The following is a 230,686-nucleotide window of genomic DNA, read 5'->3' as shown; positions in this document are numbered from 1 at the left end:
CAAATGGTGTTCGTTTTTTCCTCTGGCCAACTCCATTTTCCATCTTTTCTGAGTTCCGCAGATAGAATCTTTCCTTTAAATATTTCCAAAGTTTGAGTTGCTGCACCAAAACCAAATCGTTTCATGCTCAATTTATAATTTAGTTTGGAGTAGGGAATCTTTTCTTTTCCTCTGACGAAAATGAAATAGTAATACTGTATGTGCAACTCTTGATTTTGATCATCAAAAGATATGGATGTAATAATTCTATTGCGTTTAAGCAATAATAAGAGTGAATACATTACAATTATAGCAGAGAAATAAACAAATTTAAATCCTACAAAGAATAGAAGTATAACCACAAGTAAAAACAAAAGCGACAATTCTTTTCTAATTCGGTCCCAAAGGGTATATGATTCTTTAGATAATTCAAAAGTTTCCATGCTCAATTTTTTTGCATAGTTAGCAAAATAGCTGGCATTTATCAATACTTGCAGTTTAAAAATAAATTTATCTACTAAATTTTTAGTATATAAATTTGTCTACTAAAAATTTAGTACTAAGTTTGTAGTAGATTAATCTAAAAGTAAATGTTAAGATGAAGGAGTTGACCAAAGCTGAAGAACAAGTGATGCAGATATTATGGGAATTAAAAAAAGCCAATGTAAGAGAGGTGGTTTCAAACTTTCCAGATCCAAAGCCCGCATATACAACTGTTGCAACAGTGATGAATGCACTAGAAAAGAAGGGATTTGCTGATAAAATTCCAGCTGGAAAATCACATTTGTTTGCGGTTAAAATTTCGAAAGAAGATTATTCAGGTTTTAAAGCTGGGGCTTTGGTAAAAAATTATTTTAATGGCTCATTTTCTCGAATGGCATCTTTTTTTGCAAAGGATAATAAGCTAAGCATTCAGGAGTTGGAAGAGATGATAAAGATAGCCAAAGAACAAATTGAGAAGGAGAAATAGATATGAATGAATTCTTCCATTATTTAATGCAGTCCTCAGGAATTCTGGCAGTTTTTTACGTCTTGTATTTCCTGTTTTTAAGAAACGAAAGGTTTTTTACCGAAATCAGGTGGTTTCTAATGATGAGTATTGTTCTGGCAGCTTTTCTACCTCTTGTAAAAATACCATATACAGTGCTTGTTGAAACTTCACAGGTAAATGTTTCAAGTGACTTATCTGTTGGTGAATGGATAGCTGGATCAATGCCAGAGTCCTTGTCCGAAAATAAAACGTTTTACAGCATACCTCAGATTTTAATGGGATTCTATTTAATGGTTTCCTTGGTGTTGTTGATGAGAAGCAGCATAAAGGTTTGGCAGATATGGAGCATGATTAAAGGAAAGGAGTTTATAGTGAAAGACAACTGTAAAGTAATACTCCTTGATGAGAAAATACCTGCATTTAGCTTCTTTGGATATGTTGTGATCAACAGGGAAGAGTTCGAAAATGAAGACTTAAGAAATATATTTATACATGAAAAAGTTCATGCACTTCAAAAGCACTGGATCGATCTGCTTTTGGTGGAAATTCTAAGCATCATATTTTGGTTTAATCCATTTGTATGGCTTTTTCAAATCGCAATAAAACAAACGCATGAATTATTGGCTGATGATGAAGTTATAGCGCGCGGCTTTAGCATTGGACAGTATCAGGCACTATTAATTAATCAACTAATGGGAGCCGAAGTGGTTGGTTTAGCCAACAACTTAAATTATTCCATTAATAAAAAAAGAATGATTATGATGTCAAAAGATAAAAGTTCAAAAAATAGGCGCTTTAAGTTACTAGTTATGCTACCAGTAATTTTAGCAGTAGTAATCTTTAATTTAAAAATTGAGAAAGTATATGCCGATTCTCCTGTAGTTACAGAAGTATCTAATCAGGAGAAAGTGAAAATAACAGGAGTTGTTCTTGCAAGTGATGGTAAACCTATTCCTGGTGCAACTGTAATTGTTGAAGGAACAACTTATGGTACAGTCGCGAATCGTTATGGTAAATTTGAAATTAGTGCTGCAAAAAGTGCAAGCATAAATGTGTCGTTCGTGGCTTTACAAACAAAGAATATAGCGGTTAAAGACTTTGTATTGAAAGGAAAAACAACGGAAAAAGGTTACTTTCTAAAAATAGCTCTTGATAAGGAAAGTGATGTGACTAAGGAGGATAATAAGTTTAGCGAAACGAATTTGAAACGCAAGTCGCCTAAAAAGTACAAAGGAGAACATGTTTATGTAATTGTAGAGGAAATGCCGGAGTTTCCAGGTGGGCATGAAAATATTCAAATATATTTGAAGCAAAAAATTAGTGAATTAGACCCCAAATACATTACAGGACAGAGGTGTTTCGTGACCTTTATTATAACGAAAGAAGGCAAAATTGATAATGTACGTATGACAAGAGGATCCGGAAATAAAGAAGTTGATGCAATTGCATTGGAACTAGTAAAAGGTATGCCAATATGGAGTCCGGGAAAAGAAAAAGGAAAGCCAGTTCATTGTTCCTATACGGTTCCTATTACTTTTAAATCCTAAAAAAATATGGGGGAGTCCAAAAAGTTGAACATTATTGTTATTCTTAGCGTAATTAAGAGTCTCTGGATTTGAGAATAAAATATTTCAATATGATACCACAAGCTTGGCACTTACTTTTTGGACATCCTTTTTTTATTTCGCATTGTATCTAAAACAATCGGTTGTATGATCGTTAACCATACCAGTTGCCTGCATAAAAGCATAGCAAATGGTTGGCCCCACAAAATTAAAACCTCGCTTTTTTAAATCCTTACTCATGGCAGTAGCTTCATCGGTAAGTGCGGGTACTTCAGACAAGTTTTTCCATACATTTTTAATGGTTTTGCCACCTGTAAAACTCCAAATGTACTTGTCGAAACTGCCAAACTCTTTTTGAACTTTAAGAAAAGCCTTGGCATTTTTTATGGCCGAATTAATTTTCAATTTATTTCGGATGATGCCTTCATTTTGCAGTAGTTCATCCACCTTTTTTTGATCGTATTTGGCCACAATATTCGGATCGAAATTATCAAAAGCCTTGCGGTAGTTTTCTCTTTTTCGAAGTACAGTAATCCAACTTAAACCCGCCTGAGCTCCTTCTAAAATCAAGAATTCAAATAGCATTTGATCATCATGGAGCGGCACGCCCCATTCATTATCGTGATAGTCGCAATATAGTGGATCGTTGCCTGCCCACTCGCATCTTATTTTTCCCATTTCTGTTGTTTTTAAGAATCAGCTAAAGATAGAAAGAGATTTTAAGGATATAAATTAGGCAAAAGGGAAAAATCGACAAGTTTTTATAAATTGTTTCAGTTGGGAATGCTGAAAGTTCAGATTAGAGAACCGGTTAAAGGCAGAATAATACCAAATAGTACAATGCAAAAAGTGCTGTTATACACAATAAGATCTGTGTGAACAGCACTTTTTTAGAATAATATCGAAATGTTTTTTTGTTTAGAACTCTAGTTCCATTGCAAAATCAACAGCGACTTTTTTACCACGTTGAGAACCAGGTTTCCAAGCCTCCATTTTCGAAGCAATAATTTTTGCAGCTTCGGCTGCTACCTCATTCGATTTTTTAAGGATTTGAATATTGTTTACTTCTCCTTTAGGGTTTACAGTAAAACCAACAGTAGCATTTCCTTTTAACGTTTTACCTTCGAAGAAGAAACTCTCCTTGATATTCGCAGATTGTTTTTTTACATGTTGTGCCAGTCCATAAAATCCCTGTGGATATTGTGGCATTTCCTCTACAATATAAAATACAAGTTCGTCAGAATCTTTTGGAGTTTCAGGAGCTGGTGGTGGCGGTGGCGGAGGAACGTCTCCAGCCTTTTTAAGATCATTAGCTGAAATGCCAATCACTTCTCGTTTCATGGTGAAATTCACCTCCATAGGCTTATTGGTTTCAGGAAGAGAACCTTTGGTGGCATGCGTTTGGTAACCAACAAAAGAAGCTACAAATGCAACTTTAGATCCTGCAGGTATTTCAATTTCATACTTTCCTTGTCTGTCAGCAACCGTTCCTAAAGTACTACCTTTTAATACCACAGAAGTTCCCGGCATAGGATTTCCATTCACATCTTTTACGGTACCAGAAACTTTAATTGCTTTTTGCTGGTCTTTTTTATCATCAGAATCAACAGCTTCCATGATAAAATCATGCTTTAAATAATCAGAACCTGATTCATGAGATAAGGAGTTGGATTTTTGTTCATACCCAGGATGTATGGCAATTAAACCTCCATTTTCACCTACTGGCTTTTCAAATTCATATTTACCATCTGCATCAGTAATGGTTCCCATTGTACTTCCTTTTAGTATAATGGAGGCACCCTGAATAGGATTTCCATTCTCATCCTTTACTGTACCTTTAATTCTAGCAGGAACTTTTTTGCTTGTTTTAGGCTTTTCAACATTAGAAAGTGTATTGATATTTCCTTTCTTGTTTTTCACCTTAAAAGGAACCTTAGAATCACTAACATCAAATTTTGTTTCATCATTCTTTTTTACCTCTCCTTTGTTCTTTTTAGATTTCACAGGATAAGTAAGAGTTGTTCCTCCTGGAATTGTAACTATAGTACCATCAGTTAAATTGTGTTCCAATTCTTTGTTGTCAGGAACAATAACCGTTTTGGTTTCATTCTTTTTTTGTCCCTGTGCTTGCACCTTGTATTCAGGCTGAGCAAACGAGTACATCAATAATGCCAATACCGGCAGAAGCCAAATCATTCGGTACAATTTTCGCTTCGAACATTTTTCTTTCGTCATCATTTTAAATCGGGTTGGGCCGAGGGCAAAATTCAGATGATTGGCCATGCCAATAACTTTTGTGCCCATTAGCTGGTTAATTAATAAAGCCTGATACCTGACTGGTGATTGGCCCCGGGATAATACACCTTTGTCGGCCAGGTATTCATGGTTTTGTTTAATAGCACGTTCAAACAGCCAAATAAATGGGTTGAACCAAAAAAACACTGTTAACAGCTCTATAATGAACAAATCGATCCAATGACGCTCTTGAATGTGCACTTTTTCATGAGTTAAAATGTCATTTATCTCGTTTTGTTTAAAATATTCGGGATGAATTAAAATCCTGTTAAAGAATGAGAATGGCATTTTGTAAACCGTATTCTCATGCAACAGGTAATCGTCTATTTTCTTAGGAGTAGTTCTAAAAATAATCTGTATGGGTTTCCACGATTGAATCAGCAATCGAAGAAGAACCAAGGCAAAACCTATACTGTATACTGCCAATAGAATTCCCCAAATACTGATTGAGGAATCTTCAGGCTGCTGAACGATGGTGTTTGCAACATCACGCTGAAACTGATCCGCATATTCAGAGCTTTGCATTACTGCTGGAGCTTGCATTAACACTTCATACTTAAGGGGAAATGCTGCACAGATTATGGCCAGAACCACACTTGCCAGTAGAAAATATCGATTGGCCTTAAAGTGGGTTAAATTGCGTAACAACAACCAGTACAGAACATACATGATGCCTATGCTGACCGATGCTTTTATCAGAAAGTCAAAATAAACATTCATACTATTCGTTTTTATCGTGATCTTGTTTCATTTCCTCTTCGGCTTGTTTCATGATATTTTCCAAGTCGGAGATATCCAAATCGTTTTCGCGGGCAAAAAAGCTTGCCATTTTCGGAAACGAACCATTAAAGTAGTTTCGTAAGAGCGACGAGAATTGTACTTTGGTATAATCAGTTTTACTTACCATAGGAGTAAACACCTTTGTGTTTCCTACCTTACGATGTTTTACAAATCCTTTCTTTTCCAACACACTTAATACGGTTGCTACAGTGGTGTATGCAGGTTTCGAATCTTTAAAATTTTCGATTACTTCTTTTACAGTACCATCTTGTAACTGCCATAAAATCTGCATGATTTGCTCTTCTGCTTTGGTAAGTGATTTGATATCCATATACAATTTCGATTATAATTCTACTACAAATATAGTAGAATGGTTTTTAAATCCTACTATTTTTATAGTAAAAGTTCTATTTTAGTAGTAAGAAAAAGTCAAACGGTCTAATAGTCGAGCAGTTAAACCGTCCAATTAAGCACTTTTTTTTCCTGTGTCACTTGGAAGGTGGAAAAGTAGAAAAGTAGAATGGTAGAAAAGTAGAATGGTTTAATTATGTATAGGGGTGATTAGAGAATTTTGCTCTGTAGGAGCAATATCTTTGTAGCCCAAGGTAAATGAGTGAAACGAATGCCACCCTGGGTAATGATGATTAGTTTAATTGTCGCGACTTGGTTCGTTATTACATCTTTTGGGTTTCTCGCGACATGTAAAGTTCAACAGTCGAATGGTCAAAACGTCCAATTAGGTACTTTCTTTTCCTTTGTCACTTGGCTTTAGCCAGTGACTTGAAAGAATAGTAAAAGTGGAGCTTCGACTCCGCTCAGCTACCTAAAAGTGGAATAGTAGAAAGGTAGAATAGTGCAAAAGTCAAACAGGCGAATGAATGTGTTACAGATAGATGGAAAATCAGGCGATTCAAATCAAAACAATTATTCATTACACATTGCTAATTATTAATTAAAAAAGGGACACCAATAGGCATCCCTTTATCAATATCTATAATCGTAAATCTTATTTTTTCTTTTCAACCACTTCAACCAGATTGATATCGAAAATTAAGGTTTCGTTTGGGCCAATTTTTTGGTTCCCATTTTCACCGTAAGCCAAATTACCAGGAATGTACAATCTCCATTCCGATCCTTCAGGCATTAACTGTAGCGCTTCGGTCCAACCTTTAATTACAAGGTTTACACCAAAAGCAGTAGTATCGCCACGCTCTTTCGAGCTATCGAAAACCGTACCATCGATTAAAGTTCCGTGGTAAACACATTTAACTCTATCGGTTAACTTGGCAATTTTACCCGTACCTTCTTTAATAATTTCGTATTGTAAGCCACTTTCGGTTTCGATTACTCCTTCGCGAGCTTTATTTTCTTCTAAAAACTTTTTCCCTTTGGCCAGGTTGGCTTTTCCTTCCTCTTTTTTAAGAGAGTCTTTTTTGGTTTTTACTTCTTTAAAAATTTTGTTTAAATACATATCGGCACTCATTTTTGTGAAATACGATTTGCCATATGCCAACTCGTTCAGAAATCCTTTGTAAAAAATATCCTCGTTTAAGCCTTCGAACTGATTTTTTCTGAACTCCACATATCTTTCCGATAGTTTTGTTTTTGCAACAGCTTTGGCAAACTCAACCATAGCGGCAGTATCCATTTGGAAAGGCACGCGTTCGAAACTTTGCTTGTAGTTATTCGCTTCGATATAACCCAATGCATAGCTTACACTATCCACACTGTTCTTAAACTTTAATTTACCCGATCGAGGTACTTTATTACATGCACTAAAAATTACAATAACAGCTAAAAAAGCAAGAATGATACTACTTCTTTTCATGTGTTTAAATTTTATTTAGGGATTAAAACTTGAATTTTTATTCGCCGTCTTTTTTCGAGGGAATCAAGGTGATGCTTCTCTTTTTAACAGCGTAGCGAATTTACAATTTTGAGCGAAAATTTAAAAATTCACATGCAATGCTCTTTGGGTATGAGTTATATTTTAAGATTTTTTAACATTATAGTGTTAATTAAAATGTTTAGCTTTAACTATACTATTGTAAAGTAAGGAGTATCAATAAAATTCTTTATTCGATGGTACCAAGCGCACAAACAATATTGCCTGCGGACAATGTTGTATACAAACCACCCTCTCATTACTTCTTTACACAGAAGTTACTACAACAAACATTTATAAAACTAAAACTTGTTACAAAATGAGTAATACTGATCATTTAACAGCTTTGAAAGAAAAGATTCAGGCTGTGGAAGATGAAAGTATAGTGGCAATTACAATGCCCGTAAACATTTATTTGCAGGAAGCAGAAGATATGGCTCGATGTGCCAGAATCGATATTGCAGAACTTGCCACAATAAATGTTACCGAAGTACAAATTGACGATTTGCAGGCCAGAATTGGTGCATGTCGCGAAGTACAGTCATTATGGGTAGAGGACCAACACAAGGCCAATCAGGCCGAGGATTCGTGGGCCGATATTCAGGAGAAAGCCAATGAATTGAAATCGGAACTGATTCATACCTTTCGATATGCATATCGTAAGGATGAGAATTTAATGTCTGCAATTGCCGATATTGCCGAAGGTAGTACAAACCCCTAACTGCCGCAAGTCTGTGACTTGTGGTAATAACAAAAAATACCAATGAGTCGAAATTATAAATTTAGAGATCAAGAAAGTAGGTATTTCATAAGTTTTGCTACGGTACATTGGATAGATGTATTTGTTAGGCCACAGTATAAGGACATACTTGTGGATAGTATAAATTATTGTATTAAAAATAAGGGGTTAATAGTATATGGTTGGGTAATTATGACCAGTCATGTGCATATGATCATTGGCACTAAACAAGATAAGATGCAGGATATTGTTCGAGATCTAAAAAAATATACCTCAAAGGAGATCATTAAGGCTATTCGAGAGAATCCAAGAGAAAGCCGTAAAGATTGGATGTTGTGGATGTTTGAGCGAGCAGGAAAGAAAAATGGGAACAACAAAAACATTCAGTTTTGGCAACAGAACAATAATCCTATTGAATTATCGGATAATAAGATTTTAGATCAGAAACTAAATTATTTACACAATAATCCCGTGGAAGAAGGATTTGTTGTTGAATGTCACGAATACAAGTATAGTAGCGCAATTGATTATGCCGATGGGACAGGATTAATAGATATTGTGCTGGTATAGCGTTGTTATAGCCACAAGTCACAGACTTGCGGTAGTAATGGGCAAGATGGAATGAAAGAAAATTTGAAACATATTCGATTGGTAGAAAAGAACTAGATGGTTTAAATTAGTAGAATCAATAAAATTCATTAGCATGATACCAAAAGCAATTACCCCAAAAAACCAAATTACCTACCTGATTACCTTAATCGGTATCGTATACCTATCCATGGCCTGTACCGATGAAAAATTGGTGTACAATGCCTTGGATGAGGCCTACAAATCGCTGCAGGGAGAGTGGCAGTGGATAAAAACCGAAAGTCCACGCACACGAAGCGAATTTACGCCCGAATCAGAAGGATACCAGGAAAAGATTGTATTCAAAACCAACGATACGGTGGAGTATTACAGAGATGAGGTGTTGAGTCACAAGTATCCATACCTGCTAAAGTACAGAATCGATAACTCGATGGATGCCAATAGTGATTCTACATTGGTTTTGGTCATCAATAAGGGAACGGAATCCTATTTTTCTACCGAAAATGATACCTTAATCATCAACCAATCCTATGTGGATGGACCTGTTACTTACTATGAACGTAAAAAGTAATGAATGGAATACTACTATAATTTTTAACAGCCCCAAAACGAAGAAAAATTAACAAACCCAAATTATAAAACTTAACCCCCTAAAACTATGACAAGAGAAGAGCAATTGGTACTATGCAAGCAGTGTACAAACCGAAAAATGGATTTACAACAAGGATTGGTTTGTACCTTAACCAATGAGCATGCTAATTTCGAGAATGAATGTCCAAACTTTAGTTCCGATCCGGAAGTGGAATTGACAAACATACAAACGGAAGTGGATGAAAATGGAGAGGTGATCATTCATTTAACCGAAGAACAAGTTGAAAAATTACGCATGGAACAGAACCTGCCAATGGCAATTGTTGCTGGATCATTTGTTGGAATTGTTGGTGCCATATTGTGGGGAATGATTACGGTAGCAACCAATTATCAAATTGGTTATATGGCTTTGGCAATTGGCGCTGGAGTAGGTTTCTCGATGCGTTATACAGGAAAAGGTATGGATCAGGTATTTGGTATATCTGGAGGAATAATTGCGATTTTGAGTTGTGTGTTGGGTAACTTTTTTAGCATAATTGGCTATGTAGCCAACGCCGAGGGATTAACGCTTATGCAAACATTGGTAATGTTTGACTACTCGTTAACTTTGGATGTAATGATGGAAACATTTAGTGTAATGGATATTCTATTTTATGGTATTGCAGGCTACGAAGGATATAAATTTGCTTTTCGTAAGATCACTGAAGAACAATTGGCTGAATTATAAAACAGAAAGCTATGAATGATATTAGCATTTTCCCCGACAAAGCCATAAAGCCCACATTAAATGATGTGGGCGATCAATTAGGCGATTTGTATCCCTTGTGGGAACGGATTTACAATTTGGTTTACGAGAAATACCCTAATGCAACAGAGGAATGGAACTATCCTGGTAAAAACTATGGATGGAGCTTTCGCATAAAAGATAAGAAAAGAGCCATTCTCTACTTTTTACCAAGAGAGAATCGCTTTTTGGTAGCTTTTGTTTTCGGACAAAAAGCTTATGATGAAATTATGCAGACAGATATTGCTGAAAGCATTAAAACAGACCTTTCGAATGCGAAGAAATATGCCGAAGGCAGAGGTGTAAGAATTGAAATTACCGATGAATCTCAACTAAGGGATATTGAGAAGTTGATCGAGATTAAGTTGAAGTATTGAATAAGATTTCTTTAGCTATTTAGAATAAAGGAGTAAATAAAAATTTGCATATGACGAATAAGGATAACACTCCAATAATTACAGAACAAAGCTTCACCAAAAGCAAAGAACAAGTTTGGAAGGCCATAACCGACCCCAATGAAATGCGAAAATGGTTCTTTGCTGAGATGCCAAATCATAAGGCAGAAGTTGGTTTTACTACCCAATTTAATGTGGATGCTGGAGAAAGTGAGTTTATGCACCTGTGGAAAGTTTGCGAAGTGGTTCCAAACGAGAAATTGGTTTGCCAATGGGAATATGAAGGATATGATGGGCTTGCCATGGTAACTTATGAACTATTCGAAGAAAATGAAGGCTGCAAAATTAGAGTGACAGCCGTCGGAATAGAAACTTTCTCTAATGATGTTCCCGAATTCAGACGTGAAAGTTGTGAAGGTGGTTGGAAGTATTTTATCAACCAGAGATTAAAGGAGTATTTGGAGAAATGATGAAGCTGGTAAAATATTTGAGTCGATTTATAATATTCGTCCTTCTAACCATTATAACGCAAATAGGCGGATTGATCTATTTAATTAGTGTCATTTTAAACAATAAGATTAGACTATCTTTTTGGGGTAAAAGGCTGGTGATTTTTATAGTTTTATATGTCACAGCAAGCTTTCTGATTGTTCCATTTGTTGCCCCATGGTTTGGAAGAGAAAAGATCAGAAATAATAATAATTTGCAAGCAGCAACTTTTGCAACCGTTTTATTGAATCGTAACTATGTTACTACTGAAACCCATGAGTTTTTGCAAAGTATTTCCCAAAACCTAGCTGAAAAGAATCCAGAAGTAAAAGCCCGCTACTTAGATGCTTGTTTCCCCTTTTTTGATGGTTTTCCTTTGTTGCCACACCTCAGTCATAATGATGGTTGCAAGATTGATTTCAGTTTGATTTATGAAGACATTAATGGACAAATTGTAAACAAAAGCAAGTCTATAAGTGGATATGGCGTGTTTGAAAATCCGCTAAGGTATGAGGTTGATCAGTGTAAAAATTGTATGCAAAAAGGATATTTTCAGTATGATTATCCAAAATATATGACCCTTGGAAGGATTAATGATGATATCAAGTTTTCTAAAAGTGGAACCAATGCTTTAATTGACGCTATTTTAAGTCAAAGAAAACTCACAAAGATGTTTATTGAGCCGCATTTGAAACAGAGGCTCAAGTTAGATGATAAAAGAGTTAGGTTTCAAGGTTGCAGATCGGTAAGGCATGACGATCATATTCATGTTCAGATAAATTAATAAAAAATCCGGGTCCCCACCCGGATTTCAAATCTAACCACTAAATGTAACCCAAATCACTAATCTATGAAAAAAACTTCGCGTTTTTTACAGTACAAATGTATGCTTGCTTATAGTGAATTGCTTTAAGCTGATGTTAAGGAATTATAATTTTATTGCTTGATACCATTATAAAAAGAATAATCCCAGACCAACTAGTCTGGGATTTTCTCTAACCACTAATTACTAACCTAAAATCTAACCTATGAAAAAACTTCTCTGTTTTGTATGATTCAAATGTAGTTGGTTAAAGCGTTAAGCGAACTGAACAAATGTTAAATAAATATAATGTCGTTTAAATTTCAGTGTGAGCTATAGGAGAATACTTAAATGTCGAGATATCATCAGTTATCCATTGGGAGTAAAAAGGACTAATGACTTTTATAAATTAATAATCGGTTTAAATCTTATTCTTGGAAGGATTTGTTGGTGGATATACAAAAGAAAAATCCCGAACGGGCGTCCGGGATTCTCTCTAACCACTAATTACTAACCTAAATCTTTAATCTATGAAAATACTATCTTTTAATAGTACATTACAAAGGTATGGCAAGAATTGGTTAAGACCTGAGAATAAGTGTTAAAAAACCTTAAAGGAGTTTGATATTCAAACAGATGGCTGCTCAATAGAGAGCTGCAGGTCTTTATTTATGAGGGATTCAACGAATTTAAGGTTAAAAAAAAATCCATTGAAACTTAGAGTTTTAAATGATTTCTTTAGATAATGGTAAATATCTCTTTAAAATAGGAGTTTCCATAGCTCATTTTATACCACAGTAATTGACACTCAGTATAATGCCGATATATCAATGAAAAGTGCCAAGGAAAATAGTGAACTTGGCTCTGATCTCATTGAATAATCGGTATTATTTATCTAAATTAGGCCTTGTCAAAATCAAATCAATTCCAAACCTAGACTATGAATGAATCATTACTGAAAGCCTTAATGAGACTTTTTGCCATTATTGTTGATGAGCAAAAGTTGGGATTCGAAACAGCAGCACGAGATGTTGTGGAAGTATGGCTTCAGAAACAGTTTAGTAAGGAGTGGACTGAGAAGTATCTTCAGGATTTTGAGCGATACTTAAAAGATTCTCATTGCGATGAGACGGGAGAGGTTTGTTTTGTAAACAAGCATCCTCAGGTAAAAAATGTTTGTGAAAAATTGGTGGAGGAAGTAGAGCAGGAGCAGAAGGTATGGATCATGCTTCAATTGCTTGAATTTATTGATGAGACGGAATATACGGGCCACGATGAATTGGATTTGGTAAAAACCGTTTCAAAAACCTTTAATATTCCCAAAAAAGAATTTGAATTAGGTCGCCAATTTCTGATTGGTGATGAACTTTCTATACCATTTAACGAGCATCTTTTATTAATTGATAATAATGAAGAGTGGTCGCATGAGGTGGTGAAACATATTCGGAGTGAGAAACTTCGAGGAAGAATTTTTGTTTTGCATCTGGAAAGCACCAATACCTTCCTGATGAAATATTTTGGAGAGTATAACCTTTTTTTGAACGGACACAATATTAAGGTTGATAGGGCTTACATTCTATCCTATGGTTCGGTTATTCGAAGTCATAGAATTGACCCGATTTATTACTCCCAGATTTCTTCCATTTTTATCGAGAAGAAAAATTTATCTGATCTTCAGTTTATTGCGAAAAATATAGAGTTTAAGTTCCCTGGTTCTAATAATGGGATTCATCCTGTTAGTTTGGAAATGAATTCCGGACAATTGGTAGGCGTGATGGGCGGCAGTGGTACCGGAAAATCAACTTTGCTAAATGTATTAAATGGGAATTTATCCCTGCGTCAGGGAAATATCTATATCAATGGTTATGATCTTCATTTGGATAAAGATAAACTTGAAGGAGTTATTGGGTATGTTCCTCAGGATGACTTATTAGTTGAGGAATTAACGGTGTACGAAAACTTGTACTTTAATGCCAAACTTTGTTTTGATGGCACCTCGGATGAGAAAATCGAGGAAATCATTGACAAAACCATTGAGGATTTTGATTTGGTAGAAGCCAGGGATTTAAAGGTTGGTGATCCGATAAATAAAGTTCTAAGTGGAGGACAGAGAAAGCGATTAAATATTGCATTGGAGTTAATGCGTGAGCCTTCGGTACTCTTTGTTGATGAACCTACCTCAGGTTTATCGAGCATGGATTCAGAAAAGGTAATGCTCCTTCTAAAACGTCAGGTTTTAAAAGGCAAATTGGTAATTTGTAACATTCATCAACCTTCGTCTGATATTTTTAAGCTTTTGGATAAGCTAATCATGATGGACCAGGGAGGAAAGGTAATTTATTTTGGAAATCCTATTGATGCTGTGGTTTATTTTAAAACCCAATCGCTTTACGTTAAAGCTGATGAAAGTGAGTGCTTAACCTGTGGTAATGTAAACTCTGAACAAATTTTGCGAATTGTTGAAGCCAGGATGATGAACGAATATGGCAAGCAAATTCGTAAGCGCAAAAGAAGTTCTGATGATTGGTATGAACTCTATAAGGAGAATATTGAGAAGAAAAACAGGGTACATAAACCTCGTAGAAAAAAACTGATTCCCAAGAACTATTTTAGTATTCCAAAGCGTTGGGAGCAATTGAAAATTTATCTTTCAAGAGATTTTAAAGCGAAACTTAGTAATAGGCAGTACATGCTGATTACCTTGTTGGAGGCACCACTTTTAGCCATTATTTTGGGATATTTTACCAAGTACATTAGCGGTTCTGAATCTCATCATTTGGACTATATATTTGCCAAGAATGAAAATATTCCCTCTTTTATTTTTATGGCAGTTGTTGTTGCCTTATTCCTTGGTTTGATTATTTCGGCAGAAGAAATTCTTCACGACCGAAGAATGATGAAGCGTGAGAAGTTTTTGAATTTGAGTCGATGGAGCTATCTGAACTCCAAGGTCATTATCATGTTGATTATTTCGGCCATACAGAGTTTTTTATTTGTTGTTCTTGCCACCTATATTTTGGAGATTAAAGGCTTAACCTGGGAGTATTGGTTAATCTTGTATACAGCTTCGGCATGTGCCAATTTAATCGGCTTAAACCTGTCAGCAGGATTGAATACTGTTGTGGCTGTTTATGTATCCATACCTTTTATTTTAGTTCCACAACTATTGTTCTCAGGAGTAATTGTGAACTTTAACAAATTGCATCCTGCCATTACAACACAAAAGTATGTTCCAATCGTTGGAGATTTGATGACTTCGCGATGGGCATATGAGGCTTTGGTGGTTGAGCAATTTAAGAATAATGAATTTGAGAAGCAGTTTTTCCCATACGAGAAAGCAATGAGTGAATCGTCTTTTCGCTCATCATTTTTGATTCCTGCCATGCAGCAAAGCTATAAGTCATGGTTGAAAGAAAATAATGATAAACACTATCGAGTATTTAAAAACGAACTGTTGAAGCTTTCGGATATATATACTTTTCCAGATGAATTGGAAGTATCGAAGCAAGTTTTGCGAGACTCATCAGAAAGAGTGCAAATTTGGCTTGAGCATGTAAAGCAAGCTGGTTGGAAGGAATACAAAGAACAATCGAAGCTTAGAGACCAGGTTTACGAAGAGATTATTGATGAACTTGGCGACAGAAAGAAAATTATTGAATACAAAAATACCCATCACAACGAGGCGATTGAGCAAATTGTAACAAACAGAAGAGAAATTAATAAGTTGATAAGGTATAAAGATGAATTTATTCAACTAAAAGATCCTGTTTTTCAAACACCAATTAGTCAGAATGGACGAGCTCATTTATTCGCCTCGCAAAAGCGACTTGGCAACTATTTGATTGATACATTTTGGTTTAATGTGATAATCATTTGGTTAACAAGTATCATTTTCTATTTCTCATTGTACTTTGATGTACTTCGTAGATTCCTACTTCTGATTGAAATTTTATGGGTGACCATATTGCCTGAAGGAGATATCAGAATTAGAAGAAAACGTCAGAAATAATGAAATATATGGGGGATTAATCATGAATTAATCAAAATCTTAACCATGCAGGATTTTATTTGCAGGATATGTAAAGGTATTGTATCCTAAAGCAATTTATTCATGAAGAAATTAATTCAAATATTCCTTTTGTTGTTTATTACATCTAGACTTTTTGCGGATAACAAACAACTCATTCAGTATGTCGATCCCATGATCGGAACCGATGGTCATGCCCACACATTTCCAGGGGCAACTTTACCTTTTGGTATGGTACAGCTAAGTCCCAGTAATGACTTCAAGGCTTGGGATTGGTGTTCGGGTTATCACTATAGCGATTCCATATTAAAAGGGTTTGCACATACCCATATTAGTGGAGCTGGTTTGGCTGGCTTAGGCGATATTTTGTTGATGCCAACTCTTGGTGAAACAAAGATTCAAGCGGGTACAGAAGAAAATCCAGAAAGTGGATTTCGCTCAAGATTTTCTCATGAAAAAGAGAAAGCTTCTGCAGGTTATTATGCAGTTGTTTTGGATGATTACGATGTAAAAGTTGAATTGACTTGTACGCCCAGAGTTGGGTTTCACAGATATACTTTCAATACTGCCGGGCAAGGAAATGTAATTCTTGATCCTACTCACAATATCATGGAAAATGTTCAGGCAACAGAAATTGAAATCTTATCAGATACTGAAATAAGAGGTTGGAAACATTGTAATGGTGAAGGAGGAGATAGAAGAGTGTATTTCTATGCCAAATTTTCCAAATCATTCGAACAAAGTGGTGTTGCCATTGATGATAAAATTCAGGCAGATACAAAGAAAGCAACAGCCAAAAGAGTGAAAGGTTTCGTTAGTTTTGATGTGAATTCAGGTGAAAGCGTTGAAGTTAAGGTGGCACTTTCGCATGTGAGTTATGAAGGAGCCAAAGCCAATTTCGAAGCTGAAGCAAAAGAGGTTTCATTTGATCAGGTATTAGGCAAAGCTCAGAAACTTTGGGAAAACAAAATGAACAAGTTTCATATCGAAACGGATAAACTATCAGACAAAAGAAATTTCTACACCGCTCTTTATCATTCCATGATATCACCAAACTTGATTTCGGATGTTACCGGAGAATATATGGTGGAAGGGAAAAAATATCATTCCGATTTTAATCAATACAGTAACTTTTCTACTTGGGATACCTACCGTGCTGTTCATCCTTTAATGGCAATTGTGGAGCAAGAGAAAACCGTTGATTTTGTGAACTCGCTTTCATCAAGATACTCCGATTCAAAAGTTGGTTTGCCAGTATGGGAATGTTTGGGACACGATAATGTTTGTATGATTGGATACAGTACGGTTTCCGTAATGGCTGATGCCATATTGAAAGATATTGAGGGAATCGACAATCAGACTGCCTATGATGCGATGAAAGCAGCAGCTTTTAACTTGGAAAAGCATAGTAATAGTTACGATGTAAATGGAATGAACTTTTATGTCGATATGGATTTTGTTCCAGGTGAAATTGGAAGTTCTGTTTCGAAAACAACTGAGTACAATTACTATGATTGGTGTTTGAGTCAGGTTGCTCAAAAGCTTGGAAAGAAGGATGATGCCTATTTATTCCAACAAAGGTCAAAAGGGTATCGTAATTTGTTTGATGAAAAATCAGGCTACCTTTTGCCTAAACTGCAGAATGGTAAATTGGTGAATGTGGACAAAAGCAAGTGGGATGGATTGGTGAAGAATTATGTGTCGGGTAACATTTGGGGATACTCTTCTTATGTTCCTCACGATATGGCTTACCTAATGCAATTGCACGGAGGTAGGGAGGAGTTTGCATCCTGGCTGGATGAAATCTTTGCTGATGATTCTGAAATTGGAGGCTCACAGCATGTGGATATTTCCGGTTTTATTGGAAAATATGGTCATGGAGATGAACCATCCCATCAGGTGCCTTACCTGTATGTTTATGCAGGTCAGCCATGGAAAACTCAGAAGTTGGTAAGAGAAATTCTTCCTCGCTTTTATCACGATCATCCTGCAGGACTGGATAATAATGATGATTTGGGTCAAATGTCATCCTGGTATATTTTTGGGGCTTTGGGATTTTATCCTGTTTGTCCAGGTAGTAACCAGTATCAAATTGGCTCTCCTGCCTATCAAAAAGCAAGTATTAATCTTGAGAATGGTAAAGTATTTACCGTTGTTGCCAATAACAATTCTGAAAAGAACATTTACATCCAATCGGCAAAACTAAATGGAAAAGAATTTACCAAACCATTTATTACTTACGATCAAATTAAACATGGAGGGGAACTGGTTTTCGAAATGGGCAGCAAACCGAATAAATCATGGGGGAATTCAAAAGCTGATTTGAATAAACTAAACGGTATGAAAGCCTCAGAAGTTTACAAGTTGCACGAAGAAAAGCAGGTTCTAATGCCTTACGTCAATGATATCGCTTTTAGTTTTGAGGAGAGTAAAATGGTCGAATTGCTTTGTGGTACAAATGGGGCCGAAATCAGATATACAATGGACGGTTCTGAACCCAACACAAATTCTAAAAAATATAAGAATCCAATAGTGATTAGTAAGGATGCTACCATTCATGCTAAGGCATTCAAAGCTGGGCTGAAGGAGAGTGGAAGTTTGCAATTGCATTACCTAAAAGGAATTCCATTTAACTCCCAAACAGGCTATCCAAAAGTTAAGGTTGAAGGCAAAGATATTGGTTATGGTGAAAAATCAGGGGCTCAACTCATAGATGGCGGTTTTGGCTCAACAACCTTTAATGATGGATTTTGGACAGGTATAGACTTGAAAGATCTAAATGTTGATATTGATCTGGGGGAATCAAGAACCATTTGTGAAATGAAACCTGGAATTCTAATCTATCCCGGGGCATGGATCTTTAATCCGGATGAAATCGAGGTATATGTTTCAAATGATCAAAAGAACTACCGACTGGTAAAAACCATAAGTATGGAATCACCAAAAGATGAGCGCAGATATGTAACAAGACCTGCCATTGAATTTCCATCGGTTAATTGCCGTTACTTAAGAATAACATTCAAAAATGGACCAATACCAGATTGGCACATGGCAGGAGGCAGAAAGCATTGGATTTTTGTTGATGAAATTCTAATCAATTAATTTTTTTTATGGATTAACCAGTTTTTTACAGTATTAATCAGGAATTAAATCAGACTTAATCGACTCGGTTTTACTTTATTCCTAAATTAAGAAAACGAGGTTCAAAGCCTCCGAATAAAGAAAACCTGTATATCATGAAAAAACGAAATTATTTGTTGCTTGTTTTTGCTCTTGTCTTTGTTGCATGTCAACCTAAGCAAAGCAAAAAGGAGCCAGTGAAAATTAGTCCTCTGGCCGAGGACGTGAAAAAAGAATTTGTGCGTACCTGGGATGCTTATAAAAAGTATGCATGGGGACATGATGTGTTGTTGCCATTGTCTAAATCATATCAGGATTGGTATGAAGAATCATTGCATATTTCCCCAATTGATGCCTATAGTACCATGAAAGTTATGGGCCTTGAAGAACAAGCAAAAGAGGTTGAAGATTATGTGATTGATTCGATTAGTTGGGATAAGGATTTGTTCGTGAAAACTTTTGAGGTGAACATTAGAATCATGGGAGGATTGCTTGCCATGTATGAGTACACTTACGATCCTAAAATTTTGTTGAAAGCAGAGGATTTTGGGAAAAGAATGTTGAAAGCATTTGATTCACCAACCGGTTTGCCTTACTATTGGGTAAATCTGAAAACCGGCGAAACCAAAGGAACGAAAATCAATTTGGCCGAAGCTGCTTCGTATATGTTCGAGCTAGGGATTTTGAGTTACTATACAGGCAATCCTGTTTACTATCAAACTGCCAAGAAGGCCAATATGGCCATATGGGAAAGAAGATCAGAGCTTAATTTGGTTGCCGATTTAATTGATGTTGAAACAGGAGAATGGTTAAACGATCATTCGCATATTTGTGCAGGAGCTGATTCATACTATGAGTACTTGTACAAAAGTATGTTATTGTTTGGTGATAAGGATTCACAGAAAATGTGGGATGTAAGCATTGAAGCCATTAACAAATATGTTGCAGAAGAAGATGAGAAGAGTTTATGGTATGGTCGTGTGAATATGCATACCGCCGAGCGTGATTGTATCGATCCACATTCAGGTCGTCAGTTTGCTAGTGTAGTAACTCTTTACGATGCATTCTTCCAATCGATTCTTGCATTGGATGGGGATTTAAGAAGAGCTGAAAAAACTCAGGATACATGGAACAACCTATGGAATAAGTATGGATTGGAGCCAATGATTTACGATTATAAAGATAACGAGCCAACCTATCCTGTTTATGATTTGAATCCTGAAATAATCGAATCGGCTTATTACTTGTACCACATTACCAGGAAGCAAAAATATTACGATATGGCGGAGAAGTATTGGTCAGATATTAAAAAATACTGTAAAACTGAAATTGCATTCTCGTCGGTTGAAGATGTTAGAACCATGAAGAAAAAAGATTACATGCCAACATTCTTTTTTGCAGAAACATTTAAATATCTGTATCTAACATTTACCAAAGAAACAGGAGAGTTTAATTTGGATAACTATGTTTTTAATACCGAAGCGCATCCATTTCCAAAAAAATCCTTTGAACCTGAGAAGGTGAAGAAGAACCTGGGATTGGAATAAAATTTTGAAATTAGATTTTCATTTGGGGCTGTTTAGAAATGCAGCCCCAATCTTGTTTACAAATGCTGCAATATATCTTTGGCATTTGATCTTTTTTTGTAATCAGGATCATATTGAACATACTTCACCTTACCATCTTTTCCTATGATATAGGTTGCAGGTACAGGCAATAACTGGTCATTATTACCATTCGAAACGCTAAGATCTACACCATAGTTCTTATATCTTTTTTGCAAGTGTTCCGGTAGCATGAATTCAACACCAAATTTTTTCATGATTTTGCTGTTTTCATCAAACAATACTGGATATTCAGCATTTGTTTTTTCAATGGTTTTATCTACATTAACCGGAATTTCAGGTGAAACCGCTACCAATTGAGCGCCAGCTTTCTTAAAATTATCAACATTTTCCTGTAGGTGTGAAAGGTGTTTGTTGCAGTATGGACACCACTCACCACGATAAAACACAACGATCAGTTGTTCATTTTTCAAAATGTCGGAACTTTTAACAAGATTTCCATTTTGATCTTTGGCTTCAAACATAGGTGCTTTATCTCCAAGTTTAATTGCACTTGTTTCTCTTTGTGCATAGCCGTTAAGACTAACCAGTAGTATTAATAATCCTATTATTCTTTTCATGATATAAAACTTTAAAAAATAAAACACAAAATAGTCTTTTATTTCCACTCTCCTTTAATGGTATTGATCATGAAATAGTTAAAGATTTGTTAATGACTTGATTTTAGAAATGGAAATAAGCTTGTTTTGTACAGGTAGTGAATAATTGGTATTAATTATATGGAATAAAAAAATCCCTCACCAATGGCAAGGGATACAAAAATATTGTGATACAGACTGTGCTTATGCGTTCTGCATTTTTTCAATTTTATAAGTAGTGTTTACACCTGCTTGATGGAATAGAACTCCTACAGGACACATTTTTAAAGTTTGCTGAAGGCATTTTTCAATTTTCTCGTCGCTAGCTTCAGAATCAATTTTTAACTCAACTTCAACATCAGTAAAAGTTGGAGCTCCATCTTTTTGTGAACCGATGGTATCTACTACCAATGCTTCAAATTCAATGCGCATTTTCTTGGCTACAAGGTTAAAGATTGTGTTTACACAACCAGAATAGCTCATCAAACACACTTCGAATGCTGTTGCACCTAAGTCTTCACCGCCTTTAGCTTCTGGTAAATCAATTGTGATTTCATGACCTCTGTTGTCTGTAATTACCGATGACATTCCTTTTGTCCAGGTAGTTGTTGCTTTCATATGATAATATTTTCTAATGTTTTTTGAATTTCAGTTGGCAAATATATATAAATATCCAGATATATCAGGTTTAGCTTGTGTTAAATTGAGTTAATCGGAAAATGTTTCAGAAAAGGTTTTAATAATATGTCAAATTGACGGAGTGTTTTGGTGATTATACGTCAATATTTCAGTTTTTGCGAATTGGCAAATAATTTGAAATCCTTTGGGTGGTTTTGAAACAAAGAAAAAGAATAAATAACACAGAATATGAACTTTAATAATTTCACAATTAAATCGCAGCAGGCAATCGAAAAAGCATTTCAGATTGCTCAAGGAAATCAGCAGCAGGCTATCGAAACAGCTCACTTGTTGAAAGGGATTTTTTCGGAGGGAGAGAATGTTGCTGGTTTCTTGATGAATAAACTTGGAGTGAATGTCCAAAACTTTAATATGGTATTGGATAAGATTCTGGAATCATTGCCAAAGGTTAGTGGTGGAGAGCCATTTTTATCGAGAGAGGCAAGTGCTGTTTTGCAGGAAGCTGTTAGCGTATCAAGTAAAATGGGCGATCAATTCGTTAGCATCGAGCATATTTTATTGGCACTGCTAAAAGGGAGAGATCAAATTGCACAGCTATTTAAGGATAATGGAGTGTCGGAGAAAGAACTTACTGCAGCCATTAAAGATTTGAGAAAAGGAGCCAAGGTTGATTCACAAACGGCTGAAGATACTTTTAATTCCTTGAGTCGATTTGCGGTTGATTTGAATGAAAGAGCAAGAAATGGAAAACTCGATCCGGTAATTGGGAGAGATGAGGAGATTAGAAGAATTCTTCAAATTCTTTCGCGAAGAACCAAGAATAATCCAATTTTGATTGGGGAACCAGGAGTTGGAAAGACTGCCATTGCTGAAGGTTTGGCACATAGAATTATAAAGGGTGATGTGCCGGATAATTTGAAAAGTAAAAAAATCTTCTCGCTTGATATGGGGGCTTTGATAGCTGGTGCCAAATATAAAGGCGAATTCGAGGAGCGACTAAAATCAGTAGTGAAAGAGGTAGTTGAATCGGATGGTGAAATTGTACTCTTTATAGATGAAATTCATACTTTGGTAGGAGCTGGAAAAAGCGAAGGAGCCATGGATGCTGCCAATATTTTAAAACCTGCATTGGCCCGTGGCGATTTGCGTGCCATTGGTGCGACTACTCTAAACGAATACCAAAAATATTTTGAGAAAGATAAGGCTCTTGAGCGTAGGTTTCAGAAGGTAATGGTTGATGAACCTGATACTCTTAGCGCGATTTCTATCCTTCGAGGATTGAAGGAGCGTTATGAAAATCATCATAAGGTTCAAATTCGAGACGAGGCTATTATTGCGGCCGTTGAGCTATCGCAACGATACATTTCGGATCGTTTTCTTCCGGATAAAGCAATTGACTTGATCGATGAGGCAGCTGCGAAGCTTCGTTTGGAAATGAATTCATTACCAGAAGAATTGGATGAGATTGAAAGAAAGATAAAGCAGTTGGAAATTGAAAAGTTGGCTATTCAACGTGAGGGAGATTCGAAAAAGCAGGATGAATTGGCGCGTGAAATTGCTGAGCTTAATGATGAAAGATTAAAGTATCGAGCCAAGTGGGAAGCAGAACGTGAGGTGATTGATGGTATTCAGAAGAACAAGGAGTTGTTGGAATCTTTGAAATATGATGCTGAAAAAGCAGAGCGTGAAGGTGATTATGGTAGAGTTGCAGAGATTCGTTACGGCAAGCTTAAAGAGGTTGAAGAAGAAATTGAAGCTCTGAACGAAATATTAAAACAAAACCAGAATTCTGATGCATTAATCAAAGAAGAAGTGATGAATGATGATATTGCTGAGGTGGTATCACGTTGGACCGGTATTCCTGTAAATAGAATGCTGAAAAGTGAACGCCAGAAGTTAATGTCCTTAGAAGAGGAATTACACAAACGTGTTGTTGGACAAGATGAAGGAATTTCGGCTGTTGCAGATGCGGTAAGAAGAAGTCGTGCAGGTTTGCAGGATGCAAAAAGACCGATTGGTTCATTTATTTTCTTGGGTACAACTGGTGTTGGTAAAACAGAATTGGCTAAGGCTTTGGCAGAATTTCTCTTCGATGATGAAAATCAAATGACACGTATTGATATGTCTGAATATCAGGAAAGACATTCTGTTTCAAGGTTGATTGGTGCACCTCCGGGATATGTTGGTTATGATGAGGGTGGTCAGCTAACTGAAGCTGTTCGCAGAAAACCATACTCAGTTGTTCTTTTAGATGAAATTGAAAAAGCTCATCCAGATGTTTTCAATATACTGCTTCAGGTTTTAGATGATGGCAGATTAACGGATAATAAAGGAAGAGTAGTCGATTTTAAGAATACCATTGTAATCATGACCTCTAATGTTGGGTCTCATCTGATTCAGGAAAAAATTGAAAAGATGAATGAGAGCAATAAAGGAGAAATGCTATGGCAAGCTAGAAATGAAGTTTTAGAGCTTTTGAAAAAGAGTATTCGACCTGAGTTTTTAAATAGAATTGATGAAACGATAGTATTTACTCCTTTGGATAGAGAGGAAGTGAAGCGAATTGTTGGCTTGCAATTTAAATCAGTTCAGCAGATGCTTTCCAAGAATGATATCAGCATTGATTTAAGTGAATCGGCTATAGAATATCTTGGTAACCTGGGCTTTGATCCTCAATTTGGAGCCAGACCTATTAAACGAGTACTGCAAAAAAAGGTACTAAATGAACTGTCAAAGCAGATACTGTCTGAAAACATTACAGCCAACCAAAAAATATTGGTGGATGTACAAGATGGAAGCCTTTTGTTTAGGAATGTTTAGAGGTTTTATTGAATAGCAAACTTTAATTAACGGGAAGCTCATCTATAAGGTGAGCTTTTTTGTTTCTAGTATAACATGTAAAAAAACAGGTTTCACGGTGTAAAAATTATCTTAATCGAAAACGAACATAAAAATAATAACGATTTCAATTTTAAATTATACTTTGGTCCTTGAATTAGAAAATCAATTAAACCAAATTAATTTATGATTGTATTAGGAGTTATTATTGTATTAGCAGGATTGGCAATGCTATTGTTAAAGCCATTATTGGTTAGTAAGTCACAGGCATTTTCGAAGCTTACTTCCAGGTTTTCTCTTGGAGTAATGGGATCAGGAGTTGTTATGATTATTTTGCCATTTATGTTTTTCTGGGCAGAACCAGGGTATCAGTATTTTGTTGTTTATCCTAATGGAGGAAAGGATGCTGTAATGACAGAAGGGATTAAATGGAGAGGTTTTGCAAAAATTATTCCTTGGCAGAAATATATTGATGTTAAGGTAGTGAGCAAGGGTGAGAAGAATGATGATATCGAAGGAGTGATGAATCCAATTCCAATTCGTTTTATCGATCAGGTAACAGCCTCTGCAAAATTGTCTACTCGTTTTCAATTGCCAACCGATAAAGAATCATTCATAGAAATGGCAATCGAGTTTAGGTCATTGCAAAACCTTGCCAACAACACCTTGATTCCAACCGTTCGTGAGGTTGTATCAAATACAGGTTATATGTTTGCAGCACAAGATTATATTTCCGGATCTGCATCGGACTTTAGGGTAGCTATCGAGGATCAGTTGAAGGATGGAGCTTATAGTGTAGAAAAATTGGAGTATCGTGATACCATAATTTCTTCAATTGAAGATAGTAGTCGTGAGATCAAGGAAATCCAAACGCGTTATGAGGTAAAGAAGAGAAAAGATGAGAATGGAAAATTCATTCGTATCCCTCATGATATTAACGAGAATAACATTATTGTAGCTCAGGTTATTGTTGATGATGTTATACTTGAAGCAGTATTTAAAAAACGATTGGAAGCACAGCGTGATGAATCGGCGAAAAGACAATTAGAACAACAGAAAATTAAGACTGCGAAAGATGCTCAGGCACGTATTGTAGCAGAAGGGGAAAGAGATAAAGCTGCAGAGCGTGTTGCTCAGGAAAAGGAGCAGGTGAAAGCCTTGATTTCTATTGAGACAAAGTTGAAACAAGAGGAAACAAACAAAAGACTTGCAGCAATTGCATTAGAAACAGAGAAGCTTAAATCAGCTGCTAAAAAAGTAGCTGCTGATGCAGAATCTTATCAAAATGCTAAGCTGGTTTCGGCAGGTTTGACACCTCAGGAGAGAGCTCAAATCGAAAAAGAAATTGCAATTGGTGTTGCTAAGGAGATTGCTAAAATTAAATTCCCGGATGTAATGATTACTGGCAATGATGGCAAAAATGGAAAAACACCACTTGAATCATTAATTGGTGCAGCTATGGCAAATCAGTTAATGGATACGAAATAAAAAAAATAGTCCTTTAAATTTTCGAAATTCAGTTATGGCCTTCGCAAGTAAATTGCGAGGGCTTTTTTTGTGTTTGTTCTGCAAACCGTTGCGGTAAAATTTTGAACAAAAATCACTTCTACATTAAGTTTTTGATCAATAATTACATTAATTTGCTAGTTAAACTTGTGATTATAACTAAATAATAAAATAAAACATCTCAAATGTCAAAAAGTGAATTAAAAGCTGCCTGGCTTAAGAATTATAGTACGGCGCCTGAGCAATTGGAGAAAATGGGAGAGATTAAAGGTTTAATTAGTGCCTTTAATGCGAATGTTGATGCTGTGATTAAGGTGAGTGGAAAAGATGTAGAGAAGTTGGTTGAAAACAATAAGCTTGACACAAATTTAATTGTATCTGAAGAAGAGAAAGCAATCAGAAAATACGAGGATGCAATAAGAGGTATTCTTCACTGCTTTAAAGGCGGTATTGCTGAGGAATGGTTAATTGAAGATGTTGAAGTGTTTTATTGGTTGAATAAGAATGTTGGGTACGATAAATTGCAAATGGGAGGCCAGGGAGGAATCGTTGCCAATGCAATGGCCGTATGCGGCGTACAAAATGTTTATGTACATTGTGCATCTGCTCCTAAAGAGCAGTCTCAATTGTTTCTGGATTTACCAAACTTATTAACAACTGATGAGAATGGAGAGCTGCAACAGGCCTTTAATGTAGATCGTAAAGATGATAATGCATTAATTCACTGGATTATTGAGTTTGACAAAGGAGATACGCTAACCATTGGTGGTGAAACTTACACTTGTCCTAAAGCAAATCGATTCATTGCAACCTACGATCCATTGAACTTCAAACTTCATATTGATGATAACTTTAATAAAAGAATGGCGAAGGATGATGTAAATCCAGAGTATATCATTTTATCTGGTTATCAGATGTTGCATGAAACTTTAGCTGATGGCAGCAAAGGAGCAGATCGTATTGAATTATCGAAAAAGATGATTGCCGAATGGGGAAAATCATGTCCGGATAATCTTCTTCACCTTGAGGTTGCATCAACTCAGGATAAAGTGGTAAGAAAACATTTGATTGATAGCTTGGTTCAGGATGTTGACAGTCTTGGATTTAATGAGCGAGAATTAATAGATATTCTTGAAGTTATTGGAGAAGAAGAGTTGGCACAAGAGTGTGATCAGAATACCAATGCATCAAACCTATTTAAAGGAATGTTAAAAGTATATGATTATACCAAGTGTCCGAGAATGCAGTTGCACATGTTTGGTTTGTATGTAACTCTTCAGCAAAAAGGATTTAAGGTAACTCCATTACAAAACAGAAATGGAATGCAGTTGGCAGCTACGGTTGCTGCAGCTAAAGCTGGAACTGGTGCAATTAACAACAAAGATGTATTAATGTGGGCCAAAGATCATAAAGTGTCGGATGTTGGTCTGAACGAACTTGAAGGACTAAGCAATATGGTTAATGGTATTTTTGGAGAAAATGGTTTGTTGTCTTCAGGTATTTATTCAAATGAAGAAATCGAAGTAATTGCGATTCCAACAATTTTAATTGAGAAGCCTGTAACTCTGGTAGGAATGGGTGATACCATTTCATCAGTATCATTGGTTGGCGCTGTGTAAATAAAAATATAATTGTCAATGAAAAGGAGTTTTTGGGTTGATACCTAATTGCTCCTTTTTTTAGTAATAAAAATAGCCCATGTTGTGGTACAGGGCTATTTTCATTTTAAACTGTTTGTGTGGAACAGCTTTAGCTAACTCTAACTTAATTTTACTAATCTAATTTCTAATCTGTCATTTACTTTATTCTTTCTAATACGAAATTAGCTTGAGCTCCTTAATTTTTAGCTTAATTGTTGATTAATGATATTATAAAAGCATTAATCAATGATTTTTTTTAATAATTGGATCAAAAATGTGATGTGTAGTTTTTTATAAAAATGTTAGAATTGGCAATGTTAACAGAAATATTTCTTTAATAGACACTTAAAAGCGGACAAGTTATTTTTTGAGTTAAAGACTAAATAAAAATAAAAAATGCAAGAAATAATTTTTTAGAAAACGTTTGCGGAAATAGAAAAATTAAACTTATATTGTGGCGTATTTAAAAAGTAAACACAATTACCATTTGTAACTTTACTAATCACACAATTGATTTTCTTGTTGTTAGGCAAGCAAATTCTAACCACTAACTAATCACTAACAATTAAGGCTTCGCATTCGCGAAGCCTTTGTTGTTTTGTTCGGATCTATAATATTTCAAACTAAAATTGATAGATAACATACATTCATGAGGGATAAATAATGATTTTTCATATTTAATCGAAAAAATAATTACCTGTTTAATTATGCGAATAGTAAGAAATGTAAATACTTACAAAAAATACTCTGTTAATAACAGGCTGATATGCAATCGTTTCCTGATTGTGTTTTAAAACAGTATGTAATTAACTACAAAAATCTTTAAAAGTGCTTTGATTTCTATAGAAAGACATTAAAATTTGCAAAATCAATTATTAAAATTCTTACGGAATAATTAAACTAATATCATTAACAATGACACCTAAGTTTAAAGCGCAAGCCGGAACTTTCGAATCAAGCGATATCATGGTCTTGATCGAACCTGTATCAGAGGAAGCCGGTCGCCAAATTGATATCTCATCTACTGTGATGTTGCAGTTCGAAGATGATATCAAAAATACAATTAATCAGGTTTTGGATGATTTGGATATCCAGAATGTACACCTGATTGCAAAAGATAAGGGAGCTCTTACGCCAACAATTAAGGCTAGAGTTGAAGCTGCTGTTAAACGTTCTTTAGGTATTCAGGAGGGTACAATGTAATGGCTAGAAAGAAAAGAAGATCAATGTTGTACATTCCGGGAAATAATCCTGCAATGATACAACAAGCCGGAGTTTATGGTTGCGATGCTGTATTGTTGGATTTGGAAGATGCTGTTGCATTGAACCAAAAAGATGCAGCAAGAATCTTGGTTCGTAACATGTTACAAACTGTTGAATTTTACGATACAGAAGTTTGCGTGCGTGTAAACAACATGCATACTCCTTTTGGATTGGCAGACTTGGAAGAAATCGTGCCATTACAACCTGATAATATCAGATTCCCAAAAACTGAGTCTGTTCAGGATGTGAAAGATTTCATGAAAGAGGTTCGTAGAATCGAAAAAGAACATGGAATTAAAAAGCCAACCATGACGATCCATGTAATGATCGAAACAGCTAAAGGTGTTGCAAATGTATACGAAATTGCAGGTGCTGATCCACGAATTGATGCAATTACAATTGGAGGACAGGATTTAACTGCAGATATGGGTATCGTAAAAACTCCTGATGGAGTAGGTATTGATTATGCTCGTAAGCGCATTGTAATGGCAGGTAAAGCACACGGTTTAGATGTTCTTGATACCGTATTTGCTGATGTTAACGATGAGGAAGGTCTTCGTGAAGAAACCGAGTACATTAAGAAGATTGGTTTCGCTGGAAAAGCATTGATCAATCCTCGTCAGGTAGATGGTGTACACGAAGTGTTTAACCCAACCGAAAATGAGGTAAGAAAAGCTTACCGTGTTTATTCAGAATTTATTCGAAATAAAAATGCTGGTATTGGAGTATTTGCAATTGACGGAAAAATGGTTGATGCTCCTGTTGTTCAGAGAGCAATTACTGTTCTTGAATATGCCAATATCGATTTAAAAGAAATCGAAGAGTCGGTTGCAAGTTAACAGTTATTCCTGTTTACAAAATTGATACTAATAAAAAAACAAAATGAAGAACGCATTAGGAGTTGAAATTCCTGAATATATAGAAGGTCTTGGTGAGTTAAAGCCTTTCCAGGGCGTATGGGAAAGCATTATTGGTGATGAGATTCCATCAACTAATATTGTTCGAACATTAAAAGCAAAAAAAGCCCATACTTCAAAATTGTGTGGCGATTTAAAAGATGCCATTAAGAAATGTAATCCTTTCGATGGAATGACTGTTACATTTCATCACCACCTTCGTGGAGGAGATGGAGTTTTGATGCAAACAATCGAAATTTTAGATGAAATGGGAATCAAAGATATTACTTTGGCTTCTTCTTCATTAACATCTGCACATGATGGATTGGTTCCATATGTTGAGAAAGGAATGATTACCAGAATTTTCTCTTCAGGTATTCGTGGCCGTTTGGGTGAAATTATCTCAATGGGTAAATTAAAGCATCCTGCAATTATTCACTCTCATGGTGGTCGTGTTAGAGATATCTTGACTGGACGTATCAAGCCAGATTTGTCTGTTTTAGCTGCTTCGGCTGCCGATGAGGAAGGTAATGCTACCGGAGCTCACGGGCCATCAGCTTTTGGTTCTATGGGGTATGCCGATATTGATGCGCGTTACTCTAAAAATGTAATTATTGTAACCGATAACCTTGTAGATTATCCATGTGTTCCTGGTTCAATTCGTCAGCACTTTGTTGACCACGTTGTAAAGGTTGATAGCATTGGTGATGCTACTAAGATTGCATCGGGTACTACTCGTATCACAAAATCTCCAATGGATTTGCGTATTGCTCGTATTGCAGCAACAGTTATCGAGCATTCTGGCTTGTTCAAGGATGGCATGTCGTTCCAGGTAGGAGCGGGTGGTGCTTCTTTGGCTGTAGCTAAATTCCTACGCGAAGATATGAAGCGCAAAGACATTAAAGGTAGCTTCATGATTGGTGGTGTTACTTCTTACGGTGTTGACATGCTAAACGAAGGATTGTTCCAGGCAATTTTTGATGTACAGTCTTTCGATGCTGCAGTAAGTACTTCTGTATTGAACAATCCACAGCACATCGAAATAACATGCGATCAATATGCAAATCCAAACAACTGTGGTGCAATGACCAACAAATTGGATGTAGTTGTGCTAGGTGCTTTGGAGGTAGATGTTGACTTTAATGTAAATGTAATCACAGGTTCATCAGGTGAGATTCGTGGTGCTTCAGGAGGTCACTCTGATACCGCTTCAGGTGCAAATCTAAGTGTGATTGTTTGTCCTTCTTTCCGTGGTCGTTTGCCAATCGTGAAAGATCGTGTTCACACAATTGTAACTCCTGGTGAAAGTGTTGACGTGATTGTTACTGAGCGTGGAGTTTGTGTAAATCCTTCTAAACCAAATCTTGCAGCTGCCTTGAAGAAAGCAGGTGTTAAAGTTGTAGACATTAATGATTTGAAGAAAGAAGTGGATGCAATGACTGGTGTTCCAGCGGAAAAACAATTGGGTGATAAAGTTGTTGCCTTGGTTGAATATCGCGATGGTACCATTATTGATGTGATTCACAATGTTGAAAATCTATCTTAACAGATAGTTGATATAAAGAAAAGTGCACCCTAATTGTAATTTTACTTTTAGGGTGTAATTTTATAAGTCTTTAAAGAGATTTGCAGGAATGAGTGATGTGTTAGGGAAAATATTAAAGGCAAGAGATCAAAGATCTGTTTTGCGAAAAGGAATTTCAAAGTCTGGACAAGCATCTTTAAGTTTGAACCTTAATATTCCAGGATTTCCAAAATCTGATGATAAAATTCATTCTTGTTTTAAGCAGGTATTGGCTGAACTAAAACGCCACCTGTTATCACATAGGATATTGATTGATTCGAAGCAAGAGCACTGTGCTGTTGATGCAGCTGGCGATTTCTACTTGGTTCCTCTTCTTGAGAATACTTATTCAATCAATGAAATAAAAGAAATCACCGAAAAGTTTGAGGAATCACATTCTTTGGGTCGTCTTTTGGATGTGGACATCACCAATGCTGAAGGAGATCCGGTATCTTCGGGCAAGGCAAAGTTGTGTTATTTCTGCAACGAAAAGCCTGCTTTGTTGTGTATGAGAGAACAGAATCATTCCTATGCTGATATTCGTAAAAAGATTGATGAGGATATCGATCAATATCTAAACCAAATTAGGAAGGATGAGGTTTGCAAAAATCTGGCATCGAATGCTTTGAAGTCTTTATTGCACGAGGTGGCCTTATCGCCCAAACCAGGTTTGGTGGATCGGAATTCCAATGGTTCTCATGATGACATGGACTTTTCTACTTTTATTGATTCCGCATCGGCTTTATCGGTTTACTTTAAGGAGATTGCTGAATATGGTTTTTCCTATACAAGTGATGATTTGAAAGAAGCTCTTCCTGAATTGCGCCGAATTGGTTTGTTGATGGAGGAAGATATGTTTCGTGAAACCAATGGAATAAATACGCACAAAGGGGCAATCTTTTTATTGGGGTTCTCTTTGTTTGTAAGTGCGTATCTAATGGCAAAAAGAAGTTTTTCCTATCAAGCTTTTGTTGATCTGATTAAAGATTTAAACGGCAATTTGGTAGAGCGCGAGTTGGGAAGGAAATTGTATAATGGAAACCAAACGCATGGTGAAGTTTGTTTCGAGAAATATGGAACGAAAGGACAAGGCATTCGTGGTGAAATACAGGCTGGTTTACCGAGTGTATTTCAGCATGCAATTCCGGTTTTGGAATACCATTTACAAAATAAGCCGCGCACCGATGATAAAATCCTGCACAAATCTTTAACCCATGCCTTACTGGCTTTAATTGCCAATAACGACGATAGTAATATTCTGTATCGAAAAGGGGTGGAGGTTTTAGATGGATTAAAGCAAAAAGCCAACGAAGCATTTTTGAATTTCGAGAATGAAAAATTTGAATTTCTATACAATGATTTGATCGATTACTGTGAGAAGAATCATATATCTCCGGGAGGTTCGGCTGATTTGTTAGCGGTTTCTTATTTTATCTTTACCGCAAGTAAACAACATGCCTAATTTTCATTTATAACAAAACATCAAGATAAAACAAATAACATATATCATGATTTTGGATTCTTCTTATATCTCTGAAACATATCAAAAAAGCATTGATATTTGACAAAATCCAATAATATTGACTGTTGATTATAAAACTATCACACACACCTAACAAAACTAAACTAACGGAAAATATGGGAGTTGAAAATACTGATTACAGAGAAGAGTCTTTGGATCTGAGGAACCCCTTCGATATAAAACTGGTTTCTGAATTTTTAGAACCATTGGGATTTGATTTTAATCAGCATGAGGTTGATTATTCCATGATTCTGTATAATCTAAACGATGAGGTTATCGGAACGGGATCCTATAAGGGGAGAGTTTTAAAGTATGTTGCTGTAGCGCCAAAATTTAGAGAAGGAGCTGCTTTTGCGCAAATTGTAACTCATCTTATCGATATTGTAATTCAAGAACACAAGCACATTTTTGTTTACACAAAACCACGTAACCTTGAAGTGTTTAAGGGACTTGGATTTACCGAGATTGCAACTGCAGAACCCTTGTTTTCTGTTTTAGAATTTGGTTACGAAAACATCAAAACTTACCAGGATTATTTGCGTTCGGTAAAAAAAGATGTGAGTGTTGGCGATATTGCAGCTGTTGTTGTGAACTGTAATCCATTTACCAATGGACACAAGTATTTAATCGAGAAAGCGTGCAAAGAGAATAGGTTGGTCTATCTTTTTGTTGTTGAGGAAGACCGATCTTCGTTTACTTTTGATATTCGATGGAGATTAATAAAAGAAGAATTAGGACATGTAGATAATCTTGTGATGGTAAAAGGTGGGAACTATGTGGTTTCTGGAACCATTTTCCCGTGTTATTTCTTAAAACAAGAAAAAGAATGTGATATTTCAGCTAAACAAGCCGAGTTGGATGTAATCACTTTCTTGCGATATATTGTTCCTGTTCTAAATATCAATAAGCGTTACGTAGGAACCGAGATGTATTCTCCGGTAACTGCAGCTTACAACGACGCGATGATAAAATACCTTCCGACCAATGGTGTTGATTTATTGGAAATCCCAAGAATTACTTGCGGAGGAGATGATAATTATATTTCAGCATCGAAAGTAAGACAGGCAATACGAGAAGATCGACTGGAAGATGTTTTGGAATTCCTTCCTGATTCTACAAAGAACTTCTTACTTTCCGATGAGTCCTTAGAAGTAAGAACAAAAATTAAGAATACAGTTTCAAGGCATTGATAAAAGCTCTTTCGAGGAGGTGAAAAATATAGAAGAGTTGTAATTGTTGAGTTTCGTAATTCAATTAATTACAACTCTTTTTGTTTAGCTGTTAGTTTAAATTAAGTTATTAAATGCATCCCTAAATGCTCACCCAAATTGAAAGAGAAAGCAACTCTAAGTGAAAGAAAAATAGCCAAAGGGAAATGATGAGTAACAAGAAGTAATGAGAAAGTAAGAGAAGGGAATGTTTATGTCGATAAAACGACCGATTTTATAAGAAGAAGGAATCGATATGTAACAATAATGAATGTTTCTATAGGCGTTGGGAATGATATTATAGGAAGAATGAATGATTTTATAGGAGAAGGGAATAGATTTATAATAAGAACGAATGGGTAAGTAATAGGAGTGAACGCTTAAGTAGCAAAAAGGAAAGGGTGAAAAAGAAAAACTAATGCTTTTATAACCAATGGGAATGGGTAAGTAACCAGAAGTAATATAAAAGCATTGTAATTAGTCCTAATGTTTGTGATGAACACAAACTCAAGGTATTATTTTCTAATCTTTTGAAAGAGTAATGCCAAGCCAGTAGGTTTACTGTTATATGTATATTTGGCATATATCAGGTAAAATAAAAGTACCAAATTAAATAAGTAGTTAAAATAGAGAGGAATATGGTAATTCTTACTGACAATGTCATCCACTAAAATGTAGGTAAATGTAAACACTTCACCCCAAAACCAAAGCCAAAGAAATATTTCGCTTACATCATCTGTTTTTCTTGTTTTAAAGGTGTGTATTACCTGTGGTAAAGCACAAATGGCAAATAATAAGCTGCCAACCCAGCCAACTACTTCATTCATTTTAATCAGTTTTTGATATTTAGGGCAAATGTGCTAAAAAAACTTGAATTTGTGATAAGAGAAAACTAATTTCTTTGAACCAAAAGAAGCGTGCGGTCGTCGTCGAATTTAGAGACGTTATAGGTTTTGGTAAGTTCGTCTTCTAAGGTTTGAGGTTGTAGCTCGCTATCCAGTTTAAACTTGTTTAATGAATGAAATAAAGCATCATCTCCAATCATTTCGTTGTTTTTGTCGTTAACCGCTTCGGTATAGCCATCGGTGTAGAATAAAACTTTATCTCCTTTGTTAAAATCATGAACCAGGCTTTGATATTTGGTCGTTTTAATAACGCCTAATAATGTTCCAACAATGTTTAATTGCGACATGGTGTCTTCCGATTTGTTGTAGTAATATGGGCGTAAGGCTCCGGCGGAAGCAACACTAATTTTGTTTTGCTGCGTACAGATTGAAATCACACTTAAAGTGGTAAACACCTCGGTAAGCTGCATGTCTTTAAATATGTATTGATTAATGATATCTAGAAATTTCCCTGGCGATTCTACGAAATCAAATTCCTGGCGGTTCAGGAAGAAGTTGATTGTACTTCTGATATATGCAATATATGCGGGAACGAAGAACCATGCATCCCATTTTTTCCCCATTACATCGCCTAGCACAACAATTTTGCGATGTTCATCCACATTGATAACTTCATAATAATCGCCACCAGGCAATTTATCGTATGGTTCATGTAAAATGCGAATTTGAATATCATTTAATTGATCTGAAAAATCATTTTCAAATCGGATTGGCGATCTTTTGGCTGCCGTGTTTAAGGCGTTAAGATATTTATTCTTAAGATCATGCTCTCTTTGGATATTAGAGTTGATTTGATGGACAATTAGTTTTGCATCCAGATTTTTATATAAAAAGCCACTGATTTTTAACTTTAATAACTCATCCATCTTTTCAGAATCTTCCGGATTTGAAATGAGTATACTTAAAGGGACATGAGCAGATGTAATTTCAACAATTTTTTCGAGTATGGACATAGCCCATGTAGCCGCATCGTCGATAATTATCCCCCAATTATTTGCTCCTTGCAGGGCCATAAAAAAATCGGAATCGGTATAAACAACCTTGATATTTGTTTTTACAAGTTTGTGTGGAATGGGAAAAGGTCTGGTTCGGTTGGCACAATAGATTATTGTCCCTTTTTCGTAGCTGATGTCCGATTTTTCTTTTCCTGCAATAATCTCCTTTCTGAGAAATGCCTTTTTTAAGTGCGAATTAATTTTTGAAACAAATACCTTTTGCTTGATTGGTTTTGTTATAAAATCATCAGCACCATCATTCAAATTTTTAATCCAGGTTTCTTCTTCGTTGTTTCCTGATAAAAAGATAAAGGGGGTATGCTTGTATTCGGGTGTGTTCCTAAAATGGCGCACCAATTCATTACCATCCATAAGTGGCATGTAAAGATCCGAGATTATTAGATCAAAATGCTCTGTTTTGGCTTTGTCAATGGCCTCAATACCATTCTTTGCCAATGTTGTTTTGTAGTTTAAGCTTTTTAATGTAAACTCTATAAACTTAAGCACAACAACATCGTCATCTACAACGAGTATATGCGGTGAGGCCTTGGCCATATTGGCTTATTATTCTGCCGAGAAGCTATTTACACAAGCGGTAGGATCCTGTAATATTTCAAAAATAGAATCCAATTGCATTAATTCAATCAATTCCATTACATCTTTATTGATATTACAAAGCTTTATTTTACTTTGATGTTCCTTAGAGGTTTTCAAAGCAGAAATAAGTGCTCCAAATCCAGAACTATCAATAAAATTAATGTCTTCAAAATCAACAACAAGTCTTGATTGTGGTTGAGTTAAAACTTCATTCATCTTATCTTTTGCAAGGCTTGCGTTTAAAGCATACAAACGATTGGTTTCGCAAAGTTTCATTATTGTAACAGAGTCAATGTTTTTGGTTTCAATATTCATGGCTCAAGTATGGTTTAAAGTTTTTTTAGGTTTGATCTAAGTTCGTTAACGGCTAGCGGACATTTTGATAGAAAACACTCAACCAAGTCAGGAATGTGCTTCATTTCAACATCATTAGTCGTTTCGTGCATCACGTTGCTCCAATTCTTTTCATCTTCAGGACTTAATTCAAAACCCTTTTCTTTTTTTATCTGTAACTCAAATTTAAGATTTCCTTTTGAAAAATGCTCTAATTGTTCCAAACAATCTCCAATACTATCCATTCCCATCGTTCGAACTGATGATTTTGCTTTGTGAGCCACCGCTCCTAATCCCTGCCAGTTTTGTGCTTCAAAATAGTTCGAAACCTCCTCTGTAAATTCAGGAATTTGCTCGATAAATATTTCGATCATTTCTTCGATAATGTTAATGTCGTTACCAGACATTTCCTTTAAATAGGATAAATCGGTGAGTTGTTCTCCTTGAGTCATTCTGTAGGATAAAATAATAATCACAAACCAACAAGAGTAATTTAAAAGCCCTGTAAATCTGTGTGGTTTTCACTTCATATAATATTGCAATGATACTAATTTATTTTCAAATTACCTATCTGTATTAAGATTCAGAAGACGCATAAAGTTCTGTTGTTTAATGTGTGTTTTTACTATACTTTTCTGTTTTTGGGAAACATTTTGTTTTATTATCAGTATTAGTGTATAGAAAATATAAATTTGTATCTGTTACCTTTAAAACACGAATCGTTTATAAACTACTACCTCTATGAATTGGAAATTTACCATCCTATCTGTTTTTCTTCTTACTTTTTATGCCTCCATTCATGCTCAAGATTTATTGCATGTTAAAAAATCGGAATACCTTGAAGGTGACAAGGAAAGAAAGCCTGCTTACAAGAATATTTTGCATGCAATCGAACTTGGAAAAAAAGGTAAAGGTTTTGTGAATCTGGCTATCCCATCGTTAAAGGAGGCGTATCAATTGAATTCTAAAAATGCTGAATTGAATTATAATTTAGGAGTGTGTTATTTGATTTCTGGGCCCAGAAATGAGGCATTGACATATTTAAAATCTGCACAAAAGTTAAATCCAGATATAAGTGAAGATATTTATTTCTTACTTGGAATGGCATATCAGTATAGTAACGATTTTGATAAGGCAATTGTACAATTTAAAATCAATATTGAATTAATTCAGCAGAATAATTACAAGGACAAAAGAGAGTTAATAGCATTAAGTGAAAAGCGAATTGATGAGTGTAAAAATGGAAAACAACTTATAGATAATAAGTCAGGTAAGGAAATAGAATTGATAAATGAGGTGAATTCTGCATATGATGAGTTCAATCCTGTTTGGAATGGGAGTGATTTCTATTTTAGTTCAAGGAGGGGAGATGAGAAGAACTCCAGATCATTGGAAGATCAAAAGTTTTATGAGAAAATTTTTGCAAATGATACGTCTGGGAATATTTATAATGTATCGGTAAATACACCAAGTAAAACCAATCTTGCTTTAATGTCTTTTATAGACGAGGCTCCAATAGTTTACCTTGGAAGAGAAGGAAATGGAGATGTGTTTTTTGCGAAACTATTAAAAGATAAGTGGGGAATAGGAAAAGCTTTAAAGTTTATAAATGAGAGTAGATCCAGGGAAAGTTCGGTGAGTATAGGTCGTAATGGCAAGGAAGTCTACTTTATTAGTGATAGAAAGGGTGGATTCGGTAGCTGTGATATTTATTACTGTATAAAAGAGGAGAATGGAAAATGGTCGAAACCAATGAACATTGGTGGAGATATTAATACAGAATATGACGAGAGTGATGTTTTTGTAACTAAGGATGGAAATAATTTGTACTTCAGTTCCAAAGGGCATAACTCTATTGGGGGGTATGACATTTTTAGGTGTGAAAGAAAAGAATCAGGAGAATGGGGACGACCTAAAAATTTAGGATTCCCGATAAACAGTACCGACAACGACATTACCTATTTTGAAGATGAAACTGGTCGATTCTATTTTGCATCGGAAAGATCAGGTGGAGTAGGAGGATTTGATATCTATAGAGAAAAGGAATTTCTTAATAAGGTTGATGAGCCTATTATCCTTGCGCATGCAAGCATTCAAGAGGTTCCAAATGAAATGAAGAATGAAAAAATGAGTACTCCTGAAATGACTAAGCCAATCATTGTTCCAGATATTCCTGTAAAGAAACAGCCTGAGGTAATTGAAGAGATAAAAATGAAGGAAGAGCTGGTGCAAGAAGATTTTGTTTACAGAGTTCAGATTGCTGCCTGCAAAAAGGAAATGGGACCAAAAGATTTATTTCAGAGATATCAAGGAGGAGATGTTATAGAACACTTATATGTTGAAGGTTGGCACAAATATACTATTGGTGGTTTTCCAACTTTCGAAGATGCTGCTAAATATCGTGATTCTTGTGGTGTTCACGATGCTTTTGTTGTGATTTTTAAAGGAGGGTATCGATTGGGAATTGCAAAGAAAACAGGAGGGGTAAAGTAATTTAAGGATTGGGTTTTTATCTGAGAAAATTTTCTACATTTGCACTAACAATAACGCAAACATAATTCACTAAGTTTTTTCTTAGGTAAATATTAATGGGATTGATTTTGCTCAATTACTTGATATTGCCTTAAATACAAAATACAATGAAAAGAACAGCTTTCACTAGTTTTCATGAAGAACTAGGTGCAAAAATGGCACCATTTGCAGGCTATAACATGCCAATTGAATACACTGGAGTTAAAGATGAGCACGTTTGTGTTCGCGAAAAACTAGGTGTTTTTGATGTATCTCACATGGGAGAGTTTTGGGTAAAAGGACCAAAGGCTTTCAGTTTTGTTCAAAAGCTTACAACAAATGATGTTGCTGCTTTATCTGATGGAAAAGTACAGTACAGCTGTTTTCCAAATGGAGAAGGTGGTATCGTAGATGATTTGTTGGTGTACAGAATTGATGAAGAAACTTATCTTTTGGTAGTTAATGCTGCAAATATCGAGAAAGATTGGAACTGGTGTTGTAAGAATGCAGAAGAGATGGGCTTAGAAGTTGGCAAGGAGTTGTACAATGCTTCTGATGAAATTTGTCAGCTTGCAGTTCAAGGTCCATTAGCTCTTAAAGCAATGCAGAAAATTGTTGATGTTCCAGTTGAAGATATGGAATATTACACCTTCAAGAAAGCTACTGTAGCAGGAATCGAAAATGCTATTTTCTCAACAACTGGTTATACTGGTTCAGGAGGATGTGAAATCTATGTAGCAAACGAAGATGGTGAGAAACTTTGGAATGCTGTAATGGAAGCAGGGAAAGAATTCGGTATTCAGCCAATTGGTTTAGCTGCTCGCGATACCTTAAGACTTGAAGTTGGTTTCTGTTTATATGGAAATGATATCGATGACAATCACACGCCTATTGAAGCAGGTTTGGGTTGGATTACTAAATTTGTTGAAGGTAATGATTTTATCGATCGTGAATTCTTCGAAAAACAAAAAGAAGAAAAACCTAAGCGTAGACTAAAAGGTTTTGAAATGATTGACAGAGGTATTCCTCGTCAAGGATATAAGATTGAAGATGCTGAAGGAAACGAAATTGGAGAAGTTACTTCTGGTACAATGGCTCCAATGGTAAACAAAGCAATTGGTATGGGATATGTAAAAGAAGGATTTTACAAAGCAGATACTGAAATCTTCATCCGTGTTCGTAAAAAAGCACTAAAAGCAAAAATTGTTAAAATCCCTTTCTATAAAGGATAATTTTCAATTTCGAGATATATTAAAAGCAGGTACTTGTAAAAGTATCTGCTTTTTTTGTGAAAATAGAAAGAGAGTTATAACATAAATTCTTACATTTGTTTTTCTCTTTTAAGCATGTGAAGAGGTGAAAATGATAGTTTCTGAGCTTTCTTTGGGTGATAAATCTCATGTTGTTCTTGCAGAAAGCATGCAGAATTAGAAGTATTACCATCAATATGACAAAAAAGAGAACGAAAATAAAATATTTTCTGTGGGTTAAATTGCTGTTTTTCAGACTGTAAATATTAATCTATATGAAGGGGGGGGAAATGATTATTTATTTGTTGAAAAACATAGAAATTAAGAACTAAAATCATTTCTAAATAAATTTTTATTTGCAAATTTGCCTCAGGATATGGAATAATACAAAAAATTAAAACGTTTGAAAAAATGAAAGTACACAACTTTTCTGCAGGCCCTTCAATCCTTCCAGATTTTACAGTAGAAAAAACTGCTGAAGCTATCAAAAATTTTGCTGGTACAGGTCTTTCTGTTATGGAAGTATCTCACCGAAGCAAAGAGTTCGTAGCTGTAATGGATGAAGCTATCGCATTGTTCAAAGAATTATTGAACATTCCTGAGGGATATTCAGTTTTATTTGTAGGTGGTGGTGCATCTACTCAGTTCTGCATGATTCCTTACAACTTGATGGGAAAGAAAGCAGCTTACCTTAACACAGGTGCTTGGGCAAACAAAGCTCAAAAAGAAGCTAACCTTTTTGGTGAGGTTGTAGAAGTAGCGTCTTCGAAAGAAGCTGTTTACAATTACATTCCAAAAGGATACGAAATTCCTGCTGATGCGGATTATTTCCACATTACTACTAACAATACCATTTATGGTACTGAGATTAAAGAAGACATGGATATCAATGTACCATTGGTAGCTGATATGTCATCAGATATCTTCTCTCGTCCGGTTGATGTATCTAAGTATGCATTGATTTATGGAGGTGCTCAAAAGAACCTTGCTCCAGCAGGTGTTACTTTTGTGATTGTTAAAGATGAAATTTTAGGTAAAGTTGACCGTCAGATTCCTACAATGTTGGATTACAGAACTCACATTAAAGGAGAATCAATGTTCAATACTCCTCCAGTAGTACCAGTATTTGCTGCCCTTCAAACTTTGAAGTGGATCAAAGAAATGGGTGGTGTTGCTGCAATGCAAAAAATGAACGAAGAAAAAGCAGCGGTTCTATACGATGAAATCGATCGTAATCCAATGTTCAAAGGTACTGTTGTAAACAAAGAAGATCGTTCATTGATGAACATCTGTTTTGTTATGGCTGATGAGTACAAAGAGTTGGAAAAAGAATTCTTCACATTCGCAACTGAAAGAGGTATGTCTGGTATTAAAGGACACCGTTCGGTTGGTGGATTCCGTGCTTCTACATACAATGCATTACCAAAAGCAAGTGTACAAGCTTTGGTTGACTGCATGAAAGAATTTGAAGCGTTACACGTAAAATAATTAAATCTAGATGAGCAGGATTTATTTCCTGCTTTTCGTCATTCAGATGCATGAGGAACGACTAAAGTAATTCTACCGAATTACTTCGATTTGGCTGGCAATGACATTTTATTTTTTTAATTCTAATTTTCAAATAAAATGACAAAAGTATTAATTGCAACCGAAAAGCCTTTTGCTCCTGCCGCCGTTAATGGTATCAGAGAAGTTGTGGAAGGCGCAGGTTACGAGTTGGCTTTGTTGGAATCTTATACTGATAAGGCTGATCTATTGGCTGCAGTAGCTGACGTTGATGCAATGATTATCCGAAGTGATAAAGCTACACGTGAAGTTATTGAGGCTGCTAAAAATCTTAAAGTTATCGTTCGTGCTGGTGCTGGTTACGATAATATTGACCTAGAAGCTTGTACTGAAAAAGGAATTGTAGCTATGAATACTCCAGGACAGAATTCAAACGCTGTTGCTGAGTTGGTGTTAGGAATGATGGTATTCTTAGCAAGAAATGGTTACAACGGAAAAGCTGGTGTTGAGCTTAGAGGTAAGAAAATTGGTATCCATGCTTATGGTAACGTAGGTCGTTACGTTGGCGAAATTGCTATAGGTTTTGGAATGGAAGTTTATGCTTTCGATCCATTTGTAGCTAAAGAAGCAATCGAAGCTGATGGTGTTAAGGTTGTTGAATCTGTTGAAGAATTGTATAGTACTTGTAATTATATTTCTTTGCATATTCCTGCTAACGACAAGACTAAAAAATCAATTAATTACGACTTGTTGAACAAGATGCCAGAAGGGGGAATCTTGGTAAATACTGCTCGTAAAGAAGTAATTGATGAAGAAGGATTAATGAAATTGATGGAAGATCGTAAGGATTTTGCATACATTTCTGATATCGCTCCTGACTGTAAAGATGAAATTGCTGCTAAATTTGAAGGCCGTTTCTTCTTTACGCCTAAAAAGATGGGTGCACAAACTGCAGAAGCAAATATCAATGCAGGTATTGCTGGTGCAAATCAAATTGTGAACTGTATCGAAAAAGGAGATACTACTTTTAAAGTAAACTAGATAATATAAAAAGGAAGCAGGGGACTAGAACAGTTTACTTGTTTCCTTTTTTATGAAATTGTAAGCAAACGATTTCATCAAGATAATTAACAACACAACAAAAACATATTAACGATGGCTATAGTAAAACCATTCAGAGGCTTGCGCCCTACTAAAGATATCGCTAAAGATTTAGCATGTCTTCCATATGACGTAATGAATTCAGAAGAGGCTGCTCAAATGGCTGAAGGTAAAGATTGTTCTTTATTACACATTACAAGAGCTGAGATTGATTGTCCTGCAGGAACTGATGTTCACTCTGAAGAAGTATATGAAAAATCAGTATCTAACTTTAACTTGTGGCAAGAAAAAGGTTGGTTGAAACAAGATGAAGAAGCTAAATTCTATATCTATGCTCAAACAATGGACGGTCGTACTCAGTACGGTATCGTTGCGAATGCTGCATGTGAAGATTATAAAAATGGTGTAATTAAAAAACACGAGTTAACTCGTCCGGATAAAGAGGAAGATCGTATGATTCTTACTCGTTACACTAAGGCAAACCTAGAGCCTGTATTTTTCTCATACAAAGCTGTACCAGAAATCGATGCTATCGTAGAAAATATCGTTAAAAACGAAGAAGCTACTTACGATTTCGTTGCGGAAGATGGTTTCGGTCACCATTTTTGGCCAGTAAACGATCCTGCTACCAACAAAGAGTTGGAAGAGTTATTCGCAACTAAAGTTCCAGCAACTTACGTAGCGGATGGTCACCACAGAACGGCTGCTGCTGCTCGTATTGGTGATGAGTTTGCTGCTAAGAATCCAAATCACACAGGTGATGAGGAGTACAACTACTTCATGGCAGTACACTTCCCAGATAACCAATTGAAAATTATTGACTACAACCGTGTAGTTAAGGATTTGAATGGTATGACTGCTGAAGAGTTCTTGGCTAAATTGGAAGCTACTTTCGAAGTAGAATGTATGGGTGAAGAAATCTACAAGCCTAGTAAATTACATGAATTCTCTATGTATTTAGAAGGCAAGTGGTACAAAATGAATGCTAAAGAAGGTACTTATGATGATAAGGATCCTATTGGTGTTCTTGATGTAACTATTTTATCTAACCACGTTCTTGATAATCTTCTTGATATCAAAGATCTTCGTACTACTACACGTGCTGAATTTGTTGGTGGTATCCGTGGATTGGGTGAGTTGAAGAAGCGTGTAGATAGCGGCAATATGAAAGCTGCTTTCGCATTATATGCAGTATCTATGCAGCAATTAATTGATATTGCTGATACTGGTAACATCATGCCTCCTAAAACAACTTGGTTCGAGCCTAAGCTTCGTTCAGGTTTATTGATTCATAAATTAGATTAATTTGAATCACAATATATTAGAAGAAGGAATGCAATTGCATTCCTTCTTTTTTTGTCCATAATCGAAAATTAAATGTGCGTAGGCGAACACTTGGTAGATTGAGTGTGGGTAGATATTGGTCAGTAAATGAACATGTTGGTTGGAGTGGCATATTGATTGATAATCAAGATGCATAACCTTAATCTGTGTGTGATGATTCTAAATTTTTTTAAGGTTGCATTTCGCAATATGAAAAAGTATAAAGGGTATTCCTTTATAAATGTTGTTGGTTTAGCCATTGGACTAGCTTGTGTGTTTTTGATTTACCTGTTTGTTCAGGATGAATTGAGCTATGATAAGTTTTATTCTCAATCGGAGAATATTTACCGTGTTGCAACCAGGGCTAAAATGGGTGAAAGAAAAACAGATTATAACACTATATGTGCTCCTTTTTCACCTGCAGCACAGTCTGATTTCCCTGAAGTAAAGTATGCGGTTAGAACGTATTTTAGGAATAATGTTCTTTTCTCTTATGAAGATAAGCAGTTTGTTGAAAACAAACTGTTGAGGACTGATTCTACCTTTTTTGAGGTATTTGATCGGCCGTTTATTTATGGCGATCCGAAGACAGCATTGCATGGTTCCGGGAATATTGTTATTACAGAAACTACATCGAAAAAATATTTCGGCAATTCTAATCCGCTGGGTAAGGTCATTAGAATGGGTGAAAAGAGCCTTTACACGGTAACAGGTGTAGTAGAGGATGTGCCGGAAAATTCTCACTTTCATTACAATTTGGTTTGCAATTTGAAATTAAGCGCAGAAGAAGCAGATAATTGGTTTAGTGATTATATGCAAGCTTATTTTTTACTGGAACCAGGAACAGATTACAAAGAACTGGAAGCGAAATTTAGAGATTTTACCTTAAAATATATGGGACCAAGGCTAAAGAGCATACTTGGTATTGATGTTTATGAATGGGAAAAATCAGGAAATGAATTTAAATATTACCTGGAACCTCTTGAAAAGATTTACCTGCATTCTACTACAGATGGTCAAATCGAACCAATTAGTGATATCAAATACATTTATATCTTTTCAGCAATTGCTTTTTTTATATTGCTATTGGCATGTGTAAACTTTTTAAACCTGACTACAGCTCGATCATTTACACGGGCCAATGAAGTTGGTGTTCGAAAGGTATTTGGAAGTAGTAGAGAGATGTTAATGTTGCAGTTTTATGCTGAAACATTGATTATGACTGTATTTGCAGGCATATTGTCCTATTTTTTAATTGAATTGATGTTGCCATCGTTTAATATGATTGCCAAAAAAAATATTTCCTCTTCTTTATTGTGGCAATCGGATTACTTGTTGTTTGTGTTAGGCGTAATAATATTTGTTGTCCTTTTTGCTGGGACATATACCGCACTTTCCTTATCGGGATTTAGGGTGATGAGTGTGTTGAGAGGAGAAGTAAGAAAAGGAAAGACTGGGAAAAGAATTAGAGCTTCGTTGGTGGTGTTCCAATTTACAGTTGCTATTGGAATATTAATTTCTGCATTTGTGATGAAAGAACAGGTTGATTTCATGCAAAATAAAAAGTTGGGATTTGAAAAGGAAAGAATCATGGTGGTTGATCGTGCTTATATCTTTGATGTGGAAGAAAAAGAAGCCATAAAGGAAATGCTCTTTAAATATTCAGGAGTTGAAAATGTTTCCTTCTCAGGAATGGTTCCTGGTCGTGGAACAAATGGATGGTCAATGTATAGAGAGGGAGCCAGCAATGAAGATATGATCAATTTCCGTTTGATGCATGTAGATGAAAATTTTGTTGATTTGCTGGATTTAAAAATGAAAGACGGAAGAAAGTTCAATAAAGACAGGTTGGCCGATACTTCTGTTTTTATTGCCAATGAGGCAGCAATACATGCTTTGGGCTATACCGATTGTCCTGTTGGAAGGAATGTGTATCAACCTAATTTCTCAGATAAGGGACGTACACCATTTGAAATAATTGGAGTGGTGAAAAACTTTCATTTTGAATCGATGAGAGATAAGATTCTGCCAATGTTTTTAACTTATACACCTCAATATCATCAAAGATATATGTTGGTGAAACTGAAGCCCGATAATGTTATGGTAGGCATGAAAATGGTGAAGAAAATTTGGATGAAAATGACAAAAGGTGAACCATTTGAGTATTTCTTTTTAGATGCAGATTTCAATACACTGTTTAAAGGAGAAGTAAGAGTCGCTAATATTTTAACATCCTTTACCATTTTAGCGTTCATCATTGCCTTACTAGGTCTGTTGGGCTTGGTTTCTTTCGAAATGCAACAACGGGTAAAAGAGATAGGAATTCGTAAAGTGCTTGGTAGTACAGAGATGAATTTAATTGTATTGTTGAGTAAGAACTTATGTGTAAGTGTAATTATTGCGAATGTGATTGCTTGGCCATTAAGTTTTTATGCAATGCAAAAGTGGTTGTCAAACTTTGTGTATAGAATAGATTTTCCTTGGTACTACTTCCTAATTGCACTGGTTGTTTCATTGCTGTTGGCAATTGTAACCGTAAGTGGGCATTCGGTTAAAGTAGCCAATGCAAATCCTATTAAATCGCTTCGATACGAATAATAAAGAACTATAATTAAGAAAGAACTCTAAATAGATAGAGTTCTTTCTTTTTTTTAACCATTTGGTTAAAAAAAGTGAAAAATGTTTTGATCTTTATTTAAATGTTCTACATTTGCATTAACCAAACGGTTAAACCGGATGGTTTATTTTTGATAATTAGATTAACCAAATGGTTAAAAAGTATGAAAGAGAATAAAAAATCAGTAGAAACCCAGGAATTAATATTGAAAACGGCAAAGGATATTTTCGCTCAAAAAGGGTATGCCGGTGCGCGTATGCAGGAAATTGCTGATGCCGCAGGAATAAATAAAGCTTTGTTACATTATTATTATCGAAGTAAGGAAAAATTATTTGACCAGGTTTTTGAAGAGGCATTTAAAAAATTAGCGGGTCCATTAGCGACCTTTTTAGCTGATGATTCTGAGTTGTTTCAAAAAATAAGAAATATCTGTAAGCATTATAATAATGTGTTAATGGAATATCCATTTCTGCCAAATTTTATTTTGAATGAAGTTAATACGGATCCTACCAGAATTTTAAAGCTAATAAATGTTGAAGGAGTAATGCTTGGTAAGGAGAAAACCTTAGCTCAAATATCAAAGGCAGTTGAAGATGGTGTGATTAGAGAAATTGATCCGAGGGAATTGATTTTAAATATCATTAGTTTATCCATATTTCCTTTTGCGGGCAAACCTATCGCTAGTGAGTTATTATATAAGAATGTAGATTATAATAAAATTTTGAATACAAGGGCGGATAAGGTATCGGATTTTATTATTCAATCAATTAAAAAATAAGATTATGAGTGGAGCGCTGATTAAAAATACCTGTATGCTATTGCTGCTGTTTGGTGGTGTGGTACATGCAAGCTTTGGACAAAAAGCGGTACTGAACTTAGATCAAATTCAGGCGGAAGTGCAAAAAAACTATCCTTTGGTAAAGGGAAAAGAGCTGTTGCAAAGGCACAATGATTTAAGTCTTGAGAATATAAGAGTGAATTATCTGCCACAATTGTATGCAAACGGTAAACTGAGTTACCAATCTGATGTAACAAGCAGTCCTTTATCGGGAGCAAATTCATTCGGAGCACCAAAAGATCAATACTCCTTAAATCTGGATGTTGAGCAATTAATTTATAATGGCGGAAGAACAAAAAGTCAATTGAAACTTAACGAAATTTCTACAGAAATTGATATTCAGAATGTAGAGGTTAAGATGTTTGCATTAAGAGAACGAGTGAATGATGCCTATTTTAGTATTCTGCTATTGCGACAGAGCAAGTCAATTTTAAAGGAGAAGAAGAAAACGGTTTTGGCAAGTTTGCATAGAATTTCTTCAGCAGTGAAAAGCGGAGTCATGACTGAGGCCAATCAAAAAGTTATGGAATCTGAGGTTTTACTAATAAACCAACAAATAGAAGAGTTTGATGCCGCAGAAAAATCAGCCCTTGAAAGCTTGGCTGAATTAATGAATCGAGAGATGGATTTCGATATTCAAAACACAAGTGATGAAGTAGTTAGTAAGGAGATATTCTTGAAAAATGATGAATTGAATGAAAGGCCAGAATACAAATTGTATTCGGACCAAAGACTTTTATTGAATGAAAAAATCGAACTGGAAAAAAAGAACAGAATGCCTGTGGTTACAGCCTTTGGACAGTTGGGATACGGTCAGCCTGGTTACAACCAACTTAGCGACGAGTTTGATTCTTATTACATGTTAGGCGCAAGGCTCAGTTGGAATATTTTTGATTGGAAAAAAAGTAAGCGAAATCAACGCAAGTTTAATATCCAAAAAGAAATAATTGATACCCAAGAATCCAGTTTTAAGAAAAATCAACTTGTGGATTTAAAAAAGGAACTGAATAACATTTCCAAATTTGAGATTCTGATTAGCAAGGACGATGCCATCGTGGAATTAAAAGAAGAGGTGGTAAGAAGTTCAAAATCACAATTGGAAAATGGCATCATCACATCAAGTGACTATTTGGAAGATCTTAATCAGGAAGTGCAGGCGAAATTGAACAGAGAGTATCATCAAATTCAACTGAGCCAGTCTATTGCTGAATACAAAAGAATATTAGGGAAAACTGAAATTAGATAGAAAATGAAACAAACAAAATTATACATTGGATTGGTAATTGCCGTATTGGTGAGCGCATGTAACAATGGAGATCAACTATCGGATGCCTATGGTAATTTCGAAGCTGTAGATTATACGATCTCTTCGGAAAATTCAGGGAAAATAATGGCTTTGAATCTCAAAGAAGGAGATGTGTTTAATGAACCAACCTTAGTAGGATATATCGATACCACTCAGCTGTACCTAAAAAAAGAACAGTTAAAAGCACAGAGTAAGTCCATAGCTTCTGGGATTCAAAATATTATTTCCAGAATTGATGTCTACAAAGAACAGTTGGTTTTATTACAAAAAGACAAGCAGCGAATTGATAAAATGTATGCCGATGAAGCAGTTTCAGTTAAAGAAGTAGATGATATTAATGGAAACATTCAGGTTGTTGAAAAGCAAATCAAATCGGTGCAAACCGAGAATGCCAAAGTGCTGGGAAATATTGAAAGTTTAAACAAGCAGATAGAGTCGATTAATGATTTAATGGAGAAGAGTAAAATAAGGGTCCCAAAGGCTGCTACAGTACTTGAGAAGTATAAGGAACCATTCGAAATGGTAACTACTGGAACCCCACTATTAAAGTTGGCAGATTTAAGATCTTTGGATTTGAGAGCCTACATTTCGGGGGATCAGCTTTCAAGTGTGCGAATCGGTCAAAAAGTGAAGGTGGTCATTGATAAAAATACTGATGAGAATGAAAGTTTGGAAGGAGAAATTATCTGGATTTCATCTCAATCGGAATTTACACCTAAAATTATTCAAACAAAACAAGAGCGGGTAAAATTGGTTTATGCATTAAAAGTGAGAGTTGTAAATGATGGGCGACTAAAGATTGGTATGCCAGGAGAAATTAGATTCTAATTGATTATGAATGCAGGTATTAGCATAGAAAATCTATCCAAAAGATACGGAAGTGTTCAGGCTCTTAAGCATATTAATTTGGATATAAATTCGGGGGAATTATTCGGGTTAATTGGACCTGATGGAGCTGGGAAAACAACTCTTTTTAGGTTGCTTGCTACTTTACTCTTACCAGACAAAGGAGGTGCTCGCATGGGTGATATTGATATAGTGGGGGACTATAAGCAAATCAGAAATTTATTGGGGTATATGCCTGGAAAATTCTCTTTGTATCAGGACTTAAGTGTAATCGAAAACCTTGAGTTCTTTGCCACGGTATTTGATACGAGAATCGAAGACAATATGGACATGATTCATGATATCTGGGTGCAAATAGAGCCATTCAAAGATCGCCTTGCAGGCAACCTTTCGGGAGGAATGAAACAGAAACTCGCCTTGTGTTGTGCACTAATTCATCAGCCTAAAGTACTGTTGTTGGATGAACCAACTACTGGGGTTGATGCGGTATCGAGAAGTGAATTCTGGCAAATGCTAAAGAGTTTAAAATCAAAAGGAATTACCATTGTAGTTGCAACCCCATATATGGATGAAGCAAATTTGTGTGAAAGAGTTGCCTTGATTAAAGATGGTGAAATTCTGCAAGTGAATACGCCACAGGAAATTGTAGATCAGTTCGAGCGTAAGCTGTATGCAATTAAAAGTGATGATAACTACCAATGCTTACTCGATTTAAGAGAATTTGAATTTACAAACTCTGTTTTTCTATTCGGTCAAACTTTGCATTACACTGATGTACGAAAAGAATTTTCGTTGGAGGAAGTCAACTCCTACCTAAAAAGTAAAGGACATTTGAACTTGGAAATAGAGCATGTAAAGCCGGGAATTGAAGATTGTTTCATGGCATTGAGCACAAAAGCAGACGGATATGAATAAGGATGTTAAGGTGATAAAAGTTAAAAATCTTTGTAAGAAATTTGGCGATTTTACTGCAAACAACAATTTGTCGTTCGAGGTCTCTAAAGGTGAGATTTTTGGTTTTCTGGGAGCAAACGGAGCTGGCAAAACTACAGCCATTAAAATATTATGCGGTTTGTCTTATCCTACTTCAGGTGAAATTAGTGTTGCTGGCTTTGATGTATACAAACAACGTGAGCAATTGAAGAGGAACATTGGTTACATGAGCCAAAAGTTTTCGTTGTACGAAGACTTAACAGTGTTTGAAAATATCAGATTTTATGGTGGTATTTATGGATTATCAAAGGAGGTGATTCACCGCAAGGCTGATGATTTGTTAAAGAAACTGGATTTGCAGCACGCAAGAAATAAGCGCATTAGTTCTTTGCCCCTTGGATGGAAGCAAAAGTTAGCATTTTCGGTTGCAATTTTTCACAATCCCGAAATTGTATTTCTGGATGAACCAACAGGAGGAGTTGATCCGGTTACAAGAAGACAGTTTTGGGATTTAATTTATGAGGCTGCGCGAGGGGGAATTACAATTTTTGTGACCACCCATTATATGGATGAAGCGGAATACTGCGATAGGGTATCGATAATGGTGGATGGAAAAATAGAAGCATTGGATACACCAGCCAAATTGAAGGAAGATTTTAATGCTGGGGATATGGATCAGGTGTTTTTGGCTTTGGCTCGAACGGCTACAAATGTTGAGTAGATTAAAAATTAGAAGTAATGAATCGATTTATCGGATTTTTAAAGAAAGAATTCTATCATATTTTCCGCGATAAGCGGTCGATGCTTATTTTGTTTGGAATGCCTATCGTGCAGATCATGCTTTTTGGATATGTAATTAATACAGACCTAAAGGATGTGAAAATGGCAGTTCTCGATCATTCCAAGGATGAATATACAGCTGAAATAATCAATAAAATTACATCCTCGGGCTATTTTCAGATAAACAATAACTTAAAGAGTATTGAGCAGGCCGATGCTATTTTTAGAAAAGGAGATGTAAAGTTAATTTTAGTATTTGAACCCGATTTTGGAAAGAAATTAGTCAAGGATTCCAAAGCGATTGTACAAATACTAACCGATGCTTCAGATCCGAATACAGCAAGCTTAGAGGTGAGTTATTTGCAAGGAATTTTGCAAAATTACAATGTGGAAATCAATCAGGACAATCTATTGCCAAGTTCGATTCAAGCCAATTCCAGAATGTATTTTAACGCCAATCTCGAAAGTGTTTTCATGTTTATTCCTGGCATTATGGCTACCATTTTAATGTTGGTTTCAGCTATGATGACTTCCATTTCCATTGCTCGAGAGAAAGAGTTGGGAACTATGGAAATATTGCTGGTGTCGCCTTTAAATCCGTTGCAAATTATACTCGGGAAAGTAGCTCCTTACCTGGCATTGTCATTTATTAATGCCTTGGTAATTGTGGGTATGGGATACTTTGTGTTTGGAGTGCCAGTTCTTGGTAGTTTTACTCTATTGATGGCCGAAAGTGTTCTGTTTATTTTTCTAGCCTTGTCAATTGGGATATTTATTTCCACAGTGGCGAAAAACCAACAGGTTGCAATGATGCTTTCGATGTTTGTGCTCATGTTGCCAACCATAATTCTTTCTGGTTTTATATTCCCAATTAGAAACATGCCAGTTCCCCTGCAGGTAATCAGTTATATCATTCCCCCTAAATACTTTATTGTGATTTTAAAAAATATCATGCTAAAAGGAGTAGGATTTGAATATGTATGGAAGGAAAGCTTAATACTACTTGCAATGACCTTTGGGTTTATCGGATTAAGTCTTAAGAAGTTCAAAATCAGATTACAGTAATGGTGAAATAAAAAGTTATGCGAGTATTAAAATATCTATTACAGAAAGAGTTTTTACAGATTTTTCGCAACAAGAGCATGTTGCCAATCATCTTTGTGATGCCAATTCTACAGCTTTGTGTTTTGTCTTTTGCAGCCACCTACGACATGAAGAACACGAATCTGTATATCGTTGATAAAGATCTTTCAAGTCATTCTAGGGAGTTGATATCCAAGTTTAATGGGTCTCCTTTTTTCACGGTGAAGGAAATTGGCTTTTCGGTTGAAGAAGCAGAAAAGGAAATCTATAAGGATAAGATTGATGCCATTCTTGTTTTTAATGATGATTTTGGGAAATCAGTTGATTTAAAGAAGGGAGCTTCTGTTCAGGTGCTGATAAATGCAATTAATGCAAGTTCTGCTGGTCTGTATAATGCTTATATTTCCTCGGTAATTCAGGACTATAATCGTAAAGTAAGCGCAAGTATTCGAGAGGTAGGCACGGGTGTACCTGTACATTTTGTGCAATCAAGCTACCTGCATCAGTTTAATCCCGAAATGAAATACATTCCTTATATGTTGCCCGGATTACTTGTGTTATTGGTTACGGTTATTGGTTTGTTTTTATCGGCAATGAATGTGGTAAGAGAAAAAGAGATTGGAACAATCGAACAAATCAATGTAACTCCAATTCGAAAATCACAATTTTTACTGGCCAAATTGATACCATTTTTGATAATCGGATTTTTTGAATTGGGAATAGGTTTAAGTATAGCTGCTTTCCTGTTTAAGATTCCTTTTTTAGGTTCGGTGTGGCTGGTTTATTTGGTAGCCTTTGTTTATTTGATTGCCATTTTGGGCTTTGGACTCCTGATATCCACACAGACCAATACGCAGCAGCAGGCAATGTTTATTGCATGGTTTTTTATGGTGATTTTTCTTTTGATGAGTGGTTTGTTTACGCCGGTGGAAAGTATGCCGGAATGGGGACAAACATTAAATATCCTAAATCCGATTGCCTACTTCATCAAGGTAATTCGAATGATACTTTTGAAAGGATCCGGATTTTTTGACATTGTTGACGAAATTGCAATTTTAACGCTATTTGCGGTATCAGTTGTAAGTATTGCAGTGAACAGGTATCGAAAAGTTGCCTGATTTCAATTAGAAACTCAATGCCATTTACCGATTAATAGTTCTCTTTTATCTATTTTTATTGGAACAATCGATAAAATTCAATTTATTTTGAAGGACTCTAAACCAAATGTCTGTGAACTACTTTAAGTCAATTTATAATTCTGCCTGGAGAATATTGATCATTGTAGCCGTTTTGCTACAAGTGAGTTTAATGCCCTTAGATTTCCTCTTTAATTTGAGAGGTTTCGAATGGTATAAATCTCTTGACTTGTGTATATCCTTGCTCTATTTTCTTGACTTGGTTGTAAACATTCTTCGATATCGTGGAATTAAAAGTCATGCTTTTTTAAAAGATGTTTATTGGGATACCTATTCATCAAGTAAATTATTTATTACTGATTTACTGGCCATATTGCCATATGCGGTAATGTTCTCGAATCCAGTATTTCAGTTATTCAGATTGTTCAAATGGGTTAGAGTGATTCGAACAGCTCGTTATTTTCAAATCAGGAATTTAAGATACAGTACCGGAATTTCTTTTGGCTTGCTTTGGATTGGAGCTTTTTTATTTTCACACTGGTTTGCTTGTATTTGGATACAGATACATGGAATGGAAGCTAGTCTGACTAAGGTAGACAATTATGTGAGAGCACTTTATTATACGGTAACCACCTTAACTTCTGTTGGCTATGGGGATGTGGTTCCGCATGGAAATGCCGAGATGCTCTATAATATCTTTCTTCAGTTTATAGGAGTTGGTTTTTTGGCTCTGCTTGTGGGGAACGTGGTTGGCATTTTTACAAAGAAAGATCCTGCAGAACAGCGCTTTTTAGAAAATATGGAGAAGCTAAGAGCACTAATTCACTATCAGCACATTTCAAAAGATTTGGAGCACAGAATTAGTGATTACTTTACCTATGAAAGGAAGCAAAAGTTGGGTTACGATGAAACTGAATTGATGGAAGCGCTCCCTTTTGGACTTAGAAATGAATTGCAGTTAGAATTCAAAAAGAACATTATAAAAGATATTCCCTTGTTCGAATCTGTTGATGATCATTTTGTCAGGGATATAGCGCAATATCTTAGTCCAAGAATCTTAACTCCTGGTGATTATTTGTTTCGAATGGGAGATTCGGCAAACTCAATGTTTTTTGTACAAAAAGGAAGCTTAAAAGTATTATCGGCAGATGAGTCAAAACAGTTGACACTCTTAAAGAAAGGTGATTTTATGGGTGAAATCGCGCTTTTTAAAGATACGACGAGAACGGCAACCGTGAAATCGGTAGGATATTCCGATTTGTATGAGCTTCAAAAGAAGGAGTTCAATAAGGTATTGAAAAAATATCCTGAAATCGCTGAGAAAATAAGACTAAAATCCAAGTCAAGAGAAGAGAGGTATATGTAACTAATAAGTAAATTATAGCACCATGTTTCATCATCATGATCATTTTAATGAGTTGTTGCATCCCGAATTTTTAAGGATAGAGAGAAAAAGAGTAGGAATCATTTTAGGCCTTTTTATTATTGGTTCTTTGGTTCTTCCGGTGCTTCATTATTTGGCTCCAAACCTGTTGCGTAATTTCTTAAACCAGGATCAATTCATAGGAGGTTTGGTATTTTGGTGGGTGTTGTTTTGTGTGTTCGAGCTAGGTGTTTATTTCCGATTGGGACATGCCATTAAGAATAACATTCAGATTCCCAGAAAAATTCTGATTGTTAATATATTGGTGGAGTTTGGCTTGCCTGCCATTGTATTGTATCATGCTGTAAAATTCGATTACTCTCTTTTGATATTGGAATACGATGGACTTCTGTTTTACTTCTTGTTGCTCATGCTTTCAGCAATGCATCTGGATTTTAAAGTATCGGTAGGAGCAGGTGTTCTTGCCGGAATAGGATATTTTACAGTCGCATTTTGGGGCATTGACTATCTTCAAACCGAACAGGATGTGGTTCAACTGAAGGAGATTTATACAATGCGAAGCGTTGGCCTTGTAGTAGGAGGTTTGGTGGCAGGAGTAGTGGCACATGAAATTAAAAAGCGGGTAAACAACTACCTGAACAGCATCGAAGAGCAGAAAGAAATAGAATCCTTGCTTGGCCAGCAGTTGTCGAAAGGGGTTGCCAATGAGTTGATTGTTCACCGAAATGAAACCATCGGGCATAAAGTGGTTGGATCCATCATGTTTCTGGATATTCGAAACTTTACGGTGATGGCTGATCATCAAAGTCCTGAAGAAACCATTGAGTTTCAGAATGCCATATTCGATCCCCTCATTCGAATCATAGAAAAGAACAATGGGATCATTCACCAGATTTTGGGTGATGGATTTATGGCATCATTTGGGATCGCGGTAAGAAATGAAAATCATGCCAAAGATTCTTTGAATGCAGGTTTGGAAATTATGGAAGCCATAAATCACCTAAGAACGGACCAGAATGGCAGTATCACAAAGGTGGGAATCGGTTTGCATTCGGGCGAGGTGATTACAGGAAATATTGGGAACGAGATCAGAAAGCAGTTTTCCATTGCCGGTAAGAATGTGATTCTGGCATCCAGAATAGAGCAATTGAATAAAACCTTTAAAACACAGTTCCTGGTAAGTCGTCAATTTGTAGATATGCTCAATTGTAAGGGGTGCTTTACCGATTTGGGCGAAGTACAGGTAAAAGGTTTCGACGATCAGGTTCATATTTACCAGGTTGGAGAGAACTGTTCCTGCAAGGAAAACTAAAAAATATTTTAAGAAGTAAAATAATATATAAAGGCCATCGTTAATACATTTTCGATGGCCTTTGTTTTGATTTTAACGTGAATAGATTGCTGATATTGATTCTAAATTATGCCATTGAAGTAAAGGTTGTTGTTGTAAAAAGTATCTTTTTGGTGATTAAATAATGAAGTTTTGGGATAAATGCATAAATTATTACTATTTTTAAAATGGTTCTAATTTAGAATTGTATTTCGAAAAAATATAAACATTTTTGTAGCGAATTGAGTAGAAAAGAACATGTTAACTTGTTGTTGGAATGAGTTGTGATGTTGGAAGTACATGTTGAACGAATTTTTATTGAATGGTAATAAGAAGAATATTTTCTTTCCTTATAGTATTGTTTCTGGTCTTTTGTAACCGGAATTTTAGTTTCTCAAAACAAGGAACAAATGTTTTGGCCTTCGACAGTAGCATCGAAGCAGTATCTCACAGAATATCAAATAATCTTTCAGAAAGTGTAGAAACAGCTCGCGCTGACCGCTTGATTAAGCGATTCCTAAGGAAATGGGAAGTAGCTGGAGCAACGGTAGCTGTAGTTAAAGATCAAAAGCTTTTGTTTGCCAAAGGCTATGGATACGCTGATGTTGAAAATGAAGTAAAAGTTGAACCTTCTCATATTTTTAGAATTGCCAGTGTTTCAAAATTGATTACCGCTACGGCAATCATGAAATTGCAGGAAGAGGGAAAACTAAAGCTGGATGATTTTGTGTTTGGAGAACATGGAATTTTAAATGACTCCATCTATTCCAATATTAGAGACAAGAGAACCAAGCGAATTACAGTGGAGCACTTGTTGAGACATTCGGCAGGTTATTCAAGCAAGTATGGCGACCCGATGTTCTTGCCATTGTCTATTGCCAAAAAAATGAAGGTGAAGCCGCCTATCTCGGCCGAAACTACCATTCAGTTTGCTTTATCGAGAAGGTTGCATTTTACACCAGGAAGTAGAGGAGGGTATTCCAACCTGGGATATGTAATGCTTGAGAAGGTGGTTGAGAAAGCATCAGGTGAAAATTACGAAGACTACGTAAAAGCTCATGTGTTGAATCCAGCAGGAGTTTTCGATATGCATTTGGGTAAAAACCTTGAGGAGGATCATTATCCGAATGAGGTGAAATATTACGAACAATCCAATGCCATTAAAATTTCAGCATTCGATGGATCTGGAAAAACAGTTTTCCGATCGAATGGTGGAAACAATATTGAAGAATTGGGAGGAGCAGGAGGTTGGGTTGCTTCAGCAGCCGAATTGATGAAGTTCCTATTGGCTATTGATGGGGATGATGCTCATCCAGATATTCTATCACGCAAAAGCATTGCTTACATGACTACTCCAAATAAAAGAGGACACAGTCCGATTGGCTGGAAGGGAACAAGATCCAAAACATGGTGGAGAACCGGTACATTGGCTGGATCTTCGGCATTAATGAAACACCAGGTTGGAGGATATAGCTTTGTGATTGTTACCAACTCATCTACCTGGCGTGGATCCGACTTTACCAGGGATTTGAGTGTTCTAATGAGTAGAGTATTGAGATCGGTAAAAGAGTGGCCAGATCAGGATCTGTTCAATCATTTTGAGGCAAGGCCGGAACGAATGGCATTAGATAACTTACCAAAACATCAAGGATGGAGCTGATTATTTTAATCAGCTTTTTTTTTGCACCTCATTCTATCTTTCTCCTCTAGGAGAAAGGAATGCGTCTCCGGGACTCGCACTTGTGGCATTAGTGCTGTGATTAAAATAGGATAGATTCTGAATATCAATTGCTCTCTATTCCATCTGGGATATTTCCTCTCCTTCAGGAGAGGGTTGAGGTGAGATGATTAAAAAGTTCAATCACAAAGGTCCTTCTACATTAAAGTTTCAGCCGACTAAGTCAAACAAAGAGCCTGTAGGGCTCAAATCTTAATAGCCTGGGGCAACGCCCCAGGTATGATTAGGTACTGCAATTCGTCGCAACTGCTATGTTGATATGAAATGATTTGCTTATTTGCGACGGAATATTTTGCTCTATTAATTTTCATGTGTTAAAAGACCGCTTTGCAAATAAAAAACACAGGCTTTACTTTATCTACTGACTACTTCCTCTCCTTAAGGAGAGGATTGAGGTGAGGTAATCAACTAATCAGTTATGATTCCAGTTTATTGTGCGTTTTCCCTAATGGATATTAAACGATTTTCTCGAAATGGTATTAAATTGTAACTTAAAATCAATTTTAATTGTAAATTTGCATGTAAATACTGTGTAAATCCTATTAAATTCTAATTTGGTTTGATATTTTTGCACTCTATAATTACAACTTAAACACAAACATACTTTTATAACTAATGGAAACTCGTAGAATCTTAGCAATTAATCCCGGATCAACATCTACTAAAATTGCTGTATTTCAAGGTGATAAATCAGTTTTCTTGAAAAACATCAAGCATACCGCGGAAGAATTAGCAGAATTCAATCAGATAACAGAGCAATTCGAATTTCGCAAGAACATCATCATGAAAGAAATGGTAGATGCTGAAATTCAAATTGACCTTATTGAAGCTGTAGTTGGTCGTGGAGGATTGGTTAAGCCAATCGAATCTGGAATTTATGAAGTGAACGATCGTTTGAAGGAAGACCTAAGAGTGGGTATTCTTGGAGAGCACGCTAGTAACTTAGGTGGATTGATTGCAGACAATATTGCACAATCATTGCCTAAAGCAAAAGCTTACATCGCCGATCCTGTAGTGGTTGACGAAATGATTGATGTAGCTAGAGTTTCAGGTCACCCTGAATTCCAAAGAGTGTCTATTTTCCATGCTTTGAACCAAAAAGCAATCGGACGTGCATTTGCTCAATCTATCGATAAAAAATATGAAGACATCAACGTAATTGTAGCACACTTGGGTGGTGGTATTTCTGTTGGTGCTCACTTGAAAGGAAAAGTAGTTGACGTAAACAATGCATTGGACGGAGAAGGACCTTTCTCACCAGAACGTTCAGGTTCATTGCCAACAGGAGCTTTGGCCAAGATGTGTTTTAGCGGAAAATACACCCTTGAAGAGATCAAGAAGATGATCAAAGGAGAAGGTGGATTGGTTGCGCACATGGGAACAAACGATGCTTATGAGATTGAGTTGAAAGCCAAAGATGGTGATGCAAAAGCAAAATTAATTCAGGATGCAATGTCGTACCAGGTAGCCAAATCAATTGGTGAAATGGCTGCAGTATTGAAAGGTAATGTAGAAGGAATTCTATTGACTGGTGGTATTGCTCACAACCCTGATTTGGTGAACTACATCAAGGATATGGTTTCATTTATCGCACCAGTAGTAGTTTATCCTGGAGAGGATGAAATGAAAGCGCTTGCAATGAACGGTTACATGGTTCTTAGAAACGAAATTGAGCCTAAAGTATACGTATAATCGGAAAGATATACCTACCTATAGAAAGCCTTCGGTAATCCCGAGGGCTTTTTTTGTGTTTCACCACAAAGGCAAACTAAGGGATTTCACAAAGAACACAAAGGATGAGCCTGTAGGGCTCAAATCATTATAGCCTGGGGCAAGGCCCCAGGTATGATTATCTACAGCAAATCGTCGCAACTGCCATGTTGATTTGGAATGATTCGCTTTTTTGCGACGGAATCTGTTTCCTTTCCTCAAAAGAGGGCCAAGATGAAATGGTCAAGTGTGATATATTTCACATCAAAATCCAGTTTAAAATAAATTAAACTATTGACTCATAAAGATTAATGGTATAAATTAGTACTTGTTCAATAGAGAAGGTAAGGATCGAAAAGAGGAGCAGAGCATAAGGCTTGAACACAGAACTAAAATTCCTTCTGATGAAAACCAAACAAAAACTACAGAAAACCGCTGACCACGGTGTCTTGAAAATTTCAATCATCCCAATTTGCGCATCCCTTCTGGTGCGTAGGTGAGCCAATTCTATACCACAGAATTAGTCTCACAATCTTCCAAAATATCGTTTCAGATCCCAAAATCACTTCTTAAAGCAGGATACCAATGTTCGTGTGCCATGTGCATTTGGGTCACCAACAGGAGGAAACGATTCAGAAGCACCCAATTCTCTTCCAGGAACTCCCGAAATCAATCAATACTGCAAAACAAATAGGGAGACCATTACAGAAAGTGCGAAACAGAGCTAAAAAAGAGTGGACTTACCATCTACAAAGAAGTTTAAACTCCTTGACAATAGGATTAAGGGGCTAGAACAATTGACTTAATGAGGTACAACAATTGGGTTAAGAGGGTAGAACAATTGACTTAATGAAGTACAACAATTGGGTTAAGAGGGTAGAACAATTGACTTAATGAGGTACAACAATTGGGTTAAGAGGGTAGAACAATTGACTTAATGAGGTACAACAATTGGGTTAAGAGGGTAGAACAATTGACCTAATGAGGTACAACAATTGAGTTAAGAGGGTAGAACAATTGACCTGATAGGGTACAACAATTGGGTTAAGAAGGTAGAACAATTGACTTAAGGAGATACAACAATTGGGTTAAGAATTTACAAATATGGAACAATGCCCGCTATTGGGTCAAAACAATAAATAATTGAAATATGAATTCAAGTGAGAAATTAAATTTTGGACAACTACAAAAGCTAGTTGCCTTTAAGAAAGCAAATGAAGAAGCTTTGAAACTGAATCCTCTATTGTGGCTGATGTTGGAAGATGCTGAAAGTTTTTACAATCGAATTGCTGATTTAATGGTTAAAGATGAAAAAAGCAGTAAGGCACTCACACAGGAAAAAGAGGTGATTTTTGAAAGTTTGACTGCTGATAGCGTGGTGACAAATGACATGCTAATTAGTTATGGGAACTACAAAAAGTTTATTCCTTTTATGAGTATCCAAGGCTGTTCGAAGACAGATTTGAACCGGGCACGCGATGAAGATGTGATCTCCAATGTTCAGAGCATGATAGCGGAAATTGAGGCTCACCCTGCAGAAAGTGTTGAGGCTGGTGTTAGCGAAGAGCGAAAGCTAGCATTAATTGGCAAGGTAGATGAAGCCATTACGATTGTACATGGGCCTGAAAAGTTCCGCTTGGAACAGCATGATGTGAATGTACAAATTGATACAGAAATGGAAGGGTATAGAAAATTGTTGAACGATTCGATTAAACCGAATATGAGAGCCAATTATGCTGATAGCAATCCCGACTTGTACAATGCATTCCGAAATGCCATACATACCGATGCCTTGCCAAAGAAGACCAAGGTGATTACAGGCAGCTTTAAAAATGAAAAAGGCGAGCCGGTAAGTGATGTGTGGATACAGTTGGATGAGGAGAAACCAGTAAAGAAGGGTGGCAAAAAAGGACAGTTCTACTTCTACAATGTGCCAGCCGGGCAGCACAGCCTGCAGTTTACCAAAGAATCATACAAACAAGAGAAAAGGGTGTTCATGTTAGAAGCCGACCACTGCATGCATTTCGACATCACCTTCATATTGGAGGAAGTGCAGGTGGAAAGTGATGTGGAAGCATGATTTTTTCAATGTTAAAATTCTGCAAGAGTCTCATTTATTGGGACTCTTTGTTTTGAAAGTTCAGGAGCATAGCTCCGTAATCTTCATAGAAAAACAGTTAATATGAAAACATAGGGACGTAGTCCTGAAATCTTAAAATAAAAATTCATGGCAAATACCTATACCCAATTGTATATTCAATATGTTTTTTCGGTAAAAGGCAGGGGTAATTTTATAAAAGAAAAATTCAGGGATGAACTGGAAAAAGTGATGTGTGGCATTGTTACCAATCACAAATGTAAAACTTATGCCATATATTGCAATCCCGATCATACTCATATTTTTGTCGGGATGCATCCTTCTGTATCTCCATCAAAATTGATGGAACAAGTTAAATCAGGTGCATCCAACTGGCTCAATCATAAAAAATATATTCCTGGTAAATTTAACTGGCAAGATGGCTACGGTGCATTTACCTATTCAAAATCGCATATTGATCGGGTTGTTAAATATGTATTGAATCAGCCGGAGCATCATAAAAAGCATACGTTTAGAGAAGAATATTTGTCCTTCTTGAAAAAATTTGATGTGGATTATGATCCTGAATATTTGTTTGAATGGTATGATGAAAAATAGATATTAGGGCTAAGGCCCCTATATTGCGATGGACAAGAATAGCTACGAAGATGATTGGGCTACCGCCCCTTAAAAGAAATCCCTGTTGATGGCGTACTGCAATCAACATTAATTTCATCAATTCAACCTAATTCATAAATGTTTGTTTGAATAGTATGATGAAAAATAAATAAGCTCTGAAAGCCCCATTTACTGGGGTTTTTTTTATATGTACAACTGTAATTGAATAATAGATTTTAAAAGGTTAAATAAATTTAGATTGATTCTAAGGGAAATAAGCTAAAATATGTAAATGAATTTTGAGGGAATAGTTTTAAATTTAATGGGCTGATTGAAAAGCATAATAATGTCTCAAAAGAATAGGGAAGTGCACAATACTGACCTATATGGTGTGTAGTGTGCAGTTTTTTGATGCGAGATTAGAAAATAAGTGTACCAGTACACATATAAAAAGTTAGCCACAAGGAAATAAAACCCTACAAAATAGAAGAATATGACAAAATCAGCACACTTCAAAGTACATCCCAAACTAGCAGAATTGCTTGGTGAAACATACCGTTCAATTGAGGAGGCGGCTAAAGAATTGATAGATAATTCATATGATGCCGATGCTGAAACTGTCAATATTCAACTTCCCGAGGAATTTCAACCTATACCACAAATAATTGTTTCAGATGATGGTTCAGGAATGAAAGAAAGTGAGGTGAGAACGGAATATCTTGATATAGCAAATAGCCGTACTTCACGTAAGGGAGATAGATCTTTTTTGAAAAAGCGCAAAGTAAAGGGACGCAAAGGAATTGGCAAATTTTCAGGTCTTATGATTGCTCAAATAATGAAGCTTGAAACTTATGCATCAGGAAAGAAAACGACACTGATTATTGACAAAGAAGCTTTAGCTATTGCGAATTATGATTTAGAGAAAGTTCCACTACCAATTATAGTTGAAGAGTGTGACAAAGAAAAACATGGAACTACAATAACTCTAGAAGGCTTAAGCCAAAATTATAACTTTCCTAATCCTGATAGACTAAAGGAATTTCTTGTAAGGGATTATGGACGAGAAAATGACCTTAAGTTAATTATTAATGGAAATGATATTGGAGTTTTGGATTTGCAAGGAAAATCATTTTCAAAAGAAATTGTACTTGATAATGGCAAGAAAGCACAGTTAAACTATACTGTTACTGACAAGGCCGTAAAAGGTTCTGGTATTGCTGTTCGTGTTAATAATAAAATTATAGGACGACCACAGAATTATTTATCAGATGATGAAATCATCCCTAAGAAACTTCAGAATAGAGTTTATGGAGAAATTATTTGCGATGACCTAGAGGAAGATGTTACGGCTGATTTCGGTGCAATTATTGAAAATAGTAAGCTCTACGAATCTATTGCTATTGAAACAAAAGAAAACTTAAAAACATCTGTCGATGAAGTTTTTAAGACAGATATGAAAATGGCAAGAGCTCGATATCAACGAAAGATTAATCGTGAGTTAGAAAAACTTCCTGAATATAAGCAACCTTTCGCACGTAAAGCTTTATTCAAAACATTGGAGAAATTTTATGGTGAAAGTGAAGAAAAAATTAATACTGTGATATCTGTAATGGTATCCGCAATGGAAAAAGACCATTATTGGGATATAATTCAAAATATTCAAGAAACAGGAAGTGGAGACATCGAAAAATTTGCAGATGCACTAAGCGATTTCGGACTCTTAGAAATGAGTATAATTTCAAGTCAAGCATTAAACCGATTGAGGTATTTAGATGAATTAAATATTCTAATTGACAACCCGAAAACTTTAGAGAAAACAATTCATAAAGCATTAGAAAATAGCACATGGATTCTCGGTGATGATTACAATGTGTTGTTTTCTGACATTAGCTTTGAAAAAGCTATTTCAACAATTTTAGATAAAAAATACAAGGGAGACAAAGCTTTGGATAGGCCTGATTTGCTGCTTGGGCGAAAGTTAAATCGAGAATTAGTTCTAATTGAATTTAAAAAACCCGACTTTACTTTAAATAGAGATACGGAACGGCAAGCTCTTGAGTATCGGGATGAATTAAATACTTACTTTCATAATCAACATATTGAGATTGTCTTGCTAGGTGGGCGAATAAAGCAAAATATTAGTTCGCACAATGAAAGAGATGATGTAAAATTTAGAACTTATCTTGACATTTTAAGTGTTGCTAGAAATCGTTTAGTATGGTTAATAGATGAGTTAAAAAATTAATAAACCCAGTGGCTAACAAACCGTCATAATGCATAGCTTGCCGCAGGCGCAACACAAGCTACGCATCATACGGCAGGCCGTTAACCAGGGGCATTATAGCATTTAATAAATAACCAAAAGTCTACCCCTAAGGTTCATAAAGAATATAGATTTGATGAGCATATCCAATCAAACTTTAATCGTATCGGGAATCATCCTGTTGATTTTATAATCTTTTAGCAACTATATAAATAGTAAAAAGCTTTAAAGTATTCATAGAGAAAGCCTTCGGATAATTACTGAAGGCTTTCTTTATGACTTTTGTCATGTTTATCATAGTTTAAAAGAAGTCTAAATACAAATTACGTATGTTTTGTGGCACTTTATGTTGAACGTATTGAAAAATTATTATAAACGTCAACTTTCCAGAGGCCTTTTGTTTGTTGATGTTGGGGTGTTGTGTGTTTTTTAAGTTAAGCTTTATTATTGTTTGCTTTGGTAATAGATTGACTGTTAAGGTTTTTTAAATAAATAGAGAAAAAATTCTTTAATTTTTCTATATTCATAGTGTTATGCCATTTATACTAAGAAGTTGGTGGTGGTATAATGCAGATATATTAATGAATGGCTTTTAGGAGTTGGTGAACCAAAAGCCAAAGTCATTAAATAATCGGTATAACTCTATTAATATTAACCCTAAAACCTACAGTGTATGGATTTTCAAGAGAAATTAGTGCATGATTTAGTTGCCAAGCACGGTACTGATCGCGAAAATTTGCTTCCAATTCTTCAGGGAGTGATTGATCAGGAAAGATACCTATCGGAAGAGGCAATTTTGAAGATTGCCAAAGAAATGAGCATACCTGCTGCTGATGTTTACGGAACGGCTACCTTCTATTCCTTCCTCGACACAGATCCAAGAGGCAAGTATGTAATTCGCGTATGCAAAACAATTACCTGTGCCATGAAAGGTAAAAACCAAATCATCCAGGCAATTGAGAGTTTCTTAAAGATTAAGGTTGGTGAAACTACGGTAGATAAAAAGTTTACCATTCTTCAGACCAACTGTTTGGGATGGTGTCATAAGGCGCCTGCCATGCTGGTGAACGACGATGTTTATACGGAGCTTACGCCAGAATCGGTGGTGGATATTTTAAGAGAATATCGCGAAGAAAACTAAGCAAGTATTAGATAAAGCAAAACTAACAATCTAAATACCCTTTGGTATGACAACAACTAAAAAACAACTTCATAGAATCGATTTGATCTTTAAAAATGAGCAGGATTGTAAAGAGATTCTTAGAAATGCATTGGCAAGGTCCAATCAGGAGGTAATCAATGAGATGGTGAATTCCGGTCTCAAGGGTAGAGGGGGAGCAGGATTTCCAACTGGCTTAAAATGGAAATTGACTGCCGAGCAAAAAGTAGATGAAAAATTTGTGATTTGTAATGCCGACGAAGGCGAACCAGGAACCTTTAAGGACAGGGAAATTTTAACCCGGGTTCCTCATAAAGTTCTATCCGGTATGGCGGTTTGTGCTAAAATTATTGGTGCAAGAAAAGGCTACATTTATTTAAGAGGAGAATATAAATTCTTGGTTCCAAATCTGAAAAAGGAATTGAGGAGATTTCACGATATATTAGACGAATTGGGATTGGATTTTCGTGTTGAAATTTTCATGGGAAGTGGAGCATACATCTGTGGTGAGGAGAGTGCTCTGTTTGAATCGATGGAAGGCAAGCGCGGGGAGCCTAGAAATAAGCCTCCTTTCCCAACCGAGATTGGTTATATGGACAAGCCAACGGTAATCAACAATGTGGAGACATTGGCACATTCCTATACCATATTAAAGTATGGAGCGAAGAAATTTCGCGAACTGGGTGTGAAAGATTCTCGCGGATCGAAGGTGTTCTCGGTTTCGGGTGATACGCCAATCCCAGGCATTTATGAATTGGAGCTGGGGATGTCGGTTCAGGATTTCGTCGACGATTTTGGTGATGGTGACACCAAAGCTGTTCAGGTGGGTGGAGCCTCTGGTTTCTTGGTTCCACGTAAACGATTTGGAAAGACTTCCATTGGTTATCAGGGAAAATTAACGGGTATTTCATTGCCTACGGGAGGATCGATGATGATCTTCAACTCTTCTCGTTCCATGTACAATGTATTGAACAACTATCTGGATTTCTTCGAGGAGGAATCATGCGGACAATGTACTCCATGTAGAGTGGGCTGTCAGCAACTACTAAAAGGCATCAAAGCCGTGAAGCGCGGTGAGAAGCCAGCCTCTTATTTGGACCAATTGCTTAAACTTACCGATACGATGAAGTTGACGGCTAAATGTGGTTTGGGCCAGTCTGTGGCTAATTCATTCTCTTCTATTGTAGAAAATTTCCGAGAGGAAATGATTTACTAAGAAAGAGCTAATTCCTATTTATTTAAACCATTAAAAAGAAATTTGATATGTCAAACATGGTAAATTTAACAATCAATGGAATAGCTGTAAGTGTAGAAGAGGGAAAAACCATTCTCGAAGCAGCTGAAAAACTCCATATCAAAATACCAACTTTATGCTATCACAAAGACCTTTGCGTTGCAGGGAACTGTCGTGTTTGTGTAGTAGAACAGGTTGGAAACAATAAACTTGTAGCTTCATGTGCCATGCCTGTTTCAGAAGGTATGGAAATTAATACCAATACACTGAAAGTTCGCAATTGTCGCAAGCACATCATCGAATTGTTGCTTACCGAGCACAACGAGGAATGTACCAAGTGTTATCGCAATGGGCATTGTGAATTGCAGGAATTGTCGGCTGAATACCAGATCACCAATCAGGATTTTATTGATTTGGTTCCTGATAAGAACTATACGGTTGACAGAATTTCTCCTGCCATTGAAAAGGATGATTCGAAGTGTATTCGTTGTCAGCGCTGTGTTCGTACCTGTGCCGAGATTCAGAGTGTTGGTGCCATTGCAGTAGCTCACAAAGGTTCCGAGATGAAGATCTCCACCGTTTTTGATCGCGCATTGGACGAGGTGGTTTGTACCAATTGTGGTCAGTGTATCGTTCACTGTCCTACGGGTGCTTTAACCGAAAAATCGTATGTAGAGAAAGTTTGGGATGCCATTGCAGATCCTGAAACTCATGTAGTGGTGCAAACGGCTCCTGCTGTTCGTATCGGTTTGGGTGAAGAACTGGGATTTGAGCCGGGTACTCGTGTTACCGGTAAAATGGTTTCTGCTCTTCGTCGTTTGGGATTTGATTCGGTATTGGATACTGATTTTACTGCCGACCTTACCATTATGGAGGAAGGAACCGAGCTTTTGACCCGATTGAAGCGCGCATTGGTAGAGGATGATCCTGATGTTGCATTGCCTATGGCAACCTCTTGTTCTCCGGGATGGGTGAAGTATATCGAGCACAAATATCCGGAATACCTTCCTAACCTGTCTACTTGTAAATCGCCTCAGCAAATGTTTGGTGCTCTGGCAAAGACCTATTATGCGAAGAACGTTAAAGTAGATCCTCAAAATATTGTTTCTGTTTCGATCATGCCTTGTACGGCGAAGAAATATGAGGCCAATCGTCCTGAAATGAAGGATAGCGGTTACAAGGATGTTGATTTTGTATTGACTACCCGAGAGCTTGCTGTAATGATTCGTCAGGCTGGTATTGAGTTTGAAAAATTAAACGATGAATCCTTTGATTCCATTATGGGAACGGGTTCTGGTGCTGCAGTCATCTTTGGTGCAACCGGTGGTGTAATGGAAGCGGCTCTTCGTACAGCCTACGAAATTGTAACCGGACGTGAGGTGCCATTTGATAATCTTGAAATTCTTCCTGTTCGTGGTCTGGAAGGTGTGAAAGAAGCGAGCATTAAGATTGAGGGAACTGTTGATGATTGGAAATTCCTGGAAGGTGTTGAGCTGAAGTGTGCAATTACCAATGGTCTTGAGAATGCTCATCAATTAATGAATAACATCAAGAATGGAGAAAGTTTCTATCACTTCATAGAAATAATGGCATGTCCAGGTGGTTGCCTTGGTGGTGGTGGTCAACCATATCCGGTAGATGATGAAGTTCGTATGAAGCGAATGCAAGCGATTTACAATGAGGATAGTGATCTTCCGATCAGAAAGTCACACGAAAATCCTGAAATCGTTCAAATTTATAAGGAATTCTTAGAAGAACCTTTAAGCCATAAATCTCACAAATTACTTCATACCACATATGTGAAGCGTGAGCAGTACTAGTAGTTGTTAATTTTGTGTAAAAAGGAAAGATCCGGTTGAGGCCGGATCTTTTGTTTTGTATGTTTTTTACCTGACGTAGAATACTATGTATCATACTAAAAATTATAGATTCTCCCTTTTTTTAGGGGAGATGGCGACAGCCAGAGGGGTGCTTTGTGAATTTTTATTATCCTTTCACCCTATAGTCTGTCGACAGTTTCCCTTTTAAGGGAAACATTCATTAATTCAGCATGGTGATTTATTTAAAAAGGAGTAATCTGCATTTTGATGTGCTCACTTCAAGTGAGGGTATCAATCATTTCAAATACCAATGCCTGTATAAAACAACTAAGAGCATCACTTCAAGTGATACTCTCAGAACCCTATGGGAATTTCTTAATGATTTCGATATTAGAATTGATTGATTGTTTTTCGAATTGCAACCAATTTGGTCAGCAAATCTTCCAAATAATCAAGGTGTAGCATGTTCGCACCATCCGATTTTGCATTTGCAGGATCAGGATGCGTTTCGATGAAGATACCATCAGCACCAACAGCGATACCTGCCTTGGCAACCGTCTCGATTAGTTCAGGACGTCCACCGGTTACACCACCAGCCTGGTTTGGCTGTTGCAAAGAGTGAGTAATATCCAAAACAACAGGACAATTGTTTTCTTGCATTACTGGAATGCCTCTGTAATCAACAATCATATCCTGGTATCCAAACATGTTTCCTCTATCGGTAAGCACCACTTGATCGTTACCTGATTCACGAACTTTGTTTACCGCAAACTTCATGGATTCAGCAGCCAAAAATTGTCCTTTCTTGATGTTAACAACTTTACCTGTTTTTGCAGCAGCTACCAACAAATCAGTTTGACGACAAAGGAATGCTGGAATCTGCAATACATCTACATATTCTGCAGCAATGGCAGCTTCTTCCGGATTGTGGATATCTGTAACGGTTGGAACTCCGAAAGTATCGCTTACTTTCTTAAGGATTTTTAGCGCTTTTTCGTCACCAATACCAGCAAAAGAATCCAATCTTGAACGGTTGGCTTTGCGGTATGATCCTTTAAAGATGTATGGAATTTCAAGTTTGTTGGTAATTTCAACAACTCTTTCAGCAATTCTCATGGCAATTTCTTCGCCCTCAATGGCACAAGGACCAGCTAAAAGAAAAAAGTTACCACTATCGGTGTGTTTAATATTTGGAATATTTTCAATCATGATTTACGGTTTTATTCATGGCAAAAGTAAGCAATTTTGCTTCTATTCTGATTATTGTCTGTATATTAATTCTTCTGCTAAAAGTCGATTCTTTGCTCAAGCCGCAAGGGCTCTTACTTTCTCCATTGATGAGAAAGTAAGCAAAGAATCTAGGGCGCTTAAGCCCAAACTACTGATACTTGAATAACATTAAGTGCGGCGGGGTGATCTTCGAACAAGTTCTTAGCTTCCCCGTCTTACTAAAAGTTATTCTACGTATAATCAGCTTGTCCTTAAGATGCCCTAAAGCTACAAACAGGCTTTGTTGCTTTAGTTAAATCACTGCTTTGAGTAATTAAAAACGATTCTTCCACCAATTTTTTAATCTCTCCCAAATTTTTGCTTCTTGAGCATTTTGTTGTGGGATATACAAGCGTTGATTTTTAATTTCTTGTGGCAAATAATCCTGTTCTACAAAGTTACCTGGATAATCGTGAGAATATTTGTAATTCTTTCCATAATCCAGATTCTTCATCAATTTGGTAGGCGCATTTCTCAAGTGCAGTGGCACAGCCAAATTACCTGTTTCTCTTACCAATGCTTGCGCCTTGCCTATTGCAAGATAGGAAGCATTACTTTTGGGTGATGTAGCAAGGTAAATGGCAGTTTCCGACAAGATGATTCTGGATTCGGGCATTCCAACCAAATTAACGGCCTGAAAGCATGCATTGGCAAGCAGTAAGGCATTGGGATTGGCCAACCCAATATCTTCGCTGGATGAAATTACCAGTCGGCGAGCAATAAATTTTGGATCTTCACCACCTTCCAGCATTCGGGCCAACCAATATACAGCTGCATCCGGATCGCTCCCTCTAATGGATTTGATCATTGCGGAAGCAATATCGTAATGCTGCTCACCATCTTTGTCGTACATCGATGGGTTTTCCTGAAGTTCCTTGGTCACCAATTCATTGGAGATGATGATTTCATCGCTGGTTTGAGAGTTGATTACGAGCTCAAGGATGTTTAAGAGTTTTCGAGCATCACCACCTGAAAATTTTAGCAGAGCATCCTTTTCTTTGATGTTGATGTTTCTTTCTTTGAGGTAGCTGTCGTTCTCAATGGCATGATCGATCAAGTGCTCCAACTCTTCTTTTTCCTGTGCTTTAAGTACATAAACCTGGCATCTTGAAAGAAGTGGAGAAATAACCTCGAAAGAAGGATTTTCAGTAGTAGCACCAATTAGGGTTACAGTTCCATTCTCAACCGCTCCCAATAAAGAATCTTGTTGCGATTTGCTAAATCGGTGAATCTCATCGATAAACAGAATCGGGTTTGGAGAAGAGAAAAACCTTTGACTTTCGGCTTTGGCAATTACTTCACGAACATCCTTAACACCAGAGTTAACTGCCGATAACGTGTAGAATGGACGATTCAGCTGATTCGCAATGATTTTTGCCAGAGTCGTTTTGCCAACTCCGGGAGGTCCCCACAAAATGAAAGAGGAGATGTTTCCTGATTCTATCATTTTGCGCAGTACGGCTTTCTCGCCAACCAAATGTTTTTGTCCAAGATAATTGTTTAAATCTTTTGGACGCAGGCGTTCAGCTAAAGGTTGATTTGGTGTCATTTATTTTATCGTTCCATCCTGATGTCAGGATAATTTTTTAATCTTGTTTGTTACAATATCGCTTGATCACATTGTATGCATCAATTAATCCAAGCTCACCAGCCTTACTCAAATCTTCGTATGCCAATGTTTTATCATCTAGGAATAAATAAATTAGCCCACGATTGTAATATGCTTCTTTAAAGTTAGGATCTAATTGTAAAGCCCAATCATAATCGGCAATGGCTTTCTTAAACTGTTTCGATTTTGCATAGGCATTAGCCCTATTGAAAATTGCAAAACCAAAGCTTGGATCTAATTGAATAACCCTGGTGTAATCTTTAATTGCGCTGGAGTAATCAACAATCACCTCATTTTTATCTTTTTTATCATCCGGTCTTAAGCTTACCACCGATTCATTTCCAGTTCCAATGGATTGGATGTAATCCGTCATGGCAACCAATGCGTTGGCGCGATTGAAATATGCAAAAATCTGGTTTTTATCTTTCTCAATAGCCTTGTTAAAATCATCAATGGCATTATTGTATTTCTTATCCATTAACTGATAGGTTCCCCTGTGGAAATAAGCTTTGGCCGGATTGGATTGAATTTGATTTTGAGCAATGGAAATTTGTTCTTCAACCAATGATTTTGGATATCTTCTTTTGTGATTGGAAATGGTAAAGGCAGGACTGTAATTCTGCTGCTGGTTGTACTTCATGATCGTTTGATCGTAATACTGAATTTTTCCTGCACGCAAGCTATCCATGCTCAAGTGTGTAATGTGAAAGTTGTCTTCCAATTCGATGCTTACACGTTTGTCCTGTACGCGTCCTTTAATAATCTCTTCGGTAAATGATTCTCTCGAATTCAAGTCAATTAGACGCTGAAAGTTTTCTGTTGTATCAACAAAGGCTGACATTTTGCCTTCGTTTTTCATTTTCTTGTACCTGTCGATAATCTGTAACGCCTGATGTCTATCCTTCATAGCGCCTTTCTCATCATTTAAATCACGTTTTACGGATGCCCTTGCCAGATAGGCTTTTGCAAAATCAGGATAGATTCGAATGGCAGTACTAAAATCGGCCATTGCACCATACAAGTCTCCAATATCGGTTTTTACAAATCCCCTGTTAAAATATATTAACATGTTATCGGGATTCATCTCCAATACATTGTTGAAATCATCAATTGCAGAATTGTAGTCACCAATTTCGGATTTTAGCAAGGCTCTATTGTAGTAACAGTGAGCATTGTTTGGATCAATTTCAAGCACTTTGTTGTAATCATCCATGGTTCCCTTTAAATCTTTTAAGCGGTAATTTGCAAAAGCTCTCGCCATAAGAACTCTTGTGTTTTCCGGTTCAAGTTTTAAAGCGCGGTTGTAATCCTTTATTGCTTCGTCGTAATCTTCTTTTTTGAATTTCAGATACCCTCTGTTTCCAAAGGCATGGGCCGAGAAGTTATTTAGCTGAATGGCTTTGTTGCAATCCTTTATGGCTCCTTCAATATCATCCAGATTTTCACGTGCGATGGATCGATTTAAATAAACGCCCAATATTTCAGGATCAATTTGAATGGCTTTGGAATAATTTTCTTCTGCACTTTTGTATTGTTTTAAGGATAGCAAGCTATTCCCCTTGCTAAAATAGATGTCTGCCATATTGGGTTTAAGTAACATGGCCTTATCGAAATCAATGATCGCACCCTGAAATCTTTTTAGTGCATTTTTAGCAATTCCCCTGTAGAGAAAAGCAAAAGTGTAATTGGGATTTAGCTCAATGGCTTTGGTATAATCAACAATTGCACCATTGTAATCCTCAAGATGAGATTTGGCCAATCCTCGAAAGAAATAAGGTTCAGGTAAATATGGTTTTACTCGGATAATATCATTGAATTTGTTGATTGCTTCGGTGTAATCATCAAAATAAATTGCACTCCTACCTTTATCGAAAATGTTGTTGGTGTTTAATTGTGCCTTTAAAACTATAGGGCAGGATAATATAATCAGAGAGATAATAAGCTGAACAAATCTATTGCGCATTGTATTCTTTTTTGGTGAGCTTGAGTTATGAATTACAAATTTATAAAAATAAAAAAACCTTCTTTTAAATAATCACTCTATATAACAAGAACCGAGCCATTTCATTTTTATATGTTCTTAAAAAATCTTAAATTATAAAGAGATAAACTAACTAATTTGGAGGTGGATATGGACAATATTTTGTTAAAATACATGGAGAAAAGGTATGAATCAAAAATTATCGATCCTAAAAAGGAAATGTTTTGTGAAGGACCTGTTGTTACCATCTCTCGTGAGTGCGGATGCACAGCAATCAATATTGCAAATAGCTTGGCTGCTAGGCTAAGTGTAAAAACCGGAAAGAGATGGACTGTTTTGACCAAGGAAATTCTTGAGCGATCGGCAAAAGAATTAAATTTGGATCCCGCTAAAATTGAATATGTTTTTAATTCTATGGAAAAATCAACATGGGATGAGATTCTGGCAGCTCTGTCGAGTAAGTATTATCAAAGCGATAGAAAAATTAAAAAGACAATTGCAGAAGTGGTAAGGTCGTTTGCATGTAAAGGAAACTGTATCATTATTGGTAGAGGAGGTGTGGTTCTGACCAATGATATTGTAAGATCATTTCATGTAAAATTGCATGCGCCTTTGGATTGGAGGGCTTCTCAATTGCAGAAAATTTATAAGTTAAGCATGGAGGAGATGCATAAGTATGCAGAAGAAATTGATAAGAAAAGAGAAATTTTGAGAAATTACTTTAACAAAGAGCCATTGTCGGCAACTGTTTTTGATGTAATATACAATTCAAAAACTTTGCGAGAAGAGGATATTGTAAATTCCTGTTTGGACCTAATGGAAAAAAAAGGAGTTTTGGGCAAGCAAATTGTAATGGGTTAAATTAACTCACAATAATATTATATCGAGCAATAAAATGGGAGTACTGTTTACGCATACTCTCATTTTTTATTGGGAAAATCAGAAAAATATAGGATTAATCTAAAACATGTGTTAAACTGACAATAGTTCTTGTTTAAGGATTTGCTTTTGCTAATTTTGCAAGCGTTTGAATACATTATAACAAAATACATAAATGTTCATTGTCAATTGATCAGTAGTATGATAGGGGGTTAATTGATGTTGGAATCTAATTCCAAACGAACACTAAATTATTAACAAATGAAATTAAAATTCTTAAGCGTTGGACTTTTAGCAGCAGGCTTGGCATTTTCGGCTTCTGCTGGCGTGAAAAAAGATGAGAAGAAAAAAGAAGCTTATCAGTTTTCTGATATCAAAAGATTACCTGCAACATCTGTAAAAGATCAGCACAGATCAGGAACATGTTGGTCATTCTCAGGTTTGTCATTCATCGAATCAGAAATGATTAGAATGGGTAAACCAGAAGTGGATTTGTCTGAAATGTTCGTAGTATACAACTGTTATTCAGATAAAGCGAAAAGACATGTTAGAATGCATGGTAATTTCAACTTTGGTGGCGGTGGAGCCTTCCACGATGTTACTTATGTTTTGAAAAACTACGGTATCGTTCCTGAAGGAGTTTACGAAGGATTAAATTACGGCGAAGAAGGACATACTCATGGTGAGTTGGATGCTGTTTTGAATGACTACGTTACTGCTGTAATCAAGAATAGAAACAAGAAATTAACTCCGGTTTGGCACAAAGGTTTCGATGGTATTCTGGATTCTTATTTGGGAGAGAAGCCAGAGAAATTTGAGTACGAAGGAAAAGAGTATACGCCAAAGTCATTTGCTAAGGATTTTGTAGGTGTGAATGCTGATGATTATATCGAAATTTCATCATACACTCACCACCCATTCTATGAAAAATTCATTATCGAAGTTCCTGATAACTGGTTGTGGGATGAAGTTTACAATGTTCCATTGAATGAAATGATGGAAATCATGGAGAAAGCAATCATGGATGGTTATACCATTGGTTGGGCTTCTGACGTAAGTGAAAAAGGTTTCATGTACAGAAAAGGGATCGCTATTGTTCCTGAAACTGAAACTAAAAACATGACAGATTCTGAAATTTCAAAATGGGAATCTCTTTCAAAAACTGAGAAAGCTGCTAAATTAAGTGGAAATGCAGGTCCGGTTAAAGAGAAGGAAATTACTCAAGAAATGCGTCAAGTAGCATATGATAACTACACAACTACTGATGATCACGGTATGCACATTGTAGGTATTGCAAAGGATCAAAAAGATAACAAATACTTTATAGTGAAGAACTCATGGGCTGATGATAGCAACAAGTACAACGGATACTTTTATGCATCATTCCCATTCGTAGCATACAAAACCATGTCTTTCATGATTCACAAAGATGCTTTGTCGAAAGAAATGAAAAAGAAATTGGGATTGTAATCCCATCATAACAAAAAAATAGCCCGGCTTTGAGTCGGGTTTTTTTGTATCCATTCGGTTTATTTAGTAGTATATATTATATTTTATAACATTAATAACTTTAAATTAATGATTAATGTTAAAAAAAACTATTAAATTAGTATTTCTAAAAATTGAAAATAATTTAACTATGAAGAAATTAATCTTATTTGCAGTGATCTGTTTATTCAGTTCTGCATTATTCGCACAAGTGTCGTCTCCTGTAAACTTTGGTTTGCACGCAGGTTTGGTAAGTACTAAAATTGATTCTGAAATTCCTGATGCCACAACAATAAAGGATAAGTCAGATAACGGAATGATGCTTGGTGCTTTTTTGAGAATTAATTTGAACAAATGGTATTTACAACCGGAATTAAATTATGTTTCTCGAAAAAGTGAATTAGTTGTTGACGGTATGGGGTTTGATATTAAGAGAAAAAGTTTGGATATACCAATGCTTTTGGGTTATAAGCTTGTAAAACTTCCAGCTTTTAAGTTAAGAACATTTGCAGGGCCAGTTGCTTCTTTTAAAATCGACGATAGCTTTAAATCTACTTTAATGGAAGTTGATGAGGATTTTGAAGGAGCTGTTTGGAATGCTAAAGTAGGAGCAGGTGTTGATGTTTGGAAACTTACTTTGGATGTAGATTATGAGTTTGGATTAAGTGATGTTTCATCAGAGTTCCTAAAGAAGAATAAAATGTTTAATGTAACATTAGGATTTAAATTGTTCTAATCAGATCATATAAAGTATTGAAACTGCTGAAATTATCAGCAGTTTTTTTTTGTCTTTATTTTTTTAATTTTATTTATTTAAAACAATAAAGAGATAAATTTGTAGTCGACCAAATCACGACCTAAAATGATATTACCTTCTGATACCAAAATTTCATTGTTAAAGAAATTAGATTTTCTGGCCGAGCTGGATGAGAAAGTCTTTACTTACCTTTCTGAAATTGTTGAAACAAAGAATGTTCCTGCAGGAAAAAGCATTTTTACCATAGGAGACCCAGGAGGAGCAGTATATGTAATCGCCGAAGGATGTGTACAAATTCACGATGAGGATCACATATTTATTGAGTTAAAAGAGGGAAGAAGTTTTGGAGAGTACGCATTAATCGATACCGATACTCGTTCGGCTTCGGCAAAAGCGAAGGTTGATAGTGTTTTGTTGCAATGTACACAGGCGAACTTGAGAGAAGTTGAACTTAAATTCAATATTAAGATTATTGATACAGTTCTGATTCCTTTGCAGAATATCAGAAAGCGTATGATGGTGAAGGATCAGTTGGAGGAAGAATTGACTCGCCAAAAGGTGATGATTGAAAAGCAAAGAAAAGAGCTGGAAAGGTTAAATGCAACAAAAGATAAATTCTTTTCCATTATTGCACATGATTTAAAAAATCCTTTTGCATCATTAATTGGAGCTTCCGATTTTCTGGTAAATAGTTCAGATGAGCTTAGCAAAGAGCAACTTCACAATTTTCATGAAATCATTAATCAATCGGCTAGAAGGGGATACAAATTGTTGGAAAACCTTTTGGAATGGGCCCGAATGCAAACAGGTAATATCGAATTTAAACCTAAACAGGTTGATTTATGGAATTTGGTAAACGAAGTGGTCAATTTACTAACCGGAAGTGCAGAGCACAAAGAAATTTGTTTATCAGCAGAGATTGATGAAAACCTTAAGGCTTTTGTTGATGAAAACATGATTGATACGGTAGTTCGAAATTTGGTAAGCAATGCCATTAAATTTACTCCTCGTGGGGGCGTGATTAAAGTCAGCTCACAGGTTGTAGGTCAATTTATTGAAATTACAGTAGCCGATAACGGGATAGGAATTACACCGGAAAATATTAGCAAATTGTTTAAAATTGATGAAAAGGTAAGCAAGAACGGTACAGAAAATGAATCAGGAACCGGACTTGGCTTAATTCTTTGTAAAGAGTTTGTTGAGAGGCATGGTGGAGAGATTAGAGTTGAAAGTGAATTGGGCAAGGGAAGTAAATTTATTTTTACGATTGCTGTTTGATAACCTCTTTAAAACTTCTGCGTAACATCTTAGCATCTGCCTATAATGTTGATATTTCACTTATATTGGGCAAGTATTTCTTATCAATTCAAATAAGATATGAGGTGTTTACGCAATTTATTAATCATTTTTTTTCTGTTTAGTTCAATTGTTGCTTATTCCAATGGCAGAAAAAAAATACTTGTTCTTCATTCCTATCATCAAGGTTTGCGTTGGACCGATAATGTAAACCTGGGTATTCAATCGGTTATGGATTCCGTTGGGAATAAATATGAGCTTGATTACGAATATCTTGATACCAAAAGAAACCCATCACCCGAATACCTTGAGAAGCTAATTGAATTGTATGATTTGAAGCTGATGAAGGAAAAATATGATGCAATTATTGTGTCTGACAATAATGCACTCTCCTTTGTTCGCAATCATGGGGACAAATATTTTAAGAATACTCCTATTGTTTTTTGTGGGATCAATCATTTTAAAGATGAAATGATTGAAGGAATGCAAAATATAACTGGTGTAGCCGAAGAGGTTGACTGGGACGGAGTAATTGACCTAATTCTTAAGACAAGGCCTAAAACCAAACAACTTGTTGTAATCAATGATAATATAACTACAACGGGAAAACTCAACAAGTTATCCCTGATTGATATACAAAAAAAGTATAAAGATCAATTGGAGTTTATCTATTACGAAGATAAAACTATGGATGAATTGGTAACCGATGTAAAAAAAGTGAAAGGTGATACATCCATTTTGTTACTTACTTTTAACAAAGATAAACAAGGCAAGTTTATAAGCTTTCAGGATAATTTGGATCTTTTGATTCCTGCCAGTAAAGTTCCGGTTTATATTGCATGGTCATTCTATGTTAACGATGGTGTAATTGGAGGGAAAATTGTAAAAGGAAGTTTCCATGGCGAGATGGCTGCAAAAATGGTAGATAATATTCTAAATGGAACACCTGTTGATTCTATTCCCATTTACAGAGAGCCTTTGGATCAATATGTTGTAAACTACAATGAAATAAAACGATTTAATATTGATGATGGCGTTTTGCCAAAGGGAACATTTCTTCGAAACTCGCCTCGATCTTTTTATAGTGAACACAAGGATTGGGTTCATATTGTTCTGGGAATTTTATCCATTTCTACCATTATTATTATAGTTCTATCGAGAGCTATCATAAGGAGAATAAGAGCGGAACGCGCTTTAATCAAAGAAAAAGAACGATTAAAAATATCAGTCAAGCATGAGCGATTACTTGGTATTATTGGGCGTTTGCTGAATGCTTCTGCTGATTTTAAGCATGTTTTGGATGATGTTTTAAAATTGATGACAGAGGAATTAAATGTGGCCAGAATTAGTCTTTTTTCGATTCAATCCTCCGATGATTCTGCGGTGAAAATTAAAAGTAGAGTATCTACCAAAGGGAAAAATATAAAAGATGTAGATCAGTTTTATTTTTCGGAATTGGAGGATGTTATTGCGCGTTTGCAAAAGCATAGGAGTATTGTTTCAAATGATCTTTCTAATTTAGGAGATAAGGAGAGAGAATACTATCGAAAAAGAAATATCAAGTCTGTAGTAATTTTACCAGTGGTTGTTGAGAAAAAAGTGCTTGGATTAATGGGATTTTCTCAAAATCAGCAATACAAATGGACAAGAGATGAAATTTCCATCTTCCTAAGTACTGTAAATATGATTGCCAATGCATGGGAGCGAAATTCGCTGATGGAAGCAAGAATCGAGGCAGAACAAAAAAATATGGATGCCATTCGATTGTTGGAAGAATCATCTCGATTGGCCTCTATTGGAGTTATGGCAGCAGGAATTACACATGAAATTAATCAGCCATTAAATGCCATAAAAATTACTGCTGATAGCGTATTGTTCTGGCAAAAAAGAAACCCTGGTGAGTTGCCTGAGATGTTTACCAGAAAAATTAAGACCATATCTGAGGGGACAGAGCGAATTGACTCCATTATTAAACACATGCGTAAATTCTGGGAGAAACCAAGGGATATTGGAAGCGAAACGGTTGACATGCTAAGTGCGGTTAATAGTGCTTTATCTTTGGTGGAAAGACAAGTTTATGATCACAGTATTGAGCTACAAAGTGATTTGTCTGGGGAGAAAATTTTAGTGCATTCCAATTTCATACAGTTTGAGCAAATTGTTGTTAATTTGATTGTAAATTCGATTCATTCACTGGATAAGGTGAAAAAGAAATCCAAGCGAATTTTAATTAGGTTGAGCAAGGATAAGGAATATGGAATTTTTGAAATCCATGACAATGGAACAGGAATAGATGAAGAAATTCAAGAAAAGATTTATGATCCATTGTTTACAACTAAAGGACCAGAATCGGGAAGTGGATTAGGAATGGCCATTGTAAAATCTTTTATAGATCGATTTCAAGGAGACATTTCCAACTATAACAATGCCGACGGAGGTGCAAGCTTTATCGTTAAATTTAAATTACAAGAGTAAATTTCTTTATAAAACCTATTAATCATGAGGATATTAATTGTTGATGATGATATTTCCAGTGGAGCTGCAGTTGCCGAATTCATTGAGGAGCAATTAGGACATCAGATTAGTTTATGCCATAATGGTGAGGAAGCATTAAGTTTAATGCAAACGGAAGATTATCGAATGGTAATATCCGACATGAGAATGCCTGGTATTTCGGGTTTGGAATTGTTGAGGAGGATTAAAAGTACACAAGAAGGTAAGGCTATAGAAGTTGTAATTATGACTGGATTTGGCGACATGGAAACCTCCATTGAAGCCTTACGAGGAGGTGCTTATGATTATCTCCTAAAGCCTGTTAATATAGAGGAATTGGCTATATTAATTGAAAGAGTTGCTGAGAATATTAGACTAAAAACTGAGAATCGTGATTTAAAAGAAAATTTCGAAAGAAAAATAACCTCCGTTAAAAAAGATGAGGCAGAAAGAATTCATTATTACGAGACTACCATTAGAGAAATTACTTCGGTTGGTAAAATAGGTGTGTTTTCGGATGCTATGCGTGGAGTAGTTCGAATGGCAGAGCAATTTCATGAAGATCGATCGGTTCCGGTATTGATTGAAGGTGAAACGGGTACTGGTAAGGAAGTAATGGCAAGATTGGTTCATTTTGGTCATGAATCAAATACCCTGAAGCCTTTCATTTCAATAAACTGTTCGGCCATTTCTCCAACTTTGTTCGAAAGTGAGTTGTTTGGGTATGCCGATGGTGCTTTTACTGGGGCTAAAAAGGAAGGTAAACCAGGGAAATTAGAGTTGGCACAAGGCGGAACATTATTTCTTGATGAAATTGGAGAAATGCCTCTGGATATGCAACCAAAATTATTGAGAGTACTGCAGCAGAAAGAGATGTACCGAGTTGGAGGCAGTCAGGCCATTGATTTGGATGTGCGAATTATTTGTGCAACCAATCGGAATTTAAAAGAAATGGTTTCTGAAAAAACCTTCCGAAGCGATTTGTATTACCGATTGAATACTGGTCGTTTATATATTCCATCTTTGAAGGAAAGAAAAGAAGCTATTCTGTCGTTTTCACAGATCTTTTTAGATCAATATGCCAAAAAACGAGGTCGAAAATTTAAGTTCATAAGCAAGGAAGCTCAGTCAATACTTAAGGATTATAATTGGCCAGGAAATATTCGAGAATTAAAAAACACCATAGAAAGAGCGACCCTCTTGTATAATGATATTCAACTAAAAACTGAGCACATTAGATTTCTTCAGGCAGAAGATGAGGAGATTGCAGCGGGGGATCAACCACTTATTCCAGGGCGAATTGTACTACCTGATAACGAACTTCATATTGAGCAATTGGAATTGGAAATTGTAAGGAAGGCTCTAAAAAAATTCGATAACAACAAATCCAAAACTGCAGAGTATTTAGGAATAACCCGAAGTGCTCTTCGTAGCAGAATGAATAAATTGTAGCGTTTTTAAACTTTCTTAAAATGTGAAAAAATTCCACAGTCGGGGAGAAATTTCACACTTTTAAATCGGCAATGAATGTGCAATTTTGCCCAATTGTGCGAATTTGTCACAAGTTTAGAATTAAGTGTGCAGAATTGAACACTTTTGATGTGAAAAGATCGTGACTGTGTCGGTTAGTAATGTGCAGTATATCAGCAGTATAGCAAAACTTGAGTTTTCTTAACTTTTAGTATCATTCTTTGGCATTCCTTTTGTCTTTTAGATGGTAGTTTTAATTAAAAATCTAAAAGGTATGGAAGTCAGAACATTTACACAGAAGCAAAATTTATTTTCGACAGAAAACAGGAGAGACCTTTTGGATTCATTTTTAGCGAATTCAAACCAATTGGGAAATGACTCTCTTAAAGTAGATCAGGAATTATTTATTGAAGCGGCAAGCAAGGAAAACGTTCAGTTTGAATTTATTCGCTTGAATAGTATTGACCTACACAAAAAGTCATTTGAGATTAGCAATGCTAAAAATGCAATAATTGAAGCAGAATATGCAATTGCTGATTCAGGAAAATTGATCATTGATACTCAGGATTCAGATCAATTGTTGACCATATTCTTGGCAGAGACCTTACATATTATTGTTCCTTCAAGTAAAATCTTACACTCAATGGATGATTTGGAATTGATTAAAGGGAAAAGAGCCATTGATGTGGGCAGAGGCATTGCCAGCTTAACAAGTTCTGGCAGCAATAAGGGCTTAAGCTTTTCCTCTAAAGCAATTAAGACTTTGGTCTACGTAATAGAAGATTTGTAAAATTTGGGGCGAATGATTATTCGTCCTTTTTTAATTTTCAATTTTAATCTTCTCTTTTTCCATCTGAGCGCGTCCCCAAGCTCCAATATGCTCTATAAATGGAATCAATTCTTTTCCAGTTTCGGTAAGCGAATATTCTACTTTTGGTGGAACAACAGGATAAACTTTACGATTGAGCAAATTATCTTCCTCCAATTCGCGTAAAGTTTGGGTTAACATCTTTGATGTAATATTCTGAACCATTTTTTTAAGTTCTCCATATCTTAAAACATTGTTATGCTGATGGATGTACCAAAGAATACGAGCTTTGTGTTTTCCACCTATTCTTCTAAATGCGTAATCTAAAGCACAAATTGGAGTATCTGATTTTTTTTTAGTCATATTTAATTTTTTCTACTATATAAAATACTGATAATCAGTTTTAGTATCTAAAAAGATACTATATATGAAAAAAGTATGTACTTGCTGCAAAGATAGATATAGGATATTTTTGAAGCAAGAAAAATAATATCGTATGAAAGCAAAAAAAGAAGAAATATTAAAAGCGCATGCATATCGTCGCGCAATAAAAGTTTTTGAAGAGGATCAGAAAATCTCTGATGATGATTTTGAGTTTATTCTTGAGGTTGGAAGACGTTCTCCAAGTTCATTTGGGTGGGAGCCTTGGAAATTTATTGTAGTGCAAAATAAAGACCTACGCGAGAAATTGTCAGAACCAAGTTGGGGAGCACAAAAGCAATTGGCTTCGGCAAGTCACTTTGTAATTCTTTTGGCTCGTAAAGGCAATGAAATACGTGTTGGATCGGAATATCTAAAATACAAATCGAAAGAGGTAGATAAACTTCCAGCTGATATTGAAGAGATGAAGTTAAAATTCTTTGGCAACTTTATGGATAATGAGTTCGATTTAACGGATGATCGTAAAATTTTTGACTGGGCTTGTAAGCAGGTTTATTTGCCATTTGCAAATATGATGACGGCAGCGGCTCAAATTGGAATTGATTCATGCCCAATTGAAGGATTCGACAGAACCAAGGTTGAAGAAATATTAAGCGATGAAGGAATTGTAGATACCACTAGACTTGGTGTTGCTGCAATGGTAGCCTTCGGCTATAGAAAAGAAGACTCACCCTTCCCACAATCACGTTTTCCAATGGAAGAAATTGTAGAGTGGGTGAAATAATTCATTAAAAGGGAGATGCTAAGATCTCCCTTCTATAGCTATATTTATTTCTTGTGGATTACAAGTTCCAGTTTTTAATAATCTGATCAATTTTTTGTTTTGCATTTGCAAATTCTGATTCGATGCTATCAGGATTTCCACTACTAGCATGAACAAAGTCATAATCCGTAATGCCCATAAAATCGAGCTCTATTTTTAGAAGAGTTTTTACATTATCTAGAAATTCATAATCACCCAGATATTTACCTGCACTGGTATAAAGTGTTACAAACTTCATTTTATTCATTAATCCAACGGGAGCTCCATTTTCATATTTGAATACTTTACCGCTTTGCATGATCGCATCTAAATATACTTTTACGATTCCTGGTAATGAAAAATTGTGCATAGGAAGAGCTAGTAATACCAAGTCAGCATTCATAAATTGTTCATTTAGGGCATCTATTGGCTTTATGGATTCTGATTCTATTGAATCAAGTTGCAATCCACCAAAGTTTCTTTTGGTATATGCCGCTAATGTAAGTTCATCGAAATATTTTGGAGGAGATTTAAGCAAGTCAACTTCCATGATATTGTGTTCTGAACTTAAATTTTCTGTAAAGTGGTTTAATAAACCAAGAGTATTCGATTTACTTCCTGATGGTAGGTATTTTACTATTAAAATATTCATGATCTTTTTGTTTTTAATTGGAATGGCATAGAATTAATCCCACTTAATACTTGATGAGAAATTAAATGCTAAGGATAATGTCTAGAGTGAAAATATCTCCAATGGCTTTATCGCCTAAGTTGTCAAAGAATGAGTTTGAACCATATCGAACATCAAATTTTGATCGGTCAACCTTAAGTTGTGCGGTGTAAGTGTTTCCATTTTTAAAAACATCAAAGCTTAGGCTTTCCGTTTTGCCTTTGATGGTTAGTTCTCCGGTAACTTTTGCCTTACCATCTGCAAAATTTGTTGCCTTGCTTACCACAAACTTCGAGTTTGAATATTTCTCAACTCCAAAGAAATCATCTGACTTTAAATGGCCAACTAATTTTTGATTGTATCCCTGGTCTTCAATATCAGTAACGGTAATGCTGTTCATGTCCATTACAATTTCACCGCCAACAATTTGATCATTCTTTAAAGAAAGGAATCCATGTTCAATTTTGATTTCTCCGTTATGAGATCCACCTATTTTTGTTCCAGTCCATTTAACTTGAGATTCATTAATCTTAACTTCGTTTTTTTGTGCAAATACTGATATGCCAATTACAAACAATAGCACCAATAATAAACTTACTTTCTTCATGACTTATAATTTATTTGTTGTATTAAATTGAATTCTTCTGATTTGAATTTCTTTTAATGCAAATGTAAATGCATGAAATCTTGAAGTACTTGACCTGTGTTAAGAAATAAAATTGATCTAAGTCAAGTGAAGTTTGAAAAAAATAGATAATAGGGTTGGAGGAGAAATATAAAATCAGAATTTCTAACGATTATTTTTCTTTCTGATTCTACTAAGACTTTCTGGTGTTATCCCAAGGTAAGAGGCAATATATGTAAGTGGAACTCTTTGAAACATATCAGGATGTTCCTTTAACATGTCGTTGTATCTGTCAATGGCAGGTTCCCACATATTTGCATTTAAGCGCTTTAGTGTGTTTACATACGCCTTTTGAAAAAGGATTCTAAAGTAACGATCAAAAGCAGGAACTTCATCATATAACTGATCCAATCGATCTTTCGAAATGCGAATATACTGAGTGTCCTCAAGTGCTTCAATGTAGTACTTCGAAGGTTTTTGACTGAAAAAACTTTCAAGGTCACCAATCCAATTATTATCAAACCTAAGATGATAGATGTGCTCAACTCCTTTATCATCTATATAATAAGTACGCATGCATCCTTTTACAATGAAATAATTGTATTTGCAAATTTCTCCCGGTACCAAGAGATCTTTTTTCTTTCTAATCGTAGCTTGTTCAAATGCGGATAAAATTGCTGATTCATCATCCTTGGTGATGTTCACCCATTTTTTTACGTAGTAGATAAGTTTGTTTTCTTCAGGAGTAGTCATTGCAATTGATTTCTTTCTTGAACTCTAAAAATAGATGTGAGAGTTGAATTATGCAAGAAGGCAACTTCCATAATTGGAAATTGCCTTCATATTTATTCTTTTATTTGGAGTTTACTCTTTGTTCTCGAAAACATGCTTGGCGTAATTTAAGCCCAATTCGTCATACTTTTTTCTAAAGGTGGATAATCTCATTTTAAAATCATCCCAGTTTTTCATTTTTTTCTGCGACCACAATGATTCCGAAAGGGCAGTTAATCTTGGTAACAGCATATATTCGGCATATTCTTCAGTTCCGATGTATTCTGTCCATAAATTTGCTTGACCACCCAAAATGTATTTGTGTTTGCTTACTTCCAATTCATCTGGAGTAGGATCGAAAGAATAAACCTTTTCTACAGGAAGAAAACCGCCAATTGCAATGGGTTCATTGGTTCTGTCTTTGGCTTGATAATGATCAAAGTAGCAATGAGAGTTTGGCGACATGATTACATTGTGATCAGCATTTGCAGCGTCAATACCACCCTTACTGCCTCTCCACGACATCACTGTAGCATTTGGAGCCAAACCACCTTCCAGAATTTCATCCCATCCAATGATATTTTTTCCTTTGTTGTTCAAAAACTTCTCTATGCGTTGGATAAAATAGCTTTGTAGTTCATGTTCATCCTTTAAGCCGTGCTTTTTTTTTCTTTTCTGACAATGCGGACATATTTTCCAGTTTCCTTTCGGACACTCATCGCCGCCAATGTGGATGTATTTCGAAGGGAACAATTCAATTACTTCGCTTAGGATATTTTCCAGTACCTCAAATGTTTCTTCCTTTCCAGCGCAATAAACATCATCATATACGCCCCATGATTCCTGAACAATTTTAGGGGTTCCTTTTTTTTGTGCTTCTTTTGATCCTTCAGAAATCATATTTTTAGGTACGATGCTTTTTTCTTTCGGGAAACAACTTAAGAAAGGGTAGGCGGCAATAGCAGCACTGCTATGACCAGGAAGTTCAATCTCCGGAATTACAGTGATGTAATTTTTTGCTGCATAAGCAATAACTTCTTTTACCTCGTCCTGAGTATAATAACCACCATATTTCAGGTTGTCATTTTTACTCCCAGGGAAATTGCCTACAATGGTTCCATTTCTCCATGCACCTACTTCGGTTAGTTTTGGATATTTCTTGATTTCGATTCGCCAACCTTGATCTTCGGTCAAATGCCAATGAAATGAATTCATTTTGTGCATTGCCAAAATATCAATGTATCGTTTAATGAAATCTATCGAAAAGAAATGACGGGCTACATCCAAATGCATGCCTCTGTAAGCATATCTTGGGGCATCATTGATAAGAGTAGCAGGAATACTGGCAATCTCAGCAGATTCATTTCCCAAAAGATCTTTATTTTGAATTAGTTGACGCAAACTTTGTATACCATAGAATACACCTTTGGCGGTTTTACCACTAATTTTAACCTCATTGCAATCAACCGATAAAGTGTAAGCTTCGTCAGATTTCAACGAAGAATCTATAATCAAATTAATATTGCCCTTAGTTTGATCTGAAAATATGATTTTTTTACCTGTTGAAAGTGATAAAATCTCTGCAAGATAATGACCTTCGGCTTCCAGATTTTTGCTACCTGATACTTTAGTGTTTTGATCGATAACAAACCGACCATTTTTAACTTGTAAATCAATTGGTTTAGGTATAATGGCATAATCCCGATCGGAATTTACGTAATCCTTCATTTTATTATTGCAGGATGCTAAAGTAAAAATGCATGCCAAAGTTAAGAGTAGATTCTTCATTGTTATTATTTAAAAGATTGAATGGTAAAATATGATCCTTTTAAAACTTCCTTCCCCAAATTTTAACAGCACCACCCATACCGATATTCATTAATCGTTTGCCGGCATGACCAAGTACAATACCACAAATTAGAGCAATAGTGCCGCAAGTCAATAACAGAATTTTCGATTGTAAATCATCAATTCCTTTCCATGCCAAAAATGGTGTAAAAAAGGATGCAATGAGCATTATGCTGCTGTATATGATTTTCTTTTTAAGAATAGGAGTAGTTACCGATTTAAAACGCAATTTTCCATCGATCATTCCACTTAAAAAAGCACCAAAAACAGTAAATGGAAAAATTACTGCCGAGAATTTTGCTGTGCCCAATAAAATTTCGGGATAGAAATTTGGGAAGAATAGATTGATCAACAATGCCTGTAAAGCAAAAACCAAAGTGGTTTGAGGGAAGTGAACCGCAATAGGATGCAAATCCAAATGTAAAATTCTACTACGTCCAGGAGACATTCTTTCTTTGTATTGTTCGAATACTTTCTTTGGCAAACCACAAGCAGGGCACACATCCTGTAGTTCACTTTCCTTCATTACATAGCCACAAGGCTTACAGATATACAATTTTTCTTCTTGTTTTTCCTTCATAATTGGTTAATTTTTTTAGGTCATAGAACGCATAAATTTACCAAATCATACAAAACAATATGTCTAAATATATATTGGACTAAATATAAATTAACTGCCAATGAATTTATATTTTTTGCTATTACACGGATTTTAGAGGTTTGAATAATGAATTTTACCTGAATATTCTGGACTTATTTCTCTATGCTTTTAACCTGCAAACTCAATTGTTTTCGTGTTTTGTTGATTCCATAAGCGATAAATCCAAGGCCAACTATAATATAGGGAATGCTAAGCAATTGTCCCATGTTGAATTGCATCCCCGATTCGAATGCTACCTGATTTTCCTTAACAAACTCAATAAAAAAGCGAGCTGTAAATATGAGAAACAGTACAGTTCCAAAAAATACTCCATTTTTGAATTTCGCTCTCTTGGTTTTATACAAAAACAGCATAAAAGCAAAAATCAAGAAGTAACAAATTGCTTCGTACAATTGTGCTGGATGACGAGGAATGTTATCGATTCTTTCGAAAACAAAAGCCCATGGTTTTGTGCTTGGCATACCAACAATTTCAGAATTCATTAAATTGGCCAAACGGATAAATCCAGCACTCAATCCTGTAACAACAGCAATTAAATCGATGGTGTCGAGCATGGCATGTTTGGTTTTGCGCGAATAAACAAACAGGGCAATGATTAAGCCTAGCGCACCACCATGACTTGCCAACCCTCTATAACCAGTAAACTCAAATCCACCATTGGATGTGAATTGTATTGGCAATAATATTTCCAAAGGATGATTAAAGTAATAGCTAGGCTCGTAAAATAAACAATGTCCTAGGCGGGCACCAAGCAGAATACCAATTATTCCATACATCGAAAGCTTTTCTAAATTGGCTTCGGGGAGTTTTTCCTGTTTAAATATCCATTTCAAAACAGTAATCGACAATAGAATGCCACTGAGAAATAGTAAACTGTAATATCGTATCGATATGCCAAAAATGTTAATGATTTCTGGATCTGGATTCCAGTTAATTTGAGTTAGAATCATTATTGGTTATTAGTGTTTGTTTTCTGTAGTAGAATAATGAAGAATTCTTTTCTTTATTACTTCTACCTGTTTTTAAACTCTATATTGCAATCTTTGCACATATATGTACTGTTAATATTGTTAAAAGGAACAGAAGAAAATAAAGAGATTACGATAACAACTGCCTTTTTAAACCAGTTCTTGCCCAAGCTCATTTTAATATTTTTCGAATTACAATTAGGACAAACTATTTCTTTCCGAGAGTTCAATTCTAATATCTCAACAGCTTTCTTGTAATCGTCCTGATCGATCATAAGCTCAGCTCCTGAACCCAATATTCTATTATAATGAGGCATTAAATTTGAGAAATTTTCATTCGTCACAAAGCATCTAATTCCCTCATTTTCTAGTCGCCCTTTTATAATATTGGCCTCTATTGGCGATTCGCAGGTCATTAATCGTTTTGTTTTCATTTTATTTCAATTTTATCACCAAGAAACTTCGGCTCTTTACCAATTACCAAATCAATTACCATTTTAACTCTGGCAAGCTTTTCTCTAAGCTGAGTTTTAAAACCATAATGCACACTAACATCTTTAGCATTAAAACCAATCGCATGAATATCTTTGCAATTGGCAATATAAATGGCTCTTTCATTGTGAAATTGTTGAGAGATAATGGTGATGCTATTCTGACCAAAAATCTTTTTACAGCGAACAACAGAATCTAGAGTTCTAAACCCTGCATAATCTAGGTATATATTATTGGCAGGGATACCTTTATTAACCAAGTCTTCTTTTATGGTTGATGGCTCATCATACTCCTTGGTTGAATTGTCTCCACTTACAAGGATAAACTTAATTTTACCAGCTCTGAATAATGCTACAGCAGCATCAATTCTGTACTTGTAATAGAGATTAATCTGGCCATTTGATACATACTTGGCCGTACCAAGAAATAGGCCTACTTTATTATGAGGGATTTTCGTTGTGCTATTGTAGATTTTATCTGCGACAGCTTTTTCAACCAATTTATTAGATCCATAGATACCAATCAAAAATAGAATAACTATGAAAAACAAAGTTTTAAATGTTTTTTTTATATATTTCATTTTTCTATAAAATAAATCTATAGTCATGCAGAAATAGATTGTTGAATTTAGAATAGACAACCTCTATGTTTTAGTCTCCCAAGTTACCAAATCAATTAAACATTAAAAATATATCGCTTATATTATTTGTAAAGAATCCCCCTCACCAATACCAATTATAATTTGATGTTAGCTAGGGGATATATTTAATTTGCTGAATTCGAGTAGAATTACTTTCTGCTATCATACATATAGAAACCAACTACATTTTTCTCCTTATCAATTCTAATCTTTTTAAATACTCTCTGAAAATGATGTTCAGAAGTCAAAGCAGCCGATGGAATTGTATTTTTATTGGTATCCTCAACCAAATAGGACACTACAATCTCCCAAATGTCATCCTCTTTTAGTAATTCTGCTTGCTCTAATCTAAAATCAGGAGTATCCAGATCGGTTAAATCCTGGAGTTGCAATTTTGCGATGTCGAATAATTCTTTTAGAGTCATGTTGTGGTGTTTTATGGGTATTTATTATCAAATTAAAGAGGTCTAGCCCTTTGTCTTTCGTAGTACAAAAGATATGAATTAATTGGGGCGTTAGCCCTAAAATCTTCGTAGAAAAATAAGATACCATATTAATCTGGGGGCGTAGCCCTGATTTCTGATTAGTTCTTGCTTATTCCCCAGTTGTAAAATCCAACTCAAAACTTTCTTGCAGAGGAAAGCCTTGTTTGTCCTCGTTAAAAACCGAACGAAAATCAAGCAAGTACTTGGTGTTAGGTTCTAGTTCAACATGAATACACAGAATGGTTCTTTCTTTGTTTTGCCATTCCAAATCCATTTTGGGCTGTTTGCCTTTATCACTTATTCCGTAGCTAGCCATTGGTTTATCATACTCTACAATAATCTCCTTTAAAGAAGTGCTTACATTGTTAGTTCCCTGTTTCAATGATGTACGAATAATCTTTGGGCAATTGCTCCTAAATTCGCTTAACAAATCATCTGCTATTAAATTGTTCTGCACCTTTACAATTTCGGGCATAAAATCATTTAGGGTAGGGTATTTCGATCGGTTAGATGAATATCGCTCTAATGCTTTATACAATTCATCTATCCACAGAAAACCTTTAGCTTTTTCAGCATTAAGTAATTTCTCCACTACATTTTTACTAGCTCCATTGTCTTCAAAATACCTGATGGTCGAAGCTCTCACCAATATTTCATTAATCATGGTTTGTGCCGATCCATAGGCTTGTCTTCTCATTAAAGTTGAAACCGAGGCAAATAAATCCGTTGCTTTCGATTCCATATCCGAGTAATATTTTTCACCTAATGGATTACAAAACGAGTGGCAGAATTCATGAACCAATGTGCTCTTTTGGTGCTTCTTAAAAACTGGATATCCAGTACTGTCAACCTTATATGCACTCAAAATGGAGTATATGTTTTCTTTACCCGATTTTGTTACATACTTTGGGCCATAGTTTCCACGGTGTAGCAAACCTACAACAATATGGTATTGACCTTTGGGTTTATAGCCAAAAAACTTTTCGAACCATTCAATCTTAATTTCATTGGAAACAAGCTCAAAGCGTTCACCGGCCAAATCATACATTTGTTGGTTGGCTTTAAAGAATGAATTAAACTTACTTTCCAGGTAGAAACGACGAAGTGCCAGAATAAATTCTTCAGCATAATCCCCCCAACGATCATCCAAACCATCTTTATTCAATTGTGGATTAAAATAGACCGAGTTATTTTTAATTTCAAGGTGAATGGCCATCGACATAACAGCATCATAGCCAACACCTCGTTTCTTTCTAAGTTTTTTGGCAAGTTTCACTACTTCATGATTGCTATACTTGTTAAAGTATTCATCAGCAGCATCAGCATGTAGCTTAACTGCATTATTAATATATTCCGGCGATTTTGCCAATCGAAACACCACACTTAGCAATTCAACTCGCTCATCGTATTTCGGACTTAAATTGTTTTGCGCAAAAGAGCTGATGCCTGTTATCAGCAGCAGTAATAGTATTAGTAATCTTGTTTTGGGTTTCATGCTAAGGTGTTTGTAGGTTAGTTGTTTTGTTTTTGCTTTGAAGAGCACAAGCTATAAGCTTAAGCTCGCTGGAAAAAGGGACGTAGTCCTGCATTCTTCGTAGAACAGAAAGCGTGAACTATATTTTAGGGGCGTAGCCCTGAAATCATATAATTTTTTGTAGCTATTGCATCTACATCCCAAATATCCTTTGAAGAGCTTCTCCTAATTTTTCGCCTTTTAAATCTTTGGCTATAATTCTTCCAGAAGGATCTATTAGAATACTCGTAGGAATTAATGAAACGTTATACCTAGCGCCTACATTGCCCTCTTTTGAACCATTGTCTAGTAAGGAAGGCCATGAAATAGCATCTTCTTTGGTAGCTCTTTTCCAATGATCTTCATTTTTATCCGATGATATGTTGAGGATTATAAAGTCTTTGTTTCTGTACTTTTCGTATTCGATTACCAGAGTTTTGTTTGCAGTTCTACATCCAGGACAACCTGCTTTCCAGAATTCCAACAATACAAATTTGCCTTCGAAATCTTTTAAGCTTACCTTATTTCCTTTTGTGTCTTTCAACTCAAAATTTTCAGCCATATCGCCAACTTTAACTTGCTTATTTAATTCCAACCATTTCGCGGTTGATTTTGCATATTTCGACTGCTTTACTTTCGGAGATAAGTTTTCATATAAGGACCTTATTTCCGATTTTGGAAGACCACCAGTAAAGCCTTTCAGCATAAAAGCACTGTACAGTTTATCTGGATTTTCTTCAATATACTGCGCTCCGGATGTAATCCTTTTTTTTATAATTATAGATTGTTGCTTGGATATAGATTTTGCTTTTTCCATATCTCTTGCCTCCATAGCACCCATTAATTGCTTCTGTATACTATCCAATTGAAGTTCTAGTGAAAGGTTCGATTTTAGATAATCGCTATTTTGTTTTTGCAATTCACCACCTTCAACCTTGGCGTATTTAATTTCTCCTTTTTTCCCTTCAATTGCTATGTCGACATCCTCCAAGAAAAGAAATAAATACTCCGACTTTTGTCCTTCTCCTATGAAAATACCCCCAGGAACAGTTTTGCTGTTGATAGAAGAACAATGAAATTTGTTGTCTACAATATAAGTGGTATCAATGCTCTTGTTGATTTCAAAATTCATTAAAACAACCATAGTACTGTCAGGATAACCCGTGATATTTCCGGTGATTTTAATTCTATCCTCTTTATTCTTAAAAGCACTTAATGTCAACAAAAAAATACAGGAGTAAATAATCGCTTTTCTCATAATAGTTCGTTTTTAATTACTTTTTATGTGTGTGGTGTTGTCTTTTTTATAGGGGCTATTGATGGTTGCTATGGCATTAACTTCTTACAAATTGACCTTTAAATATTCTCTTACATCATTGGCAGAAGGATTTACCAATGCTATTTTTCCTGTTTTATCAATTAAAATGGTAATGCCTCCACTATTTTTTATCCCATAATGTTCATTAATTCTTGAATCAAGTTCTGGTTTGTCAATGAGGGTAGTCCATGGGTATTTATCACATTCAAGAATTCGTTTCACATTAGAAATATTGCGATATTTTGATGCTACAGCTACCACTGTAAAATCATTGTTTTTAAATTCTTCATAAACGGATTTTATTTCTCTACTCTTATAAATACAAGGTCCGCACAAAGGAGCCCAAATGTCTATTAGGGCAAATTTACCATCAGCCTCTTTGCTAAGTGTATGTAACTTTCCATTCATGTCGGGTAATGTAAAATCAAAAAAATCACCTCCTTTTTTAATTTCATTTATTCCCCACAATAACTCATTGCTATATTTTGTGTATGGATGATCTTTAAATTTTGAAGCGTATTTCTTTTGTATGGATTTAAGCCTTTCAATATCGAATAGTTCAGGCCATGGTTTTGAATTTTTAACATCTGAAATTAGAGAGGTATAATTGATGATATTAATTTCATTTTCAATGATATTTAATTCTTCATTAATGAGAAATTTATTTAATGAATCCTTTTTAAGTTCTAGTTTTTTAGCCAATTGAGTAAGCCCTTCTCCCGATTCTTCAAGTTTTCGAACTTGATTCCAAATTTCAATTTTTTCACCTTTTGAAGTCAATAGTTTTTCCTTTATTAATAGATCTTTAACAACTTGTGTATGGTATAGATCATTTTTATGTAGTAAAGAAATACTATCGCGTATCAATTGACCAGCGGTATAATCCCTGTGTTGCAGGTCTAGATATTTAGCATACTCTTGATTAATTTTTCCTCCTTTTACAATGTTTTTTCTGAATTCGGACCTTGGATGGATAGTCATTTCAATACATCCATCTATTGGATAAAAAAACAATAGGATTCATGGAACCTTTTATAAATTCATCTTTGAATATCAAATTGTAAGCCTCGGTTTCAGAAAAATTGAACTCATAGCTAAACACTCCATCTTTAATTGGAATGATCACATCGCTGGAATGTACATCATCGAAGTATTTTACAAATATTAATTTGGAACTATAAGGACGATTGATAACTTTTCCCTTAATAATACAAGTTTGTTCTTTTGGAGTACATGCTGATATAGTCAGGCTAATTAGAAAGAATAAAGAAAGAATTTTTGTATTCATTAATTATATTTTAACTGATTTATATGTTCCTGAAACTAAATATTCAGGGATGATTTTTTTTGTTTCTGCGTTTTCTAAATATAGCTGCCGCACAATACTATGCGGCAGTTGTTTCGATTGTTAGTTATAGAGTGCTAATGAGAAGCAAGGCCTCTCATGGGGTAGAATGTTATTTCAGTTGTTGATTTTGAACATCAGTTGTTAAAACCAATAGGCCAGTCAGATAAAATACCTTCCAGTTAATGAATCAATGTTCCAGTTAGGAAAAAGACCCTTCAGTTATGTTTATTTACTTTCCAGTTAGCAAAAACAGCGCTTCAGTTAGGTAATTTACCCTCCAGTTAGTAATATTGCCTTCCAGTTAGATAAAAAATCAACAGTTATAGGTGTTTTCAGATATTTTCATTTTCATCCTCCTTGTTCTTCTGATATTTTCTTCTTTGGTATTCGCTAGAATATCTTTTCTGCATTTCTTCATCATCCCAGAATGCATATTTACCGTATGCACGAATATCATCGACTAATAGCTTCAAGTAAGTGTAGGCTCTGTCACGCATTTGCTTTTCAGGATGCTTTTTGCTACGATGTGCTCCATCAACTACTCTTACCAAATTATTTAGTTTGTGTGATAGTTCATCAGCTCGGGTCAATTTGTTGTTGTCGAAGTTAATAGCACCTAGTTCCTCCGGATAATCTAAGCCAAATCCAGCATAATCACCCATGTCTTGCGCCAGATCTGCACTATCATTTCCTTTGGTAATGTTTTTAAGTTTACGCAAGGCCTCCTTGTTGTTTCTTAAAGCAAACTGAAAATCGTGCTTCAATTCGCGCTGAAGTTTGCTTGCTTCTTCTTCCAGAGCTTCCCATTCTTTAGTATTGTTTGTCGAAGTTTCGTATTTGCGTATCCAAAGTGTTTGTTTATCCGATAAGAAATCAGCTCTTATTGCAAGTTCTTCAATTTTTTCAGGAGCTAGTCCTTTGGCAATTAATGCTTCCTTGTCTTCGGTAGCATCCCTTTGTAAATTACCAGCTTCACGAATTGCAACTTTAATCGGAATGGTAGGCTGTACAATCTGCTCAACAGGAATTTCCATTACCAATTCTTCCAAGCTTTTGGTTGTAGTTGTATCTGTCATTTTTTTGGGTTTTATGGCCGAATAATACGACCGGTTAGTATTAAAAATCATTTTTCGACTCTTGAATTTATGAAATATATGTTAAAACATTACAAGATTCTTGAAATATTTTCTGTTAAAAAATGTAAAATTCCCAATTTTACTGACGATTCAGAATACTGATAAGTAAAACAAGACTTTTTACTCTTTAATTAGTTGAGATGTTCTCTTTGGATTTTATTCATTCTATCGATTTTGCTCACTTTTTATAATGAGGTACAGATTGGCGTGCGAAATTGCGCAGCTGTTCAAAATGGCGCAGCTTACAAATGCTTGCTGTTCAATATTGCACACTTTCGAAATCGATTGAAATGAGTCTTTTGAAAACCTTTTCGAATGTGTAAAATGCAGAAAATCAGCCTTAAATATTTTGAATGATTCTGAATAGTCTTTCCTTGATTTTTTTGGCATTAGGCTTGGTTAGTGAGTGGGCAACAATAATTCGAACCTAACGATTTATTCTAACAATAACTTAATCCAATGAACGATTTAGAAAGATTTATAGAAAAGTCAGAACTAGTAGGTAGTGAGAATTTGGTTCTATCAAACGATGAATTTTCGATGCTACTTAAGAAAGAAAGATTTGACTACGTTGATGTACCAAGTTTTAATCTTAAAAAGGACATTAGAGCTGGAGAGGAAGGAATTGGTACTGCACTGGTAGAAGTTGATTATGGTATAGCAGAAACGGGAACAGTTGTAGTTGATAGTTGTGAAGAAAATAAAAGGTTGGCGACCTGTCTTGCCGAAAAACTTTTGGTGGTTATGCCATTGAGCAAATTGGTAAGCACATTAAATCATGTGGCCGATTTTCTTGAAGAAAGAACATCAGATATGGGAGGATATGTTGCATTTATTACCGGTGCAAGTAGAACAGCCGATATTGAGCGTGTACTAACAGTGGGAGTGCATGGACCTAAGGAGATGACAGTATACATTTTGAATGATTTATAAGAAGCAGCTATGAAGATACACGATCAGATAAACGAGAAATTGCAAGATGAGGTTTTGTATAAGAACCTAAAGAACTTTGCTACTGCTTATAAAGCATCAAAAGAAAATGCATATAAAGGACTGGATTTTGAATCGTTAAGAACTCATGTTCACGATTTAAAGGACAGAGATTTAAATAAAGTAATGCAGCAATTCAACCAGTTTCGCGAAAACGTAGAGAAACATGGTTGTAAGGTATTTCAGGCGAAAACAGGTGAGGATGCTTGTAAATACATTGCTGATGTAATGAAAAAACACAATGCCAAATACATGGTGAAGTCAAAGTCGATGACTTCAGAAGAGATTTTATTGAACCATTATTTGGAAAAAGAGGGATTGCAACCCATCGAGACCGATTTGGGAGAGTGGATTCTACAGTTGGCCAACGAGCATCCTTCGCATATGGTAATGCCTGCCATTCACAAAACTCGTCAGCAGGTGGCTAAAATCTTTGCCGATTACACGGGTGAAGAGGTTGATCCGGATGACATTAAAGCAATGGTTGAAATCGCTCGTCGTTTCTTGCGCGAATCGTATTTCAAATCAGGTGTTGGTATGACTGGAGCTAATGTTGCTGTAGCCAGTACCGGAACCATTGGTTTGGTTACCAACGAGGGTAACGCACGCTTGTCGTCAACCGTTCCTCCGGTACACATTGTATTGGTTGGTTACGAAAAATTGTGTGATGATTTTAACCAGGCATTGGATATTGTACGCGTATTGCCAAAGAGTGCAACCGGGCAAACCATTACCTCATATACTACATGGATTAAAGGACGTACTCCATCCTATAAAAACGAAGAAGGTATCAAGGAAACGCACTATGTATTCTTAGATAATGGACGTTTGGCATTTTTCGAGCATCCAAAATTTAAAGAAGCATTAAAGTGTGTACGTTGTGGTAGTTGTGCCAATATCTGTCCGGCCTACGAAATGGTTGGTGGTCATGTTTATGGCGATCGTTACATCGGTTCTATTGGTTTGATTTTAACGGCTCTTTACCAGGGCGATGAAGCAGCAAAAGATATTCTGAAGATGTGTATTGGTTGTAGAGCTTGTTCTTTCAACTGTCCTTCGGGTATCGATTTGCAAACCTTGATTTCTGATTTGAAATTGGTAGTAGGGAAGAAGTATGGAATCAATCCTGTAAAGAAGAAGGTATTTAAGAACTTGGTAGCAAAGCCGGATAGAATGAAATCTGTTCTTTCAATCGGGGCAAATTTCCAATTTCCATTAACAAAGACATGCAAAACCAATGATGAAAAAATTATTGGTACTGTGCCAATGTTACCGAAGGAAATGGATTTCAGAAAATTCCCGGCTTTGGCTTCTAAAACATTTAGCAAGCGATTCTACAAAGAAGGTTTCGATCAATTTACTTCTGACCGAAAAGTATTCTTTTACCCAGGATGTGCGGTAGAGTATTTCTATCCTGAAATGGGATTGGCCATGGTAAAATTATTGCAGAAGAGCGGTATTCAGGTTGATATTCCTAAAAAAGCAGCTTGTTGTGGTATTCCTGCAATTGCTTCAGGCGATCCAGATAATGCCAAAACCATGATTTTTAATACGCTTGATAACCTGCAAGAGCCTAAGGATTACGAAGCATTGTTAGTGTTGTGTCCTACTTGTGGTGGCGCTATTAAGCATGAGTTTTTAGATTTCACAAAAGAAGACCCAAATAGATATAAGAAAGCTTCGATGTTAGGCGATATGGTAACTCCAATTGGTAAGTTTTTGGAGGAAAATAACATCAAATTCAAAGTGAAAGGAAACAAAAAAGTGACATACCATACACCTTGTCACGATTCTCGTTCATTAGGCTATTCGGCAGAATCATTCCTTTCTAATTTAATAGGAAAACAATTTGTTCCACTTACCGATAGCAATGTTTGTTGTGGATTTGGTGGTACTTATTCTCTTGATTTTGCGAGCATTTCCAACGGAATATTAAACAAGAAAATTGAAAACATTGAGGCTAGCCAAGCTGAATTATTGGTTACCGATTGTCCGGGTTGTGTGATGCAAATTAACGGTGGTTTGATGCACAAGAAAGTACCTGTAAAAGTACTTCACCTTACAGAGTTTATCGAGAACTACCTGGAACTTGTTTAATGTTAAAACATTCGAATCATGGATTTAAAAAACAATAGAATACAACTAGAGGAGAGTTTAAAAGACTTGAAACAAAAGTTAGTGGCTCTTGACATGTTAATGCACAATACCACTATTGTAGGAGATCCGCTTCGAAATAGCAATTCAATACTAAAAAACTATAGTAAATCTAGCCCATTTGCTACAGATAATAAATCTAGTACAAACTAATGTCTCTGAGAAGATTATCATTTGTATAACCCCTTTGTTAGCAGTTATTGACATAACTATTGAGTTTTAAAAGGAGCCTGCTTTGGGCAGGCCCTTTTTTAAACCAAATGCAAAAAAGGATTACTGGAATTTTCTTATCAAGGCAAACTAAAACCTAAATTATTTTATTATGAATGCATTATTAGCTTTTTCGCCAATTCTTTTAACCATAGTGTTAATGGTTGGCTTTAACTGGGGAGCCAAGAAGGCTTTGCCGCTTTCCTTATTAGTGGCAATAGCAGTGGCGTTTGGAGTATGGAAAATTGATATTCACCACATTCTTGGATATTCGGTATTTGGCTTCCTAAAAGCTTTCGACATCCTTATTATTATTTTCGGAGCGATTTTAATTTTGAATACCATGAAACTGTCGGGTGCGATGACCACCATCAACAACGGTTTTAATGGGATTACCAACGATAGACGTATACAAGCCATTATTATAGGTTTCATGTTCGGAGCTTTTATCGAAGGTGCTGCCGGCTTTGGTACTCCAGCCGCTTTGGCGGGACCACTTTTGGTAGGTTTAGGATTCCCACCTTTGGCCGCTGCTATGGTTGCTCTTATTTTTAACTCGGTTCCGGTTCCTTATGGTGCGGTTGGTACGCCTATTAGTGGTGGTGCTATGGTTACCCTGGAACAAAACCTTGCCGATGTAGCTGCCAATCCTGAGGTATTTAAATTGGCATTAACCAAGTGGATTGCGATTCCTAATGCTTTGGTTGGTATTTTTATTCCACTTTTGGGTATCATGATCATGACCAAGTTCTTCGGCAAAGAAAGATCGATTAAACCAGCTTTGGCTGCAGCTCCTTTCGCAATTTTTGCAGGTTTAGCATTTGCTATTCCTTACGTATTAATTGCATCTACTTTAGGTCCTGATCTACCTTCTTTGCTTGGGGCATTTATCGGATTAGGTATTGTTATTTTTGCTGCCAAACGTGGATTTTTGGTTCCAAAGAAAACTTGGGATTTTCCTCCAAAATCAGAGTGGGAAGCAAACTGGAAATCGAATGATAATGGTGGTGATACTGGTGAGGCAAAAATGGGCTTGGTAAAAGCATGGATGCCATATGTACTAATTGCTGTTATTTTGGTTGTAACTCGTATTCCATCTCTTGGATTAAAAGGATGGTTGGCAGCGCAAACGATTACTTTGTCAAACGTATTGGGTATCGAAGGCTTAACTTACGTATTAAAGTGGGCTTATCTTCCAGGTACCATTCCATTCATATTGGTTGCATTAATTACAAATGTAATGCACGGAATGAGTAAGAAACAAATTGTAACATCGTGGAAAACTACTTTCAAGCAACTAAATGGTGCTGCTATCGCCTTATTGGCTGGTGTTGCAATGGTTCAGTTAATGTTAAAATCTGGTGCAAACGGAGCAGGTTTAGATAGTATGCTAACTACCATGGCAACTGCTGTTGCTGATTTATCTGGTAATGCATATCCGGTTATTTCTCCAATTGTAGGGGTATTGGGTTCTTTTATGTCAGGTTCTGCTACAGTATCTAATTTGTTGTTTGCTTCTCTGCAATTCGAAACAGCTACTATTCTGGGAATTCCTCAGGTATTGATTGTAGCAGTTCAAACGATTGGTGCGGCATTGGGTAATATGATTTGTGTAAACAATGTTGTGGCAGTTTGTGCTACGGTAGGATGTATAGGTGCAGAAGGAACAATTATCAGACGTAATGCAATTCCTGCATTTGTATATTATTTAATGGTGATGATTGTAGTGGTAGTACTAATTTCTACAGGATTTAACCCATTGCCATTATAGTAATTTAGAGCTTATTCAGAAAGTAATCTTAGGGTGTGATGATCGTGTTGAAGAAGCCTTGAAGTGTTTGTTGTTTCGTGGTTAGGGTTCAAAAGGCTTCACCAGCTAGAGTAGAGAGGAAGGTCAAACTTTTTGGATAAGCTCAATTACTGAGTTAAGAAAAAAACGTACATTTGTCATACAAGTTACCAGTTGTGTTTGTGTGACAAAATCAAAAACAGAAGATAAATGTTAACAGGAGAATATAAAACGCTATACGATAGATTAGTAAGAAGTATTGATAAGAAACGAATGTTTCATGATCCATTGCACACTTTAGCATGGGGAACTGACGCCAGTTTTTACCGTTTGATCCCAAAATTGGTAATCAAATCGAAAAATGAGGAAGAAGTAAGTTTGATTATGCGTGAGTGTAACGATTTGGATATTCCGGTTACTTATCGTGCAGCGGGTACAAGTTTATCAGGTCAGGCAATTAGTGATTCTGTATTGGTTGTTGCTGGTGATCATTGGAAAAAGCATACAATTTTAAATGATGGTGCAGCCATTCGTTTGCAACCTGGTATTACAGGTGGTAGAGCCAATGCTATTCTTGCACCTTATGGCAAGAAAATTGGACCAGATCCGGCTTCCATTAATGCTGCGATGATTGGGGGTATTGCTGCCAATAATGCATCGGGAATGTGTTGTGGTACCTCTGAAAATTCATACAAAACATTAGATTCTATTCGTGTTGTTTTACACGACGGAACGATTCTAGATACTTCGAGTGAGGAAAGTAAGGCTTCTTTTAAAAAGACTCATGCAAAGCTATTGAGTGATTTGGAGAATCTTGCTAAAGATGTACAAGCAAATGAGACGTTACACAATCGTATCCGCGATAAGTTCAAAATGAAGAACACTACCGGGTACAGTTTGAATGCCTTAATCGATTATACTGATCCATTTGATATTTTGGCTCACATCATGATTGGTTCTGAAGGTACACTTGGATTTATTTCTGAGTTGGTATACAAAACCGTTGTTGAGCACAAACACAAGGCATCTGCATTAATGATTTTTCCTGATATTGAAAAAGCATGTCGTGCGGTATCAACTCTTAAATCGGAGCCGGTTGCAGCAGTAGAGCTTATGGACCGTGCCGCTCTTCGTTCAGTTGAGAATGACGAGGGAGTTCCAACTTACCTAAAGGGATTATCGGAAGGTGCATCGGCAGTATTGGTGGAGACCAGAGCTGAAAGCAATGAGGTATTGTACAAGCAAATCGATATTATCAAAAATTCTATCAAAGAGATTCCTGTTGAGATTCCAATTGAATTTACAGATGTTCCGGCCGAGTTTGCCATGCTTTGGAAAATCCGTAAAGGTTTATTGCCAACAGTTGGTGGTATGCGTAAAACGGGTACTACTGTAATTATCGAGGACGTTTGTTTCCCTGTTCCAAAATTGGCAGAAGCAACTCTTGATCTTCAAGATTTGTTTAAAAAGTATGGATACTCTGAAGCTGTAATTTTTGGTCATGCCTTGGAAGGTAACCTTCACTTTGTATTTACTCAGGATTTTGGTACTCAGGAAGAGATTGATCGTTATGCTGAGTTTATGGACAAATTGGCTGTATTGGTTGTAGAGCGTTACGATGGTGCACTAAAAGCAGAGCACGGTACAGGTCGTAACATGGCTCCATATGTTGAAATGGAGTGGGGAACCGATGCTTATAAGTTAATGAAGCAAATCAAGGAGATTTTTGATCCAAGATATTTGATAAATCCAGGTGTGATTTTAAATGCTGATAAGCAGGCTCACCTGAAGGATTTAAAACCTCTTCCACCAGCGCACGAAAAAGTGGACAAGTGTATGGAGTGTGGTTTCTGTGAGCCATCATGTGTATCGCATAACTTGACTTTAAGTCCGCGTCAGAGAATTGCAACTTACCGCGAAATTAGCCGATTAAAAGCAAGTGGTGAAAAACCACACGAATTGGCTACCTTAATCAAGAATTTCGACTATGAAGCAATGCAGCTTTGCGCTACTGATAGTTTATGTGCTCTTGCTTGTCCGGTAAAAATTGACACTGGTAAATTGGTAAAAGAACTTCGTGCTGATGAGGCTTCACCTAAGGCTAAGAAAATTGCCATGTGGTGTGCTGATAATATGGATAAGGTTCAATCTTATGCCAAAACAGGCTTGAACACAGTAAACTTTTTCCATTCGATATTAGGCTCAGGTTTAATGGGTGGTATTGCAGGAGGAATGAGAGCCGTTTCAGGAAATTCAATCCCTCGTTGGAATAAGGCATTCCCTAAGGGAGCTCCTAAAATTGTTCCTCCAACTGTGGATAAATCAAATCCTAAAAAGGTGGTTTATTTCCCATCATGTATCAATCGTAGTATGGGAACATCGAAGGATTACGATGAGAAAGTTGCATTGACCAAGAAAACTGAAGAATTAATTAAGAAAGCTGGTTATGAAATCATCTACCCGGAAGATTTGAACAACCATTGTTGTGGTATGGCATTCTTAAGTAAAGGTTTCAAGGAAGCAGGTATGAAGAAGTCGAATGCTTTGGAAGCTGCTCTTTTGAAAGCAAGTGATAATGGAAAGTATCCGGTTCTTTGTGATATGAGTCCTTGCTTGTATACCATGAAAGAAAACATGGAACCTAAATTGAAATTATACGAACCTATTGAATTTATTACTGATCATTTAGCTGATCATTTGAATTTCACTCCTGTTGACGAAACGGTATCAGTATTTGCAGTTTGTTCTGCGAAAAAGCTGGGCGTTGATGGCAAGTTGGTTGAATTGGCACAAAAGTGTGCTAAGAATGTTGTAAAACCAGATACAAACTGTTGTGGTTTTGCCGGCGATCGTGGATTTACCCATCCAGAATTGAATGATCATGGATTGCGCGATTTGAAAATTCAGCATCCTGCTGATGTGAAGCATGGATATTCAACTAGTAGAACATGTGAGATTGGACTGACTATGAATAGTGGGGTTTCCTACCAATCTATTATCTACTTGGTTGATCGTGCAACTACAGCTAAATAATTAAACCTATTTAATTAATTTTAAGACTGGAACAGGCGTATTCTATTAAAGATATTACTTGCATGCCGAATCGGGGTACGTCCTGTTTCTAGTTTTAACCTATGAAAACACTATGAAGAAATTATTAGCAATAGCATTGAGTTTGTTGCCATTGGCATCTTTTGCTCAAAAAAAAGAAGATATAAAAGTTAAGCTTGGTGGATTCGTTTCTGCAGAAGCAATTTTTGATACAAGAAAAACAGTAAATGCTCGCGAAGGTGAAGTAATCCTTTATCCAGCAGCCAAAGATTACGATATCAATGGAGAAGATTTAAATGATCGTTCTGAATTGTTTATGACTTCTATTCACTCTCGATTAAATGTGGGTGTTACAGGCTTCCAGGCATTTGGAGCTAAAGGTTCTGCTACCATCCAAGGAGACTTTGTTGGAACATCAAACGATAAATCAGGTTTGTTTCGTTTAAGACATGCATTTGTGAAGCTTGATTGGGGAAAGGATGAATTATTGGTTGGTAAGTACTGGCATCCAATGTTTGTTACTTCTTGTTTCCCTAAAGTACAGCACTGGGGTGGAGGTATTCCATTTAATGTATTGGGAAGAGCTCCTCAATTCCGCTACACTCGTAAATTCGATAAGGGGTATGCAATGATTGCAGCTTTGTCGGAATTGGATTTTAAATCTCCGGGACCTGATGGTGCAAATGTAAAGTATGTGCAGCAAGCTAGTATTCCTGAATTATCAGCTCAGGTAAAATACGACTTTGCAAAAGGATTTACTTTAGGCGCAACTGCAGGAGTTAAATTCTTAAAACCAATGATTGAAAATCCATTGGGTGCAAAAACAGATGAAATGTTATCAAGTGTTCAGATGAATGCCTGGATGACTGTGAAATCTGATAAGGTAGTTTGGAACCTTCATACCATTTATGGTCAAAACATGTACAATTTTGTAATGTTAGGTGGTTATGGTGTGAAGAATGTGAAAGCAAATGGAGATTACGAATACACCAATATAACTACACAATCTATTTGGTCTGATATTTATACAACTACTGGGAATGTTCGTTATGGCTTATTTGCAGGATATACTAAGAATCTTGGTGCAAGCGACGACTTAGCTACAGATGCTAATGGTTTTGTTGGATTGTATAGCCGTGGTTCAAATATCGACTACGTATATCAGTTTGGTCCAAGAGTGGAGTGGTATTCTGGTAAGTTCATGATTGGTACACAAGCTTTATATACTGCAGCTGCATACGGAACTACCCAGATAAATGGTAAGGTTGCAGATTCTTCGGAAGTAGGAAGTGCTCGTTTTATGGTACACCTAAAGTATTCTTTCTGAAAAATATAAGACTAAGAAAGCCTGTTTTCAATTTTTGTACGTTTAGCTAGTATAAATATATACTGGTGGTTTTTTACAAAGCCTCAAGCTTAATGCTTGGGGCTTTTGTTGTTGTTTATATTTTAATCATAGTATAAAAACTAGTATTATAATAAAGAAAAATGTTGTATTGACCTGTCATATTAATATGTTAGGAAAATTAATTTATTCATTATGTTTTGTGTAGAACAATTTTAAAAGCTTAAATAATTGTTTAAAAATGTTAAAATTTGAAAAAATCTTATATCTTTAGAGTCTAATTCCTACCGAAAGGTAGTAATGAGTTAAAGGTTCAACCGTAAGGTTGGTTAGTAGGTTAATTAACCCTTTAGAATTGTTGCCCGTGATTCCCCTATGTCACGGGCTTTTTCTTTTTCTGCAGTCCAATAATCCAACAACCCAATAATCAAACCATCAATAGCTGCTGATTTTGGTCTCTGGTAAGCATTGTGATGGCTGAGTTCCGAAAGGATTTAATACCATTAAAATGTGCCTGTATTAGTAGTCCAGAGTCTCCATCCATATTATTCATTATTAATTAATCATTACTAATTAAAAAGGGCAACCCATAATGAAATGAATCGCCCTTTTGTTTATTATCGAAGGTTTAATTATTCCGCTTTTCTACATAAAGGATCAGCACCAATTGTACCTACTAAACTTTCAAGATATTCAGCAGACTTAACGTGTTCTAAATCTTTCTTAGCTTTTGCATATCGATCTGCAAGGCTTAAGTCTTCGCTCCATTCAGCGTTTAACTTCTTAGCCATGAATGTTTCAATATAAGTAATTTGCTTTTCGTAGAATTCAATATCGATTTGTTGCTTGCGTTTCAATCTTTCTTTGTACCAATCAGAATTGATTACAACATCACGATCGAATTGTTTACGCAATTCAGGATCAGAGATCTCTTTTCCTTCATATTCTCCGTAAGCCATAATGCTTAATAGAATCTTCAATGGAGGAATCGCAGCATCAACACTATTATCCTTAAAGTAATTTACTGCAACTTTTTCCTGAGCTTCGCAAATGTTCTTAATACCATCTACATATGCTTCCATATCTTGAATCTCTGGTTTCAACATTCTTTCGTTGAATACATTTTGAGGTTCATCGAAGATGCGGTTCATATAACGGAACAAGAATTCTTCAGTAATACGATATCCTAAACGAGAAGCATAGATTTTTTCTCCATTGTAGTCGAAATCATTTAATTTTTCCAATGAACCTTCGTTGATTAACAATTTAGGATCACGGTTTTCTTCTTTCAAACGACACCACAGTTCAGGAATCAACAATGAAACATCATGGTCGAATCTGTTTTCAGTTCCTACGTGACCTGCTGCCGATGAGAATCCTTGATATCCGGTAAGGATATAGGAAAGTAAGGCATTGTTCAAGTCGGTAGTTGGCGACAACATATTGAAAGGACCTTTTGTTAATGCACCTTCAGTACCCGCTCCAGTTGTTGATGGAGATTTACCAGTTAAACTACAGATAAAATCCATAAACAATTCAGGCAGTTCTTGGTAGTGAATTGGATTGTAAACACTCAATGCACGAATTCCAGCTTCCTTTTCTGGCGGATTGTTTCTTCGTCCTGGAAGAACTGCATTTACTGGGTGATATACTGCTTGATCCAATGATATTCTTCTTGCAAGACGAATTCCTACCTCGGCCAAACGATCATCAATTGGATTTACCAAATCAGGTCTGATCTGAAGATATCTAGGGTTTTTAGACGGTGCACCATCTACAATTCTAGGATGCGATGGAGAAATAAAATAGTTAGACTTTTTACTATCGGCTCCACGTTTAATCACTTCCTGAATTGGTTTGGTATACATATCAAAACCAATCGCATCAGCAATTAACTCCTTACCATCTTCAGTAGTCAATGGTTCGTAATTAGATGTGAAGTTATTTCTCATTGATAGATCTGCCTCAGCTTCTTTGTCATATCCTCTGTGAATCGCTTCATCAGGACGCTGGAAGAATCTCTTCTCACAGTTGGTGGTAATCTTAACACTCTTGTTATCGTATGCTTCGTTAAGATTTTTCAGTTGATTTGAAGGAAGAACTACAGAAGCAGTAATATCATCTTCCATTTGAATCTTAGCTGCAGCAATAAAATCTTGACGCAATTTGTTCAAATACCAAGAATTGTCATTAGCGAATCCAACACGTAAGTAACTGGCAACAATCTTACGGTTGTTGAATAGCAATTCGTGTCCTTTTCTACCGTTGATTACGTCAACTGAGAAGTAATCTCTCCAGTTGCTGTCTGTACGCTCTGGACGATAGAATCTTTTAACGAATAACACCAATGCCTTAACGTGATCCGGAATGGTGTTAAGGAATTCATTGTATTCGTTGGTATAATATTTCGAAGGAGTTAATAATTTCACCACGGATCCTAGTGAACGATCAGAGCTTAATAAAGATCTTGATGGTTCAGTTCTATCTGGATGATCTTTCCAACGTTTTGTATAATCATGATTAATTACTTCATCAGCCAGGTTAAAATCTTTTTCCATGTCTTGTACATAGAAAGAGCTATAAATAATAGCATTCAGAAGTGATTTGGAAATTTCAGACTTACCTCCACCTGACACTGTACATGGCTTGTGACAGAAAGTACCTTCAGAAGCAGTACTTACCAATCTCCACGATGGTGCGGTTGGGTGCTTCTCCATGTGCATTTTATATCCAGATGGATGCACATAGTAATGATCTGGTAATAATCTGATGCTTTCTTCTTTTCCATCTTTTTCCCAGCTTACTTTGCTTTGGTAAAGATCGATATTTGCATTTTCATTGATGTAATAAATGTTTGGATACTCCTTATCAGTAGCAAATCCTTCAGGATATACATCCATGGTTGCACCAAATTGCTTCACCACTTCATCGTAGCTGTAGTGTTTTTTCAATACGTTCTTCATGAACAATGATCCACTAAAGCTGTCTCCTAAATTCTTTCTTGGGAAAGCAATAGCACCACCAGCATGCTCTTCTTCAGCTAAACCATAAAGGTTAGCAGAGAAACTGATTTGTGTTTTGATCTCTTTTTTCGAGTATCCGAAATAGTTATCTGCAATTAAAGTAACTACAACACCATTCTCGCTGCGGCAAGTTAATTTAAATGCAGTACCATTGTTGTAAAGTTCGTCTTCTTTGATCCAGCAAACACCATCTCTTTTCTGACGCTCTGTTGCATCATCGTAATGTGGCAAGCCTAACTCTTTTTTGGTAAGCTTTGTTAATTGAGGAGCCAAAATAATACATCCAGTATGTCCAGTCCAGTGTTCAATATCCAAACCAGAATCATTAGCTGGAATATTTGGATCACCGGCATTACCGAAAATTGATTCTACGAAGTCCAGGTTACTTACAAGACTACCTGGAGCAAAGAATCTAACTTCCATAGATTTTTGGCTAATCACATCTTTTACTTCAGGACAAACAATTGGACGAAGCAAAAGAGATACCATCAATTCAGCTTTATCTTCCTGTGCAGATGTGAAAGGCAATTGCTTGGTTTCTGCAGATGGAGTAAGTGCTGCTTTTAAGAATCTTGAAAATGCTATTTTAGGTACTTCGATTTTATCCAATGGTACAGGAAGACTGCCTTCTACAATATGGAATGATCCTTTAGTAGTTCTTCTATCATGCTTTGGGTTATGAAGCACACCTTGTTTTATTCTATATGAACTTAAAAGTTCTGTAATGTGTTCATCCTTGTTTGGAGGCAAACTTAATTCTCTTGCAATTCCAGGTTGGTCAAGAATAAATGTATCTGTAGGAAGTTGAGCAACTTCATCGTCTACATCTTTTAAATAATCATTCAGAAAGTTCTGTATACGTTGGTCGGCAGGGCAAAGATGATCTGCTAATAAACGAGATTTAGCTCGATAGTTTTGGATTAAACTATCCGTCAATTCGATAAATTTAGGATCAGATAATTGCTTTTTTCCCTCTTGGGAATCTCCTTTGTAAATAGGTTGCCCCATAGAAGCCAATTGAAGGTTGATATAACGGATTAAGTCTTTTTGACTACCCTTAACCTTCTTTTTAATTTCGCTTGGTTTTTTACTTTGCATATGTCTCCAATTTTTGTTTGCTTAGGGAATGACGGAATCAAAAATACTTTATTTTTTCACTTGGCAAAAATTCCTACATTCCACACTATAGCCCCAATCCCTCCAATTTAACCTTGCTATTTTTAGTTAGATAAAATTGTATGAATCGAAAACGATTTAATCTTGATAGTTTGCATTCAATTTAGACTTAATCTAAATTATAGAATTATTAGAGATTTATTAAAAACGGGCTTGCGAGAATCGATTTTATACAAAATTAGATCAATTTTTTCACATGGACTTAGAAAAAAAAGGGTCTAAGTTTATGATTTTAGCAATTCGTTGGTCATTTTCTAATAATTTTGAAGCGTTGGTTTTAATTTAAGATTTAATGAGAAAAGTATATACCATAGGAGATTGCGTTCTGGATCTGTTTTTTGAAGATGATAAACCTGTAGAGGCTAGACCTGGAGGTTCGTTTTTAAATTCATCAGTTAGTTTGGGACGATTGGGAATTAAAGTTTCCTTGATCAGCGAATTGGGAGAAGATCGAGTTGGAATGCAAATTATCAAGTTTCTTGAGCAGAATGCAGTCGATACTCAGAATATATCAAGGTTTACTGATACTAACTCTAACTTAGCACTGGCTTTTCTCGATGAATACAGAAATGCGGACTATGCGTTTTATAAAACTCGTGCAGGAAAGAAATCCTGTATTCAGTTTCCTGATGACGTAAAAAAAGATGATGTAATACTTTTTGGTTCGTTTTTGGCGATAAAGGAAGAATTTAGATCTGATTTGGTTGGTTTTCTAAAATCTTGTAAAGAGAAGGGAGCTATAATTATTTACGATCCCAATTTTAGAGCACAACACTTGCCATTATTAAAAGATGTACTTCCATTCATTAAGGAGAATATGGCATTGGCTGATATTATAAAGGCTTCTAATGAAGATTTTGAGTTGATATGTGGAGTAAAATCTGCAAGAGAAGCGAAGGGGTGGTTAAAGGAGGTTTCTTCAGCTGTGTTTATGTATACAGCTAATAAAAATGGAGTGTCTGTATATGCAGATAAGTTATATTCTTTTGAAGTGCCACAAATTCAACCTGTAAGCACTGTAGGAGCAGGAGACACCTTTAATGCTGCCATTGCTTACTTTATTGTTATCGCCAATATTGGTAAAAAGGATATTGAATTTTTATCACAAGAACAAATACAGGAAATGGTGGAGTTTGCAGTTTGTTGTTCTCAACATGTATGCATGAGTTTTGATAATTTTGTTGCGCCCGAGTTTGTGAGTAAACTAAAGAAATAAAAACACCCTTCCTGGACAGGGAAGGGTGAATTAACTACATACAATTTACTGAATACAATTCTCCGGACGGGAGATATTGTTACTCCTTAATTCCACCTTTCGGAAAAAGGTGACCATTGTATGAAGATTAATTTTATTCTTTTATATGAACAGCTTTAAAAACCATGTCAACTTAAGTTTTTAGGGGGCTAACCTTCTTGTTTTCCAATGGCTATTTTCTAAGAAATACTCAATTCTATCGTTTAAACGGTTACTTCTGCCTTGCCAAAACTCAAATAAATCTGGAATTAATATGTAGCCACCCCAAAAGTCAGGTTTTGGAAAATCACCTTCGTGTTTGTTCTTGAAATCAGAATATAAATTGTCTAGAAACGCTCTGTTTTTGATTTTTTGGCTTTGTGGTGAGATGGCAGCAGCAATTCTACTTCCCACAGGCCTATCATAAAAATATTCATTGGATTTAGCTAGGTCTACTTTTTCGATTTTCCCCTCTATACGGATTTGTTGTTCCAGTTCAGGCCAGAAAAACACCATTGAGGCATAAGGATTGTGTTTCAAATCATCTCCTTTTCTGCTTTTGTAGTTGGTGAAGAAACAAAATCCTTTTTCATTGAAATCTTTTAGCAGAAGGATTCTTCCCGATGGCCTTCCAACTTTTGATACAGTAGATAAAGTCATTGCATTGGCATCTGGGATTTGATGTTCCAATGCATTCTTGAACCAATGCTCGAATTGTACGAAAGGATCTTCGTGCATATCCTTTTTGCGCAATTCCTTTTGATTGTATTCGTGGCGTATTTTCTTAAAATCTTCTTTCATATTCAGAATTATTTTACATGCCAGGTTCCATTAAAATATTAGGTTCTATGGTCAAACCGGTGTAATTGAAATAGTAATGTCCACCTTTTTCAGGGAACTGCATTCCTTGTTCATCTTTGGCATCAGCATTGGCAACACCAACGTGAGCAAATAGTATTTTTGCCTTGTGTTTGTCTGCGTGCTTAATAATCTCTTCAGCTGCAATCGGTGTCAGAGAACCTATATCTGGGTAGGTACTGGTTTTTACTACGATAAAGTGCATTTCACCATCCTTTTCCGCTAATATTTGTGGATTTTTTTCAAACTCAATGTTTACTGACAATACCTTGAATTCGTTCTTGATATGTTTATATACCCACTTAATCCCCAACTCGTGAAGTTCTTCTCCATTTAATCGTTTTGTATTCATCCTTTAGATCTATTCATTCTAATTGCGAATATCTTCTTTAATTAAAACAATTCCAAATAGTTTTCTTAATGCAAAAAGTTTATAAGGTATACTCTAGTCAATATAAATATGATTATTTTGGAGTATTTCATTAAAATGATCTTGTATATAAGATGTCTGATGTGTGTAGAAAATTTTGCTTTATTGCTCTGATTGCTTTCTTGGTTTTTAATTGTGATTTGAAAGCACAGGTAGAACTCAAAGTTAGTTATGACTTACTTGACGAGAGTCAAGAGAAAGATGCCTTTATTGAACACTGGAAAACTGTAATCACTTTTGAAAGGTCTAAAAATGGGGGGATGCCTATAGTGAAAGAGACTGACTTGTGTCGAGTTGTTCCCCTGCAAAATAACTCGGTAATGAGACACTATTTTGTTAGCTCTCACAAACAAATCACACATTACAAGTTCTATACCAGCTCGGGACGAAAAAGCATAAAACCAGTGATAGGAGATAGTAATACACCAGGGGTTTTTCAGAGCGATAGCAAATATTATTACTTTTCAAGAAATATCAAACCAAGCGACCAGTATGGGAAGTTTGAAGTGAAAAGTACTATCGACGACTTGCGTTTTTATACAAGAGCCTACATGGCAGATATGAAATTGTTCACAGCGAAAAGAGAAGTTGAAATATTGGTTCCTGCCTGGTTGGATATGCAGGTGAAATTATATCATGCTGATCATATAGATCTAACATGTGAAGTAGATTCACTACCTGAAGGGGATATTCTTTATCGTTATATTGGCGGAAATCTAAACGCTCCTTTCCAATCTGATTATTTTCCTGGTTATGCAAATGTGCATCCGCATCTTCTTTTTTTATACAATAGGTATAGAACAGAGAATGGAGAGTGGAAACCTATTTTGAAGCATGTAGACCAGTTGTATAAATGGTATAAGGAAATGAGAGGGCCAGAGCAATACGATTTAGAAAAGTTTAAAGCGATTAGCTCGGAGGTGGTTTCTGGTGCTACAAATCAACATGATAGCATTAAAAAGGTTTTTTACTGGGTTCAGGATAAAATAAGATACATTGCTTTTGAACAAGGGATAGATGGTTTTCGTCCGCAAAATGCCTTATCCGTTTATGAGAACAAATATGGCGATTGCAAAGGGATGTCAAATTTGTTGAAAGCCATGCTTACTAGCCTTGGATATGATGCACGTTTGGCATGGTTAGGCACCCAGGATTTGCCCTATACATATAAAGAGCCTTCCGTTGCAGTTGATAATCATATGATTTGTGTGCTTTATCAGGGCAAAAGAAAATATTATTTGGATGCCACTGAAAAGTATTTGAAGTTGGGGGAAACGGCAAGCAGGATTAATGGCAAGGAAATCCTTATAGAAAATGGAAACTCTTTTGTAATTGATACGGTTAGAAGGAGTACTGAAGATATTTCCAGTGAAACTTATCACTATGAACTGAAATTGAGTGGAAATGATTTGAGGGGTAAAATGAAATTTCAACTGCAGGGGGAGGCAAAAAGGCATTTTTATATGAGATTGTCACAATTCTCAAGATCGGATCAAGAGAAGAATGTTAGAGAACTAATGTGTCAGGAAGATAATTTACTTATGGATTCCCTTAGTGCATTGCCAGCGACTTTTGACAGAGATTCAAATTTGAATTTGACAGGAAGAATACTAAAAAACAATGCTTTAAAACAAATTGAAGATGAGCGATATATTGGAATTGCCAATTTAATGCCTGAAATCAATTTTGATATAGATACTTCTAAAAGTAGACATGTAAGGTTTTCTCAAGTCATAAACCAATTGAATGAGACGACCTTGGAAATTCCAGATTCTATGAAGTTGTGCTATTTACCAAAGCCATTGTTTTTTGAATTTGACAATGCTTTTTACAGGATGGAATACCTGTTGGATGGTAATTTGGTAAAGTATAAATCTCATTTGTATATTCCTTATAAAATCTACAAACAGGAACAAATAAAAGATCTGGCAAAATTGTTTGACTACCAGCATAAATCAAGAAAACAGAAAATTATATTGAAGAAAAAAATAGATGAAGCGAACATGACTAAATAATTATAAAACCCATAGGGAATACTTGTATAATCTATCGCAGGTTAGACATCCCATGTTCTTAAAGTGAAAAAATAAATACATGAAAATGAAGAATATCATACTATTTGGATTAGCATTGATTTCGATGGTTGGAATGTCATATGGACAAACTGACTCGCTGCGTGCTGAGCAATTAAGAAATCAATTTTGGGAGAACAGATCGGAGCCGTGGACGAAAACCGACATCCCTGAAAAATGGAAGGATGAATCAGCTGTTATTCTGAATAAGGAAACCTACTACTGGGTGAAGAAAACACCTCTGTTATCGTTTTTGGAAGAGCGCTATCATACCCACAAAAGAATAAAAGTAATAGATGATAAGGCCATAGAAAGTTATTCGGAGTTTACATTTGCTGAGAGTCAAAAATACTACAGCCTATTCTGGGGATCTACTAATCTTCATTACTATTATGGTATTAAGGTGATAAAGGCTGATGGGAGTGAGGAAATAGTGGAAGATTCAGATAAAATTAATACACAGGTAAAGCACCGAAATAGGAAGGTGGGCTATCAAAAAATAGCCATACCTAACTTGGAAAAAGGAGATGTGATTGACTACTATTATTGTATGGAACGAAGGTTTCCAATGGATCAATTCTATATGTTTGATCCGGTACGATATTTTCTAAATGACAATCATCCAATTGTAAGGCAGGAACTGACTTTGGAAATCGCCCGAAAATGCTACCTGAATTGCAGGTCGGTTAATGATGCTCCTTTGATGGAAGAAATAGATACGGATGTATCAAAGGCTGTTAAATATCATTTGGTTGATGAAGGGAGAGAGAAGTTTGAGAATGAAATTTTGGCTTTTCCTTATTCTGAGCTTCCATGCATAAAATTTCAAGCTTTTTTCCCTGGTGGTGCTTTTGCATACTCAATGCCATATGCTGAATTTTTGGGAGAGAGATTAAAAATGAAAAATACTGCCTATCCTCAAGGCTTGGCAAAGCTGGCAAAGTCTGTAAATACTGCTGGAGCAGGTACTTTTTATCCTGCATTGAAGGAGTACATTATCTCAAAGTATGGAAAAGGAAGGCCTAAGAATGTAGAAAAACTCGTTCATGATGTCTATTTCTTTTTACGAGAGTATTGGTGTCAGCAGCAGTTTTTTGTGAAGAATCAAAGGACCAATTATTACAATTGGTTTACGATGTATAGCACGGTTGGTGGTATTAGTAGAATTTTAAAAATGTATGGGATAAAACACGACTTGTTGTACATTATGCCAAAGTATATTGGAGAAGTGGATGATTTGCTTTTCCTGGATGAGTTAAATATAGGTTTACATGTGAAGGGAGTGGAGGAGCCTATACTAATTACAAAGATAAATCCATACAGCCTGCCATCGGAAATATCTGACTTGCTAAGTGGTGTAAAAGCATATGCAGTGCCATCCATCGGGGAAAATCCAGTTGTTTCGACATATACTTTTCCAGAATTAAAAAGTGAGAATGAAGAAAATATTGTATCCAAACTAAAATTCGATCCGGAAAATGAAACTTTAAGAATTGAGTCGGAATTTATAATTACAGGTTCTTCAAAATTAGAGTGGGATACATTGGTGATGACCAATAAGGTATTTTTCGACGAGTTTAAGACTGACAAGTATGGTAAATTCATAAAAGACAGGGATAGGAGAAGAAAACCAGAGCAATTAAGGGCTTTTAATGAAAAGTTGGGAGTAAGGTTTGCTGATGAACAGAAAAAGAGAACAGAAAGTCTTGAAAAATATTTACAAGAGTTTTATGGAATTCAAAACTGTAAAGTGATTGATTTTAAGTTGATTTCATCGGGGCGTTGGGCTAACTCTCCATCGCTTAACTTTAAAGTTACTTGGGAGAGCTCTTCCTATGTTTCTCAGTTTGGAGAAAGAAGCTTGGTGAGTGTAGGTAGATTCATGAAAAAGCCATTGGGCGAAGAATTTTTGCAAAAGGATCGTATGCTAGATGTTCATTTTAAAAATAAGGAGGCGATATTGTATGAGCTTGAACTTGAGTTACCCGAAGGTTTTGATGTGAAAGGAATCAAGGAACTGAAAAACAGTTGGGAGGATGATTGTTTTTATATCAAGTCAGACAGTGAGAAACAGGCCAATATGGTGATTATACATTTTGAAGTTGGCATCAAAAAAAGTCATTTGCCAGTGGAAGAATGGGATAAAGTCCGCAATTTTTTTGCAAAGATCTCAAATCTGTGTGAAAAGCAAATCGTCATTCAAAAAAGGCAGGATAATACAGTTACTCAAGAATAAGAAATCAGAGCCGACACTTGTCGGCTCTGTTAGTTTTAGTCTATTTTGTAGGTTACAGGATTATATAGATCTATTTTTTAAGGATAAAGATACGCGTGGCAATCAACACAGGAGTAGTCTTTCCAATCGCTGCCAATATCAACCGGATGCTTAAACTCCAGGCTTTTTCCGGAAACAGCAAACTGTAATGAATCTATTTTACCTTGCGATGTGATGGTGTGGCAGAGGTTGCAATCTTTTGAAATGACGCGACCTTCATCGGTTGCATGCATGTTATCGTGGCAACGAAAACATCCTTGCGATTCCATATGACTTTTATGATCGGGGTAAACATCCCAGCGCACTTTCATGGCAGGAAAATTATTATTGTGATAGGCCATTTTAATTCCCTCAATTGCTTGATCAATACCTTCTTTAAAAGTTTCAGAAAGCTTAGGGGATTTGTCCTTATAGAAATTTAATACTGTCTGTTCTATAATAAGGTTGGCACTATCTTTCGTACTGTATGGTGATTTTAAAGCTTCCATTGCAGCCATTTTTATGAAAGGAATATTATTATTGATACTGCTGTCAGCTAAGGCTATATCAATAAAATCAGGGGGAGAGAGGTATACGTGTGATGGGCGATTGTGGCAGTCCATACAATCCATGGTACGAAGTTTTGCATCGGCATAAAATGTAGAGTCTGGTTCCATCATTTGGTCTTTGTAGATGTGTTCTTCACCTGTTTTTAGGTTTGTATACTTCACCCATTGTATGAATTCATTTTTCTCATCTGCCGACATGAATTCTATTTTTATATCAGGGTTGATATGCCAGTGAATTCCTTCAGAAAGTTGTTGAGTGTGGTGATCGGGACCAGTTTTCATTAAAAGTTGAATGTTCCATTCTGTATTCAGACTGTCGGTAAGGAAACTTTTTTGAAATTTGGTTCGTTTTGAGTAGAATTTCTCTGGCCAATGACAATGCTCACAAGTTTCTTGAGCAGGACGTAAATTGGCAATTGGTGTAGGAATGGGACGGGGGTATTGGTCAGAGATAACGGCATAAACCTGATACAAACCACTTAATTTTGAGCGAACAAACCAATCGGCCCCTTCTCCTACATGACATTCAACACAGGCAACCCTGGCATGTGCAGACTGCTGGTAAGTTACATATTCTGGTTCCATTACTTCGTGACAGAGTGTGCCGCAAAATGCTACGGATTCACTGTAAACAAATGCCTCATAGCTACCAATGGATGAAAGAAAAAGAAAAATGAAACTGATGATGACAAAAAGCGAAAATGCATTTCTATGTTTCTGATCGTTTAGATCAACTCTGGGCCATCTTTGTGTTCCTGTAATGAATTCGAGCTTACTTCGTTTTCTAATTTGCAGTATCATGCCGATAGGAATCAATATCATTCCAATAACCATGATAACCGGAAGAACTATATAGATGATTAATCCCATATAGGAACTTCCTTGATCGAAGATTACAGAGATTACAAAAAAGAATACGATAAGAAAAAAGGCAATTGACGCAATACTTGCTCCCAGAACCGAAGTCCAATTGTAAAAAGATTTAGGTAGTTTCATTTTGAAGAGATTAGTTTACTGTAATTTATTTAAATCCGTGATATTATGCAATTTATAGAGCTAGTTTAAATTTAATATTGGTAAAAATAAGCAGCTTTAAAGAGGGGGTCATGGAATTTAAATATATTTAAGGAGCTTTAGTTCCACTTTCCGAACTGTTGCTGGAATTGTCTTTATGTTTTTTAATTCTCTTGGTATAGTACAGTGAAACTCCTAACGAAATACCTGCTAAGAAGAAAAAGGCTATTACCCGGTATCCCAACTCCAGATGCGCCAGATCAACGAATAAAAGATATACAACAGTGGTAAATAGCGTGCAGATTGCCAACCATCGGTATTTGAAGTTTTTAAGTAATATACTTGCCAAAAAGAACAATCCTGCAGTTGCTGTCCAGGAAAGAGTAGTGTACTCTTGGGGGATAGCATGGTATAGGCCGTAAAGCATCATTGTTAAGAGTGCTCCCAGGTACATGTTACGCATAAGATCTGTTCGTAAACTTAGACGTTCCTTCTTCCAATTGAGGATACGTGCGGAACCAAATGAAACTAGTGCAAAGGTAAAGCTGATCATTCCGGTAGGATTTTTATAAGCTAAATAACTTATTAGAATCCCTAGGAATAATATTGTATTGACAATGGTAATTAATCTGGATTTAAACCAAAGTGCTATCGAAACCACTAGCAAACTTTGCAAAGCAAGCCATAAAAAAGTGTTGGGGAGTTGAGAATAACCATAAACGGATACACTTAATGCCATGAAACCAAAACAAGCATAGAAAGACATTTCAAATTGATTACTTTCCATGGATTTCAGGATAACTGAAAAGATCAGGGATAGAAATGCGAGTATTCCAAAAATTCCAATGTAATTATCATGGTAAAAGAAGACTACATTCATCACCAGCATAAAAGTGAAGCATATTCCATTCCAGATCAGTAGAAGAATAAACAGATTGTCTGAGATGAGTAGCTTTCTTCTTAGTGGAGCAATTAATGAATAGACTCCAAAATAGCACAACAAATAAAGGAGATTAAATCCATGACTGCTTATCTGCCTTAGAGGATGTCCCATTATTGGATTCCCTAACAAAAAAGACAAATGGGAAAAATAAACCAGGAATAGAAATAGTAAAAAAATGTGCCACCAGGAATATCGAATTAGAAAAAATAATGTAATGCAAGAAATAAAAAGCAGTAAAGAGAACTGAAGTGGCAATGACTCAGAGAAGACAGCAGTTAAAAGACACAGAAGTATGCCCATGCCTCCGTAAAGTTTTGACTGTTTTTTTATGGCAAGATAAATTTGAATTCCAGATATAATCAGCAGCAGAGAAATAACAATCCAAGATTGTGAGATAACAGGTTGGGGAGTAAAAAAATGTAATAATAAACTTACGTAGTACAGAAGCAGGTGTGCACTAAGTTGAAGCATAAAAGACAAATGAGAGAAGTTCTTTCTGAGCACATGAGATAAGGCGAACACACACAGAACAGAAAAATATCCAATTAGACTTGAAACAATAGGATAACCTATGTTTTTTGAATAGTTCATTAAAAATATAATCCCTATTAAAAGAACGACACTTCCTAACCAGGCCAGACCAAATTCTCCGACCTTGAATTCAATACCATTTTCATCCTGTTCAATTCCCGAAGGAGAGGCTTTTTTCTTGGAAAAATCAGAAGAGGAAGGAGATAATTCATCTTTCCTAAACTGTAATTTTACCAGGTATTCTTCAATTCTTGAAATCCGTTGTTCTATCGATTGTATTCTCTTAAGCAATGAATCATTGTCAGAACGATTAGGTTGATTCGATTGAGCCATAATTTGATCCCTCCAAGCTTGAATGTAATTCTATATTATCTGCTTTGGCAACGTAGGATGATAAGTTGATGTGTTCTATGTCATATCTGCTATATCATTGCATTCGGAATGAAGAAAAAAGTCCTCATTCCTTTTTTAGAGTTCGCATATAATTGATTAGTAGCCAACGCTCCTCTTCCTTATGGATTTTCTTCTCGAAATTCGGCATTTCATCTCTTCCAATAAAAGATTTAAAATACAGTTCCCCGTCCTTTTGCTTCTGAAAATCCTGAAGAGAAAAATCAGGTACGGCAGACTTAAGTCGTTTGGCTTTTACTCCGTCACCAAGGCCCTGCTTGCCGTGACAGGAACTGCAGTGAATTTTGTATAAGGTTTTTCCTACAAATTTCGTGTCTACTTTGTTGGCATAAGGATTCTTGAGATTTATATACTTACCTGGTACCTTCCATTCTTTAGCTTGGTATTCAATCCAAGCGAGAGACAATGCTGAAAGCAGAAGAATTAATAATACGTTGATTTGATTTTTCATAGTATTGTTTTTAAAAGTTGTGTAGATTTTTGTTTCGAATTCATTTATTGTCGGAACTTTTATCACGTCCGGTTTTTTTAACTGAGGCAGATTCCTCTTTGTAGATCATATATAGTTGGAAGAGAATGTAACCAATTATTCCCCATACAACCAATAGAATAGAGTTTACAAGCAGGATGAGACTCATTGGGGCATTTGCCCTGGCGGCCCACAAACTTCTTTTATTTTGCTGCTCATCAATTACCAGTGGTATTCCCCAAGAGAGGGTTTTTTGTATGGTAGTATCCCGATAGGGTGGAGTATCTTCAATTTTAACCAATAGGATGACATTTCCATCAGTGTCTCCAGGAAGATCTGATGGGAATTCGACTTCCACTTTCCCCAACTCATCGGTTGTATTAAAAACACTGCCAATGGGTAGAAGGCTAAAGCTTCTTTGTACGTAAAAATATAGATCGATTCCTGATACAGGAGCGCCCATATACTGAGGATGCTGTTCCTGTACAATTGCAGTAATTAGTTTCACGGAATCCGTATCGGAAAAGAAAAGCTCAATTTTAGTTCCCCTGTCCTGTGCGATCACTTCCGTAATGAAACCCAAAATGAAAATTACAATAGCAAGCCTTTTTATGACTTGATACAGTGCACCTATAATGGGGTGGAGTTTATTTGTTTGATGTCTCATTGTCTGCAATTTTGGATGATCGATTGTTTATGGATTCTGTGATTGGTATAACAGGAAAAATTTTCATCATTAAACCTACCATAAGTATTACGCCGGCGAAGGTGGCAAATGTGATCGCCCACTCTTCCCAGGTGGGATAATAATGGTGGTAGGATTCGTCCACATCCTGAATTGGTAAGTAAGGGTGTTGTAAAGATGGAATTACAATTAAAAACCTCTTCAGCCATGCACCCAAAAGCACCATGAAAGAAACCAGTAGCATGATAAGTGGCCTTCTTCCTCGTCGGAAAAGTAAGATGATGATAGGAAGAATCAGACCTATAATCTGAACAAACCAGTAAAGGGCAGCATATTTCCCTGAGAAAAGTTCTGTAACGTGCTCTCCTTCCACCCCTACCATTTTAAAGGCGGGCCCCAGGTATTCATTAATATTGAAGTACAAATAGACAAGAGATAACATTACCAGGATTTTTCCCATTTTGTCGAAATGTTCTTGTGTTAGATAGGTCTGAAGGTGGAAATTCCTTCGGACAAAGTACATGGCAATTACAATGACCGCCGCTCCAAGCATAAAAGCCCCGGAAACAAAATAGGGCCCCAGGTTGGTGCTGTCCCAACCCGGACGCCATGTAGTGGCAAATAGCCAGGATGTTATGGTGTGGATGGCAAAAGCTACTGGAATGACCATTATTTCCAAAATGGAGGAGGCCTTTTTTAGCCTTTTTTGTTGCCTAGGACTGCCTTTCCAATTCAATGAAATAGCTTTATAAAGTCTTTTTTTCCAGGAAGGGATACCATTTAGCTGATCCCTGCAAATGGCTAAATCGGGAAGAAGAGGTAGTAATAATAAAAGAATACTGATTACCAGATAGGTAATGATAACAATAACATCCCAGATGATTGGGGATTGGATGCGAGCATGCGTAATAACATAGAAAAAACGGTCGGGGCGCCCCATGTCCACAATAATAATAATACTTGCACAAATGATAGAGGCTACTGCTACCATTTCAGCAATCCGTGTTAAAGGATACGACCATTTTGCATTGGCAAGCTTAAGAATGGAACTGATTAAAGAGCCAACCAAACTTACTGCTACAAAAAATACGAAGTTGGATATGTAAATTCCCCACGAAGTATAATCTCGCATTGCTGTAACAATTAAACCATGTTTAAGCTGTCTGTAGTATGCGAAAATTCCGAAAGCAATGACTATCGATAATACCAGCATAAGAAGTTTGAAATTTCGTCCTGACTTGAGAATAGGAGTTGTCAAATCATTCAAAATTTGTTGGTTTTCTTTGGTTTTATGAATTGATTCCATAGAGTTTGGGAGGATTTTGTATTTATTCTTTAAATGGGAAAAGTCGATCAACTGGAGGGAGATAGTAAACATTTGGCTCAGTACCGAGTTCTTCCAGATATCGGTAACCTGCCTTGTCTTTTAAGAGTTTACTCAAACGAACGGTATCAACACCATTGGTAACAGCATCTTCATTGGCATCTCCAAAATATAAAACCCCGTTTGGACATGCTGTAATACATGGCGGCAGCTTTCCCTCACGTAAAAGATCCGGACAGAAGTCACATTTTTCAACTGTCCCAACCTGGCTTGGTGTGCTTGTTTCAGGAGAATAATGAGCGTGCTTACTATTGCCAATAGGCTTTGGTTTTCCCCAGTTAAAAACCCTGGCAGAGTAGGGACAGGCAGCCATGCAGAATCGGCAACCAATACACAGCTGATTATCGATTAGAACAATACCATCAGACCGTTTGAATGTAGCACCAACCGGACAAACTTTAACACAAGGTGGATTATCACATTGAAAACATTTTTTTGGCATCCAGTATGGGGATGACTGTGGATTATCCTGAATCTTGAGTACCTTGATAAATGGGCGATCTGGTGGCAGATTGTGATGTGCTTCACAGGCTTTGATGCATTCTCTTGCATTTTTACATTTTGCCAGATCAACTACCATAACAAATTTTTTTCCAGGAATTCCCTTACGCGATTCTTTGCTTGAAACAGGTTGATGGTGGTGAATCTCTTGCAGTTGATCGGCTTCCACTTCCATAAGTTTTCCTTCAGGTGTGAGTACTTTAATGGTTTGAGATGATTCCGTTTTTTTTGAGCAAGAGGAAAGAGGGAATGCTTGTACTCCAAGAAGTGTACTTACTCCAATTATTCCACTTGATTGTAAGAATTTTCGACGGCTTTTGTTCCTTTTATTTTGCATTTTCATATGTAAATGATTCAAAGTTTAGGAAAAAAAAGATTGTATTCGGTTGGATATCTTTAATATAAGGAAATTAGTCTGTGAGGAAAAATTTTTTTTAACACTATGATTAAATGAGAAAAAGAAGGTTGTGATTTATGGTGACTTTGAATTTTGTTAAAAAATATTGGTTTCTTGAATTTTAGGTGTGGAAATGCTAAATTAATAGTTGTTTTTAGGAAAGTTCATAAAATCAAATGCTTACCAATATGCTAAACATTGCTTTATTCGGTCCTCCTGGCGCAGGAAAAGGGACACAATCCGAATTCTTGATTAAAAAATACAACCTGTTCTATATTTCAACGGGAGATCTTTTGAGAAAAGAAATTAAGGAAAGGAGTAAATTAGGCTTGGAAGCCCAAAGTATAATCGCTTCTGGAGGCTTGGTTTCCGATGAAATTATTGTACAGATTATTGAAAAAACCATTACCGAGAATCCGGATGCAAATGGATTCTTGTTCGATGGATTTCCCAGAACTTACATTCAGACCTATATTTTGGAAGGTTTGATGATAAAATTAAACACCTCTTTAAATTGCTTGATAAGTTTGGAAGTGGAAGAAGAAATATCGGTTTCAAGATTATTAAATAGAGGTAAAACTTCAGGACGATCAGACGATAATGAAGCTGTGATCAGAAACCGGTTAAGAGAGTATAGGGATAAAACTTTACCAATTCTTCAGTTTTATAAAGACAAAGGGATCTATCATGGAATTAATGGAAACCAATCCATTGATAAAGTAAATCTGGAAATACAGAAAGTAATTAATGAAGAACTAGCCAAGAGTTTGTACAATGTTGTGTTGTTTGGATATCCGGGATCAGGAAGAGGATCACAGGGGATAGCCTTGGCCAAAGAGTTTGGTTTGGAATATGTTGCTACCGGACAAATGTTGGATTATGAAATTAAAAGTGGTTCTGAAATTGGCAAGCACATTATTCAACTGTATGAGAATGGAGAGTTGGTGCCAGATGAAATTGTTGTTCAATTGATTGAAAAGAAAATAGAAAGCTCTAACGGGGTGAAAGGATTTATTTTTAAAGGCTTTCCAAGAACCCTGGTGCAATCCTATATTTTGGATGGCTTGTTAAAAAAACACAATTCGTCGATTAGTAAAATTATAGAAATTGAGGTACCAACACTTGAATTAATTAACAGGTTAGATGCCAGAAGCAAAACGGATAGATGCATGCCTTACGATACCGAAACCTCAAAAATTGTGAAGCGATTACAAGAACATGAGCACAAAACGGTTCCCGTGATTGAGAAATACAATCAACTTCATGGAGTGATGAAGGTTAATGGAGTGGGAGAGTTTGATGAGGTTTTTGATCGGATTGCAAATGAAATTAAGGATGATATTCAATAACTCTAATAATCCTGAATGATGAGTGATAAAAAATGCGATTGCGAAAAAAAGAGTCCAAAAGTTGTATTTGCCTGTTCTGGAGCTGCAGACGTTGGCGAATTAACCGATTTGGTTGCTAGAAAAATGAACAAGAACAAACTTGCACAAATGAAATGTTTGGCTTTTGTTGGTGCAGGAATCCCTAAAATGATTGATTCGGTGAAGAATTCGGACTGTTTGGTAATTGATGGTTGTAATTTAGATTGTGGGAAACTAACAATGGAGCGCAATGGTCTGCTAAACTTTACCCATTTGCGTTTGAGTGATTTAGGTTATGTGAAAGGAAGTTCACCCACCGAAGAACACCGAATTAATGCCATTTATAAAGTTGCCGCTGATTTGTAGTAGGATAAAAACTCCCGAAGAAATATGATTCTTGGGAGTTTTTATTTGGATTTAACTATTCATATCGCAATGCCTCTACAGGATCTTTTCTAGTAGCCAACCATGCTTGCCAACTGATGGTTGCCATTGCCAGTATCATGGCAGCTGCACCGGAAATAATAAAGATATACCATTCAATTGTCGTACGATATGCAAAGGCTTCCAGCCAGTTGTTCATGATATACCATGCAATTGGACTGGCTATAACAATGGCAAACAACATCCATTTTAAAATGTCCTTGTTTAGCATGTGCAGAATGCTAAAATCGCTTGCGCCTAAAACTTTTCTTACACCAATCTCTTTGGTTCTCTGCTCGGTTGTAAATGAGCTCAATCCCAATAAGCCCAAACATGTAATCAGAATGGATAGAATGGAAAATATGGAGAAAAGCTGCATGGTATTGTTCTCGTTTTTATGGAGACTGGCAAATTGGTCATCCATAAAAAAGTAATCCAAAGGAGATTCTGCTGCTTGTTTGCTCCAGTTGTATTTTAACAGGTCAAGCACCTCTTTCTTCTGTCCTTTTCGGTATTTAATTGCAAGATATGATTGCGGTAATCCTTCAGGATGTAAAAATACCAGGGGACCTATTTTCATGTGCAGAGATACATAATGGAAATCTTTTACCACACCAATAATGGTTTTTTTTCCCATATGTGTTTTAACAACTGTTCCAATAGGATTGCTTAAGTTCATATCTTTCACCAATGCTTCATTTACCACCAAACCATCTTTGTCAGAAGGTCGATCTTTAGAGAAATATCTCCCAACTGTCATCTTCATGCCCATTGTTTTTGCAAAATCAAAATCTGCTGTCGTATATCTGGTTGAATATGGATTTTGATCATCACCAGTGGTTTTCCACATGGAGAAACCATCGTAAAAACCTCCTGGAATATTGTTGGTTAAAGAGGCATCAATCACATTGCTGTTTTTAAGGAATTCTTCTTTGAAGGCTTCCTTTGAACTAAGGCTTTGTACATTTCTAACGATTAAAAGATCTTCTTTATCGAATCCCAAATCCTTTTGTTTGATAAAATCCATTTGTTGATAGGCAATTAAGGTACTAACAAATAGAAATATGGTAATGCAGAACTGGAAGCTTACCAGAGTTTGACGAAGAGGTGATTTGCCTTTACCCGATTTCAATTCCCCTTTTAATACTTTGGCAGGATCGAATTTTGATAGGTAGAAAGCAGAATAACTACCTGCAAATAATCCTGTAAACAATGCAATTCCAAGGAAAAGTAGAATCAGTACAGGAGTTGAGTAATAGAGTTTGCCCAATTGTTTGTCAAGTAGGGAGTTTATCACCGGAATCATTAGTTCCACCAGTAAAAGTGCAACCAGTAATGCTACAAAGCTTAAAAGTATCGATTCGGACAAGAATTGCATGATCAATCTTTTTCTGCTTGATCCTAAACTTTTTCGAACGCCAATTTCCTTTGCTCTTTGTACTGATTTTGCCGTGCTCAGGTTGGTGAAATTGATACAGGCAATCAGTAATATCAGAATTGAACTGAACAGGAATATGTACACATTGTTGATATCTCCATTCTTTTCCAACTCATATATCGAAGTGGAGTGTAGGTGGATATCAGCTAAAGGCATGGCAAACATTCGGTAATAATCGCCATTGGATTCCAACTCTTTTAGACTCATGTTTCTGATACTCTTCAATTCCGGTTCAATATATTTTTTTACCAAGCCCGGTACTTTTTTCATAAAAGCGTCTCCGTTTGCCTTTTTATCTAAAAGAACATAGGTGTAGGCTCCATCGTTATAATGACTGGTTACTTCATTTTTAAAACTGGTTTTGAAAGAGGTTAAAAAATGGAAATGAAAGTGTGAATTGTAAGGCAAATCTTTTGCTACAGCCGATATTGTGTAAGCCTGATCTTTACCGAAATCTTCCATTTTAACCTGTTTGCCAATTACATCAATTGTTCCAAAATATTTTAACGCGGTCTTTTCAGAAATGATTACCTGATAAGGATTTACAAGTGTTTGTTCTCCATTTCCTTTCAGGATTTGAAGGTCAAAAATTTTGATGATAGAAGGATCGGTCCAATAAAAATTCTTCTCTGTAAAACCTTTCTCTTCCGATTTAATTACAGTTGGTTCAATGAGATCAACAATTCTGCAGGCATCAATTACTTCCGGAAAATCCTCAATTAAGGTTGCAGCCAAAACAGGTGACGAAGTTGGATGAGTCAACTCGAATTCGTTCATTTTAATTGAGGTGTTCATCCTGTAAATTCGACTGTGATTTTTGTTGTGCTTGTCGTAACTGTATTCGTCTATAACATATAATGATAGCACAATGCAACCAGCTAAACCAATGGCCAGTCCAAATAAATTTATAAAGGAGTATATTTTATTTCTCCAGAGGTTTCTAAAGGCAATTTTAAGGTTATTCCAGATCATCTTTATAGTTGTTGATGGTTAGTATTTAGTTTGATTTTGTACATTATTACCCTATTCGTAGCGTAATGATTCAACAGGATTTTGATTGGCTGCTTTCCAGCTTTGAACTGAAACTGTTAGTAGTGCAAACAGAGTAGTAATAATTCCGGAAACAAGAAATGGAAGTACTCCTATTTGAACTTTATAGGCAAAATTTTCGAGCCAAACATGCATGATAAACCATACAGGAGGAATTGAGATAACAAAGGCAATCAATAACCATTTGGCATAAGTTGAAAATAGCAAACGAATGATTTGTTGGATACTTGCTCCTGCTACTTTTCGAATTCCAATTTCTTTAGTTCTTCGTTGAATTATGAATAAGGTTAATGCATACAATCCAAGTAGAGCAAGAAGAATTGACAAAATTGAAGAGGAAATGGCTAAGGATTCTTCCTGTTCTTCCTTTTGATAGCGGTTGCGACAAATATCATCGATCAACTCATAGTTTATGGCTCTTCCTTCATCAAATTGAGTAATGGTCCTTTTTATATCATCTAACACACTTGAATATTGATGATGTTTTGCTTTAATCAGGATGTTGTCAACTCTTTTGGAATAACTGAACATTAATGGTTGTATTTCTTCTGACATGGAAGCATAATGGAAATCTTTAACGACTCCTTTAATGGAATATATGGTATCATGAAAAATAACATCTTTACCAACTGCATCTTTAATATTTAATAGTTCTAAAGCTTTTTCGTTTAGAATTATGCTTTTTTCATCAGCTTTACTAAAATCATCAAAAGCACTTCCTGCAATAAATTGTATACCTAAAAGTTCAAAATAGCCAGGAGCAACACGATATTCATTTATCAACTTGGTTGCTTCGTCGCTGGTATTAGCCATTTTTAAACCCTGTCCGCTACAGCCACCTCCAGGTAAATGCGAACTTGCACTAACATCTGCGATATTCGGATTGTTTAGAAGCTCTTGTTTAATTGACTCGTATGATTTGGCCTGTTTTCCACTCAGATTGTTAATGGCAATTACTTTATCAGGTTCAAATCCTAAATCGCTCTCTTTCATGAATTTGATTTGCATTTGAACTATAATAACGGATGCAATTAGTACCATAGATATGGTAAATTGAAATACTACCAATGCTTGTGATAACTTGTTAGTTTTATGATTTGACTTGGTATTTCCTTTGATAATGCTCGCAGGTGAATATTTACTGATAATAAAAGAAGGGTACAAACCTGAAAGTATTCCTACTAATATGGCAAGTAGTGGTATTCCCAAGTATAGGATTGGATTACCAAAATAGTCAATACTCAAGTTTCTGTTCATTAAATCTGAAAAGAAGGGCAATAGGATTTCTGAAATAATAATTCCAAGTAAAATGGCAAAAAGTACCATTATAAGAGTTAAAACAAGAATTCTTTTTATCACACCAAAGCGCGTTGCACCAATGGCTTTTTGTAAGCCGATTTCACTTAGTTTGCTATCATATTGAACAACAAGAATATTAATGAAGTTGATAATTGCAATTACCAAGATTAATGCTGCAAGGATAATTTGAATGTAAATAGAATTGATTTTACCTTGTGGTTTTAGGTGCGTTTCATAATTTGATTTTAGATGGATATCAGTTAGTTTTTGAGTAAGCGATTCTACCTTAAGATTGTAAGCTCCAAATCGATCATTTAATTTTTTGTTATATAATCGATTGATTTTATCAAGTGCCTTTTGTGTGTTTGTTTCTGTTTTTAATAAAGTATAACATAAATATTCCAGGGATTTCATGTTATCCATATACTCTGAAGCTGTAAATGGAATAAGTACGTCAAAATCGTAATGAGAAGTAAGAGGAATGTCTTCTACTACAGAAGAAATGGTAAATGTTTTTCCCATACTCTCAAACTCTTTACCAACAGCATCAGTTGTATTGAATAATTTTTTTGCAGTACTCCTATTTATTACTGCACTGTTTGGAGTCGAAAATAGCTTATTTGGATTAGCGGAAGAAAGCTTTTCTAAAGTAAAAACTTTGTGAAAATTAGTGTCAACATACAAGGCTTGAATCCCTCTAAATTTTTTATTAGCTATTTTAAGATTTAGATAATTCAAATTATAAATCTCAGTGACTTCCGCAATTTCTGGAATATGTCGGGCAAAATTATCTTCTGTTAAGCGAAGGCAATTTGGTAGAATTTCTTCCTTTTCTTCTTGTATAACTTTGGTTAATATTCTGAATATTCTATCATGTTTCTCATTGTGTTTATCATAGCTTAATTCGTGCTGAACGTAGATAGAAATTAATAGTACAGCTGCCATGCCTATTGCTAAACCGACAATGTTAATTGTTGAATTTAATTTTTCATTCAACAAGCCTCTAAAGGATAATTTTATATTGTGCCAAAGCATATTGTAAAGTTTGTTTGGATTAAAAGTAAGAATTATAATTCTTCTTTGATAAGTTCTTTCGCATCCTGCTTCTGTTTGTTTTCAGAAACTACTTTGCCGTCAAACAAATGAATGACTCTATCAGCATATTCAGAATCTCTTACCGAGTGAGTTACCATTACAACGGTGGTTCCTGAGTGATTTAGTTCCTTTAGTAATTCCATAACCTCAGTACCATTGCTTGAATCAAGATTCCCTGTAGGCTCATCTGCTAATATTAATTTTGGACTGGTAACTACAGCTCTTGCAATGGCAACACGTTGCTGTTGTCCGCCCGATAATTGCTGGGGATAATGTTTGGCTCTATGCGAAATATTCATTCTCTCAAGAACTTCGTTCACTTTGGCTTTTCTTTTTGATGTTGTCAACCCCATATAGATCAGAGGAAGCTCAACATTTTCAAAAACGGTTAATTCATCAATTAGGTTGAAACTCTGGAAAATAAAACCAATATTGCCTTTTCTGAAATGGGTTCTTTGCTTTTCTGATTTTTTAGTAACGTCAGTATTGTTAAAAATGTAGTTTCCATTGCTGGGATTATCTAATAATCCGATAATATTTAAAAGGGTTGATTTACCACATCCCGATGGTCCCATAATGGCTGCAAACTCTCCTCTCTCAATATGAAGGTTAACATCATGTAATGCTGAGGTTTCTACTTCTTCAGTTCTAAAAACTTTGCAAAGGTCTTTTGTAATTATCATTATTTTCAATTTAAAGGTTCGCTTTTGTAATGCCAATTGGCGTGCCAAATAAAATCGCATCAGAAAATCAAACAGTTAGTGTTTTGGTAAAATATTTTGTGTTGGAATTTCCAACACCTCATGTTGTGAATTACAACAATCTGTTAACTTTGAAAATAAAACCAATCGATACATTTTTTTATGCCACAAAAAGGACGACTTCTAATTGTAGATGATAATGAAGAGTTGCTGTTTGCTTTTCAACTATTTTTAAAATCACACTTTGAATCGATTGATACCATAAAGAATCCTAATGTTCTTGTATCAAAACTAAGAGAGAAGGAATATGATGTTATCCTGCTGGATATGAATTTTAAAGCAGGAATCAATTCCGGAAACGAAGGACTTTATTGGTTAAAGCAAATCCTGGATTTTGATAAAAATGCCTGTGTAGTATTTATTACAGCATATGGAGATATCGAATTGGCAGTGAGAGCTATGAAGGAGGGTGCTGTTGATTTTGTGCAAAAGTCCTGGGATGAGAAGCATATTCTATCAACACTTTTGGCTGCTTATCAACTTCGTTGTTCTAAAATGGAAATAAAGAGTTTGAAGTCGAAGCAGAAGAGGTTAAATCAGGAAATCAACAAAAATAAAAGTTTTGTAATCGGAAAATCTGCCAGAATGAAGGAGGTTTTTCACACAGTGGACAAAGTTGCTGCTACCGATGCCAATGTTCTGATTACAGGAGAGAATGGAACAGGGAAGGAGGTAGTTGCACGTGAAGTTCATTTGCGTTCGAGCAGGAGTGATCAAATTTTTGTTCATGTTGATTTGGGTGCAATTACGGAATCATTGTTCGAAAGTGAATTGTTTGGACACAAGAAAGGAGCTTTTACAGATGCTAAAGAAGACCGAATGGGAAGATTTGAGCTGGCATCAGGAGGAACCTTGTTTTTAGATGAAATTGGAAATGTACCCTTGCATTTACAGACGAAGTTGTTGACTGTGATTCAACGAAAGGAAGTAATTCCTGTAGGCGGTAGTACTCCTGTACAAATTGATGTTAGAATTGTTGCAGCAACCAATTGCAACTTGCATAAAATGGTTGCCGATGGATTGTTTAGAGAGGACTTGCTGTATCGTATAAATACCATATCGTTAGAATTGCCATCATTAAAAGAACGATCGGAAGATATAGCAGAGTTGTCGCAATTTTACCTGGAAAAATTTACAAAACAATATGCTAAGGAAAGCATGCAGTTGAATAAATCTGCCATAGTAAAGCTGGAGAAACATGCATGGCCAGGAAATATTAGAGAGTTGCAACATATTATTGAGAAGACTGTAATCTTAAATGATTCGGCAAAGCTGAATGCTGAGGACATAATGATTGGGGAATCGCTTAAAAAAACTGAAGTAATGCCTGATAGTTTTAACCTAATAGAAAATGAACGGGTGTTGATTAAAAAAGCCATTCAATTTACAGGAGGAAATATGAGTATGGCTGCAAAAGAGTTAGGAATTAATCGTTCAACTTTGTACGACAAAATCAAAAAGTATGATTTATAGGCGATTCTATATTGGTATAATAATACAGGTGATTTTAATATCGCTTACCCCAGTGTTGTTTTTATATGTTCATTCGAAAGAATATATGGTAGTTACAACCTACAGCTTGGCTGTGCTCTGGGTGTTGCAAATTGTTTATTTATTGCACTATGTGAATAAAACCAATAGAGATTTGTCTCGTTTTTTTGATGCTTTTCAATATCAGGATTCAACTTTGGTTTTTAATGAGCAAAAAAAGGATAAAGCCTTTAAGAATTTGCATCAAAGTTTTAATCACATCATTAATGCCTTTGGTAAAGTTAAAATAGAAAAGGAAAAGGATTTTATCTTTTTTCAACATACTCTGGAATTGGTTGGGATAGGACTTCTTGCTTTTGATACAGAAGGGAATGTGAAGTTGTGTAATTCAGCATTTAAGGAGTTGTTTTTGGTGGAGGATTTTTCGAATATATCCGAATTGGAATGTATCGATCAAGAGTTTCCTAATTTTTTGAGAAGAACAAAATCAGGCAAGCAAAAGTTGAGGAATTATCTGGTTAAAAACAGAATTTTAAAGTTGGCAGTTAAAGCTACAAGTTTTAGGCTGGAAGATGAGCAGTTGAAAGTAGTTGCTTTTCAGGATATTAAAAATGCAGTTGATAAGGGAGAAATGGATGCCATGCACAAGTTGATTCGTGTCTTTGCACATGAAATTACCAATTCGGTTAGTCCAATTTCTATGTTATCTGGTAGTTTGATCGAGTTGTATCAGAACAAGGAGGAAAAATCAAACGATGGTTGGTTTGATGAGGGAACGATTTCCAATACCATTATGGGCTTGACAACCATTAGAAAACGAAGCAAGGGACTTTTGGCTTTTGTTGATGAATACAAAAATTTAACTCATTTGCCTAAACCAAATTTTGAGTTGGTGTCAATTGAGAAACTTTTCATGCAAATTGAAACCCTGTTTAAAGAAGAATTTAAAGCTGAGCAGATAGCTTTTGAATATCAACTTCAAAATAAGGATCAGGAATTAATTGCCGATGAAAAATTGATTACTCAGGTGTTGATTAATTTGGTTCGAAACTCGATTGATGCACTAAAAGAAACAGAAAATAAAACTTTGTCCATTTCCACAGGAGAGGCAAATCCTATTAACTTCATCATTATTCGAGATAATGGAGCAGGAATTCCAGAAGATGTAATTGACAATGTTTTTACTCCATTTTTTACCACCAAGGAAAAAGGTTCAGGTATTGGATTAAACTTGTCGAGACAGATCATGAGATTGCATAGTGGTACCATTGCCGTTCGTTCCAAGCCCAATTGCCTTACTGAATTTACCTTGCAGTTTTGATTGAACTTGCTTAATGAGAACAGTGGAAGAATAGACTCTACATCCTTAAGCTAATAGAGTATCTATCCTTATGCTAATGCAGTGTCTATCCTTATGCTAATGTACAATCCATAGTTAGGCTAATAGAATGTGAGGTATTGTAAATACCCCGCACTATAGTATCTCATTGTCTGCAGATATTTGTAACTTGAGGATATATGATGCAGATCAAATCCCCATTCGAGATAACCAAATTATTACTTTCTACGAATCCGGCAGAAAGGGAGAGAGGTTACAATGCCTTTCTGGGGAGAACGCATTGGGTAAAAGGAAATACCACGGCAAATTTGTGCAAGTTGGCAAGTGTGCAGTTTCAATTGAAACCTGAGCATATTAAAATTTTACCACCTAAAATTATGAATCCAAAAGTATTGTGGGCCAGTCAGGTGCGTTTAGAACAAGAAAAACTACACATGGTTGATGCAGCTCATGATTATATTGCTGAACAGGGAGAGGAGTTTCCTCCTATTATTGTTTGGGATTTGTATCAGGAAAAAAGAATACGTTACATTGTTCACGATGGGCATCATCGATCCTGGTATTTTAATAATAAAAATCAGAATGTGGAGGCGGTAATACTACAACCAATGGAGAATTATCGATCTGTTGAGAAATGTCTTACTCTTGCATTTAATATTCGCAGACTGGCCATTAATTTACCAATATTTTAATCGAACTCTGGAAAAAAGCTGGAATCATCCAGCTTTATAATTTTGTCTTATATCATCTAAATTTATCCTTGCTATTTTCTTATCCAGTGTTTGATGTAAGTCTATTAATTTGTTACAAGGATATTCATTACATTCAGCACAGGTGTCATATAGTTTTTGTCTTGCACATTCTCTTACCGCACACTCGGCACAATGGCGAAATTTTTTACCCCAAGGTTCATGACATCCTTTGCAAGTAATTTCGCAAGCTTCGTATTTGTAATCTTCATCAGACCACAATTTGGCAATTCTAACCTTTACCTTCTCTTGTTGCCTTTGGGTGGCAACATACGCTGGACAAGTTGAGCAGTTAACTCCACAATAGGCAATCCGATCTTTGTCTTGAATTCTGTTCATTGGTCGCTGGGTTTTATTATATGATACGAAAGCATGCCGTTATGATTGCTGTAATGCATCATGAATTGTTTAAATATAACCAAGAAAATCAGAGTTTTCAAGATGTTTTATAATACAAAAAAATCCTCGAGAAAAGAGCTCCGAGGATCATTTTTGGCACGAATTTTTTTATTCTTTTTCTGGCTTAACTTTACAAGTGTTAATTCCCAATAAAGTATATGGTGGACAATTACCAATTACACTTGTAAGAAACATTACGCAGGCAAAAATGAAAACAATTAAGCCTTTAGTTCCGGTAATGATGTCTGTAAAATAAAGAATCGCAAGAGTTATTGATACGATTACTCGTAAGATACGATCTAAAGTTCCCATATTTTTCTTCATGATAGTTTATTTTTCTATGTATGTTTTAAATTTCGATAATCCCTTTTCAAAATCAGGACCAATGGCTTTATCCATATCCATAAAAACCATCATAATTGTACTCGGAAAAGTGTTTTCGCCTTTAAAGCCCCAAGTTACTTCTGTTCCTTCGGCAACAGGTTTAATTTCAAAAAAGCCAGTACTTGTCGATTTCCATGGTTTCAAAAACCTCAGTTCGGTTTCGATATAAGAATTTGGTTCAATTTTTTTAATTTCTTGCTCTCCTTCACCTACATCCTTATTTCCTGTCCAATGTGTATATGAACCAATTGAGCCATCAGTACCATTATAAGTTATTTTCATCTCAGGATCCTTTTCGGACCAAGGAGACCAAATTTGCTGTTCTTTTAACGAACACAGACTTTTGAAAACTGTATCAATCTTTTTTGAAACAACAATTTTTCTATCAACTTGATAAGTTTTTGGAGCGGTAAAATGGAGAATTCCGATAATAAGTGCAAGAACTCCAATAATGTAAAGTAAGATTTTCATAGGGGGGTATTTTGATGATTAAGTTTAAATATAAGAAGAAAGAAAGAATAAGAAAAAAAATAATGAGATTAAGGATCGAGTTATCAGTGTGTTATATCTTATGTTGTAATATTTTTGAAAAAAAACTTCATTTTGAGGGTTACCTTTTGGGAAAAAGGAGAATATATGGGTGTATATCAAATTTACAAAGCATTTGACAATGTAAAACAACCATTTGGTGTAAATGTTTTTGTAACTAACCATTTAATCACTAATTAAAATTTAATTTTTATGAAGATTTTTTTTAATTCTATGAAAGCCATGCTTTTGTTAGCACTAATGGGTGCTGTAGTAACATCCTGTGACAATTCCCTAGAGGATGAAATGTTAAATGAATCCCCTGAGGTAACTTCAATGGTAAAATCAGATTTTTCTGACGTTAAAGGTGGTAAAAGCACCTATGTTGTTCAGTTTAATGATGATGTTGTTTTGAAGAGCGAATTAAAAGGATTAAAAGGCTACGAAAAGAAAGCGATTCGTATGAAGTCTCATGTAGCTAAATTCCTTAAAGGTAATGGAATCTCAGAAGAAAATGTTGAACATACTTACAGTACTGCAATCCAAGGTTTCTCAGTAAAGCTAAATGAAAATCAGGTAGCAAAATTATTACTTGATCCAAGAGTAAAGCGTGTTGAGAAGGATATTCAGATCTCATTGGGAAAACCAGGAGGTGGAAGTACACAACCTGCACAAGAAACCCCTTGGGGAATTACACGTGTGGGCGGTGCTGGCGATGGTACTGGAAAAACTGCTTGGATTATTGATTCTGGTATTGATATGGATCACCCAGACTTGAACGTTGATGTTGCAAGAAGTAAGACTTTCATTACTCAAGGTAAAACTACTCCAGATGATCAGCATGGACATGGTACACACGTAGCAGGTACAGTTGCTGCTTTGAATAATTCTATAGGTGTAGTTGGAGTTGCTCCTAATGCTAAAGTTGTTTCTTGTCGTGTTCTTGACAGAAGAGGTAATGGTAATATGTCTTGGTCAATGGCTGCATTGGATTATATTGCTGCTGAAGGTCAGCCTGGCGATGCTGTTAATATGAGTTTAGGACCAAAATCTCGTTATACTTACGATGCTTACGATGAGACTGTAAAGTCTGTTGCTGATTTGGGAATTTTGATTTCAATTGCTGCAGGTAACTCATCTGATGATGCTTTATATTATTCTCCAGCTAGAGCTAATCATCCAAATGTTTATACTGTATCAGCTTCTGATATCAATGATAATTTTGCTTCATTCTCAAATTATGGAACACCTGTTGATGTTTGTGCTCCTGGCGTAAATATTAAGTCATGCTATTTGGATGGAGGATATGGTACTATGAGTGGAACTTCAATGGCTGCGCCTCATGTTTGTGGTTTATTGTTATTGGGTCCTATCCATACCGATGGATATGTGAATAATGATCCTGACGGTGATGCAGATCCTATTGCCCACAGATAGATTTTTTTCATAAATTTTGGGAGGCTGTCAGTTGGACAGCCTCTTTTTTTGTAGGGGAACTACTGTATTACAAGAATATAATTCCTGCTTTTTTACAAGTATCTCTCAGTTCATCTGGCCAGATACTTGATTGAACTTCTCCAATATGAGCTTTACGAAGTAAAAACATGCACAACCTTGATTGCCCAATTCCTCCTCCAACAGAGTAAGGTAATTCTCCTGACAATAATTTTTTGTGAAACATTAGTTCTTTTCGCTTTTCTTCTCCCCTAATCTCAAGTTGCTCCAACAATGCTTTTTCGTCTACACGAATTCCCATTGATGATATCTCGAAAGCTTGTTCAATAACAGGGTTCCAAAGAATAATATCGCCGTTTAAACCTTTGTATCCGTTAACCGAAGGAGTAGTCCAATCATCGTAGTCAGGAGCACGGCCATCGTGTGGTTCTCCGTTTTTTAATTCACCTCCAATACCAATAATAAAGACTGCTCCAAACTCTTTTACAGCTTCAGTTTCTCTTTCTTTTGATGATAAATCAGGAAACTTTTCCAATAATTCCTCAGAGTGAATAAAAGTAATTTCTTCAGGCAATTGTGGACTTAAAGCCGGGTAATATTCACTTAAAATGTACTCCGTTCTTTTAATGGATGCATAAACTTGTTTTACGGTTCTTACTAGAAAATCAATGCTTCGTTCTTCTTTGCTGATTGATTTTTCCCAATCCCACTGATCTACATAAATGGAGTGAAGGTTGGTAAAATCTTCGTCAGGACGAAGAGCATTCATATCGGTATAAAGACCTTTGCCAACCGGAATTTGAAGTTCACCAAGCATGTATCTTTTCCATTTTGCCAATGAGTGGACAACTTCTGCAGTTTGTTCTCCCAATCCTTTAATTGGAAATGCTACGGGGCGCTCAATACCATTCAAATCATCGTTCAAACCAGTACCTTTCAATACAATCATAGGTGCAGTTACTCTGCGAAGTTTTAGTTCCGAAGAGAGTTGAAGTTGAAACTGATCCTTAATAAATTTAATTGCTTTTTCAGTTGCATCAGGACATAAGATGCTTTTGTAAGCCTTAGGAATAATTAAGTTTTTCATGATTTTTAAAATTTTAATTAATAGAAATAAATTGATAAAAAAAGCCTTTCTCAGTGGTGAGAAAGGCTTGTAATATGATATAACAATGCTACTTCCTCACCCTGGGGGAGAATTATTATTGTTATTATTATTGTTGAAAAATTGTACCATTTGTTGTAAATAAAAAAGCCTTCCCAATTTGGGAAGGCTCATGTAAATATTTTTTCGATAACAACTATAGCCTTCCCATTTTCGATGAATTATTCATCGAATTATTAAAAAGGTTATTATTGTTGTTGAATTGTCTCATTTCTTTGTCTTTCTTGCTTACAAATGTAGGATTAATATTTAAACTACCAAAAGTCATTTTTTACAGGTTTTATTTTTCTGTTCATCAACTTGGTATGTTTAATTTAAGAATCTCATTAAATATCATTCTGAATATCAGGTGTTGTATGCTTAATGCTAATTCTTTGTCAAGAAAATTGAAAATAATCAGATAATTGTTTAGTTATTAAATCAAATTACGTACATTTACTACGTAATAATTTTAAATTTTTTAAGTAATGCCTACAGGTACAGTAAAATTCTTTAATGAAACTAAAGGTTTTGGTTTTATTAAAAACAGTGAAACACAAGAAGACATTTTTGTTCATGTTACAGGTTTGATCGACAAAATCGACCAAGGTGATAACGTAACTTACGATGTTGTAGAAGGAAAAAAAGGATTAAATGCAGTTAATGTAAAAATTGACTAATTTGTATTAAGATATTTTTCCTAAAGGTAAAGCTCAATTCAATTGAGCTTTTTTTGGCTCTATAGGTAAGTAATGAATGTAATCTTAACGAAAACATTATTTTTGTAGAATGATTAAAAATACTGAGGCATTAGAATCTTTAAATAAGATGTGCTCCGAAACTTTAATGGAGCATTTAGGCATTACATATACAGAAGTAGGTGAAGATTATTTGGTGGCTGAAATGGAGGTAACTTCAAATCATTGGCAACCTATGAAGATATTACATGGAGGAGCTACTCTGGCATTAGCGGAGTCCGTAGGAAGTGCACTTTCTGTAATTCATACTGATTTAAAAAACTACGATGTGAAAGGTATGGAGATTAATGCCAATCATATCAGAAGTCTACGAAAAGGAAAAATTACTGCCAAGGCCAAGTTTGTTCATAAAGGAAAAATGACTCATATTGTTGAAGTAAACGTATTGAATGAGAAGGAAAAATTGGTGTCGATTTGCCGAATTACCAATGTGATCATTAAAAAGTAGAAAATGAGTCAATTGGAGGACAAAGAAAAATCAATACAATATTTTCTAGAGCAGTGCATACAAAAACGACTTTCGTTTTATGCTTATTCCTTGCCAGGAGATCAAGAAATCAAAATTGGAATTCAAACAGGTATATCTAAGTTTACCAATTTATTGGATTTGAAAGGAAAGGACGGTTTTTTGTTGGCACCTTTCGATGCGGATGGAAAACAAGCTTCTTACTTTATAGATCCAGAATTCGAGTTTAGCTCAAATTCAACACAATTTGTAGATTTTTCAGGTTTACCTGATCAGATGGATGAGGATTTGGATGCTTACGAAAGTTCGATGGAGGATTATTTTGATCAAATCAATCAAATGCTTGCCGATTTAAAGAGTAAAAAGCTTGATAAAGTTATTCTTTCCAGAATACATGTGCTGAATGGGAAAGGACGCACAGAGGCAGCATCCATTTTTCTTCGATTGAACGAAACTTATCCCAATGCTTTTGTTTCCATGGTAGATATTCCAGGAGTAGGATTGTGGATAGGTGCCAGTCCGGAGAGATTTCTAAATTCTGATGGAAAAACCATTGAGACGGTAGCTTTAGCGGGAACGCAGAAGTTGGATGATAGAGCAGTCCAATCTGTTGAATGGGAGAAAAAAGAGATAGAGGAGCAAGCCTATGTGAGTGATTATATCGAAGAACTGTTTTCTACCTATCAGATTGAGAATTATCAAAAGCAAGGTCCTTTTACAGCACAAGCGGGTAATGTTGTTCATCTAAAAACTACCTATAAGGCAAACACTGCATTAAGTTTCGATCAGATCTCTAGTTTTGTTCAAGCATTACATCCTACACCTGCAGTTTGCGGTTTGCCTAAAAAAAAGGGTATGGATTTAATCCGAAAAGTAGAGAAGCATAGTAGAGAGTATTATGCTGGCTTTTTAGGACCCATTCATGCTGATGGGAGTCTTGCTTTGTTTGTGAATTTGAGAAGTATGAAGGTGCTTACAGAAAGCATGGCACTATTTGTTGGTGGTGGAATAACAGCTGACTCTGATCCTGAAAAAGAATGGATGGAAACCTGTTTTAAAGCGCAAACTTTGCTTAAAGTGATTAAATAAGCGAATTTGTTTTAAATTTGAGTTGCGAAAGGTAGAAGGAGAAAGTACAAAGTGTCAAGTACAAAGTATTTTACCTATAAGGTCAATAGAAAGCGAATGAATTCAGAAAGTACCACAAGAATAAAAGAAAATACAAAATACATGGAGCGCAATTATTCGGATATCAAGGGTGTGAAAGAACTGATTGATATCTGTTGGGCCAAAGGAATGGAATATGCAATTGTTTCGCCAGGTTCCAGAAATGCTCCGCTTAGCATCTCTTTTGCGAAAGATCAGCGAATTAAAAGTTTGGTGATTGTGGATGAGCGATCTGCCGCCTATTTTGCATTGGGGATTGCACAACAAACCAGGAAGCCGGTTGGCTTGGTATGTACATCGGGAACGGCCTTGTTGAATTACGGGCCTGCAGTTGCCGAGGCTTACTACCAGCGTTTGCCTTTGGTGGTGATTTCTGCCGATCGTCCAACCGAATGGATTGGGCAGGATGATAGCCAGGCCATTCCACAGCCTGATGTTTTCAAAGGTTTTGTGAAAGCAAGCTATCAATTGCCATTGGATGCCAACAATCCTGATGATTGCTGGTACCTGAACAGAATGGCCAACGAAGCCTTAACAAAAGCACAAACCGGACGGATTGGACCGGTTCATATCAATTTCCCTTTGCGCGAGCCTTTGTATGGGGTAAAACAATATCCTGATTCAGATGAAAGGGTAATCCGTAAAGTGAGTTCGGTTGATGAATTGAGCAAAGAAAGTGTTGAAGACTTGGCTCAGGCTTTTAATTCGAACAAAAAGATATTGATATTGGCAGGCCTGCTTCATCAGCAGCCAGAGTTGAATGAATTGCTAAAACAATTGGCCCAAAAACCAAATGTGGCGGTAATGACCGAATCGGTTGCCAATTTGCATGGAGAAGAGTTTTTGCCTTGTATCGACAGAGTAATCTGCTCGCTGAAAGAGGAGGAGAAAAAGGAGTTTCAACCTGATTTGCTGATCAATTTTGGAGGACCATTGGTGTCGAAAATGATCAAATCCTTCTTGCGTGATTATCGTCCAAAGGAGCATTGGTTTGTGGGGAAAGAGGATCATTTTATTGATACCTTCAAGAACCTAACTTCTCACATTGATGTGTCTCCACTGGCCTTTTTCCGTCAATTATTACCAGCATTGAATCATACGCAAAGTGGATATGCTAATCTCTGGAAAGAGAGGGATGCAATAGTAGGCAAAATTCATGAGGCTTATCTGGATAAGCTGCAATGGAGTGACATGAAGGCTTTCGAGAAGATTTTACAAGCTATTCCGGAAGGAGGAAATCTACAACTGGCAAACAGTTCAGTTGTTAGATATGCGCAATTGTTCAAAACATCCGGTCAAATAAGCTATAACTCGAATCGAGGAACCAGTGGGATAGATGGTTGTACATCAACGGCAGCAGGGTCTGCTATGGTGAATGGCAAAATCACAACACTGATTACCGGTGACATCAGTTTTTTCTACGATTCAAATGGATTGTGGAACAAATACCTGCAGCCAAATCTGAAAATCATTCTCATCAACAATGGTGGAGGAGGAATTTTCCGATTCATATCTGGTCCATCAGGTGTGGATGAGTTGGAAGAATATTTTGAGACGGTACAGGAATACCGTGCAGATAAGCTAGCAGAAACCTACGGATTGGATTATTTTTACGCAGAAAATCAAACAGAGGCAGAAAACGTTTTGCCTGAATTCTATGCAGCAAACGAAAAAGCTGCCGTTCTGGAGATTAAAACGCCAAGAACGATAAACGATCAAGTGCTAATAAATTATTTTAAAACTATAAAAGAGAAGGTATGACAACTAGAAACTGGACTACCATTAAGGAATACGAAGATATTAAATTCGAATTTTTCGAAGGAATTGCAAAAATCACCATCAATCGTCCTGAGGTGTACAATGCATTCCGTCCGCAAACCAACTTCGATATGTTGGATGCTATGGATATCTGCCGCGAGCGTAGCGATATTGGTGTAATTGTGTTGACTGGAACTGGCGATAAGGCTTTCTGTTCGGGTGGTGATCAGAATGTAAAAGGCGTTGGTGGATACATCGATGAACACGGTGTACCTCGTTTGAATGTATTGGATTTGCACAAGGCTATCCGTTCTATGCCTAAGCCTGTAATTGCTATGGTTAACGGATATGCTATTGGTGGCGGACACGTACTTCATGTGGTTTGTGACTTGACCATCGCTTCTGAAAATGCAAAATTCGGTCAGACTGGTCCTAAAGTGGGTAGTTTCGATGCTGGTTTTGGTTCGAACTATTTGGCTCGCCACGTAGGCCAGAAGAAAGCTCGTGAGATCTGGTTCCTTTGTAAGCAGTACACTGCCAAAGAAGCTGAAGAAATGGGTATGGTAAACACTGTGGTACCATTGGAAAAATTGGAAGACGAAACTGTAGAGTGGTGTAAAACCATCATGATGCGTAGCCCTATGGCAATTCGTATGATTAAGCGTGGATTGAACGCAGAATTAGACGGACAGCGCGGTTTGATGGAATTTGCAGGTGATGCAACCATGATGTATTACCTAATGGAAGAAGCGCAGGAAGGAAAGAATGCATTCCTTGAAAAGCGTGATCCTGAATTCCAGAAGTTCCCTAAATTCCCGGGATAGTGATTCAATGATGAATTATTAATGATAAATTATGAATGACTTGCCAAGCATCTCAAAGATGCTAGGCAAGTTTCCTTTGTGTTACTTCGTGACTCCCTTCGTTTACCTTTGTGGTTAACCCTTCACAACATGCAAATTCGACCAGCCGTCCCAACCGACCTACAAGCCATAAACGAGATATACAACCAAGCCGTGCGCAAGCGTTTCTGCACTGCCGATTTGGAAGAAATCTCCATGCAGGAACGTGAAAAATGGTTTACCTCTCACAATCCTGATACCCATCCCATATTTGTGGCAGAGGAGAACAATGAAATCATTGGCTGGATGTGTTACTCGCCCTACAGACAGGGAAGAAGAGCCCTGCAAACCGCTGTAGAGGTTAGCTACTACCTACACAATGATCATCAAGGCAAAGGCATTGGCAGCCAACTGTTGAATTTCGCCATCAAACAAGCTCCTCAGTACAATATCAAAAACCTTTTTGCCATTCTTTTGGAACCCAACACCGCCAGCATTAAACTACTGGTAAAATTCGGTTTTGAACGCTGGGCATGCCTTCCTAATATTGCGAATATTGATGGGGAGTGGTGCAGTCATGTGTACTATGGAAAGGAGATCAAGTAGTAATTGATGGAAGTTGTATAAAAATTAGGAGTAAGCAAAATACGCTAACGGAAGGAGGGCTTTTCATCAAGTTCTGTGAGCAGTAGAGGTGAAAGTCTCCTAACTTTTTTAAATCTATTAGGTTATTTAAAAAAAAGAACTACATTTGCATTGTCTGAAGTAAATAAGAAAACTTCGGATTTGATAAAATAGTAAAAATACCCTACTAATTCAGTAGCTCTTCGTTAAGCATTTCTTCATTGATTTTACTTCAACGTTTTTGTTTGGTTTCACAGTCAAATGTCGTTTTTACCCATTTTTGAAGTAAATATTGTTTAACTAATTCCTTTTCGCATTAAAAAATTAACATACTCAAAGATAGTAAGCTCTGATTTTTCAAAGACAATACAAGTTCGTGTTTCGAAATATCTTAAAAGCACTAAAAGAAGTAGATACAACAATAAAAGTAATGGTTTTAAAAACCATTTTCATGTTGCTTTTGTTGTTCACTCCATCTGTAATTTCGCATCCAAAAGCATGCTATTGTTGTGGTTGGTAGAAGACCTGACGAATCCAATAGAACATCATGTTTTTCTTTCCACCTCTCACTTACATTATAAACTACACATCTAAAAAAACAGTCAGAAAAAGAATTTGGATTGTTTTTCCATTCCAATACCTCCTTTTTGTTTGTTAAAAAGTCACTTTCAAACATTCCGTTGCCTGGAGTCCCGGGAGTTGCAAGCAATCAAAAGCAGTCCCAATTTATCATTTAAAATGCATTTATGAATTATAATAGAAATAGATATAAGACAAAACAGTCTAAGAAAAAGTCAGCTTCAGAATTAAATCCTGAAATGCTGGTTAAAAAAGCAACTCAAACCATCGTTAAACCTTATGTTTCGGAACGGAATTTTGCACAATTAAACTTACACCGATTTTTGAGTAAAAACATTGCTCAAAAAGGGTATAAGAACCCTACAGAGATTCAGGAAAAGTGTATTGATTTATTGATATCTGGAAAAAACTTAATTGGAATTGCAGCTACCGGAACAGGTAAAACAGGAGCTTTTTTGATACCTATAGTACAACAAATGCTTGAAGGCAAAAATAGTACTGGTTTGGTGGTTGTTCCTACCAGGGAGCTTGCTCAGCAAGTGCAGGATGAATTCAAATCTTTAACAAAGGGAACAGATCTTACATCGGCTTGCTTCATAGGAGGTACGAGTGTAAGCAAAGATGTATCCTTAGCTAAAAGAAAAGTAAGCTTGATCGTAGGTACTCCAGGAAGGTTAAATGATTTGATTGACCGAAATGCTTTAAAGATTGGCAACACACCAATTCTGGTCTTGGATGAATTTGACCGAATGCTCGATATGGGATTTATCAGGGACATTCAAAAGATTGTCTCGAAAATGAAAAACAGGAAGCAAACGATGCTTTTTTCGGCTACGATGGATTCCTCCCAGGAAAATTTGATCAAACAGATCATCAAAAATCCATTAAGGATAAATGTATCCAGTGGAACAAAATCAAGCGATAATGTGGATCAAAATATAATTCGTGTGGGCCATGATGAAAATAAATTTGACGTCTTGTTTAATCTTGTCAATAAATCTTCATTTAAAAAGGTGATTTTATTTGCAGAAACAAAACGAACAGTAGATAGGTTGAGCAAGCAGCTTGTGAAATCCGGGATTAAATCGGATGTTATCCATGGCGATAAATCACAAAACTACCGATCAAAGGCTATCAAGTTATTTAAATCGGGCAAAACAAAAATTTTGGTAGCTACAGATGTCGCTGCCAGAGGAATTGACATTAAGGGAGTTACTCATGTAATTAATTATCAGTTACCTCAAACAATGGATAGTTATATTCATAGAATAGGCAGAACAGGCCGGGCAGAAACCACGGGCATAGCATATACATTCGTCAATTAAGAAATACAATAAATTAAATAGTACCATTATGAAAGAAGGAACAGTAAAGTTTTTCAACAACTTAAAAGGATTTGGATTTATCACTCCAAATGATTCAAGCGAAGATATCTTCGTACACTCATCAGGTTTAATTGATGAAATTAGAGAAAATGATAAGGTAAAGTATGAAACCGAGCAAGGCAGAAAAGGGCTGAATGCGATTAATGTTGAGGTCATTTAAATGCCCCCATACATTCATTAAAATAAGTAATGCAATAAATTAAATAGTACCATTATGAAAGAAGGAAAAGTTAAGTTTTTCAATAACTTAAAAGGATTTGGATTTATCACTCCAAATGATTCAAGTGAAGATATCTTTGTACACTCATCAGGTTTAATTGATGAAATACGAGAAAATGATAAAGTACAGTATGAAACTGAGCAAGGCAGAAAAGGGCTTAATGCGGTTAATGTTGAGGTAATTTAATTGCCCCCGTACATTCATTAAATAAGTAATACAATAAATTAAATAGTACCATTATGAAAGAAGGAACAGTAAAGTTTTTCAACAACGAAAAAGGATTTGGATTTATCGCTCCAGATGATTCAAGCGAAGATATTTTTGTACATTCATCAGGTTTAATTGATGAAATTAGAGAAAATGATAAAGTACAGTATGAAACCGAGCGAGGCAGAAAAGGGCTGAATGCGGTTAATGTTGAGGTAATTTAATATTTTAAGAAATATTGATTTAGAAGCGACTTTTTTTAAATCAGTCGCTTTTTTATTTGGTTGAATATCATGACTTAGGATGAAAAAGAGACAAGACCTCTCAGCCTTGTCTCTACCTAAAATCAATTAGAATATGATATATGACTTATTCCGCTTCGCTAGTTACCTCTTCTTCGGCAGTAGCTTTGCTTCTACGAGTCCTGATTTTTTGATTGATTAAATCGATGTAATGTGTGATTTTTGCGTATGTATCAGCATAAATTTCAGGCTGATTGTCTGCTAAAATTCCCAGGTAAGGAAGCAGCTTCTCATTAATCACTTCCACTACATCTTTCTTTAGTATGCTTGAAGGAATGATCTGCTTTTTTAATGCTTTTACTTCTTGTCCCTTGCGATACATGCTCTGCAGCTTATCTATTGTCTGAGTGAGCAAATCTTGGATTTGATGAATTTAATTGACAATATGAGTGTGAAACTCAGATTTCGAAAAAATCAAGGAAAATTTCGCTCAGAAATCGGGAGAACTACCATTTTCAGATTTTGAAACGCTCAGAAATCCAGATTTGGTGAAAAACAACATCGTGATTGATGCTCTCTCTCCATGTGAGGGTATCAATGGAAACAGAACCTTTGTGAATCCCTTTCGTGCTCTTTGTGCTTAGTTTATTTGTATTGTTTTGGGGTTAAAAAAATCCCGGTAACACCGAAGTTACCAGGATCTATTATTTCGTCGAATGAGCTATATCCTCTATTTATATGCCTTCACATTCTCTTTAAGCGAGGTAGAAATCAGATTTTTCAAACGCAAGGTTTGTTGCTCTAGTTTTCCCTGCTTTTCAGGATTGTAAAGATGTTTGTACTTACATGGTACCAGCTTGTAATCCAAATCCTCAAGGGTACCGCTTACATTCAATCCCAATCGAACTGGTAAAGGAGTATCGGTTACCGAAATGTGATAATTAAAATGATTATCCAAGTTGTGACGTCCCGAAAGCACGGCCTTGTAATTGTCCATTTCAATCAAGAAAGGGTAGAGGTCTATTTCATCCTTGTAGAGCGTCATTTCTACACTTAAGCGATCGATCACGTTCTCTGTCTTTTTCTTAAACATTAGTTTGCTGGCAATCATGTCGAAGGTTTCGCTATCCATCAGTGTCAGCTCCTCACCCTGAAATGCCGCCGCACCTCTAATTGTTGAATTTTTAAGAGAGTAATCACTTTTTAGGTGGGTTTCTCCCGCCAGATGGAATTCACCTTTTCCCTTAAAGGATTTAAGCATTGGAATCATGGTATCAACCGTAGGAATCAAATCAATCAATTCGGCGATATCAATATCTAAAAGATGAAAATCGATACCGGTAAAGAGGTGATTCTTTCTATCCGAACGGTAAATTGCCGTTAGCTGCATATTGGCTGCCTTGCTTGTAAAACCCATCTGATCCAGAACCAAGGTACCATCCTTTACGGTTAAACCTCCTTTGATATTTTCAATCACATTGTCGCTTACAATGGTCTTGTCAATATTGGTATTCAAACGAATCTCTACGCCTTTGGGTACCATAAAAGGATCGTCTTCCGATTTCACAGCTTCATTATTAGAGGCAGTTTCTTCGCTTCCCATGCCATTAAAAATATCCATCAGCTGGTAAACGTCGGTATTTTTCGAAGTCAGGTTAAATTTCCCTTTCAGTAAAGCTTCTTCGTTCAGATATTTGTTGATATCGGTAAGTTCACCACTAAGGCTAAAGTCGGAATCGCCCAGAATTAAACTCGCCTTTTCAATTTTCATTTGATCCTGGTTAAGGGCAAATGAAATACTCGGAATTTGTCCCCTCAGCTTTTCATTCAAATTGAAAATTGCCTGAGAGAAACGAATGTCCATTTCGGGCTGCCATTTTAGCATCACATTTTCTTGTGATTCGTCGTACTTCAGATTGGTTTTGGCATGTAGCGCTTGGGTATCAAAAAGAACAGTATCCTTGCCCGAAACAGCCAGCTTTTCACTATTCATTGTAGAATTGATAAGGGCAATTTCCTGTTTTCCTTTCCGGGTTGGAATGTAGGCAAGTTCTCCATTCGCATTGCCGGCATAAACCGATAAGGTATCGCTTTTAGCACGTAGGCTGGCAAATGCAAAGGTACATGTGCTGATTGGTGCGGATAATCCTTTTGCAGGATTGTTAACCTTCACAGAAAGCTGCAAATCTTCAGTTGCCGCACTCATATCGGGTGACAATTTCACATCCATATTGCGTGCATCCAGTTTGATGTTTGCAAACAAAAGATCCTTGTCGGCCCTGCTGTGTCCCGGCAATTTCAGCTTAATATTGGCTGCGTCCAGATTCAGGTTTATGCTATCATTATAGATGGTATGAAAATCCTGAGCCTTAAAATCCCCACTTAATTTAATTCGATGATACTTCTCTTTGAGCACATCGTCCTGAGAAAATTGCGCATGTGCATTTCCCTGAAGCGATCCCTTTAGGACTACATTCTGATCTTTTGGAATGAAGGGGTTCAAATCTGCCAAAGTAACATCTCCTTTGGCATACAAATCATACACCGGACTTTCGAGTATATTCGAAATGTTTCCTTTTACAGAAACAGAGCTGTTCGCAATACGAGCATAGCTGTTGCTGATGCTGATATCGGAAGGCTGCTTTCCATTCAAATCCACATTGGTGATCATGGAGCATTGAAGATCTTTCACTCTAGGGTAACCCGTGTATTTCACCTCTCCTTTGCTATAGTCTACCTTCGCTTTTACCAGTGGCATGCTGGTGTCTGATAGCTGTCCTTTTACCGAACCTGATATCTGAGCAAGACCTTTTGCTTTGATGTCTTTTAAGGGTTCGGCATATGCTTTGGGAACCAGGGCCAACACCTTTTCAACATCCAATTCATTGGTAGCATATTGCAGATCTGCTTCCAGCGAATCATCTTTCTTCATGCTGATTATACCACTGCAAGTGATTTCCTGCTCATCCTTAATGGTGAGTTTTGCCTTTTGTAAATCGCAAGAATTTTTCGAGATGTTCAAGTCAAAAGGCAGGTGGGTGTCTATTTTTATTTGCGATAAAAGTTCATCACCGGCCATGGCAAGAGAAATTTCCTTGCACGCAAGTTTGATATCGGAATGGTACAGGTTTTTGTCCTTACCATTCGATTTGATTTTTAGATCGCAGCCTTGAGCATCCACATGAAGAGCCATGGAGTCGGCTGTTTCAAAAAGCAGGCTGTTTGCTTGCATGTCCAAATCGACCAACTGTTTATTTTCGGAGTATTTCAAGGTCAGGCTGGCATCTAAATTCTGAACTTTAGTCTTTCTCTTTGCCAAATCATCGGTAAAGGTGACATTGAAACTCTTCACTTTCACATTGCTGATATCTATATCGCCAAGAAACATTGGCTCGGAATCCGTTTCCTCAGAATCAGAGCTGCCTTTATACACATCCAAATTCATTCGTCCCTGAGCATCAATTCTCACATTCACATTACCTTCAGCCATAAGAAATGGGTTCAGAATGATCTTGTCATCAAACAGGTAAGATATGACATCTACCGAGGCAAAGCATTTGGAGGAGTAGAAGAGGGTATCCTTAGGACTCTCACTCAAACAAAGATTTGTAAGCTCGAGTCCAAAAAACGGATAGGTACTAAAAAAAGTTGGCTCAACTTTTTCGATAGTAGTAGTACACGTCAAATAATTTTTAGCCTGCTTATTAACTAATGGAGTTATTTTTCCCGGTGTAAAAAGATACCACAGCGATATAGCTGTAGCTATTGTCAATACAACAAGCAAAACCAGAAAAGCTAGTCCAACTTTTTTCAATACTCGCATTGTATTATATTTTGCTGAATGATTTTGATTTTCCGTAAGCATCTTCGTACTCCAAAGTAGTTGCCGTTAGATTGGTAATGGTGTATACTTTTGGAACTTTTCCACCATTTTCGATGATATGAATTTGTTCCAACTGATCTTTGGTAATTGTCCAGGTAAAATTCTGTGCTTCTGCCTCTGTTACATCATCGGCAGTATCCCAGGTGGCTCCTGAATAATCAAGATCGTATCTTTCATACAGTGTACCACTTTTCCATTTTCCAATAATTAAGCTTTCATCAAAACTTGGATTCATATCATCGTCATCACTCGAACATGAAGTCATGGATAGTACTGTTGCAGCAATGCTTACAAAAATAAGTGCAAATTTTTTCATCTGTTTAATTTCTTTCTATTTGTCATATGGAAACCGCAAGATTAAAATAATCATGCTCGTTTCATATGTTTTATTTGTATTTGAGAATTGTTTGATTTTTGATGTAAAAATCAGTACAAAAATAGTAGTATTTCCTATCAAATTGTTGACAAAAGTCGAAAACTATTGATAAACTGTATTGGTCGTTTATGTTTGGACTGTCAGAAGGCTGTAAATTGGATGCTTTAGGAGGGAAAAAGGAGGTGCTGATTGATTTGAAGAATTAAGATCGTCAAGTTTGATCTATATTTACCTTCTTCCATGTTAAAGTGTCAATTTCACTTACTCTTATTTCTTTGTTCCATTCAACGTAGGGGAGAATTCTCATTCGGTCGATTGTTCTTGATTTAGTACCAAAAACGCCCAAATCCATTCGTTGAAATTCAATGGTTCGGTTTTGAAGATGAAGATTTTTGTAGAGGATTGTTTCAGTTTTCCATTCTAATCGCCATGTTAGTATATAGGTAATGGCGAAAAGCAATGCTACGCATATTGCAGTGGACAGTAATAATGTTTCTCCTTTCAGTTTTAACCAAAATCTTAGAATTATAATTGTTGAAAGGGTTATGGATACAATTAGTAGGCAATAGTAGATTTTAATATTGGTTATTTCTAAAGGTGTGATTTTATCCAATAGGATAATACCAGTAGAAAGCATCCAAAAGAAATAACTTATAACTCGTGTTTTCAAATGAGTAGGATTTCATGATAAATGATCAGTGAAAATCATAACCGTCATAATAATCTGCGTCTAATCCTACAAATTCCCCTTTAACTCTAACTCTTCAGCCACTTCTTTCATGGCCTCAATGCAATCGTGAATCAAATCAGGAATTTCCATACCTAACATTTCGGCACCACGTTCAATCACTGTGCGATCTACTCCGGCAGCAAAGCGTTTGTTTTTCCAATTGCGCTTTACCGATTTTACTTTCACATCCAATACCGATTTCGATGGGCGAATTAAAGCTGTGGTACGAATCAGTCCTGTTAATTCATCTACCGCATAAATGGTTTTCTCCATTAAGGTTTCGGGAACCACATCGGTACAGGTAAGGTAAGCATGAGCTTCAACCGCACGAATGTATTCCTCGGGCCAGTTGGCTGCTTCCAGAATTTCGCGAGTCTTTTGGGTGTGCTCCTCAGGAAATTGTTCCCAATCCATATCATGAACCAATCCAATAATTCCCCATTTTTCTTCATCCTCGCCATGTTTGCGGGCATAGTATCGCATACAAGCCTCAACAGCCTTAGCGTGGATGATTAAACTTGGGTTTTTGGTGTATGTGGTAAGCAGTTCCAGTGCTTCTTCTCGGTTGGGAATATGTGACATGAATTACGAATTATTAATTACGAATTCCAAATTTATAAAAAATAGATCCACAAATAGACGCAATTGGACACAAATTAAAACAACGAAGTATGTGTTCGTTATAAATATTTGAGTGTATTTGTGTGCATTCGTGGATAACAAAATTAAGCTGTATCATACATTCATCATAGAAATCCGCGTCTGACTATTGTTTAAATTCAATTTAAATAGTAGTTTTAAGACCCGAAAGTCTTTTATTGTTTTCTTAAGGCTTGCGGCTTGTAACTTGAGGCTTTTTTAAGAGAGTGGTAACAAGATATACTTGGAATTAAAATTACACTTATGAGCAATCAGAATAATACAAACAGAAGAGGTTTTTTACAGAAATTAGGATTAACGGTTGGAGCTGCCGCTTTGATTGATACTGAGGTGTTGGCTGATGTTAACTTGAACAAATATTCGAATGTTGAAGATCGAGAAGCTTTCCTTACACGATACGAAAAATGGGTAGATCAGTACATTGATGTTGTTGAGGAGGAGAAGAAAAACAAAGAGAACATTGCTAATAAAAAAAGAATAATGGAGCTATCGGAAGAGGCCAACGGATGGCAAGAGCAGATCAAAGAATACATCAAGCATGATGATTTTAAATCCAAATATCTTGAAGTATCGAAAAGATTTGCCAACTCCATAACTCCCGAATTAGAAGCATAACCTTTCATATCAATTATGTAGTGACGTAGAATGCTACGTCTGTACTTATAAGAAGCGGTGCATTGCATCGCTTTTTTGTTTTTATACTTCAAGGGCACAGTAATGCCTTGTCTTTGCAAAATTATTAAATTTACAGCCTGATCAATTCTAAAACACCAATGAGTAAAACAAAATCATGGATTCATGCATTTAGACTAAGAACTTTGCCTTTAGCACTTTCTAATATCTTTCTTGGCAGTTTACTGGCTGCATCCGATCACAAGTTTAGCCTTAAAATATTTTTGCTGGCGACCTTAACCACCTTGTTTTTACAGATATTATCGAATTTGGCCAACGATTTGGGAGATTCCATTTCGGGTGCTGATAATGAGAATAGAGTTGGTCCGGAAAGAGCTGTTCAAAGTGGTGTGATTACCAAAAAGGAGATGACCAGAATGGTGATTGTATTTGTTTTGTTGTCGCTGGTATCCGGCATTTGGTTGTTGTGGGAAGCATTGCAACTGTTGAATTACACTCAGGCATTTATCATGCTAGGGGTTGGTTTGTTGGCCATAGGGGCAGCCATAAATTATACGGTGGGAAAGAATCCTTACGGATATAGTGGATTTGGAGATTTGTTTGTATTCCTCTTTTTTGGCTTAGCCGGAGTTATGGGAACCTATTTTTTGCATACCGGTGATCTGAATTGGACCATTTTCTTACCTGCTACATCGGTTGGTTTGCTAAGTGTGGGCGTTTTGAATCTGAACAACATGCGTGATATCGAAAATGATTCGCTTAGCGGGAAAAAAACTTTGGTAGTGAAAATTGGTTCCGAAACGGCTAAAAAATATCATCTGTTTCTAATTGGCTTTGCAATACTTTCGGCTTGTGCATACGTATTCATTCATTGGAATTCGTTTTATCAGCTGCTATTTGTGATTAGTTTACCTTTTCTGATCAAACATACAGCAGTTGTAATAAAAAACAAGGTAGCAAGAGAATTAGATCCAGAATTGAAAAAACTGGCCTTGTCAACCCTTTTGTTTAGTTTGAGTTTTGGAATAGGCTTACTACTTTAGATTACTGATAACTGATCACAGAAAAAGATGCTTAAAGCAGATTACATACATTATCCCTTAAATTTTAAACGTCCGAGTGGGACCTCTCGTGGAGTTTTAACTGAAAAAGATTCTTGGTTTATACGTTTGTGGGACGACCAACAACCTGAAATAATTGGGATAGGAGAGTGCTCTATCATAAAAGGCTTAAGTCCGGATGATCGAGAAGGATATGAGGAGAAACTGCAAGAACTTTGCGATCAGATTGCCGATTACTGGTACTACTTGGAAGGTGGTTTGAGAGAATGGCCATCGATTTATTTTGGTTTGGAAACTGCATTTTTAGATTTCAAAGCTAAAGGTTCCAAAATTCTGTTTCCTTCTGATTTTAGCAATGGTACCGATAGAATTCCTATTAATGGATTGATATGGATGGGCGATCCTGTTTTTATGAAAGAACAGATCGAACAAAAATTGGAGGCCGGATTTGATTGCATCAAGATGAAAATTGGCGCCATCGACTTTAAAGAAGAACTAAGATTGCTGGAAACTATCCGTAAAGATTTCGACAAAGATAAGATTGAATTGCGTGTGGATGCCAATGGTGCTTTTTCTCCCGATTCTGCCTTGGAAAAATTGAAGGCTTTGGCGCAATTCGATTTGCATTCAATTGAGCAACCCATAAAACAAGGTCAGGTAAAGGAAATGGCTAATTTGTGTGCCAATACACCTCTGCCAATTGCTCTGGATGAGGAGTTAATAGGAGTTTACGATACACTTGCCAAAGCTGATCTGTTGGATAAAATAGCTCCGCAGTATATCATTTTAAAGCCAAGTTTGGTTGGTGGAATTAAAGGATCTCAAGAATGGATTGACCTGGCAAATGACAGAAAAATTCCCTGGTGGATTACCTCAGCATTGGAATCGAATATTGGGTTGAATGCAATAGCACAATGGACTTATACACTGAACAATCCTATGCCTCAAGGGTTGGGAACGGGACAACTTTATACCAACAATATTGCCTCTCCATTGATTATCGATAATGGGTTTTTAAAATACGATAAGAATTTAGACTGGGATAAAATATAATGAACAGAGAACTTACAATAAACGGTAAAAACTACAAAGAAATAGAGCTATTAAACTATTGTAGGGATATTATTTCAAATTCGGATTACGAATGGGAAAAAGACTATTGTAAGTTTATTTTGGAGTGGTTGGATGATGCTGAGCAGGTGAAAGCGAAAACTTCGGGCTCAACAGGTGTACCAAAGGCAATGTACTTGTCGAAGCAAAAAATGAGAAATTCGGCCAAACTCACGGGTGAGTTTTTCAACTTTAAAGCAGGACAGAATGCTCTTTTTTGTTTGTCTGCTAATTTTATTGCTGGCAAAATGATGATTGTGCGAGCTTTCGAATGGCAATTGAATTTGATACCGGTTGCTCCTGACGGACATCCTCTAGTAAATATCAGTTCTGATATTGATTTTACAGCCATGATTCCTCTGCAGGTAAAGAACAGTTTAAAATTAGAGAAAGGCATTCAACAAATCAAGAAGTTGCTAATAGGCGGTGGAGCTGTCGATCAGGTTCTGGAGAATGCTTTACAAGATTTATCTACCGAATGTTTTATTGGCTATGGCATGACAGAAACAGTTTCGCATGTTGCCATTCGTGCATTAAATGGGAATAATAAATCACAAAGCTACCAGGCAATGGGGAATGCTACTTTTTCAATAGATGAAAGAAGTTGTCTGGAAATTAATGCGCCAGCCATTCTGGATGAGCCTTTGCTTACCAATGATGTTGTAGAATTGCTTGATGAAATCCAATTTGAGTGGAAAGGAAGATTCGACAATGTGATTAATTCGGGTGGAATAAAATTGTTCCCAGAGCAAATCGAAAAGAAATTGGAAGCCTTAATCAATCAACCTTTTTTCATTGCCGGACTGCCAGATGAGCATTTGGGACAAAAAGTGGTTCTTCTGATTGAATGGGAGGATGTTGATGAAAATCAGAAAAAGGAATTGGAATATAAAATAAAAAGCCTGCTCGATAAGTTCGAACAGGCCCGTGAAATATTTTATGTCTCTGAATTTCAAAGAACATCAACCGATAAAATTCAACGAGATGCTACATTGTCAGCAGTAAGTTTTTCCAGGTAATTCACTAACTGAACGAGCGCCTTTGAATCATTCCACTTATAATTGTTACTCTTCATAAACAAATTTGCAGAGCTTGTTTGATTCTTATAAATTTTAAGTAGTTCTAACCTTAAAGAATGCACTTTTTGAGGTAATCCACCATCTTTTTCTACAAAGAACATACTTTTTATATCACATTTCATATCAGAATTATTAGATTTCTTTATAAAATGTTTTACATACAGATTTTGTCTACCTGTGTAGATTTTTTGTAAATAGCCTTGAATTGAATCACCGTTTTGTAGATATTTCTTATAAACGTAGTGAGTATCGTTAATTTCTACTTCACTAATTTTATGTGGAGATGAAATTCTACAGTATTGCTTATTGATTTGACATTCAATTGCATCTTCAGCAATATTATATCGTATTCCGTTTAGGGAGATGATATTTTTATTGCGAGTTACTATTTTTCCAGGTTGGAAAAAATCATTGGCAAATAATAATGTGTTTGTATTCTTCACACTCGGTGAAGGAACAAAATAATGCAAAATGCCATAATTTGGAAATTGTGAGGTTTGAACTGAATTATCAGAGCAAAATCCCGAAGGAATGTTAATTATTAAAATTAACAATAGGGGTAAAAATTTTTTCATAGAGGTAATTGTTAGTTGTCTATTTTAAAAATAGAAACAAAAACTAAAAGTACTATTGCTTAATGCATTAAGGATTTGTTGGATTTGATTGATGATTAATTTTTAGGTTCCGAATACGTTTGCAGGTTTTAGGAATTAAAAAAAATAGACTATATCATAAGTCGGATTAATTCATAGATAATTGAATTTTTGTAAAAGGTTTCGAATAGGGTACAAATAAAAGAGGGCTGTATCATCTATTTGACTATTTGAGACAGCCCTTTTGTATTATTTAAGTTTGTCTTTAAAAACTTTTTTAAACTTTTCCATCTTGGGCTTGATTACAAAACTGCAATATGGTTGGTTGGAATTGTTATTGAAATAATCCTGATGATAGTTTTCTGCAATATAAAATTTTGAAGCAGGAGTAATTTCTGTAACGATAGGATCATCCCAGGCTCCTGACTCATTTAGCTTTTCTTTATACTCCAGCGCCAGTCGCTTTTGTTCTTCAGAATGATAAAATACCGCCGATCTGTATTGTGTACCTACATCTGCTCCTTGCCTGTTTAATGTTGTTGGATTATGGGTTTGCCAAAATACTTCAAGAAGTTCCTTAAAGCTAATTACATTTTCATCATAGGTGATTTGGCATATTTCGGCATGTCCGGTTTCCCCGCTACAAACATCTTTATAGGTAGGATTTTTTGTTTCTCCACCCATATATCCCGATTCCACTTTTTCAACGCCATTAAGTTCTTGAAATATTGCTTCTACACACCAGAAACATCCCGCACCAAAGCTTGCAACTTCCATTTTTTTTGATTGATTTTCCGTATTCATACTTGTTTTACCGAATATTACTCCGGAAATGAAAAGAGCAGCTATTAATATTAACTTTTTCATATTATCCGGTTTAGTTATTTATAATCATTCTAAAGATAGTATTTGAATATATGATATCAAAGTTAAAAGATCTTAAAGTAGAGTACTTGAGTTAATGATTCTTATTTATATTTGAGAATGATTCAAAACAAGAATATTGCTGGAATAGTACTTTCTGGGGGGAAAAGCTCCAGGATGGGAACAGAGAAAGGATTGGTAAACTGGAATGGTAAACCATTAATTGAATATTCAATTGGCTGTTTACAAGGAATTTGTGATCAGGTTGTGATCAGTTCCAATAAAGATTGCTATAGCGATTATGGATTTCAGGTGATTGAAGATGAAATAAAAGAATGTGGTCCTATTGGTGGTATCTATTCAGTTATGAAGGCCATAAATGCTGATTATTATATGGTAATATCATGCGATGTACCTAAGGTTCCTTCCCAACTATTTGTTGATTTACTTGTAAATATTGCTGATGCGGATATGATTTATGCCGTTGATGAAAGTGGAAAGAAACAGCCATTGGTTGCCATTTATAAATCTTCTTGTCGGGATATCATTGGAGAGGAATTGCGCAATGGGAAATATAAAATGATGAAATTGTTACAATTATTTTGTAGCAAGGGTTTCCACATCTCAAAAGAATTGGATTATTATTCAGCCGATATGCTATCGAATGTGAATACACCGGGTGAATTGAACCAGCTGTAATTACTCTTTAAAAGAATAAAGAATTTGTTCGTCATTATCTAATCGTATATCTTGTGATTATCTACCCAAACTACCTGAAAATAAAGGAGGTTTTTGTCTGATATTAAAGAAAAATAGATTCAAATGTAATTTAGTAAAGATCTAAATAGTTGCATATGTGTTTAAATCAGAGGATTTCGACATTTCACTTTGTTTAGATCAATTACAAATCCCAAAAATATGTTGTAGAGCATATTGTCTGTTCCTCTTTTGATATATGTTTACATGCATAGATGTAGTTTTCTAGATGTGTTCATGTGTTAAAATAAAAAATCACAATATGAAGAGCAGAAGAGAGTTTTTAAAAATCAGCTCCCTGAGTGCAGCAGGCTTAATATTTGGAGGTGGAATATTAGATTCCATTGCCAGTAACCTGGTTGATACTAACAAATCTTTTTTCAAAGGGCCTTATGATTTTACCAGAACTCCTACCTATTGCGAAGTATGCTTTTGGAAGTGTGCAGGATGGGTTTATAAGGATGAGAATGGTAAGATAAAGAAGATCATTGGAAATGATTTAGATCCTAATTGTAACGGACGATTCTGTCCGAGAGGTACTGGTGGAGTAGGTATGTATTACGATGAAGACCGTTTAAAGACACCATTAATTCGTACCGAAGAAAGAGGTAAGCAAACATTTAGAGAGGCCTCTTGGGATGAGGCTTTTGAATACATTGCCTCTAAAATGAAGCAAATCAAAAAGGAGCACGGACCAGAGAGTACAGCTTTATTTACACATGGTTCAGGAGGTAAATACTTCGGAAAACTCTTAAAAGCATTTGGATCAAACAATATTACGGCTCCTTCATATGCTCAGTGTCGTGGACCGAGAGAGGTTGCATTTATTTCAACTTTTGGACAAGGAATTAATTCTCCGGAAAATACAGATATTAGAGATACCAAATGTTTGGTGTTAATAGGTTCACATTTGGGAGAGAATATGCATAATGGTCAGGTACAGGAAATGTCTGATGCCATTGATAAAGGAGCCAATATTATTACTGTTGATCCAAGATTCTCAACAGTTGCAGGAAAATCTAAACATTGGTTGCCAATTAAACCTGCTACTGATAATGCTCTTTTGCTTGCATGGATGAATGTAATCATAAATGAAGGATTATACGACAAAGAATACGTTGAAAAATACACTTTTGGATTTGATCAATTAAAAGATCACGTTCAAAGATATACACCAGAATGGGCCTATGGTGTAACTACCATTAAGCCACAGCAAATTAGAGAAACAGCCAGGGAAATGGCGAATGCAGCTCCTGCTGTAATTGTGCACCCAGGTCGTCATGTAACCTGGTACGGAGATGATACGCAAAGATTACGTGCAGTTGCTATTTTGAATGCATTACTAGGGAGTTGGGGAAGACGTGGTGGATTCTACAATCCTGAAAAGGCTGAAGTGCCACATTATAAATTGCCAGCATTTCCAAAACCAAAGAAAAACTGGCGTGATGCAATGGGAGGTAAATACAATTTGGCGGACTTAGCATTGGCTTCAGGAGTTTGCGATGCATCCATTCCTAGTCCGGATATGGATTATGCCATTAAAGGATGGATTGTAAATGGTACCAACCTAATTAATACCTTACCAGATCAAAAGAAAACGATTCAGGCTATTCAGGAACTGGATTTAATTGCAGTTGTGGATACCATGCCTATGGAAATTACAGGTTATGCCGATGTGGTTTTACCAGAGTGTACTTATTTGGAAAGATATGATGCGCTTAGAATATCACAAGGAAGAGAACCAAGTATTGCCTTAAGAATGCCAGCTGTTGATCCACTTTACAATACCAAGCCTGCATATTGGATGGCTAGAGAATTGGCGAAGAAATTAGATCTTCAGGATTATTTCCCTTTCGAAACCATCGAGGAAGAAATTGACTGGGAATTGAAGCAAGTTGGAACTTCGTTAGAAGAAATGCAACGTGTTGGGGTTAAGAAATTGGAAAGAGAATTCGATGATTTGTACTTTGCTGATGGAGAGGATATTGAATTCAATACTAATACAGGAAAAATCGAGTTGTATTCTACTGCACTTGAGGAAGAAGGATTCGAACCAATGCCGGTTTATTCTCCACATCCAGAACCAGCAGAAGGATTTTATCGACTAATATACGGAAGAGCTCCAATGCACACTTTCAGTAGAACTGCCAATAATCCAAATTTGACTGATTTGATGGATGAGAATACCTGCTGGGTGAATCCAAAAGTTGCCAAAGAATGGGATTTAAGTAGCGGACAGTATGTTTTCCTGGAAAATCAAGATGGAGTTGTTTCTGAGTTTCCAATAAAAGTAAGAGTAACCGAAAGAATAAGATTCGATTCAATATATATGGTACACGGTTTCGGTCATGCCGATAAGAGAATGAAAAGATGCTTTGGTAAAGGAGTTAGCGATACTCAGCTAATTACCAATGTAATGACAGATCCGATTATGGGAGGTACCGGAATGAGAGGAAATTTTGTAACATTTAGAACTGATATTAAAAAATCGGAGGTGTAAGCTATGAGATATGCAATGGCTATTGATACTAAAAAGTGTGTAGGTTGCAGCGACTGTGTAGTAGCTTGCCAAACCGAAAACGATGTGCCAATCGGGTATTGCCGCGATTGGGTGGTTGAGGTAATGGATGGAACTTATCCTCAATTGGAAATGGAGTTGCGCTCAGAACGATGCAATCACTGTGAGAATTCTCCTTGTGTGCGTTGTTGTCCAACGGGTGCAAGTCATTACTCAGAAGGAGGAACTGTCCTTGTAACCAAGAATGAATGTATTGGATGTAGTGCCTGTGTTACTTCCTGTCCTTATGATGCGCGTTTTGTCCACCCGGAAGGATATGTAGACAAGTGTACATTCTGTTTGCATAGGGTGAAAAAAGGAATGCAGCCAGCTTGTGTGGCAGTTTGTCCAACCAAATGTATGTACTTTGGTGATTTGGATGATCCCAGAAGTGAGGTATCACAAATTCTAAAAAAGAGAAAATATAAAACTTTAATTCCTGAGGCTGGTACAAAACCTCATTTGTATTTCCTAATCTAAAACCGTTAAAAAATGAGAGAAGAAATTATTGTAAGTGGGAGGAACAACCCTTTAATCGACCCTCAATTACATGTTTGGCATTGGGAAATACCAACTTACTTGTTTTTGGGAGGTTTGGCTGCTGGTTTAATGTTTTTTGCAGCCCTTTATACCATTCGCAACAAAGAGAACGAATACAAAACCGCTGTTAAAATTGCTCCTATTATTGCACCAATTGCTTTGGTTTTTGGCCTTATTGCTTTGTTTTTAGATTTGCATCACAAATTGTATTTCTGGAGATTGTATACCACCATTCGTTTGGAATCACCAATGTCTTGGGGAGCATGGACTTTAATGGTAGTAACACCATTGTCAATGATTTGGACGGCAATACACATGAAGGACATATTTCCAAAATGGAATTGGAAATTTGAAGTAATCGAAGAATTGATTGAATTTTTCAAGAAGCATAAAAAAACACTTGCGTGGATCATGCTGATTTCTTCGGCGATTTTGGGAATTTATACAGGAATATTATTTTCTGCATTTAATGCTCGTCCTCTTTGGAATACTTCAATACTTGGACCTTTGTTCCTTGCTTCGGGATTATCTGCAGGAGCAGCGCTTGTAATTTGGATGTCGAAAAACCATTCAGAACGTAAGAGATTTGCACAATTGGATCTAATGATTATTGGAATTGAATTGTTCTTGATTATCCATATGTTTATGGGATTCCTGGCAAGTACTCAGGTGCAGATTGATGCTGCCAATTTATTTTTAGGTGGAGAATATACTGCACCATTCTGGATTTTCGTTGTATTCCTGGGAATGATTGTTCCTGCAATTCTTGAAGGAATGGAGTTGAAAGGATTTAAAATTCCGGTTGCAATACCAGTTGTTCTAGTACTTTTCGGAAGTGTTATGCTTCGATTTATTATAGCTTATGCAGGACAGGCTAGCAGATGGCTTTACTAATCTAATTATTGAAAAACTTAAAAACACTATAAAATGAGCGAAGTGAAAAAAACAAAATACTTTAACCCGTATATCGGAGGAGTATTGTTAGGACTTGTGCTTTTGGCGGCAAATTTTGTTTCTGGTCGTGGATTGGGAGCAAGTGGTGCAATTAAAAGTGCAGTGGTATCTACAGTAAATACTGTTGCTCCTAGCCATGCTGAAAATTCAGCATTCTATAAAAACTATAATGAAACTCACGAAAACCCAATGAAATCGTGGTTGGTATTCCAAATGATGGGAGTTTTAGTAGGTGGATTTTTATCGGGAGCTTTTGCAAAACGTTTAAAATTTAAGGTTGAGCGTTCACCAAAAATTACATCTAAAAGAAGAATTATTTTTGCCATTCTTGGTGGGATGTTTTTCGGATTTGGCTCACAGTTGGGGCGTGGATGTACCAGTGGTTCTGCACTGAGCGGAATGGCAGTTTTATCGGTTGGAGGTTTTTTAACCATGGCTTGTATATTCGGAACTGCTTTTGCGTTGGCTTACTTTTTTAGAAAGAATTGGATTTAATTTTAAATGTATAAACAAATAGATATGGCACCTTTAATTGTTAATGAAATAATTTCTCCGGATACCAATTTGTTCATTGCGTTTTTAATTGGAATCGGATTTGGATTTGTGTTGGAAGGAAGTGGTTTTTCTTCAAGTCGTAAATTGGCAGGAATGTTCTATGGTTACGACACAACAGTTTTAAAAGTATTCTTTACTGCTGCAATTACAGCAATGGTAGGAATGTTATTTTTTAGTCTTTTTGGTTGGATGGATTTGGATTTTGTATATATCAATCCAACATATATAACATCGGCAATTGTTGGTGGAGTTGTAATGGGAATTGGTTTCATTATGGGTGGATTTTGCCCGGGAACAGCTTTTTGTGCAATCTCAATTGGCAAATTGGATGCTTTGGCATTTATTGGAGGATTAACTTTGGGTATTGTTTTCTTTACTGAAGGATATCCATTATTTGAAGAGATGTACAAAGCCAATTATCTTGGTACTCCAACAATGAATGAATTGCTTGATATTCCACGAGGTGTATTTGCTCTTGGGCTTATTCTGATGGCATTTGCCATGTTTTGGGTTGGAGAATGGGCAGAAAAGAAATTCCCACGTGAAGAGTACTAGATGTTAACAAAAAAATATCACTGAAATGAAAATGAGATTAATATTAGCTTCTATATTTATTCCTTTAGGGATAATTATTGCAGCGATACCCGAAAACACAACAAAGCCTTTTAAATTAACGGCAGAAGAATTACTTGATGAAGTGAAGGATGGAACACAATTCGTTAGTACTGATGAGATAGCGGATATGTTGGTTCTAAAAGACCCGAGTCTTCAGCTTATCGACGTTCGTAGCCAGGCAGAGTTTGAAAAATACAGCTTGCCAGGAGCAATTAATATTCCTTTAACCCAGATTCTTTCTGATGAATATGAAGAGTATATCGATCAGGGAGTGAAGATGAATGTTTTTTATTCTAATGGAAATCTAAAGGCAAATGAAGCTTGGATGTTGGCAAGACAACTGGGGTACGAAAATAATTTTGTAATGCAAGGAGGATTAAACTATTGGGCAGAAACCATTTTAAATCCCCAGGCACCAAAATCTGTTATGGCGGATGATGAAATTGCAAAATATGACTTTAGAAAAGGAGCAAGTGCTGCCTTGGGTGGTGGTAATGCTTTGATAACGAATACCAATACCGTGAAAAAACCAAAGCCTACTATTAAAAAGCGCAAAAAGAAAAAGCGTGCTGCAGGAGGTTGTTAGAGTAACAATTAATATAAAAAGAAGCCTTTTCGATGAATTTCGAAAAGGTTTTTTTATGACCGTTGTGAAATGAATAGATAAAAATCGGATGTATCGATGATAAATCTCTATCTGATTTAGTAATTATGTAAGTGATTGATAATCTGCTTATTTACATTGAATAAAAATTAAGGAAATCTTTAAAAATTATTGAAATTAAACTATTGAAATCTAGATAGTTAAAAATATGGTAGGTTTGATATGTAGATATATGATATACAACATATATAGATGTGGAAAGAGTTGGTATTTTGTTTTCAAATCCTAATTATCAAACTAATTCATTACAGAAGATGAAAAAAACTTTAAAAATTATTTTTGCGGCATTCATCGTATTTGCAGGAATGTTGGCATCTAACCAGGTGATGGCAACCGACGGTTATTTTAGTTGTGGGTACGGTACTCAAAGTAAAGGTATGGGTGGTGTTGGTATCGCATGGTATAAAAACTCTTTAATCAATGGAAACCCAGCAGGTTTGGTTTCTTTAGGAAAGCAATACTCTATTAGTGTTGGATTGTTTAATCCGAATAGAGAATATACTGTTACAGGTAATCCTTCTATGATGCCTGGTACTTTTGGTTTGCTTCCAGGAACTGTTAAAAGTGATAGCAAGATGTTTGTTATTCCTTCAATAGGAGCAAACTGGATGTTAAATGATAGAAGTAGTTTCTCTATCGCTTTATTTGGAAATGGTGGAATGAACACGGATTATCCACCTACAACTTTCCCAGATGGAAGTAAGATGGGAACTTTTGGTAGTAATGGGGATACTGGAGTGAATCTAATGCAGATGTTTCTTGGAGTATCTTATTCAAGAAATATTGCTAAAAACCATAGTTTTGGTATAACAGGTTTAATTGCATACCAAATGTTTGAAGCTAAAGGTTTGGGAGCTTTTGCACCATTTTCAAGTGCTCCTGATAAGTTAACTGATAATGGTATGGATAAAGCAACTGGTTTTGGATTCAAACTTGGTTATATGGGTAAATTGGCCAAAGGTCTAACTCTTGGAGCTAGTTATCAGACCATGTTATATATGAGCGAATTTGATGATTATGCAGGATTGTTTGCTGAGCAAGGTGACTTCAATATTCCTTCAACTTGGACGGTTGGTTTGGCTTATGAAATTAATGAAGACTGGGCTGTAATGGCAGATTTCAAGAGAATTAATTATACTGACGTTGCTTCTGTTTCAAATCGTATGGATCCAATGGCATTGCCTCCTGCATTTTTGAACCCAGGTGGAAATCCTAATAATCCAGCAGATTATACTCCAAATCCAAATCATGTACCACTTGGAGCGGATAATGGAGCTGGTTTTGGTTGGGAAGATATCAACATATTGAAATTTGGTATGGAATATTCGGGTATTAAAGACTGGACATTACGCGCAGGATATTCTCATACCGAACAACCAATTCAAAGCTCAGAAGTATTGTTTAATATTCTTGCCCCTGGTGTGATTGAAGATCATGTTTCGTTTGGATTTAGTAAGAATATTGGAGACTCTGGAAAAGCAGTACATGTAGCATTCTGTTATGCATTACCAGCATCAGTTAAAGGATATAATCCAATGGATTATGAGTTTGATACTAATACAGGGATGCCAATCGGTCATAATCAAATCATCGAGTTAGATATGAATCAGTTGGAGATCGATATCGCATTTACATTCTAATAAAATAACAAAACTTATAAAGGGAGGATTCATTTTTGAAATCCTCCCTTTTTTTATGCTTTCTTGGTAAAAGTTCGCTTGTATAAAGCACTCATAATTTCTTTAAAAGAATCAGGTTCGAAACCAAGTTTCCTGTTTTCCATGCTGATTTCATATACCAATTTCATATGTTGTATTATCACTTTATATGCTTTTAATAAAGGAAAATCAGGATCATAGATATGTGCTGGTTCTGAATTGGTACCATTTAATTCAATGATTTTGATATTTTTTCCTTCGTATAAATCTTCCAGGCTATTTACTTTCATATCAAAACGTCCGTAATAATATCCATTTAAAGGTTGTGATATTTCTCGGAAAACGGATACCAATTTTTCATTTATTAGATTATTTCCATCTAAAAATTTAGTTCCTCTGTTGTGATTTCCAATGGGTTCGAGTTTGTAGCTAATGCCAGCGGGAATTATTTGATTCCATTTAGAGTTGTATTTATTTTTTAAGTAGGATATTCTGCTCGAAGCCCTGATATTTGCCTTAACCAATTCCGAAAATTTTAATTTTCCATTACCTGTGATCGTTAGAAATTCTTTTCTTACAATGGATGTGATTCCATCTTTTTTGGAAATGGGAAAACGATGATAGAATATGCCCAATTCAATAGGGAAATCAATAAATTCCTGAAAAAGAATGTATTCATGTTTGTCTTTTAAAAAAGAAAGAAGGTCAAATTCTGAATCTATTTTTTCAACTCCAACACCTCTTTCTCCAACATTCGGTTTGCAAACAATGGGAAAATCCATATCATGATTCACCATGAGTTGTTTTACTTTAGATAATTCAATGTCAGAATGAGCTACAAACCCTTTTGGAATATATTGTTTGTCAATATTACTTAGAATGTTCATTTTATCCATGCCAAATGCTCCTCCAAACTTCATTGCAGGGTTGGCTGGTGTGAAATAAGCGAACGCTCTTGCTTTAAAAGCAAGGTAAATCCCATAAAAAAACATGGGGATATAGAAAAACCAGAATGGCCAAAATTCGAAATGAAACCACTTAGAAATTATGAATGGGATTTTTATTTTTCTACTCATAGTTTTTCTCAATAAAAATTAAAATCATGTTTCAAGGTAGTAATTTCTGTTTTTAATAAAAGTTGATTTGAATAAAATGATATAAGTATTGGTTAAAATTACTGAAGGCTATGATATATATTGACAATTTGATATCTTGTACTTATAACCATTTGTACCATATCTATGCAGAATCATATTTTTATAGCTAATAGAGAAATTTTAAGTCAACTTATCCATTTGTGTGAGAATATAACTCCTTTGCAATATTGTGAGAAATTAAGCCTTTTGTCTGAAAATACGATAGGCAAGCATATGCGCCATATTATTGAATTTTATGACATTTTAATTGAAGCTTATGAAAAGAATAAACCAATAAGCTATGACAATAGAGTGCATTGCTCCAAAACTGAAACCAGTTTAGAGATGGCTTCTCAAAGGTTAAGAAAAGCTCTTAATTGGGTGGAAAGTGAATTACCCACAAAGGATTTAATGTTGGTTGTTAGTTACGATAGTGGAGAAAAAAATAGTATTTCAATTTCGTCAAGTTTAGAACGAGAATTGGTATACAATATTGAACATGCAATTCATCATATGGCAATTATTCGTATTGCGATTGAAAAAGAGTATCCAGATATCAAATTGCATAAAAATTTTGGGATAGCATACTCAACAATCAGGTATAGAGACGATTTATGTGCACATTAACATACATACCAATAGATAATAAGAGTTTCATTTTTACCACAAATAGAGATGAAGATCCTAATAGAATAGCCTTACCGCCAAGTAAGTTTATAAATAATAATGTTGAAAACTTGTATCCAAAAGATCCTGAGGGAAATGGAACCTGGATGTTGTGTAATAATTATTTCAGTGTTTGTTTATTAAATGGTGCTTTTATAAAGCATAAACATGAACCTCCCTACAAAAAGAGTAGGGGGCTTGTTGTTCTGGAGTATGAAAAATTTCTAAACACAATAGATTTTGTCTTGAGTTTTGATTTTATAGGTATTGAACCATTTACAATGGTTGTTATAAGGTATGAAGCCGAAGTTTCATTAGAGGAAATTAGATGGGATGGTAGCTCTGTACATTATAAACAACTTGATCCGGAAAGAGCTGAAATCTGGTCCTCCTCAACTTTGTATGATGAAGCAGCAAAAAAAATGAGAAAAGCCTGGTTTTCAGATTGGAAAGTTATGGGTGATTTATCGTACTCTAAAGTACTTGATTTTCATAAAAATGCTGGCTGTGACGATTTGTTTAATGGGTTGGTCATGAATAGAAAAGAACTAGTTAAAACCACCAGCATTACCCAGATAATACATGACAAATTTGGAGTTAGGATGAGGTATGAAGATCTTCGATCTGAAGAAGTGACAGAAAAATATCTGACAAAAGAAAAGAGTCTCGATTGAGACTCTTTTTTTGAATTAGAAATAAAATAACAAGTAGATTTAATTATTTTCCAGGACATTGAGAAACGATATCCTGTGGAATATTTTGTTTTCCATATGATTTATCGAAATCACATGAGAATTTTTTAGCCAATTTTTCAGCTGTTTTTTTGTAATCTTCTTTGTTTTCCCATGTATTAATAGGATTTAAGATTTCAGTTGGAACATTTTCACAAACAGCAGGAATATTTACATGGAACAATTTGTCTTCAGTATATTCTACATCATTTAATTTTCCATTTAAAGCTGCATCTACCATTGCTCTTGTATACTTTAACTTGATGCGAGAACCAGTTCCGTATGAACCACCGCTCCAGCCAGTGTTAATTAAGAAAACATTGGTATTGTGTTTTTCCATTTTTTCACCTAGCATCTCAGCATAGATATTTGGATTGCAAGGCATAAATGGTTGTCCAAAGAAACGTGAGAAAGTTGCTTGTGGTTCAGTTACTCCGGTTTCAGTACCAGCTAATTTCGATGTATATCCCATAAGGAACCAAAGCATAGCCTGCTCTTTAGTCAGTTTTGAGATTGGAGGCAATACACCGTATGCATCAGCTGTAAGGAATAAAATTGTATTTGGATTCCCCGAAGTTGAACTTTCCTTAATGTTTTTTAAGAAACGAAGTGGATAACTTGCTCTCGAGTTTGGAGTAAATCGATCATCAAAGAAATCTAACTCTCCGTTTGGATAAATCATTGCATTTTCAATAATTGCACCATGCTTGGTGTAATCATCTTCATGCATAACAGCATCATAAATTTCAGGCTCGTTTTCAGGCTGGATGTCAATCATTTTAGCGTAACAGCCATTTTCAAAATTGAAAATACCATCATTACTCCATCCGTGCTCATCATCTCCTAAAAGAGCTCTGTTAGGATCAGCCGATAAGGTGGTTTTACCAGTTCCAGAAAGACCTAAAAGAAGGGCAGAGTCGCCATTTTTGCCTTCATTTGCCGAACAGTGCAAAGGAAGTACACCTTTAAATGGCAAATAGTAATTCATTACTGTGAACATCAATTTTTTCATTGCACCCATGTAAGAAGAGCCAATTACGATTCCAATTTTCTGATCGAAATCAACAACTACACAAATGTCAGAAGTTTCTCCATTAGGAAGTTCTCTTACCAGACCTTTGTAACGATCTTTATTCAATTTGTTGTTTGGTAAAGCGATCAAATGAAATTCATCATTTGCAAAAATCGATTTGTCAAGATCATTAGGAACTGGTCTAAACATGTTGTCAATAAAAACTTGACTTAAACTCTTATCAGTAATCGTTTTTACTGGTAATGCATATTTTGAATCTGCACCAATTACTCTATCTGTAGTATAAACTGTTTCTTTCTCATCAATCATCTTTAAAGCGTCTTCAAAAACCATCGAAAACGTTTGCGGATCCATAGCAATATTATTGGCTGATGACCAGTCTATATTTAATTCACTTTCAGGATTTCTTACAATATAAGTATCCTTAGGACTTCTTCCTGTAGAATGCGCAGGTGTCCATGTTGCAAGTGAGCCGTTATTTGTTAAAACAGCTTCTTTATTTTCTACTGCTTGAGTAATTAGAGATTCTCTTGAAAGATTCTCTTGAATGTTAGAATGCTTTTTTAATGATTCTTGTAATTCTGCAATCATATTAACTTCAATAGCGTTCATGTGACATTTAATATTTGGTTTGGAGCTTCAAAAGTATGACTATATATGCATAAATCCTACTATGTACATATTTTTTTGTAATTTTTAATGTATTATTTCTCAGTAAGTTTTACTACTTTTACCGTGGGGAAAATTGATCTAGGGACGTTGAAAACGCTTCTTTTTTTCAATTTTCCCTTCTTTTTTTGTTTAAAATAATTCCATCTTTTCTTTGAAATACAAACGTTTGCGTAAAAATGAATAGTTCTAAATAATTACAAATTATGATCAAGTAGGGAATGCGTTTGAGAGATAGATAAGCAGGAAGATTTCTAACTAAAAGTTATAAAAAAACCTCCAAAGCAACAGCCTTGGAGGTGTAAAAAGTGACATTTATTTCAAAATTCCATTATAAAATGGAAAAAAATATTCAATTAGTCTTTAGATCTTGGATGAAAATTTTTGATTGTTTCTTTCAAATATTCTCTATCCAAATGAGTGTAAATTTCAGTTGTTAAAATTGACTCGTGACCTAACATTTCTTGTACAGCTCTTAAATCAGCACCACCTTCTACCAGGTGAGATGCAAAAGAGTGACGGAAAGTATGAGGAGAAACATTTTTCTTCAAACCAACTTTCTTAGATAAGTTCTTAATAATGGTAAAAATCATTACACGTGATAACTTACGACCTCTTCTGTTCAAGAACAAGATATCTTCACTATCCTTATCGATATTTAATTTACCGCGATAGTTTTTAAGATACAATTTAATTTCTTTTTTAGCTTTCTTTCCAATTGGAATTAAACGCTCCTTGTTTCCTTTTCCATGAATTTTAATAAATCCCATACGGAAGTGAAGATTAGAAACTCTTAAATCGATTAGTTCTGATACTCTTAATCCACAAGAATATAAAGTTTCAAGAATTGCACGGTTTCTTTGTCCTTCTGACTTGTTCATGTCAACAGCTTTTACCAAAACGTCAATTTCGTCTGTAGTTAAAGTGTCAGGAAGTTTGCGACCAATTTTTGGAGCTTCCAATAAAGCAGTTGGATTTTTTTCGATAATTTCTTCCAATAATAAATACTTGAAGAAAGCTTTAATACCAGAAATTACACGTGCTTGTGTGCGAGGGCTAGTACCTGCATCATTAATCCAAGCCACAAAATCCTTCAAATGTTGAAGTACTACTTCTTCAGGAGTTACCTCGATATTCTTTTCTCTAAAGAAAGTAGTTAACTTTGTAATGTCATTAATGTAAGCATCTACCGAGTTCTTAGAGAGAGACTTCTCTAAAGTGAGGTAGGTCTTAAAATTTTCAATTGTTGTTGTCCATTTCATTTTTATCCAGTTTTTAGTATGTAGTTATAGTTGTAAATAATTTGCTTTATAATTTGTAGTTTTACTCAATCGTTTAAATATACGAAATGTTTATGATAATTCCTGTGTGCAATTTAAAAAAATATTACGTAAGCTGACAAATTTTTCATATACTATTTATGTTTAACCTTAATTTTTTTTGATAAGATGAATTTTTTGATAATAAATGGACCCAATCTAAATCTACTTGGAGTACGCGAAAAATCTATATATGGAGAGGTTTCGTTTGAAACTTATTTTGAGGAGTTAAAGAAGATGTACGGAAAAATTCAACTTGAATATTATCAATCTAATATAGAAGGAGAATTGATAAATGAAATACATCGCGTTGGTTTTGATTATGACGGTATTATTCTAAATGCCGGTGCTTATACTCATACATCTGTAGCTCTTGGAGATGCGATTGCTGCTGTGAATACGCCTGTTATAGAGGTGCATATCTCAAATGTACACAAACGAGAATCTTTCCGGAGTAAAACAATGATTGGAAAGGATTGTATTGGCACAATTGCAGGATTTGGATTGGATTCTTATCGTTTGGCTATAGAAGCTCTTTTATCTCATTTGGATTAAAGTTAATTTTTTTGTGATAAAAGTTTTTTTTACATCGTTTGCAATTTATGCTATAAAATATAAGCCTATAAGCTTGTAGTAATATTGACTATCTTTGTATTGCCAAAACTAATAATGAAAGAGTTTTTCTATGAAGAAGCATACGAAAATTATTGCAACGATTTCTGACAAGAGGTGCGATGTTGAATTTCTTACTCAGCTTTTTGATGAAGGTATGAATGTTGTAAGACTTAATACTGCACATCAAACACATGCTGATGCGCAAAAAGTAATTGATAATGTAAGAGCTGTATCAGACAGAATAGCATTGCTTGTGGATACAAAAGGTCCTGAAATCAGAACGGTAGATGTTGAAGATGATTTATTCCTTAATAGTGGTGATAGGATAAAAATTAAAGGGAAAAAAGAAGATGAAGAGGTGGATGACTGCCTGTTGGTTAGCTACGAGGATTTTGTAAATGATGTAGAAGTAGGCAAAAAGATCTTAATTGATGATGGGGAGCTGGAATTATTAGTTGTAGAGAAGCATGATGACTTCCTGCTTGTAGAGGCTAAAAACGAAGGTCCAATCAAAAATCGTAAGAGTGTAAACGTACCGGGAGTTTCTATCAAACTACCTTCCCTTACTCAAAAAGATAGAACTTTTATCGATTTTGCTATTGAGCAAGATATTGATTTTATTGCACATTCTTTTGTTAGAAATAAAGAGGATGTTCTTGAAATTCAAAGAATCTTGGATAAATATGATTCCAAAGTAAAAATTATTGCAAAAATAGAAAATCAGGAAGGTGTTGATAATATTGACGAAATTCTTGATCATGCATATGGTGTAATGGTTGCAAGAGGTGATTTGGCGATTGAAATTCCGGCGCAAAAATTGCCTGTAATTCAAAGAAAAATCATTAGAAAATGTATGGAGCGTAAAAAGCCTGTGATTATTGCAACACAGATGCTTCATTCGATGATTAAAAATCCTAGACCAACACGTGCAGAGGTTAGTGATATTGCAAATGCAATATATAATAGAACTGATGCAATCATGTTAAGTGGAGAGACTGCTTATGGTGATTACCCAGTTGAGTCGGTTCGAACTATGAAAGAGGTTGCCATTGAGGTGGAGAAAGAATTATTTCCTGATACAAGAAAGAACTTTGTTCCAAGTAATCAGGAGTTAACAGCAATCTTAGCTCGTTCTGCAGTAAAATCATCGCAACTGCTTCCTGTAAAAGCAATTGTTACCGATACTTTGACCGGAAGAACAGGTCGTTATCTATCAGCCTATAGAGGAACTTCTCCAGTTTATGCATTGTGTTACTCTAAGAGAGTTATGCGCGAATTGGCTCTTTCTTATGGTGTTGAAGCAGGCTATAGAAAACTATTGGCCAGCAGAGATGAGTACGTGAAGCAATCGATGTATACCTTAATGGAAAAGAAATACTTTACAGGTAATGATATGGTGATAATCATTGGGGGAAGTTTTGGTCCATCCAAGGGAGTTTCTTTTATGGAAATCAGTAAAGTAGATCAGTTGACACACAAAGTGTAACTAGATAATATAGAAGCAAAAAAAATGCGAATCATTCCGATTCGCATTTTTTTTAATATCTCAAATATATCAGAACCAGTGCTATTCCAATTCCAATTCCCGATATGGAAAGATTAAAACTTTTTCTGTCGGTTTTGAATACTGCAATCGTTAAGGAAGAAATCAACAATCCAGCCAATATAATTATTAGGTAGGCTGCCAATACTCCCAGGCTGTATCCTGAAAGGTGAATGAATTTTAAGTTGCTGCCGAATGATTTTAGGTAGTGTAAGCTAATACTAGTGCCAACTACCAATCCTATTAATGCGAAAAAATTGTATCGAATGGCATTTGCCGATAAGTTGTTTGAAATCATATGATGAATTCCTACAGCCAATAATGAAATTGCTGTTGCCAAGCGAATGGTTGAATAGGAGAAATGCGTGATTTTAAAGCATGCTAACAAAAATCCTACAATAGACCCAATACCAAGGGCGAGGAAAAGTGAAAACAAATTTTTCCATTCTTTTAATTGAAAAACAATGCCGAAAAGCAATAGAATTAAAAAATGATCAAAAAGAGAAAATGAGATTAGGTATGAAAAAGCGGATTCGAATCCGTATAAAAATTGTTGCATATTGTTCTTAAATTATTTCCATTTAATAATCGACCTGCAATTTTCTACATTGCTTTTGTTGTTTCGAATCACAAAGTGAGATTCGCAATCGTTATTATTACTGAAATTGTTGTAAATGCTTAATTGTTCGTTGTACTTGGCTTCGTGCAGAAAGTTAATTTCCAATTCGTCAATCAAACCAGAGCTTAATTTTTCAATAGGGCAAGAATCTATAATCCATTTGATGTATTTCACATTATTAACATGCTGGTTAATGTCAATATCACTGAAATGTACATCAATAGTTAAGTTTGGATTTTCATCAACATTAGTATTTAATTTTTGCAAAGATGTTTCAAATACCTTTTCAGCATTTTCATATTTCGCACCATCGATAATGGAGTGGGGGCGAGTTGGTCTTTTGGTCTTGATATTAATGATTAACCACGATGAAGTGGCAAGGATAATGGTATTACCTTCTTTATCTAAAATTCTAAAGTCTCTGTTCCCAAACAAACCTTCAATTCCGGTAGGCCAGGTTTCAACAGTAATCTCATCTGTCCATTTTGGATAATCAATCACTTTTACTTTCAGTCGGGTTAAAACCCACGATAAATCTTGTTGCATTAATTTATCGATTCCCCAATTTAAGGCATTGGCATGCATACCAGCAATTTCCTGCAGGTAATTGCATATGGATGTCAGTTTTGCTCTTCCATTAAAATCAGTATCGAAAGAGCCAATCCTGAATGTTTTTGTAAATTTTGTTTGATTAATTTCTAAAGTATCCATTAAATCAACTTGAATTTTAATTTTTTAACGATATAGATTGATCGTATGAATAATAAGGCCACAATTGGTAAAATCTCATTTGGCAATGATTGTGGAATGATAGACCATGCGGCCAAAACAATTAGCAATAGGACCGAGCTTGCAAAGAAGAAAAAGTAGGATACTTTATTTCTTATGCCTAGCAAGATGTTTGCCACAGGAAAATAAAATGGCAGGGCCCAAATAATGTTCCAGTTTGGTCCGGTTGCCTGATGATCGGAAAAAAACCAAAGAAAAATAATTATCCAACCCACTAAACCTGTTGTTCCGAATAAAACATGATCGATTATAAAATAATTGCGCTTGCTTTTTAATGTGCGAATGCTTATCCATAAAATGATTAATGAGAGTACCCCGAATATAAAACCGGGACGCTTGTACCATTCTGTCATCTTGTAATCCAAAGCTGGTTTTAATACTTCCTTGGTATGGCTAACAAGCGGAACTCTTTCACCATTATTTAATACAGTAGCTTCAGTAAAGGCAAACATCATATTATCAGGCAAAAACATATGTTGGTATGGAGTTGCTTCAACATCACAGGGAGAGCCTAAAATGATATGAATGCCCAGATAAATCCATCGGCTTCGCTCCATAAAGTGATCTAGTAAATTCCAGAAACTTTTAGGCTCCTCAGTATTTTCTTTATAGATGATTTTTCCATCTACATTGTCCTCGATAATATCTCGTATTCGAGTTGAACAATTGTCAAACAAGAAATCGTAATGATAATACCTGTTTTCTGGCTTGTAGTTTTCTACTACTGCAGCGAATAGCTTTCTTTTTGTATCAAGGTCTAAATTCAACTTTTGTTCAGTTACTCCTTGACCAGATCTCATATATTCAGGCAAAAAATCGTGATAAGATTCATATGCTAATCGATACATTAATTTTCCTTTAATAAACTTCGTGTAGAAGTTTGGGGTGTTAAAATTGAATGTACCATAATTAAAAACCAGGTCGATTTTGTTTATGGGGTCATGAAATCGTAGTGCCGAGTGTCCCCAATGTCGGTAAATATCTTCACCTGGCGAACAGGTTAACAAACTTACCTCAGACTGTTCGGAAAGTTGCTTAGCGTGGGTATTTGATAATGATAGGATGCCAATAACAAATAGGCATATAAAGAATTTGAATCTTTTCATAAGGATAAATATTTATCTGATCGAAGATAGACAAAATACCAGTATTTTGTATGTGTTGATCTTATAAAACGTTCATATTTCAGATATATTGAAGGAAATGATAGAATTAATGAAAAAGGTAATTTCTCTCTTTTAATTTACTTGCTTTTGAAATAGGAAAAGCTACTTAGGGCCAAAATTTTATTCCATTTCCCTCTGCAATTGGTCTGCTTATTCAAATAATGCTTTTTGAAGTGTACAATTCTACTTTTTTAATTAGGTCTTTTTTCGGTTTAAAATTCAGGCATTTTTTTATTGCAGAAAAAAATCCCCTGTGAAAACAGAGGATTGTAATATAAATTTTAGAATGATCTTATCTCATATCGTTAACATCCACATCAGGATTTGCAGCAGTGTCGAATATAAAATCCTTATCGGTTAATGTAACATTAGGAGTAAGTTTCTTAAGAACAATGCTTACATCGTTTCCATCTTTACCAACTGATTTTAGAGCACTGATTTGGCTTGTAGCCTGATCAATTTTTAGTCGAATGTGAGTAAAACCACGTTCTTTATCAGTAGGAAACAAATCGATTACATGAAGTTTCTTCCCGTTTTCAATAACTTCGTTTACATATTTATAAGTAAAACCATTTTCGTAGATAGAAAAAATCTTAGCAGGGTTTAATGCTTCATCTTCGTCTTCATCTGGTTCTTTAATACTTACTTCTTCGGCATCAATAATGTGAACATATTGTGTTTTACCATCGAAATATGTATCGGTACCCATTAAATTTAGCTTGTATTTGTTTTCTTTTAAAAGAATACTTCCATCTGAGATTTCGTGAATATCCTCTTCTTCGTTGTCCATTGAAAAGGTAAATTCTGCCTTAATACTTTTGTGTTCTTTATTTATAGCTGATACTTTGTCTAGAATCGCTTTTGCTTTAGCATCTTGTGCTGATACATTTAGACTGATAAGTCCAAATAAGAGGAAACAAAAAAAGTTTTTCATTTGTTCTGATTTTATAATTTGTTCAATTTTTAATTCAATTATTGTGCCAGACCTAATTTGCTATGTTATTTAAAAGTTGTTCCAGCGAATATTCATCTTGAATAAGTACCTGGCGAGCTTTACTTCCTTCAAAAGGGCCTACAATTCCGGCAGCTTCCAACTGATCTACAATTCTACCAGCACGGTTGTATCCAATTGAGAATCGGCGTTGAATTCCAGAGGTTGAGCCTTGTTGTGAAGTTACCACCAAGCGAGCCGCTTCTTCGAATAGAGCATCACGCTTTTGCAAATCTATTTCCCCAGCACCACTTTCCGAGGATTCTCCAACATATTCAGGCAACATCAGTGCAGAAGGGTAGGATTGCTGCTCCATAATATAATCTGTAATTGCTTCTACTTCTGGCGTATCCACAAAGGCACATTGTACACGCACCAAATCGCTACTGGTTGATATCAGCATATCACCTCGCCCAATTAACTGATTGGCACCAGGGCTATCCAGAATGGTTCTCGAGTCGATCATCGAAGCTACTTTAAATGCAATTCGGGCAGGGAAGTTTGCCTTAATTACACCGGTAATGATATTTGTTGAAGGTCTTTGTGTTGCAATAATCATGTGAATACCAATTGCACGAGCCAACTGGGCAATTCTTGCAATTGGAGCTTCAACCTCTTTACCAGCAGTCATGATTAAATCGGCAAACTCATCAATTATTACCACAATATATGGCAAGTACCTGTGTCCGTTTTCCGGATTTAATTTGCGTTTTACAAATTTGGTATTGTATTCTTTAATATTTCTTGCATGAGCTTTTTTCAGCAAATCGTAACGAGAATCCATTTCGATACACAAGGAATTCAATGTAGCAATTACCTTATTGATATCTGTAATGATGGGTTCTTCTTCTTCGGGAAGTTTTGCCAAGAAGTGTTTCTCTATGGTTGAATAAATACTTAACTCTACCTTTTTGGGGTCAATCAAAACAAATTTCAGTTGCGATGGATGCTTTTTATACAAAAGAGATGTAATAATGGCATTCAATCCAACCGATTTACCTTGACCTGTAGCACCAGCCACCAAAAGGTGAGGCATTTTTGCCAAATCAAGTGTATAAGTTTCGTTGGAAATGGTTCGTCCCATGGCAACAGGAAGTGCATGTTTCGATTCTTGGAATTTCTTCGATGCAATAATTCCTTTCATTGAAACTACCTCGGGATTTTGGTTTGGTACCTCAATGCCAATTGTACCTTTTCCAGGGATTGGTGCAATAATACGAATACCAAGAGCCGATAGACTTAAGGCAATATCATCTTCCAGGTTTTTAATCTTTGAAATTCGAACTCCTGGTGCGGGAACAATTTCATAAAGAGTAACCGTAGGTCCAATGGTTGCTTTAATTTGAACAATTTCAATTTTATAATGACGAAGAGTTTCAACAATCTTATTCTTATTGCTTTCCAATTCCTCTTTGCTCACCGCCGAATTGTTTATTTGATGATCTTCCAATAAGTCAATTGTTGGGAACTTATACCTTGATAAATCCAAGGTTGGATCGAAATCCTCTAATGGTTCTTGATTAATTGGAACTGTTTCTTCCTGTTCTCTAACAGTTTCAATTTTTAACTCTACATTATCTTCACTTTTAGCTTCCTTTTTTACAGGTTCTTCTATTGCTTCGATAGGAGTTTCTGGTTCTTCTGTTAAAAGAATTTCAGATTCGAAATTAGGAGTTTCGAGCTCTATTTCTTCAATGGCTTCTGGTTGCTCTTTAATTTCTTCATCTACCTCTTCTTCTAAAACTTCATCTTCAGACATAGTATCTGCAGCTTTTTCTTTTTTCTTTACCAATCCTTTAAAGAAGCCAACAGTATTTTGAAATCCGAATGTCAATAGGCAAAGGAGACTTAATATTAATAGGAATAAAGTTCCTACATTACCAATAGTAGAAACTAACCATTCACTTATGAAAAAACCATGAATACCACCTAAAAACAGGAATGAATCGCTAGTTGAATCCACAAAAACAAAAGCCATTCCTATTGATAGCCAAATGCTAAATAGTAAAGTGTAAAGAATACTTTTTCTGATGGATTGGATCTTTAATCCCCAAGAGCGAAGCGATAGAACCACCATTACATATAGAAAAGAAAATGATGCAATTCCAAACCCTTTGTTGATGAATAAATTTGAAAGGTAAGCTCCGGTTTTACCTGTCCAGTTTTCTACTCTTATTTCTGAATCAGCAATTAATTCGAGCCATTTGATATCCAGCTTGCTTTGATCTGCGCCTCCTGTAAAAAAGAAAGACACAAATGCCAAACAGGTGTATATGGTAAAAAGCGAAAGAGTAACTCCCAAGATAAAACGAGTTCTTTCGTCATTTAAAAATTTGGGTTTTGAGAATATCTTTCTTCGGGATTTAGATTTTGATTTCTTTTTTGTAGCCATTCAGTTATTTTTCAGTGTGTTGCTGATGTCACGCTGTTGCGAAATTTATGTAAAAGTAATAAAAATGACTTGGAAATCCACAGTTTTGCCAGAGTACAAAAGATTAATTTTTGCCTAATATCTTTAACTAGTTGAAACCTAAAATATATTTCTTCAAAGTTGCCTTATCAGAAAGAACGTAGTCTGAAGGAACTGTAAATTCATCTGGAGCTATTTTTTCTAAGCTTACACTTTTAGCCGTAAATTTTGTTCTTATTTTATTCATTGTAGTTTCAAACTCCATAAGAACACCTTCAATTTCATTTAATGGTGTGTTTCTGTTTGGATTTGCAAGACCAATCTCTTCTGTATACGCAACCTTAATAGGATTTATTGTCTCATCTTCGAAAAAAAGTTTGGCAACTTTACATTTGTATCCCGCTATTATTTTACTTTCATCTAAGTATTTTATTTTTCTCGGAGATAGTTGGTTGTAGATAAAAGCAACCTCTTCTTTTGGGAATGCATAGTTGAACTTGTTGTTCAGTACTTTAAGAAGAATGTGACTTTTATCACACTCGAAATTCGAAATAAACTTTGTGCTGAAAAAACCAAGGTATCCTTCAGAAGTTAAACTGATGTTGTTTTCTTTGAACCTTAATTCTACCTTGTTAGGAAGAAGTGCTACAATAGGATTTTCTTTCTCCGATGCGTAATAACTAACATCGTAAACAATAAGTCCTTCGTCGGCTTTGGTCTTATTTCCTGATTTATTATCACAAGAATTTAAGATGATTGCAAATAAAAAAAGGAAAATGGGCAGCCTCATAAAAATCGAGTTAGTTGGTATAATTGTCCGATAAAATGGTTTTTTAAATCTCCCTAAATGTATAAATAAATGTTAAAACTAATCTTCTTTCTCAAAGAATCTAAAGTTTCTACGATTAATTTAGTTTTTGGTTTTAAAATATGTTGATAAGGTGAATGAAATCGATTTGGAGATATATTTCTAAAATATAAACATAACAGGGGTGTTTAGTTTGGTTTGCGCAAACGAGTGATATGAAGTTTTCAGTTTGCTTTGAATTTCATTATTTTACAAGAAAATCTACTAAACAGTAAAAACGCAATCTCTGTAATGTGTTGAAAAACAGGGTGTGAAAAAGTTTTTAAAAAAATGCAAAATTTCTTGTTTTGTAATTTATTTTTTTAGTTTTGCAAAACTAACAAGAAAAACATAAAGCGAAAAGTAATGAATAAATTAGCAGTTGTAGCCTTAGGAGGTAATGCGTTGCTTCGAGGCAATCAGAAAGGTACTGTTGAAGAGCAAAATGCAAATACAACAGACACTCTTGAAAATTTGATTTTCCTTATTAAAGAAGGATATGATATTGTATTGGCTCATGGTAATGGTCCACAGGTTGGAAATATCTTAATGAGAAACGATGCAGGGGAGCAATTGTATAATATTCCTCAAATGCCATTGGATATTGATGTTGCAGATTCTCAAGGAGGGATTGGTTACATGATTGAGCGTAACTTGAGAAATATTTTGAAAAAACATGGCATTAAAAAGGATGTTATTACTTTGGTTACTCAGGTTGTTGTGGACAAGGATGATCCAGCGTTTGAAAATCCAACAAAACGTGTAGGTAAGATCTATACCAAAGAAGAAGCTGATGTGTTGGCTGCTGATAAAGGATGGATTTTTAAAGAAGAGGTTAAAGCTGATGGAGGTTGGAGAAGAGTAGTTCCTTCGCCAAGACCAATGCGAGTAATGAACGAAGAAATTGTTTCAAAATTGGCTCGTGAAGGTAATATTGTTATCACTGTTGGTGGTGGTGGTGTTCCTGTATACGAGGATGCTGACGGTCAGATTTGCCCAGTAGAAGGTGTTATCGACAAAGATTTAGCTTCTGCGTTAATTGGTGCAAGAATTAAAGCTGATGAGTTCTACATCCTAACCGATGTTCCATACATTTACAAGAACTTTAAACAGCCAAACGAAGAAATTTTGGAATTCCTGGATTACAAAGATACTATGGAATTGATGAAAGATGGACAGTTTGCAGAAGGTAGTATGGCTCCAAAAATCAGAGCTTGTCTAGAGTTTGTTCAGAATGGTGGTAAGAAATCAGTAATTACCGAAGCTACTAAACTCGAAGACAGAAAGTATGGTAGTAAGATTACTATGGAATACGAGAACTAAAATTAAATAAGAATCTTGTGCCATCGTTTTGTTATGTTGGTACAAGAGTCTATTTTTGACAAATATTTGTTTATCCTATTAAAATTATAACAATGGCTTTCAATCTTAGAAACAGAAGTTTTTTGAAGCTTTTGGATTTTTCTCCAAAAGAAATTCAGTACATGTTAGATCTTGCAAGAGATTTAAAAAGAGCTAAATATGCTGGTAACGAAGTTCAAACTCTTAAGGGTAAGAACATCGCTTTAATTTTCGAGAAGTCTTCTACTCGTACGCGTTGTGCTTTTGAAACAGCTGCTTACGATCAGGGAGCTCACGTAACTTATTTGGGACCTTCAGGATCTCAGATTGGTGTTAAGGAATCTATGGCTGATACTGCACGCGTACTAGGTCGTATGTATGATGGTATTGAGTATCGTGGATTTGGTCAGACTGTTGTTGAGGAATTGGCTAAGCATGCTGGTGTACCTGTGTGGAATGGTTTAACTGATGAATTCCACCCAACTCAAATTTTGGCTGACTTCCTTACTATGATGGAGCACTGCGATAAGCCATTACACCAAGTTTCTTTCGCTTACTTAGGTGATGCAAGAAACAACATGGCTAACTCATTAATGGTGGGTGCTGCTAAAATGGGTATGGATGTAAGAATCGTTGGTCCTAAGAATCTTCAACCAGAAGAAGAATTGGTAGCTCAATGTCTTGAAATCGCTAAAGAAACAGGTGCTAAGGTAACTGTTACTGATAACACTGAAGAAGGTGTTAAAGGTTGTGATTTCCTTTATACAGACGTTTGGGTATCAATGGGTGAGCCAGATGAAGTATGGAAAGAAAGAATTGATATGTTGAAACCTTTCCAGGTGAACAAAGAGACTATGGCTATGACTGGTAACGATAAGTGTAAATTCATGCACTGTCTTCCTGCATACCACAACAGAGAAACCAAGGTGGGTGAAGAAGTTTTCCAGAAGTTTGGTTTAGATGGAATCGAAGTAACTGAAGAAGTATTCGAATCTCCAGCATCTATCGTATTTGATGAAGCTGAAAACCGTCTTCATACTATTAAAGCTGTAATGGTTGCTACTTTAGGAGCATAATTACACTTAAAGCATAAGATAAATGAAAAGGGATAACAACAGTTATCCCTTTTTTTATTCTAGTTATGATTGTATTGCGTCACCTAAAATGTTTGTAATTAAACGTGTATAGTTTTGTTAATTTTTAAGATATGTAAACTTTTTATTCTTGTCGATTGAAATTGTATGAATTCCTTTACTTTTAAGTTCATTCTTAAAATTACAGCCACTACATCCGCCACCACAAGCTGATTCTTTTTGTTTTTTTATCAATTGAAACAGGTGGTAGAATGTATATCCAACTGCATAAATGATAATTAGGTATGTAAGTACAAGTTGTATGCTCATGATTTAAATTATTAAGTTTCCTACTTGGTATACAATGAATGAAACCAACCATGCAAGTCCAGTTGTATAAAATACAACAAATGCAGCCCATTTCCAATTTGCTTCCTTAACTAAAGCGGCAACTACAGCTACACAAGGAAAATAAATTAAAGTAAAAATTAAGAACGATAGGGCAGTTAAGGCACTAAATACCTTTTCACCTGTTCTGTGACTACCTGTGAATTCTTGTTCTCTTAATTTGCTTCTTAAGCTCTCGCTAGTTTCATCGCTACCTTCTCCTTCCTGATATAAAACACCCATTGTGCTTACAACTACTTCTTTTGCTGCAATACCTGTAAGCATACTTACCGACATTTTCCAATCGAAGCCCAAAGGATGCATTGCTGGAGCAATAAAATGTCCAATTCTACCTATGTATGAATTTTCCTGCTTTTCTTCAAGCATATCATTTCTCAGGCTAGCTATTTCAGCATAGCTTTGTTCTTGAATGAATCCTTTCTCTGTGTCATTTGCATTTGCCAGTTTTTCTTTAGTATTGGCTTCGTTTTGCGCTATTAAGCTATTGTAATCTTTTGAGTAATCTACATCTAATGGGAAATACCCCAAAGCCCAAATTATTACAGAGGCAACCAAAATAACACCACCCATTTTCTTTAAATATTGTACTCCCTTGCTCCACATATGTCTAGTGGTTGCTTTTAGAGTTGGTATTCGATATGGAGGTAATTCCATTACAAATGGCGCATCTTTTGATTTAAAAAAGCTGGCTTTAAAAATCTTGGCAAACAAAACAGCTAATACAATGCCAAGCATGTATATGCCAAAAAGCATTACACTGGCGTTGTCAGGGAAAAAAGTTCCAATGATTAGAATGTACACAGGCAGTCTCGCACTACACGACATGAATGGAATAATCATCATGGTAAGTATCCGATCGCTTCTATTTTCAAGTGTTCTGGTAGCCATCATTGCAGGTACATTACATCCAAATCCCATAACCAACGGAATAAATGACTTTCCATGCAGACCTATTTTGTGCATCAATTTGTCCATGATGAAAGCAGCACGTGCCATATAACCCGTATCCTCCATAAATGAAATAAAGAAGAATAGGATAAGAATGTTAGGGAGAAATACAATTACCCCACCAACACCTCCAATGATTCCATCAATTATCAGATCTTTTAGTGGACCTTCTGCCATTAAATTATCAATTAGATTGCTTAAACCTTCTACGCCCATTTCTATCCAACTCATTGGGTATTCTCCCAAATTAAATGTGGCATAGAATGTTAAAAACATAAAACTTAGAAAGATTGGAAATCCAAATAACTTATGAGTGATAAATGTATCAATCAAAGTGGTATTTCTTCTTCTCTTGATCGGACTTTCCTTGTAGGTTTCTTTTAAAGCTCCATCAATAAAACCATACTTGGCATCTGTAATAACTGTTTCACAGACTTCGCCAAATTCCTTTTCAATCTTTGCTATTTGTTCCTTGGCTACCGATTTTATCTCAAAATGAAAATCACTCTCGTGAATAATATGACGAGCACTTTCATCATCTTCCAAAAGCTTTATCGATAGGTATCTAGGCGACATGCTAGAAGATAGTTTTCGATCTTTCTTGATTACGGTTTGTATTTTGGAGATTGCACTTTCTACAATTTTACCGTAATTGATATGAATGTGTCGAACTATTGGATCTCTGTCCTCATAAACTTCAATCGCCTTGTCGAATAATTCTTTTACTCCTTTACCTTTTGAACTAACAGTTGGAACAATTGGAATTCCCAACATTTTTGAAAGTTCCTTATAGTTGAATGTTGCTCCTTTTTTTTCCAGTTCATCATACATGTTTAAAGCTAATATCACCTTAATATCCATGTCGATAAGTTGAGTTGTCAGGTAAAGATTTCTCTCTAAGTTTGAAGCATCCACAACGTTGATAACAACATCAGGACTTTCATTCATGATGTATTTTCTAACGAATAATTCTTCAGGAGTGTAAGCAGTAAGAGAATAAGTTCCTGGTAGATCTGTTACATCAAACTGATAACCATTTTGCTTTACTTTAGCCAGTTTGGAGTCAACGGTAACGCCACTATAGTTCCCCACGTGTTCTTTCGACCCAGAAGCGTAGTTGAATAATGTTGTTTTTCCGGCATTAGGGTTTCCTACGAGAGCTACGTTTATTTTTTTGCCTTTTTCTTTTGCTGAGGTTTTTAGAATTTCATCATTAATTGTTCCTTCGAAGTCGGATAATTTTATTTTATTCGCTTCTTTCTGAGTAATTACTTCAATTAATGCAGCTTCGCTTCTGCGAAGAGAGACCTCATACCCCATAATTTCATACTCTACAGGATCTTTCAAAGGAGCATTTTTAATAACAGTAACTTTTTTCCCTTTAACAAAGCCCATTTCAGTAATTCTCTTTCGAAATGCACCATGTCCTAAAACTTTGATTATTATTCCTTCTTGATTATCTGTTAACTCAGATAGTTTCATTCGTTCTTAAATTTCCTTGTTGTTTGTTGTGTCCTGATTTGCCAGGTAATTTAGTATTCATTATGTGATGTAATTTTCTTACAATGAACACCACAAATATTCCTAAAAGTTGGTCAAACGTATAGGAAATTTTCAATAATTACAATCCCTATTAATAGGGATTTTTTACTACTCATTAAAATAAGTGTGGCGATATATTTGGACTTAATAAAAATATGCCCAATGCAAATGTAGCAGTTTTGTGTTATTTTTTGACACTAGTGTGCAAGAAACAAAAAAAGCTGCTCGTTAAAAGCAGCTTTAAGTTTTATAAAATGATATTTATTCCGATAAATCTTCAAATTCAACGTTTGAATAGGCCTCCGCTTCTAATCCTTCAATTAGTTCTGAGTTTGTATTTTGTTCTTCGGTTACGAACAATTCTTCTACTTCGTTGGGTTCTTTATTCGATGATTTAATAAAATCCAAAGCTTCTAACAATCCTTCAGAAAATTTGTCAAAATCTTCTTTGTATAAAAATACTTTGTGTTTCTCGAAAGAATAATTTCCTTCTTTGTCGTAGCGTTTTTTACTTTCTGTAATTGTAAGATAGTAGTCGTTTTTCCTTGTTGCTTTTACATCAAAGAAGTATGTTCTTTTTCCTGCCCTAACCGCATTCGAAAAAATTTCATCGCGATTCTTTTTTCCATATCCATCTTTATTGTCGTAACCTTCCATTTCAAATAAATTTTAATTTATTCTGTTTATTGTCTTCAAAAATAAAAAAATCTGCGTACTAATTGCTATTACTTAGTAATTTATTATCGTAAAAAAGTAATTTAAATTCAGTATGCAAACCTTTTCAGTTGGCTTTGATTGACTTACAGGAATTTGTTATATGTAAAGTATAGGATAGTATGATCTTTAATTCTTTTTACTGTTTTTTTCAAAATTACTTGTTGGGTTATAAAAAAAGTCTAATTTTGCAGCCACAATAACAAATTTGTAAAAGTTCTTTAAGGATATGATTAGTAGAAGATTACTTCGAGTGAAAGTATTGCAATTGCTGTATGCGTACTATAAAAATCAAGATCGCACAATTGCAAAAGCTGAAAAGGAATTGTTTTTCAGTATTGGTAAGGCTTACGATTTATACCATTATTTGCTTCTGCTGATTGTAGAGCTGGCTTTTGTTTCAGAAAAGAAGATTGAAACAGCTAAAGCTAAAATTATCCCTACTCAAGAGGATCTTAATCCAAACACCAGATTTATAGACAACAAAGTAATTAGGCAATTGGCTGAAAACATCCAGTTGAATAGTTACGCTGAATCTAATACAATTACTTGGACCGATCAGGAAGATTACATTCGATTGTTATTTGATAAGTTGGTGAATTCAGATTTGTATATCGATTATATGAATGCTGAGAACAATTCTTATCAAGATGATAAAAAATTTGTAGAGAAGTTTTTCTTGACTCTGGTTGCTGCTGATGAAGACTTTTATTCTTTAATGGAAGAAAAAAGCATTTATTGGAATGATGAGATTGAGTTTATCATTAGTATGGTAATTAAGACGGTTAAAGGATTAAAAGAGAATGATGATCAGTATACTTCGATTATGTCTTTGTTTAAAGATGACGAAGATGAAGATTACGTGAAAACATTGTTCCGTAAAGCTGTGGTGAATCATACCGAACATGTGGAAATGATTCAGAAAAACACCAAAAATTGGGATTTAGAGCGAATTGCTTTTATGGATATTCTTATAATGGAATTGGCTCTTACCGAGTTAAAGGAATTCCCGAATGTGCCAGTAAAGGTAAGTTTTAATGAGTATCTTGAAATTGCAAAATTTTACAGCACTTCGAATTCAAGCAACTTTATTAATGGTATACTTGATAAGTTGGTTAAAGAGTTAAAAGAAAATGGAAAAGTTAAGAAAGTAGGTAGAGGACTTGTTGGAGAAGTATAGTCTTCACTTTTAACAGATAATTAAAATGCGCTAATCAATGGATTAAGCGCATTTTTGTTTTATATGTACTGATGTGAATGGATTCATTGAAATTTTTGTACTTTCGAAATCCGAAATTTAAAGTATGGATGCATTAAAATTTAGAAATAAAAAGTGGGTGATTTTAGCACAACTGTTGATGTTTGTGTTTGTTTTAGGTTGCACCGGGAGTTCATCTAAAGAAAATAAACCTGTTGGTTCAGACTCGTTAGAATCTGTGAAATCAGGTAAGTATCCTAAGTTTGAGTTTAGTAAAGAAATACATAAATTTGGGAAGATTTCAGAAGGAGAAATTGGGGTTTGCGATTTCTATTTTAAAAATGTCGGTGAAAGCAACCTAATTATTAAAAGTATAGAAAGTGATTGTGGTTGTGCAAACTTTAAATGGACAAAGAAACCCATAAAGGTTGGAGAAGAATCGAAAATAACCATTGAGTTCAATTCTAAAGGACGATATGGTAAACAATACAAAGTAGTTACAATTTATAGTAATACTTTACAGAAAAAGAAAAAGCTGATTCTCACAGCAAGTGTGGAATAGTTATATAAATGATTTGTAATTTTATAATAAATCGGTCGAAGGACCATTAAATTTGGATTGAAATGAATATGCTAAACATCTTATTGATGACTCAGCCTGCAGAAGGTCAGGGAGGTTTAACTTCTTTTATTCCTTTGATTTTAATTGTCGTAGTTTTCTATTTCTTCATGATTCGTCCTCAGATGAAAAAGCAGAAGGAATTAAGAAAGTTCCGTGATGAATTGAAGAAAGGTGATAAAGTTGTAACTACTGGAGGTATTTACGGAAAAGTACTGGAAATTCAGGAGCGTGCAATTATTATGGAAGTAGAAGGACAAAACCGTTTGAAAATTGATAAAGCTGCGGTTGTTAAAGACATGAGTGACGTTGCTCAAAAATAATTTATCAGGCTGTGCCTTAGTAGGCACAGCTTTTCTAAACACCAAGTACCTTGAATAATATCGATCTTCAGAAACTAAAAGGATATTTTAACAAAGAAAAAATAACATCGAATAAAAAACTATTGGTTTATTTATTCTTTGTTGGTCTATCCACAATTTTCTGGTTTTTGAATGCGCTGAGTAAAGAGTATACAACAAGTATCAATTACCCTGTATATTACATGAACTTTCCGGAAGATAAGGTGCTTACTAATGATCTTCCCCCAAAGCTAAACTTGCGCGTAAATGCATATGGTTTCGATTTGCTTCGTTATAAATTGAGTACAGCTTTTTTATCAAATCCATTTGATGTAAATAAGTATACCAATAATAGAATAACAGGAGGTTCACTTAATAGCTACAATTTACTGACCTCAAACATTGCAGAGAGAATTGAGAAAGAGCTTTCTACAGGTATTCGTTTGGAAGACATTAGTCCAGACACCATTCGTTTTCAATTTTCTCCTATTATGGAGAAGAAGGTACCAGTAGTATTGGATTTGAAATTGAATTTTGAGCAGCAGTTCATGAAAGGAGGAGTAATTACTCCAGAATTCGACAGTGTTTTGGTAAAGGGACCTCAATCTTTACTTGATTCGATCCATATTGCAAAATCGCAATTATTAGAGTTATCAGGTTTGAAGAAAAACATGAAGAAGGATGTTGGTTTTGAGAAAATTGAAGGTGTTAGTTTCTCACCTAAAAAGCTAACAGTTAGCATACCAGTTGAGCGATTTACCGAAGCAAGTAAAAATGTTGCTATAAAGGTTGATAACTTACCTGATTCTGTTTTATTGCGTTTATTTCCAGGAGATGTGAAACTTTCGTATTTCGTTGGGATGAGTAAATATGAAAATATTACAGATGATCATTTCGATGTAAGAGTTGATTATTTAGAAGCTATACAAGGTGATGGAAACAAATTAAAGGTGGAGTTAAAGAGCAGTCCGGATTTTGTTTCAAATGTTCGTTTTTATCCTCAAACCGTTACTTTCCTAATTGAGAAACGTAAGTCGGTTCAATAATCATTTGTCATGCTGAAAATAGGATTAACAGGAGGAATTGGTACTGGAAAATCTATTGTAGCCGAAGTGTTTAAATTATTAGGAATTCCAGTGTATGTTTCCGATAAGGAAGCAAAACGCTTAATGTTAGAAAGTGATGAAATCAGAGCCAAGTTAATTGAAAGATTTGGGCCCGATGTATATACTGAGGATCTCTATCTTAATAGAAAATACCTTTCTGATATTATTTTTAACAACCCTAAGGCTTTGCAGGATATTAACGCTATCGTTCATCCTGTTGTTAGGAATGATTTTCAAAGCTGGAGCGAGAATCAGCAATCGCCATATGTAATACAAGAATCTGCAATATTATTTGATACAGGCTTGTACAAGAATTTTGATAAGATTATTTGTGTTACGGCAGATGAAGAACTTAGAATTAAGCGTGTAATGGACCGTGATGGAGTTGATATTAATGCTGTGAAGGAGCGCATGAAGAATCAGATTTCCGAAAGTGAGAAAATCGAAAAATCAAATTTTGTGATTTATAACAATTCGGATTTAATACTGCCTCAAATTATGGAAATTCATAAGGAACTTTTGGGTGTTAAACTTTGTTAAGGTTTTGCGATAAATCGGAGAAAGAACCTTAATTATACTATATTTAAAGCTTTCTAGTTTTTTCTGCCAGATATTAATAATACATTAAAAATTGATTACCACATATGGGTAAATATGGAAAATGGATAGCCGGAGGTTTAGGCTGGGCTTTTCTTGGACCAATTGGAGGTATTTTGGGATATCTTGTTGGTTCTGCTTTTGATACAATTGAAATAGAAGGAGGGAAGGTAGCAGGTCAAACTCGCCAGGGAGATTTTGTTATGAGTTTACTGGTGCTGGTAGCAGCGGTAATGAAAGCTGACGGCAAGGTACTTCGTTCGGAACTGGATTACGTAAAAGCCAATTTGGTGAAAAGCTTCGGAACTGCGCGTGCTACAGAAGCAGTTGGAATGCTTAAAGATATTTTAAAGCAAAATATTCATGTTGAACAGGTTTGCAGACAGGTTCAGGCTAATCTTGATTATTCTTCGAGATTGCAGTTGATGCATTTTTTGTTTGGGATCGCACAGGCTGATGGATCTATCTCAAGTTCGGAACAAGCAATTATCGATAAGATATCATACTATTTGGGAATTCAAGGAAGTGATTATTCTTCTATCAAGTCCATGTTTGTGCAGGATACTGATTCGAGTTATAAGATTCTTGGATTAACCAAGGATGCTACTGATGAAGAGGTGAAAAAAGCCTACAAAAAAATGGCTGTAAAATATCATCCCGATAAGGTAAGTTATCTTGGTGAAGATGTTCAAGAGGCTGCAAAAGAGAAGTTTCAGAAGGTAAATGAAGCTTTCGAGAAAATTAAGAAAGAGAGAGGATTTGCATAAAACAAAAGCTTTTAAACTATTTTTTGCCAAATAGTTTTGTATAATACTATGGAATTATAAATTTGTGCTTCCAAAATTAAAATTTGAAAATATGTTGAAAGGAATATTAGCTATATCAGGACATTCGGGTCTTTTTAAAATGGTATCGAATGCAAAAAATGCTTTGATTGTAGAATCGTTGGTTGATAAAAAACGCATGCCAGCTTATGCAACTTCAAAAATTAGTGCATTGGAAGATATCGCAATTTTTACAGATGAAGGAGATGTGCCATTGGCTGACGTTTTCAAAAACATTAAAGAGAAAGAAAACGGAGGAAAGGCAATCAGCCATAAAGCTTCAGGAAATGAATTGAAAGGATACATGGGTGAAGTATTGCCTAACTACGATGAAGATAGAGTTTATGTATCGGATATGAAGAAAATATTCCAGTGGTATAATTTACTGCAAGAAAACAACCTTCTTGAAGATCTTGACAAAGATGAAGAGGTTGAAAGTACTGAAGAGTAAATTTCAATTCTAAATATTTTGCAAACCGCCTTAGTTTTAAGGTGGTTTTTTTGTGCCTGAAAATTGCGTCGAATCGATATTTTCAAGAACTTGTTTCTGGGTTATTGTTTTGATTTTCAATTTTAAATGCAAGTGTTATGGAATCAGTAAAGGTAGAGAAGCAAAATGTAGTGCTAAGAAAATGGCAAAAAGGTGATGAAAAAAGCTTGGTGAAATATGCAGATAATGCTTCTGTAGCTAAATTTTTAAAGGATAGCTTCCCAAAACCATATACTTACTCGGATGCCGTTACTTGGGTGCGTTTTGCGAACAGAACAATTGATTCTTATAACTTGGCAATAACTCTTAATGAAGAAGTAATAGGGGCAATTGGTGTAGAAAGACAAAAGGATGTTTATAAAAAATCAGCCGAATTGGGTTATTGGTTAGGTGAAGAGTTTTGGAACAGGGGTATAATGACCAATGTGGTGAAAGAGATGGTTGAATTGGCATTTCAAAACTTTCCAATTGTTCGATTATATGCATATGTATTTTCCGGGAATAAAGCTTCGTCGATAGTTTTGGAGAAGGCTGGTTTTGAATTGGAATCAATCCAAAAATCAGCAATCTATAAGAATGGACAGTTTATGGACCAAATGGTTTATGTCATTGTAAGAATATGATCTTGTAGAGACGTAGCATCGCTACGTCTTTGAACTGTTACGTCTTTGTCATATGTTTCACGTTAGAAAAAAAAGAGGCGAACGCCTCTTTTTTTTATTCTCCATCGAAAATTATATTGTATGAATCCCAGAACTTTTTGTCGTAAGGCATATTCTCATAATATGCTCTTTTCTCTATTATTTCCGGATTTTCAGTATTAATCTTTGTGATTAGCATTTCCGTATTGATATCAAGTGATTTTGGAATGCCAGTTTCTTTTTCTTTCAATTCGTGGTGGCGCTTGTAATTTACATAGCTTAGGTAGTATCTGCCAGAGTGTTGCTTGTAAGTCACGCTAAAATCATATTCGATTTTTAAAGGTTGCCATTTTTGCCTGTTCTCATTCACGTAAAAACTTCTTCCTTGAGACGAGTAATTTGTAGCAACAACATGAGTTTCATTCTTAATTATTGCATAATCTTTGGTTTTAATGTACAATTTGCCAGAATAACTTTTTGCATAGTAATCGCCTGTATTACTTAGCATCGGGCGTTTGCTTTTATAACTAATTACCCAAATTGAATCATTCTCATACTCTGTAATCTGATCTAATTTTAAATCGTAAAAGCTAATGTGATTTCCGTTTAAAACATTACCGCGACTTCTTACGATATCCATTTCAAGCAATTCATCTAAAAAGGTTGAACCATCAGCCAAAGAAGCTGGTTCGAAGTTTTTGCGCACCTGTAGGAATTTGTATCCACGTTCTTTGAAAACTTGGTATGCATCTGCACGCTGATATCCTTTGTCGTCATAAATTCTAACGGCAGCTTCTCGAAGTCTGTTCAATTTTTCGTTCTCAAACTTTTCCGATCGATAATAAACATCGTAGTTGAAAGGGGTTTGAAGGTAGTTTTCAGGAATTCTTTCAAGTGCAGTTTTAATTCTTTTTTGCAGAACCAGCGATTCAGCCATTACCTCAACTTCACCAATATTGTAGTTTTTGGGTGTCAATATGATCTCAAGCGTATCTATCTGAGTGCATTCAGAAACCTTTGCCGTAAAAGTTGAAAAGCCAACCGCAGAAGCTTGAATCATTTGTTCGCTATATTTCCCAGGAATTTTAAACTCAAAAATTCCATCCAAATTCGAAGCAGCTCCAATATACGATCCAATAACACCAACATTGGCAAATGCTATTGGCTCGTTATTTTGTTTGTTGGTTAGTTTACCAACAATTCTAATGATATCTGAATTGTCTTGTTTGTTTTCGTTTTCCTGCGAAAAACCTGTTAGCGAGAATGCACATAGCATTACAAGCAATAATTTAAATTTTTGCATGATATGTAGGATTGTTTCTATTCTGTTTTTCAAATTCTTTACCAAGTTATATTTGGTAATCACGATCTACAAAGATATGTTAATATAAGAGCTAGAAAAGCGATTCTTATGAGAATACTTTTAAAAAATGTTAATTTTGATCAGAAATATTTATTTTTTGTTGAATAAAAAATATCTTCGCTTGTATTTCAGTTATAGATATAGATAATCAACTACGAATTAAAATATAAGTCCTATGAGAAGTAAATTGCTTGTTCTGTCTTTGGCATCCTTAATGCTAACATCATGTGTTGTTTCAAAGAAAAAATACGAAGAACTTGAATATGCAAAGCGTAGAAGTGATGCAAAAGTATCTGCCTTAGATAAGGAGAACTCAAAAAAGAAAAAGCAAATCACTCAGTTAAACTCAAAGTTGGACAAAACTTTGGCAGAGTATAACGAGATGAAAAACAGTATGGCCGAAAGCAATGCCAAAAAGAATACCGAAATTGACGAGTTGAGTACCGAACTGATGGGATTGGCATCGGATACAACAGCTTTAAAATCAAGATTGCAAGAAACGCTATCCAAATATAACGATCTGATTAATCAGAATAGCAATAACGAAGGAGCAATAGCTGATTTGAAAAAACAAATTCAAACTTTAAAATCAGATTCGACCAAGTTGGCACAAGACTTAAAAGCAGCTGGAGTTGAGGCAGAATGGGACAAAAAGAAGTTGGAGACTGAAAAGAAAAAATCAAATGAAGCTGTAGCTCGTAAAGAGAATGAAATTTCGGCCTTGATGAAACAGATTAAAGATAAAGATGGTAAACTAGGATGGCTTAGAAAAGAGAAAAAGAGATTGGAAGAAGAACTTGAATTCATGACCAATCAAAGAAATCTATTCAAAAAACAATACGAGAAGGCTACAGGAAAGAAATAGACTGTAAATTTCCCCAAAAATAAACCATGAATCACTGGATATGATCTTATGATTCATGGTTTTGTTGTTTTAGGGATAAAGGAAGAAAAACCTTGTGCTAAAAAGTATATCTAGATATCTTGATTTAATAGATCTTAATTTTTAGTTTTGCACCTATGGAAGTTTTATTGATATCGCTTGTAGTGATTGCCGCAATTGCGTTCCTTTCTACCTGGATTGGACAAAAGCTAAGAGCGCGTAAGGGGGAGGTTGAAGAAGAACCAGTGGCTGAGCCAATGGAAGAGTGTTGTGGTGCGCATGAAATTTGCGAAACTGATATTCTGAATAAAATGTCAGAGGAAATCATCTATTATGAAGATGAGGAATTGGATGTTTACAAAAACTTCGAGGAGAATGATTACAATGACGATCAGATCGATGAATTTCGAGAAGTCTTATACAGCTTGAAAGAAAAGGAAATTGCTGGCTGGATGAGAAGTTTGGAGCTTCGTAAAATCGAATTGCCATCAGCCATAAAGTCCGAGGTGGTTTTCATGTTGGTAAAATAAAGAAATTAACAAAACTAGATATTTTCCGTTTCGCATTGCGAGGCGGTTTTTTTGTATAGATGGATCTCTCGATAAAATGTAATCTGATTTATAAAAACAGGCCTTGAAATGATATATCCTTTCAAGAATTATCATCATCATTATACATCATATTAATTAAAGAAAAAATAGAGAAAATAATAGATAAATGATTTGAATCTTTCTCTTTAAAAATCAGAAAATTAACCATTGAAATTTAATTTGTATCATTCTATTCAAAATAAGCTTTACTTCGTATTTTAATTGCTACCTTTGCGGCTCATAAAAATTATAGAATGAATTCATTTGAAAATCTTGGTCTATCAAAGGCCATACTAGAAGCTATTTCCGAATTAGGCTTCGAAACCCCAACTCCTATCCAAGAACAAGCTATCCCGGTTCTTCTCGACGGAAGATCTGATTTTGTGGGATTGGCTCAGACCGGAACAGGAAAAACGGCGGCTTTCGGTTTACCTTTGCTTGAGCTTATCGAGCCACAGGTGAAAATACCGCAAGCTTTGATTCTATCTCCTACAAGAGAATTGGGAATCCAAATTGCAGATGATCTTAAGACATTCTCAAAGAATATCTTAAACCTGAACGTTGTGAATGTGTACGGGGGTGCAAGTATCGAAGAGCAAATTCGAAAACTGAAAAGAGGAGCACACGTGATTGTGGCTACCCCAGGGCGTCTTCTTGATTTAATTAGAAGGAAGGCTGTTAATTTATCTGCTGTTGAATATTTAATTCTTGATGAGGCAGATGAAATGTTGAACATGGGATTTAAAGAAGACATTGATGCCATCTTGTCTACTACATCCGAAGAAAAAGTGACTTGGTTGTTCTCAGCAACTATGCCACCAGAAGTTCGACGAATCTCTAAAAATTACATGACAGATCCTACCGAGGTAACCGTAGGAAAAGCAAATACAACCAACAAGAATATTTCTCATCAATATTACATGTTGAACAATCGCGACCGTTACAATGTATTGAAACGTGTTGTGGATTTTTACCCGGACATTTACGGTATTATTTTCTGTAGAACCCGAAAGGAAACTCAGGAAGTTGCCGAATTGTTAATGAAAGATGGTTACAATGCCGATGCTTTGCATGGGGATTTAACCCAGGTTCAGCGCGACAGGGTAATGCGTAACTTTAAAAATCGCTCTTTGCAGTTATTGGTTGCTACTGATGTTGCGGCTCGTGGTATCGATGTGGATGATCTTTCTCACGTAATTCATTACAACTTGCCTGATGAGTTGGAATTCTATACTCACCGAAGCGGTCGTACAGCTCGTGCAGGAAAGAAAGGAATTTCTATTGCTTTGGTTACTCCAAGAGAGGAGCGTAAAGTAAAGGATCTTTCGAGAAGATTAAAAACCGATTTTGAGCAGGTAAAAATTCCTGTAGGTAAAGAGGTTTGCGAAAGACAGTTGATGAACTTTATGCAGCGCGTTAACCAAGTTGAGGTTGAAGAGGAAGAAATTGCAACATTTATCGATGGAATTAACGAAGAGCTGGTAGAATTAAGTCGCGAAGATTTAATCAAGCGTTTTGTTTCATTGGAATTCAACCGTTTTTGGGAGTATTACAAGAATGCCGATGATTTGAATCTGAAATCAACTACTCAACGCCGAAACAAAAAAGAAGGCAACAAGGGCGAAGACCGTATGTTTATCAATATTGGTAAGAAAGACGGAATTGATGTACCTCGTTTGTTGAATTTAATTCACAAACAATGTGGTGTTCGTGGTAAAAACGTTGGTAGAGTCGATTTGAAAGGTGTTTTCTCATTCTTTGATGTTGAAAAAGGATTTACCGATGATATTATTAAAGGTTTTGCTGGTGCTGTAATTGGTGGCAGAAAAATCAGAATTGAAGTGTCAGGCGATAGACCTACTTCAGATAGAGCTCCTCGAAAAGGACGTTCTAGAAGTGGTGATCGTGATAGAGGAGATCGCAGAGATCGAGGATATGGCAGGAGAGATTCTTCCAAAGATCGCAGAGGAAAAAGCGATGGAAAAAGATATTCGGACAGAAGGAGAAAAGAGGCGTAAGCCTCTTTTTTTTTGCTCATGGTTTTTTCATCTTCAAATGTATAAGCCAGCATTTATTTGATAGGATATTACTTTATTAATTGTGAATGTATTAGGAGGTTAACTTCTTTGTTGCTTTATATTGTTTAAGAAAAACTAAATATTATTAGCATTGATTTTCTAACAATTCACAATTAATTAAAGACGTATAGGTTTTAATTTACGCTGATTTTTATTTAAATTTAATCTATGAATTCCATTTGGAATTTTTTTTATGTTTGAACTTTACAGTTTGACGAACTAATAAGAGATTATTTATATTAAACCTATTAATTATGGATTTGAATAAGATGTTTGAGAAATCGGACCAGTTGTGGACAATGGCTTTGGAATATGCACCTAAACTTTTGTTGGCTATTATTACCCTTATAATTGGTCTATGGATTATTAAGGCAATTTCCAAAGGGATTGGAAAAATAATGGATAAGAATGAATTGGATCCTACTTTAAAACCATTTATTGTTAGTATTCTATCTATTATGCTGAAGATTATGCTTTTCATTGCTGTTGTAGGAATGATTGGTGTACAAATGACTTCTTTTATAGCAATATTGGGTGCCGCGGGTTTAGCTATTGGTATGGCCTTGTCTGGAACTTTGCAGAACTTTGCTGGTGGAGTAATAATTCTAATTTTCAAACCATTTAAGGTTGGTGATTTGTTAGAAGCTCAAGGCTATCTTGGAGTAGTTAAAGAAATTCAGCTTTTCAACACAATTTTACTTTCGCTAGATAATAAAACCATTATTATTCCTAATGGCGGCTTGTCTACTGGATCAATGATTAATTATTCAACTCAACCTACTCGTAGGGTAGATATGACTTTTGGAATTGGTTATTCTGATGATATTGACAAAGCAAAAGGAGTTCTTGAAGGATTATTAGCCAATCATCCAAAGGTTCTAAAGGACCCTGCTCATTTTATAGCAGTATCAGAATTGGCTGATAGTTCGGTGAACTTTGCGGTTCGTGCTTGGGTTAATGCTGCTGATTACTGGGAAGTATTCTTTTACATGCAAGAAACAGTGAAAAAGGAATTTGATAAGAACGATATTGGAATTCCATTCCCACAAAGAGATATTCATGTTTATAATCATTAATAATTTAGGGTTAAAATCAGGAGGAGGCAAGAGCCTCCTTTTTTTATCGAAAATTTAAAAGAGGTATAATAAATCATAAACTAATTGCTAGTTTTGATATATCAATTTAAATAAGAAGCATGAAACGTTCATGAGTAAATTATTATCCCGGTTACTATCGAGACACATGCGAGGATGATTATATAGGAATGAAAAGTTTCATTGTACAATTGAAAATAATAATATTAACAGATGAAAAGATTATCCAGAAAGAAGATCCTATTATTGTCAATTCTCACAGTACTTGTGTTATCATTCTTTCTCCTCTCAACAATAGTGAAAAACTACCTTGTTAACCATTCGGAAGAACTCATAGGCAGAAAACTTGAAATTGCAGAATTGCACTTTAATTACGCCAAAGTTTCGGTTCGAGTAAATGGCTTTTGCTTGTATGAAAGTAATGATACCGATCAGTTTGTGTCATTCAATGAGTTGTATGTTAATGTTTCTCCTTGGAAGTTGATTTCCGGCGAGTATTCAGTATCACAAATTTATTTGGATGGATTAAATGTATCTGTTATTCAGGATAGTCTTGGATTTAACTTTGATGATTTATTGGTGAGCGAAGAAGAAACAACCGACACGGTTCAGGTGAATCAAGAGAGTAAAAGCACTAAATTTTCTATTTATGATATTGAAATAAAAAATGGCTACATCGGATACTTTGATAAGCAAAAAGATAATTTGCTTGATTTAAAGAATATTAATCTGAACTTGCCATTGATTGCATGGGACAATCAAAAATCTGAAATGGGAGTAGATTTTTCCATTGGGGGAGAAGGTAATGTTGGTATCAATGCAAATGTAGATCACGCCAATGAAAGATATATGATTGATTTAAAGGTTAGTGATATTAACATTAAACCTTTTATGGCTTATGCCAAGGATTATATGAAGATTTCGAGTATGGAAGGGAAAATAAATACATCTCTAAAAATCGACGGAAGTATGACAGATTTTATGGATGTATTTGTTAAAGGAAATACCAGTTTGCAGAATTTCTCATTAAATGATTTGGAAGGAAATCGCTTTCTTGCTGTAAAATCTACAAGCGTAAACCTAGATTCCTTAAATATTGGTACATCTCATTACGAAATCGGGAAGGTTGTAATAAATGAGCCTGAGATATACGCTACTTTGTTTAAAGAGAACACTAATATTGAAAGGGTGTTTGAACCCATAATGGCTGTTGATACTAGTGAATTGCCAGAAGTTAAGCTGGATACATTAAAACAGGATCAATCGTTATTTTACGCTGTTGATAGTGTAATTGTTAAAGGTGGTTTGTTACAATTTTCCGATAAAACTTTAAATCGTGATTTTGTTTATGATATTAAAGATATTGCACTGAATATAGGCGAAATAACAGAAACAGCAGATAATGTACCTTTAAATTACTCAATGCAATTAAATGCAGGAGGAGAATTGAAGGGAAACTTAAATTTCAATTTGCAGGAAGTTTACGATTTTAATTTGAAAACGAAAGTTACCGGATTGGAATTGATGAGTTTCTCACCTTACACCGAGTTTTATATTGCAAGACCGATAACTCAAGGTACTTTAAACTACGATTGTATGATTAATATTAAGCCTAATCATTTAGACAATCAAAACAATATTAAAATTTCAGAATTTGACTTTGGTAATAAAACAAAGGATCCAAATGCCATAAAGGCACCGGTTAGACTGGCTTTGTATCTGCTAAAAGATCAAAATGATATCATCCAATTCGATTTGCCAGTATCGGGTAATCCAAATGAACCAGATTTTAAGCTTGGCAAAATTATCTGGAAAACTTTAATGAATTTCTTGGTAAAGACTGCAGCTAAGCCATTTGGTATTCTTGGAAGCATCACTGGTACAAACCCTGAAAATATTGAAACAATTCAATTGGATTACTCAAGGGTTTCACTTGATGATAAAGAAAAATCAACTTTAAAGGATATTTCAGAAATCTTACAGAAGAAAAATGAATTGGTCTTCTCATTTACTCAAGAAACGGATATCAACCAAGAGAGGAATTATTTGATTCTTCAAGATTGTGTGAATGATTATTTCAAATATAATTCTGAAGAAGCTCCGAATTTGAAAAGTAAGAAATTAGAAAATTGGGCAAATCAATCTCCAGAATTTAGAAATTACCTTGTTAAGGATAGTACAGGAATTTCAAAAACCTTGGTAGAGCTTTGTTTTGAACAGGTTGGAAATGTAAAAGCCAATCAAATGCTTGATTCCTTGATTGATACGAGAAGTAAAGAAATAACAAGTTACTTATTGGATAGTTTGCATGTTCCTCAGGATAATTTTATTGTGAAAACAGCAGATTTAAGAAATCTTTCTGATCAACAAAAAAAGCCAAAATTTAGAGTAGAGGTATCTATTAAGTAGTTAGTATATAATCTGGAATTTCATAGTGCATTTTAAGACTATACTCTTGCAAGATATCTTGTAAAACTATGTATTTTTTTATATGTTTGTTACACCATGAATCACGAAATCAACGAATACTTTATAACAAAATGGAAGTCTCAATTTAAAAAGGGACTGTTGGAATACATTATTCTCCTATTGTTAAGATCGAAACCATGTTATGGTTACGAATTAATTAGTGAAATGAATCAGTTTACTTCCCTGGAAATTGCAGAGGGTACAATTTACCCACTTTTAAACCGACTCAAAAAAGAGAAGTTGGTTACTTCGGAATGGGCGGAAATGGATACTGGTATTCCAAGAAAATACTACAAACTTACCAATGAAGGTGCTTCACATTTGGAAGTAATGAGAGAGTATGTTGATTCTTTAAATCTATCTATTACAAGGATAAAGGAGAACGCGTAAAACTGTTAAATGCAATTAATTACCAGAGGAATGAGAGATTATATTTTATCCTTAGATCAGGGGACGTCAATTTCAAAAGCAATTTTATTTAATAAAAAAGGCGAAATAGTTGCGCAAGTTCAGAAGGAATATGAGCAATATTATCCTAAGCCAGGATGGATTGAGCAAGATGCCAAGGAAATTTGGTATTCGCAAGCATCAGTTGCTGAGGAGGTGTTGTCAAAAACTGGACTTACAGGAAAAGATATTGCGGGTATTGGGATTACCAATCAAAGAGAAACCACAATTATTTGGGATAGAGAAACGGGAGAACCAATTAACAATGCAATAGTTTGGCAGGATAGAAGAACGTCACACCTTTGTGATAAATTAAAGGAGCAAGGATATTCACAAAAGATCAAAGAAAAGACAGGACTGATTTTAGATGCCTTCTTTTCTGCAACTAAAATACAGTGGTTACTAAATAATATTGAAGGAGCCAGAGAAAAAGCAGAGCAGGGTAAGCTTGCATTTGGAACTGTAGATAGCTGGTTAATTTGGAAGTTGACCAAAGGAGAGCTTCACATTACAGATGTTTCGAATGCTAGTCGCACAATGCTTTACAATATCCATGATTTGTGTTGGGATAAGGAGTTGTTGGAATTACTTGATATTCCGGAATCAATTCTTCCAAAAGTTTGTTCATCTAGTGAAATTTATGGACATACCCGCAGATCGATGTTTGGTGAGGAGATTCCAATTTCCGGGATTTGTGGTGATCAGCAGGCCGCACTTTTTGGACAAGCGTGTTTCGAGAAAGGGATGGTGAAAAACACCTACAATACAGGATGTTTCATGTTGATGAATACAGGTGATGAGCCTGTAGAGTCAAAAAATGATTTGATTACGACAATAGCTTGGGGAATTGGAGATAAGCCTACCTATGCATTGGAAGGAAGTGTTTTTATTGGAGGAGCTGTTGTGCAATGGTTACGCGATAGCTTAAACCTAATACACTCCATTGAGGAAATTGAATTACTTGCACTAACGGAAAAAGATAATGGAGGAGTTTATATTGTTCCTTCTTTTACCGGACTAGGTGCACCTTACTGGGATCAATATGCAAGAGGCACCTTTTGGGGGTTAAATATGGGGACTAGTATTGGACATATTGCTCGTGCTTCATTAGAATGTATTGCTCATAGATCATCTGATGTTTTGAAAACCATGGAAGCCGATTCAGGTATAAAAGTGGAGCAATTAAGGGGTGGAGGATTAATGGCAAATGATACCTTGCTTCAATATCAAGCCGATTTTTTAGGTATACCAATTGTACGACCAGAAATTAAAGAAATTACTGCTGTTGGAGCTGCTTATTTGGCTGGTTTAGGTGTAGGATTTTGGAATAGTGTTGAGGAGATCCAAGATCATTGGAAACTGGAAAAAGAATATGAAGTGAAAATGGATGAAGAAATAGTGAAGCATCATAAAAAATATTGGGAGAAGGCAGTTAGCAGATCTCAAAACTGGATAGATGCGGATGAATAAAAATGAATAATTAAAAATAAAAAGGGTTATTTCAAATTTGAAATAACCCTTTTTATTTTTTTTAGGTATGTGTATGGATTTGTTATTTAAGCTATTATGACGATATGGTATTTTGGAATAGTTATAAATAGTATCTTTTTTAACTATGCACATTGCATTGCTAAGTATTTTATTTAGTTTTGTCGCATTCACTTAACGTTAAATTAACATACGAGTAACATAAAGTTAATACATAGAGTTAATACAAAGAGTTAGTGAACATTTTTTTTACTCCATATACATAGTTAAGCAATGTGCTTTGTATTAGGATTTATTTTTCAATGCTACTATGAAAGATGTCAGATTTGATGAAAAACTAGAGAATTGTTTATATACATTTTTTTTCAGAGATAATTGATTCGAATAAAAGGATATCAATAAAACAAGATGATGTTGTTAATAAAAGTATTTGGGATTTCTGGGAGTGCGAGTTGTAAATAACATTCTTACAAAAGTTAAAAATATTCAAAATTACAATAACCATAAATTTATTTTAAAATGATTGGATTTTTAAAGCCGGCTGCTCATAAAGAGATGCTGCCTGAGAACAAAATTGACCCAGTTTACAAACGATTGCGTCTGCAAGTGTTTTTAGGGATATTCTTAGGTTATGCAGGTTATTACCTAGTTAGAAAGGTATTCTCATTAGCAATGCCAGATTTAGTGAATTTAGGATATTCTAAAACAGAGTTAGGATTCGCATTATCAGGAGTATCTATTGCATATGGATTGAGTAAGTTCATAATGGGAAATGTTTCGGACAGAAGTAATGCTCGTCGGTTCTTAACTCTTGGGTTGGTATTGTCAGCAATTACAATGATTGCTATGGGGATACTACCAGTTGCAACATCATCAATAGCCATAATGTTTGTTCTGTTATTGTTGAACGGATGGTTTCAGGGAATGGGATGGCCTCCTTGCGGTCGCGTAATGGTGCATTGGTTTTCTATTCGAGAGCGAGGAACAAAAATGTCTGTTTGGAATGTAGCCCATAATGTTGGTGGAGGTATTATCGGTCCTTTGGCAATTTTAGGTGTAGCAATTTTTGTTGACTGGCAGGCCAAATTGTATTTTCCCGGTCTGGTAGCATTGCTTGTGGCATTTATAGCTTGGTTATTAATAAGAGATACACCTCAATCATGTGGTTTACCAAATATCGAGAAATATAAAGACGATTATCCTGATTCATATTCAGAAAAGTTTGAAGAAGAAATGTCTGCAAAGCAAATTTTTCTAGAATATATTCTTAAGAACAGACTTTTGTGGATGATTGCAATAGCCAATGCTTTCGTTTACCTGGTACGCTACGGTGTTTTAGATTGGGCTCCATTATACCTTGAAGAGGCTAAAGGCTTCTCTATTGAAGAAACTGGTTGGGCATATTTTGCTTATGAATGGGCGGGTATACCTGGAACTCTTTTGTGTGGATATTTAAGTGATAGTGTATTTAAGGGAAAACGTGCTCCTGTAAGTATTATTTATATGGTACTTGTAACTATCTCAGTATTCATGTACTGGACTAGCGACTCTATTGTTGCAAATTCAATTGCATTAGTATGTATTGGTTTCTTAATCTATGGCCCAGTAATGCTTATTGGTGTTCATGCTCTTGATTTGGTTCCTAAAAAAGCTGCTGGTACAGCTGCTGGTTTAACTGGCTTGTTTGGATATATGGGAGGTGCTCTTTTTGCCAATATTGCAATGGGTGCGGTTGTTGACAAATGGAGTTGGACAGGTGGTTTTATTGTTCTATTGGGAGCATGTGTTTTATCAATTCTATTTATCGCGATTTCCTGGTTGCAAGAATTAAGAGGACACAACGGAATACATCATTAAAAATTGGAAGTAAAGATTTAATCATAAATAGAAATTAACCTTCAAAATTTAAATAATATGGAAAAATTTAATCTTAAGAACCTATTGTTAGGTGCGATGGCCTTATGTAGTGTAGGTTTAGTAGGGTGTGAAGATGATACACCAGATTATAATGAATTTAATTATTATCAAACGTATCCATTAAAGGAGTTAAGTGCTGAAGCTAAAGTAGTAAGAGATTACGTTAAGAAAGATATTGTAATTGCACATAGAGGTTCAACTTTTTGGGCTCCTGAAGAGACAGAAGCAGCTTTCCGTTGGGCTAGAAATATGGGGGCTGACTATCTTGAAATTGACTTACAAAGAACAAAAGATGGTGTATTGTTGGCTCTTCATGACAATAACTTAAGAAGAACATCCAATATTGAGAGTGTTTTCCCTGGTAAAGAAGATTATCCAGTAAGCTACTTTACTTTGGCTGAGTTGAGAAAACTTGATGCAGGTGCTTGGTTTAATGTTGATGTGCCTGAAAATGCAAGAGAATCATTTGTAGGTGAGAAAATCTCAACCCTTGAAGAAGTAATAAAAATTGCAGAAGGATACAGAATCAAAAGAGATGTGAATGGAGAGCCTGTAAAAGATATGACCAGACTTACAGAAGCTGGAGAGTGGGCAGGATATTACGAATTTGAAGTTGATCCACAAGATAATGGTAACCGTCCAGGAGTATATGCTGAGACTAAAGAGCCTTACTTATTTTCAGGTATGGAAGCTGATTTGGCAAAATTCTTAACTGCAGAAGGATGGAATGTAACTGCTTCTCCAAAAACAATTCCTACAACACCAGGAAAAGTTGACGTAGCGAACACAAATGGACGATTCATTTTACAGTCTTTTTCAAGACAATCAATTGTTAATCTTGAAAGAGAATTACCAGGAGTACCAAAATGTATGTTATTATGGGAAGATGAAAGTGCTTCATATGTGAGACCATCTAATACAATTGAGTCTTTGGCTGAATTTATCAACTTTTCGGTAGAATACAATTGTCATATTGCTGGTCCTTCAATCGAAGGTAAGCCTAATGGATACCCAGATCTTACTGAACCTTGGATGTGTGAAATGTATCACAGAGCAGGTATGCTTATTCATGCATACTCATTCGATACTGAAGATCAGTTAAGAAAATATAATGGAGATTACTTCTACGGTGGTGTTTCACGTTTCGAAGATCCAAATAGAACTGTACAAGGAAACTTTAATTACGATGTAAATTCAAATATGTTTATCGATGGTGGATTTACTAACCTAACAGACCTTTCTATGAATTACCAGAAACGTGAAGTAATTGGTACTGCTCAAGAGGTACTAGACGCTTTAGGATACTAATCAATTTCTATTTACAAATTATTAAGCAAAAGTAATATGTTTAAAAAATTATATATAGCTGCCTTATTAACGGGAGTGTTAGCTTCAGGAGCAAATGCTCAGGAAAATAAAATCTCTGTAGAAAATCCGAATGGAGGAATTAAATTGACTTCTGCGGATAAAGAATACCAAGTAAGTATTAATGGTAGAATTTACATGGATGGTGTTCACTATTTTGATGATGTTACTGATTTAAGTTCTGATGTGTCAATTAATGATATTCGATTTGGAACAAGTGTAAGATGGGGAAAATGGAGTGCTAAGGTTAATGTTGGTTTTGGTAATGATGAGGTGAAAATTAAAGATGCATTTTTAAGATATCACCACAAGAAGAACAGTACTTTTACTGTGGGTAATTTCTTTGAACCATTTGGAATTGAAGCTGCCGAATCAAGTAAAAATCTAAGATTTATTGGTGCTTCTAATACAACTCAAGCAATGGGTATTGGTCGTGGAGTTGGTTTGGGATATACTTATTATACTCAAAAATTCTATGGAGCAACTGGTATTTTTGCAGGTACAGTTGACAATAACAGTAAAGGTGATCAAGGGTTTTCAACAACTTCTAAAGTTGCCTATACTCCAATTCAAAACGATGATTTCGTATTCCAGGTAGGTGGGTCTTTTACCTACAGAAAACCTGAAGCTAATGGCTTTAGCGAAAGCTTCAACGATGATGATTACAACCGTGTAGTTGAATTTGCAGCTGGTCCTGAGCACAAGTTTTTAAATGCTACAATGAATGGAGCACAGTCAGATATGAGATTTAATTTCCAGACTTTAGCATTGAATGGTCCTTTTATGTTGCAGGCTGAATATACTCAAGCAAAAGTAACTCGTGATGATGATTATGTGTCAAGATTAATGAAAGATGGTCCTTTATACTACGTTACTTATGCATGGCCAGTAAAACCTCAGGATTATCCTGATTGGTATGGTGAGCTTCGTGATATCGAAACTAAGGCTTACTATGTGCAAGCTGGATTCTTATTGGGAGATAACTACAAGTATAATTCTTCAACTGCATACATTAAAAGACCTAAAGCAGGAGCTTTCGAATTCCTTGTACGTTACGATCACACAGATTTGAATGATGTTGATGGTACTTATTTTAACGGAGCTTATGGTCCTGCAGATTTAAATGCTGCTTTAGGTGGAGCTGGTAACATGAGTATTCAGGGTGGAAAAGCTGATACTTATAGTCTAGCTGTAAACTACTACTTAAGTTCTAATGTAATGTTCCGCTTGAATTATGACTATATGGATGTTGATAATCAGAAACACCCATTAGATAAAAACATTGGAGTTCTTAAAGGAAGAATTCAGGTTAATTTTTAAAAAATTGCTTTTATATATGAGAAGCTTGCTTAAAGCTAAGCAAGTTTTTCGTTATCAAATTTAAATTTAAAGGCAATATCAGACCTGTCTGAATTGATTTTATTAAAGGGAAAGAGACCATTTCTAAGTGAAATAGGTCTCTTTTTTTATTTTTTCATACTTGTAGTTTAAAAAAATAAAACGCTCCTTTATCAGTAAATATGGTGTTTGTGAGATGGTTTTGTATTTTAGACTAAATTAAAACAGACTATTTCTTTGCAAAGCACCTTGTATAACTAAGTATTTTATTTAGCTTTGTAAGTGTCAAGTTCGAATAGGAAGATCCTTTTTTAAACTTGTTTATATAGAATAGGAAGAATACTTCCGTTTTTTTTGACAAGAACACATAGTAAGACAATGTACTATGTATTCGGATTTATATTTTAATACTACTATGTAAGAAGTAAGATTTGATATGAAAATGGGGAATCGCCTTTATTCTTTTTTCTTAGATATTTTGTCTGGACAAAAAGAACAGGTTACTCAAGATGAAGAAGAAGCGAAAGGAAGTATTTGGGAATATTGGGAAAAGGAATTGTAGAAGAATCAATAGGTTGTACAGTCATGGATAGAGGAAAGATGTTAAGAGAGGTAAAGAGTGCAAATCAGAAATGGGATGTGATCATTGTTGGTGGAGGAGCATCTGGTTTGGGTGCAGCCATTGAGTCTTCGACACGTGGTTACAAAACCTTACTTCTTGAGCAAGATGATTTCGCTAAAGGTACTTCAAGCAGAAGTACAAAGTTGGTTCATGGTGGCGTAAGATATCTTGCTCAAGGAAATATTTCTTTGGTTCTTGAAGCTTTACGTGAGAGAGGATTGTTAAAGAAAAATGCTCCTCACTTGGTGAAAGATCAATCTTTTATCATTCCAAATTATACATGGTGGGGAACTCCATATTATACTTTAGGCTTAACACTCTATGATTTAATGGCTGGAAAGTTAGGTTATGGAAGATCTTTACCATTTTCAAAGAGGAGAACGCTTAAACACATACCAACTCTTAAAAGTGAAAAGCTTAGTGGTGGAGTAGTTTATCATGATGGACAGTTTGATGATTCCAGATTGGCAATAAACATGTGTCAAACATTCGTAGAGAATGGAGGTGTAGCCATTAACTATATGAAAGTTACCGGAGTGGTGAAAAACAATGGTAAAATCACAGCAGTAAAGGCTACAGACCTGGAAAGTAATGAGACTTACACGATAGAAGGGAAGGCTATATTAAATGCCACAGGAGTGTTTGTTGATGAAATTATCAAAATGGACGAACCCAAAGCGAAAGATATCGTAAAGGTGAGTCAAGGTGTTCACTTGGTATTGGATAAGGAATTTGTTCCAGGCGATTATGCTGTGATGATTCCAAAAACAAGTGACGGGCGTGTATTATTTGCAGTACCATGGCACAACAAAGTAGTGGTTGGTACAACTGATGTGCACAAGGATAAAGCAGAATTGGAACCGAAGGCGTTGGAAGAGGAAGTTGATTTTATATTGGAAACTGCAGGCAGATTCCTGGAAAAACCACCTAAAAGATCAGATGTAAGAAGTGTATTTGCTGGCTTGAGACCATTGGCTGCTCCAACCCAAGAAGGGGCAAAAACCAAAGAGATTTCAAGAGGACATAAGATTGTTGTGTCTGAATCAGGTATGGTGACTTTAACTGGTGGAAAATGGACAACTTATCGCCAAATGGCTGAAGATGTAATGAATACTGTTGCTAAAACAGCCGGTTTAGAACAGAAAAAATCAGTAACAAGAAACTTACGAATTCACGGGTATAAAGAAAATCCAGATTTAAGCAATCCGATGTATTTCTATGGTTCGGATGAGGAGAAAATTTTGGATTTGGCAAAACAAGAAGATGGCCTAAATGAATATTTAAGCAAAGAGCTTAAAGTATTGAACGCACAAGTTGTTTGGGCGGCAAGGTATGAAATGGCCAGAACGGTAGAAGATGTCTTATCTCGCAGAACTCGTACTTTACTTCTGGATGCAAAAGAAAGTGTTAGAATGGCTCCAAAAGTTGCGGAGTTAATGGCAAAAGAACTTGGATACGATAAACAATGGGAAGATGATCAGATAAAGAAATTTAATGATTTGGCAGCCCAGTACATATTGAAATAAAAAAATGTAGGACAAATTGAGCAAGGTTTTTATTAAAGGTAGTTCTTAGTCTGTTATTTATAACTACTGATTTTATTAATTGTTACAATATTATTAATCAATTTGTTAGTTTTGGCACGATATTGCCTTGCTCTTAGAGTCCTACGTTTCTTTTAAATGTGATGTGTTACACATTACCTTAAAACCCTAATCAAATCTATATAACCATGGATTTGTGCATTTAATCCGAAGGATTAAAAATTTTTATCATGAAATTGCAATCGTTTACAATTTGTAAATCATTGGAATTGAGTACTCGGAAAAGCACTAATTTTTATAACACAATAACCCAAATTAATTGAATTATGGAAGACAAGTTTATTTTAGCTTTAGACCAAGGAACTACAAGTTCGAGAGCAATCGTTTTCAACAAAAAAGGTGAGATGGTGAGCGTGGCACAGAAGGAATTTACCCAAATATTCCCTCAGCCAGGATGGGTAGAGCATGATGCGAACGAGATTTGGTCTACACAAGCAGGTGTAGCAGCTGAAGCAATTACCCAGGCTGGAGCTAACGGTAAAAACATCGCGGGGATTGGTATCACTAACCAGAGAGAGACAACAGTTGTTTGGGACCGCGAAACCAGTGAACCAATTTACAACGCAATCGTTTGGCAAGATCGTCGTACATCTAAATACTGCGATGAATTAAAAGCTCAAGGTCATGCCGATATGATTCAGGATAAGACTGGTTTGATTATCGATTCTTACTTCTCGGGAACTAAAGTAAAGTGGATTCTTGATAATGTTGAAGGTGCTCGCGAAAAAGCAGAAGCAGGTAAATTGGCATTTGGTACTATCGATAGCTGGTTAATCTGGAAATTGACTCAAGGAAAAGTACACGTAACAGATGTTACCAACGCAAGTAGAACCTTACTTTACAACATCAAAACTTTGGAGTGGGATAAGGACATGTTGGAACTTCTTGACATTCCTGCCAGCATTCTTCCTGAAGTTAAATCTTCTTCAGAAGTATACGGACACACAGTAACTACTCTTTTCGCACACGAGGTACCTATTGCGGGTATTGCAGGTGACCAGCAAGCTGCTACTTTCGGACAGATGTGTATCAAGCCAGGATCGGTGAAGAATACATACGGAACAGGATGTTTCATGCTTTGCAATACCGGAACCACTCCAGTAAAATCAAACAACAACTTATTGACTACCATTGGATGGCAAATTAATGGTGAAACTACTTACTGTTTGGAAGGAAGTATTTTCATGGGAGGAGCTATCGTACAATGGTTACGCGATGGATTAGGAATTATCAAGTCGTCTCCAGAGGTGGAAGAATTAGCTGGTTCGGTAGAAGATAATGGTGGTGTATTTCTTGTTCCTGCTCTTACAGGTTTAGGAGCTCCTCATTGGGATCAGTACGCCAGAGGTACAATTGTTGGATTAACAAGAGGATCTACTTCGGCTCACATCGCAAGAGCTGCTTTAGAAGGTATCGCTTTCCAAACCAGAGATGTATTGAAAGCTATGGAAGCTGATGCTGGAATCGAAATTAACGAATTACGTGTTGATGGAGGTGCTGCAATTAACAACTTATTAATGCAATTCCAGTCGGATGTATTAGATGCACCAGTTTACCGTCCAAAAACTCTAGAAACTACTGCACTTGGTGCTGCATATTTGGCAGGTTTAGCAGTTGGATATTGGGATAGTGTTGATGAAATTAAAAGCCAGTGGGCAATGGATCGAAAGTTCGAGCCAGAAATGCCTAAGAGCAAGTCTGAAAAATTGATTCAAGGTTGGGATAAAGCCCTTGGTCGTTCGAAAGATTGGGATACAGAAGCTTAATTTTCAACATCTAATAACCTGAGGTTGGTTGATAGGATTGATTTCAGGTTAAATATTTTTAAACCAATGCCGGAAGTGAGAAGAAGGAACTGAAGGAGAATGGATTCCGGCATTCTTTTATTAACAATTACTAAATAAACCATAAAGTCATGAATGAATTTATTGCAGAATTTATAGGAACAATGTTACTAATCCTTTTAGGTAATGGAGTAGTTGCAAATGTTGTATTGAATAATACCAAAGGAAATAATAGTGGTTGGATCGTAATCACAATGGGATGGGGATTAGCAGTATTTACTGCTGTAGCTGTTGCGGGTCCGATTTCCGGAGCACATATTAACCCCGCTGTAACAGTAGGTTTGGCTGTAGCAGGTATGTTTGCATGGTCAAAGGTAGGTCTTTTTATCGTTGCACAAATGGCAGGTGCGGCATTCGGAGCATTTCTTGTTTGGTTAATGTATCGCGATCATTTTAACTCAACTGAAGATGGTGGAGCGAAATTAGCATGTTTCTCTACTGGTCCTGCTATTCGTAACTTCGGTAGTAATGCTATCAGCGAAATTATTGGAACATTTGTATTGATGTTTGTGATCTTCTATTTGGCTGGGCCTTCTTTCGAAGCATCTGGTGTTGAGGGAGCTAAGGTTGGATTGGGTACTTTAGGTGCTTTGCCTGTTGCTCTTTTAGTAGTTGCTATTGGACTTTCTTTAGGTGGAACTACTGGTTATGCAATTAACCCTGCAAGAGATCTTGGTCCTAGAATCATGCATGCTATTCTTCCTATGAATAACAAAGGTGGTAGCGACTGGGGATATTCTTTGGTTCCGGTTATTGCACCAATCGTAGGAGCGGCAGTAGCAGCATTCTTATTCATGAGTTTGTAAGTCAGTTATCAGTGAAGACTTGGTTTCAAAGCCAGGTAAATGTGAAAAATTAGGATAATTGATACAATCTTGTAACACTCAGAATTAAATAACACTACTACATTTTTTAACCCTGTGGAGATCTTGACGATGAGACCTTCCGGATCTCTACAGCCCATAAAATATTAATCTAATGAAAAAATCAGTTTTAAAACTATCAGTATTATTTACTCTTATAATATTATTTGCGTCTAACCTGAACGTAAATGCACAAGGAAAAGTAACCGTTAGTCCATCGGTAACTACCCGCCATTACTGGAGAGGTATCATGGTAAGTAATACAGCCAATTTCGAAATGGATCTTGCATATACCAACAACAACTTTACTTTTGGAGCATGGGGTGGATATGGATTTGATAATACATACTCAGAGTTCGATTTTCATGTAGGATATAAGTTTAACGATCATTTTAACATTGCAGTTTGGGACTTATTTGCGAACCGCGATAGAGCTTCCATTGATGATTACAACTATCTTGATTTAGACAGAGCTACAACGAATCACTTGATTGATGCAAGTTTTAACTTCTATTTTACGGAGAAATTTCCTTTAAGTCTTTCGGTAAGTACTATGCTTTATGGTCGCGATTTAGATGAGAATGGCGACCAGAACTATTCAACTTACGTTGAGTTAGGATATCCGGTAACCATTGGTGGAGAAAAGATTTCCTTATTCGCAGGTTTAAATGCTTTCGAAGATCAGGTTTATGGCGAGAGTTTTGGTTTCGTAAATATCGGGGCTACAGCTACCAGAGAAATTAAAATTACAGAGAGTTTTTCTTTAAATGCATGGGCTAAAGTTGCTATTAACCCACAAGCAGAAACAGCAAACCTAATTTTAGGTATTGGCTTTTAATCATCAAGTTTGATTAAACCTTTGCATTAATTTCCATAAAAACTGAACATCTGGTTCAATTATTAGCGATTAAAATAAAACTCGCTCTTCGAAAGGAGAGCGAGTTTTTTCGTTGAAAATTTTAATTTATCGGACAGCTTGAAGCTTTTGATTAACCATTCGGATTTCAAAAAATTACTGTCCCAAATAGTTATGCCTGAATAGAATTCGGTTTTACCATTCAATCTCACGGTACTCAACCGATTCGCAATTGATATCATAGCCTGATGCTGCAGATGGAAGTTCGAATTTGTAGGCATAAACCCCAACTACATAGGTTGCACCTTCTTCAGTAGTGAAATCAGACCAGTTGTTAGTACCATCTGCAATTACTCTATGATTTGATGCTAGCAATCGATCTGAAACATAAATGATTTCTCCATCCATTTGGTTATGAATTTTAACTACATAAACATCTGTGTCCTCTACATCATCCCAGTCAATTTGTATAGAGTGTAATGTTTTATCGTAGTTAAACTCTGTAATTTTAACTGGTTCAAGTCTATCTTCCAGTAATTTGTCGCTAATGGTATAGGTTGCAAGATCTTCAGCGGTAATGTCAAACTGATAAATTCCATTCTCTACATCATCGGTTGTAAAATCAATTTCAGTAGGAACCGCTCTAAAAGCCATTTTATTATTGTATTGGCTTAAGTTTTTCTCAATATTACTATCCGTTGGACCTTCTACATCAACTTCGCTCATCGAGAAATTTGAATAGGTGTAAAATACCGGTGCATACACTGTGTCATCCCCACTTTTTTTAACTCTTACATACACATCACCAATTGCCTGTAAACTTGGTGTGTTGTCGAAATCATTACTGTCACATGCAACAATACTTACTGCTAAAATTAGCAATGCCCCTATGGTTTTTAAATTATTCATTTGTTTTAATTTTTTATCAGTAATACTGATTTTTCTGATTTAATAAATTGTTGAGACAAAACTCCCGGGTATGTCTCTTTAAAAGCTTTTACACTTGCATGATGAAGAAACATCAAAATGGTTGCTTTAATTTTTTCATTTTTAAAATTTGAGTATTCTATTTGCTTTAAATACAGTGGATTTTAAATGTCAGATAAAAAAGTTGTAATTTTAGCGCAACCTTATTGCACTTTACACAACTATTTAATGAATCAGGATCGCAAAAGACGTTAACCACTTTGGAAAACCGAGAATTAGAACAAATAGTAAAAGAATGCTCGAAAGGTAAATCTAAAGCGCAAGAATTGCTTTATCGGGCGTTTGCACCCAAAATGTTGGGTGTGTGTTTGAGGTATTCCAATGATTTAAGTGAAGCTGAGGATACTTTGCAAGATGGATTTATTAAAGTTTTTCAAAATATTAAATCTTATCAGTTTAAAGGATCTTTTGAAGGTTGGATTCGCAGAATAATGGTTAATACTGCTTTGGAAAAGTTCCGCAAATCGAAAAATATGCAAGTGGTTGATGAGGTTTGGGAATCCGATCCCGATTCGGAAGCTGAAGAATCAATTCAAAACTCGAACATTCCACTGGAAGTTCTTTTGCAGATGGTTCAGGGCTTGCCCGATAGGTATCAAATGGTGTTTAGTTTATATGTTTTAGATGGATACACCCACAACGAAATTTCCGAGGTAATGAATATTACCGTAGGGACTTCGAAATCGAACCTGGCTCGGGGAAGAGCAATTTTAAAGCAAAAAGTGAATGATTATTTAAGTGAAAAAGAGAACAAGCTGAAAATATGCTAGACGAGAACAAACATATCGATAGTTTATTTGCCGATGGATTAAAAGGAATGAGCGTTGAACCAAATCCTGAAGTCTGGAATGCAATTGGTGAGAAGATGGCAGCTGCTCGAAGAAAAAGGAGAGGAGTAATCCTTTTTATTTCTGCTGCTTTGGCAGCTTCTGTTCTGTTGTTTTTCGGAATTGCAAATCGTGACTTGTTTATTTCTGAACCTGGGGGTTTTCCTATAGAGCAATTGAGTGATAATACTTCATCATCAAATTCATTAAATCAACCAGAAGTATCAGGTGAAATCAGTGAAAAGAATGAGGCAAAGGGTGAAGAGAAAGGAAATGGTGTATTTATTGCTGAAAACGCATCGAATTTTGCAAAGCATATCGTTCAACCAGAATTATCAAGTAAAGAGAACCAGTTTGAGAAAGAATCCTTATTAAATAGCATTCCTTTAGGAATTAAACAATTGCTCAATGCTTCTAACCAAATTCCTGAGAGTTTGCAATATCAGAATGCTAAAAAAACGGAAGCCATACAATTAAGTGCAGAAGACTTGATTGTTATGAATAACCTTTTGGCAATGGAGCAATCCAAGAAGGATGAATTAAGAAAGAATCGCTGGGCCATTATTGGACAAATTTCTTCGGCTTACTCTAACGAAGAATCAGCTACAAGTGCAAATAGCGGGATTGTTAGTTTTGGTGGAGGAGTTAAAGTGAACTATGCTTTAGGTGAGAAGCTGGCTTTACAAACTGGTTTCATGTACAATCGTGTTGGTCAGGATATGGGAGATTCCAGAATGGACATGGCATTTGCAGATCCAATTGCAGAAGGAGAAGCGAATGAAATTAGCAGACAGGAGAGAAGCTTTCTGCCATCGCAAACATCTGCCGGGAAAATTAATTATACAGGCGGAAGTGTGGAGGATAGAACCAATGCTGAATATTTGGCAGCTTCTACTTATAGCTCATCGGATGATTTGATGCAAAGCTTCGAAACCATAGAGGTGCCAATTTTGTTACGATACAATTTAACACAAAAGAGGTTGGGCGTTTATTTAAGTGGAGGTTTCGGTGCCAATTGGATTATTGAGAATGGTGTTTATCGCACTTCAGGATCCAAACAAAAAATTGGTGAAATTGAGAATTTAAGAACTACCAATTTCAGCTCCTTATTTGGTTTGGGATTCGAGTATCAGCTAAGTCCTAAAGTTAGAATTGGTCTTGAACCTAGCTTTAAATATTATCTGAACTCAATTAATAGGAGTAGTCAATTTGATTACAAACCATACTCAATTGGTGTACAAACAGGGATTCGCTATAATTTTTAGGTACATTTAATGGAATCTTTCATCTTGTAGTGCTTCTTACAAAACAATCATGCCTTAAAAACTCCATATTATTATTTAGGGTTGAATTGCCATTATCTCGATTTAGTGTCTCAGGTAGAAGCTTAGGTAAGTATATCGAATAGGATCATAAATGTACTTTAGGAGGTTGGGTAAGTGTCTTGAGTAGGTTCACCAACCTAGTTTAGATGGTTGGGTAAGTGTCTTGAGTAGGTTCACCAACCTAGTTTAGATGGTTGGGTAAGTGTCTTGAGTAGGTTCACCAACCTAGTTTAGGAGGTTGGGTAAGTGTCTTGAGTAGGTTCACTAACCTAGTTTAGGAGGTTGGGTAAGTGCCTTGAGTAGGTCTACCAACCTATTTTAGGAGGTTGGATAAGTGCCTTGAGGAGGTCTACCTACCTATTTTACCTGGTTGGGTAACCAGGTAGATACTGTTAAGTTAAAATCCTGAATGTCAGTAAATATGTGGGATTTTCGAATAATGCGGTGTTAAAATAAAAACAGGACCTCTATGAAGTCCTGTTTTCATTAATTTAAATTTTCTTTCAATTGTCGCATGTACGTTTGATTGTATTTCTATTTCAATAATTCCTCAATCTTCTTCACCAATTCGTTCAATTTTTCATTGCTGTAACCAACCGAGGAGTACACTACTTTCCCGTTTTGATCGACCAAAAAGTTACGAGGAATCAAGTTGGTGGCATAAAGCTTAAATATTTCTTCTTTTGGATCTAATCCGGCATTGAACTCCACACCTCTGCTTTTTAGTTTATCCATTTTTTTACGAACTACATCAGGTTCTTCTCCACGAGAAATAGCAAGCAATACAAAATCCTTGTCAGCAAATGGTTCGATAATTCTTTCTGGAAATTCATAAAGTTCTTTCATGCACGGAGCACACCAGGTTGCCCAAAAGTTGATCAATACTACCTTTCCTTTAAGATCTGATAACTTAAGCTTTGATCCATCAAGCATTTCGAGGGTGAAATCTTTGGCCATATCGCCGCTATTTACCAAGGTAGATTCTTTTATTTTTTTGGCACGCTCTTCGGCATTTTTGCGCATCATTTCTGCAGCCTCTTCAGGCGTTATTGTTTTGGTGGCTTTGGTGTTTTTGATTTCCTCCTCGGTTTTCATAACCAAAACAACAATCTGGTTATCTTCTAATGTTTTACCAAACTTTTTTACGAGAGCTTCTTTTTCTTCACCCGATATGCTCATTTTCATTTCCTTAATGTGATTAGGATTTAGTTTTTTCAAAAAGTCCGGGCTTACGATCTCATTATCTACGATATAAATGGTTTCAGGCTTGATTACTTTTTTCTGTTGGGCAAAAGTTCCAAACACAGTTAGAAAAGAAAGGATTAGTAGGACTGTAATTTTAAATTTCATTTTTGGATTTTTAAAGGTTCATTATTGGGGTGTTATGTCTTCTGGTTCTATAAAAAAAATAGAAGCCTATCAAATATAGAAATTTTTACTGTTAATTAAATTAAAACAGCTAAGAGTTTCTCATTTGTTACATAAAAAAAGAACCATCCAAATTTGGATGGTTCTTGTAAAGATTATTATTTGACTATTTATGATTCGAAGGAGTTATATTTTGATTCATCCTAAAAAGATTATCAGGATCCCATTTGTTTTTACACTCCGTTAATCGATACCAAATAGGGGCGGTATAGGCATCTTTAACCCTGTCGGCCCCTTCGGTACTTATAAAATTAACGTAAACTCCTTTGGCAAAAGCTTCGGTTGCTTTGTGAAAATCATTAACCCATTGTAAGCACTTTTCATCATCACTGCTATCTCTCCAGCGGGTATGAATATTAAGAAGGAAAGGAGTTTTTCGATGAGGGAATGCTGTAGCAGCAGGATCTATTCTACTTGGCGCACCTTCCATATGTGGAATAAACATTTCACATTCCGTTGTAGGGAATTTTAATGCATATTCTATTATGGCATCGATAAAACCATCAGAAAGGTCGGTAATGTGGTGCGATTTCCAATAGTTGCGGGCGCCATGAGCGTTTAGCTCATCGAATGCCGTTTGCCAGCCAGCCCACGGGTGCATTCCCGAGCCATCACCAATGGTTTCGGTACAATCACGTACGTTTTGAATGATTTTTTGTCCTTCATCAGGATCTCCCAACCAAACAAAAGGTAGTAGTAAAACCAGTTTGCCATGATATTTTTCAGGAATGAATGGAAGAGGAGGAGCGTGTCTCACAACCATATTAATGGTCATTTCGTCGGGTAATGTTCGCACAAATTCGCGATGGAATTGCATGTACTCCTTCATGTTATCAAAACTTTTTACAATGGGTCCTGAAAGGACTTCTGTGCCTATTTTAGCTGCCTTAAATACAAAAGAACTTATCACACCAAAGTTTCCACCTCCACCTCGAATGGCCCAAAATAAGTCAGGATTTTCGGATGCACTGGCAGTCACAATTTTGCCTTTGGCAGTTATTACCTCAGCAGAAATTAAATTATCAATGGAAAAGCCATGTTTTCTGCTAATCCATCCAAAGCCACCCCCAAGAGTAAGACCACCTACACCAGTATGAGAGATCATACCTGAGGAAACAGCCAGACCATACTTCTGAGTTGCGGCATCTATAGTTGAAAGCAAACAGCCAGCTTCAGCTTTAACAATTGCATTTTCTGCATCAACATCTACTTTTTGCATAAGCGAGAGATCTATCATCAGACCATCATCACATGAACCTGTTCCTGCAGAATTGTGCCCACCACTTTTAACGGCTATCAATAAATTGTTGTCACGACCAAAATTTACTGCATGAGCGATGTCTTTTTTATTGCGACACCTGATAATTATTGCTGGCTTTTTATCGAACATTGCGTTCCATAATTGCCTGGATTCTTCGTATTTGTCATTGCCAGGAATTAAAACTTCTCCCTTTATGGCATTTTGTAATTCCGTTTTTTGACTCTCACTAATTTTCATGGCTTAACTATTGTTTGGTGAATAAATACACATTACTAAATACAAATGAAAAGTCACTTGTAAGTGGATTTAAGAATTACTGATATTAAGGTTAATTTATGCACAGAAAGTGAGCATAAATTATGGGGCAGTTTTGCTAGAATAGAAAAACCAATTTACGATTATATCATGTGAATGTCCAGAGATTAAATGGAAAATAGTTTTGTAATTGCTTCAAGTTTAAGTTATATAAACATTGATGAGATAGCAGTATCGGTGTAGTTTAATAAATTGTAAACAAAAATAATTGAGGAGTGTTTGTCTTTTTGTTAAAATAGACATTAGGATAGAATTTAATGTAAGTTGTTGGCGCATGAAGCAAATTCCGGATATCACATCCGGATTTCTATATCATCAGAAAATCTAAACTTAGTTACTTTTAGGAAAGGAGTTTAATTGCTGGATAGCAAGTTATTATTAAGAAAAAATAGAAGGGTGAACTATGGAGAGGATGCTAGATAATATTGAACATCCTCTCTGAGTTAATATTTGGTTTTATGCCATTTCAAGCCAGGAACTTCCGTCCTGATAATCCTCAATACTTGATACTCCTTTGTTGATTTGAAAGGAGTTAATCAAATTGCTGATATCATGCTGTAAAGAGTTGATGCAGTTGCTTATCAAATCTTTTCTAAAACCTTTTTCTTCCAGATTTAGAACAAAACCAGCGGATACAATTCTGCTTAAAGCTTTTCCCAAATCAACTTGTTTGCGCTGTGGAAGGTTAAAATCAATTGAAAAGTTAATTTCCTTCTTGAAATATTCGGATGCTTTTTCTGTTAGATTAAAATCTTTCAGAAATTGGAACAGATTGCTCTCTTTTTTCTTCTTCATCATCTTCAGAATCATATCCGAAATTTGAGTGTAAAGCATTTCATTTGCCCCTTCGAATATTTGGAATGGACGACTATCAACAATTCCTCTTCCTCCAATATGACTTAATCGGTAACCTTTCGCTCCAGATAATTGCACCAATGTTTGAGCTGATTCTTGCATTAAATCTGTAACCACGGTTTTTATGCTATTGGCCTCAACACCATCGCTAGCCAAATTGTTTTCCAATCCACTTTTATCGCTACTTCTTACGCAAAGAGCAGAGCATATGGTGTAAGCACTTTGTATTTTCGAAATTTGATGTTGTACCTGATCAAAAGAAAATAAACTTTTTCCACCAACAATTCTGGTTTTACATTGATCAATTGCTTCATCCATTAGTCTTTTGATAAAGCCCAATCCCATGCCTGGGAATTGCATTCTACTTCGATGCAAAATGTCAAGCATCATTTTAACCCCAGTACTCTCGGGCGTTAATTTATATTCCTTTGGAATTTGAATATCAAGTTTGTTGGTTCCGTAAGGAATCATGTATAATCCCAGGTTGTCGAAATATTCTTCGACCACAACCTGTTGGTTTTTTTGAGTTACATCGCAAATAAAAAAATCGATATCACGATCCAATTTACCCTGCTCATGTTTCTGCCTTGATGTGATCAGCCAAAAATCTGCTAATCCGGTTAAACCTTGCCAATGCTTAGTCCCTTTAATGTGATATAGGTCATCTTTTTGGGTATAATGAGTTTGCATGTTTAATGCATCGCTACCAAAATCAGGTTCGGTAATCATTAAGCCACCCATTTGCTGTTTTTCCAAAAAGCGCTTAAAGATACCTCCCTTTACCGTGTTGTTGGCATATTTGGCTACAGGCTCAAGAAATAGTGCGATATTAATACCTAATGTTAATGCCAATGGTAATGATTCATAGGCTGCAGAAGAGAGTATGCCCAAGCATTCCTTCACTTTAGCACCTCTTCCTCCATAGTTTTCTGGAATGGCAACCGATAAAGGAGCACTGGCCATTATCTCACGCATTACCAATGGTGGAAAACCTCTATTCAAGCTGAATTTATTAATGTCATCTCGTTCGTAAAATACTGATTTAAGCGTTTGTTCAAACTCTTTCAGGTACTCAGAAAAATTCTTAATCATCTTATTCAATCTTCTTTTTATGGGTCTAATTTAATTTAGACGTGATAAAAATAGCTTTTAAATAAGACAAATGAGTCTTTATTTGTGTTTTATTCCTTATTTAGAATGTGATTTATTAACAGTATGAGAGATATTATCACACAAAAAAGCCGCTGAATATTCAGCGGCTTTACTTTTATCTTTATAGCTATAGTTTATTCTGCACATTCTTCCATTAAAGCTTTAACGGCAGCTTCCAGCTGTTCGTCTTCACCTTTGGTAATGGTTTCAGGCATGTTTTTAACCTGAATTTCAGGAACAGTTTGATTGTTTTCCAACCATTCGCCTGCTTTGTTTTTTGCACTTACAGGAATCGATCCCCAAAGTACGCGATCATTTTGAAGCATTTCCCAACCAGCAAAACTACAAGTTCCCGGAACTGGCATACCAATAAGTTTACCAATGCCAAGGTCTTGGTAAGCACATGAGAAACAGTGACCATCACTATAGTTTGATTCATTGATCATCGCTACAGAAGGCTTGGTCCAACGGTAACCAGGCTCGTAACCAACTGTACGATCTTCAATAGCATATTCCATAAAAGTTTCACCCGTTAGGAACATGGTAATGTCACCAACCAAGTCACCACCACCGTTAAAACGCGTATCGATAATGATACCATCACGATCATAGTATTTACCCATTACTTTTTCGTAAGTGTTACGGTAAGCACCATCGTTCATTCCTGGTATGTGAACATAGGCTAGTTTACCATTACTCAAACGGTCAACTTCCTCTTCATTCTTTTTCACCCAACGCTTGTAAATCAAGTCAGACTCAGTACTTAATGAAACAGGTTTTACAGTAATGTCCTGGTATTTTTTGGTAGAAGGATCAAAAATGTGAAGTGCAGTAAATCTACCAGCTTTGCGATTTAAGAATTTTGCAAAATCAACACCTTTATCAATTTTGATTCCATCAATCTGCTCGATAATCATACCCGGTTTTACATTGAATTTTTTCTTATCCAATGGACCATCTTTCATGATTTCAGTAATCTTGATACCATCTCCTTTGTGTTTGTAATCGATAAAGATTCCCAAAGAAGCGGTTTTGTCACCATTACGTATGCCACCATAGTAACGAGCACCAGAATGGGAAACATTTAATTCACCTAACATTTCTGAAAGCAATTGCGCAAATTCGAAATCATTACTGATTGATTTCAGTTTTGGCTCGTAATTGTCTCTCAACTCATCCCAAGGAGCTCCGTGATAATCCGAAATGTAGAACATGCCTTTGTTTCGAGCATAAACATGATCAAACATCTGCTGACGTTCTGCAGCAACATCCAAAATCATTTCGCTATTCACAGAAATTGCTTTTGTAGATTTTCCTGCCAAGTCAACTTTCGACATTGTTCCTCCTGATAATAAGAACAACTTTTTCATCTCTTTATCCCAAAGCAAACTTCCACCTCTGGATCCGATAGGAATTAATTTCTTGGTTTCTTTTGTACGTAGTTTGGTACTCCAAATGCTATATTCTTTATCGAATTTTGCAATGTAATATAAAGTCTCACCATCTTTAGAAAGAATAGCATCGCTTAATTTAGAAGAGTGAATGGTCAATCTTTTCTTGCGATCTTTCATACCATCCCAGTCGAAAGTTAACAGACTATCTTTTTTAGTTTCTTCCTTTTTGTCTTTGTCCTTTTTCGACTTTTTCTTGTCTTTCTTTTCTTCTTCTTTTTTAGCTTTTTCTTTCTCTTCTTTTTCCTTCTTTTCAATTTCTTTAAGAAGAGCATAGTCATCTTTACTCATGTTGAAACGATCCCATGCATCTTTTGTGAAGAACATGGTATATACATCCATCTGACGAGAACCGCTGTTTGCATACGAACGTAACCCGTGACGATCGCTAAACCACAACATTTGCTTTCCTTTGTTCACCCATTTGGCATAGCTATCGCCATAACCACTTTCGGTAAGGTTAATCATTTTCTGTTTGCCATCAGCCGAAATGATTACAACTTCGCCATTTGCCAATACAGGAGAGTAATCAACCAATAACCATTTGCTATCAGGACTCCAGGTAAAATACTGATCTCCTTCACCCATATAAAACAATTGATCGCCATTCATTATGGTGCGGATCTTTTTGCTTTTGATATTGAAAACCTTCAAAGAACTTCTGTTTTCAATAAAAGCAATTTCTTTTCCGTCAGGAGAGTATTCAGGCTCATAATTATTGTTGTCATTAACAATTACAGGCTCCTCTTTTATTAAAGTTGAAGCATAGAAATAAGGTTCAGTATCGCTTACTTTTTTACTTGCGTAGATTCCCCATTTCGCATTACGTTCACTTGCATAAAGAATGCTTTTTCCGTCAGGCGAGAAGCTTACAAATCTTTCCTGAGCAGGAGTAGTTGTAATTCTTTTGGTCATTTTACCTTCAACCGAAGAAACAAAAACTTCACCTCTAACAATATAGGCAACTTCTTTTCCGTCAGGCGAAATGGCCATTTCTTTTACATTTCCACGAACCGAAATAATTTGCTCGTTATTGGCTTTGTCTTCAGTACGAACATTAACCTTTACTTTTTCTTGTTTGTTATCGGTCATGGTGAACAATTCACCATTGTGGGTATAGCAAAGGGTTCCGTTGTTTGCCATGCTTAGGTAACGAACAGGATGCATTTTGAATGTTGTAATCTGCGTGTTTTTATCAGGTGTTGCAAGATCCATTTTGTGCACATTAAAACATCCACTTTCTTCGCTTAGGTAGTAAATGCTTTTTTCATCAGTACTGTAAACAGGATTTCTGTCTTCACCATTAAATGTACTGATCATTTTGTGTTTGTCAGTTGCAACATCATAAGTCCAGATATCTCTGGTAACCGATGAAACATGGTGCTTACGAAATTCATCTTCGCCACCTTTTACATCATGATAAATCATCTGTTTTCCATCTTTGCTGATTTTTACATCCTCAGCAGGAATTGTGAAAACTTGATCAACACGACCACCATTTGCAGGAACCTGGTACAATTCGGTTTGCGAACGATGTGGATACTGTCTGTGATTTACATCATCCAAACGAATACCTCCAAATAAGATGTTTTTATTGTCGCGGGTAAAAGTGTAAGGAACTTCATTGTTCGAATGATAAGTCAAACGAGTTGCTGCACCACCATTGGCATCCATAATGTACACATCAAAGTTTCCAAAACGGTTTGAAGCGAATGCAATTTTGCTTCCATCGTGGCTCCAAACAGGCATATAATCGTGAGCCTTATGGAAGGTTAGTGGGCGAGCTTCGCCACCTTTGCTCGATACCAGATACAAATCTCCTCTGTTTGTGAAAACAATTTGTTTACCATCTGGCGAAATTGCTGCGTAACGAATCCATTCTGAGTTGCCATTGGCAAATGCATAGGCATTACATAACACAGCCATTAAGAAAATAAATAATCTCTTCATTAGTTAATGTACTTGTTGTTTAAAAAATGATGCAAAAGCATCGGTATTGTTAAATTCTCTTAGGGGTGGTAAAAATAGGTAAAAAATTATACCTAAGATTTGATCTTAACAGAAATATTAGAGGTTTCCTTTGGTGTAAAAGTTGTGCTGGTGTATGCACTTCACAAACATAAGTATAATTGTTGATATTGAAAATAATTGTGAAATTAATATGGATATGTTACACAATATTTGTGCAGAAATGAATTGGTGCGGTTGGAAGGAAATCATGCAAAGTTTTTCTGATTCAAATAAAAGCATTTATTTTGTAGCCAAATCTAAACCCACAAACCCATTGACCAAATCTAATAAAATAGTACTCAACAGGGACAAATTCAGAGAAGTATTTGATCAGTATTTTGCAAGTCTTGTAGGATTTGCAAATACTTTTGTATCTGATATTAATTTGAGTGAGGATTTGGTGCAAGAGGTTTTTGTAAGCTTGTGGGAAAAGCAGGATGAATACCAGAACGAAATTACTTTAAAGGTGTATTTGTATAGAGCTGTTCGCAACAAATGTTTGAATAACATCAAGCATGAACAGGTAAAAAACAAATACATTGCAGAGTCTCTACCTAAATTGGAAACCGAAGAATTTTTTTTGGATCAAGTTCTTTCTGAAGAAGTATCTCGATTGCTATACAAATTCATTGGTGAATTGCCCAAACAACGCCAACAAATTATCCGATACAGTTTATTGGGATTAAAAAATCAGGAAATTGCTGATATCATGGGTTTGACCATTAATACAGTGAAATCACATAAATTAAATGCCTACCGAGAATTGCGAGAAAAGCTAGGCAAACATGCCTACTTGGTGGCGATTTTACTGGAAATAAATTTATAAGATCCTATTTTGCGTCATCCCAATCCGTAAGAGGAGGGATCTCAATCCAATTGAACAGATCCTTCTCTACATTCTTCCGTTCAGGATGACCAGAAGATTCAGTAGTCATCCCGAGGTATAGAGGGATCTCAATAATTAGCTATCAGCCACAAGCTTCAAGCCTTAAGTATTCAGCAGGTGGCTATTCACATCTTTTTTCAAAAAAAATGCAAAATCCGCTAACACCCTTTTTCAACTTGGTGGTCTCTTAATAAAATCAGGTAAAAATACTGTATCTTAAACATTGGTTAATTGCCTGATTAAGAAAATGATTTAAGAGAGATGGAATTGATCACTCTATCTTGAGAAAAGAGAATCACACCATAGCTATGAAAGAGATATACGACATTGCAAAATTGATTTCGAAAGAAAAAGTGGGGGACTTGACTGTTGACGAACGGCAAGAACTAGCCGAATGGAAATCAAAAAACGAAAGGAGTTACATGCTGGCTTCTGATTCGAAGCAAATTCAGAAGAAGCATGACCTGTACGCTAAAATTGATCAGGAGAAATCTTGGGTGAAGATTACCAATCAAGTACCAGAATTGAAAACCAAAGTAATCAGATTGAGAACTGTATTAAAATGGGCTGCAGTAATCATACTACCACTATTGGCCACTACCTATATGCTGAATGAAGTGTATTGGGATAAAGATCAATTAATTGTGGAGGCAGGTAGTCCAAAAGCTACACTTGAATTATCCAATGGAAAAACCATTTACCTGGAAGACTTCCAGGGAAGAGATATAACATCAGGTAAGGAAAAATTGGCAAGCAATGCGAATAACGAATTGGTGTATCAGCAAGGTGAGGTAATTGATGAGGTGTTGAAGTATAATACCATAAAAACTCCAATACAAGGAGAGTATTATATGCAATTGTCTGATGGAACCAGGATATGGTTGAATGCCCAAACGGAAATTCAGTTTCCAGAAAAGTTTGGCAAAGGCAAACGAGAGGTGAAGTTGATAAGTGGAGAAGCCTATTTTGCAGTAGCCAAAGACAACGATAGACCATTTGATGTGTATTTGAATGATGGATCGAAAGTGGAAGTTTTGGGGACAGAGTTTAATGTAATGGCTTATCAGGATGAAGCTGAAATACAAACTACTTTGGTTGAAGGTAGTGTGCAGTTCTCAAAAGAAGCAGAAGAAGTGATTCTTAAACCAGGTGAACAGTTGGGATTGAATCTGGCATCAAATGACATGGAAGTAAAAGTGGTAAAAACAAGTATTTACACTGCATGGAAAGATGGAAAGTTTGTATTTAACCGTGAACCCATGGAGAGTGTATTGAGAAAAATGTCTCGTTGGTACGGCGTAAAGGTGATTTGTGATGATGAAGCAGTGCTGAAAAGAAGAATATCAGGAGTAACCGACAGGTATGAAGATATTGACAAGCTGATTAATTTGATTGAAGAAATATCGCCAATCGAATTAGAACTGGAGGATGATCACTTATTAGTAAGTCGAAAAGTAAAATAGTAGAAAAGTAGAAAAGTAGAGCCGCAAGGCCTTGCGGCTAATAGATAAAAACATCAATTACCACCTACTTTAGCAGGTGGATAAAAAAACGGGGAACCTGGACCGTTCCCCGCAAACCAGAGTCTCACGACTCAAATGTGACAAGTTAAACTAAATGTCTAACCCAATTTCAAATGTATGAAAAAAAATTGTGTTACCGGCAGTAGGGAGCGTGCATTTACTCCGCTGCGAAAAATACTCTTAACCATGAAACTAAGTGTATTTCTATTTTTACTCGGAATCATTAGTGTGCAAGCCAATGAGTTGTTCTCGCAAACCTCATTGAGTATGCATATGAAATCGGCCAGTGTAGAAGAAGTGTTGGAAGAAATCAAGCAACAATGCGATTATGATTTCATCTATGACTATGAGTATGTAAAAGAATTAGAGGGTGTTACCGTTGAATTTAATAAAGCATCCTTAGACGAAGTATTGTTCGAAGTATTGAAAAATACAAACCTCGATTATCGAGTAGAGGACAAAATGATTGTGTTGTATCCTCGCGAAGTGGTGAAACAAAAAGTCGTAAATCAGTCAGAACAAGTTATAGAACAACAAGAAAAGAAAACTCTAAAAGGAACAGTAACCGACGATCAGGGAGTACCTCTTCCTGGTGTATCTGTTGTTGTTAAAGGAACAACTAATGGTACTGCAACTGATATTGATGGTAATTATGTTCTAACATTCGATAATGAAAATGCAGTTTTAGTTTTTTCATTTGTTGGAATGGTTTCTCAGGAGATTACTTATGCTGGACAAACAGTTTTAAATGTGACTTTGGCTTTGGATGCTGAAGTAATGGACGAGGTTGTAGTAACTGGTTACCAAACTATTTCTAAGGAGAGAGTAACGGGTTCATTTACAATGCTAGATAGCGATGATGTGGCTAATAGTCCAAGTGAAACAATTGGAGGAAACCTTGAGTCATTAGTTGCAGGAATAAGCACAACTGATAATGGTAGTGGTACACCTCAAATTACAATTCGTGGTGTGTCTTCATTAAATGGTAATACGCAACCATTAATTGTAGTTGATGGTTTTGCTATTGAAGGTGGTTTTGAAAGCATAAACAGAAATGATGTTGAGAAAATAACCGTACTGAAAGATGCTGCCGCTTCTTCTATTTGGGGAGCAAGAGCTGCGAATGGGGTGATTGTGATTACTACTAAAGACGGGCATGAGAATAAAGGAATTCAGGTAGAGGTTGAAGCTTTTACAAAGTTTAGTGATGCTGTGGATTTAGATTATGCCAATCCAATTGCAAACTCAAGATCTCAATTAGAATATGAAATGTTTTTGTGGCAAAATGGGTACGTTAACCCTTCTCTTGGTGTTACTAACATAAATGGTGTTAAGACTTATGGCCATGAAGAGTTTGAGGCTCAACAAATGGCAAATCCTGGACTGGCAGATTTCACCTTAAATACACCTGGTTTACAAAGTTTGTTGAGTAAATCTTATAAGAAACAAGTGAAAGATTATATGCTACGTAAGGCTTCGTCGCAGAATTATAACATTTCATTGAGAGGCCAGGGCGAAAAAAATAAGTATTCACTATCTGTCATGTATAACAGGAATAATGACGTAATGGTAGAAGATAATGATGATAATATTTTGATCAATTTCAAGAATAACATGAAAGTGAACAAATGGCTGGATTTTAATGTTGGAGTAATGACCCAAGTGCAGAATAGAAATAGCACAGGAGTAGGGCTTGCTGATATTAAGTCAATGTCTGCCTACGAAACCTTATTGGATGAGAACGGTAATTATAATCATATAAATTCAGGTCCACTTTCTACGATTGCACCAGGGACATACAATATGCCTGTCTTGAATGATATATTAGCCCGTACAGACGGATGGGCTTATGATAATTTTAATAACAATCCTTTGCAAAATATGAGGTCTCAGGATTTCAATACAGAAACCCTTAGTACCCGAATTAATGGAGGATTAAAAATTAAAATAGCAGATGGAATTAGTTTTGATTCGAAGTTTCAATATGAACGGAGTACAAGCAAAACTAGAAATGTCTATGGTGAAGACTCTTGGTATACCAGAAAAACGATAAATTCATTTGCAGTTACTGACTATACAGCAATAAGTACTCCAGGTCAAACATCTACCAT

At 35.8% G+C, this 230,686-nt stretch carries 191 protein-coding genes (2 of these 191 cut by a window edge); 121 read left to right on the top strand and 70 right to left on the bottom strand.

Going from position 1 to position 230,686, the window contains the following annotated elements:
* Nucleotides 1-422, bottom strand: the 5' portion of a protein-coding gene (locus tag M0051_RS01620; protein ID WP_306739805.1) for a hypothetical protein. The gene continues 28 nt to the left of window position 1, outside the view; 422 of the gene's 450 nt are visible here — the first part of the coding sequence; it begins with the start codon at nt 420-422; the stop codon falls past the left edge of the window.
* Nucleotides 423-577: 155 nt separating this feature from the next.
* Between M0051_RS01620 and M0051_RS01615 the strand changes: the two genes are divergently transcribed.
* On the top strand, nt 578-949 hold the full coding sequence (locus M0051_RS01615; protein ID WP_306739804.1) for a BlaI/MecI/CopY family transcriptional regulator: 372 nt from the start codon (nt 578-580) through the stop codon (nt 947-949).
* Nucleotides 950-951: 2 nt separating this feature from the next.
* Nucleotides 952-2,517: a TonB family protein gene (locus M0051_RS01610; protein WP_306739803.1), complete on the top strand. Its 1,566-nt coding sequence runs from the start codon at nt 952-954 to the stop codon at nt 2,515-2,517.
* A gap of 132 nt (nt 2,518-2,649) precedes the next feature.
* Here the strand turns inward: M0051_RS01610 and M0051_RS01605 are convergent, their stop codons facing one another.
* The 4 genes from M0051_RS01605 to M0051_RS01590 form a co-directional block, all read right to left on the bottom strand.
* Nucleotides 2,650-3,213 carry a DNA-3-methyladenine glycosylase I gene (locus tag M0051_RS01605; protein WP_306739802.1) on the bottom strand — a complete coding sequence of 188 codons (564 nt, stop codon included), beginning with the start codon at nt 3,211-3,213 and terminating at the stop codon, nt 2,650-2,652.
* Between the two features lie 240 nt (nt 3,214-3,453).
* Nucleotides 3,454-5,550 (bottom strand): carboxypeptidase-like regulatory domain-containing protein, encoded by a 2,097-nt coding sequence (locus M0051_RS01600; protein ID WP_306739801.1) that lies wholly within the window; start codon nt 5,548-5,550, stop codon nt 3,454-3,456.
* A 1-nt stretch (nt 5,551) separates the two neighbouring features.
* Nucleotides 5,552-5,941 (bottom strand): BlaI/MecI/CopY family transcriptional regulator, encoded by a 390-nt coding sequence (locus M0051_RS01595; RefSeq protein WP_306739800.1) that lies wholly within the window; start codon nt 5,939-5,941, stop codon nt 5,552-5,554.
* Nucleotides 5,942-6,616: 675 nt separating this feature from the next.
* Nucleotides 6,617-7,438 carry an FKBP-type peptidyl-prolyl cis-trans isomerase gene (locus M0051_RS01590; RefSeq protein WP_306739799.1) on the bottom strand — a complete coding sequence of 274 codons (822 nt, stop codon included), beginning with the start codon at nt 7,436-7,438 and terminating at the stop codon, nt 6,617-6,619.
* Nucleotides 7,439-7,814: 376 nt separating this feature from the next.
* Between M0051_RS01590 and M0051_RS01585 the strand changes: the two genes are divergently transcribed.
* From M0051_RS01585 to M0051_RS01540, 10 genes are all read left to right on the top strand, one after another.
* Entirely contained in the window at nt 7,815-8,216 is a 402-nt protein-coding gene (locus tag M0051_RS01585; protein ID WP_306739798.1) for a hypothetical protein, read from the top strand.
* 42 nt (nt 8,217-8,258) lie between these two features.
* Entirely contained in the window at nt 8,259-8,804 is a 546-nt protein-coding gene (locus M0051_RS01580; RefSeq protein ID WP_306739797.1) for a transposase, read from the top strand.
* A gap of 133 nt (nt 8,805-8,937) precedes the next feature.
* Nucleotides 8,938-9,393, top strand: coding sequence for a hypothetical protein (locus tag M0051_RS01575; protein WP_306739796.1), 456 nt, complete (start codon nt 8,938-8,940; stop codon nt 9,391-9,393).
* An 87-nt stretch (nt 9,394-9,480) separates the two neighbouring features.
* Nucleotides 9,481-10,140 (top strand): hypothetical protein, encoded by a 660-nt coding sequence (locus M0051_RS01570; RefSeq protein ID WP_306739795.1) that lies wholly within the window; start codon nt 9,481-9,483, stop codon nt 10,138-10,140.
* An 11-nt stretch (nt 10,141-10,151) separates the two neighbouring features.
* Nucleotides 10,152-10,574, top strand: coding sequence for a DUF3788 domain-containing protein (locus M0051_RS01565; RefSeq protein WP_306739794.1), 423 nt, complete (start codon nt 10,152-10,154; stop codon nt 10,572-10,574).
* Nucleotides 10,575-10,624: 50 nt separating this feature from the next.
* A complete protein-coding gene (locus M0051_RS01560; RefSeq protein WP_306739793.1) occupies nt 10,625-11,062 on the top strand; it encodes an SRPBCC domain-containing protein in 438 nt (145 codons plus the stop codon).
* Nucleotides 11,014-11,865: a hypothetical protein gene (locus M0051_RS01555; protein WP_306739792.1), complete on the top strand. Its 852-nt coding sequence runs from the start codon at nt 11,014-11,016 to the stop codon at nt 11,863-11,865. Before M0051_RS01560 ends, M0051_RS01555 begins: the two co-directional genes overlap by 49 nt.
* Nucleotides 11,866-12,823: 958 nt before the next feature.
* The gene (locus tag M0051_RS01550) at nt 12,824-15,892 is read left to right on the top strand and encodes an ATP-binding cassette domain-containing protein (RefSeq protein WP_306739791.1); all 3,069 of its coding nucleotides are present in this window, start codon (nt 12,824-12,826) and stop codon (nt 15,890-15,892) included.
* A 102-nt stretch (nt 15,893-15,994) separates the two neighbouring features.
* Nucleotides 15,995-19,012: a GH92 family glycosyl hydrolase gene (locus M0051_RS01545; RefSeq protein ID WP_306739790.1), complete on the top strand. Its 3,018-nt coding sequence runs from the start codon at nt 15,995-15,997 to the stop codon at nt 19,010-19,012.
* A 134-nt stretch (nt 19,013-19,146) separates the two neighbouring features.
* Nucleotides 19,147-20,577 (top strand): glycoside hydrolase family 47 protein, encoded by a 1,431-nt coding sequence (locus M0051_RS01540; RefSeq protein ID WP_306739789.1) that lies wholly within the window; start codon nt 19,147-19,149, stop codon nt 20,575-20,577.
* 56 nt (nt 20,578-20,633) lie between these two features.
* Here the strand turns inward: M0051_RS01540 and M0051_RS01535 are convergent, their stop codons facing one another.
* Both M0051_RS01535 and M0051_RS01530 read right to left on the bottom strand, forming a co-directional pair.
* The gene (locus M0051_RS01535; protein ID WP_306739788.1) at nt 20,634-21,215 is read right to left on the bottom strand and encodes a peroxiredoxin-like family protein; all 582 of its coding nucleotides are present in this window, start codon (nt 21,213-21,215) and stop codon (nt 20,634-20,636) included.
* 222 nt (nt 21,216-21,437) lie between these two features.
* Nucleotides 21,438-21,851, bottom strand: coding sequence for an OsmC family protein (locus M0051_RS01530; RefSeq protein WP_306739787.1), 414 nt, complete (start codon nt 21,849-21,851; stop codon nt 21,438-21,440).
* Nucleotides 21,852-22,100: 249 nt separating this feature from the next.
* On the opposite strand from M0051_RS01530, the gene clpB reads away from it, so the two are divergent.
* The 8 genes from clpB (at nt 22,101) to M0051_RS01490 (ending at nt 34,291) form a co-directional block, all read left to right on the top strand.
* Nucleotides 22,101-24,692, top strand: coding sequence for an ATP-dependent chaperone ClpB (gene clpB / locus M0051_RS01525; RefSeq protein ID WP_306739786.1), 2,592 nt, complete (start codon nt 22,101-22,103; stop codon nt 24,690-24,692).
* A gap of 204 nt (nt 24,693-24,896) precedes the next feature.
* Nucleotides 24,897-26,198 (top strand): SPFH domain-containing protein, encoded by a 1,302-nt coding sequence (locus M0051_RS01520; RefSeq protein ID WP_306739785.1) that lies wholly within the window; start codon nt 24,897-24,899, stop codon nt 26,196-26,198.
* Between the two features lie 203 nt (nt 26,199-26,401).
* The gene (locus M0051_RS01515) at nt 26,402-27,835 is read left to right on the top strand and encodes an ADP-dependent glucokinase/phosphofructokinase (RefSeq protein ID WP_306739784.1); all 1,434 of its coding nucleotides are present in this window, start codon (nt 26,402-26,404) and stop codon (nt 27,833-27,835) included.
* Nucleotides 27,836-28,771: 936 nt separating this feature from the next.
* Nucleotides 28,772-29,059, top strand: a complete 288-nt coding sequence (gene citD, locus M0051_RS01510) for a citrate lyase acyl carrier protein (RefSeq protein WP_110360769.1) — start codon at nt 28,772-28,774, stop codon at nt 29,057-29,059.
* Nucleotides 29,059-29,958: a CoA ester lyase gene (locus M0051_RS01505; protein WP_110360768.1), complete on the top strand. Its 900-nt coding sequence runs from the start codon at nt 29,059-29,061 to the stop codon at nt 29,956-29,958. The genes citD and M0051_RS01505 overlap by 1 nt, the downstream gene beginning before the upstream one ends.
* A 43-nt stretch (nt 29,959-30,001) precedes the next feature.
* Entirely contained in the window at nt 30,002-31,561 is a 1,560-nt protein-coding gene (gene citF / locus M0051_RS01500; protein WP_306739783.1) for a citrate lyase subunit alpha, read from the top strand.
* A gap of 88 nt (nt 31,562-31,649) precedes the next feature.
* A complete protein-coding gene (locus M0051_RS01495; protein ID WP_306739782.1) occupies nt 31,650-33,041 on the top strand; it encodes a triphosphoribosyl-dephospho-CoA synthase in 1,392 nt (463 codons plus the stop codon).
* Between the two features lie 176 nt (nt 33,042-33,217).
* Nucleotides 33,218-34,291 (top strand): [citrate (pro-3S)-lyase] ligase, encoded by a 1,074-nt coding sequence (locus tag M0051_RS01490; protein ID WP_306739781.1) that lies wholly within the window; start codon nt 33,218-33,220, stop codon nt 34,289-34,291.
* A 533-nt stretch (nt 34,292-34,824) separates the two neighbouring features.
* Here M0051_RS01490 and M0051_RS01485 read toward each other — a convergent pair.
* From M0051_RS01485 to M0051_RS01470, 4 genes are all read right to left on the bottom strand, one after another.
* The gene (locus M0051_RS01485) at nt 34,825-35,136 is read right to left on the bottom strand and encodes a PQ-loop repeat-containing protein (protein WP_306739780.1); all 312 of its coding nucleotides are present in this window, start codon (nt 35,134-35,136) and stop codon (nt 34,825-34,827) included.
* Between the two features lie 65 nt (nt 35,137-35,201).
* The gene (locus tag M0051_RS01480; RefSeq protein WP_306739779.1) at nt 35,202-36,764 is read right to left on the bottom strand and encodes a response regulator; all 1,563 of its coding nucleotides are present in this window, start codon (nt 36,762-36,764) and stop codon (nt 35,202-35,204) included.
* Nucleotides 36,765-36,773: 9 nt separating this feature from the next.
* Entirely contained in the window at nt 36,774-37,121 is a 348-nt protein-coding gene (locus M0051_RS01475) for an STAS domain-containing protein (RefSeq protein WP_306739778.1), read from the bottom strand.
* 14 nt (nt 37,122-37,135) lie between these two features.
* Nucleotides 37,136-37,615: an Hpt domain-containing protein gene (locus M0051_RS01470; RefSeq protein ID WP_306739777.1), complete on the bottom strand. Its 480-nt coding sequence runs from the start codon at nt 37,613-37,615 to the stop codon at nt 37,136-37,138.
* Nucleotides 37,616-37,880: 265 nt separating this feature from the next.
* On the opposite strand from M0051_RS01470, the gene M0051_RS01465 reads away from it, so the two are divergent.
* The 23 genes from M0051_RS01465 to M0051_RS01355 all read left to right on the top strand — a co-directional run bounded on the left by M0051_RS01465 (nt 37,881) and on the right by M0051_RS01355 (nt 69,702).
* Entirely contained in the window at nt 37,881-39,632 is a 1,752-nt protein-coding gene (locus M0051_RS01465; RefSeq protein ID WP_306739776.1) for a hypothetical protein, read from the top strand.
* A gap of 146 nt (nt 39,633-39,778) precedes the next feature.
* Nucleotides 39,779-40,882, top strand: a complete 1,104-nt coding sequence (gene gcvT / locus M0051_RS01460; protein ID WP_306739775.1) for a glycine cleavage system aminomethyltransferase GcvT — start codon at nt 39,779-39,781, stop codon at nt 40,880-40,882.
* Between the two features lie 429 nt (nt 40,883-41,311).
* The gene (gene serC, locus M0051_RS01455) at nt 41,312-42,388 is read left to right on the top strand and encodes a 3-phosphoserine/phosphohydroxythreonine transaminase (RefSeq protein WP_306739774.1); all 1,077 of its coding nucleotides are present in this window, start codon (nt 41,312-41,314) and stop codon (nt 42,386-42,388) included.
* Between the two features lie 138 nt (nt 42,389-42,526).
* Entirely contained in the window at nt 42,527-43,447 is a 921-nt protein-coding gene (locus M0051_RS01450) for a 3-phosphoglycerate dehydrogenase (protein ID WP_306739773.1), read from the top strand.
* Nucleotides 43,448-43,561: 114 nt separating this feature from the next.
* A complete protein-coding gene (locus tag M0051_RS01445) occupies nt 43,562-44,812 on the top strand; it encodes a DUF1015 domain-containing protein (RefSeq protein WP_306739772.1) in 1,251 nt (416 codons plus the stop codon).
* A 228-nt stretch (nt 44,813-45,040) separates the two neighbouring features.
* Nucleotides 45,041-47,428: an ABC transporter permease gene (locus M0051_RS01440; RefSeq protein WP_306739771.1), complete on the top strand. Its 2,388-nt coding sequence runs from the start codon at nt 45,041-45,043 to the stop codon at nt 47,426-47,428.
* A 182-nt stretch (nt 47,429-47,610) separates the two neighbouring features.
* Nucleotides 47,611-48,225 (top strand): TetR/AcrR family transcriptional regulator, encoded by a 615-nt coding sequence (locus M0051_RS01435; protein WP_306739770.1) that lies wholly within the window; start codon nt 47,611-47,613, stop codon nt 48,223-48,225.
* A 4-nt stretch (nt 48,226-48,229) separates the two neighbouring features.
* The gene (locus M0051_RS01430; protein ID WP_306739769.1) at nt 48,230-49,531 is read left to right on the top strand and encodes a TolC family protein; all 1,302 of its coding nucleotides are present in this window, start codon (nt 48,230-48,232) and stop codon (nt 49,529-49,531) included.
* A 3-nt stretch (nt 49,532-49,534) separates the two neighbouring features.
* A complete protein-coding gene (locus tag M0051_RS01425; protein WP_306739768.1) occupies nt 49,535-50,419 on the top strand; it encodes an HlyD family secretion protein in 885 nt (294 codons plus the stop codon).
* Between the two features lie 6 nt (nt 50,420-50,425).
* Nucleotides 50,426-51,352 carry an ABC transporter ATP-binding protein gene (locus M0051_RS01420; RefSeq protein ID WP_306739767.1) on the top strand — a complete coding sequence of 309 codons (927 nt, stop codon included), beginning with the start codon at nt 50,426-50,428 and terminating at the stop codon, nt 51,350-51,352.
* The gene (locus M0051_RS01415; protein ID WP_306739766.1) at nt 51,345-52,091 is read left to right on the top strand and encodes an ABC transporter ATP-binding protein; all 747 of its coding nucleotides are present in this window, start codon (nt 51,345-51,347) and stop codon (nt 52,089-52,091) included. The genes M0051_RS01420 and M0051_RS01415 overlap by 8 nt, the downstream gene beginning before the upstream one ends.
* A 17-nt stretch (nt 52,092-52,108) precedes the next feature.
* Complete coding sequence (locus M0051_RS01410) at nt 52,109-53,215, top strand: ABC transporter permease (RefSeq protein WP_306739765.1); 1,107 nt, start codon at nt 52,109-52,111, stop codon at nt 53,213-53,215.
* 17 nt (nt 53,216-53,232) lie between these two features.
* Nucleotides 53,233-54,351 carry an ABC transporter permease gene (locus tag M0051_RS01405; protein ID WP_306739764.1) on the top strand — a complete coding sequence of 373 codons (1,119 nt, stop codon included), beginning with the start codon at nt 53,233-53,235 and terminating at the stop codon, nt 54,349-54,351.
* A gap of 112 nt (nt 54,352-54,463) precedes the next feature.
* Nucleotides 54,464-55,735, top strand: coding sequence for a cyclic nucleotide-gated ion channel (locus tag M0051_RS01400; protein ID WP_306739763.1), 1,272 nt, complete (start codon nt 54,464-54,466; stop codon nt 55,733-55,735).
* A gap of 22 nt (nt 55,736-55,757) precedes the next feature.
* Nucleotides 55,758-57,065 carry an adenylate/guanylate cyclase domain-containing protein gene (locus tag M0051_RS01395; RefSeq protein WP_306739762.1) on the top strand — a complete coding sequence of 436 codons (1,308 nt, stop codon included), beginning with the start codon at nt 55,758-55,760 and terminating at the stop codon, nt 57,063-57,065.
* A 340-nt stretch (nt 57,066-57,405) separates the two neighbouring features.
* On the top strand, nt 57,406-58,743 hold the full coding sequence (locus M0051_RS01390; RefSeq protein ID WP_306739761.1) for a serine hydrolase: 1,338 nt from the start codon (nt 57,406-57,408) through the stop codon (nt 58,741-58,743).
* A 693-nt stretch (nt 58,744-59,436) separates the two neighbouring features.
* Nucleotides 59,437-60,513: a butyrate kinase gene (gene buk / locus M0051_RS01385; protein WP_306739760.1), complete on the top strand. Its 1,077-nt coding sequence runs from the start codon at nt 59,437-59,439 to the stop codon at nt 60,511-60,513.
* Nucleotides 60,514-61,681: 1,168 nt separating this feature from the next.
* On the top strand, nt 61,682-62,611 hold the full coding sequence (locus M0051_RS01380; RefSeq protein ID WP_306739759.1) for a hypothetical protein: 930 nt from the start codon (nt 61,682-61,684) through the stop codon (nt 62,609-62,611).
* 147 nt (nt 62,612-62,758) lie between these two features.
* Nucleotides 62,759-63,226 carry an IS200/IS605 family transposase gene (gene tnpA / locus M0051_RS01375; protein WP_306739758.1) on the top strand — a complete coding sequence of 156 codons (468 nt, stop codon included), beginning with the start codon at nt 62,759-62,761 and terminating at the stop codon, nt 63,224-63,226.
* A gap of 493 nt (nt 63,227-63,719) precedes the next feature.
* Complete coding sequence (locus M0051_RS01370) at nt 63,720-65,471, top strand: Shedu anti-phage system protein SduA domain-containing protein (protein ID WP_306739757.1); 1,752 nt, start codon at nt 63,720-63,722, stop codon at nt 65,469-65,471.
* A gap of 691 nt (nt 65,472-66,162) precedes the next feature.
* Complete coding sequence (gene nuoE, locus M0051_RS01365) at nt 66,163-66,630, top strand: NADH-quinone oxidoreductase subunit NuoE (protein WP_306739756.1); 468 nt, start codon at nt 66,163-66,165, stop codon at nt 66,628-66,630.
* A 46-nt stretch (nt 66,631-66,676) separates the two neighbouring features.
* Nucleotides 66,677-67,864 (top strand): NADH-ubiquinone oxidoreductase-F iron-sulfur binding region domain-containing protein, encoded by a 1,188-nt coding sequence (locus tag M0051_RS01360; RefSeq protein ID WP_120240306.1) that lies wholly within the window; start codon nt 66,677-66,679, stop codon nt 67,862-67,864.
* Between the two features lie 47 nt (nt 67,865-67,911).
* The gene (locus M0051_RS01355; protein ID WP_306739755.1) at nt 67,912-69,702 is read left to right on the top strand and encodes an NADH-dependent [FeFe] hydrogenase, group A6; all 1,791 of its coding nucleotides are present in this window, start codon (nt 67,912-67,914) and stop codon (nt 69,700-69,702) included.
* Nucleotides 69,703-70,092: 390 nt separating this feature from the next.
* Here M0051_RS01355 and kdsA read toward each other — a convergent pair whose 3' ends face one another.
* The 3 genes from kdsA to M0051_RS01340 all read right to left on the bottom strand — a co-directional run bounded on the left by kdsA (nt 70,093) and on the right by M0051_RS01340 (nt 74,543).
* The gene (gene kdsA / locus M0051_RS01350; RefSeq protein ID WP_268189437.1) at nt 70,093-70,911 is read right to left on the bottom strand and encodes a 3-deoxy-8-phosphooctulonate synthase; all 819 of its coding nucleotides are present in this window, start codon (nt 70,909-70,911) and stop codon (nt 70,093-70,095) included.
* A 334-nt stretch (nt 70,912-71,245) separates the two neighbouring features.
* Nucleotides 71,246-72,520, bottom strand: a complete 1,275-nt coding sequence (locus M0051_RS01345; protein WP_306739754.1) for a replication-associated recombination protein A — start codon at nt 72,518-72,520, stop codon at nt 71,246-71,248.
* 37 nt (nt 72,521-72,557) lie between these two features.
* Complete coding sequence (locus M0051_RS01340; protein WP_306739753.1) at nt 72,558-74,543, bottom strand: tetratricopeptide repeat protein; 1,986 nt, start codon at nt 74,541-74,543, stop codon at nt 72,558-72,560.
* 168 nt (nt 74,544-74,711) lie between these two features.
* On the opposite strand from M0051_RS01340, the gene M0051_RS01335 reads away from it, so the two are divergent.
* From M0051_RS01335 to M0051_RS01305, 7 genes are all read left to right on the top strand, one after another.
* Nucleotides 74,712-75,422, top strand: coding sequence for an AAA family ATPase (locus M0051_RS01335; RefSeq protein WP_306739752.1), 711 nt, complete (start codon nt 74,712-74,714; stop codon nt 75,420-75,422).
* Between the two features lie 279 nt (nt 75,423-75,701).
* The gene (locus tag M0051_RS01330; RefSeq protein ID WP_306739751.1) at nt 75,702-76,910 is read left to right on the top strand and encodes an aminopeptidase C; all 1,209 of its coding nucleotides are present in this window, start codon (nt 75,702-75,704) and stop codon (nt 76,908-76,910) included.
* Between the two features lie 169 nt (nt 76,911-77,079).
* A complete protein-coding gene (locus tag M0051_RS01325; RefSeq protein WP_306739750.1) occupies nt 77,080-77,664 on the top strand; it encodes a porin family protein in 585 nt (194 codons plus the stop codon).
* Between the two features lie 126 nt (nt 77,665-77,790).
* Nucleotides 77,791-78,963, top strand: coding sequence for an ATP-binding protein (locus tag M0051_RS01320; RefSeq protein ID WP_306739749.1), 1,173 nt, complete (start codon nt 77,791-77,793; stop codon nt 78,961-78,963).
* Between the two features lie 99 nt (nt 78,964-79,062).
* The gene (locus M0051_RS01315; RefSeq protein WP_306739748.1) at nt 79,063-81,456 is read left to right on the top strand and encodes an ABC transporter substrate binding protein; all 2,394 of its coding nucleotides are present in this window, start codon (nt 79,063-79,065) and stop codon (nt 81,454-81,456) included.
* A gap of 24 nt (nt 81,457-81,480) precedes the next feature.
* Entirely contained in the window at nt 81,481-82,926 is a 1,446-nt protein-coding gene (locus M0051_RS01310) for a sigma-54 dependent transcriptional regulator (protein WP_306739747.1), read from the top strand.
* 292 nt (nt 82,927-83,218) lie between these two features.
* A complete protein-coding gene (locus M0051_RS01305) occupies nt 83,219-83,734 on the top strand; it encodes an LUD domain-containing protein (RefSeq protein ID WP_306739746.1) in 516 nt (171 codons plus the stop codon).
* 30 nt (nt 83,735-83,764) lie between these two features.
* On the opposite strand, the gene M0051_RS01300 is transcribed toward M0051_RS01305, so the two are convergent.
* Complete coding sequence (locus M0051_RS01300) at nt 83,765-84,115, bottom strand: helix-turn-helix domain-containing protein (RefSeq protein WP_306739745.1); 351 nt, start codon at nt 84,113-84,115, stop codon at nt 83,765-83,767.
* Nucleotides 84,116-84,248: 133 nt separating this feature from the next.
* Between M0051_RS01300 and M0051_RS01295 the strand changes: the two genes are divergently transcribed.
* A complete protein-coding gene (locus tag M0051_RS01295; RefSeq protein ID WP_306739744.1) occupies nt 84,249-84,917 on the top strand; it encodes an NAD(P)H-dependent oxidoreductase in 669 nt (222 codons plus the stop codon).
* A gap of 58 nt (nt 84,918-84,975) precedes the next feature.
* On the opposite strand, the gene M0051_RS01290 is transcribed toward M0051_RS01295, so the two are convergent.
* The 14 genes from M0051_RS01290 to M0051_RS01225 all read right to left on the bottom strand — a co-directional run bounded on the left by M0051_RS01290 (nt 84,976) and on the right by M0051_RS01225 (nt 97,350).
* On the bottom strand, nt 84,976-85,587 hold the full coding sequence (locus M0051_RS01290) for an FMN-dependent NADH-azoreductase (protein WP_306739743.1): 612 nt from the start codon (nt 85,585-85,587) through the stop codon (nt 84,976-84,978).
* 61 nt (nt 85,588-85,648) lie between these two features.
* Nucleotides 85,649-86,212, bottom strand: a complete 564-nt coding sequence (locus tag M0051_RS01285) for a YceI family protein (protein WP_306739742.1) — start codon at nt 86,210-86,212, stop codon at nt 85,649-85,651.
* A gap of 183 nt (nt 86,213-86,395) precedes the next feature.
* Nucleotides 86,396-86,983 (bottom strand): Crp/Fnr family transcriptional regulator, encoded by a 588-nt coding sequence (locus M0051_RS01280; RefSeq protein ID WP_306739741.1) that lies wholly within the window; start codon nt 86,981-86,983, stop codon nt 86,396-86,398.
* A 111-nt stretch (nt 86,984-87,094) separates the two neighbouring features.
* A complete protein-coding gene (locus tag M0051_RS01275; protein WP_306739740.1) occupies nt 87,095-88,789 on the bottom strand; it encodes a beta-N-acetylhexosaminidase in 1,695 nt (564 codons plus the stop codon).
* A 40-nt stretch (nt 88,790-88,829) separates the two neighbouring features.
* Nucleotides 88,830-89,429 (bottom strand): rubredoxin-like domain-containing protein, encoded by a 600-nt coding sequence (locus tag M0051_RS01270; protein WP_306739739.1) that lies wholly within the window; start codon nt 89,427-89,429, stop codon nt 88,830-88,832.
* Between the two features lie 173 nt (nt 89,430-89,602).
* Nucleotides 89,603-90,460: a prolipoprotein diacylglyceryl transferase gene (lgt, locus tag M0051_RS01265; protein ID WP_306739738.1), complete on the bottom strand. Its 858-nt coding sequence runs from the start codon at nt 90,458-90,460 to the stop codon at nt 89,603-89,605.
* A gap of 62 nt (nt 90,461-90,522) precedes the next feature.
* Nucleotides 90,523-90,912 (bottom strand): DUF2007 domain-containing protein, encoded by a 390-nt coding sequence (locus tag M0051_RS01260; protein WP_306739737.1) that lies wholly within the window; start codon nt 90,910-90,912, stop codon nt 90,523-90,525.
* Complete coding sequence (locus tag M0051_RS01255) at nt 90,909-91,550, bottom strand: vancomycin high temperature exclusion protein (protein WP_306739736.1); 642 nt, start codon at nt 91,548-91,550, stop codon at nt 90,909-90,911. Before M0051_RS01255 ends, M0051_RS01260 begins: the two co-directional genes overlap by 4 nt.
* Nucleotides 91,551-91,759: 209 nt before the next feature.
* Nucleotides 91,760-92,035, bottom strand: a complete 276-nt coding sequence (locus M0051_RS01250) for a hypothetical protein (RefSeq protein ID WP_306739735.1) — start codon at nt 92,033-92,035, stop codon at nt 91,760-91,762.
* Between the two features lie 169 nt (nt 92,036-92,204).
* Entirely contained in the window at nt 92,205-93,590 is a 1,386-nt protein-coding gene (locus M0051_RS01245) for a DUF4932 domain-containing protein (RefSeq protein ID WP_306739734.1), read from the bottom strand.
* A gap of 172 nt (nt 93,591-93,762) precedes the next feature.
* Nucleotides 93,763-94,866 (bottom strand): TlpA disulfide reductase family protein, encoded by a 1,104-nt coding sequence (locus M0051_RS01240; protein WP_306739732.1) that lies wholly within the window; start codon nt 94,864-94,866, stop codon nt 93,763-93,765.
* Nucleotides 94,867-94,950: 84 nt separating this feature from the next.
* Nucleotides 94,951-95,907 (bottom strand): peroxiredoxin, encoded by a 957-nt coding sequence (locus M0051_RS01235; protein ID WP_306739731.1) that lies wholly within the window; start codon nt 95,905-95,907, stop codon nt 94,951-94,953.
* A 1-nt stretch (nt 95,908) separates the two neighbouring features.
* Nucleotides 95,909-96,214, bottom strand: a complete 306-nt coding sequence (locus M0051_RS01230; RefSeq protein WP_306739730.1) for a hypothetical protein — start codon at nt 96,212-96,214, stop codon at nt 95,909-95,911.
* Between the two features lie 392 nt (nt 96,215-96,606).
* Complete coding sequence (locus M0051_RS01225) at nt 96,607-97,350, bottom strand: hypothetical protein (RefSeq protein ID WP_306739729.1); 744 nt, start codon at nt 97,348-97,350, stop codon at nt 96,607-96,609.
* Nucleotides 97,351-97,869: 519 nt separating this feature from the next.
* Between M0051_RS01225 and M0051_RS01220 the strand changes: the two genes are divergently transcribed.
* The 6 genes from M0051_RS01220 (at nt 97,870) to M0051_RS01195 (ending at nt 106,931) form a co-directional block, all read left to right on the top strand.
* On the top strand, nt 97,870-98,343 hold the full coding sequence (locus M0051_RS01220; RefSeq protein ID WP_306739728.1) for a lactate utilization protein: 474 nt from the start codon (nt 97,870-97,872) through the stop codon (nt 98,341-98,343).
* Nucleotides 98,344-98,352: 9 nt separating this feature from the next.
* Nucleotides 98,353-100,497: an L-lactate dehydrogenase (quinone) large subunit LdhH gene (gene ldhH, locus M0051_RS01215; protein WP_306739727.1), complete on the top strand. Its 2,145-nt coding sequence runs from the start codon at nt 98,353-98,355 to the stop codon at nt 100,495-100,497.
* A gap of 18 nt (nt 100,498-100,515) precedes the next feature.
* A complete protein-coding gene (locus M0051_RS01210; protein WP_306739726.1) occupies nt 100,516-100,707 on the top strand; it encodes a hypothetical protein in 192 nt (63 codons plus the stop codon).
* Nucleotides 100,708-100,876: 169 nt separating this feature from the next.
* Nucleotides 100,877-102,535 carry an L-lactate permease gene (locus tag M0051_RS01205; protein WP_306739725.1) on the top strand — a complete coding sequence of 553 codons (1,659 nt, stop codon included), beginning with the start codon at nt 100,877-100,879 and terminating at the stop codon, nt 102,533-102,535.
* A 228-nt stretch (nt 102,536-102,763) separates the two neighbouring features.
* On the top strand, nt 102,764-105,586 hold the full coding sequence (locus tag M0051_RS01200) for an FAD-binding and (Fe-S)-binding domain-containing protein (RefSeq protein WP_306739724.1): 2,823 nt from the start codon (nt 102,764-102,766) through the stop codon (nt 105,584-105,586).
* 112 nt (nt 105,587-105,698) lie between these two features.
* On the top strand, nt 105,699-106,931 hold the full coding sequence (locus tag M0051_RS01195; RefSeq protein WP_306739723.1) for a hypothetical protein: 1,233 nt from the start codon (nt 105,699-105,701) through the stop codon (nt 106,929-106,931).
* Nucleotides 106,932-107,581: 650 nt separating this feature from the next.
* Here the strand turns inward: M0051_RS01195 and M0051_RS01190 are convergent.
* Nucleotides 107,582-111,070 carry a hypothetical protein gene (locus M0051_RS01190; protein WP_306739722.1) on the bottom strand — a complete coding sequence of 1,163 codons (3,489 nt, stop codon included), beginning with the start codon at nt 111,068-111,070 and terminating at the stop codon, nt 107,582-107,584.
* 370 nt (nt 111,071-111,440) lie between these two features.
* On the opposite strand from M0051_RS01190, the gene M0051_RS01185 reads away from it, so the two are divergent.
* Complete coding sequence (locus M0051_RS01185; RefSeq protein WP_306739721.1) at nt 111,441-112,364, top strand: PfkB family carbohydrate kinase; 924 nt, start codon at nt 111,441-111,443, stop codon at nt 112,362-112,364.
* A gap of 180 nt (nt 112,365-112,544) precedes the next feature.
* Here M0051_RS01185 and pdxH read toward each other — a convergent pair whose 3' ends face one another.
* Both pdxH and M0051_RS01175 read right to left on the bottom strand, forming a co-directional pair.
* Nucleotides 112,545-113,183, bottom strand: coding sequence for a pyridoxamine 5'-phosphate oxidase (gene pdxH / locus M0051_RS01180; RefSeq protein ID WP_306739720.1), 639 nt, complete (start codon nt 113,181-113,183; stop codon nt 112,545-112,547).
* A gap of 13 nt (nt 113,184-113,196) precedes the next feature.
* On the bottom strand, nt 113,197-113,592 hold the full coding sequence (locus tag M0051_RS01175; RefSeq protein ID WP_306739719.1) for a hypothetical protein: 396 nt from the start codon (nt 113,590-113,592) through the stop codon (nt 113,197-113,199).
* Between the two features lie 161 nt (nt 113,593-113,753).
* On the opposite strand from M0051_RS01175, the gene M0051_RS01170 reads away from it, so the two are divergent.
* Nucleotides 113,754-115,685 carry a transglutaminase family protein gene (locus M0051_RS01170; protein ID WP_306739718.1) on the top strand — a complete coding sequence of 644 codons (1,932 nt, stop codon included), beginning with the start codon at nt 113,754-113,756 and terminating at the stop codon, nt 115,683-115,685.
* A gap of 85 nt (nt 115,686-115,770) precedes the next feature.
* Nucleotides 115,771-117,978, top strand: a complete 2,208-nt coding sequence (locus tag M0051_RS01165) for a hypothetical protein (RefSeq protein ID WP_306739717.1) — start codon at nt 115,771-115,773, stop codon at nt 117,976-117,978.
* A 77-nt stretch (nt 117,979-118,055) separates the two neighbouring features.
* On the opposite strand, the gene M0051_RS01160 is transcribed toward M0051_RS01165, so the two are convergent.
* The 6 genes from M0051_RS01160 to M0051_RS01135 form a co-directional block, all read right to left on the bottom strand.
* Nucleotides 118,056-119,561: a NapC/NirT family cytochrome c gene (locus M0051_RS01160; protein WP_306739716.1), complete on the bottom strand. Its 1,506-nt coding sequence runs from the start codon at nt 119,559-119,561 to the stop codon at nt 118,056-118,058.
* A gap of 127 nt (nt 119,562-119,688) precedes the next feature.
* Nucleotides 119,689-121,386 carry a hypothetical protein gene (locus M0051_RS01155; protein WP_306739715.1) on the bottom strand — a complete coding sequence of 566 codons (1,698 nt, stop codon included), beginning with the start codon at nt 121,384-121,386 and terminating at the stop codon, nt 119,689-119,691.
* Between the two features lie 124 nt (nt 121,387-121,510).
* On the bottom strand, nt 121,511-121,915 hold the full coding sequence (locus tag M0051_RS01150; protein WP_306739714.1) for a cytochrome c: 405 nt from the start codon (nt 121,913-121,915) through the stop codon (nt 121,511-121,513).
* 40 nt (nt 121,916-121,955) lie between these two features.
* Complete coding sequence (locus M0051_RS01145; protein ID WP_306739713.1) at nt 121,956-122,600, bottom strand: hypothetical protein; 645 nt, start codon at nt 122,598-122,600, stop codon at nt 121,956-121,958.
* Complete coding sequence (gene nrfD, locus M0051_RS01140; RefSeq protein ID WP_306739712.1) at nt 122,581-123,831, bottom strand: NrfD/PsrC family molybdoenzyme membrane anchor subunit; 1,251 nt, start codon at nt 123,829-123,831, stop codon at nt 122,581-122,583. Before nrfD (M0051_RS01140) ends, M0051_RS01145 begins: the two co-directional genes overlap by 20 nt.
* A gap of 115 nt (nt 123,832-123,946) precedes the next feature.
* The gene (locus tag M0051_RS01135; RefSeq protein WP_306739711.1) at nt 123,947-124,846 is read right to left on the bottom strand and encodes a 4Fe-4S dicluster domain-containing protein; all 900 of its coding nucleotides are present in this window, start codon (nt 124,844-124,846) and stop codon (nt 123,947-123,949) included.
* Nucleotides 124,847-125,088: 242 nt separating this feature from the next.
* Here M0051_RS01135 and M0051_RS01130 point away from each other — a divergent pair, with 242 nt between their 5' ends.
* Nucleotides 125,089-126,249, top strand: coding sequence for an adenylate kinase (locus M0051_RS01130; RefSeq protein WP_306739710.1), 1,161 nt, complete (start codon nt 125,089-125,091; stop codon nt 126,247-126,249).
* A gap of 18 nt (nt 126,250-126,267) precedes the next feature.
* Nucleotides 126,268-126,633: a putative zinc-binding protein gene (locus M0051_RS01125; protein ID WP_306739709.1), complete on the top strand. Its 366-nt coding sequence runs from the start codon at nt 126,268-126,270 to the stop codon at nt 126,631-126,633.
* Between the two features lie 55 nt (nt 126,634-126,688).
* Here M0051_RS01125 and M0051_RS01120 read toward each other — a convergent pair whose 3' ends face one another.
* From M0051_RS01120 to M0051_RS01110, 3 genes are read right to left on the bottom strand one after another with little or no spacing between them, the layout of a single operon-like run.
* The gene (locus tag M0051_RS01120; RefSeq protein WP_306739708.1) at nt 126,689-129,100 is read right to left on the bottom strand and encodes an ABC transporter permease; all 2,412 of its coding nucleotides are present in this window, start codon (nt 129,098-129,100) and stop codon (nt 126,689-126,691) included.
* Between the two features lie 51 nt (nt 129,101-129,151).
* On the bottom strand, nt 129,152-131,512 hold the full coding sequence (locus tag M0051_RS01115; protein ID WP_306739707.1) for an ABC transporter permease: 2,361 nt from the start codon (nt 131,510-131,512) through the stop codon (nt 129,152-129,154).
* Nucleotides 131,513-131,544: 32 nt separating this feature from the next.
* Complete coding sequence (locus M0051_RS01110; RefSeq protein ID WP_306739706.1) at nt 131,545-132,255, bottom strand: ABC transporter ATP-binding protein; 711 nt, start codon at nt 132,253-132,255, stop codon at nt 131,545-131,547.
* Between the two features lie 180 nt (nt 132,256-132,435).
* On the opposite strand from M0051_RS01110, the gene M0051_RS01105 reads away from it, so the two are divergent.
* From M0051_RS01105 to M0051_RS01095, 3 genes are all read left to right on the top strand, one after another.
* Entirely contained in the window at nt 132,436-133,806 is a 1,371-nt protein-coding gene (locus tag M0051_RS01105; protein WP_306739705.1) for a sigma-54 dependent transcriptional regulator, read from the top strand.
* Nucleotides 133,796-135,145 (top strand): PAS domain-containing sensor histidine kinase, encoded by a 1,350-nt coding sequence (locus tag M0051_RS01100; RefSeq protein WP_306739704.1) that lies wholly within the window; start codon nt 133,796-133,798, stop codon nt 135,143-135,145. The genes M0051_RS01105 and M0051_RS01100 overlap by 11 nt, the downstream gene beginning before the upstream one ends.
* A gap of 197 nt (nt 135,146-135,342) precedes the next feature.
* Nucleotides 135,343-135,855, top strand: a complete 513-nt coding sequence (locus M0051_RS01095; protein ID WP_306739703.1) for a hypothetical protein — start codon at nt 135,343-135,345, stop codon at nt 135,853-135,855.
* Nucleotides 135,856-135,879: 24 nt separating this feature from the next.
* On the opposite strand, the gene M0051_RS01090 is transcribed toward M0051_RS01095, so the two are convergent.
* The 3 genes from M0051_RS01090 to M0051_RS01080 all read right to left on the bottom strand — a co-directional run bounded on the left by M0051_RS01090 (nt 135,880) and on the right by M0051_RS01080 (nt 137,166).
* A complete protein-coding gene (locus tag M0051_RS01090) occupies nt 135,880-136,251 on the bottom strand; it encodes a DUF3795 domain-containing protein (protein WP_306739702.1) in 372 nt (123 codons plus the stop codon).
* 168 nt (nt 136,252-136,419) lie between these two features.
* On the bottom strand, nt 136,420-136,635 hold the full coding sequence (locus M0051_RS01085) for a DUF2892 domain-containing protein (RefSeq protein WP_306739701.1): 216 nt from the start codon (nt 136,633-136,635) through the stop codon (nt 136,420-136,422).
* Nucleotides 136,636-136,641: 6 nt separating this feature from the next.
* Nucleotides 136,642-137,166 carry an SRPBCC family protein gene (locus M0051_RS01080; protein WP_306739700.1) on the bottom strand — a complete coding sequence of 175 codons (525 nt, stop codon included), beginning with the start codon at nt 137,164-137,166 and terminating at the stop codon, nt 136,642-136,644.
* 270 nt (nt 137,167-137,436) lie between these two features.
* Here M0051_RS01080 and M0051_RS01075 point away from each other — a divergent pair, with 270 nt between their 5' ends.
* The gene (locus M0051_RS01075; RefSeq protein ID WP_306739699.1) at nt 137,437-138,660 is read left to right on the top strand and encodes a S8 family serine peptidase; all 1,224 of its coding nucleotides are present in this window, start codon (nt 137,437-137,439) and stop codon (nt 138,658-138,660) included.
* Between the two features lie 67 nt (nt 138,661-138,727).
* Here the strand turns inward: M0051_RS01075 and asnA are convergent, their stop codons facing one another.
* Nucleotides 138,728-139,765 carry an aspartate--ammonia ligase gene (gene asnA / locus M0051_RS01070; protein WP_306739698.1) on the bottom strand — a complete coding sequence of 346 codons (1,038 nt, stop codon included), beginning with the start codon at nt 139,763-139,765 and terminating at the stop codon, nt 138,728-138,730.
* A 545-nt stretch (nt 139,766-140,310) separates the two neighbouring features.
* Here asnA and M0051_RS01065 point away from each other — a divergent pair.
* The 10 genes from M0051_RS01065 (at nt 140,311) to M0051_RS01020 (ending at nt 148,052) form a co-directional block, all read left to right on the top strand.
* Nucleotides 140,311-140,502, top strand: coding sequence for a cold-shock protein (locus tag M0051_RS01065; protein ID WP_054717246.1), 192 nt, complete (start codon nt 140,311-140,313; stop codon nt 140,500-140,502).
* Nucleotides 140,503-140,611: 109 nt separating this feature from the next.
* On the top strand, nt 140,612-141,028 hold the full coding sequence (locus M0051_RS01060) for a PaaI family thioesterase (RefSeq protein ID WP_306739697.1): 417 nt from the start codon (nt 140,612-140,614) through the stop codon (nt 141,026-141,028).
* A gap of 3 nt (nt 141,029-141,031) precedes the next feature.
* Nucleotides 141,032-142,135, top strand: a complete 1,104-nt coding sequence (locus tag M0051_RS01055) for an isochorismate synthase (protein ID WP_306739696.1) — start codon at nt 141,032-141,034, stop codon at nt 142,133-142,135.
* A gap of 96 nt (nt 142,136-142,231) precedes the next feature.
* On the top strand, nt 142,232-143,974 hold the full coding sequence (menD, locus tag M0051_RS01050; RefSeq protein WP_306739695.1) for a 2-succinyl-5-enolpyruvyl-6-hydroxy-3-cyclohexene-1-carboxylic-acid synthase: 1,743 nt from the start codon (nt 142,232-142,234) through the stop codon (nt 143,972-143,974).
* A complete protein-coding gene (gene menB / locus M0051_RS01045; RefSeq protein WP_306739694.1) occupies nt 143,971-144,795 on the top strand; it encodes a 1,4-dihydroxy-2-naphthoyl-CoA synthase in 825 nt (274 codons plus the stop codon). The genes menD and menB overlap by 4 nt, the downstream gene beginning before the upstream one ends.
* Before the next feature lie 129 nt (nt 144,796-144,924).
* On the top strand, nt 144,925-145,419 hold the full coding sequence (locus M0051_RS01040; RefSeq protein ID WP_306739693.1) for a GNAT family N-acetyltransferase: 495 nt from the start codon (nt 144,925-144,927) through the stop codon (nt 145,417-145,419).
* A gap of 764 nt (nt 145,420-146,183) precedes the next feature.
* Entirely contained in the window at nt 146,184-147,341 is a 1,158-nt protein-coding gene (locus tag M0051_RS01035; RefSeq protein WP_306739692.1) for a DEAD/DEAH box helicase, read from the top strand.
* 28 nt (nt 147,342-147,369) lie between these two features.
* Entirely contained in the window at nt 147,370-147,561 is a 192-nt protein-coding gene (locus tag M0051_RS01030) for a cold-shock protein (protein ID WP_306739691.1), read from the top strand.
* A gap of 54 nt (nt 147,562-147,615) precedes the next feature.
* Nucleotides 147,616-147,807 (top strand): cold-shock protein, encoded by a 192-nt coding sequence (locus M0051_RS01025; RefSeq protein WP_306739690.1) that lies wholly within the window; start codon nt 147,616-147,618, stop codon nt 147,805-147,807.
* Nucleotides 147,808-147,860: 53 nt separating this feature from the next.
* Nucleotides 147,861-148,052: a cold-shock protein gene (locus M0051_RS01020; protein ID WP_306739689.1), complete on the top strand. Its 192-nt coding sequence runs from the start codon at nt 147,861-147,863 to the stop codon at nt 148,050-148,052.
* Between the two features lie 145 nt (nt 148,053-148,197).
* Here M0051_RS01020 and M0051_RS01015 read toward each other — a convergent pair whose 3' ends face one another.
* The 5 genes from M0051_RS01015 to M0051_RS00995 all read right to left on the bottom strand — a co-directional run bounded on the left by M0051_RS01015 (nt 148,198) and on the right by M0051_RS00995 (nt 153,641).
* On the bottom strand, nt 148,198-148,485 hold the full coding sequence (locus M0051_RS01015; RefSeq protein WP_306739688.1) for a hypothetical protein: 288 nt from the start codon (nt 148,483-148,485) through the stop codon (nt 148,198-148,200).
* 315 nt (nt 148,486-148,800) lie between these two features.
* Nucleotides 148,801-151,893 carry an AsmA-like C-terminal region-containing protein gene (locus M0051_RS01010; RefSeq protein WP_306739687.1) on the bottom strand — a complete coding sequence of 1,031 codons (3,093 nt, stop codon included), beginning with the start codon at nt 151,891-151,893 and terminating at the stop codon, nt 148,801-148,803.
* Nucleotides 151,894-151,897: 4 nt separating this feature from the next.
* Nucleotides 151,898-152,269: a lipocalin family protein gene (locus M0051_RS01005; RefSeq protein ID WP_306739686.1), complete on the bottom strand. Its 372-nt coding sequence runs from the start codon at nt 152,267-152,269 to the stop codon at nt 151,898-151,900.
* A gap of 271 nt (nt 152,270-152,540) precedes the next feature.
* The gene (locus M0051_RS01000; protein WP_306739685.1) at nt 152,541-152,999 is read right to left on the bottom strand and encodes a hypothetical protein; all 459 of its coding nucleotides are present in this window, start codon (nt 152,997-152,999) and stop codon (nt 152,541-152,543) included.
* Nucleotides 153,000-153,065: 66 nt separating this feature from the next.
* Nucleotides 153,066-153,641 carry an HD domain-containing protein gene (locus M0051_RS00995; protein ID WP_306739684.1) on the bottom strand — a complete coding sequence of 192 codons (576 nt, stop codon included), beginning with the start codon at nt 153,639-153,641 and terminating at the stop codon, nt 153,066-153,068.
* A gap of 321 nt (nt 153,642-153,962) precedes the next feature.
* On the opposite strand from M0051_RS00995, the gene M0051_RS00990 reads away from it, so the two are divergent.
* The 4 genes from M0051_RS00990 (at nt 153,963) to M0051_RS00975 (ending at nt 157,542) form a co-directional block, all read left to right on the top strand.
* Nucleotides 153,963-154,334 (top strand): twin-arginine translocation signal domain-containing protein, encoded by a 372-nt coding sequence (locus M0051_RS00990; protein WP_306739683.1) that lies wholly within the window; start codon nt 153,963-153,965, stop codon nt 154,332-154,334.
* 158 nt (nt 154,335-154,492) lie between these two features.
* Nucleotides 154,493-155,395, top strand: coding sequence for a 1,4-dihydroxy-2-naphthoate polyprenyltransferase (locus M0051_RS00985; protein ID WP_306739682.1), 903 nt, complete (start codon nt 154,493-154,495; stop codon nt 155,393-155,395).
* Nucleotides 155,396-155,422: 27 nt separating this feature from the next.
* Complete coding sequence (locus M0051_RS00980; protein ID WP_306739681.1) at nt 155,423-156,466, top strand: o-succinylbenzoate synthase; 1,044 nt, start codon at nt 155,423-155,425, stop codon at nt 156,464-156,466.
* The gene (locus M0051_RS00975; protein WP_306739680.1) at nt 156,466-157,542 is read left to right on the top strand and encodes an AMP-binding protein; all 1,077 of its coding nucleotides are present in this window, start codon (nt 156,466-156,468) and stop codon (nt 157,540-157,542) included. Before M0051_RS00980 ends, M0051_RS00975 begins: the two co-directional genes overlap by 1 nt.
* On the opposite strand, the gene M0051_RS00970 is transcribed toward M0051_RS00975, so the two are convergent.
* Both M0051_RS00970 and msrA read right to left on the bottom strand, forming a co-directional pair.
* Complete coding sequence (locus M0051_RS00970) at nt 157,500-158,177, bottom strand: hypothetical protein (protein WP_306739679.1); 678 nt, start codon at nt 158,175-158,177, stop codon at nt 157,500-157,502. The genes M0051_RS00975 and M0051_RS00970 overlap by 43 nt on opposite strands.
* A gap of 267 nt (nt 158,178-158,444) precedes the next feature.
* On the bottom strand, nt 158,445-159,062 hold the full coding sequence (gene msrA / locus M0051_RS00965) for a peptide-methionine (S)-S-oxide reductase MsrA (RefSeq protein WP_306739678.1): 618 nt from the start codon (nt 159,060-159,062) through the stop codon (nt 158,445-158,447).
* Nucleotides 159,063-159,179: 117 nt separating this feature from the next.
* Here msrA and M0051_RS00960 point away from each other — a divergent pair, with 117 nt between their 5' ends.
* The 8 genes from M0051_RS00960 (at nt 159,180) to M0051_RS00925 (ending at nt 167,340) form a co-directional block, all read left to right on the top strand.
* Nucleotides 159,180-159,758, top strand: coding sequence for a molybdenum cofactor guanylyltransferase (locus tag M0051_RS00960; protein WP_306739677.1), 579 nt, complete (start codon nt 159,180-159,182; stop codon nt 159,756-159,758).
* A 319-nt stretch (nt 159,759-160,077) separates the two neighbouring features.
* Nucleotides 160,078-162,315 carry a molybdopterin-dependent oxidoreductase gene (locus M0051_RS00955; protein WP_306739676.1) on the top strand — a complete coding sequence of 746 codons (2,238 nt, stop codon included), beginning with the start codon at nt 160,078-160,080 and terminating at the stop codon, nt 162,313-162,315.
* Between the two features lie 3 nt (nt 162,316-162,318).
* Nucleotides 162,319-162,852, top strand: coding sequence for a 4Fe-4S dicluster domain-containing protein (locus tag M0051_RS00950; RefSeq protein ID WP_306739675.1), 534 nt, complete (start codon nt 162,319-162,321; stop codon nt 162,850-162,852).
* A 12-nt stretch (nt 162,853-162,864) separates the two neighbouring features.
* Complete coding sequence (gene nrfD / locus M0051_RS00945; RefSeq protein WP_306739674.1) at nt 162,865-163,806, top strand: NrfD/PsrC family molybdoenzyme membrane anchor subunit; 942 nt, start codon at nt 162,865-162,867, stop codon at nt 163,804-163,806.
* A gap of 33 nt (nt 163,807-163,839) precedes the next feature.
* On the top strand, nt 163,840-164,361 hold the full coding sequence (locus tag M0051_RS00940; protein ID WP_306739673.1) for a YeeE/YedE thiosulfate transporter family protein: 522 nt from the start codon (nt 163,840-163,842) through the stop codon (nt 164,359-164,361).
* Between the two features lie 24 nt (nt 164,362-164,385).
* A complete protein-coding gene (locus M0051_RS00935; RefSeq protein ID WP_306739672.1) occupies nt 164,386-164,976 on the top strand; it encodes a YeeE/YedE thiosulfate transporter family protein in 591 nt (196 codons plus the stop codon).
* 25 nt (nt 164,977-165,001) lie between these two features.
* Nucleotides 165,002-165,622: a rhodanese-like domain-containing protein gene (locus M0051_RS00930; protein WP_306739671.1), complete on the top strand. Its 621-nt coding sequence runs from the start codon at nt 165,002-165,004 to the stop codon at nt 165,620-165,622.
* A 332-nt stretch (nt 165,623-165,954) separates the two neighbouring features.
* Nucleotides 165,955-167,340 carry an OmpP1/FadL family transporter gene (locus M0051_RS00925; RefSeq protein ID WP_306739670.1) on the top strand — a complete coding sequence of 462 codons (1,386 nt, stop codon included), beginning with the start codon at nt 165,955-165,957 and terminating at the stop codon, nt 167,338-167,340.
* 53 nt (nt 167,341-167,393) lie between these two features.
* Here the strand turns inward: M0051_RS00925 and M0051_RS00920 are convergent, their stop codons facing one another.
* Nucleotides 167,394-168,434: a hypothetical protein gene (locus tag M0051_RS00920; RefSeq protein WP_306739669.1), complete on the bottom strand. Its 1,041-nt coding sequence runs from the start codon at nt 168,432-168,434 to the stop codon at nt 167,394-167,396.
* A 165-nt stretch (nt 168,435-168,599) separates the two neighbouring features.
* Between M0051_RS00920 and M0051_RS00915 the strand changes: the two genes are divergently transcribed.
* Nucleotides 168,600-169,121, top strand: coding sequence for a DinB family protein (locus tag M0051_RS00915; protein ID WP_306739668.1), 522 nt, complete (start codon nt 168,600-168,602; stop codon nt 169,119-169,121).
* Entirely contained in the window at nt 169,109-169,834 is a 726-nt protein-coding gene (locus tag M0051_RS00910; RefSeq protein WP_306739666.1) for an NRDE family protein, read from the top strand. The genes M0051_RS00915 and M0051_RS00910 overlap by 13 nt, the downstream gene beginning before the upstream one ends.
* 43 nt (nt 169,835-169,877) lie before the next feature.
* Here the strand turns inward: M0051_RS00910 and M0051_RS00905 are convergent, their stop codons facing one another.
* Nucleotides 169,878-171,536: a phosphoenolpyruvate carboxykinase (ATP) gene (locus M0051_RS00905; protein ID WP_306739665.1), complete on the bottom strand. Its 1,659-nt coding sequence runs from the start codon at nt 171,534-171,536 to the stop codon at nt 169,878-169,880.
* Nucleotides 171,537-171,949: 413 nt separating this feature from the next.
* Entirely contained in the window at nt 171,950-172,855 is a 906-nt protein-coding gene (xerD, locus tag M0051_RS00900; RefSeq protein ID WP_054717346.1) for a site-specific tyrosine recombinase XerD, read from the bottom strand.
* Nucleotides 172,856-173,041: 186 nt separating this feature from the next.
* Between xerD and aroQ the strand changes: the two genes are divergently transcribed.
* Both aroQ and pyk read left to right on the top strand, forming a co-directional pair.
* Entirely contained in the window at nt 173,042-173,467 is a 426-nt protein-coding gene (gene aroQ / locus M0051_RS00895; protein WP_306739664.1) for a type II 3-dehydroquinate dehydratase, read from the top strand.
* Nucleotides 173,468-173,597: 130 nt separating this feature from the next.
* A complete protein-coding gene (gene pyk, locus M0051_RS00890; RefSeq protein ID WP_306739663.1) occupies nt 173,598-175,013 on the top strand; it encodes a pyruvate kinase in 1,416 nt (471 codons plus the stop codon).
* A 52-nt stretch (nt 175,014-175,065) separates the two neighbouring features.
* Here pyk and M0051_RS00885 read toward each other — a convergent pair whose 3' ends face one another.
* The 6 genes from M0051_RS00885 to M0051_RS00860 all read right to left on the bottom strand — a co-directional run bounded on the left by M0051_RS00885 (nt 175,066) and on the right by M0051_RS00860 (nt 181,835).
* Nucleotides 175,066-175,629, bottom strand: coding sequence for a HupE/UreJ family protein (locus tag M0051_RS00885; RefSeq protein WP_306739662.1), 564 nt, complete (start codon nt 175,627-175,629; stop codon nt 175,066-175,068).
* A gap of 12 nt (nt 175,630-175,641) precedes the next feature.
* Nucleotides 175,642-176,400: an acyl-[acyl-carrier-protein] thioesterase gene (locus M0051_RS00880; protein WP_306739661.1), complete on the bottom strand. Its 759-nt coding sequence runs from the start codon at nt 176,398-176,400 to the stop codon at nt 175,642-175,644.
* A complete protein-coding gene (locus M0051_RS00875; RefSeq protein WP_306739660.1) occupies nt 176,400-177,584 on the bottom strand; it encodes a DUF4105 domain-containing protein in 1,185 nt (394 codons plus the stop codon). Before M0051_RS00875 ends, M0051_RS00880 begins: the two co-directional genes overlap by 1 nt.
* A 352-nt stretch (nt 177,585-177,936) precedes the next feature.
* A complete protein-coding gene (locus tag M0051_RS00870) occupies nt 177,937-178,578 on the bottom strand; it encodes an outer membrane lipoprotein carrier protein LolA (RefSeq protein ID WP_306739659.1) in 642 nt (213 codons plus the stop codon).
* A 52-nt stretch (nt 178,579-178,630) separates the two neighbouring features.
* A complete protein-coding gene (locus tag M0051_RS00865; protein ID WP_306739658.1) occupies nt 178,631-181,027 on the bottom strand; it encodes a DNA translocase FtsK in 2,397 nt (798 codons plus the stop codon).
* Nucleotides 181,028-181,154: 127 nt separating this feature from the next.
* Nucleotides 181,155-181,835 (bottom strand): hypothetical protein, encoded by a 681-nt coding sequence (locus M0051_RS00860; protein ID WP_306739657.1) that lies wholly within the window; start codon nt 181,833-181,835, stop codon nt 181,155-181,157.
* 423 nt (nt 181,836-182,258) lie between these two features.
* Here M0051_RS00860 and arcC point away from each other — a divergent pair, with 423 nt between their 5' ends.
* A complete protein-coding gene (arcC, locus tag M0051_RS00855; RefSeq protein ID WP_306739656.1) occupies nt 182,259-183,215 on the top strand; it encodes a carbamate kinase in 957 nt (318 codons plus the stop codon).
* A 92-nt stretch (nt 183,216-183,307) separates the two neighbouring features.
* The gene (locus M0051_RS00850) at nt 183,308-184,309 is read left to right on the top strand and encodes an ornithine carbamoyltransferase (RefSeq protein WP_268190749.1); all 1,002 of its coding nucleotides are present in this window, start codon (nt 183,308-183,310) and stop codon (nt 184,307-184,309) included.
* Nucleotides 184,310-184,426: 117 nt separating this feature from the next.
* On the opposite strand, the gene M0051_RS00845 is transcribed toward M0051_RS00850, so the two are convergent.
* The 3 genes from M0051_RS00845 to M0051_RS00835 form a co-directional block, all read right to left on the bottom strand.
* The gene (locus M0051_RS00845; RefSeq protein WP_306739655.1) at nt 184,427-184,636 is read right to left on the bottom strand and encodes a FeoB-associated Cys-rich membrane protein; all 210 of its coding nucleotides are present in this window, start codon (nt 184,634-184,636) and stop codon (nt 184,427-184,429) included.
* Nucleotides 184,637-184,639: 3 nt separating this feature from the next.
* The gene (gene feoB / locus M0051_RS00840) at nt 184,640-187,144 is read right to left on the bottom strand and encodes a ferrous iron transport protein B (RefSeq protein WP_306739654.1); all 2,505 of its coding nucleotides are present in this window, start codon (nt 187,142-187,144) and stop codon (nt 184,640-184,642) included.
* A 321-nt stretch (nt 187,145-187,465) separates the two neighbouring features.
* Complete coding sequence (locus M0051_RS00835; protein ID WP_306739653.1) at nt 187,466-187,861, bottom strand: DUF3276 family protein; 396 nt, start codon at nt 187,859-187,861, stop codon at nt 187,466-187,468.
* A gap of 286 nt (nt 187,862-188,147) precedes the next feature.
* On the opposite strand from M0051_RS00835, the gene nusB reads away from it, so the two are divergent.
* The 8 genes from nusB to M0051_RS00795 all read left to right on the top strand — a co-directional run bounded on the left by nusB (nt 188,148) and on the right by M0051_RS00795 (nt 193,716).
* Nucleotides 188,148-189,098, top strand: a complete 951-nt coding sequence (nusB, locus tag M0051_RS00830) for a transcription antitermination factor NusB (protein WP_306739652.1) — start codon at nt 188,148-188,150, stop codon at nt 189,096-189,098.
* Nucleotides 189,099-189,222: 124 nt separating this feature from the next.
* Nucleotides 189,223-189,678: a DUF1573 domain-containing protein gene (locus M0051_RS00825; protein WP_306739651.1), complete on the top strand. Its 456-nt coding sequence runs from the start codon at nt 189,223-189,225 to the stop codon at nt 189,676-189,678.
* 62 nt (nt 189,679-189,740) lie between these two features.
* On the top strand, nt 189,741-190,058 hold the full coding sequence (yajC, locus tag M0051_RS00820; RefSeq protein ID WP_120240167.1) for a preprotein translocase subunit YajC: 318 nt from the start codon (nt 189,741-189,743) through the stop codon (nt 190,056-190,058).
* Nucleotides 190,059-190,108: 50 nt separating this feature from the next.
* A complete protein-coding gene (locus M0051_RS00815) occupies nt 190,109-191,122 on the top strand; it encodes a YbbR-like domain-containing protein (RefSeq protein WP_306739650.1) in 1,014 nt (337 codons plus the stop codon).
* Between the two features lie 9 nt (nt 191,123-191,131).
* Entirely contained in the window at nt 191,132-191,722 is a 591-nt protein-coding gene (coaE, locus tag M0051_RS00810; RefSeq protein WP_306739649.1) for a dephospho-CoA kinase, read from the top strand.
* Nucleotides 191,723-191,826: 104 nt separating this feature from the next.
* Nucleotides 191,827-192,546: a TerB family tellurite resistance protein gene (locus tag M0051_RS00805; RefSeq protein WP_306739647.1), complete on the top strand. Its 720-nt coding sequence runs from the start codon at nt 191,827-191,829 to the stop codon at nt 192,544-192,546.
* Nucleotides 192,547-192,637: 91 nt separating this feature from the next.
* Nucleotides 192,638-193,054, top strand: a complete 417-nt coding sequence (locus tag M0051_RS00800) for a DUF5606 domain-containing protein (protein ID WP_306739646.1) — start codon at nt 192,638-192,640, stop codon at nt 193,052-193,054.
* 137 nt (nt 193,055-193,191) lie between these two features.
* Complete coding sequence (locus M0051_RS00795) at nt 193,192-193,716, top strand: GNAT family N-acetyltransferase (protein WP_306739645.1); 525 nt, start codon at nt 193,192-193,194, stop codon at nt 193,714-193,716.
* A 94-nt stretch (nt 193,717-193,810) separates the two neighbouring features.
* Here M0051_RS00795 and M0051_RS00790 read toward each other — a convergent pair whose 3' ends face one another.
* Nucleotides 193,811-195,037 (bottom strand): carboxypeptidase-like regulatory domain-containing protein, encoded by a 1,227-nt coding sequence (locus M0051_RS00790; protein ID WP_306739644.1) that lies wholly within the window; start codon nt 195,035-195,037, stop codon nt 193,811-193,813.
* Nucleotides 195,038-195,272: 235 nt separating this feature from the next.
* On the opposite strand from M0051_RS00790, the gene M0051_RS00785 reads away from it, so the two are divergent.
* From M0051_RS00785 to M0051_RS00720, 14 genes are all read left to right on the top strand, one after another.
* Nucleotides 195,273-195,962: a hypothetical protein gene (locus tag M0051_RS00785; RefSeq protein WP_306739643.1), complete on the top strand. Its 690-nt coding sequence runs from the start codon at nt 195,273-195,275 to the stop codon at nt 195,960-195,962.
* A 155-nt stretch (nt 195,963-196,117) separates the two neighbouring features.
* Nucleotides 196,118-196,510, top strand: coding sequence for a hypothetical protein (locus M0051_RS00780; RefSeq protein ID WP_306739642.1), 393 nt, complete (start codon nt 196,118-196,120; stop codon nt 196,508-196,510).
* A 314-nt stretch (nt 196,511-196,824) separates the two neighbouring features.
* Nucleotides 196,825-198,588: a DEAD/DEAH box helicase gene (locus M0051_RS00775; protein WP_306739641.1), complete on the top strand. Its 1,764-nt coding sequence runs from the start codon at nt 196,825-196,827 to the stop codon at nt 198,586-198,588.
* A gap of 314 nt (nt 198,589-198,902) precedes the next feature.
* Nucleotides 198,903-199,724: a mechanosensitive ion channel family protein gene (locus tag M0051_RS00770; protein ID WP_306739640.1), complete on the top strand. Its 822-nt coding sequence runs from the start codon at nt 198,903-198,905 to the stop codon at nt 199,722-199,724.
* A gap of 231 nt (nt 199,725-199,955) precedes the next feature.
* On the top strand, nt 199,956-202,151 hold the full coding sequence (locus M0051_RS00765) for a DUF748 domain-containing protein (protein ID WP_306739639.1): 2,196 nt from the start codon (nt 199,956-199,958) through the stop codon (nt 202,149-202,151).
* Nucleotides 202,152-202,247: 96 nt separating this feature from the next.
* Entirely contained in the window at nt 202,248-202,601 is a 354-nt protein-coding gene (locus M0051_RS00760; protein WP_218186081.1) for a PadR family transcriptional regulator, read from the top strand.
* A gap of 30 nt (nt 202,602-202,631) precedes the next feature.
* Nucleotides 202,632-204,128 carry a glycerol kinase GlpK gene (gene glpK, locus M0051_RS00755; protein WP_306739638.1) on the top strand — a complete coding sequence of 499 codons (1,497 nt, stop codon included), beginning with the start codon at nt 202,632-202,634 and terminating at the stop codon, nt 204,126-204,128.
* Between the two features lie 537 nt (nt 204,129-204,665).
* A complete protein-coding gene (gene glpT, locus M0051_RS00750; RefSeq protein ID WP_306739637.1) occupies nt 204,666-206,003 on the top strand; it encodes a glycerol-3-phosphate transporter in 1,338 nt (445 codons plus the stop codon).
* Between the two features lie 57 nt (nt 206,004-206,060).
* Nucleotides 206,061-207,371 carry a glycerophosphodiester phosphodiesterase family protein gene (locus M0051_RS00745; protein WP_306739635.1) on the top strand — a complete coding sequence of 437 codons (1,311 nt, stop codon included), beginning with the start codon at nt 206,061-206,063 and terminating at the stop codon, nt 207,369-207,371.
* Nucleotides 207,372-207,407: 36 nt separating this feature from the next.
* Nucleotides 207,408-208,748: an OprO/OprP family phosphate-selective porin gene (locus tag M0051_RS00740; protein ID WP_306739634.1), complete on the top strand. Its 1,341-nt coding sequence runs from the start codon at nt 207,408-207,410 to the stop codon at nt 208,746-208,748.
* Between the two features lie 603 nt (nt 208,749-209,351).
* Nucleotides 209,352-210,914 carry a glycerol-3-phosphate dehydrogenase/oxidase gene (locus M0051_RS00735; RefSeq protein WP_306739633.1) on the top strand — a complete coding sequence of 521 codons (1,563 nt, stop codon included), beginning with the start codon at nt 209,352-209,354 and terminating at the stop codon, nt 210,912-210,914.
* 344 nt (nt 210,915-211,258) lie between these two features.
* The gene (gene glpK / locus M0051_RS00730) at nt 211,259-212,758 is read left to right on the top strand and encodes a glycerol kinase GlpK (protein ID WP_306739632.1); all 1,500 of its coding nucleotides are present in this window, start codon (nt 211,259-211,261) and stop codon (nt 212,756-212,758) included.
* A gap of 149 nt (nt 212,759-212,907) precedes the next feature.
* A complete protein-coding gene (locus tag M0051_RS00725; RefSeq protein ID WP_306739631.1) occupies nt 212,908-213,642 on the top strand; it encodes an MIP/aquaporin family protein in 735 nt (244 codons plus the stop codon).
* A 172-nt stretch (nt 213,643-213,814) separates the two neighbouring features.
* Nucleotides 213,815-214,537, top strand: a complete 723-nt coding sequence (locus M0051_RS00720; protein WP_306739630.1) for a hypothetical protein — start codon at nt 213,815-213,817, stop codon at nt 214,535-214,537.
* A gap of 213 nt (nt 214,538-214,750) precedes the next feature.
* Here the strand turns inward: M0051_RS00720 and M0051_RS00715 are convergent, their stop codons facing one another.
* The gene (locus M0051_RS00715; RefSeq protein ID WP_306739629.1) at nt 214,751-215,464 is read right to left on the bottom strand and encodes a hypothetical protein; all 714 of its coding nucleotides are present in this window, start codon (nt 215,462-215,464) and stop codon (nt 214,751-214,753) included.
* Between the two features lie 278 nt (nt 215,465-215,742).
* Between M0051_RS00715 and M0051_RS00710 the strand changes: the two genes are divergently transcribed.
* Complete coding sequence (locus tag M0051_RS00710; protein ID WP_306739628.1) at nt 215,743-216,312, top strand: RNA polymerase sigma factor; 570 nt, start codon at nt 215,743-215,745, stop codon at nt 216,310-216,312.
* Nucleotides 216,306-217,634 carry an outer membrane beta-barrel protein gene (locus tag M0051_RS00705; protein ID WP_306739627.1) on the top strand — a complete coding sequence of 443 codons (1,329 nt, stop codon included), beginning with the start codon at nt 216,306-216,308 and terminating at the stop codon, nt 217,632-217,634. Before M0051_RS00710 ends, M0051_RS00705 begins: the two co-directional genes overlap by 7 nt.
* Nucleotides 217,635-218,228: 594 nt before the next feature.
* Here M0051_RS00705 and M0051_RS00700 read toward each other — a convergent pair.
* The 4 genes from M0051_RS00700 to M0051_RS00685 all read right to left on the bottom strand — a co-directional run bounded on the left by M0051_RS00700 (nt 218,229) and on the right by M0051_RS00685 (nt 226,106).
* Nucleotides 218,229-219,044 carry a TlpA disulfide reductase family protein gene (locus tag M0051_RS00700; RefSeq protein ID WP_306739626.1) on the bottom strand — a complete coding sequence of 272 codons (816 nt, stop codon included), beginning with the start codon at nt 219,042-219,044 and terminating at the stop codon, nt 218,229-218,231.
* Nucleotides 219,045-219,228: 184 nt separating this feature from the next.
* On the bottom strand, nt 219,229-220,620 hold the full coding sequence (locus tag M0051_RS00695) for an FAD-binding oxidoreductase (RefSeq protein ID WP_306739624.1): 1,392 nt from the start codon (nt 220,618-220,620) through the stop codon (nt 219,229-219,231).
* A 534-nt stretch (nt 220,621-221,154) separates the two neighbouring features.
* Nucleotides 221,155-222,645, bottom strand: coding sequence for an acyl-CoA dehydrogenase family protein (locus M0051_RS00690; RefSeq protein ID WP_306739623.1), 1,491 nt, complete (start codon nt 222,643-222,645; stop codon nt 221,155-221,157).
* 194 nt (nt 222,646-222,839) lie between these two features.
* Nucleotides 222,840-226,106, bottom strand: coding sequence for a S41 family peptidase (locus M0051_RS00685; RefSeq protein WP_306739622.1), 3,267 nt, complete (start codon nt 226,104-226,106; stop codon nt 222,840-222,842).
* Between the two features lie 217 nt (nt 226,107-226,323).
* Between M0051_RS00685 and M0051_RS00680 the strand changes: the two genes are divergently transcribed.
* From M0051_RS00680 to M0051_RS00670, 3 genes are all read left to right on the top strand, one after another.
* Nucleotides 226,324-226,992 (top strand): RNA polymerase sigma-70 factor, encoded by a 669-nt coding sequence (locus tag M0051_RS00680; RefSeq protein ID WP_306739621.1) that lies wholly within the window; start codon nt 226,324-226,326, stop codon nt 226,990-226,992.
* A 368-nt stretch (nt 226,993-227,360) separates the two neighbouring features.
* Nucleotides 227,361-228,515, top strand: a complete 1,155-nt coding sequence (locus M0051_RS00675; RefSeq protein WP_306739620.1) for a FecR family protein — start codon at nt 227,361-227,363, stop codon at nt 228,513-228,515.
* 177 nt (nt 228,516-228,692) lie between these two features.
* Nucleotides 228,693-230,686 carry the 5' portion of a SusC/RagA family TonB-linked outer membrane protein gene (locus M0051_RS00670; protein ID WP_306739619.1) on the top strand. The gene runs 1,636 nt beyond the window's last position, so the window shows 1,994 of its 3,630 coding nt (coding positions 1-1,994); its start codon is at nt 228,693-228,695; its stop codon lies off the right edge, out of view.

This window comes from Marinifilum sp. D714 (assembly GCF_030851345.1).
Classification (GTDB): Bacteria; Bacteroidota; Bacteroidia; order Bacteroidales; family Marinifilaceae; genus Marinifilum.
Note: the sequence above shows the minus strand (reverse complement) of the source record. Positions and strands in the feature narration are given on the sequence as shown.

Excerpts from the sequence above, each read along its gene's own strand:
- M0051_RS01505 (WP_110360768.1), top strand. The coding sequence starts at position 29,059 with ATGGCTAGAAAGAAAAGAAGATCAATGTTGTACATTCCGGGAAATAAT.
- M0051_RS00825 (WP_306739651.1), top strand. The coding sequence starts at position 189,223 with ATGGATGCATTAAAATTTAGAAATAAAAAGTGGGTGATTTTAGCACAA.
- nrfD (WP_306739712.1), bottom strand. The coding sequence starts at position 123,831 with ATGCTGGTATTATCGATAGTCATTGCTTTCGGAATTTTCGCATACTAC.
- menD (WP_306739695.1), top strand. The coding sequence starts at position 142,232 with ATGAATTCAGAAAGTACCACAAGAATAAAAGAAAATACAAAATACATG.
- kdsA (WP_268189437.1), bottom strand. The coding sequence starts at position 70,911 with ATGATTGAAAATATTCCAAATATTAAACACACCGATAGTGGTAACTTT.
- glpK (WP_306739632.1), top strand. The coding sequence starts at position 211,259 with ATGGAAGACAAGTTTATTTTAGCTTTAGACCAAGGAACTACAAGTTCG.
- M0051_RS01300 (WP_306739745.1), bottom strand. The coding sequence starts at position 84,115 with ATGACTAAAAAAAAATCAGATACTCCAATTTGTGCTTTAGATTACGCA.
- M0051_RS01245 (WP_306739734.1), bottom strand. The coding sequence starts at position 93,590 with ATGAAACCCAAAACAAGATTACTAATACTATTACTGCTGCTGATAACA.
- M0051_RS01080 (WP_306739700.1), bottom strand. The coding sequence starts at position 137,166 with ATGAAAATCTTACTTTACATTATTGGAGTTCTTGCACTTATTATCGGA.
- M0051_RS01115 (WP_306739707.1), bottom strand. The coding sequence starts at position 131,512 with ATGCTTTGGCACAATATAAAATTATCCTTTAGAGGCTTGTTGAATGAA.
- M0051_RS00905 (WP_306739665.1), bottom strand. The coding sequence starts at position 171,536 with ATGAACGCTATTGAAGTTAATATGATTGCAGAATTACAAGAATCATTA.
- M0051_RS01335 (WP_306739752.1), top strand. The coding sequence starts at position 74,712 with ATGGACAATATTTTGTTAAAATACATGGAGAAAAGGTATGAATCAAAA.
- M0051_RS01025 (WP_306739690.1), top strand. The coding sequence starts at position 147,616 with ATGAAAGAAGGAAAAGTTAAGTTTTTCAATAACTTAAAAGGATTTGGA.
- M0051_RS01360 (WP_120240306.1), top strand. The coding sequence starts at position 66,677 with ATGACAACAACTAAAAAACAACTTCATAGAATCGATTTGATCTTTAAA.
- M0051_RS01550 (WP_306739791.1), top strand. The coding sequence starts at position 12,824 with ATGAATGAATCATTACTGAAAGCCTTAATGAGACTTTTTGCCATTATT.
- M0051_RS00700 (WP_306739626.1), bottom strand. The coding sequence starts at position 219,044 with ATGAAATTTAAAATTACAGTCCTACTAATCCTTTCTTTTCTAACTGTG.
- M0051_RS01515 (WP_306739784.1), top strand. The coding sequence starts at position 26,402 with ATGTCAAAAAGTGAATTAAAAGCTGCCTGGCTTAAGAATTATAGTACG.
- M0051_RS00885 (WP_306739662.1), bottom strand. The coding sequence starts at position 175,629 with ATGCAACAATTTTTATACGGATTCGAATCCGCTTTTTCATACCTAATC.
- M0051_RS00775 (WP_306739641.1), top strand. The coding sequence starts at position 196,825 with ATGAATTCATTTGAAAATCTTGGTCTATCAAAGGCCATACTAGAAGCT.
- M0051_RS01055 (WP_306739696.1), top strand. The coding sequence starts at position 141,032 with ATGAGTCAATTGGAGGACAAAGAAAAATCAATACAATATTTTCTAGAG.
- M0051_RS01535 (WP_306739788.1), bottom strand. The coding sequence starts at position 21,215 with ATGAAAAGAATAATAGGATTATTAATACTACTGGTTAGTCTTAACGGC.
- M0051_RS01035 (WP_306739692.1), top strand. The coding sequence starts at position 146,184 with ATGAATTATAATAGAAATAGATATAAGACAAAACAGTCTAAGAAAAAG.
- glpK (WP_306739638.1), top strand. The coding sequence starts at position 202,632 with ATGAGAGATTATATTTTATCCTTAGATCAGGGGACGTCAATTTCAAAA.
- M0051_RS00865 (WP_306739658.1), bottom strand. The coding sequence starts at position 181,027 with ATGGCTACAAAAAAGAAATCAAAATCTAAATCCCGAAGAAAGATATTC.
- M0051_RS01260 (WP_306739737.1), bottom strand. The coding sequence starts at position 90,912 with ATGAAAACAAAACGATTAATGACCTGCGAATCGCCAATAGAGGCCAAT.
- arcC (WP_306739656.1), top strand. The coding sequence starts at position 182,259 with ATGAATAAATTAGCAGTTGTAGCCTTAGGAGGTAATGCGTTGCTTCGA.
- M0051_RS01210 (WP_306739726.1), top strand. The coding sequence starts at position 100,516 with ATGGATTTAAAAAACAATAGAATACAACTAGAGGAGAGTTTAAAAGAC.
- M0051_RS00980 (WP_306739681.1), top strand. The coding sequence starts at position 155,423 with ATGCTTAAAGCAGATTACATACATTATCCCTTAAATTTTAAACGTCCG.
- M0051_RS01435 (WP_306739770.1), top strand. The coding sequence starts at position 47,611 with ATGAAAGAGAATAAAAAATCAGTAGAAACCCAGGAATTAATATTGAAA.
- M0051_RS01605 (WP_306739802.1), bottom strand. The coding sequence starts at position 3,213 with ATGGGAAAAATAAGATGCGAGTGGGCAGGCAACGATCCACTATATTGC.
- M0051_RS01415 (WP_306739766.1), top strand. The coding sequence starts at position 51,345 with ATGAATAAGGATGTTAAGGTGATAAAAGTTAAAAATCTTTGTAAGAAA.
- M0051_RS01090 (WP_306739702.1), bottom strand. The coding sequence starts at position 136,251 with ATGAACAGAATTCAAGACAAAGATCGGATTGCCTATTGTGGAGTTAAC.
- M0051_RS00845 (WP_306739655.1), bottom strand. The coding sequence starts at position 184,636 with ATGAGCATACAACTTGTACTTACATACCTAATTATCATTTATGCAGTT.
- M0051_RS00970 (WP_306739679.1), bottom strand. The coding sequence starts at position 158,177 with ATGAAAAAATTTTTACCCCTATTGTTAATTTTAATAATTAACATTCCT.
- M0051_RS00985 (WP_306739682.1), top strand. The coding sequence starts at position 154,493 with ATGAGTAAAACAAAATCATGGATTCATGCATTTAGACTAAGAACTTTG.
- M0051_RS00770 (WP_306739640.1), top strand. The coding sequence starts at position 198,903 with ATGGATTTGAATAAGATGTTTGAGAAATCGGACCAGTTGTGGACAATG.
- M0051_RS01195 (WP_306739723.1), top strand. The coding sequence starts at position 105,699 with ATGAAGAAATTATTAGCAATAGCATTGAGTTTGTTGCCATTGGCATCT.
- M0051_RS01490 (WP_306739781.1), top strand. The coding sequence starts at position 33,218 with ATGGGAGTTGAAAATACTGATTACAGAGAAGAGTCTTTGGATCTGAGG.
- M0051_RS00870 (WP_306739659.1), bottom strand. The coding sequence starts at position 178,578 with ATGAAAAACTTTTTTTGTTTCCTCTTATTTGGACTTATCAGTCTAAAT.
- M0051_RS00680 (WP_306739621.1), top strand. The coding sequence starts at position 226,324 with ATGTTACACAATATTTGTGCAGAAATGAATTGGTGCGGTTGGAAGGAA.
- M0051_RS00800 (WP_306739646.1), top strand. The coding sequence starts at position 192,638 with ATGTTGAAAGGAATATTAGCTATATCAGGACATTCGGGTCTTTTTAAA.
- M0051_RS01590 (WP_306739799.1), bottom strand. The coding sequence starts at position 7,438 with ATGAAAAGAAGTAGTATCATTCTTGCTTTTTTAGCTGTTATTGTAATT.
- M0051_RS01600 (WP_306739801.1), bottom strand. The coding sequence starts at position 5,550 with ATGAATGTTTATTTTGACTTTCTGATAAAAGCATCGGTCAGCATAGGC.
- M0051_RS00850 (WP_268190749.1), top strand. The coding sequence starts at position 183,308 with ATGGCTTTCAATCTTAGAAACAGAAGTTTTTTGAAGCTTTTGGATTTT.
- M0051_RS01480 (WP_306739779.1), bottom strand. The coding sequence starts at position 36,764 with ATGGCCAAGGCCTCACCGCATATACTCGTTGTAGATGACGATGTTGTT.
- M0051_RS01390 (WP_306739761.1), top strand. The coding sequence starts at position 57,406 with ATGGTAATAAGAAGAATATTTTCTTTCCTTATAGTATTGTTTCTGGTC.
- M0051_RS01200 (WP_306739724.1), top strand. The coding sequence starts at position 102,764 with ATGTTAACAGGAGAATATAAAACGCTATACGATAGATTAGTAAGAAGT.
- xerD (WP_054717346.1), bottom strand. The coding sequence starts at position 172,855 with ATGAAATGGACAACAACAATTGAAAATTTTAAGACCTACCTCACTTTA.
- M0051_RS00915 (WP_306739668.1), top strand. The coding sequence starts at position 168,600 with ATGCAGAATCATATTTTTATAGCTAATAGAGAAATTTTAAGTCAACTT.
- coaE (WP_306739649.1), top strand. The coding sequence starts at position 191,132 with ATGCTGAAAATAGGATTAACAGGAGGAATTGGTACTGGAAAATCTATT.
- M0051_RS00875 (WP_306739660.1), bottom strand. The coding sequence starts at position 177,584 with ATGAAAAGATTCAAATTCTTTATATGCCTATTTGTTATTGGCATCCTA.
- M0051_RS01285 (WP_306739742.1), bottom strand. The coding sequence starts at position 86,212 with ATGAAGAAAGTAAGTTTATTATTGGTGCTATTGTTTGTAATTGGCATA.
- M0051_RS01110 (WP_306739706.1), bottom strand. The coding sequence starts at position 132,255 with ATGATAATTACAAAAGACCTTTGCAAAGTTTTTAGAACTGAAGAAGTA.
- M0051_RS00735 (WP_306739633.1), top strand. The coding sequence starts at position 209,352 with ATGGATAGAGGAAAGATGTTAAGAGAGGTAAAGAGTGCAAATCAGAAA.
- M0051_RS01370 (WP_306739757.1), top strand. The coding sequence starts at position 63,720 with ATGACAAAATCAGCACACTTCAAAGTACATCCCAAACTAGCAGAATTG.
- glpT (WP_306739637.1), top strand. The coding sequence starts at position 204,666 with ATGATTGGATTTTTAAAGCCGGCTGCTCATAAAGAGATGCTGCCTGAG.
- M0051_RS01175 (WP_306739719.1), bottom strand. The coding sequence starts at position 113,592 with ATGAATACAAAACGATTAAATGGAGAAGAACTTCACGAGTTGGGGATT.
- M0051_RS00780 (WP_306739642.1), top strand. The coding sequence starts at position 196,118 with ATGGAAGTTTTATTGATATCGCTTGTAGTGATTGCCGCAATTGCGTTC.
- M0051_RS01610 (WP_306739803.1), top strand. The coding sequence starts at position 952 with ATGAATGAATTCTTCCATTATTTAATGCAGTCCTCAGGAATTCTGGCA.
- M0051_RS01290 (WP_306739743.1), bottom strand. The coding sequence starts at position 85,587 with ATGAATATTTTAATAGTAAAATACCTACCATCAGGAAGTAAATCGAAT.
- M0051_RS01220 (WP_306739728.1), top strand. The coding sequence starts at position 97,870 with ATGAACGATTTAGAAAGATTTATAGAAAAGTCAGAACTAGTAGGTAGT.
- M0051_RS01420 (WP_306739767.1), top strand. The coding sequence starts at position 50,426 with ATGAATGCAGGTATTAGCATAGAAAATCTATCCAAAAGATACGGAAGT.
- M0051_RS01355 (WP_306739755.1), top strand. The coding sequence starts at position 67,912 with ATGTCAAACATGGTAAATTTAACAATCAATGGAATAGCTGTAAGTGTA.
- M0051_RS00990 (WP_306739683.1), top strand. The coding sequence starts at position 153,963 with ATGAGCAATCAGAATAATACAAACAGAAGAGGTTTTTTACAGAAATTA.
- tnpA (WP_306739758.1), top strand. The coding sequence starts at position 62,759 with ATGGCAAATACCTATACCCAATTGTATATTCAATATGTTTTTTCGGTA.
- M0051_RS01100 (WP_306739704.1), top strand. The coding sequence starts at position 133,796 with ATGATTTATAGGCGATTCTATATTGGTATAATAATACAGGTGATTTTA.
- M0051_RS01065 (WP_054717246.1), top strand. The coding sequence starts at position 140,311 with ATGCCTACAGGTACAGTAAAATTCTTTAATGAAACTAAAGGTTTTGGT.
- M0051_RS00950 (WP_306739675.1), top strand. The coding sequence starts at position 162,319 with ATGAGATATGCAATGGCTATTGATACTAAAAAGTGTGTAGGTTGCAGC.
- M0051_RS00715 (WP_306739629.1), bottom strand. The coding sequence starts at position 215,464 with ATGAATAATTTAAAAACCATAGGGGCATTGCTAATTTTAGCAGTAAGT.
- M0051_RS01160 (WP_306739716.1), bottom strand. The coding sequence starts at position 119,561 with ATGAAACTACCTAAATCTTTTTACAATTGGACTTCGGTTCTGGGAGCA.
- ldhH (WP_306739727.1), top strand. The coding sequence starts at position 98,353 with ATGAAGATACACGATCAGATAAACGAGAAATTGCAAGATGAGGTTTTG.
- M0051_RS01430 (WP_306739769.1), top strand. The coding sequence starts at position 48,230 with ATGAGTGGAGCGCTGATTAAAAATACCTGTATGCTATTGCTGCTGTTT.
- M0051_RS00960 (WP_306739677.1), top strand. The coding sequence starts at position 159,180 with ATGATTCAAAACAAGAATATTGCTGGAATAGTACTTTCTGGGGGGAAA.
- M0051_RS01465 (WP_306739776.1), top strand. The coding sequence starts at position 37,881 with ATGAATTGGAAATTTACCATCCTATCTGTTTTTCTTCTTACTTTTTAT.
- M0051_RS01295 (WP_306739744.1), top strand. The coding sequence starts at position 84,249 with ATGAAAGCAAAAAAAGAAGAAATATTAAAAGCGCATGCATATCGTCGC.
- M0051_RS01130 (WP_306739710.1), top strand. The coding sequence starts at position 125,089 with ATGCTAAACATTGCTTTATTCGGTCCTCCTGGCGCAGGAAAAGGGACA.
- M0051_RS01145 (WP_306739713.1), bottom strand. The coding sequence starts at position 122,600 with ATGAGACATCAAACAAATAAACTCCACCCCATTATAGGTGCACTGTAT.
- M0051_RS01380 (WP_306739759.1), top strand. The coding sequence starts at position 61,682 with ATGAATTCAAGTGAGAAATTAAATTTTGGACAACTACAAAAGCTAGTT.
- M0051_RS01440 (WP_306739771.1), top strand. The coding sequence starts at position 45,041 with ATGAAAAAGTATAAAGGGTATTCCTTTATAAATGTTGTTGGTTTAGCC.
- nuoE (WP_306739756.1), top strand. The coding sequence starts at position 66,163 with ATGGATTTTCAAGAGAAATTAGTGCATGATTTAGTTGCCAAGCACGGT.
- M0051_RS01230 (WP_306739730.1), bottom strand. The coding sequence starts at position 96,214 with ATGAATACAAAAATTCTTTCTTTATTCTTTCTAATTAGCCTGACTATA.
- M0051_RS01615 (WP_306739804.1), top strand. The coding sequence starts at position 578 with ATGAAGGAGTTGACCAAAGCTGAAGAACAAGTGATGCAGATATTATGG.
- M0051_RS01475 (WP_306739778.1), bottom strand. The coding sequence starts at position 37,121 with ATGAATATTGAAACCAAAAACATTGACTCTGTTACAATAATGAAACTT.
- M0051_RS00760 (WP_218186081.1), top strand. The coding sequence starts at position 202,248 with ATGAATCACGAAATCAACGAATACTTTATAACAAAATGGAAGTCTCAA.
- M0051_RS00765 (WP_306739639.1), top strand. The coding sequence starts at position 199,956 with ATGAAAAGATTATCCAGAAAGAAGATCCTATTATTGTCAATTCTCACA.
- M0051_RS01575 (WP_306739796.1), top strand. The coding sequence starts at position 8,938 with ATGATACCAAAAGCAATTACCCCAAAAAACCAAATTACCTACCTGATT.
- asnA (WP_306739698.1), bottom strand. The coding sequence starts at position 139,765 with ATGAAAAACTTAATTATTCCTAAGGCTTACAAAAGCATCTTATGTCCT.
- M0051_RS01225 (WP_306739729.1), bottom strand. The coding sequence starts at position 97,350 with ATGACAGATACAACTACAACCAAAAGCTTGGAAGAATTGGTAATGGAA.
- msrA (WP_306739678.1), bottom strand. The coding sequence starts at position 159,062 with ATGAAAAAGTTAATATTAATAGCTGCTCTTTTCATTTCCGGAGTAATA.
- M0051_RS01135 (WP_306739711.1), bottom strand. The coding sequence starts at position 124,846 with ATGAAAATGCAAAATAAAAGGAACAAAAGCCGTCGAAAATTCTTACAA.
- M0051_RS00920 (WP_306739669.1), bottom strand. The coding sequence starts at position 168,434 with ATGAGTAGAAAAATAAAAATCCCATTCATAATTTCTAAGTGGTTTCAT.
- M0051_RS00935 (WP_306739672.1), top strand. The coding sequence starts at position 164,386 with ATGGCACCTTTAATTGTTAATGAAATAATTTCTCCGGATACCAATTTG.
- M0051_RS01275 (WP_306739740.1), bottom strand. The coding sequence starts at position 88,789 with ATGAAGAATCTACTCTTAACTTTGGCATGCATTTTTACTTTAGCATCC.
- M0051_RS01095 (WP_306739703.1), top strand. The coding sequence starts at position 135,343 with ATGATGCAGATCAAATCCCCATTCGAGATAACCAAATTATTACTTTCT.
- M0051_RS00785 (WP_306739643.1), top strand. The coding sequence starts at position 195,273 with ATGAGAAGTAAATTGCTTGTTCTGTCTTTGGCATCCTTAATGCTAACA.
- citD (WP_110360769.1), top strand. The coding sequence starts at position 28,772 with ATGACACCTAAGTTTAAAGCGCAAGCCGGAACTTTCGAATCAAGCGAT.
- M0051_RS01030 (WP_306739691.1), top strand. The coding sequence starts at position 147,370 with ATGAAAGAAGGAACAGTAAAGTTTTTCAACAACTTAAAAGGATTTGGA.
- M0051_RS00975 (WP_306739680.1), top strand. The coding sequence starts at position 156,466 with ATGAACAGAGAACTTACAATAAACGGTAAAAACTACAAAGAAATAGAG.
- M0051_RS01560 (WP_306739793.1), top strand. The coding sequence starts at position 10,625 with ATGACGAATAAGGATAACACTCCAATAATTACAGAACAAAGCTTCACC.
- M0051_RS01405 (WP_306739764.1), top strand. The coding sequence starts at position 53,233 with ATGCGAGTATTAAAATATCTATTACAGAAAGAGTTTTTACAGATTTTT.
- M0051_RS00910 (WP_306739666.1), top strand. The coding sequence starts at position 169,109 with ATGTGCACATTAACATACATACCAATAGATAATAAGAGTTTCATTTTT.
- M0051_RS00880 (WP_306739661.1), bottom strand. The coding sequence starts at position 176,400 with ATGGATACTTTAGAAATTAATCAAACAAAATTTACAAAAACATTCAGG.
- M0051_RS01540 (WP_306739789.1), top strand. The coding sequence starts at position 19,147 with ATGAAAAAACGAAATTATTTGTTGCTTGTTTTTGCTCTTGTCTTTGTT.
- M0051_RS00795 (WP_306739645.1), top strand. The coding sequence starts at position 193,192 with ATGGAATCAGTAAAGGTAGAGAAGCAAAATGTAGTGCTAAGAAAATGG.
- M0051_RS00835 (WP_306739653.1), bottom strand. The coding sequence starts at position 187,861 with ATGGAAGGTTACGACAATAAAGATGGATATGGAAAAAAGAATCGCGAT.
- M0051_RS01320 (WP_306739749.1), top strand. The coding sequence starts at position 77,791 with ATGATATTACCTTCTGATACCAAAATTTCATTGTTAAAGAAATTAGAT.
- lgt (WP_306739738.1), bottom strand. The coding sequence starts at position 90,460 with ATGATTCTAACTCAAATTAACTGGAATCCAGATCCAGAAATCATTAAC.
- M0051_RS00745 (WP_306739635.1), top strand. The coding sequence starts at position 206,061 with ATGGAAAAATTTAATCTTAAGAACCTATTGTTAGGTGCGATGGCCTTA.
- M0051_RS01105 (WP_306739705.1), top strand. The coding sequence starts at position 132,436 with ATGCCACAAAAAGGACGACTTCTAATTGTAGATGATAATGAAGAGTTG.
- citF (WP_306739783.1), top strand. The coding sequence starts at position 30,002 with ATGAAGAACGCATTAGGAGTTGAAATTCCTGAATATATAGAAGGTCTT.
- M0051_RS01255 (WP_306739736.1), bottom strand. The coding sequence starts at position 91,550 with ATGAAATATATAAAAAAAACATTTAAAACTTTGTTTTTCATAGTTATT.
- menB (WP_306739694.1), top strand. The coding sequence starts at position 143,971 with ATGACAACTAGAAACTGGACTACCATTAAGGAATACGAAGATATTAAA.
- nrfD (WP_306739674.1), top strand. The coding sequence starts at position 162,865 with ATGAGAGAAGAAATTATTGTAAGTGGGAGGAACAACCCTTTAATCGAC.
- buk (WP_306739760.1), top strand. The coding sequence starts at position 59,437 with ATGGAAACTCGTAGAATCTTAGCAATTAATCCCGGATCAACATCTACT.
- M0051_RS01410 (WP_306739765.1), top strand. The coding sequence starts at position 52,109 with ATGAATCGATTTATCGGATTTTTAAAGAAAGAATTCTATCATATTTTC.
- M0051_RS01125 (WP_306739709.1), top strand. The coding sequence starts at position 126,268 with ATGAGTGATAAAAAATGCGATTGCGAAAAAAAGAGTCCAAAAGTTGTA.
- M0051_RS01425 (WP_306739768.1), top strand. The coding sequence starts at position 49,535 with ATGAAACAAACAAAATTATACATTGGATTGGTAATTGCCGTATTGGTG.
- yajC (WP_120240167.1), top strand. The coding sequence starts at position 189,741 with ATGAATATGCTAAACATCTTATTGATGACTCAGCCTGCAGAAGGTCAG.
- nusB (WP_306739652.1), top strand. The coding sequence starts at position 188,148 with ATGATTAGTAGAAGATTACTTCGAGTGAAAGTATTGCAATTGCTGTAT.
- M0051_RS01330 (WP_306739751.1), top strand. The coding sequence starts at position 75,702 with ATGAAATTAAAATTCTTAAGCGTTGGACTTTTAGCAGCAGGCTTGGCA.
- M0051_RS00995 (WP_306739684.1), bottom strand. The coding sequence starts at position 153,641 with ATGTCACATATTCCCAACCGAGAAGAAGCACTGGAACTGCTTACCACA.
- M0051_RS01120 (WP_306739708.1), bottom strand. The coding sequence starts at position 129,100 with ATGATCTGGAATAACCTTAAAATTGCCTTTAGAAACCTCTGGAGAAAT.
- M0051_RS01155 (WP_306739715.1), bottom strand. The coding sequence starts at position 121,386 with ATGGCTCAATCGAATCAACCTAATCGTTCTGACAATGATTCATTGCTT.
- M0051_RS01570 (WP_306739795.1), top strand. The coding sequence starts at position 9,481 with ATGACAAGAGAAGAGCAATTGGTACTATGCAAGCAGTGTACAAACCGA.
- M0051_RS01545 (WP_306739790.1), top strand. The coding sequence starts at position 15,995 with ATGAAGAAATTAATTCAAATATTCCTTTTGTTGTTTATTACATCTAGA.
- M0051_RS01250 (WP_306739735.1), bottom strand. The coding sequence starts at position 92,035 with ATGACTCTAAAAGAATTATTCGACATCGCAAAATTGCAACTCCAGGAT.
- M0051_RS01395 (WP_306739762.1), top strand. The coding sequence starts at position 55,758 with ATGTTTCATCATCATGATCATTTTAATGAGTTGTTGCATCCCGAATTT.
- M0051_RS01020 (WP_306739689.1), top strand. The coding sequence starts at position 147,861 with ATGAAAGAAGGAACAGTAAAGTTTTTCAACAACGAAAAAGGATTTGGA.
- M0051_RS01595 (WP_306739800.1), bottom strand. The coding sequence starts at position 5,941 with ATGGATATCAAATCACTTACCAAAGCAGAAGAGCAAATCATGCAGATT.
- M0051_RS01190 (WP_306739722.1), bottom strand. The coding sequence starts at position 111,070 with ATGCAAAGTAAAAAACCAAGCGAAATTAAAAAGAAGGTTAAGGGTAGT.
- M0051_RS01485 (WP_306739780.1), bottom strand. The coding sequence starts at position 35,136 with ATGAATGAAGTAGTTGGCTGGGTTGGCAGCTTATTATTTGCCATTTGT.
- M0051_RS00675 (WP_306739620.1), top strand. The coding sequence starts at position 227,361 with ATGAAAGAGATATACGACATTGCAAAATTGATTTCGAAAGAAAAAGTG.
- M0051_RS01305 (WP_306739746.1), top strand. The coding sequence starts at position 83,219 with ATGGAAGTCAGAACATTTACACAGAAGCAAAATTTATTTTCGACAGAA.
- M0051_RS00940 (WP_306739673.1), top strand. The coding sequence starts at position 163,840 with ATGAGCGAAGTGAAAAAAACAAAATACTTTAACCCGTATATCGGAGGA.
- M0051_RS01585 (WP_306739798.1), top strand. The coding sequence starts at position 7,815 with ATGAGTAATACTGATCATTTAACAGCTTTGAAAGAAAAGATTCAGGCT.
- M0051_RS01340 (WP_306739753.1), bottom strand. The coding sequence starts at position 74,543 with ATGCGCAATAGATTTGTTCAGCTTATTATCTCTCTGATTATATTATCC.
- pyk (WP_306739663.1), top strand. The coding sequence starts at position 173,598 with ATGAAGAAGCATACGAAAATTATTGCAACGATTTCTGACAAGAGGTGC.
- M0051_RS00930 (WP_306739671.1), top strand. The coding sequence starts at position 165,002 with ATGAAAATGAGATTAATATTAGCTTCTATATTTATTCCTTTAGGGATA.
- M0051_RS01085 (WP_306739701.1), bottom strand. The coding sequence starts at position 136,635 with ATGAAGAAAAATATGGGAACTTTAGATCGTATCTTACGAGTAATCGTA.
- M0051_RS01205 (WP_306739725.1), top strand. The coding sequence starts at position 100,877 with ATGAATGCATTATTAGCTTTTTCGCCAATTCTTTTAACCATAGTGTTA.
- M0051_RS00690 (WP_306739623.1), bottom strand. The coding sequence starts at position 222,645 with ATGATTAAGAATTTTTCTGAGTACCTGAAAGAGTTTGAACAAACGCTT.
- M0051_RS01075 (WP_306739699.1), top strand. The coding sequence starts at position 137,437 with ATGAAGATTTTTTTTAATTCTATGAAAGCCATGCTTTTGTTAGCACTA.
- M0051_RS01325 (WP_306739750.1), top strand. The coding sequence starts at position 77,080 with ATGAAGAAATTAATCTTATTTGCAGTGATCTGTTTATTCAGTTCTGCA.
- aroQ (WP_306739664.1), top strand. The coding sequence starts at position 173,042 with ATGAATTTTTTGATAATAAATGGACCCAATCTAAATCTACTTGGAGTA.
- M0051_RS01580 (WP_306739797.1), top strand. The coding sequence starts at position 8,259 with ATGAGTCGAAATTATAAATTTAGAGATCAAGAAAGTAGGTATTTCATA.
- M0051_RS01060 (WP_306739697.1), top strand. The coding sequence starts at position 140,612 with ATGATTAAAAATACTGAGGCATTAGAATCTTTAAATAAGATGTGCTCC.
- M0051_RS00705 (WP_306739627.1), top strand. The coding sequence starts at position 216,306 with ATGCTAGACGAGAACAAACATATCGATAGTTTATTTGCCGATGGATTA.
- M0051_RS00805 (WP_306739647.1), top strand. The coding sequence starts at position 191,827 with ATGGGTAAATATGGAAAATGGATAGCCGGAGGTTTAGGCTGGGCTTTT.
- M0051_RS00790 (WP_306739644.1), bottom strand. The coding sequence starts at position 195,037 with ATGCAAAAATTTAAATTATTGCTTGTAATGCTATGTGCATTCTCGCTA.
- M0051_RS01270 (WP_306739739.1), bottom strand. The coding sequence starts at position 89,429 with ATGAAGGAAAAACAAGAAGAAAAATTGTATATCTGTAAGCCTTGTGGC.
- clpB (WP_306739786.1), top strand. The coding sequence starts at position 22,101 with ATGAACTTTAATAATTTCACAATTAAATCGCAGCAGGCAATCGAAAAA.
- M0051_RS01040 (WP_306739693.1), top strand. The coding sequence starts at position 144,925 with ATGCAAATTCGACCAGCCGTCCCAACCGACCTACAAGCCATAAACGAG.
- M0051_RS01240 (WP_306739732.1), bottom strand. The coding sequence starts at position 94,866 with ATGAGAAAAGCGATTATTTACTCCTGTATTTTTTTGTTGACATTAAGT.
- M0051_RS01520 (WP_306739785.1), top strand. The coding sequence starts at position 24,897 with ATGATTGTATTAGGAGTTATTATTGTATTAGCAGGATTGGCAATGCTA.
- M0051_RS01010 (WP_306739687.1), bottom strand. The coding sequence starts at position 151,893 with ATGCGAGTATTGAAAAAAGTTGGACTAGCTTTTCTGGTTTTGCTTGTT.
- M0051_RS01280 (WP_306739741.1), bottom strand. The coding sequence starts at position 86,983 with ATGACTACTCCTGAAGAAAACAAACTTATCTACTACGTAAAAAAATGG.
- M0051_RS00955 (WP_306739676.1), top strand. The coding sequence starts at position 160,078 with ATGAAGAGCAGAAGAGAGTTTTTAAAAATCAGCTCCCTGAGTGCAGCA.
- M0051_RS01150 (WP_306739714.1), bottom strand. The coding sequence starts at position 121,915 with ATGAAAAATCAAATCAACGTATTATTAATTCTTCTGCTTTCAGCATTG.
- M0051_RS01445 (WP_306739772.1), top strand. The coding sequence starts at position 43,562 with ATGGCTATAGTAAAACCATTCAGAGGCTTGCGCCCTACTAAAGATATC.
- M0051_RS01450 (WP_306739773.1), top strand. The coding sequence starts at position 42,527 with ATGACAAAAGTATTAATTGCAACCGAAAAGCCTTTTGCTCCTGCCGCC.
- M0051_RS01495 (WP_306739782.1), top strand. The coding sequence starts at position 31,650 with ATGAGTGATGTGTTAGGGAAAATATTAAAGGCAAGAGATCAAAGATCT.
- M0051_RS00725 (WP_306739631.1), top strand. The coding sequence starts at position 212,908 with ATGAATGAATTTATTGCAGAATTTATAGGAACAATGTTACTAATCCTT.
- M0051_RS01005 (WP_306739686.1), bottom strand. The coding sequence starts at position 152,269 with ATGAAAAAATTTGCACTTATTTTTGTAAGCATTGCTGCAACAGTACTA.
- M0051_RS00685 (WP_306739622.1), bottom strand. The coding sequence starts at position 226,106 with ATGAAGAGATTATTTATTTTCTTAATGGCTGTGTTATGTAATGCCTAT.
- M0051_RS01235 (WP_306739731.1), bottom strand. The coding sequence starts at position 95,907 with ATGACTATCCATCCAAGGTCCGAATTCAGAAAAAACATTGTAAAAGGA.
- M0051_RS01530 (WP_306739787.1), bottom strand. The coding sequence starts at position 21,851 with ATGAAAGCAACAACTACCTGGACAAAAGGAATGTCATCGGTAATTACA.
- M0051_RS01315 (WP_306739748.1), top strand. The coding sequence starts at position 79,063 with ATGAGGTGTTTACGCAATTTATTAATCATTTTTTTTCTGTTTAGTTCA.
- M0051_RS01165 (WP_306739717.1), top strand. The coding sequence starts at position 115,771 with ATGAAGAATATCATACTATTTGGATTAGCATTGATTTCGATGGTTGGA.
- M0051_RS01310 (WP_306739747.1), top strand. The coding sequence starts at position 81,481 with ATGAGGATATTAATTGTTGATGATGATATTTCCAGTGGAGCTGCAGTT.
- M0051_RS00740 (WP_306739634.1), top strand. The coding sequence starts at position 207,408 with ATGTTTAAAAAATTATATATAGCTGCCTTATTAACGGGAGTGTTAGCT.
- M0051_RS00695 (WP_306739624.1), bottom strand. The coding sequence starts at position 220,620 with ATGAAAATTAGTGAGAGTCAAAAAACGGAATTACAAAATGCCATAAAG.
- pdxH (WP_306739720.1), bottom strand. The coding sequence starts at position 113,183 with ATGAAAGAAGATTTTAAGAAAATACGCCACGAATACAATCAAAAGGAA.
- M0051_RS00925 (WP_306739670.1), top strand. The coding sequence starts at position 165,955 with ATGAAAAAAACTTTAAAAATTATTTTTGCGGCATTCATCGTATTTGCA.
- gcvT (WP_306739775.1), top strand. The coding sequence starts at position 39,779 with ATGAAAAGAACAGCTTTCACTAGTTTTCATGAAGAACTAGGTGCAAAA.
- M0051_RS00720 (WP_306739630.1), top strand. The coding sequence starts at position 213,815 with ATGAAAAAATCAGTTTTAAAACTATCAGTATTATTTACTCTTATAATA.
- feoB (WP_306739654.1), bottom strand. The coding sequence starts at position 187,144 with ATGAAACTATCTGAGTTAACAGATAATCAAGAAGGAATAATAATCAAA.
- M0051_RS01185 (WP_306739721.1), top strand. The coding sequence starts at position 111,441 with ATGAGAAAAGTATATACCATAGGAGATTGCGTTCTGGATCTGTTTTTT.
- M0051_RS01345 (WP_306739754.1), bottom strand. The coding sequence starts at position 72,520 with ATGACACCAAATCAACCTTTAGCTGAACGCCTGCGTCCAAAAGATTTA.
- M0051_RS01565 (WP_306739794.1), top strand. The coding sequence starts at position 10,152 with ATGAATGATATTAGCATTTTCCCCGACAAAGCCATAAAGCCCACATTA.
- serC (WP_306739774.1), top strand. The coding sequence starts at position 41,312 with ATGAAAGTACACAACTTTTCTGCAGGCCCTTCAATCCTTCCAGATTTT.
- M0051_RS00860 (WP_306739657.1), bottom strand. The coding sequence starts at position 181,835 with ATGAGGCTGCCCATTTTCCTTTTTTTATTTGCAATCATCTTAAATTCT.